Source organism: Pseudomonas putida, assembly GCF_028682395.1.
Classification (GTDB): Bacteria; Pseudomonadota; Gammaproteobacteria; order Pseudomonadales; family Pseudomonadaceae; genus Aquipseudomonas; species Aquipseudomonas putida_AB.
This window is the reverse complement of record NZ_JANHLC010000007.1, coordinates 115,344-300,652: the sequence shown is the minus strand read 5'-3', so window position 1 is coordinate 300,652 and position 185,309 is coordinate 115,344. Positions and strand designations below refer to the sequence as shown.

The 185,309-nt window shown below is 62.2% G+C and carries 165 protein-coding genes, 5 pseudogenes and 1 riboswitch; of the genes and pseudogenes, 79 read left to right on the top strand and 91 right to left on the bottom strand.

Annotation, left to right across the window (positions count from 1 at the left end):
* Positions 1-101: 101 nt before the first annotated feature.
* Both NPS46_RS18225 and NPS46_RS18220 read right to left on the bottom strand, forming a co-directional pair.
* Positions 102-455, bottom strand: a complete 354-nt coding sequence (locus NPS46_RS18225; RefSeq protein WP_274109554.1) for a hypothetical protein — start codon at positions 453-455, stop codon at positions 102-104.
* A gap of 87 nt (positions 456-542) precedes the next feature.
* Positions 543-1,562 carry an Ldh family oxidoreductase gene (locus NPS46_RS18220; RefSeq protein ID WP_274109552.1) on the bottom strand — a complete coding sequence of 340 codons (1,020 nt, stop codon included), beginning with the start codon at positions 1,560-1,562 and terminating at the stop codon, positions 543-545.
* Positions 1,563-1,704: 142 nt separating this feature from the next.
* Here NPS46_RS18220 and NPS46_RS18215 point away from each other — a divergent pair, with 142 nt between their 5' ends.
* The 7 genes from NPS46_RS18215 (at position 1,705) to NPS46_RS18185 (ending at position 7,519) form a co-directional block, all read left to right on the top strand.
* Positions 1,705-2,580: a MurR/RpiR family transcriptional regulator gene (locus tag NPS46_RS18215; protein WP_274109550.1), complete on the top strand. Its 876-nt coding sequence runs from the start codon at positions 1,705-1,707 to the stop codon at positions 2,578-2,580.
* A gap of 13 nt (positions 2,581-2,593) precedes the next feature.
* Positions 2,594-3,349 (top strand): transporter substrate-binding domain-containing protein, encoded by a 756-nt coding sequence (locus NPS46_RS18210; protein ID WP_274109548.1) that lies wholly within the window; start codon positions 2,594-2,596, stop codon positions 3,347-3,349.
* 111 nt (positions 3,350-3,460) lie between these two features.
* The gene (locus NPS46_RS18205; protein ID WP_274109547.1) at positions 3,461-4,180 is read left to right on the top strand and encodes an ABC transporter permease; all 720 of its coding nucleotides are present in this window, start codon (positions 3,461-3,463) and stop codon (positions 4,178-4,180) included.
* Positions 4,177-4,887: an ABC transporter permease gene (locus tag NPS46_RS18200; protein ID WP_274109546.1), complete on the top strand. Its 711-nt coding sequence runs from the start codon at positions 4,177-4,179 to the stop codon at positions 4,885-4,887. The genes NPS46_RS18205 and NPS46_RS18200 overlap by 4 nt, the downstream gene beginning before the upstream one ends.
* 52 nt (positions 4,888-4,939) lie before the next feature.
* Positions 4,940-6,181 carry an NAD(P)/FAD-dependent oxidoreductase gene (locus NPS46_RS18195; protein WP_274109544.1) on the top strand — a complete coding sequence of 414 codons (1,242 nt, stop codon included), beginning with the start codon at positions 4,940-4,942 and terminating at the stop codon, positions 6,179-6,181.
* A gap of 16 nt (positions 6,182-6,197) precedes the next feature.
* On the top strand, positions 6,198-6,986 hold the full coding sequence (locus tag NPS46_RS18190; protein WP_274109542.1) for an amino acid ABC transporter ATP-binding protein: 789 nt from the start codon (positions 6,198-6,200) through the stop codon (positions 6,984-6,986).
* Between the two features lie 125 nt (positions 6,987-7,111).
* Positions 7,112-7,519 carry an LIC_13387 family protein gene (locus NPS46_RS18185; RefSeq protein WP_274109540.1) on the top strand — a complete coding sequence of 136 codons (408 nt, stop codon included), beginning with the start codon at positions 7,112-7,114 and terminating at the stop codon, positions 7,517-7,519.
* Between the two features lie 48 nt (positions 7,520-7,567).
* On the opposite strand, the gene NPS46_RS18180 is transcribed toward NPS46_RS18185, so the two are convergent.
* The 13 genes from NPS46_RS18180 to NPS46_RS18120 all read right to left on the bottom strand — a co-directional run bounded on the left by NPS46_RS18180 (position 7,568) and on the right by NPS46_RS18120 (position 20,821).
* A complete protein-coding gene (locus NPS46_RS18180) occupies positions 7,568-8,242 on the bottom strand; it encodes a hypothetical protein (RefSeq protein WP_274109538.1) in 675 nt (224 codons plus the stop codon).
* 32 nt (positions 8,243-8,274) lie between these two features.
* Complete coding sequence (locus NPS46_RS18175) at positions 8,275-8,910, bottom strand: peptidoglycan-binding domain-containing protein (RefSeq protein WP_274109536.1); 636 nt, start codon at positions 8,908-8,910, stop codon at positions 8,275-8,277.
* A gap of 10 nt (positions 8,911-8,920) precedes the next feature.
* A complete protein-coding gene (locus NPS46_RS18170) occupies positions 8,921-10,762 on the bottom strand; it encodes a hypothetical protein (RefSeq protein ID WP_274109534.1) in 1,842 nt (613 codons plus the stop codon).
* A gap of 101 nt (positions 10,763-10,863) precedes the next feature.
* The gene (locus NPS46_RS18165; RefSeq protein WP_274109532.1) at positions 10,864-11,178 is read right to left on the bottom strand and encodes an AzlD domain-containing protein; all 315 of its coding nucleotides are present in this window, start codon (positions 11,176-11,178) and stop codon (positions 10,864-10,866) included.
* Complete coding sequence (locus tag NPS46_RS18160; RefSeq protein WP_274109531.1) at positions 11,175-11,873, bottom strand: AzlC family ABC transporter permease; 699 nt, start codon at positions 11,871-11,873, stop codon at positions 11,175-11,177. Before NPS46_RS18160 ends, NPS46_RS18165 begins: the two co-directional genes overlap by 4 nt.
* A gap of 85 nt (positions 11,874-11,958) precedes the next feature.
* A complete protein-coding gene (gene ilvA, locus NPS46_RS18155) occupies positions 11,959-13,509 on the bottom strand; it encodes a threonine ammonia-lyase, biosynthetic (RefSeq protein ID WP_274109530.1) in 1,551 nt (516 codons plus the stop codon).
* Positions 13,510-13,752: 243 nt separating this feature from the next.
* A complete protein-coding gene (locus NPS46_RS18150) occupies positions 13,753-14,286 on the bottom strand; it encodes a DUF3087 domain-containing protein (protein WP_274109529.1) in 534 nt (177 codons plus the stop codon).
* Between the two features lie 226 nt (positions 14,287-14,512).
* Positions 14,513-15,622 (bottom strand): hypothetical protein, encoded by a 1,110-nt coding sequence (locus tag NPS46_RS18145; RefSeq protein WP_274109528.1) that lies wholly within the window; start codon positions 15,620-15,622, stop codon positions 14,513-14,515.
* Positions 15,623-15,632: 10 nt separating this feature from the next.
* Positions 15,633-16,784 (bottom strand): M24 family metallopeptidase, encoded by a 1,152-nt coding sequence (locus tag NPS46_RS18140; RefSeq protein WP_274109527.1) that lies wholly within the window; start codon positions 16,782-16,784, stop codon positions 15,633-15,635.
* 66 nt (positions 16,785-16,850) lie between these two features.
* On the bottom strand, positions 16,851-17,708 hold the full coding sequence (locus NPS46_RS18135) for an ABC transporter permease (RefSeq protein ID WP_274109526.1): 858 nt from the start codon (positions 17,706-17,708) through the stop codon (positions 16,851-16,853).
* Positions 17,705-18,553 carry an ABC transporter permease gene (locus NPS46_RS18130; RefSeq protein ID WP_274109525.1) on the bottom strand — a complete coding sequence of 283 codons (849 nt, stop codon included), beginning with the start codon at positions 18,551-18,553 and terminating at the stop codon, positions 17,705-17,707. The genes NPS46_RS18135 and NPS46_RS18130 overlap by 4 nt, the downstream gene beginning before the upstream one ends.
* A 1-nt stretch (position 18,554) precedes the next feature.
* Entirely contained in the window at positions 18,555-19,670 is a 1,116-nt protein-coding gene (locus tag NPS46_RS18125; protein ID WP_274109523.1) for an ABC transporter substrate-binding protein, read from the bottom strand.
* A gap of 50 nt (positions 19,671-19,720) precedes the next feature.
* A complete protein-coding gene (locus tag NPS46_RS18120) occupies positions 19,721-20,821 on the bottom strand; it encodes an ABC transporter ATP-binding protein (protein ID WP_274109521.1) in 1,101 nt (366 codons plus the stop codon).
* A gap of 131 nt (positions 20,822-20,952) precedes the next feature.
* Here NPS46_RS18120 and NPS46_RS18115 point away from each other — a divergent pair, with 131 nt between their 5' ends.
* Positions 20,953-21,846, top strand: a complete 894-nt coding sequence (locus tag NPS46_RS18115; RefSeq protein ID WP_274109519.1) for a LysR substrate-binding domain-containing protein — start codon at positions 20,953-20,955, stop codon at positions 21,844-21,846.
* Here NPS46_RS18115 and NPS46_RS18110 read toward each other — a convergent pair.
* Both NPS46_RS18110 and NPS46_RS18105 read right to left on the bottom strand, forming a co-directional pair.
* Complete coding sequence (locus tag NPS46_RS18110; protein WP_274109517.1) at positions 21,839-22,216, bottom strand: cupin domain-containing protein; 378 nt, start codon at positions 22,214-22,216, stop codon at positions 21,839-21,841. The genes NPS46_RS18115 and NPS46_RS18110 overlap by 8 nt on opposite strands.
* A 14-nt stretch (positions 22,217-22,230) precedes the next feature.
* Positions 22,231-23,628: an NAD(P)/FAD-dependent oxidoreductase gene (locus NPS46_RS18105; protein ID WP_274109515.1), complete on the bottom strand. Its 1,398-nt coding sequence runs from the start codon at positions 23,626-23,628 to the stop codon at positions 22,231-22,233.
* Between the two features lie 166 nt (positions 23,629-23,794).
* On the opposite strand from NPS46_RS18105, the gene NPS46_RS18100 reads away from it, so the two are divergent.
* Complete coding sequence (locus NPS46_RS18100; protein ID WP_274109513.1) at positions 23,795-24,637, top strand: helix-turn-helix domain-containing protein; 843 nt, start codon at positions 23,795-23,797, stop codon at positions 24,635-24,637.
* Positions 24,638-24,731: 94 nt separating this feature from the next.
* Positions 24,732-26,207: an aldehyde dehydrogenase family protein gene (locus NPS46_RS18095; RefSeq protein ID WP_274109511.1), complete on the top strand. Its 1,476-nt coding sequence runs from the start codon at positions 24,732-24,734 to the stop codon at positions 26,205-26,207.
* A 43-nt stretch (positions 26,208-26,250) separates the two neighbouring features.
* Here NPS46_RS18095 and NPS46_RS18090 read toward each other — a convergent pair whose 3' ends face one another.
* A complete protein-coding gene (locus NPS46_RS18090) occupies positions 26,251-27,036 on the bottom strand; it encodes a sulfite exporter TauE/SafE family protein (RefSeq protein ID WP_274109509.1) in 786 nt (261 codons plus the stop codon).
* A 255-nt stretch (positions 27,037-27,291) separates the two neighbouring features.
* Positions 27,292-27,493: riboswitch (cobalamin riboswitch) on the top strand.
* 146 nt (positions 27,494-27,639) lie between these two features.
* Here NPS46_RS18090 and NPS46_RS18085 point away from each other — a divergent pair.
* The 5 genes from NPS46_RS18085 to NPS46_RS18065 are packed head-to-tail and all read left to right on the top strand — an operon-like array spanning position 27,640 to position 32,296.
* Positions 27,640-28,656 carry an ABC transporter substrate-binding protein gene (locus tag NPS46_RS18085; protein ID WP_274109507.1) on the top strand — a complete coding sequence of 339 codons (1,017 nt, stop codon included), beginning with the start codon at positions 27,640-27,642 and terminating at the stop codon, positions 28,654-28,656.
* Positions 28,657-28,667: 11 nt separating this feature from the next.
* Positions 28,668-29,666, top strand: coding sequence for a FecCD family ABC transporter permease (locus NPS46_RS18080; RefSeq protein ID WP_274109505.1), 999 nt, complete (start codon positions 28,668-28,670; stop codon positions 29,664-29,666).
* Positions 29,663-30,451, top strand: a complete 789-nt coding sequence (locus tag NPS46_RS18075) for an ABC transporter ATP-binding protein (protein ID WP_274109503.1) — start codon at positions 29,663-29,665, stop codon at positions 30,449-30,451. The genes NPS46_RS18080 and NPS46_RS18075 overlap by 4 nt, the downstream gene beginning before the upstream one ends.
* Positions 30,452-30,467: 16 nt before the next feature.
* Positions 30,468-30,911, top strand: a complete 444-nt coding sequence (locus NPS46_RS18070; RefSeq protein WP_425312760.1) for a pseudoazurin — start codon at positions 30,468-30,470, stop codon at positions 30,909-30,911.
* Positions 30,912-30,952: 41 nt separating this feature from the next.
* Entirely contained in the window at positions 30,953-32,296 is a 1,344-nt protein-coding gene (locus NPS46_RS18065; RefSeq protein WP_337994239.1) for an OprD family porin, read from the top strand.
* A 9-nt stretch (positions 32,297-32,305) separates the two neighbouring features.
* Here the strand turns inward: NPS46_RS18065 and NPS46_RS18060 are convergent, their stop codons facing one another.
* The 18 genes from NPS46_RS18060 to NPS46_RS17975 all read right to left on the bottom strand — a co-directional run bounded on the left by NPS46_RS18060 (position 32,306) and on the right by NPS46_RS17975 (position 51,076).
* Positions 32,306-32,821 (bottom strand): GNAT family N-acetyltransferase, encoded by a 516-nt coding sequence (locus tag NPS46_RS18060; protein WP_274109497.1) that lies wholly within the window; start codon positions 32,819-32,821, stop codon positions 32,306-32,308.
* 1 nt (position 32,822) lies between these two features.
* The gene (locus tag NPS46_RS18055; protein ID WP_274109495.1) at positions 32,823-34,046 is read right to left on the bottom strand and encodes a sugar transporter; all 1,224 of its coding nucleotides are present in this window, start codon (positions 34,044-34,046) and stop codon (positions 32,823-32,825) included.
* A 318-nt stretch (positions 34,047-34,364) separates the two neighbouring features.
* A complete protein-coding gene (locus NPS46_RS18050) occupies positions 34,365-34,655 on the bottom strand; it encodes a hypothetical protein (protein ID WP_274109493.1) in 291 nt (96 codons plus the stop codon).
* A 123-nt stretch (positions 34,656-34,778) separates the two neighbouring features.
* Positions 34,779-35,303 (bottom strand): DUF4174 domain-containing protein, encoded by a 525-nt coding sequence (locus tag NPS46_RS18045; RefSeq protein ID WP_274109491.1) that lies wholly within the window; start codon positions 35,301-35,303, stop codon positions 34,779-34,781.
* Between the two features lie 180 nt (positions 35,304-35,483).
* On the bottom strand, positions 35,484-36,269 hold the full coding sequence (locus NPS46_RS18040; protein ID WP_274109489.1) for a cyclase family protein: 786 nt from the start codon (positions 36,267-36,269) through the stop codon (positions 35,484-35,486).
* Complete coding sequence (locus NPS46_RS18035) at positions 36,266-37,267, bottom strand: NAD-dependent epimerase/dehydratase family protein (RefSeq protein WP_274109487.1); 1,002 nt, start codon at positions 37,265-37,267, stop codon at positions 36,266-36,268. The genes NPS46_RS18040 and NPS46_RS18035 overlap by 4 nt, the downstream gene beginning before the upstream one ends.
* A complete protein-coding gene (locus NPS46_RS18030) occupies positions 37,258-38,262 on the bottom strand; it encodes a fumarylacetoacetate hydrolase family protein (protein WP_274109485.1) in 1,005 nt (334 codons plus the stop codon). The genes NPS46_RS18035 and NPS46_RS18030 overlap by 10 nt, the downstream gene beginning before the upstream one ends.
* A complete protein-coding gene (locus NPS46_RS18025; protein ID WP_274109483.1) occupies positions 38,259-38,831 on the bottom strand; it encodes a cupin domain-containing protein in 573 nt (190 codons plus the stop codon). The genes NPS46_RS18030 and NPS46_RS18025 overlap by 4 nt, the downstream gene beginning before the upstream one ends.
* A gap of 14 nt (positions 38,832-38,845) precedes the next feature.
* On the bottom strand, positions 38,846-39,646 hold the full coding sequence (locus tag NPS46_RS18020) for an SDR family NAD(P)-dependent oxidoreductase (RefSeq protein ID WP_274109481.1): 801 nt from the start codon (positions 39,644-39,646) through the stop codon (positions 38,846-38,848).
* Between the two features lie 15 nt (positions 39,647-39,661).
* Positions 39,662-40,252 carry a malonic semialdehyde reductase gene (locus NPS46_RS18015; protein WP_274109479.1) on the bottom strand — a complete coding sequence of 197 codons (591 nt, stop codon included), beginning with the start codon at positions 40,250-40,252 and terminating at the stop codon, positions 39,662-39,664.
* Between the two features lie 204 nt (positions 40,253-40,456).
* Positions 40,457-41,641, bottom strand: a complete 1,185-nt coding sequence (locus tag NPS46_RS18010; protein ID WP_274109477.1) for an MFS transporter — start codon at positions 41,639-41,641, stop codon at positions 40,457-40,459.
* Positions 41,631-44,123 (bottom strand): efflux RND transporter permease subunit, encoded by a 2,493-nt coding sequence (locus NPS46_RS18005; RefSeq protein ID WP_274109475.1) that lies wholly within the window; start codon positions 44,121-44,123, stop codon positions 41,631-41,633. The genes NPS46_RS18010 and NPS46_RS18005 overlap by 11 nt, the downstream gene beginning before the upstream one ends.
* A gap of 4 nt (positions 44,124-44,127) precedes the next feature.
* The gene (locus NPS46_RS18000; RefSeq protein ID WP_274109473.1) at positions 44,128-45,249 is read right to left on the bottom strand and encodes a WD40/YVTN/BNR-like repeat-containing protein; all 1,122 of its coding nucleotides are present in this window, start codon (positions 45,247-45,249) and stop codon (positions 44,128-44,130) included.
* Positions 45,250-45,305: 56 nt separating this feature from the next.
* Positions 45,306-46,667 (bottom strand): DUF1329 domain-containing protein, encoded by a 1,362-nt coding sequence (locus NPS46_RS17995; RefSeq protein WP_425312759.1) that lies wholly within the window; start codon positions 46,665-46,667, stop codon positions 45,306-45,308.
* A gap of 22 nt (positions 46,668-46,689) precedes the next feature.
* On the bottom strand, positions 46,690-48,306 hold the full coding sequence (locus tag NPS46_RS17990; protein ID WP_274109569.1) for a DUF1302 domain-containing protein: 1,617 nt from the start codon (positions 48,304-48,306) through the stop codon (positions 46,690-46,692).
* A 192-nt stretch (positions 48,307-48,498) separates the two neighbouring features.
* Positions 48,499-49,623, bottom strand: coding sequence for an FAD-dependent oxidoreductase (locus tag NPS46_RS17985; protein WP_274109469.1), 1,125 nt, complete (start codon positions 49,621-49,623; stop codon positions 48,499-48,501).
* Between the two features lie 142 nt (positions 49,624-49,765).
* Positions 49,766-50,122, bottom strand: coding sequence for a Rieske (2Fe-2S) protein (locus NPS46_RS17980; protein WP_274109467.1), 357 nt, complete (start codon positions 50,120-50,122; stop codon positions 49,766-49,768).
* A 12-nt stretch (positions 50,123-50,134) separates the two neighbouring features.
* Positions 50,135-51,076, bottom strand: coding sequence for a VOC family protein (locus NPS46_RS17975; protein ID WP_274109465.1), 942 nt, complete (start codon positions 51,074-51,076; stop codon positions 50,135-50,137).
* Positions 51,077-51,376: 300 nt separating this feature from the next.
* Here NPS46_RS17975 and NPS46_RS17970 point away from each other — a divergent pair, with 300 nt between their 5' ends.
* Positions 51,377-52,297, top strand: a complete 921-nt coding sequence (locus tag NPS46_RS17970) for a LysR family transcriptional regulator (protein ID WP_274109463.1) — start codon at positions 51,377-51,379, stop codon at positions 52,295-52,297.
* 20 nt (positions 52,298-52,317) lie between these two features.
* Here the strand turns inward: NPS46_RS17970 and NPS46_RS17965 are convergent, their stop codons facing one another.
* Positions 52,318-52,704, bottom strand: a complete 387-nt coding sequence (locus NPS46_RS17965; RefSeq protein ID WP_274109461.1) for a nuclear transport factor 2 family protein — start codon at positions 52,702-52,704, stop codon at positions 52,318-52,320.
* Between the two features lie 273 nt (positions 52,705-52,977).
* Between NPS46_RS17965 and NPS46_RS17960 the strand changes: the two genes are divergently transcribed.
* Together NPS46_RS17960 and NPS46_RS17955 are read left to right on the top strand one after the other, a co-directional pair.
* The gene (locus NPS46_RS17960; protein WP_274109460.1) at positions 52,978-54,327 is read left to right on the top strand and encodes a metal-dependent hydrolase family protein; all 1,350 of its coding nucleotides are present in this window, start codon (positions 52,978-52,980) and stop codon (positions 54,325-54,327) included.
* Between the two features lie 2 nt (positions 54,328-54,329).
* Entirely contained in the window at positions 54,330-54,785 is a 456-nt protein-coding gene (locus NPS46_RS17955; RefSeq protein ID WP_425312754.1) for a GlcG/HbpS family heme-binding protein, read from the top strand.
* On the opposite strand, the gene NPS46_RS17950 is transcribed toward NPS46_RS17955, so the two are convergent.
* The 3 genes and pseudogenes from NPS46_RS17950 to NPS46_RS25430 form a co-directional block, all read right to left on the bottom strand.
* Positions 54,770-55,705, bottom strand: a complete 936-nt coding sequence (locus tag NPS46_RS17950) for a LysR family transcriptional regulator (protein WP_274109457.1) — start codon at positions 55,703-55,705, stop codon at positions 54,770-54,772. The two genes, NPS46_RS17955 and NPS46_RS17950, sit on opposite strands and share 16 nt — an antisense overlap.
* Before the next feature lie 15 nt (positions 55,706-55,720).
* Positions 55,721-56,584 (bottom strand): methyl-accepting chemotaxis protein, encoded by an 864-nt coding sequence (locus NPS46_RS25435; protein ID WP_425312758.1) that lies wholly within the window; start codon positions 56,582-56,584, stop codon positions 55,721-55,723.
* Positions 56,579-56,809 (bottom strand): annotated as a pseudogene (locus NPS46_RS25430) (HAMP domain-containing protein); the annotation flags it as partial. The gene NPS46_RS25435 and the pseudogene NPS46_RS25430, both read right to left, overlap by 6 nt.
* Before the next feature lie 1,082 nt (positions 56,810-57,891).
* Between NPS46_RS25430 and NPS46_RS17940 the strand changes: the two are divergent.
* Positions 57,892-59,049 (top strand): alpha/beta hydrolase family protein, encoded by a 1,158-nt coding sequence (locus NPS46_RS17940; RefSeq protein WP_274109453.1) that lies wholly within the window; start codon positions 57,892-57,894, stop codon positions 59,047-59,049.
* A gap of 129 nt (positions 59,050-59,178) precedes the next feature.
* Here the strand turns inward: NPS46_RS17940 and NPS46_RS17935 are convergent, their stop codons facing one another.
* Entirely contained in the window at positions 59,179-60,060 is an 882-nt protein-coding gene (locus NPS46_RS17935; RefSeq protein WP_274109451.1) for a DMT family transporter, read from the bottom strand.
* A 160-nt stretch (positions 60,061-60,220) separates the two neighbouring features.
* On the opposite strand from NPS46_RS17935, the gene NPS46_RS17930 reads away from it, so the two are divergent.
* The gene (locus tag NPS46_RS17930; RefSeq protein WP_274109449.1) at positions 60,221-60,808 is read left to right on the top strand and encodes a TetR/AcrR family transcriptional regulator; all 588 of its coding nucleotides are present in this window, start codon (positions 60,221-60,223) and stop codon (positions 60,806-60,808) included.
* 54 nt (positions 60,809-60,862) lie between these two features.
* Here the strand turns inward: NPS46_RS17930 and NPS46_RS17925 are convergent, their stop codons facing one another.
* Together NPS46_RS17925 and NPS46_RS17920 are read right to left on the bottom strand one after the other, a co-directional pair.
* The gene (locus NPS46_RS17925; RefSeq protein ID WP_274109447.1) at positions 60,863-61,741 is read right to left on the bottom strand and encodes a hypothetical protein; all 879 of its coding nucleotides are present in this window, start codon (positions 61,739-61,741) and stop codon (positions 60,863-60,865) included.
* An 81-nt stretch (positions 61,742-61,822) separates the two neighbouring features.
* Complete coding sequence (locus NPS46_RS17920; RefSeq protein WP_274109445.1) at positions 61,823-62,494, bottom strand: ArsR/SmtB family transcription factor; 672 nt, start codon at positions 62,492-62,494, stop codon at positions 61,823-61,825.
* Between the two features lie 100 nt (positions 62,495-62,594).
* Here NPS46_RS17920 and NPS46_RS17915 point away from each other — a divergent pair, with 100 nt between their 5' ends.
* Together NPS46_RS17915 and NPS46_RS17910 are read left to right on the top strand one after the other, a co-directional pair.
* Positions 62,595-63,092 carry a DUF2938 domain-containing protein gene (locus tag NPS46_RS17915; protein WP_274109443.1) on the top strand — a complete coding sequence of 166 codons (498 nt, stop codon included), beginning with the start codon at positions 62,595-62,597 and terminating at the stop codon, positions 63,090-63,092.
* A 124-nt stretch (positions 63,093-63,216) separates the two neighbouring features.
* Positions 63,217-63,657 (top strand): CBS domain-containing protein, encoded by a 441-nt coding sequence (locus tag NPS46_RS17910; protein WP_274109441.1) that lies wholly within the window; start codon positions 63,217-63,219, stop codon positions 63,655-63,657.
* A 9-nt stretch (positions 63,658-63,666) separates the two neighbouring features.
* On the opposite strand, the gene NPS46_RS17905 is transcribed toward NPS46_RS17910, so the two are convergent.
* Together NPS46_RS17905 and NPS46_RS17900 are read right to left on the bottom strand one after the other, a co-directional pair.
* Positions 63,667-66,030, bottom strand: a complete 2,364-nt coding sequence (locus NPS46_RS17905; RefSeq protein WP_274109439.1) for a DNA polymerase II — start codon at positions 66,028-66,030, stop codon at positions 63,667-63,669.
* A 74-nt stretch (positions 66,031-66,104) separates the two neighbouring features.
* Entirely contained in the window at positions 66,105-66,854 is a 750-nt protein-coding gene (locus NPS46_RS17900; RefSeq protein WP_274109437.1) for a hypothetical protein, read from the bottom strand.
* 204 nt (positions 66,855-67,058) lie between these two features.
* Between NPS46_RS17900 and NPS46_RS17895 the strand changes: the two genes are divergently transcribed.
* Entirely contained in the window at positions 67,059-67,448 is a 390-nt protein-coding gene (locus tag NPS46_RS17895; RefSeq protein WP_274109436.1) for a VOC family protein, read from the top strand.
* A 31-nt stretch (positions 67,449-67,479) separates the two neighbouring features.
* Here the strand turns inward: NPS46_RS17895 and NPS46_RS17890 are convergent, their stop codons facing one another.
* Positions 67,480-67,686, bottom strand: a complete 207-nt coding sequence (locus NPS46_RS17890; protein WP_274109435.1) for a hypothetical protein — start codon at positions 67,684-67,686, stop codon at positions 67,480-67,482.
* A complete protein-coding gene (locus tag NPS46_RS17885) occupies positions 67,683-68,150 on the bottom strand; it encodes a hypothetical protein (protein ID WP_274109433.1) in 468 nt (155 codons plus the stop codon). Before NPS46_RS17885 ends, NPS46_RS17890 begins: the two co-directional genes overlap by 4 nt.
* A 576-nt stretch (positions 68,151-68,726) precedes the next feature.
* Between NPS46_RS17885 and NPS46_RS17880 the strand changes: the two genes are divergently transcribed.
* Positions 68,727-68,957 carry a hypothetical protein gene (locus NPS46_RS17880; RefSeq protein WP_274109431.1) on the top strand — a complete coding sequence of 77 codons (231 nt, stop codon included), beginning with the start codon at positions 68,727-68,729 and terminating at the stop codon, positions 68,955-68,957.
* 150 nt (positions 68,958-69,107) lie between these two features.
* Here the strand turns inward: NPS46_RS17880 and NPS46_RS17875 are convergent, their stop codons facing one another.
* From NPS46_RS17875 to NPS46_RS17865, 3 genes are all read right to left on the bottom strand, one after another.
* Entirely contained in the window at positions 69,108-70,346 is a 1,239-nt protein-coding gene (locus NPS46_RS17875) for a methyl-accepting chemotaxis protein (RefSeq protein WP_425312757.1), read from the bottom strand.
* A 625-nt stretch (positions 70,347-70,971) separates the two neighbouring features.
* Positions 70,972-71,946 carry a porphobilinogen synthase gene (gene hemB, locus NPS46_RS17870; protein WP_274109427.1) on the bottom strand — a complete coding sequence of 325 codons (975 nt, stop codon included), beginning with the start codon at positions 71,944-71,946 and terminating at the stop codon, positions 70,972-70,974.
* A 353-nt stretch (positions 71,947-72,299) separates the two neighbouring features.
* Positions 72,300-73,193, bottom strand: a complete 894-nt coding sequence (locus NPS46_RS17865; protein WP_274109426.1) for a DMT family transporter — start codon at positions 73,191-73,193, stop codon at positions 72,300-72,302.
* A gap of 132 nt (positions 73,194-73,325) precedes the next feature.
* Here NPS46_RS17865 and NPS46_RS17860 point away from each other — a divergent pair, with 132 nt between their 5' ends.
* Positions 73,326-73,763 carry an Lrp/AsnC family transcriptional regulator gene (locus NPS46_RS17860; RefSeq protein WP_274109424.1) on the top strand — a complete coding sequence of 146 codons (438 nt, stop codon included), beginning with the start codon at positions 73,326-73,328 and terminating at the stop codon, positions 73,761-73,763.
* A gap of 18 nt (positions 73,764-73,781) precedes the next feature.
* Here the strand turns inward: NPS46_RS17860 and NPS46_RS17855 are convergent, their stop codons facing one another.
* A complete protein-coding gene (locus NPS46_RS17855; protein ID WP_274109422.1) occupies positions 73,782-74,276 on the bottom strand; it encodes a DUF1543 domain-containing protein in 495 nt (164 codons plus the stop codon).
* Between the two features lie 133 nt (positions 74,277-74,409).
* On the opposite strand from NPS46_RS17855, the gene NPS46_RS17850 reads away from it, so the two are divergent.
* A complete protein-coding gene (locus NPS46_RS17850) occupies positions 74,410-75,021 on the top strand; it encodes a glutathione S-transferase (protein ID WP_274109420.1) in 612 nt (203 codons plus the stop codon).
* Between the two features lie 69 nt (positions 75,022-75,090).
* On the opposite strand, the gene NPS46_RS17845 is transcribed toward NPS46_RS17850, so the two are convergent.
* From NPS46_RS17845 to ercA, 3 genes are all read right to left on the bottom strand, one after another.
* A complete protein-coding gene (locus tag NPS46_RS17845; protein WP_274109418.1) occupies positions 75,091-75,495 on the bottom strand; it encodes a TraR/DksA family transcriptional regulator in 405 nt (134 codons plus the stop codon).
* 264 nt (positions 75,496-75,759) lie between these two features.
* The gene (locus tag NPS46_RS17840; RefSeq protein WP_274109416.1) at positions 75,760-77,442 is read right to left on the bottom strand and encodes an ATP-binding response regulator; all 1,683 of its coding nucleotides are present in this window, start codon (positions 77,440-77,442) and stop codon (positions 75,760-75,762) included.
* Entirely contained in the window at positions 77,426-78,589 is a 1,164-nt protein-coding gene (ercA, locus tag NPS46_RS17835) for an alcohol dehydrogenase-like regulatory protein ErcA (protein ID WP_274109414.1), read from the bottom strand. Before ercA ends, NPS46_RS17840 begins: the two co-directional genes overlap by 17 nt.
* 269 nt (positions 78,590-78,858) lie before the next feature.
* On the opposite strand from ercA, the gene NPS46_RS17830 reads away from it, so the two are divergent.
* The gene (locus NPS46_RS17830) at positions 78,859-79,926 is read left to right on the top strand and encodes a phosphotransferase family protein (protein ID WP_274109412.1); all 1,068 of its coding nucleotides are present in this window, start codon (positions 78,859-78,861) and stop codon (positions 79,924-79,926) included.
* 37 nt (positions 79,927-79,963) lie between these two features.
* The gene (locus tag NPS46_RS17825; protein WP_274109411.1) at positions 79,964-80,731 is read left to right on the top strand and encodes an SDR family oxidoreductase; all 768 of its coding nucleotides are present in this window, start codon (positions 79,964-79,966) and stop codon (positions 80,729-80,731) included.
* Between the two features lie 42 nt (positions 80,732-80,773).
* Here the strand turns inward: NPS46_RS17825 and NPS46_RS17820 are convergent, their stop codons facing one another.
* Positions 80,774-81,646, bottom strand: coding sequence for a LysR family transcriptional regulator (locus NPS46_RS17820; RefSeq protein ID WP_274109410.1), 873 nt, complete (start codon positions 81,644-81,646; stop codon positions 80,774-80,776).
* 199 nt (positions 81,647-81,845) lie between these two features.
* Between NPS46_RS17820 and NPS46_RS17815 the strand changes: the two genes are divergently transcribed.
* The 6 genes from NPS46_RS17815 to NPS46_RS17790 all read left to right on the top strand — a co-directional run bounded on the left by NPS46_RS17815 (position 81,846) and on the right by NPS46_RS17790 (position 90,263).
* The gene (locus tag NPS46_RS17815; protein ID WP_425312756.1) at positions 81,846-83,372 is read left to right on the top strand and encodes an MFS transporter; all 1,527 of its coding nucleotides are present in this window, start codon (positions 81,846-81,848) and stop codon (positions 83,370-83,372) included.
* Positions 83,373-83,458: 86 nt separating this feature from the next.
* Complete coding sequence (locus tag NPS46_RS17810; RefSeq protein ID WP_274109408.1) at positions 83,459-84,874, top strand: sigma-54 interaction domain-containing protein; 1,416 nt, start codon at positions 83,459-83,461, stop codon at positions 84,872-84,874.
* Positions 84,875-85,111: 237 nt separating this feature from the next.
* Complete coding sequence (locus NPS46_RS17805; protein ID WP_274109406.1) at positions 85,112-86,503, top strand: GntP family permease; 1,392 nt, start codon at positions 85,112-85,114, stop codon at positions 86,501-86,503.
* A gap of 10 nt (positions 86,504-86,513) precedes the next feature.
* Positions 86,514-87,296: a 3-hydroxybutyrate dehydrogenase gene (locus NPS46_RS17800; protein WP_274109404.1), complete on the top strand. Its 783-nt coding sequence runs from the start codon at positions 86,514-86,516 to the stop codon at positions 87,294-87,296.
* A gap of 83 nt (positions 87,297-87,379) precedes the next feature.
* On the top strand, positions 87,380-89,338 hold the full coding sequence (locus tag NPS46_RS17795) for an acetoacetate--CoA ligase (protein WP_274109402.1): 1,959 nt from the start codon (positions 87,380-87,382) through the stop codon (positions 89,336-89,338).
* Between the two features lie 205 nt (positions 89,339-89,543).
* Positions 89,544-90,263 carry an HPP family protein gene (locus tag NPS46_RS17790; protein ID WP_274109400.1) on the top strand — a complete coding sequence of 240 codons (720 nt, stop codon included), beginning with the start codon at positions 89,544-89,546 and terminating at the stop codon, positions 90,261-90,263.
* Between the two features lie 12 nt (positions 90,264-90,275).
* Here the strand turns inward: NPS46_RS17790 and NPS46_RS17785 are convergent, their stop codons facing one another.
* The 5 genes from NPS46_RS17785 to NPS46_RS17765 all read right to left on the bottom strand — a co-directional run bounded on the left by NPS46_RS17785 (position 90,276) and on the right by NPS46_RS17765 (position 94,259).
* Complete coding sequence (locus NPS46_RS17785; RefSeq protein WP_274109398.1) at positions 90,276-90,680, bottom strand: VOC family protein; 405 nt, start codon at positions 90,678-90,680, stop codon at positions 90,276-90,278.
* A 22-nt stretch (positions 90,681-90,702) separates the two neighbouring features.
* The gene (locus tag NPS46_RS17780; protein WP_274109396.1) at positions 90,703-91,128 is read right to left on the bottom strand and encodes a YciI family protein; all 426 of its coding nucleotides are present in this window, start codon (positions 91,126-91,128) and stop codon (positions 90,703-90,705) included.
* Positions 91,129-91,238: 110 nt separating this feature from the next.
* Complete coding sequence (locus NPS46_RS17775; protein ID WP_274109395.1) at positions 91,239-92,198, bottom strand: quinone oxidoreductase family protein; 960 nt, start codon at positions 92,196-92,198, stop codon at positions 91,239-91,241.
* 83 nt (positions 92,199-92,281) lie between these two features.
* The gene (locus NPS46_RS17770) at positions 92,282-93,076 is read right to left on the bottom strand and encodes an AraC family transcriptional regulator (protein WP_274109394.1); all 795 of its coding nucleotides are present in this window, start codon (positions 93,074-93,076) and stop codon (positions 92,282-92,284) included.
* A gap of 16 nt (positions 93,077-93,092) precedes the next feature.
* A complete protein-coding gene (locus tag NPS46_RS17765; RefSeq protein ID WP_274109393.1) occupies positions 93,093-94,259 on the bottom strand; it encodes a PilT/PilU family type 4a pilus ATPase in 1,167 nt (388 codons plus the stop codon).
* Between the two features lie 126 nt (positions 94,260-94,385).
* Between NPS46_RS17765 and NPS46_RS17760 the strand changes: the two genes are divergently transcribed.
* Together NPS46_RS17760 and NPS46_RS17755 are read left to right on the top strand one after the other, a co-directional pair.
* The gene (locus NPS46_RS17760; protein ID WP_274109392.1) at positions 94,386-96,923 is read left to right on the top strand and encodes a PAS domain-containing hybrid sensor histidine kinase/response regulator; all 2,538 of its coding nucleotides are present in this window, start codon (positions 94,386-94,388) and stop codon (positions 96,921-96,923) included.
* Positions 96,924-96,981: 58 nt separating this feature from the next.
* Positions 96,982-97,257, top strand: a complete 276-nt coding sequence (locus NPS46_RS17755) for a peptidylprolyl isomerase (protein WP_007932676.1) — start codon at positions 96,982-96,984, stop codon at positions 97,255-97,257.
* A 3-nt stretch (positions 97,258-97,260) separates the two neighbouring features.
* Here NPS46_RS17755 and NPS46_RS17750 read toward each other — a convergent pair whose 3' ends face one another.
* The 5 genes from NPS46_RS17750 to NPS46_RS17730 all read right to left on the bottom strand — a co-directional run bounded on the left by NPS46_RS17750 (position 97,261) and on the right by NPS46_RS17730 (position 105,744).
* On the bottom strand, positions 97,261-99,513 hold the full coding sequence (locus NPS46_RS17750; protein WP_274109565.1) for an ATP-dependent DNA helicase: 2,253 nt from the start codon (positions 99,511-99,513) through the stop codon (positions 97,261-97,263).
* On the bottom strand, positions 99,510-101,198 hold the full coding sequence (locus tag NPS46_RS17745) for a VRR-NUC domain-containing protein (RefSeq protein WP_274109374.1): 1,689 nt from the start codon (positions 101,196-101,198) through the stop codon (positions 99,510-99,512). Before NPS46_RS17745 ends, NPS46_RS17750 begins: the two co-directional genes overlap by 4 nt.
* A 56-nt stretch (positions 101,199-101,254) precedes the next feature.
* Complete coding sequence (locus NPS46_RS17740) at positions 101,255-102,664, bottom strand: PLP-dependent aminotransferase family protein (protein ID WP_274109372.1); 1,410 nt, start codon at positions 102,662-102,664, stop codon at positions 101,255-101,257.
* Between the two features lie 2 nt (positions 102,665-102,666).
* A complete protein-coding gene (locus NPS46_RS17735) occupies positions 102,667-104,151 on the bottom strand; it encodes a hypothetical protein (protein ID WP_274109370.1) in 1,485 nt (494 codons plus the stop codon).
* A gap of 567 nt (positions 104,152-104,718) precedes the next feature.
* A complete protein-coding gene (locus NPS46_RS17730) occupies positions 104,719-105,744 on the bottom strand; it encodes a zinc-dependent alcohol dehydrogenase family protein (protein ID WP_274109368.1) in 1,026 nt (341 codons plus the stop codon).
* Positions 105,745-105,972: 228 nt separating this feature from the next.
* Between NPS46_RS17730 and NPS46_RS17725 the strand changes: the two genes are divergently transcribed.
* The 10 genes from NPS46_RS17725 to NPS46_RS17680 all read left to right on the top strand — a co-directional run bounded on the left by NPS46_RS17725 (position 105,973) and on the right by NPS46_RS17680 (position 113,343).
* On the top strand, positions 105,973-106,887 hold the full coding sequence (locus tag NPS46_RS17725; RefSeq protein ID WP_274109366.1) for a LysR family transcriptional regulator: 915 nt from the start codon (positions 105,973-105,975) through the stop codon (positions 106,885-106,887).
* Between the two features lie 346 nt (positions 106,888-107,233).
* A complete protein-coding gene (hxsD, locus tag NPS46_RS17720) occupies positions 107,234-107,533 on the top strand; it encodes a His-Xaa-Ser system protein HxsD (protein WP_122436946.1) in 300 nt (99 codons plus the stop codon).
* The gene (gene hxsB, locus NPS46_RS17715) at positions 107,530-109,017 is read left to right on the top strand and encodes a His-Xaa-Ser system radical SAM maturase HxsB (RefSeq protein WP_274109363.1); all 1,488 of its coding nucleotides are present in this window, start codon (positions 107,530-107,532) and stop codon (positions 109,015-109,017) included. The genes hxsD (NPS46_RS17720) and hxsB overlap by 4 nt, the downstream gene beginning before the upstream one ends.
* Complete coding sequence (gene hxsC / locus NPS46_RS17710) at positions 109,017-110,252, top strand: His-Xaa-Ser system radical SAM maturase HxsC (protein ID WP_274109361.1); 1,236 nt, start codon at positions 109,017-109,019, stop codon at positions 110,250-110,252. The genes hxsB and hxsC overlap by 1 nt, the downstream gene beginning before the upstream one ends.
* Entirely contained in the window at positions 110,249-110,857 is a 609-nt protein-coding gene (hxsA, locus tag NPS46_RS17705) for a His-Xaa-Ser repeat protein HxsA (protein ID WP_274109359.1), read from the top strand. Before hxsC ends, hxsA (NPS46_RS17705) begins: the two co-directional genes overlap by 4 nt.
* Positions 110,858-110,908: 51 nt before the next feature.
* On the top strand, positions 110,909-111,037 hold the full coding sequence (locus NPS46_RS17700) for a hypothetical protein (RefSeq protein ID WP_274109357.1): 129 nt from the start codon (positions 110,909-110,911) through the stop codon (positions 111,035-111,037).
* The gene (locus NPS46_RS17695) at positions 111,034-111,321 is read left to right on the top strand and encodes a hypothetical protein (protein ID WP_274109355.1); all 288 of its coding nucleotides are present in this window, start codon (positions 111,034-111,036) and stop codon (positions 111,319-111,321) included. Before NPS46_RS17700 ends, NPS46_RS17695 begins: the two co-directional genes overlap by 4 nt.
* Positions 111,322-111,353: 32 nt before the next feature.
* Complete coding sequence (locus tag NPS46_RS17690) at positions 111,354-111,659, top strand: hypothetical protein (RefSeq protein WP_003256906.1); 306 nt, start codon at positions 111,354-111,356, stop codon at positions 111,657-111,659.
* Between the two features lie 140 nt (positions 111,660-111,799).
* Complete coding sequence (locus tag NPS46_RS17685; RefSeq protein WP_274109353.1) at positions 111,800-112,744, top strand: hypothetical protein; 945 nt, start codon at positions 111,800-111,802, stop codon at positions 112,742-112,744.
* 128 nt (positions 112,745-112,872) lie between these two features.
* Positions 112,873-113,343, top strand: coding sequence for a hypothetical protein (locus tag NPS46_RS17680; RefSeq protein WP_274109351.1), 471 nt, complete (start codon positions 112,873-112,875; stop codon positions 113,341-113,343).
* A 1,619-nt stretch (positions 113,344-114,962) separates the two neighbouring features.
* On the opposite strand, the gene NPS46_RS17675 is transcribed toward NPS46_RS17680, so the two are convergent.
* Positions 114,963-116,246 carry a hypothetical protein gene (locus NPS46_RS17675; protein ID WP_274109350.1) on the bottom strand — a complete coding sequence of 428 codons (1,284 nt, stop codon included), beginning with the start codon at positions 116,244-116,246 and terminating at the stop codon, positions 114,963-114,965.
* A 69-nt stretch (positions 116,247-116,315) separates the two neighbouring features.
* Positions 116,316-119,255 carry a DEAD/DEAH box helicase gene (locus NPS46_RS17670; protein WP_122436955.1) on the bottom strand — a complete coding sequence of 980 codons (2,940 nt, stop codon included), beginning with the start codon at positions 119,253-119,255 and terminating at the stop codon, positions 116,316-116,318.
* A gap of 673 nt (positions 119,256-119,928) precedes the next feature.
* Between NPS46_RS17670 and hxsD (NPS46_RS17665) the strand changes: the two genes are divergently transcribed.
* From hxsD (NPS46_RS17665) to NPS46_RS17610, 14 genes and pseudogenes are all read left to right on the top strand, one after another.
* Positions 119,929-120,231 carry a His-Xaa-Ser system protein HxsD gene (gene hxsD / locus NPS46_RS17665; protein ID WP_274109348.1) on the top strand — a complete coding sequence of 101 codons (303 nt, stop codon included), beginning with the start codon at positions 119,929-119,931 and terminating at the stop codon, positions 120,229-120,231.
* A pseudogene (locus tag NPS46_RS25195) lies at positions 120,210-120,485 on the top strand (His-Xaa-Ser system radical SAM maturase HxsB); the annotation flags it as partial. The gene hxsD (NPS46_RS17665) and the pseudogene NPS46_RS25195, both read left to right, overlap by 22 nt.
* A pseudogene (gene hxsA, locus NPS46_RS17660) lies at positions 120,467-120,850 on the top strand (His-Xaa-Ser repeat protein HxsA); the annotation flags it as partial. The pseudogenes NPS46_RS25195 and hxsA (NPS46_RS17660), both read left to right, overlap by 19 nt.
* Before the next feature lie 249 nt (positions 120,851-121,099).
* Positions 121,100-121,417: a type II toxin-antitoxin system PrlF family antitoxin gene (locus tag NPS46_RS17655; protein ID WP_274109346.1), complete on the top strand. Its 318-nt coding sequence runs from the start codon at positions 121,100-121,102 to the stop codon at positions 121,415-121,417.
* A complete protein-coding gene (locus NPS46_RS17650; protein WP_253096175.1) occupies positions 121,417-121,878 on the top strand; it encodes a type II toxin-antitoxin system YhaV family toxin in 462 nt (153 codons plus the stop codon). The genes NPS46_RS17655 and NPS46_RS17650 overlap by 1 nt, the downstream gene beginning before the upstream one ends.
* Positions 121,879-122,406: 528 nt before the next feature.
* On the top strand, positions 122,407-122,697 hold the full coding sequence (locus NPS46_RS17645; RefSeq protein WP_274109343.1) for a type II toxin-antitoxin system ParD family antitoxin: 291 nt from the start codon (positions 122,407-122,409) through the stop codon (positions 122,695-122,697).
* 17 nt (positions 122,698-122,714) lie between these two features.
* Positions 122,715-123,043, top strand: a pseudogene (locus tag NPS46_RS25190) (type II toxin-antitoxin system RelE/ParE family toxin).
* 238 nt (positions 123,044-123,281) lie between these two features.
* Positions 123,282-124,820 (top strand): cryptochrome/photolyase family protein, encoded by a 1,539-nt coding sequence (locus tag NPS46_RS17640; protein ID WP_274109341.1) that lies wholly within the window; start codon positions 123,282-123,284, stop codon positions 124,818-124,820.
* Positions 124,821-125,081: 261 nt separating this feature from the next.
* Positions 125,082-126,335 (top strand): multidrug efflux RND transporter periplasmic adaptor subunit MexE, encoded by a 1,254-nt coding sequence (gene mexE, locus NPS46_RS17635; RefSeq protein ID WP_274109339.1) that lies wholly within the window; start codon positions 125,082-125,084, stop codon positions 126,333-126,335.
* Positions 126,336-126,347: 12 nt separating this feature from the next.
* Positions 126,348-129,527 carry an efflux RND transporter permease subunit gene (locus tag NPS46_RS17630; RefSeq protein WP_274109337.1) on the top strand — a complete coding sequence of 1,060 codons (3,180 nt, stop codon included), beginning with the start codon at positions 126,348-126,350 and terminating at the stop codon, positions 129,525-129,527.
* Positions 129,524-130,948 (top strand): efflux transporter outer membrane subunit, encoded by a 1,425-nt coding sequence (locus NPS46_RS17625; protein WP_274109335.1) that lies wholly within the window; start codon positions 129,524-129,526, stop codon positions 130,946-130,948. The genes NPS46_RS17630 and NPS46_RS17625 overlap by 4 nt, the downstream gene beginning before the upstream one ends.
* Before the next feature lie 184 nt (positions 130,949-131,132).
* Entirely contained in the window at positions 131,133-133,217 is a 2,085-nt protein-coding gene (locus tag NPS46_RS17620) for an EAL domain-containing protein (RefSeq protein WP_274109333.1), read from the top strand.
* A gap of 100 nt (positions 133,218-133,317) precedes the next feature.
* Positions 133,318-134,217 carry a bestrophin family protein gene (locus NPS46_RS17615; RefSeq protein WP_274109331.1) on the top strand — a complete coding sequence of 300 codons (900 nt, stop codon included), beginning with the start codon at positions 133,318-133,320 and terminating at the stop codon, positions 134,215-134,217.
* A 74-nt stretch (positions 134,218-134,291) separates the two neighbouring features.
* On the top strand, positions 134,292-135,347 hold the full coding sequence (locus tag NPS46_RS17610; protein ID WP_274109329.1) for a tetratricopeptide repeat protein: 1,056 nt from the start codon (positions 134,292-134,294) through the stop codon (positions 135,345-135,347).
* Between the two features lie 4 nt (positions 135,348-135,351).
* Here the strand turns inward: NPS46_RS17610 and nahK are convergent, their stop codons facing one another.
* Both nahK and nosP read right to left on the bottom strand, forming a co-directional pair.
* Positions 135,352-137,979 carry a hybrid sensor histidine kinase/response regulator NahK/ErcS' gene (gene nahK, locus NPS46_RS17605; protein ID WP_274109327.1) on the bottom strand — a complete coding sequence of 876 codons (2,628 nt, stop codon included), beginning with the start codon at positions 137,977-137,979 and terminating at the stop codon, positions 135,352-135,354.
* Positions 137,909-139,072, bottom strand: a complete 1,164-nt coding sequence (gene nosP, locus NPS46_RS17600; protein WP_274109325.1) for a nitric oxide-sensing protein NosP — start codon at positions 139,070-139,072, stop codon at positions 137,909-137,911. The genes nahK and nosP overlap by 71 nt, the downstream gene beginning before the upstream one ends.
* 220 nt (positions 139,073-139,292) lie before the next feature.
* On the opposite strand from nosP, the gene NPS46_RS17595 reads away from it, so the two are divergent.
* Both NPS46_RS17595 and NPS46_RS17590 read left to right on the top strand, forming a co-directional pair.
* On the top strand, positions 139,293-140,768 hold the full coding sequence (locus NPS46_RS17595; protein WP_274109323.1) for a hypothetical protein: 1,476 nt from the start codon (positions 139,293-139,295) through the stop codon (positions 140,766-140,768).
* Between the two features lie 178 nt (positions 140,769-140,946).
* Positions 140,947-141,831, top strand: a complete 885-nt coding sequence (locus NPS46_RS17590) for a hypothetical protein (RefSeq protein WP_274109321.1) — start codon at positions 140,947-140,949, stop codon at positions 141,829-141,831.
* 67 nt (positions 141,832-141,898) lie between these two features.
* Here NPS46_RS17590 and NPS46_RS17585 read toward each other — a convergent pair whose 3' ends face one another.
* Positions 141,899-143,083: a porin gene (locus tag NPS46_RS17585; protein WP_274109319.1), complete on the bottom strand. Its 1,185-nt coding sequence runs from the start codon at positions 143,081-143,083 to the stop codon at positions 141,899-141,901.
* A gap of 334 nt (positions 143,084-143,417) precedes the next feature.
* Here NPS46_RS17585 and NPS46_RS17580 point away from each other — a divergent pair, with 334 nt between their 5' ends.
* A complete protein-coding gene (locus NPS46_RS17580) occupies positions 143,418-144,524 on the top strand; it encodes an enoyl-CoA hydratase/isomerase family protein (protein WP_274109317.1) in 1,107 nt (368 codons plus the stop codon).
* A 3-nt stretch (positions 144,525-144,527) separates the two neighbouring features.
* The gene (locus tag NPS46_RS17575; RefSeq protein ID WP_274109315.1) at positions 144,528-145,679 is read left to right on the top strand and encodes an acyl-CoA dehydrogenase family protein; all 1,152 of its coding nucleotides are present in this window, start codon (positions 144,528-144,530) and stop codon (positions 145,677-145,679) included.
* Positions 145,680-145,805: 126 nt separating this feature from the next.
* Here NPS46_RS17575 and NPS46_RS17570 read toward each other — a convergent pair whose 3' ends face one another.
* From NPS46_RS17570 to metE, 6 genes are all read right to left on the bottom strand, one after another.
* Positions 145,806-146,579 (bottom strand): enoyl-CoA hydratase, encoded by a 774-nt coding sequence (locus tag NPS46_RS17570; RefSeq protein ID WP_274109313.1) that lies wholly within the window; start codon positions 146,577-146,579, stop codon positions 145,806-145,808.
* Between the two features lie 14 nt (positions 146,580-146,593).
* Positions 146,594-147,721 (bottom strand): acyl-CoA dehydrogenase, encoded by a 1,128-nt coding sequence (locus NPS46_RS17565; protein ID WP_274109311.1) that lies wholly within the window; start codon positions 147,719-147,721, stop codon positions 146,594-146,596.
* A 9-nt stretch (positions 147,722-147,730) separates the two neighbouring features.
* Positions 147,731-148,924: an acetyl-CoA C-acyltransferase gene (locus NPS46_RS17560; RefSeq protein ID WP_274109309.1), complete on the bottom strand. Its 1,194-nt coding sequence runs from the start codon at positions 148,922-148,924 to the stop codon at positions 147,731-147,733.
* A 12-nt stretch (positions 148,925-148,936) separates the two neighbouring features.
* Positions 148,937-149,704: an SDR family NAD(P)-dependent oxidoreductase gene (locus tag NPS46_RS17555; protein WP_274109307.1), complete on the bottom strand. Its 768-nt coding sequence runs from the start codon at positions 149,702-149,704 to the stop codon at positions 148,937-148,939.
* 27 nt (positions 149,705-149,731) lie between these two features.
* Positions 149,732-151,390: an AMP-binding protein gene (locus NPS46_RS17550; protein ID WP_274109305.1), complete on the bottom strand. Its 1,659-nt coding sequence runs from the start codon at positions 151,388-151,390 to the stop codon at positions 149,732-149,734.
* Between the two features lie 255 nt (positions 151,391-151,645).
* Positions 151,646-153,934 (bottom strand): 5-methyltetrahydropteroyltriglutamate--homocysteine S-methyltransferase, encoded by a 2,289-nt coding sequence (gene metE, locus NPS46_RS17545; protein ID WP_274109303.1) that lies wholly within the window; start codon positions 153,932-153,934, stop codon positions 151,646-151,648.
* A gap of 104 nt (positions 153,935-154,038) precedes the next feature.
* Here metE and NPS46_RS17540 point away from each other — a divergent pair, with 104 nt between their 5' ends.
* Positions 154,039-154,959 carry a LysR family transcriptional regulator gene (locus NPS46_RS17540; protein ID WP_274109301.1) on the top strand — a complete coding sequence of 307 codons (921 nt, stop codon included), beginning with the start codon at positions 154,039-154,041 and terminating at the stop codon, positions 154,957-154,959.
* 72 nt (positions 154,960-155,031) lie between these two features.
* On the opposite strand, the gene dmeF is transcribed toward NPS46_RS17540, so the two are convergent.
* From dmeF to NPS46_RS17525, 3 genes are all read right to left on the bottom strand, one after another.
* Positions 155,032-155,973 carry a CDF family Co(II)/Ni(II) efflux transporter DmeF gene (gene dmeF / locus NPS46_RS17535; protein WP_274109299.1) on the bottom strand — a complete coding sequence of 314 codons (942 nt, stop codon included), beginning with the start codon at positions 155,971-155,973 and terminating at the stop codon, positions 155,032-155,034.
* Between the two features lie 13 nt (positions 155,974-155,986).
* Positions 155,987-156,262, bottom strand: a complete 276-nt coding sequence (locus tag NPS46_RS17530) for a metal/formaldehyde-sensitive transcriptional repressor (protein WP_274109297.1) — start codon at positions 156,260-156,262, stop codon at positions 155,987-155,989.
* A gap of 108 nt (positions 156,263-156,370) precedes the next feature.
* On the bottom strand, positions 156,371-157,240 hold the full coding sequence (locus NPS46_RS17525) for a LysR family transcriptional regulator (protein ID WP_274109295.1): 870 nt from the start codon (positions 157,238-157,240) through the stop codon (positions 156,371-156,373).
* Between the two features lie 121 nt (positions 157,241-157,361).
* On the opposite strand from NPS46_RS17525, the gene NPS46_RS17520 reads away from it, so the two are divergent.
* Positions 157,362-157,967 (top strand): LysE family translocator, encoded by a 606-nt coding sequence (locus tag NPS46_RS17520; protein WP_274109293.1) that lies wholly within the window; start codon positions 157,362-157,364, stop codon positions 157,965-157,967.
* Positions 157,968-158,102: 135 nt separating this feature from the next.
* Here NPS46_RS17520 and NPS46_RS17515 read toward each other — a convergent pair whose 3' ends face one another.
* Complete coding sequence (locus tag NPS46_RS17515; RefSeq protein ID WP_274109291.1) at positions 158,103-158,690, bottom strand: glutathione S-transferase family protein; 588 nt, start codon at positions 158,688-158,690, stop codon at positions 158,103-158,105.
* The gene (locus NPS46_RS17510; RefSeq protein WP_274109289.1) at positions 158,687-159,115 is read right to left on the bottom strand and encodes a VOC family protein; all 429 of its coding nucleotides are present in this window, start codon (positions 159,113-159,115) and stop codon (positions 158,687-158,689) included. Before NPS46_RS17510 ends, NPS46_RS17515 begins: the two co-directional genes overlap by 4 nt.
* A 114-nt stretch (positions 159,116-159,229) precedes the next feature.
* Between NPS46_RS17510 and NPS46_RS17505 the strand changes: the two genes are divergently transcribed.
* Both NPS46_RS17505 and NPS46_RS17500 read left to right on the top strand, forming a co-directional pair.
* Positions 159,230-160,138: a LysR family transcriptional regulator gene (locus NPS46_RS17505; protein WP_274109287.1), complete on the top strand. Its 909-nt coding sequence runs from the start codon at positions 159,230-159,232 to the stop codon at positions 160,136-160,138.
* Between the two features lie 49 nt (positions 160,139-160,187).
* Positions 160,188-160,688: a GNAT family N-acetyltransferase gene (locus NPS46_RS17500; protein ID WP_274109285.1), complete on the top strand. Its 501-nt coding sequence runs from the start codon at positions 160,188-160,190 to the stop codon at positions 160,686-160,688.
* Here the strand turns inward: NPS46_RS17500 and NPS46_RS17495 are convergent.
* Positions 160,685-162,889: an OsmC domain/YcaO domain-containing protein gene (locus NPS46_RS17495; RefSeq protein ID WP_274109283.1), complete on the bottom strand. Its 2,205-nt coding sequence runs from the start codon at positions 162,887-162,889 to the stop codon at positions 160,685-160,687. The genes NPS46_RS17500 and NPS46_RS17495 overlap by 4 nt on opposite strands.
* Before the next feature lie 423 nt (positions 162,890-163,312).
* Between NPS46_RS17495 and NPS46_RS17490 the strand changes: the two genes are divergently transcribed.
* The 5 genes and pseudogenes from NPS46_RS17490 (at position 163,313) to NPS46_RS17470 (ending at position 170,102) form a co-directional block, all read left to right on the top strand.
* Complete coding sequence (locus NPS46_RS17490) at positions 163,313-163,549, top strand: hypothetical protein (RefSeq protein ID WP_274109281.1); 237 nt, start codon at positions 163,313-163,315, stop codon at positions 163,547-163,549.
* 92 nt (positions 163,550-163,641) lie between these two features.
* The gene (locus NPS46_RS17485; RefSeq protein WP_274109279.1) at positions 163,642-165,735 is read left to right on the top strand and encodes a tetratricopeptide repeat-containing sulfotransferase family protein; all 2,094 of its coding nucleotides are present in this window, start codon (positions 163,642-163,644) and stop codon (positions 165,733-165,735) included.
* The gene (locus NPS46_RS17480) at positions 165,732-166,898 is read left to right on the top strand and encodes a hypothetical protein (RefSeq protein ID WP_274109277.1); all 1,167 of its coding nucleotides are present in this window, start codon (positions 165,732-165,734) and stop codon (positions 166,896-166,898) included. The genes NPS46_RS17485 and NPS46_RS17480 overlap by 4 nt, the downstream gene beginning before the upstream one ends.
* 11 nt (positions 166,899-166,909) lie before the next feature.
* Positions 166,910-167,059 (top strand): annotated as a pseudogene (locus tag NPS46_RS17475) (integrase core domain-containing protein); the annotation flags it as partial.
* Between the two features lie 313 nt (positions 167,060-167,372).
* Positions 167,373-170,102 carry an autotransporter outer membrane beta-barrel domain-containing protein gene (locus NPS46_RS17470; RefSeq protein WP_274109275.1) on the top strand — a complete coding sequence of 910 codons (2,730 nt, stop codon included), beginning with the start codon at positions 167,373-167,375 and terminating at the stop codon, positions 170,100-170,102.
* A gap of 75 nt (positions 170,103-170,177) precedes the next feature.
* Here the strand turns inward: NPS46_RS17470 and NPS46_RS17465 are convergent, their stop codons facing one another.
* The 4 genes from NPS46_RS17465 to NPS46_RS17450 all read right to left on the bottom strand — a co-directional run bounded on the left by NPS46_RS17465 (position 170,178) and on the right by NPS46_RS17450 (position 174,224).
* Positions 170,178-170,405 (bottom strand): hypothetical protein, encoded by a 228-nt coding sequence (locus tag NPS46_RS17465; RefSeq protein WP_274109273.1) that lies wholly within the window; start codon positions 170,403-170,405, stop codon positions 170,178-170,180.
* An 84-nt stretch (positions 170,406-170,489) separates the two neighbouring features.
* Positions 170,490-171,590, bottom strand: coding sequence for an MFS transporter (locus NPS46_RS17460; protein ID WP_274109271.1), 1,101 nt, complete (start codon positions 171,588-171,590; stop codon positions 170,490-170,492).
* 443 nt (positions 171,591-172,033) lie between these two features.
* Complete coding sequence (locus tag NPS46_RS17455) at positions 172,034-172,846, bottom strand: hypothetical protein (protein WP_274109269.1); 813 nt, start codon at positions 172,844-172,846, stop codon at positions 172,034-172,036.
* Between the two features lie 253 nt (positions 172,847-173,099).
* The gene (locus tag NPS46_RS17450; RefSeq protein WP_274109267.1) at positions 173,100-174,224 is read right to left on the bottom strand and encodes an agmatine deiminase family protein; all 1,125 of its coding nucleotides are present in this window, start codon (positions 174,222-174,224) and stop codon (positions 173,100-173,102) included.
* Positions 174,225-174,452: 228 nt separating this feature from the next.
* On the opposite strand from NPS46_RS17450, the gene NPS46_RS17445 reads away from it, so the two are divergent.
* Positions 174,453-175,358, top strand: coding sequence for a LysR family transcriptional regulator (locus tag NPS46_RS17445; RefSeq protein WP_274109265.1), 906 nt, complete (start codon positions 174,453-174,455; stop codon positions 175,356-175,358).
* Here the strand turns inward: NPS46_RS17445 and NPS46_RS17440 are convergent.
* Positions 175,345-175,653: an AzlD family protein gene (locus NPS46_RS17440; RefSeq protein ID WP_274109262.1), complete on the bottom strand. Its 309-nt coding sequence runs from the start codon at positions 175,651-175,653 to the stop codon at positions 175,345-175,347. The two genes, NPS46_RS17445 and NPS46_RS17440, sit on opposite strands and share 14 nt — an antisense overlap.
* Positions 175,643-176,359, bottom strand: a complete 717-nt coding sequence (locus NPS46_RS17435) for an AzlC family ABC transporter permease (RefSeq protein ID WP_274109260.1) — start codon at positions 176,357-176,359, stop codon at positions 175,643-175,645. Before NPS46_RS17435 ends, NPS46_RS17440 begins: the two co-directional genes overlap by 11 nt.
* 446 nt (positions 176,360-176,805) lie before the next feature.
* Between NPS46_RS17435 and NPS46_RS17430 the strand changes: the two genes are divergently transcribed.
* Positions 176,806-177,351 carry a winged helix-turn-helix transcriptional regulator gene (locus NPS46_RS17430; protein WP_274109258.1) on the top strand — a complete coding sequence of 182 codons (546 nt, stop codon included), beginning with the start codon at positions 176,806-176,808 and terminating at the stop codon, positions 177,349-177,351.
* A 395-nt stretch (positions 177,352-177,746) separates the two neighbouring features.
* A complete protein-coding gene (locus NPS46_RS17425; RefSeq protein ID WP_274109256.1) occupies positions 177,747-178,847 on the top strand; it encodes an NmrA family NAD(P)-binding protein in 1,101 nt (366 codons plus the stop codon).
* Between the two features lie 70 nt (positions 178,848-178,917).
* Here NPS46_RS17425 and NPS46_RS17420 read toward each other — a convergent pair whose 3' ends face one another.
* Complete coding sequence (locus NPS46_RS17420) at positions 178,918-179,352, bottom strand: GFA family protein (RefSeq protein WP_274109254.1); 435 nt, start codon at positions 179,350-179,352, stop codon at positions 178,918-178,920.
* A 235-nt stretch (positions 179,353-179,587) separates the two neighbouring features.
* On the opposite strand from NPS46_RS17420, the gene NPS46_RS17415 reads away from it, so the two are divergent.
* Positions 179,588-180,034: a GNAT family N-acetyltransferase gene (locus NPS46_RS17415; RefSeq protein WP_274109252.1), complete on the top strand. Its 447-nt coding sequence runs from the start codon at positions 179,588-179,590 to the stop codon at positions 180,032-180,034.
* 239 nt (positions 180,035-180,273) lie between these two features.
* On the opposite strand, the gene NPS46_RS17410 is transcribed toward NPS46_RS17415, so the two are convergent.
* Positions 180,274-181,263, bottom strand: a complete 990-nt coding sequence (locus tag NPS46_RS17410) for an Lrp/AsnC family transcriptional regulator (RefSeq protein ID WP_274109250.1) — start codon at positions 181,261-181,263, stop codon at positions 180,274-180,276.
* 97 nt (positions 181,264-181,360) lie between these two features.
* Here NPS46_RS17410 and NPS46_RS17405 point away from each other — a divergent pair, with 97 nt between their 5' ends.
* Together NPS46_RS17405 and NPS46_RS17400 are read left to right on the top strand one after the other, a co-directional pair.
* Positions 181,361-182,653, top strand: coding sequence for an MFS transporter (locus NPS46_RS17405; RefSeq protein ID WP_274109248.1), 1,293 nt, complete (start codon positions 181,361-181,363; stop codon positions 182,651-182,653).
* Between the two features lie 87 nt (positions 182,654-182,740).
* Complete coding sequence (locus tag NPS46_RS17400) at positions 182,741-184,153, top strand: amidase (protein WP_274109246.1); 1,413 nt, start codon at positions 182,741-182,743, stop codon at positions 184,151-184,153.
* Positions 184,154-184,260: 107 nt separating this feature from the next.
* Here NPS46_RS17400 and NPS46_RS17395 read toward each other — a convergent pair whose 3' ends face one another.
* Positions 184,261-185,295 (bottom strand): zinc-dependent alcohol dehydrogenase family protein, encoded by a 1,035-nt coding sequence (locus NPS46_RS17395; protein ID WP_274109244.1) that lies wholly within the window; start codon positions 185,293-185,295, stop codon positions 184,261-184,263.
* Positions 185,296-185,309: the final 14 nt, after the last annotated feature.

The following is a 185,309-nucleotide window of genomic DNA, read 5'->3' as shown; positions in this document are numbered from 1 at the left end:
GACGGAGCAAACACCGTAGCCGCTGCGGCAAGCAACGCGCCGCAGCCGGCCACAGGTAGAACGCGCCCCCACCATGGCGATAGGGGCTGTTCTGTTGGCACCTACAGGCAGGTCGCTACCGCCGCCAGGCGCCGGGGCGCGGTCTTGTCGCTCTTGGCCACGTAGTAGCTGACCGCCGTCGCCCCGCCTTCGCTGCGGATATCGACGAAGTAATCCGCGCCACGGGTCAACACCGTGGTGCCCTTTATTGCGCTTGAGGACTCCAGGTAGGCCGCGGCATCGACATCGAACACGGCCTCATCCTGCCAGGAAAACTGGATGCACTGCGCAACCACCTGCTCGGCCTTGGCCGAGACAAAGGTCTTGGTCGGCCCCACGGCGCGCGCCTGATTCAACGCCTGCCCGGCACAACCCGCCAGGGCAACCAGTGCTACTACTGCAACGACTCCACGCATGCCCTTCGATTCCCTGCAAAAAAGAGCCGACTTTAGCACCGGCTCCAGGCAATACGAATAGGCAATACCCGCGATCAGCCCGGGCGCTTAACCCGCCAACTCGCGCAACCGCTCCACTTCGCTCGCGGCCAGGGGAATACCGGTGCTGTGGGAGGCTTCACGGGTGCGGTAACGGCGGTCGCCGGGCAGACGCTCCAGCCCGACATCGTGCATCTGGCGCACCAGCTCTTCACTGCGACGCGCAAAATCATTGCCGGCCGACTTGGCCGGATCAATCACGATCAACAACTGCCCGGTCCAGGGGGTCTGCGCGCCGGGGTGTTGCGACCAGTCGAAACCAAAGGAGAAGTTACCGCCCGTCAGGCCCGCCGCCAGCAGCTCGACCATCATCGACAGCGCCGAGCCCTTGTGCCCGCCAAACGGCAGCAAGGCGCCGCCATCGAGAATCGCCTTGGGGTCGGTGGTCGGCTGGCCGGCGCGATCCACGCCCATGCCCGCCGGCAACGACTCGCCCTTGCGCGCGGCAATCTGCACGTCGCCATGGGCAATAGCGCTGGTGGCCAGGTCAAAGACAATGGGCTCGCCCCCGGCACGCGGTGCGGCAAAGGCAATCGGGTTGGTGCCGAACAACGGGCGCTGGGCGCCATGGGGCACCACGCAGGTCATGCTGTTGACCACGCTCAGGGCGATCAGACCTTCATTGGCAAAAGGCTCGACATCCGGCCACAACGCCGCGAAGTGATGGGAATTGCGGATCGCCAGCACCGCGATACCGGCGCTGCGGGCCTTTTCCAGCAACAAGGGCCGGGCGGCAGCCAGGGCCGGCTGGGCAAACCCGCCCGCGGCATCGACCCGGACAAAGCCCGACGCCACATCCTCGACCACCGGGACTGCCTGGCCATCGACCCAGCCACTGGCCAGGGATGACAGGTAGCCGGCGATGCGAAACACGCCGTGGCTGTGGGAACCGTCGCGTTCGGCCCTGGCGCAGTTGTCGGCCAGTACCCGGGCGACCGTTTCGCTGGTGCCGTGACGCTGGAAGATCTGTTGCAACAGCTGGCTCAGCTCGGCCAGGGTCAGGTATTGGGTCGGCGTGCTCGCGGGCATTCTGGGGCTCCGTGGAATTGTTATTAGTGAAAAGCGACAGATTCGACTATCCCGCCATGCAAGTTATCTGTCAAATATTGACTTGATGACAGAAAACATTCACCTTCTCGCCAAGCGCTGAATAACAACAGGAACAACAGCCTTGAGCCAGCCGATCAAACAACGCCTTGAAAGCAGTCTGTCGACCGCCTCCGCCTCGGGCCGGACGATCGCCCAGTACATGCTGGCCAATCTCTATGAATTGCCATTCCAGACCGCCGCCGATATCGCCGGCAAACTGGGGGTCAGCGAGTCCACCGTCGGGCGCTTCTGCCGCTCCATCGGCTACAGCCACTTCAAGGACCTGAAGAACGACCTCAAGGTCGATCTCGGTGATGGTCCGTGGCTGGTTGGCGACCGCCTGCAAGAGTTCCGCCAACAGGCCAGTCACGCCCCCCAAGGATTGCCGCGCAGCTTCGAGCTGGAGGTCGGTGCCCTGGTCAAAGTCTACGAATACAGCCTGACCCCAGCCTGGCAAGTGGTCAGCCAGCGCCTGGCAACGCGCCCCAGAGTGTTTATCGCCGGCTTCCAGACCGAGCGCGGCATCGCCGCCTCCATGGCCCATCTGCTGCAATACCTGCGCGATGGCGTGCAATGGGTCGATGGCGCCGCCGGGCACTATGCCGATGTCCTGCTGGCGGTGCCCGCCGACTGCGCCCTGGTGGTCTTCGAAGCACGCCGCTATTCGCGCCATGCCCTGCTGCTATGCCGCAAGGCACGCGAAGCCGGTATCCCGGTGACCCTGGTCACCGACGTGTTCAACGACTGGGCCGAACAGAACGCCGACGAAGTGTTCCGCGTGCCCACCGAGTTCAATCTGTTCTGGGAATCCACAGCGGCCATGCTGTCGCTGGTGCACCTGCTGGTCAATGAGGTGTGTAAACAACTGGGTCCCGATGTCGAAAAACGTCTTGAAGCAACTGCCGCGCTACACAACGAGTTCGTTGGCTACACATCCTCACCCGCTCCCAAACAATAATTCGAGGTGCTGAATGAAAAACGTCGTTCGCTTTGCAAGTGCATGTGCAATGGTTCTCGCCGGGGCCAGCGCAGCCCAGGCCGAAGTCCTGAAAATCGCCACCGAGGGCGCTTACCCTCCCTTCAACTATGTTGATTCGGACAACAAGCTCCACGGCTTCGATATCGATATCGCCAATGCCCTGTGCGTGCAGATGAAGGTCGAATGCCAGATCGTCGCCCAGGACTGGGAAGGCATTATTCCCGCACTGATGGCGAAGAAATTCGACGCCGTGGTCGCGTCGATGATCGCCACCGACGAACGCAAGAAAAAGATCGCCTTCACCAACCACTACTACCGCACGCCGCTGTCGGTTGCCGTGGCCAAGGACTCGCCGATCACCGATGCCCAGAGCAAGTTCAAGGGCCTGACCGTCGGCGCCCAGGCCTCTTCGACCCAGGCCATCTATGCCGAAGACCACTACGCGCCGGCCGGTGCCGACGTGAAGTTCTACCCAACGCTGGATGAAGCCAACGGTGACCTCGCCGCCGGTCGCGTCGATGTGGTGGTGGCCGACAAGTTCCCGCTGCTGGGTTGGCTGGACACCGCCGGCAAGGACTGCTGCAAGATACTCGGCGATATCGACGGCACCACCGCCGATGCCTCGATTGCCGTGCGCAAGGAAGACAACGCCCTGCGTGAGCGCCTGAACCAGGCCCTGGATGCCATCGTCGCCGACGGCACTTACCAGAAGATCTCCCGCCGTTACTTCGCCTTCGATATTTATTGATCCCCCCGGTCCCCGGCTAGCGCCGGGGGCTCTCCCAGCAGACACGCCACGCCACGCTCTCCGGGAGCGTGACGGCGACGTGCGGGCTTTATTTCACCAAAGGGTTCGGTCATGTTCGATCATCTCTCCCTGTTATCTTTCGCCAGCGGCGGCTGGGGCTCGGCACTGCTCGCCGGCGCGCTGGTCACCATTGCCCTGGCCCTGAGCTGCCTGCCGATCGGCCTGCCCCTGGGCCTGGCCGTCGCGCTGGCCTCACGGTCCAAGAAGCGCTGGCTGCGGGCCTTGGCCACGGTGTTTTCCACGGTATTTCGTGGCCTGCCCGAGCTGCTGACCCTGCTGATCATTTACTACGGCTGCCAGATCGCCGCGCAGAAAATTCTTGCGGCCCTCGGCTACCAGGGCGAAGTGGCGATCAATACCTTTGTCGCCGCCATGGCCGCGTTCAGCCTGGTCTTTGCCGCCTTCTCCAGCCAGATCTGGCTGGCGGCATTCAAGACCCTGCCCAAGGGCCAGTACGAAGCGGCCTCGGCGCTGAGCCTGTCCAAACCCACCGCTTTTCGCAAAGTGGTGTTCCCCCAGTTGCTGCGTATCGCCTTGCCAGGCCTGTCGAACAACTGGCTGTCGCTGCTCAAGGACACCTCGCTGGTCTCGACCATCTCCCTGGTCGACCTGATGCGCCAGACCAACCTGGCGGTGAGCGTGACCAAGGAACCGATGCTGTTCTATAGCGTGGCGTGCTTCGGCTACTTGTTCTTTTCGGCCATCTCGGGGCGCCTGTTCCACTACCTCGAACAGTACTTCAGCCGCCATCAACGGAGCGTGCGCCCATGAGCCTGGCCGAATTGCAGGAACTGTTCCTCAGCCCCGAGTTGCTGGAGCGCTATGGCCCGCGTTTTATCGACGGGTTGCTGGTCACCGGCAAATTGGTGGCAATTTCCTTCACCCTCGGGGCCGTGCTCGGCATGTTGCTGGCCCTGGCGCGCCTGTCCAACAGCCGCGTGCTGCGGCATTTCAGCGGCGCCTACGTGTACTTCTTCCGGGGCTCGCCGCTGCTGGCCCAGCTGTTCATGCTCTATTACGGGCTGGGCTCGTTCAAAAGCTTCTGGCAGGACGTCGGCCTCTGGTGGTTCTTTCGCGATGCGTGGTTCTGCACGTTGCTGGCCTTCACCCTCAATACCGCCGCGTACCAGGCCGAGATTTTCCGCAGCAGCCTGCTGGCCATCGCCCAGGGCCAGCGTGAAGCCTCGAGCGCCCTGAGCCTGTCGCGCTGGACCACCTTTCGCAAGGTCATCCTGCCGCAGTCGCTGCTGGTAGCGGTCGGGCCGCTGGGCAATGAGCTGATACTGATGATCAAGGCCAGCGCCATCGCCTCCCTGGTGACCATCTACGACTTGATGGGCGTGACCAAGCTGGCCTTCTCGCGCAGCTTCGATTTCCAGATCTACCTGTGGGCCGCCGTGCTGTACCTGCTGATCGTCGAAGTGGTGCGCCGCAGCCTGAAACTGATCGAGGGCCGCCTCGGCCGTCACCTGAACTGAACCGTTTGCCCCGGCACGCCCCCAGGTGTGCCGCGCTACCCTAGGATCCGCCATGCAATTGGATACCATCGTTCTCGGCGCCGGGATTGTCGGCGTCAGCACCGCCCTGCATTTGCAGGCACGCGGGCGCAAGGTCGTGCTACTGGACCGCCAACCACCGGGTAATGGCACCAGCCACGGCAATGCCGGCCTGATCGAACGCGCCAGCGTTATTCCCTACTCCTTTCCCCGGCAGTTGAGTAGCCTGCTGCGCTACGGCCTCAACCAGCAGTCCGATGTGCGCTACAGCCTCAGCCATCTGCCCAAGGCCGGCCCGTGGCTGCTGCAATACTGGCGTCACTCCAGCCCCAAGGGCCTGGCGGCGGCAACCCGGGCCATGCTGCCCCTGGTCGAACGTTGCGTCAGCGAACATGACCTGTTGGCCGAACCGGCCGGCATGACCGGGCTGATCCAGGGTGACGGCTGGGTCGAGGCGTTTCGCGACCCCGAGGCCTTTGCCAAGGCCCAGCAGGACGCCCTCGGCCTGGCCCAGTACCAGCTCAACTACCGGGTGCTCGACCGCGACCAGATCCACGCCCTCGAACCCGGCCTGCACGCCGATGTGGTCGGCGGCCTGCATTGGCTCGACCCCAAGACCGTCAGCGACCCGGGCGGACTGACCCGTGGCTATGCCGAATTGTTCAAGCAGCGCGGCGGCACCTTTGTGCTCGGCGACGCCCTGAGCCTGCGCCAGCATGCCGACGGTTGGCAGGTCGACAGCGAACAGGGGCCGCTGATTGCCCGTGAAGCGGTGGTGGCCCTCGGCCCGCAGGCGCGCGGCGTTTTCGAACCGCTGGGCTATCGCATTCCCCTGGCACTCAAGCGTGGCTATCACATGCACTTTGCCGCACCGACCGGCACGCCGATGCACCATCCGATCCTCGATCCGATTGGCGGCTATGTCCTGGCGCCGATGGTCGGGGGGATTCGTCTGACCACCGGAATCGAGTTCGCCGACAGCGACGACCCGATCAATGAAATTCAGCTGCGCCGCTGCGAAGAACTGGCCCGCCACTTCTATCCGCTGGGCAAGCGCCTGGACGCCGAGCCCTGGCTGGGTCGCCGACCGTGCCTACCGGACATGTGCCCGGTGATCGGCCCGGCGCCGCGTCACCCCGGCCTGTGGTTCAACTTCGGCCATGCCCACCACGGCCTGACCCTGGGCCCAGTGTGCGGGCGCCTGCTGGCGGAAATGCTCACCGGCGCCACCCCCTTTACCGATCCAGCGCCTTATAGCGCCGACCGTTTCAACTGATCGCGGAGACTGATCCATGCAAACCCCAGCATCCCTGCGCGACACTTCGCCGCTGACCCAGCCCGACACCCGCAAGGTGGTGGTCGATATCGCCGGCCTGAACAAGTTCTATGCCGCTTTCCATGTCCTGCACGACATCGACCTGCAAGTACGCGAGGGCCAGCGCATTGTCCTGTGCGGGCCTTCGGGCTCGGGCAAGTCGACACTGATCCGCTGCATCAATCGCCTGGAAATCGCCCAACAGGGCAGCATCCTGGTCGACGGCACCGACCTGTCGCAAAACACCCGCGAAGCGGCCAAAGTGCGCAGTGAAGTCGGCATGGTGTTCCAGCACTTCAACCTGTTTCCCCATATGAGCGTGCTCGACAACTGCACCCTGGCACCTATGTCGGTGCGCGGTCTGAGCCGCAAGAAGGCCGAAGACCTGGCGCGCTATTTCCTCAACAAGGTCGGCATTGAAAGCCAGTCGGGCAAGTACCCCAGCCAGCTTTCCGGCGGCCAGCAACAGCGGGTGGCGATTGCCCGCGCGCTGTGCATGGAACCGAAGATCATGCTGTTCGACGAACCGACTTCGGCGCTCGACCCGGAAATGGTCAGCGAAGTGCTGGACGTGATGGTCAACCTGGCCGGCAGCGGCATGACCATGCTCTGTGTGACCCATGAAATGGGCTTTGCCCGCCAGGTCGCCGAGCGCGTGCTGTTTCTCGATGGCGGCCGGATTGTCGAGGATGCGCCGCCTGAAGAGTTTTTCGGGGCACCGAAAAGCCCGCGGGCCAAGTCTTTCCTGGCCCAGATCGTACACTGAGTCAGCCCTGTGCCCGGCCGCGTGGGCTCTCCCCTGCGCGGTCGAACAAAGCTGAGGGTGACGCAGGGTAAAAGCGCTAGACTACCGCCGGCGCCCCCGCCTCCCGACCTGTGAAAGGAACGCCCGTGTCAGCCCAGATTCTGCTTTGCGCCAGTGCCGCGATCGTTTTCCTGCTCGGCACCCTGCACCTTGTCTACACCTTTGCCACCCATAAATTCCTGCCCCGTGATGCCGCGCTGGCGCAACGCATGCGCGAGGTCGCTCCAGTGATCAGCGGGCAGACCAGCATGTGGCGCGCCTGGGTTGGCTTCAATGCCAGCCATAGCCTGGGCGCCATGCTGTTCGGCCTGGTCTACGGCTACCTCGCCATCGCCCATGCCGCACTGCTGCTCAGCGACCCCTATCTCCTGAGCCTGGGCGGGCTGTTCCTTGCCAGCTTGCTGATCCTGGCTCGGCGCTACTGGTTCCGTATTCCCTTTATCGGCATCGCCCTGGCCCTGGCGCTGTACCTGGCTGGCGCCCTGCCGGTTTAACCCGCTGCAGCTGTCACACGCCCGGGGCGCTTGGCGTACGCAAAATGCTCATGCCGGCCCTGGCTGCGACTGCACAAACTCCCACGCGGCACCATCCAGTGCTGGAAACGAAACCTGGCAGTCACCCGCCGCCGTTAACGTCTCAACCCTTGCCCGGCCAGACGTGTCGAGCTGCCCTTGGATCAGTTCGCCGTCCATCGTCTTCAGCGTGTAAGCCTCACCGGCAATCGGTTTGCCATCCTCACCGACCAGCTCTATCTCGATCCAGTACCGAGCCTCAACTGGACTCACCGGGCTCACCGGGCTCACCGGGCGATTTTGCACCCGGGGCGCACCTATGGCAGTGGGCAATGGCAACGGAACAGCCTCAACCGGACACAGAGGAATGGGTCCTGGAGGAGGTCTAGACACAAACGCATAGAGCTCCGCGCGCTGAAAGCGCTTGGCCAGGAGCCGCAGCATTGCCTCCTCGTCCAGCCGATGCACAAGCGGCCAGTGGGCGCTTATTAGCCCGCGAACGCGGTGCAGGTTGCCTGCGTCACGAAAGTGCCGACGAACAAACCGCTGGGCTTGCCATGCCTCATGCAACTCGACTCTTTCGGCCGGCGGGTCGGCTGGCGACTGACAATCGAGCGAGGGGCTGTCACAAATCTCAATACGATCCTGCCCGTCAAAAAAACACCAGCGCATCGGTTTATGCCCCCCAACCCACAGACGGATCAATACGTGATCGGTGTTGCGCCTGGCGTTGCACGCTATCCACCATGGGCGTTGAGGAGCGCGTCACGCAAGGCATCGTCCAGCGCCCCCGAAGGTGCCAGGCCCAGGCTCTGCTGGAAACGCTGGATGCTGAAGGCCAGCGCTTGGGTGTATAGGCCGTCTTGCGGCCCCGTGTAGAAGCCCAGGTTCTGTAAACGCCCCTGGATACCCGACGTCTCGCTGATCGGGTCCAACTGACGCATGCCCAGTGCAAACCGCAGGTTCCGGCCTTCAGGATCGACGAGCAGTTCGCCGCCCGGCACATCGGGCATCACCGGCACGCTCAATGTGCCGTCTGCGTCGACTATCCCTTTGATCGTGGCCGTACCCAGACGCAACTCAAATGGCAGATTTGCCAGCTCTCGGGCATTCGCCAGAACAATGACTACACGTGCCGGCACTTCCTTGCGCCGAAAACGGTGCACGTTGTCGGTGGCGCACGCCTGGGTTTTTGGTCGAATTGCCGGTACGAACAGCGTGTCGCCTGGCAGCAGCGTATGAGGATTCTTGCGTAACGTTTTCAACGCCGCGTTCTGCGGATGGTCCCAGACCGTGCCCAGTACATGCCCGGCCTGATAGGCCAGGCTTTCAACACACTCGCCCTGTTTGACGGTAATCCACTGGTCATCCATGAGCGCGGCCTTAGAGGGAGATTTTCGCAGGCCATTTCTGGCCGTTGAAATGATCGTCAATGGTGAAGGGCTTTACACCTGGAACAGAAACAGGATCCAAGCCGGTATGGACATCCTCCAGCCAAGACCTGAACTGGTTCATCGCCCTCTCCAGCGCATGACTACGCGCCTGACGCTGACTCGCACTGGCGCCCACCCGCTGGTAGGAACCCAGCACTGCGCCAAGGTCCCAAAGCAGGCCTGCCAGGTCGTCGTCATGCGCATCAATAAGCTCGCCCGCAGCCTCCCTTGCCGAGAGTTTTGCACTGAACTGCTGATTGATCGGTGAAATTCGCTCTTCCAGGCCTTTGAGTGTTACATCGTCCTGCGCCTTCGCGCCTGCACTCCACTGGCGTGCTTTAGCAATCAGCGGCGCACGGTCAGCAGGGGGCATCTCGTGAATTCGCCTAAGTGTCCCGGCTTGGATGACTGTGTAGCCTTGCCATAAGTCATTCGAGAAACCGGACTGCGAATAACGGTGGTAGTCCAAGTACGCATTATGTTGCTCTGCGCTTAAAAGCAGGTCGTCACGTTGCGCTTCCAGTGGCGCCAACGATTGCCTCAAGGGCTCAAGTTCGTTGTTGATCTGGGCCATAGCCTGCTGAGCGGCCGCTATGTTCGTCCGATCCGCGTACATCAAACCGACCCTGAGTTTGTACTGCTGCAAGATCGTGTTGTAGCGCTCGTCGAGTGCGCGCGTATCGGGCGAGGCCTCAATCTCAGAAGCGACCGCATGGGCGCTGAGCAACGAGGCGTGTAGCTCATTCTGAATATTCAGGCGCAAGAGCACCGTGTTCATTCTTACGGTATTGGTCTCGTGCAGCGATACCTGCACCGCTCGCGACTCCAACTTCAACTCCCGGTTCCATTGCGTGATGGCATCCCTGGCCAACCCCGAGAACTCGGCGGACGCCTCAATGGCCTGCCGCAACGCCAGCACGGCATCCGCTCCAGCGCCCTCGGCCGGCGTGTATTCAAAGGCGAGGATATCCGGCTCGCCATCGTCCACTCCCGCGTTGTCCTCATCCATCCGCGCGTCATCACGCTTCTGTGCGCCGCCCGAGTTGGCAGCAAGCACAAACAGGCTGCGCAACTTCACCAAGTGTGCAGCACGCGCTTGCAGCAAGCGGGGTCGGTTCAGCCCCGCCACCTTGATCGTATAGTGGGCACGAGCCTTATTGGTCTGCGCATTGCCGGCGCCGCCTTCGATGGCATACGCCCGGGCGGTCGCGGGGTCGAAACGCAGTACCTCCCGAGGGTCCAGATCCGCATCGCACGGATACAGCAACCCCGGCTGCTCAGTGGCGGCACCGCCCGGCTGGTCGCGGACACCCGGGGGCAGCACCTCGAACAGGGTGCCCTTGTAGGCACCGTTGCATTGTCGGCAGGACAGAAACAGGTTTCCCCAGGTCTGCGAGCACCAGAAGTATCCGGGGTGATCATCGACTGTCGTGCGTTCACTCGGCACGTCGTAGTCGTGAATGGAAACCTGTGACTTGGGTTTGAAATGTTCTACGTCTCCGGCATCGCCGTGCATGATGAACATCTCGCAGAACACGCACTTGCCAAACTGTTCGGTAATCAGTTGTTGCTTGACCGTGACGTGCTTGTAAAAGTCGTACTCCGAGAACAACGCGCTGCTAAAACCCTGGAAATGAAGGCCCGTGCTGTCGAACTTGCCAAACTTCTCAAAGTTCGCCTGGTAAGCCGCGTCATACAACGCACCGTTGGCGTACAGCACCGCATTGTCCTGGAACGCAGCCCCTTGTGTGGCCAGGATCGCGGGCGTCGCACCTTTGTTCACCTTGATCATTGATTCAGCCCGTCCTTGCCGTTTCCTGCGTCCATGTCGAGCGCCATTACAGCTTGTACTGCCGTCCTCCCGCAACCGGTTTACCGCGACTTACAGGCTGGCTACAACCACCAGCGCAACAGGTAGAAGACCACCATGCTCAACAGCATGCTGAGCAAGGTGTTGCGGGTGGAGAGCACCAGGCCGATGGCGACCAGGGAGCTGAGCAGGTAAGGGTTGGCGTAGTCCAGGTTCAACTGCTGCTCGGGAAAGAAAATGATCGGGCCGCAAATCGCCGTCAACATACCGGGCACGGCAAAACCGAGAAATTGCCGGGCGTTGCTGCTCAAGCGCACGGGCAAACGGGGTTCGAGAAACACATAGCGATTAAGGAAAATCAGCAGGCCCATCCCGAAAATCACTGCCCAGACCATCATGCCCGCTCCCCCGTGAACTTATTGCAGATAAAGCCCGCGGCCATCCCGGTCAGCCCCGCCAGCACCAATGCCGAGCCCCAGTGCCAATAGCTGAACAGCACCGAGCAAAACAGCGAGACCGCGACGCAGACCACCGTCGGCACATTGCGCACCAGGGGGGTGATCAGCGCGATAAAGGTCGCGGCGATGGAGAAATCCAGGCCCATATGTTCAAGCCCGGGGATGCTGCGCCCCAGCACAATGCCGGCCAGGGTGAACAGGTTCCAGGCCAGGTAGAACGTCAGCCCAACGCCGAGGGCATACCAGCGATTGAACTGCTGGCGGTCATGCTGGCTGACCAGGGCGAACAGTTCATCGGTCAGCAAGAACCCCAGGCCTGCACGCCAACGCCCCGGTAACGGCGAAATCACCGAGCGCAGGCTCATGCCGTACAGCAGATGCTGGGAAGTCAGCAGCAAGGTGGTCAGCAGGATCGAGAAGATCCCCGCCCCGCCCTTGAGCATGCCAATGGCGACTAACTGCGCGGCGCCGGCAAAGGCAATGCCCGACAGCCCCTGGCCCTGCAAAGGCGTCAGCCCAGCTTCGATGGCCATGGACCCGGCCAACAGGCCCCAGGGCGCGGTAGCCAGCGACAGCGGGATAATGGCGATGGCGCCGCGCAAAAAGGCGCGGCGCGGCAGGTCATGGTTTTCCATACGCTCGACAACAAACAGAAGAAAGGTTGCTGACTGTGCCAGCCAGCCGCTCACCTGTCTTGAATGATCTTGCGCAGGGCAGCACTCAACCGAGAAACAGCTGGTAGGCCGGGTTATCGCTTTCGTCCGAATAGGCAAAGCCCAAAGCATCCAAAGCCGGCAACACCAGGGCCCGTTCGTCGTCCGGCACCTGCAACGCCGCCAGGACCCGGCCATGGGCTGCACCATGGTTGCGGTAGTGAAACAGGCTGATATTCCAGCGGCTGCCCAGGCGCTGCAAAAACTGCAGCAAGGCCCCTGGACGCTCCGGAAACTCGAAGCGAAACACCAGTTCATTGCCCCGTTCCAGCGCCAGGCCGCCCACGGTATGCCGCACATGCAGCTTGGCCAGCTCGTTGTCACTCAAGTCCAGCACTTCGTAACCCTGGCCACGCAGGTCGCTGAGCACGCGGGCCGCCGGATCATTCTGCGGATGGGTCTGGACCCCGACAAACACCCGCGCCGGGCCGTGGCTCTGGCGGTAATTGAATTCACTGATCGGGCGTTTGCCCAGGGCCAGGCAGAAGGCGCGCAAGGCTCCCGGCTGCTCGTCCAGGGTCACCGCCAGCAACGCCTCGCGGCCACTGCCCAGGTCGGCCCGTTCGGCCACATGGCGCAGGCGATCAAAGTTGATATTGGCCCCGGAGTCGATCGCCACCAGGGTTTTACCCTGCCATTGGTGCTGGGCGACATACCGCTTGATCCCGGCCACGGCCAGGGCCCCGGCTGGCTCGGTGATGGAGCGGGTGTCGTCGTAGATGTCCTTGATCGCATCGCAGATTTCGTCGGTGCTGACCGTGATGACTTCGTCCACATAATGGCGACAGATTTCGAAATTGTGCGCGCCAATCTGGGCGACCGCGACGCCATCGGCAAACAAGCCGACCTGGGGCAACACCACGCGCTCGCCAGCGGCCAGGGCGGCCTGCAGGCAATTGGAGTCGGCCGGCTCGACGCCGATGACCTTGATTTCCGGACGCAGGTATTTGACATAGGCCGCCACGCCGGCGATCAGGCTGCCACCGCCCACGGGCACGAAGATCGCGTCCAGCGGCCCGCTCTGCTGGTTGAGGATTTCCACGGCAACCGTGGCCTGGCCGGCGATGACATCGGGGTCGTCATAAGGCGCGATAAAAGCCAGTTGCTGCTCCCGAGCCAGTTCCAGGGCATAGGCCAAGGCTTCGGGAAAGCTGTCGCCATGCAGCAACACCGTGCCGCCGTAGGCTTGGACGCCGAGGATCTTCAGTTCCGGTGCCGTGCGGGGCATCACGATGGTTGCGGCGACGCCCAGGTACTGCGCGGCCAGGGCCAGGCCCTGGGCATGGTTGCCGGCCGAGGCGGAGATCACGCCCCGGGCCTTCTGTTCGGCGCTGATCTGGGAAACCTTGTTGTAGGCGCCGCGGATCTTGAAAGAATGCACCGGCTGCAGGTCTTCACGCTTGAGCAGGACCTGATTGCCCAGGCGTGCAGACAAGGCGCGGGCGGGCTGCAAGGGGGTCTGGATGGCCACGGCATAGACCGAGCTACGCAGAATGCGCCGCGCGTAGTCCTGCAACAGGTCAGGGCAAGGGCCGGTGGCGGGAGACGGTGTGGACATGAAAACTCCTGGTCTTGATCGAGGCCCAGGAGACAGAAAGTAAAAACCCGCCTCTAGGGCGGGTTTGGGGTTAAGCCATGAGCTAGCCCGCCATTGCCGGAATGACGGTAATAATAATGCTTGGCAGTGACAGGTAGGCTGGGCTCATGGGCATAGAAACTACCGGCTCGGCCCCTGGGCTGTCAACGGACAAATCGCTGGCGCCTTAGCGCAAAAATATTGCGGCCTGGCGCGTTGTCGGGGTCAGCGGGTTTTCGCCGCCTCCTTAACCGAAACCAGCCAGGCTGGATCAAGGCGCTTTTGATCGGTATCCAGGCCCAGGCTTTCCATGCGCTCGCGGTGTTCGTCGATCTCGCGAACCATTTGGCTCAGCGCACTGGAATTGGCGTCCAGCTGGTGCATCTGGGTCAGGCCCAGGTGGTAGAAGCGCAACAGCTTCATAGCCGTTGGATCCCCCGCCTGCACCCCGGCGGTGACGTGTTGCATGATATTGGTGATGCGCATCAGGTTGCGCTTGAGCTGCCAGCCATAGGCCGAAGCAGCCATCCACGGCTGCGACCAGAACCGCAGGCGCACCAGCGCGGCCATCACCAGCACGGCCGCGATGACGCCACCCAGGTTAAAACGGAAATTATCGCCGCCGGGCTCACCGAACAGCATTACCGCCAGGCCCGACAGCAACATGGCCAAGGCGATAAAGATCACCGTGACGATCAACGTGCTGCGGCGTGTTTCGCTGCGATAGACCAGTGGGTCCATCGGTTTGATTTCAAACATCGTTCACCCGGCCTTTTAACAAAATTGGCCGGCATTATCCCCGAGCGGGATGCCGCTGGCGATGTCTCGATGATGGGCGCCTGCCAAGCCCAGTGCCAAGCAGACGCGCACGGCAAGAACCTCCTCCGGTGATAAATGACTTTTTGTCGGCTCCGCCCTCAGACGGTGCCGACAAAAAGCCCCAGGGCTCAGCCTTTCTACACAGCGTGAGCTGACGGTTGGCGGCTTACGCCGAAAAGTGCCAACCGACCTGCGCCAGCGCAGCCGCCAAGGCGGCGATATCGGCCTGGCTGCGCGCTTCGCACGCCGGCATGTAGGCCAGCGGATCAGCCAGACTCGATGGCCGCCCTATAAACCCCTCGGTTGCAGCATGCAGGCAATACGCGCTGTAGGCCGGGTTGTAGCCACCTTCCTGGACCACCAGCAAACGCCCTGCGCAGAGCTCGTCGGCCAGACGCCGAGCCTGGCGGGCCAGGTGATTGAAGCCGGCCATGGTCAGCAACTGCCGGCCATTGGGGTCGAACTGCGAGGCGTCCAGGCCATTGGCGATAATCAGCAGTTGCGGCTGGAAAGCGCGCAAAGCCGGCTCGACAAACCGTTCGAACGCCAGGGCATAGGTGCGGTCATCCGAGCCCATGGGCAGCGGCAGATTGAGGTTGCTGCCCTCACCCGCCGCCACGCCACGCTCATCGACTCCCCCGGTCTGCGGATGGCTGGGCCCCCAGGCGCCGTGATCCATGTGCAGCGATACGGTCAGCACGCTCGGATCACCATAGAAACCCTCCTGCGTGCCATTGCCGTGATGCACATCCCAGTCGATGATCGCCACTCGCTCAAGCCCGGCCGCCCGCGCGGCTTGCGCCGCCAGCGCGACGTTGTTGAAAAAGCAGTAACCGTCGGCCATCGCGGGCGCGGCATGGTGCCCGGGCGGGCGCACCAGGGCCATGGCCGGGCGCTGGCTGGCCAGCGTGCTGTCGAGGGCCGCAATGCTGGTCCCCGCCGCTGCCAGCAAGCCGGCCAGGCTGCCGGGTTGCATCAACGTGGTGCTGCTGAACCGCCGACCTTCACGCTCTGCCGCTTCCAGGGACTGCAGGTAGTCCTGGGTATGAAAACGCAGCAACTCGCCGCGATTGGCATGGCGCCCGGCATGCCAGGCCAGCGCCCCGGCCACCGGGCCGTTGTGCAGGATCGCGCGCATATTGACCAAACGCGGGCTGCTTTCCGGGTGCTGCGTCTGCTGCTCCAGCAAGGTGTCGGGCGGTGCCTCGAACACCCCATAGCCGGTGTCGTGGCGCAACACGTCGTCGTGCCAGAACACATCCATGGATGGATTCATAACCCGCTCCTCAATCAATCACCACCAGCTCGGGCGGCAGTTCGGACAGACTGCGCGAGCCATCCTTGTCGCACAGGACGGTGTCGCCCAGCTTGATCCCGAAACCCTCGGAGTACAGCGACAGGTTCGGTTCGATGGAGAACGACATATTCGGCTGGAACACATGGTCATCAGCCTCGTCGACCATCATCGCTTCCAGCCAGGTCGGCGGGTACGCCAGGCCCAGGCTGTAGCCGATGCGGTGCACGCGGGTACGCGACAGGTCGATACGGTCCAGGATCTGGTTACACACGCGGTTGGCCTCGCCCACCGGCGTACCCGGCTTGGCGATATCGACGGCGGCATTGAAGGCTTCGGTCAGCAAGGTCGAGACTTCGCGGACCCGTGCGGTCGGTTTGCCGATCACCGCCGTACGCATCAGGATCGCGTGATAGCGGTTGCAGACGCCGGCATGCTCGAGGATCACCACATCGCCGGGGCTGATCGTCAGGCGATGGGGCATGGCGTGGGTCATGGTGCTGCGCCGGCCGGTCGCGCACATCGGGCTGATCGCCGAGTACTCACTGCCCGCCTCGCCCAAGGCATTGGCGACGATCCCGGCGATCTGCACTTCGGACATCCCCGGACGCAATGCCTCGAATGCCGCCCGCATGCCGTGGTCGGCCATGCGCGCTGCACTGCGCTGGTACTCGATTTCCTCGGCCGTCTTGATCAGGCGCTCTTCGGCTACGACCACCGAAGCATCCTCGAAGTGTGCGCGCGGCATGTGTTCCAGCAAACGGGTGTATTGCAGCGGGCTGAAGGTCGAGGCCTGCATTTCCAGGCCGATACGGCCCTGGCCCAACCCCAGGCCTTCCAGGGTGTCGGCGACAATGCGCAGGGGGTCCTGCTTGGCAATGTCGTAGAAAATCCCCTCTTCCATGCACGACAGTTCGTAGGTGCACGGTTCTTCGCTGGTGCGGGTCAGGAACACCGGATCCTTCAGTTTCGGCGAGATGATCAGCGCCTGGTACCAGAGGAAACCCAGGCTGTCGAAGCCGGTCAGGTAGTTGATGTTGTCCGGGTAGTTGACGACCAGGGCATCGAGGCCACGCTCGCTCATGCGGCGTTTGACCGCCTCGATGCGTTGACGATAGGTGCGCAGTGGGAAAGCAGTCATCATGGGGTGTCCCTCCTTAGGGAAAAGGTGCACAGGTTCAGCGCAGGAAAAGGTTGTCGGGTGGGTCGGCTAGCGACCCGGTGGGGCGGCGTTTCGGTGATGCCAATACATCCGGCCGAGCAGGACGATCAGCGTGATCAGGACCATCAGGGTGGACACGGCGGCAATCGCCGGGTCGAGGTTGTAGCGCAGGCCGTCCCAGATCCGCTTGGGCAAGGTGATCACGTGGAGCCCACTGGTAAACAGGGTCACCACCACCTCCTCCCACGACATGATGAAGGCCATGAAAAAGCTCCCCGCCAGGCCGCCACGCACATTGGGCATCAGCACCAGGACCAGGCTGCTGCCCAGGCCCGCCCCCAGGGAACGCGAGGCCTTGTACAGGTTGGTGTCTAACCGGCTGTAGGCCACCAGCATGGCGATCAGCGAGTACGGCAAGGCCATCATCAGGTGGCCGAAGCCAACCCCGATCAGGCTATCGAGCATCTGCACCCGGGCGCCCAGGTAGTAGATCGACATGGCCGAGACCACCTGCGGCACGATCATCGGCAACAGCACAATCGAGGTCAGCAGCACGCGGTGACGCGGCTCCAGCCAGATACCGGTGGCGAACAGGAACGCCAGCACCGTGCTGAGCGCCCCGACCACGACCGCCAGGCCCAGGCTTTGCAGGATCGAACTCAGCCAGGCGGTGTCGAGCAGCGCCGCGTAATGCCGCAGCGACCAGGCACCGTCAGGAAAGGCCAGGTAGCGCTGGTCGCCAAACGACAGCGGCACGATGACCAGCACCGGCAGCAGCAGGAACACTGCCGCCAAGAGCAGGCCAAGCATCGATAGCAGCCGTGGCGCATTGAAGCGCGGCTGACCGCCAACCCGCAGGGGCGCCGCCAGTGCGGCGCGGCTCGAGACGCTAGATTGCAGGCTCATGCGGTTCTCCCGGTAAAACGTCCAAACCCGACCAGCTTGCCAAAAACCACCGCGCAAACCGCCACCATCAACATCAGCACAATGCTCAGTGCCGCCCCCAGGCCCCAGTTGGAGAGCTGGAACATCTGGATATAGATGCTTTCGGCCAACATCGCCGCCTTGCCGCCCCCCAGCAGCGCCGGGGTCACGAAGCAGCCGAGGCTGAACACGAACACCGTGGCCGCCGAAGCCGCCACCCCGGGCATCGTCAACGGCAGGAACACATTGCGCAGGGTCAACCAGCGCCCGGCACCCAGGCTGCTGGAGGCCTTGAGCAGGCTGTCATCGACCTGGCGCATGGACGACAGCAGCGGCAGCACCGCATACGGCACCATGAAATGCACCATGCCGATCAGCGCGCCGATCTCGTTGCGCACCAGTGCCAGAGGCTCGTCGACGATGCCGATGGCCAGCAGGCTCTGGTTGACCAGGCCGTCGTTGCGCAGCAGCACCAGCCAGGCAAAGGCGCGGATCAGCATCGACAGCCAGAACGGCAGCAGCACGAACAACTCGATCAGCAACCGTCCGCGCGCCGTGGCGAAGCGCCAGCGGAACGCGATCAGGTAGGCCAGGGCCACGCTGATCAGCGTGGTCAGCAGGCAGATCCGCAGGGTCCGCCAGATAATCGCCTGCAGGTTGCTGCTGTCGACGATGCTCGCGTAGTTCTGCAACCCCGGTTCCGGCAGGCTGAGGCTCCAGCCCAGGACCCCGAGCGTGGGCAACAGGTAGCCCACCAGGATCAACACCGGCAGCGGCAGAATCAGCAGCGCATAAATGCGCAGCGTGCCTTGAGAACTGCTTCGCATATCAGCCACCGATCAGCGCCAGGTAACGGTCGAGGGTTTCGCCGTAATGGTCGGCGTACCAGCGATTGTTCATCGAGACCTGGCGCGACAGGTTGTCCGGCGCGGTCGGGTTGATCCGCTGCAGCTCGGGCGACAGCAGGCTGTTCACCTTGGAATCGACCGGGCCCATGTTGTAGACCTCCATCAGCCGCGCCTGGACTTCGGGACGCAGGGCGTAGGCAATGAACTGCATGGCATTGGCCGCGCCGGCCGGGTTGTTCTTGGGCACGATCCACACCGAAGGGGCGACAATCGCGTTGTCGAAGGTCCAGTCCACCGCGCCGCCGGTATCGTGCTTGATCAGCTCGGCCCGGGTATGCCAGACCTGGCCCATGGTCACTTCGCCATCGCGCAGCAACTGCTGGGACTCGGCACCGGTGGACCAGTGCGTGAGGATATGGGGCATCAACTCTTCGATCTTGCGCAGCGCCCGGTCCACGTCCAGCGGGTAGAGCTGGTCGGCCGGCACGCCATCGGCAAGCAAGGCGCATTCGAGGTTGGCGCTCATCCATTTGTAGAGCGTGCGCTTGCCCGGGTACTTCTTCACATCCCAGAAGTCCGCCCAGCTCTTGGGTGGGTTCTTGCCAAAGCGCTTGGCGTCGTAGCCGATCACGTAGCTGTAGGTGTAGTTGGCCAGGCCGAATTCGTGCACATCGCCATAGCCGATCAGCGACTTGTCGACGATTGTGTAATCGATGGGCGCCAACACCCCTTCCTTGCCCAGGCGATAGGAGGAATACATCTCGCCGTCGCAGACGTCCCAGCGCACCGCACCGCTGTTGACCTGGGTCTTGATCGCGCCCTCGGTGGGCCCGCTGCCATCGACCATCAGCTTCAGGCCGCTGGCGGCATTGAAGCCCTGGTAGCTTTTTTCGAACGCCGGCACCGCATCGCCGCCCCAGTTCGACACGACCAGCGAACCGCTGGCGGCAAGCGCACTGCGCATCGGTCCCATGCCCACCGCGGCGGCCATCACCAGCAAGGCCTGGTTGAAGCTGCGGCGGCTGATCTGGCCAGCTTCAAGCCGCTCGCGGGCAATGTCCACGGCATCATCGATAAAGCGCTGTTGGTCTTTCATCTCGCTGTTCCCTCTGAAGGTTGGGCAGGCTAGTGATCGAAATATTGTTATTAGTTGGAAATCAGATGACCGTGCTGCCGGGACCAGGTGCACCAGTAGGGCTGGCCGCGCTCCAGGCTGCTCAACAGGGGGTGACTGACCGGAATGCGCAACGCCAGGCTTTGCGCGTCGGCCAGACGCATATCGAGGCTGACGTGGGTCCCCAGATACGTCAGGTTTTCCATGCGGGCGACCACACCATTGCCGCTGCCGGCGCTGGCCAGGGGCTGGAGGTCGACATGTTCGGGGCGGATCGCCAGCCAGTTGTCGCGGTCCTGGGCCCGCGAGACCGCCGTCGCCCCCACGGTGACCGCCAGTGACTGACCCTGGTAGTCGCAGAACAGATCATCGCCCTGGCGGGTGATGCCCTTGATCGCCAGTAGATTGGTATCGCCGAGGAAGTTCGCGACAAAGCGGCTGGCCGGCCGCTCGTAGACCTCCTGGGGCGTGCCCAGTTGCTCCAGGCGGCCATGGTTGAACACCGCCACCCGGTCGGACAGCGCCAGGGCTTCCTCCTGGTCGTGGGTGACAAAGACGAAGGTAGTACCGAATTCTTTGTGCATGCGCGCCAGCTCGACCTGCATCTCCTGGCGCAAACGCCGGTCGAGGGCCGAGAGCGGCTCGTCGAGCAGCAACAGCGGCGGTTCGAACACCAGCGCCCGGGCCAGGGCCACACGCTGTTGCTGCCCCCCGGAAAGCTGGCTGATGCCACGCTTGCCCTTGCCTTCAAGGCCGACCCGTTCGAGCATCTGCCCGACCCGCGTGGCGATCTCGGCGGGTGGCACCTTGCGGATCTTCAAGGGGTAGGCAATGTTCTGTTCCACGCTCATATGGGGGAACAGCGCATAGCCCTGGAAGACCACGCCAAAGTCGCGCTGGTCGGCGGGCAACGCCGTGATGTCAAGGCCCTCGCGCTCGATCCGGCCCTCCGAGGGCTGCTCGAAACCGGCCAGCATCATCAGCGTGGTGCTCTTGCCGGAGCCCGACGGCCCCAACAGGGTCAGAAATTCACCGCGCTTGATATGCAGCGTCAGATCGCTCAGCGCACGGGTTTCACCGTAGCGCTTGCCCAAGCGCAGCAGGTCGACGAAATGCTCTGGCGTGTCTGACATCGGATCTTCCTCGTGCGGTATTGGATTAATTGTCACGGGTTGGGCCCTATCTTTAGTTCAAACCAAATTGACATCAACTGATTTGTTTTCTAGCTTTCATGTGAATTCAACTAACATCAGAGCCTTCTAAAATGGCCCTCAAAGCGACCCGCCGCTTGCCCTCCCTGATCGCCCTGCGCGCTTTCGAAGCCCTGGTCAGGCAAGGCAGTACCGGCGCCGCGGCGCTGGAACTGCATGTCACCCACAGCGCCGTCAGCCATCAGATCAAGAAACTCGAGGAAGAACTCGAGGTTGCCTTGATCGACCGCCAGGGCAAGGGCCTGCATCTGACCTCCGCCGGCCGCAAGCTTAGTCAGTTGGTCAGCGGTGCGTTCGAACAACTGCGCGATATCCAGGGCGTCCTGCCCCTTGCCACCCCCTCGGGGGACCTGCGCGTGGCGTGTGCGCCGGCACTCTTGGCGCGAATCTCGACCCTCCTCGGGCGCTTCCTGGAAAATTATCCGGATGTTTCCCTGCATCTTTTATCCATCGACCAGGCCCATCAGGGCGTGGATATGGTCATCTCCTTCGGCGACAGCGAAATCGAAGGCCAGCGCATCGCGGCGCTGGGGAACCTCACCTACTTCCCGGTCTGCAGCCCGCGCCTGCTCAATGCTGGCGAACCCCTGCGCAAGCCTCGCGACTTGACCCGCCAGGTCCTGCTGCACGAAGACAACGGCCATGACTGGAGCCGCTACTTCCTCGCCGCCGGCATCCCCAGCCTGCAGGGCCGACAGAATATTTTCCTGCCCGACGCCGCGTTGACCATCGGCGTCGCCATTGCCGGTGGCGGCGTGGCCATCAGCGACCTGATCCTGGCCGGCGAACAACTGGCCCAGGGCACCCTGATCCGTCTGTTCGATGTCGAGTTCCCCGCGCCCTGCCCCTACGTCCTGATCCTCCCGCCGCGCGGCGCTCAGGAGTTGGCGAAGGCCTTCTCCGACTGGCTGGTCGGCGAACTGGAGTCGATTGCCAGCCTCAGTTGACCGGCTCGCCACGCAGGATCATGAAGACCTTGCGTACCGGCGTCAGGTTTTCCCAGGTGCCCTTGAACCCCGCCGCCACGACAAAAGTGTCGCCGGGACCAAATTCACGGCCCTGGCCCTGGCTGTCGGTCAGGCGCACCCGACCTTCAAGCAGGTGGCACAGTTCGTCGTAGTCACAGTCGCAGCGCTCCAGATGCTCGGGCGCCTCCCAGATACCGGCCGTGGCGCGTTTGTTCGGCGCCACGAAATGGCGAAAACTGCGGCTCTGGTATGGCTGGTCGACCAGCGCCGGATCGCGGGTCTCGAACGTCAGGGCAAGGACCTCGGGATTGGCAAAGTCGATCACGTGGTCAGGCAAGGCGCGCAGCATGAAGTTACTCCCGTTCAAGAATCAAAGCCGATGCCCAGGGCGTCGAAGCCCTTGAGCAGCCAGTTACGCCGTCCGTTCAGATCCTCACGGGCCAAGGCCCGCTGGGCCATGGCCACGCCGATATAGCGCAAGGGCTCGGGGGGAAAGGCAAAGGGTTTGGTCGCCGTCATGGCCAGGCGAGTCCGTTCGGTATCCTCGCAGTCAAGCAGATCGAGCAGGGTCAGGGCGGCGAAACGGCTGGCCGAGACGCCCTGGCCGGTAAAGCCCTGGGCATAGGCGACGCGCCCGCCGGCCGAAACGCCGCAGAACATGGTGGTGCGCGCCGAGGTGTCGATGATCCCGCCCCAGGCATGGCTGAACGAAAGCCCGGCCAGGCTGGGAAACACCGCCTGGAACTGTTCGGCCAGGCGTACAAAACTTTCCGGGCGCTGGGTCAGGGCTTCGTCACGGCGACTGCCATAGTGGTAGATCGCATCGTAGCCGCCCCAGAGCATGCGGTTGTCGGCGGTCTTGCGCACGTAATGGAACTGGTTGCCGCTGTCGGCGATGCCATAGCGTTCGGTCCAGCCAATGCTTTGCCACTGCGCCTCGCTGATGGGCGCGCTGACCAGGGCATAGTCGTAGATCGGGATGACCGCCGACTTCAATTCACTCAGCAACGGCGGTGCGATATTGGTCGCCAGGACCGCTTTGCCCGCCTTGACCTCGCCCAGCCCGGTGTCCAGCCAGACACCCGTGGCCTCAGGCCGCAGGCCCCGCACCGGCGAATGCTCGAACACCTCCACCTGCTGCTCCAGGCAAACCCGCCGCAGCTCGGCGATCATCAAGGCCGGGTTGAGCAGCGCATAGTTGGGCTCGAACAGGCCGGCAACATAACCCGGTGAATCCAGGCGCTTCGCCAGGGCCGGGCCTTCGAGCAGCTCGCAGGCAATGCCGAAGCGCTGGTAATTGGCCTGCATCGAACGCAGCCCCGCTACCTGCCACGGCATGGCGGCGACATTGAGTTTGCCCGAGCGCTCGAACTCGACCTGCATGCCGTAGTGCAGCACATCCTGTTCGAACTCATCCAGGTTGGCCCGGCCCAGGCGTACCAACTGCTCGGCCTCCTGGGGCCAGCGCTTGAGCGCATTGGAAACACCGTGGGAAATGCTCGGGGCGCAGAAGCCGCCATTGCGGCCACTGGCCTGATCGCCGCACTGCCCGGCCTCCAACACCACGATACGGGCCTGGGGCCAGCGCCGCCGGGCCAGCAAGGCGGTCCAGAGACCGACAAAGCCGCCGCCGATCACCGCCAGGTCACAGGCCAGCTCGCCGGTCTGGCGCGGCGCCGGGGCCACGTTCGGGCGACTGTGCTGCCAGAACGGATACGGCAGGGCCGAGGCCAGGGCCTGGTGGGCGGTGTGAAGCGTCATGGGTGCAAGCTCCGTCGCGAATTCATGGAATGACGTTCTAAAGGATTCGCTGCGCCATTGACAGGCGCCGGCCTCGCAGCGGGCACGGGCGGAAAATTCGCGGTTCTGGAATACTCGTCACTGGGCGACCCTCTGGCGCCTGCTTTTTTTGACCTTGGAGAGCGTCGTGAACACCGTTGACCTGCCCACCACCGCGCACTATCAGAGCGACCCGGCGAGCGCGGCCACCCACGCGGTGATCCTGCGTTACCACCAGGCCTGGAAAAGCCGCGACCTCGACGCCGTGCTGGCGCTCTATCACCCGGACCTGGTGTACCGCGACTTTCTGCAGAACCGCCGGATCGAGCGCACGCAACTGCGCGCCTACCTGGCCAGTAGCCTGCCGGTGGGCGCCGAGGAGTTGCAGGAATACACCGACCGCCTGCGCATCGATGGCGACACCGCCATCCTGCAGTACCGCGTCACGCTCAAGGGCAGCGATGGCCTGGTCTCATTCAGCGCCATCGAGGCGTTGACCGTGCGCGATGGCCTGATCGCCCAGGTCAATGAATACGCGGTGCTGGTCAACAGCGCGCCGACACCGCCCCAGGACCGACCGGGCGCCGCGACCATCAGCCGCCTGGGCCTCTCGGCCCGTCAACTGGGCACCCTGGCCAATGACCTGCAGCACTACTTCGACAGCCGCCAGGCCTACCTCGACCCGGCACTGGACCTGGCCCAGGTCGCGGCTTCGACGGGCTACACGCGCAATCAGATTTCGTTTTTCCTCAATCAGGTCCGTGGGCAGACGTTCTACGCCTTTCTCAATCAACTGCGCCTGGGCGAAGTGCTGACCCGCCTGCATGGCGAAACCAATGCCACGCGCATCGACGAGATCGCCCGCGCCGCCGGGTTCAACTCCCTGTCGACCTTCTACCGCTGCTTCAAGCAGCACACCGGTCATTCGCCCAGGACCTACCTGCTGCAACGCCAGGCGCAGGACGCACCTGACTCCCAGCGGACCCGCTGAGAAACCGCACCCTTTCCCGCCCCGGGCGCCATCGCTAGGCTGGCGCCAGGTCGCGTGCCGGGCGCACGGGGCAGTCTTTTTTCGGAGAAACAGCATGCGCGAGCAGCTCTACATCGATGGTCAATGGCTCGACGCCGACAGTGGCGAGCGTTTTGCGGTACACAACCCGGCCACGGGCGAGGTGATCCACCAGGTTGCTGCCGGCGCCGCGAGCGATATCGACAAGGCCGTCGCGGCCGCGCGGCACGCCTTCGACCAGGGCCCCTGGCCAACCCTCAGTGGCGCCCAACGCGCCGGTTATCTGCGGGCCATCGCCGCCGAACTGGCATCGCGCAAGGACGCGCTGGCCGCACTGGAAGTGCTCGACAACGGCAAGCCACTGGCCGAAGCGCAATGGGATGTGCTCGATGCCATTGGCTGCTTCGAGTTCTATGCCGGTCTGGCTGAACAACTGGAACCCGACTGCACCCCCTTGGCCCTGCCGGACGAGCGTTTCAGTTGCTACACCCGCCGCGAGCCGGTGGGCGTGGCCGGGCTGGTGACCCCCTGGAACTACCCGCTGCTGATGGCTGCCTGGAAAGTCGCTCCGGCCCTCGCCGCCGGCTGCACCGCCGTGCTCAAACCTTCGGAAATCACCCCGCTGAGCGCCCTGGAACTGGCCGCCGCCGCTCATGCCGCAGGCTTGCCGAACGGCGTGTTAAACGTGGTGACTGGATTGGGCGTGGCCTGTGGCGCACCGCTCAGCGAACACCCCGGCGTCGACAAGCTGGCCTTTACCGGCAGTGTGCCAACGGGTCGCAGGATCATGCAGGCCGCGGCCCAGGACCTGAAAAACCTCAGCCTGGAACTGGGCGGCAAATCGGCGATTATCGTCTTCGATGACAGCGACCTGGACGCCGCCGTGGAATGGGTGCTGATGGGGATCTTCTTCAATCAGGGCCAAGTCTGCTCCGCCACCTCGCGCCTGCTGGTACAGGAAAGCCTGTATCCGCGCCTGATCGAGCGCCTGGTCGCCCAGGCCGCGCAGATTCGCGTCGGCGCCGGCCACCTCCCCGACACCCAGCTCGGCCCGTTGGTCAGCGAAGGCCAGTACCACAAGGTCCTCGATGCCATCGCCCGCGCGGAGCGCGAAGGCGCACGCCTGCGTAGCGGCGGCAAGCGCCCGGCGCATCTGGCCCAGGGCTGGTTTGTCGAACCGACGATCTTCGATCAGGTGCCCGAGGACAGCGCCCTGTGGTGCGAGGAAATCTTTGGCCCGGTGCTGGCGGTGCGTACCTTCAGCGACGAGGCCGATGCCATCGCCCAGGCCAATCGCAGTGTGTTTGGCCTGGCGGCGGCAGTGATGTCCCGCGACAGCGAACGCTGCCAGCGCGTGGCGCGGGCCTTGCGGGTTGGGATCGTGTGGATCAACTGCTCCCAGCCGACCTTTGTCCAGGCGCCCTGGGGCGGCTACAAACACAGTGGGATCGGCCGCGAACTGGGCGTCTGGGGCTTGAGCAATTACCTGGAAACCAAACAGATCACCGAGTACACCAGCGATGAGCCGTGGGGCTGGTACCTGCGCGATTGAGTGCGGCAACGCTGGCCGGGCCCGCAGGGCCCGGACCGGTGGCTTAGAACGCCAGCTTGTAGCCGATCAGTAACAGCATCGTGGCCAGGCACGGCCGCAGGATTTCATCGGAAACGCGACCGGCCAGGTGACTGCCGACGTAGATCCCCGGCAGCGACCCCATCAGCAGGAAGCCAAGCAGTTCCCAATCCATATTACCCATGCTCGCATGACCCAGGCCGGCGACCAGGGTCAGCGGCACGGCGTGGGCAATCTCGGTGCCCACCAGGCGTCGGGTCGGCAGAAAGGGATAGAGGATAAACAGCGCCACGGTGCCCAGGGCGCCAGCGCCAATGGATGTCAGCGCGACCATGGTGCCGAGGATCAGCCCGGTGATAACGGTCAGCGTGTTCAGGCTCGAACCGCTGAAAACCGAACTGTGCTCGCCCCGGCGATGGGCGAAGGCCAGCAGGCGTTTCTTGAACAATACCGCCAGGGCCGTCAGCACCAGCACAAAGCCCAGGGCCTGCTTGATAATCGCGTTCAGCGCATCGGGGGCCGAATCCAGGCTGCCGAGAAACCACAGGGTCAGCAACACCGCCGGGACGCTGCCCAGGGTCAGCCAGCCGGTGATCTTCCAGTCGATATTGTTGTTCTTGCGATGGACCAGCACGCCGCCGGACTTGGTGATGGCCGCGTAGAGCAGATCAGTGCCCACGGCCGTGGCCGGATTGATGCCGAACCACAAGAGAATCGGGGTCATCAGCGACCCGCCGCCGATGCCGGTCATGCCGACGATAAAACCGACCAACAAGCCCGCTACAACAAAACCAAAATTGCCTACATCCATCGCAACATCCTGTGAATCAGCGCGGCCCGGTCGTTAGCGACCCGGTTGGAACCTGGCGCGCAGCATAGCGACAAACGTTATGAGCGTTTAGAAAAATATAATCTAAGGTTATAACCGGTTAGGCAGCAGCCAGCGCCAGCCCAGTCGCTGCGGGTACGGCTGGCGTAGCTCATTGCTTGAGGCCTGGCCAGATCAGAGCATTCTGATTCAGCGTCTAGCCGTTGGCCACGACGGTCGCCACGGGCACGCGATTCCTTTACCATGCCGCCCGCCGGTTTCCGAGAGGAACTAACAGGGAATCCGAAAACCTCGCCTCGAGTGTTTAAACGGAACTGCCCCCGCAACTGTAGGCGCCGAGTCCGCTCCATTAGCCAAGGCCACTGGGTTAACCCCCGGGAAGGCCGGAGCCGGGCCATGACGCGCCAGTCAGGAGACCTGCCGGCCCATGCAATTCAACTGACCGGCGGGGTGTCCGGGAGGGACATCCGCGTGCCGTTTTAGCGGCGCGCCGCGCTCTGCCCGCCTCCCATGGCGGCGTTCCAGGATGTGCTTTCCATTTCAGCGGCCCTGCCCCTGCACCTGCTCGAATGGAGATCGTCTTTGATGTCACTGCCCCGCCTTGTCGCACTGGCCGCCAGCCTCGGATTCAGCGCCCTGACGCTCGCCTCCAGCCACTATCCGCTGACCGTGGAAAACTGCGGCACTGCGCTGACCTTCGCCAAGGCTCCGGTCAGTACCGTCAGCATCGGCCAGGCCAGCACCGAGTTGCTCTACAGCCTGGGCCTGGGTGACAAACTGGTCGGGACTTCCCTGTGGTTCAACGAGGTCCTCCCCGAGTTCAAGGCACAGAACGCCAAGGTCGAGCGCCTAGCCGACAACGACCCCAGTTTCGAGGCCGTACTCGGCAAACGCCCGGACCTGGTGGCGGTCGACCTGGAATGGATGGTCGGCCCCCAGGGTGTGGTCGCTACCCGCGAGCAGTTCCATGAACTGCACATCCCCACCTACCTGCTGCCCTCCGACTGCGAAGGCAAGGACAACCTGGTCGGTGCCGACGGCACGCGCCTGGAGCCCTTTCGCATTGACAGCATCTACAAGAGCATCGAACAGCTCGCGGCGATCTTCGATGTCCAGGCCCGTGGCGAGGCCCTGATCGCACAGTCCAAGGCACGCCTGGCGGCAGCTGTCGCCAAGACCAAGACTGGTACTACGCCGGGCAAGGCGATTTCCGCGGCAGTCTGGTTCTCCAGCGCCGACCTGGATATCGACCCTTACATGGCCGGGCGTAAAGGCATTCCCGATTTCATGCTGAGCACCCTGGGTTTGCGCAATGTGATCGAGTCCGATGAAGAGTGGCCCACCGTCGGTTGGGAAACCATCGCCAAGGCCAACCCGACCGTCCTGGTGATCGCGCGCATGGACCGCCGCCGCTTCCCCGCCGACGATTACCGGAAAAAACTGGCGTTCCTCAAGTCCGATCCGGTCACACGCAATATGGACGCGGTCAAGCATGACCGCATCATCATCCTCGACGCCCACGCCATGCACGCCAGCACCCGCCTGTTCAGCGGCATCGAGGAACTGGCCAGTGCCGTCGAGCGCTTCAACCTCACGCCATGAATGCGCTGCGCATGCTTGCCAATGCTGTGTGGGTCAGCCTGATCCTGCTCGCGGCCATCACCGCCGGCGTGGCCATCGGCGAAACCTCGATCAGCCTGCCCGTGGTGTTCCAGGTGCTGGCGAACAAGCTCTGGGCCGCCGGCTATGTGCTCGATCCCATCGATGAAGGCATTGTCTGGAACTACCGCCTGACCCGCGCCATCGTCGCCGCAGCCTGTGGTGCCGGGCTGGCGATGGCCGGGGTGATTCTGCAGGCGTTGCTGCGCAATCCCCTGGCCGACCCCTATCTGCTGGGCATCTCGGCCGGGGCTTCGACCGGGGCCGTGCTGGTGGCGATTATCGGTGTGGGTGCCGGGGCGATCTCCCTGTCGGCCGGGGCGTTTATGGGCGCCATCAGCGCCTTTACCCTGGTCGCCCTGCTGGCCCGCAGTTCGAGCAATGCCGGGCAGATCATCCTCGCCGGGATCGCCGGCTCGCAGCTGTTCAACGCGCTCTCGGCCTTTCTGATTACCCAGTCGGCCAGCGCTGAACAGGCACGCGGCATCATGTTCTGGCTGCTCGGCAACTTGAGTGGCGTGCGCTGGCCGGCGGTCGCCCTGAGCGTGCCGGTGGTCCTGGCGGGCCTGGCCGTCTGCCTGTGGCATCGGCGGGCGCTGGATGCCTTTACCTTTGGCAGCCAGAGCGCCGCCGCCTCGGGTATCCCGGTACGGCGCGTGCAGATGGTGCTGATTGCCAGTGCCGCGCTGATGACCGCCGTACTGGTGTCGATCGTCGGCTCAATCGGTTTTGTCGGGCTGGTGATTCCCCATGCCGTACGCCTGCTGAGCGGGGTACGCCATGCCCGTTTGGTGCCCATCAGCGCCCTGAGCGGCGCGCTGTTTCTGATCGGAGCCGATGTCTTGTCGCGCACGCTGATCAAGGGCCAGGTACTGCCCATTGGGGTGATCACGGCCTTGGTCGGCGCGCCGGTGTTTGCGCTGATTCTGCTACGGGGGAAAAGGTCGCGATGAATAGCGCGTTAACGGTCGGCACGCCAGTGCTCAGCTGTCACGACCTGGGTTACCGGATACGCGGCACCTCCCTGCTGAGCGCGGTCGAATTGAGCGTCGAAGCCGGGGAAACCCTGGGCATTGTCGGCCCGAACGGTTCAGGCAAATCGACCCTGCTGCAACTGCTGGCCGGGATCAAGCCACCCTCCAGCGGTGAAGTCTGGCTCAAGGGCCAGGCCCTGGCCCGCCTGCCGCGGCGCGAGATCGCCCGCCAACTGGCGGTGGTCGAGCAGCACGCCGATACCGACGATGCCCTCTGCGTGCTCGACGCTGTGGAACTGGGCCGCACGCCCTGGCTCTCGGTCCTGCAGCCCTGGAGCGCCGAAGACGACAGGATTGTCGGCGAGGCCTTGGCTGCGGTGGATATGGCCCACAGGGCCGCCCGCACCTGGCACAGCCTGTCGGGCGGTGAGCGCCAGCGCGTGCATATTGCCCGCGCCCTGGCCCAGCGGCCGCAGATTCTGCTGCTGGACGAACCGACCAACCACCTCGATATTCATCACCAACTCAGCATCCTGAAGCTGATACGTACCCTACCGGTGACCACGGTGATCGCCCTGCATGACCTCAATCAGGCGCTCGCGTGTGATCGCCTGGCGGTGATGGAGCAGGGTCGGCTGGTGGCGCTTGGTCGCCCCGAAGCGGTACTGACCACGCAACGTCTGCTGGACACCTTCGGGGTCCACGGGCACTACCTGACCGACCCCGCCGATGGCGCGCGGGTCCTGCGCTTTCGCGCCCATTGATCAACCGTCTGGAGAAATCCCCGTGCGCTATTTCCCCCGCGCAGCCCTGATTGCGCTGCTGCTCTGCCCCCTGGCGCAGGCCGAAGTCCACGAGATAAAGATGCTCAATCGCGGCACTCAAGGAAGCATGGTCTACGAGCCGGATTTCCTGCGTATCGCCCCCGGCGATACGGTGCGTTTTGTGCCCACCCAGAGCGGCCACAACGCCGCCTCGATCCCCGGCCTGCTGCCCGCAGGCGTCGAGCCCTTCAAGAGTAAGATCAACCAGCCGCTGGAACTGACCCTCGAGCGGCCCGGACTCTATGGCATCCAGTGCAGTCCTCATGTGGCCATGGGCATGGTGATGCTGATCCAGGTCGGCGAGCCCATAGAGAAGACGCCCGCCCTCCCCGCCGAACTGGCCAAGCGGGCTGGCGAGCGCTTCAACACCATCGTCCAGCGCGAGCTATCAGCCCGCTGAGGGACGCTGCACGTCAATGCTTTGCAAGGAGCTTCACTGTGATCAGCCTCACTCGCCTGGCCCTGCCCCTGGCGCTATTGGCACCGGCGACCGCCGCCGTGGCGCAATCGGCCCAGGAACAAAGCCAGGGTTTTATCGAAGACAGCACCTGGAACCTGCTCAACCGCAGCGTCTATGACCAGCGCGACTATCGCCACGGGGCCCGCAACAGTGGCGCCCGCAATACCTACAAACCCCGCGCCGAGCGCAATGGCTACGCCGAAGAATGGGCCTACGGCCTGATGGGCACCTTCCAATCCGGCTTTACCCAGGGCCTGATCGGCGTGGGCCTCGACGCCCACACCTACTACGCCCGGCAACTCGACAGTGGTGGCGGCCGGGCCGGCAAGGCGCGCTTGCTCGGGCTCGACAACAGCGGCCACCCCAAGGATGAATTCGCCCGGGGCGGCGCTGCCATCAAGCTGCGACTGTCCTCGACCACGCTGACCTATGGCGAGCAACGGGTAAAAACCCCGGTGTTCAGTTCATCCGATAGCCGCCTGCTGCCGGAAACCGCCACCGGGCTGTTTCTCACCAGCCAGCAATGGTCCGGCGTGAAGCTCGTCGGCGGGCATTTTACCGAAAGCACCGACCGCAACGCCTCCAGCCATGACCAGGGGTTCGTGGTGAACTACTCCAACAGCCGCAAGGGCAATGCCTTCGACCTGGCCGGCGTGGTCTTCGACGGCATCCCCGGGCTGTCCACCAGCCTCTACACCTCGCGCTACGAAGACACCTGGAGCCAGCATTATCTGGGCAGCACCTGGCGCCATGAATTCAGCGGCACCCAGGCGCTGTCCCTCAACCTCAACCTGTACCGCACCACCGACTATGGCCAGGCATTGTCCGGGCAGATCGACAACACCACCTGGAGCCTGATGCCCACCTACACCCAGGGTGCCCATAGCTTCAGCCTGGGTTATCAAAAAGTGCATGGCAACACGCCGTTTGACTACGTGACACGGGGCGCGATCTTTATTACCAACGCCGTGCAGCTTTCAGACTTCAACGCCCCCAACGAACACTCCTGGCAAGCTCGCTACGACCTGGCCATGCAGAGCTTCGGAATGCCGGGACTGGTGCTGAGCGCCGCCTATGTGCGCGGTGCGGGGATCGACGGTAGCCATGTCGACCCGCGCGGTGGCTATGCCGACCTGGGTTACGGTAAAGGTGGCAAACATTGGGAGCGCGACCTGGAAGCCCGCTATGTGCTGCAGAGTGGTCCGGCCCGGGGCCTGGCGCTGTCGCTGCGGCACAACGTACACCGGGGCAATGCCGCCCAGGCCGAACTGGACACCGACCAGCTCCGCCTGGCCGTCGAATACCCATTGAGCGGGCGCTTCTAGCCGCCTGGCCTAGGCCTCGGCAACGCCCAGGGCGCGCTCCATATGGGTGGTTCGCCACACCGGATCATCTTCCACATCGACAATGGCAAAGCCCTGGCGGCGCCAGAATTCGATGGCGCCGGGCAGAAACGGATGGGTGTGCAGATACAACACCTGCACACCGGCACATTGCGCCTGTGCGGCCAGGGCCCGATACAACGCACGGGCCAGACCGATACCACGGCACCGGGGCAGGACAAACAGCCGAATGATTTCCACCACGTTGCGCCCGTCGTAGTCCAACTGGGCAAAGCGTTGGTCATAAGGCAGATAAGCAATGCTGGCGACTACTTCTCCCGCCTGGCGCGCCACCAGAAACCGCCCACCACCGTCTTGCAGGTACACCGCCGAAAACGCGGCCAGGTCAGGTGGCAATACCGATGCATCGAGCATCGGGAAAATCTGCGCGCGGCTGCGCATCACAAAGTCGACGGCGGCGCCGACTTCGGCGTGCCGAACCTCGCCGATCTCGATGCCCGCGAGCATCCTAGTGCCCGCCACCGGCTGGCGCTCCGACCACTGGCGCGGGTACGCCATAACGATAGGTGGTCAGCGCACACAGCAGCAACCCGGCCAGCGCCAACCCGCCACCCACATAGCCGATCTGGCCCAGGCCCATGCCCACCGTGACCACGCTGCCCAGCAAGGCGCCGCCACCGATGCCGATGTTGTAGATCGCCGAGAAGAGCGACATCGCCACGTCCGTGGCATCCGGCGCCAATGCCAGCACCCGGGACTGCAACACCAGACCAAAGCACATGATCGCCATGCCCCAGAACACGCTGATCACACCCAGGTAGCCAAACTGCCGGGCAAACGGCGCCAGCAGCAACAGGCACAGCGCCAGGACACTAATGGCGACCAGCAATAGCGCCCGGGGAAAGCGGTTGTTGAACAGGCTGAAGACAATCGACCCAAAGATCCCGGCACCACCGAACAGCAACAGCAGGATGGTCGTGGTCTCGCCGCTCAGCTCACCGATCACCTGGGTAAAGGGTTCGATATAGCTGTAGGCGGTGAACTGGGCCGTGATCACCAGCGCCGTCAGGCAATAGCACGCCACCAGTGCCGGACGTTTGAACAGCACCGGCAGGCTGCGCAGGGAACCGGAGTTCTGGCTCGGCAGCAGCGGCAGAGTGCGATAGAGGCACAGCAGCGTCGCCATGGCGGTCAGGCCGATGGCCAGGAAGGTGGTACGCCAGCCCAGCGCCTCGCCCAGCACCCGGCCCAGGGGAATCCCCAGCACCATCGCCAGCGATGTACCGGTGGCCAACAGGCCGAGGGCCTGGACTTGCTTGCCCGGCGGCGCGACCCGCACCGCCAGGGACGCCGTGATCGACCAGAACACCGCATGGGCCAGGGCAATGCCCACGCGGCTCGCCAGCAACATGCCGAAGCTGCTGGCCACGGATGAAACCAGATGGCTGACGACAAACAGCCCGAAGACAAAGATCAGCAATTTGCGCCGCTCGATATTGCGCGTCAGCAGCATCATCGGCAGTGACGTCAGCGAGACGATCCAGGCGTAGATCGTCAGCATCAGGCCGACCTGGGCCGTCGACAGCTCAAAGCTGTGGCCAATCGAACTGAGCAGGCCCACCGGTACAAACTCGGTGGTATTGAAGATAAAGGCGCCCAGCGCCAGGGCAATCACGCTGAGCCAACTGCCAGTGCCAGCATTGGGGTGGGGCATATTCGGGGCACTATTCATTCGACGGCAACGACACTCGAGGAGCCTGGCGGACACGGCGCAGACCAGCCAATACAAACAAAGGCCTGGCACCGGCACACAGGGCTCGGGATTGGGGCCCAGACACAAATAACCGCCGCACACTCACCCAGCGCTCGATGCTGCACCGGGCGCCGTGGACGTACGTCGATTATTGTGAGTATGGGGGACGACCAGCTGGGCCGGATTCTACGTGGCACCGGGCAGCGCCACAACCAAGCCGAGACTGCGCGTGTACCGGCTCAGGTAACGGCAAGGCTCACTCCGCGCGCCATTAGAACCTCGCGGGCAATGGCCTGATCAATCCTTGGCAGGCACTGCAGGGACCGACTTGACCGAGTTTTCACACTGTCTGGGCACACCCTTTGCCAATGCGGGGGTAATACCCGTCGCATATTTATTATTGTGAGTCACCAGATATAGCTGCCCATCGATACAGACCTTATCGATATCGAGTCTTGGAAAATACCCGGTTTTTATCGTCCCCCAGTTGTTGACCTCCTCTCTCTCCACGACCTTATCTGTCTCCACAACCTGCGCGGCCTGCACCTGAACCACCACCAGCAACAAACCCGCAAATAGCGCCTTCATCCATTGACTCCACGGCCTGAAATAATTGAGGGCACGTTCTATCGGCTTCCCCATTGGTTGTCCAGCGCCTGGGGAACTGGCAGAGGCCACACCGGCAGCCAGGGCCGCCGGGATCAGAGGGTTTCAGTCATCCAGTTGTTGCGGCTGCTTGCCCGGCTTGGCGGGTTTCTTGCCCGGTGCAACCGGGCTCGCCGGCTCGGTAGCCACCGGCGCTGCGGCGGCTTTTTCGCTGTCGGGGAACTGGTCGATGGCGCTGAACAGATCCTTCGGATCGATCGGCCCGGAATGTTCGAGGCGCTTCTCGCCGTCCTTGCCCACCACAATCACCTTGGTGTCAGCGCTGGCCCCCAGCTTGAGCTGGCGAATCAGTGCCATGGTGGTTTGCGGCTCCAGGTATTTGCCATCGCGCTGGCCAATGGTGTTGACCACGGTGTAGAGCACCATGTTGCGCTCATCGAAAGCCTGGCGATTGGCGGGCTCTTCCAGGGCTTTCTGCAACTTCACCAGGGTCGGGTCCAGGGTGCTGGGGGCTATCACGATCACCGGGCGATGCTGCCCCAGTTCCTTGGCCAGTGGGGCATCACTGTCGGCGGCCTGCAACGGGCCGGCAACCAAGAGCATGCCGAGGATCAGCGAGCGAATCTGCATGGGCGCCTCCTAGGGGCTGGTTCACAACGTCGAAATCAGTATAGGCAGCATCGAACCGGCCATCTGCCAGGCACGACCCTAACGTGGCAGATTGCCCGCTGAAACCTACGAATTTTCAACTAAATATGTCAGAACCCTTCGTACCCTCGATCCCTCGCAAGTTCCCGACAGCCCCGCCGTTCACTCCTCGAAGATCGCCACCGCACGGATAAAGCCGGCCGAAGCATGGCGGATCTTGTAGGGGAAACAGGAAACCAGAAAGCCATTGGCCGGCAGGCTCTCCAGATTCGCGAGCTTCTCCATCTGGCCATAGCCGATGTCGCGCCCGGCCTTGTGCCCTTCCCAGATAATTGAGGCATCGCCAGTGGCGGCAAAACGCTCACGGGTGTACTTGAACGGAGCATCCCAGCTCCAGGCATCGGTACCCACCACACGCACGCCGCGCTCCAGCAGGTACAGCGTCGCCTCCCGACCCATGCCCACCCCAGCCTCCAGATAACCCGGCTGGCCAAACAGGGCACCGGCACGGGTGTTGACCAGCACGATATCCAGCGGCTGCAACGTGTGGCCGATGCGCGCCAACTCAGCCTCGACCTGCGCCGCACTGACTACATCGCCATCGGGCAGGTGCCGAAAGTCCAGCTTCACCCCCGGTTGCAGGCACCACTCCAGCGGCAACTCGTCGATCCCGAAGGCTGGCTTGCCGCCATCGGTGGTCGAAGCGTAATGCCAGGGTGCATCCATATGGGTGCCGCTATGGGTGGTGATAAACAGCCGCTCGGCCGCCCACGATTCATCACCCGGCAACTGGGACTTCTCCAGGCCCGGGAACATCGCCTGCATCTCCGGCCAGCCTTGCTGGTGGTCGGTGTATTCGATGCGCGGCAACAAGGGTGGCGGGTCGCTGTAGGGGTTGTTTTCCAGGGTCACGGACAGATCTACCAGGCGGCGTCGGGTCAGGCTCATGGGGTGGTTACTCCAGCAGATTGATTGCGCACGCGAGCACTGCGCGCGGTGGGCGAAGGGCCGAGGGCATTGCGGATCAGCGCGGCGGCGGAGCCGTCATGGCGAAATCCCAGCGCCCGGGACTGGGGCGTGCTCATGGGCGGGTAGCGCCCGAACAACGCTTCCAGGGCCGGCTCCGGGGCAAACTCGATCAAGGCGCGCCGTTCCTGCCCGTAGGCCGTCGCCAGGGCGTCGATCACTTGCGCAATGGACAAGCGCAGCAACGGCAATTGCCAGATCCGTGGCGCCCCCGGTGCGACGCTGTCGAGTTCAGCGGCGTGCAGCAGGTTGTCGACGCAACAAGCCAGCGACATCCACCAGGCCTGGGCCTGGGCCGAGACCGGGCAGCTGTAGGCCTGGCCGGCGGCAAAGGCCTGCATCAAGTCGCTCATAAAGGCCGAGCGCAGGCCATTGGGCTCGCGTGGCCGCGCGACGATGCCAGGCAAGCGCACGGCGCGGCCATCGATCTCGCCGCGCCGTGTCAGGTCCACCAGCGCCAACTCGACCATGCGTTTATGCGCCGCATAGGACAAGACCGGGCTGGGCACCGCGCTTTCGCTCATGCGCGCCGGCAGCTCGCTGCCGTAGACCGCCACGCTGCTGGCGTACACCAGCAGCGGCCGGCGCGCCAGGCCGCGCAGTTGGTCGAGCAACTCCAGGCTGGCCTGTAGATTGACCTGATACCCCAGCGTGTAGCGCTCTTCGGCGGCGCCGCCAGGAATACTGACCAGGTGGAACACCACGTCGACCCCATCGGCCAAGGCCCGACGCAGTGCGGCAGCATCGGTGACACTGGCACGGTGCCGGCGCAAGCGCGGGTCCTCGGGCAGGCCCTGCAATTCCATATCCAGCGCCAGTACCGCGCTGATGGTCTGCCCACGCAACTGCCCAGTCTCCAGCAGGCGCCGGACCAGGGCCCGCCCGACAAAGCCATTGGCTCCCGTCACCATCACACGCATGGCGCGACTCCCTGTGGAGTGGCCGGGACCACACGCTGGTCGATAGCCCCGAAAATCGCCTGGCCGCCAGCGTCCAGCACTTGCATGCGCACCCGGTCGCCAAACTGCATAAAGCGGCTGCGCGGCGCACCGTGCTCGATCATCTCGATGGCGCGGCGCTCGGAAATACACGCCGAGCCCACGCTGCGATCACGGTTGGACACGGTGCCGGAGCCGATCAAGGTGCCGGCGCCCAAGCGCCGCGTCAGCGCGGCATGGGCGACCAACTGGTGAAAACCGAAATGCATGGCCGAGCCATGGGGGTGGCCAAACCACTGGCCATTCCACTCGACCTTGAGCGGCAAGTGCACCCGGCCGTCGCGCCAGGCGTCGCCCAGTTCATCCGGGGTCACTGCCACGGCGGCAAAGCTGGTGGACGGCTTGGCCTGGATAAAACCGAAGCCGCTGCGCATCTCCCTCGGCCCCAGGGCCCGCAGGCTGACATCGTTGACCTGCAACACCAGCTTGATATGCCCCAACGCGTCCTCGGCCGTGCAGCCCATCGGCACGCCATCGAGCAGCACCGCGAACTCGCCTTCGAAGTCGATGCCATACTGCTCGCCCGGCAGGGGAATGTCCTCGCGCCCGCCGAGAAAATCATCGCCGGCGCCCTGGTACATCAACGGGATCTGTTCGACATCGTCTATCGGGTCGAGCCCAAAGGCCTTCTGCATCAACTCGCCATGGCTCAGATACGCCGAGCCGTCGAGCCATTGATAGGCACGGGGCAAGGGCGCCATCGCCATGATCGGGTCAAAGGCAAAGGCATCAGCCGCCTCACCCCGCTCCAGAGCATCGGCCAGGTGTTGCAACAACGGCTCGACCCGGGCCCAGTCTTCGATGGCCTGTTGCAGGGTCGCGGCGATGGCTGCCGCCGACACGGCCCGTTGCAGGTCACGGGACACCAACAGCAGGCGCCCGTCGCGGCTGCCATCTCGATACGTAGCGAGCTTCATGGTTCGATCCCCTGCAACTCGGCGGAAAAGCGCCCGTCGAGCAGGATAAAGACCATGCGCGCCATCGCTTCGGTGCGGTTGCTCCAGGCATGGTTGGTGCCGCGCTGCACCACGATATCGCCGCGCTTGAGGTGCACTTCGTCTTCGTCCAGCACCAGCCAGACCTCGCCCTCGGTGACAATGCCGTAGTCCAGGGTCTCGGTGCGGTGCATCAGTTTGTGCCGTGAGTCGGCGTGGCCGGTGCCGGCATGGGCCTGGCCGATTTCGGCAAAGGTCGCCGCCGCCTGCGCGTCACTGACCTGGTTCTGCACGCTGTCAGGCGGGATATCCACCACCCGAATCAGACTGCCCAGGGGCTCCGGGCTCAGTTGCAGGGGTTTGTCGGTCGGGTCGGCGGCGTTATCCAACAATGCCGGGCTGGCACCACTGTTCCAGATTTCATGGAACACGGTGCCGGGCACTGCCTTGAGCGGGAAGCTGTTGGGGGTTGTGCCACTGGACGCGACCCAGGCCTGGCCCTGACGGTTGTGGCCGGTGACCACGCGCTTGAATTCGGGGAGTAGTTGCATCGTTTGTTCCTCGCTTAATTGCCGTCGCCGATGGTCGTGCCACCGTCGACGATAAGATTCTGTCCGCTGATAAACGCCCCGCCCGGAGCCGCCAGCAGCAACGCCAGGGCCGCCACTTCGGCAGGCTGGCCAACCCGGCGCAAGGGCGTCAGGGCCAGTCGGCGTTGCAACACCTCGGGCGCATCGGTGAGCGGACGGGCGAATTCGGTCTGGATCACGCCGGGGCTGATGGCATTGACGCGGATGTTCGCCGGCCCCCACTCCACCGCCAGGTTGCGTGCCAGCTGGGCCAAGGCCGCCTTGGATAAGCCGTACAGGCCCAGGCCGCGATTGCCGCGCACCCCGGCGATGCTTGCCATCAGCACCACGCTACCTCCGCCGTGCGCGGCCATGCCCGGTAGCAGGGCATTGGTCAGCCAGACCGCGCTGCGCAAATTGACCGTCATGGTCAGGTCCCACTGCGCCGCGCTGGCACTGGCCAGTGGGCCCATATGGGGGGCCACGCCGGCATTGCAGACCAGCACATCGAGGCGGCCAAATCGCGCGAGCACGGCGGCGGCCAGCGTCTCGACGGCCTCGGGATCACTCAGGTCGGCGGGCAAGGCACTGGCGAGCAGCCCGGCATCGGCCAGCTCGGTGACGACGCGCTGGCAATCCATGGCGCTCTCGCTGCTGATCAGCAGATGCGCCCCGGCGCGGGCATATTCGCGGGCAATGGCCAGGCCAATGCCACGGGTCGCGCCGGTCACCAGCGCGACCTTGCCGGCCAGGGAAAACAGCGGATTCAAGCCTGAATCGGCCGGTGAATGGATCATGGCTGCCCTCCCGCCTCAGAGCACGTGACAAGCAGTGGCGAAATCCAGACGCGGGCCCGCAGGGCGCAACCGACTGACATCGCCATAGCCCAGGCTGCAGAGAAAGTTGCTCTGCCAGCGGCCATCCGCAAAGAACTCGCGGTCGACCTGGGCCGGATCAAAGCCCGACATCGGTCCGCAATCGAGCCCCAGCGCCCGCGCGGCCAGCATCAGATAGGCGCCTTGCAGGCTGCCATTGCGCAAGGCCGCCACCCGTGCCGCCTGAGGGTTGTCGCGATACGGTGCGCCGGCGTCATAGATCGGGAACAGCTCGGGCAAGTGTTCGTAGAAGCGGCTGTCGTAAGCGACGATCACCGTGACTGGGGCCTGGAGCATTTTTTCGCCGTTATGGCCCTTGAGCGCCGGCAATAGGCGCTGCTTGGCGGCGGCGCTGCGCACAAACACAAAACGCGCCGGGCAGCAGTTGTTGCTGGTGGGCCCGTGTTTAAGCAGGTCGTAGAGTTGTTCCAGTTGCTCGACGCTGATATCGCGGTCAAGCCAGCCATTGTGCGAGCGCGCGGTGCGAAACAGTTGGTCGAGCACTTGTGTGGAGAGTTCGGTGTTCATGATGGTTCTCTTGAAGGTCCAGGCTCGTCAGCGATTTTCGGGAAGACCAACGCCTGGACATAAATAAGCTGGCGCACCCGTTCACCAGTGCTAAACAAACCGTGTGCGAATGCCCTACCCCTTCACGGCATGTTCCAGCGATCAGCCGCTCGGCGACGCGATGGGCGCGATGGAACATCTGTGCCGGCAGGGCAACCTCCACGGTTATTCGTTGGCCACAGCCAGGCGCGGCGTGGCCGGCACCGCCAGGCAGGCGAACGCCACCAGCAGTTGCAGACCGCCCAGCACCGTCAGCGCCAGAGGCAAGGCGGCACTGGCGCCACCGGTCATGGCGAGCACCACCAGCGGGCTGGCGAACTCGCCAGCGAAGATCGCCGCAGTAAATCCTCCCGCCGCCCGGCCCCGTTGGTTGAAGTCGACCTGGGCCATGATCGAGGTGATCAGGGTCGGCAACATCAGCCCGATGCCCAGGCCATTGACGGTGACCGCGACCACCACTGCGCCATGGCTTTGGGCCGAAGCCATCAACAAGCCACCGCCGCCGGCCAGGACAAAGGCCAGCCACAGCAACCGCGCGGTCCGCCACCTTGCCAGCAGGCGAAACCCCAGGGCGCCGGCCAGGACGCCGAGCTGGTTGGCGCCCATGGTCATGCCGATCTGCTGCGGTGCATCGATCTGCAGCAGGTTCAACAGATAACCGGCCTGCACTGGCACCACGAACAGACTGAGGCCGGCCAGCACCGCCAGGCCGTAGAGCGGGGCCAGGCCGCGCCAGGGAAAAGCCCGCGCCGCCGTGGCCTGTACCGCGGTGGTTGCAGCCACGGGTTCCCAGAGCCAGCGGGCCATCAGCGGCAAAAACAGCAGCCCCACCGCGTACAACGCAAACGGCGTGCGCCAGCCGTGTTCGCCCAGTGCCCCACCCACGGCCATGAAAATCGCCGCCGACAACGACGTCGCCACCATTTGCAAGGCAAACAGCCGCTCCCGGCGCGCCCCCTGGTAGTAGTCGCCCATCAGGGTGGTGCAACAGGTCATGATCGCCGCCTCCGCCAAACCGATACCGGCACGGCTGAGGACAATCGCCGGCAGCGACTCCAGCCACAGCGGTAACAGCCCGCACAGGCTGTAGAGCAGCATGGCGCCCAGCAGCAGCGGCTTGCGCCCGAGGCGGTCGGCAATCACCCCGGCAAACGGGGCCAGCAATGCAATCACCAAGGCTGGCAACGTCAGCGCAATGGGCACCAGCACCGTGGCACCGGGGGTCTCGATAAAGTGCGCCTGCATGCGTGGCAACACCGGCGCCAGCAACACGGCCCCGAGTACCGGCAGACAACTGCCGAACAGCAGCAACAACGATTGCGGCAGGCCCGCCTGGCGATTAGCGTCCATTGAGCATCTCCAGGGTCAGGTTGTGCGCCTCGCGACGCGTCGGGACAGGCGGCGGTGTGGCACGTGCCCCGCTCGCCTCATCGGCCGGGACTTCGGCGGTTTCGCGCGGGCGGCTCGGCAACAGGAAGTACGCCAGCGCCGGCAGCAGGATCAGCGCACCGACCATGTTCCAGACGAACATAAAGGCCAGCAGAATGCCCATATCGGCCTGGAACTTGATGGGCGATAGCACCCAGGTGCCGACGCCGATGGCCAGGGTCACGCCGGTCAGCATCACCACTTTCCCGGTGAACAGCAGCGCGTGGTAATAGGCCTCAGACAGGCTTTCGCCCTGGCGCAGGCGCGCCAGCACAATGCTCATCACATACAGCGCGTAGTCGACGCCGATGCCCACGCCCAGGGCGATCACTGGCAGGGTGGCGACCTTGACGCCAATGCCCAGGGCCACCATCAATGCTTCGCAGAGGATCGAGGTCAGGATCAGCGGTAACACCGCGCAGAGCACCGCGCGCCACGAATGGAACGTCACCAGGCACAGCAGGATCACCGCGCCATAGACCCACCAGAGCATCTCGTGGCTGGCCTGCTTGACCACGATGTTGGTGGCCGCCTCGATCCCGGCATTGCCGGCGGCCAGCAGGAACTGCGCCTTGTCGCTGTCGTTCTCGGCGGCAAAGGCCTGCACCGTATCGACCACCCGCGTCAGGGTGTCGGCCTTGTGGTCGGCCAGGTAGGTGTAGAGCGTGAGCAGGCTGCAATCCTCGTTGTAGAGCCCACGCGGCGCACCGGCGGTGATCATGTTCAGGGTCGCCTGGTTATTGAGTAGCTCGTACCACTTGGGGTTGCCTTCGCTCAGGCCGACCAGCACCCGGCGATTGAGCAATGCCAGGGAGTTGGTCGAGTCGACGCCCTCCAGGGCGCGCAGTTGCCAGTCCAGGCGGTCGACCCGGCGCAAGGTGTCGTAGTCCGAGCAGGCGCCGACCGGGGTCTTGACCATCACCGCGAAGACATCGCTGCTGGCGCCGTAGTGCCCGGTCATAAAGGCGTTGTCGAGGTTGTAGCGCGAATCGGCGCGCAGCTCCGGGGCCCCGGGATCAAGGTCGCCGACCTTCAATTGCAGGCTGACCAGGTAGCCGCCCACCGCCAGCACAGCGGCCACGGCCACGCTCAGGGTTGCCCACTTGCGCTGGGTGAACAGGTCGAGAAAACGCCACATCGGGTGCTTGGCCCCACCCGCCTCATCGCGTTGTTCGCTCTTGAGGCTGCGCAGGGCCGCACGCGGGCTGACGCCCAGATAGGACAGCAGGATCGGCAGCAGGATCAGGTTGGTGAAGATCAGCACGGCCACCCCGATGCTGGCGATGATCGCCAGGTCCTGGATCACCTGGATATTGATGATCATCAGCACCGCAAACCCCACCGCATCGCAGAGCAGCGCCGTGAGGCCGGCGAGAAACAGCCGGCGGAAGGTGTAGCGGGCCGCAACCTGCTTGTGCACGCCGCGACCGATGTCCTGCATGATGCCGTTCATCTTCTGCGCGCCATGGCTCATGCCGATGGCGAACACCAGGAACGGCACCAACACCGAGTACGGGTCCAGTTCATAGCCGAGCATGGGCAACAGGCCCAGTTGCCAGATCACCGCCACCATGGAGCAACTGACCACCAGCAAGGTGCTGCGCACGCAGCGGGTGTACCAGAACAGCACGACGGTGGTGATCAATAGTGCGGCGGCGAAGAACAGCAAGATCTGCTCCAGCCCCTCGATCAGGTCGCCGACCACCTTGGCGAACCCGGTGATGTGGATCCCCAGGCTATCGCTCTGGTATTGCTGGCGCAGGTCTTCCAGTTGCCGGGACAGGCGCGTGTAATCCAGCGGCGTGCCGTCGGGCGCGGTGGCCAGCAACGGTACATAGATCATGCTGGACTGCTGGTCGAAGGCCACCAGTTGGCCGATCTCGTTGGACCGCTCGACGTTGCGCTGCAACGCCGCCAGGCTCGCGGCATCGCCGTTGTAGCCATCGGGAATTACCGGGCCGCCTTCGAGCCCTTCCTCCGTGACGCCGACCCAGCGGGTCGCGGGCGTCCAGAGTGACTTCATAAAGGCCCGGTCGACACCCGGCAGCAGGTAAACCTGGTCGTTGAGCTTTTGCAGTTGCGCCAGGTACTGCGCGTCGTAGATCGAGCCCGTCTTGTTCTCCACGGCAATGCGCACCGCATTGCCCAGGCCGGCCAACTGCTGGCGGTGTTCCTGGTAGTTGAGGATGTAGGGATGATCGCCGGGGATCATTTTTTCGAAGCTGGCATTGAGCTGCAGCCGGGTCGCTTGCCACCCCAGCAACAGGGTCACCGCCAGGCAGATCAACAGGACCAGGCCACGATGGTTGAACAGGGCCCGTTCAAGCAGCGAACCTGATCGAGGGTCGAAGTCGCTCAACCGGCTGAGCACCGGCTGGGGCTGGGTAGGGTTCGGGGCTTTCATGGTCTTACTCCACTGCAACGTGCGCAGGACTGCGGGATAAAGCGTTGGCCACCGGCATGGACAAGCGCGCGGTACCAGCGAAGCCGACGCCAACCAGGGCGCCGTCCGCGGCGGGCGCCACGGCAATTAATGGAGGGCCGGGCGGGCTCGGCAACGGCTGCAGCCGGGCACTGCCCTCCTCACTGCGCAGCAGGCCGCCCGCCTGGTTGAGCCAGTACACCTGCGAGCCGACACGGGCGGCGGCCCCCAGGGAAACCGGCACCGGATTGTCCAGCGCCTCGAAGTGCTCGCCCTGGTCGCGCGAACGAAACAGCTTGCCGCGCAACCCACCCACCAACAGCGCACCGTCGGCCTCGAGTGCGAGACTGAAGTAGCTGCCTTCATAGGGGCTCGCCAAGGTCTCGAACGACTCGCCGCCATCGCGCGAACGCAGCAGCAGGCCCTGCTCACCCGCCAGGTAGAACGTCGCGCCAGCCTGGCCCACGGCATACAGGTGCAGACCCTGGGCATTGGGAATGCGGCCCATCCAGGACTGCCACGTCTGCCCGCCATCGCGGGTCGCCAGTGCCAGGCCATAGGCACCGACCACCAGGCCGTGGCGTGCATCGCTGAACTGCAAGGCCAGCCAGGGTTTGTCCGGGCCATCGGCGACCAGGCGCTCGGCACTGGCCAGGCGCCGCTGCGCACCCTCGGTGGAAGCCGCGAGAGCCGCCTGGGCGGCCGCCAACTCCAGGGCGGCGGCCTGGCGGCCATCGAGTTGCAGCGTCCAGCTTTCACCGCCATCGGTGGAGTGCAGGACCACCCCGGAGTGGCCGATAGCCCAGCCTTGACGCGCATCGACAAACTGCACGGCGGTCAGGGTCACGCTGACCGGCACCTGGACCTGGCGCCACTGGCCTCCGTTGTCATCGGACAGCAGCAACACGCCCCGCTCGCCCACCGCCACCAGCCGGTCGCCGGCACGGGTCACGGCCAGCAACACCGCGTGACTGGCCTGGCGGGTCATGGCGCTCGGTTGCGCCAGTACATCGGTCGCCGACGTCGCGTCGGCGGTAAAAACAGGCAACAGCAAGGTAAACAACAGCCCGCTTGCAAATCGGGTCTTGGGGTTGAAACGACGGGCCATCACGCCTCTCCTCGATTGGAAGCGCCCGTACCCACGGGCGCAGTTGGCGGTGGGCTCTAGCGCACGCCCTCGGCCGCCATGGCGTCACCGGTGAAGACCGAGTCCTTGTAGGCCGGCATCACGCGGTACTGGTCGTTTTTGCCGGCGAAGATATCGCCGGTAAACCAGGAACCGGAGATCAGGTCGTAGAAGCCGTTGGTCACGGTCACCACACCCGGCAGGTCGGGCAGCACCACGGGCGTGGTCCAGAGCACCTTGGCCAGTTGGCCCTGGGCGTCATAGCGTTCGCCAAGTACCGCGGCCCAGGTGTCCTCGTCCAGGTAGTAGGTGCTTTTTGGCAGCACATGGCGCTTGCCGGCGGTCAGGTTCGCCTCGACCACCCAGACCCGGTGCAACTCCCAGCGGATCGACTCGGGATTGAGGTGGTGCTTGCCGAGCAGATCGGTGGCCGATGCGGCGGTAAAGACCTTGTTGGAGTTGTAGGGGATGTACAGCTCCTTCTTGCCCACCAGCTTCCAGTCGAAACGGTCGATGCGACCGTTGAACACATAGAGTTCGTCAAAGCTCATCACCCCGGCCGTGGCCGGTGTCGGGGTGTCGCAGCAGCCATTGGGCAGACGCCGGACCCGCCGCTGTCCCGGCAGGTAGGTCCAGACCGCGGCCTTGTCGGCATCGATGTTTTCCCGCCCGGTAATGGCCTCGCCGGCGCGCAGCGGGGGGCCGTCGTTGACCATGCGGATCATCCAGAACACCCCGTCCTTGCTGGTGCCACCCGGTAGGTACCAGGGCATCTGGTAATCGGCGCGGGAGTCGTTGGTCAGCACCGGCTTGCCGTCGGCGGTGACCAGGTACTGGCTGAAATTGGCCTGCCAGGATGCTGCGCGCCAGCGGGTCAGGTGGTTCCAGATGGCCTCGGCGCCGCTCTGGGGAATCGGGAAGGGAATCCCCCCGGCCGCGTTCTGCGGTTGCGGGCCGCTGGCGCTGTCGACCAGCTTGCCCTCGGTGGCGTTTTTCAGGGTGCTGTCGTACACCGCTTGCGGCGCGGCAGCGGTGCGGTGGGTCGGGTAGACGTCCAGGCGGTAAGTGTCCGGGTACTTCTTGAGCATCGCCTTGACGCCCTCGGACAGCTGGTCGGCGTACTGCGCCATGTTCTGCGCGGTGATGGTGTAGAGCGGCTTTTCACTGGCGAACGGATCGCCGCGCTTGCCGCCCGGGGTGTAGCCCGGGTCGACCCGGGTGTAGCCGCCATCCCAGGCCGGGATGGTGCCGGCGCTGTTACCGGCACGCTCGGCGCCCAGGGGCGTGAGGGTGGTCTTGAGCTTGGCGGCCTCGTCGGCCGACACGGCAGCCCAGGCACCCTGGGCGATCAACAGCGAAGCGGCCAGCGCGGTCAGCATGGCGGCCATGGGTGTACGCATAGACATAGTGTGATCCTCTGGCTCAGAAAGTTCGGCTGACGGAGAACGCGACGAAATCCCGGTCTTTAAGCGCCTGTTCGAAGGTGTAGTTGTTGTTTTGATCGAGGAAGGTATTGGTCGGGCCGTAGTAGTGGGTGTACGTCAGGCCCAGGTTCCAGGCATTGAGGTAGTTGCCCTTGATGCCGATGTTCAGATCACCGCCACGATTGGCGCCAAAACCGGTGCCCAGTGCCGAAGAGGCCCCGTGGGTGTAGCTCGCGCCCATGGGAATGCTCAGGTCGAGGCCGGAGAACGCCTGGCGGTACATCGGTTCGTAGACCATCCGCAGGCTCCAGGCATCGCGGTCGGCATTGGGGTCGACGGCGTCCGGGTTGCGGGTCACGCTGAGCGTACGGTTCCAGGCAATCTCGCCAAGGAAGCTGGCTTCCTGGGCGACCACCGAGGGCTCGAGGCTGGCCAGCCACGAGAAGTTGGCGTGCAGAGTGTGGCCGGTGGCGTAGAGCGGGTCATCGGCGTTGTTTAGCGCCTCGCCGACCGCCAACGCATGCTGGCTGGTGGAAGCCAGTGGCTGATGCCAGCGGGTCGACACTTCACCGGCCAGGTTGTAGTTGCCCACGGTGGTGGAGAAGCTACCACCCACCGCTTCGATGCCTTCGGGATACAGCCAGTAGTACTCGCCGGCCTTGCCCGAGAGCGGGTCCAGATGGGCAAAGTCAGGGCGCACATTGAGCTGCGGCGACTTGTCGTGGAAGCGGATCGCATACAGGCCCCAGTCCACGGTATTGCCACGGATGCGCAGTTGCACACCGCCCTGCCCCGAGTCTTTCGCGTCCTTGTCCTTGCCGTGGTAGAACGCCAGCGGCTGCGCACCCGGGAACAGCGGCGCACCGATAAACATCCGCTCGTTGCCATCGCCAAACGTGTCGGAGCTGGAGAAGTAGCTGCCGGCCGCCGGCAGGCGGTTGGCTTCCCACTCGAACTGGTAGTAGGCACCGAACGAAATATCGTCGGTCAGTTGCACCTGCCCGGAAATTTGCTGGACCGGACGAATCAGCTCCTTGAACTGGGTATTGGGCACGGAGAGCCCCTTGACCACATCAATCGGGGCCATCCCGCCGGCGATGCCGTTCATCCCGTAAAACAGGCTTTCGCCCCACTGCATGGCATAGCGGCCCACGCGCCCGGAAATGGCGTGGTCGCCAATTTCGCCACGGCCGTAGACAAAGGCATCCATCAGCTCGCCCTTGCGCCCGTGCAGTGTGCGGGTGTCGTCGGTGAAGTGGTCGGCGTCGACCGAGTAGCTGTTGACCCGCCCCGCCGAGTCATTGTCATTGCGTTTGTTGTAGACATCGTCGTACCAGGCGGCACCACTGATGCGGGCGCCGACGTTCTGATAGCTCAGGTCGAACTCCGAGAACAGATCGAGGCGATTGGAAATCAGCCCCTTGTCGAAATTGCGGTCACCATCGTCCTGGTTCAGCGCGGTCTGGCCTTCGGTCAGCTTGTCGTCCTGGCCGTGGACACGCCAGCCGGCGCTGTATTTGAGGGTGTTGTCCCAACGCAGGCGCAGGTCAGGGTTGCCGGAGTCGAACTCGAACGCCTGGGCTGTGGAGCCCAGCATGCCGAGCATCGCGGCCATTAAACCGAGGGCAAAGGGAGGGCGTCCGCCGCGCAAGGCGGCAGAGTCGATACGTGCCATGGAGAAACCTCTCTGTTGTTCTTGTTGTCAGTTTCGTTACGCCGTCCCCAAGGCACTCGGGGCGGCGCAAGCGTGTCGCACAGCGCGCAAAGCGCTGCTATCGAACCGTGCTCGCAAGGAACAGCGCAGGGTTCAGATCGGCTCGGCGGTGACGGCGAGCATCTTGCGCACGAGGGCGATTCGGTCAAAATCGTGGTCCTTGGCAATCTCCCGATCACCGGCCAGCACTGAACTCTCGCTAATGAATTTGCAGCGCTCGTAGCGACGCGCCATAAAGCGCTGCAACTGTTGCTCCAGGCTCACGCCCGAGGTCAGCTCTTCGCCCAGCACCACGGCATCCTCGATGGCCATGCCGGCGCCCTGGCCCAGGTGCGGGGTGGTGGCATGGGCCGCGTCCCCGATCAGCAGGACACGACCGCAGTACCAGGGCTCGTCGACAAACAGCACTTCCATCGGCTTGTAGACCACCTGGGCGCTGTCCTGGATCTGCTCGCGCAGCTCGCCGATCAGCCCGCCGAAACCGGCCAGGCGTGCACGCATCTGCTCGGCCAGGGTGTTGGCGTCCATCCACGGATTGCCTGGCTCGTAGGAGGTGAGGAACATGTACATCAGGTCATCGGCCAACGGGCACAGGCCGGCATTGCCGTCGGCGCCCTGGAAGCTAGCCAGGTGGTCGATCTGCGGGGCGCGGGCAAAGTTGTAGCGCCACACCGCCTGGCCGGTGAAGCGCGGCTGGTAACGGTCGCCAAACAACAGGCCACGGACCTTGGAGTACAAGCCATCGGCACCGACCACCAGGTCATAGCGCTCGCGGCGGCCATCGGTAAACACCACGTCGACGCCATCGGCGTCCTGGTCCAATTGCTCCACCGACAGGCCCAGGCGCACCACCGAGCCCAGGGCGATGGCCGATTCACTGAGGACCTTGTGCAGCGCCAGGCGCGAGATACCGACATTGGCCGGGTACTCGGGGCCGGCCAGACGTTGGCCGGGAATCCGGGCCAGGGGGTTGCCGTTGCGGTCGTAGATACCGACGTCCTCGAAGGCATAGGCCGCCTCCAGGTAGTCGTCCAGCAGGCCGAGGCGGGCCATTTCACGCACCACGTTGCTCTGCTGGATGATGCCGACGCCGTAGACCGTCCACTCGGACTTGAGCTCGACCAGGTCGACCTCCAGGCCCTTGCGACGCAGGGCAATCGCGGCGCACAGCCCGCCGATGCCACCGCCGACGATCAATACCTTGCTGACTGAATTCATGTCCTTCCTCACTTGTTGTTGTTATGTGCGAGAGGCGTTCGCAAGCTTGCAGGCTTAGCGCTTGCCAACAGCTTCCCGACAAATGATGGATTTGACTAATCGCATGACCGGATGCGACCTATCGCCAAACGCAATACCTCGTTCACGCTTGCCACAGCGCCAATTGCGCCTTGGGCAACAGCAGCCAACCGTCCTCTTCCACCCAGGCCAGTGCCGTCAGCGACTGCCCCCGGCACGGGCCGTGGACGCACTCGCCGGAGTCCGGCAGGAACTGCGCGCCATGGGCATAGCAGATGATTCGCTGGCCATCGGCGCTCAGAAAACGGTCCTTGCGATACTCCAGCGGCACGGCCAGATGGGGGCAGCTGTTGCGGTACACCCGCACCGTTTGCCGATGGCGCAGGGCAAAGACGCTGTCACGGCCCTCGTGCAGCGGATCGAACCCCAGGGCCCGCCCCTCCAGCAGCGCATCGAGTCGACACAGCCTGAGCGCGACCACCGCGAGCGCCCCTCAACCCTGCTTGGGCGGCGGGCCACCGGGGGCCCACTTGTCCCGCGAAGTGAACAGGAACAGCTGCGAGTTATCGGCTGACATCGGCGCCTCGCGGGCCGCCCAGTGGTCATCGTTCTTGTCCATATCGGCGTCGTATTCGATATGGCAGCCCAGCGGGCTGTTGAAGTACCAGAACCAGTTGGAACCGAACAGATGACGACCCGGGCCCCAGAAGCTGGTCCAGCCGCCCTGCTCGAAGCGCCGGCCGGCCAGCAGCACTTCGGTGCCGCTGCCCATATGGAAGGTGAAGTGTTCGCAGCCCTGCATATGGGGCGGGGTCTGGATCATGAAAAGGCTGTGGTGGTCGTCCATCCCGGCGGGGCGCATAAAGGGCCCGACACCGACAAAACGGTCAGTGGTACGAAAGCCCAGGCGCTGGGCATAGAACGCTTCGGCCTTGGCCGCATCGGGCACGAAGTACACCACATGGGACAGCGTGCGCGGCACCGCCGGCATATCCAGGCTGATGCCCGGCTGGTTGAGCGGGCGCTGCGGCTCGCTGCCGGGAGCGTTGGTCAGGTCGGCCGGAGCGTTGAAGGCACGGCGCACAGTGAGCTGGAAGGCAATGGCAAAGCCACTGTCATCGACGCTGTGCAGAACGCCGGCCGCGTCGACCCGCACGTCGCGATCACGGGACAGTTCCCGGCCGATGGCGTCGAGGTCGGCGGCACTGGCCACCCCGTACACGGTTTCGCGCAACGACGGCGTCGGGCCGATGGCTGGCGGCAGGCTCGGGTCATTACCGTCGCGAATCACGATGGCCGTGCCGTCGAGGGCCTCAAAGCGCCCTCCCTGGGCATCCACGCCGACCGGGGTCAGGCCGTAGTCGCGCAGGCAGTCGCTGCAGGCCTGGATGTCATCGACGCCAAATACCAGGGCGTCAAGGCCAATGATGTTCATGGCATACCACTCCATTGAAATTATGATACGGATCGCGCGGCGCAGGGCCCGGCGAGCCGGTGGTGGTGCCGGTGGTCGTTGACCGGCCCCGGCTGGCTGCAGAGATTGCCCAGACCGGTCCAGGCTGACCAATCGCATGTAGGGATGCGACGTATCGGCAAACGCGATACCCATGCGGAGTGGCCGGGTTGTACGGCGATGGCTGGCCCGGGGCGGGTCGTGATGGCCGATGGGCTTGACGGAATGATGGCTAGGCCGGATGGTATCGATACAAAAAATACAACAGCCGATGACACTGCCATGCGTTTCAACCATCTCGACCTGAACCTATTGGTCGCGCTCGATGTGCTGCTCGAAGAACAGAACATCACCCGCACCGCCGAACGCCTGCACATGACCCAGTCCGCCACCAGCGGCGTGCTGGGGCGCCTGCGCACCTATTTCGAAGACGAACTGCTGGTGCAGGTCGGGCGCAAGATGCAGCCCACGCCCTATGCCCTGGAACTCGCCGGACCGGTGCGCGAAGTGCTGCTGACCATCCAGTCCTCGATCACCGCCAAGCCGGTGTTCGACCCGGCCACCAGCAAGCGGCATTTCCGCCTGATCACCTCCGACTACCTGATCAGCGTGCTGTTTGCCCGGGTGATCCAACAGATCCACGAGCACGCGCCGTTCATTACGTTCGAGATGCTCGGCCCGGGGGACAATGCCAGTGAGTTGCTGGTGCGCGGCGAGGTCGACCTGATGATCGTGCCCGAGCGCTACATCATCGACGGACACCCGGCGCAGTTGCTGTTCGAGGAAGAACATGTCTGCGTGGTCTGGAAGGACAACCCCCTGGTCGGCAACAGCCTGACCCTGGAGCAGTACATGGAAATGGGCCATATCTCGGTGGGCTTCGGGCGCAACCGGCACCTGAGCATCGAGGACTGGTTCATGAACCAGTACGGCTTCAACCGTCGCCTGGAAGTCATCACCAATGACTTCAACACCCTGCCCCAATTGATCGTCGGCACCCGCCGCGTCGCCACCATGCACCGGCGCCTGGCCGAGCTGTATGCCGAGCACCTGCCCCTGCGGCTGCTAGCGCCGCCGGTGCAGATTCCGGTGATGCGCGAACATATGCTCTGGCACCGCAGCATGGATGGCGACCCGATGCATGGCTGGCTGCGCGAGCGCATCAGCGAATTTACCCGCGGCCTGGATCGCCAGGCCGCCTAAGCGGTGCCTGGCGCTCGTCCCTAGGCGACGCTACGGGTGCCGTGGAACGAGACGATCTGCCAGCCCTGCGCGCCACGCACCCAGACCTGGGTGGCAAAGCCTTCGGCGCGCACGGCCTGCTCGCCGTCACGCTTGCGCAGGGTGTTGCACTGCGGGCCGGTCATCAGTGCCAGGTCGTTGCCATACAGGCGCACCTGCAACTCGCCCCGTTCGATGGCCAGGTAACGCACCGCCTCGCGGGCGTACTCCAGGTACGCCGCCTTGTCCTGTACCAGGCCGGTGGTGTGGACATAGACCAGGTCATCGGCAAACAACTGCGCGACCCGCCCGTGGTCCTCCTCGACCAGGGCGCGCACGCGCTCCTGCTCCAGGCCCAGCAACTGTGCTTCGATGGATAGGGGGTTCATGGCTCGCTCCTGTTCAGTAGGCCGCCAGACTGGCGGCCAGGCACCCTAGGCAAATCCACCGGTTGGCAAAAATCGTCTCTGGCGATACCTCGCATCGCCCATCGCGATGCCTGCCGGGCCACACCGCGCGCACCCGCCGAGCCCACCAGGACGGGCGCCGAACCAAGTATCGAAGGCATCGATACCTGGCCATCGACGCAATCTGTTGGTCCGCGCCATCGCCTGCCCCCTAGCCTCCCGGGAACGTTTTTTTACCCAGGAGAACCTACGCCCATGCAAACCCTGCACCTGCACTGCCAGACCCTGTTCGACGGCACTGGCCTCGACACCCGCCAGCAGCAGACCCTGGTGATCGACGACGGCGTGTTGCGCTATGTCGGTCCCCGGGCCCAGGCGCCCGCCCCGCAGCCCGGCGAGCGAGTCCTGGACAGCGGCGACGCGTTCGTCATGCCTGGCCTGGTGGATGTGCATACCCATCTGGCCTTCGGCAACGCCCAGAGCGAAGAGGACATCGACCTGTGGACCAGCGATGAATTTCGCGCCCTGCGCGGCATGTTCTTCGCCCGCCATGTACTGGCCGCCGGCGTGACCAGCATGGTCTGCCCCGGCGACAGCGGCCAGCTCAGCATTTCGGTGCGCAACGCCATTGCCGCCGGCATGTTCGACGGCCCGCGCGTGGCCGCCAGCAGTCGAGTGATCACCAATCGCCAGAGCCTCAACGACTGGTTTCCGAGCCGGGTCGGCACCCCGGAGTATTTCACTGCACGCCTGGTCACCAGCCGCAGCGAAGCCCTGGCGGAAATCCGCACCCAGGCCAAGGACGGCGTCGACCTGATCAAGATCGCCATGGACGGCACCCATCGCCGGCCCAATGGCGAAATCATCGCCGCCTTCACCGCCGATGAAACCCGCGAGATGGTCGAGGAAGCCCACCGCCTGGGCTGCAAGGTCGCGACCCACGCCTACGGCCGCGAAGCCGTGATGTATGCGGCACGGGCCGGTGTCGACCTGGTGTTCCATGCCTTCTACATGGACGACGACTGCATCGAGGCGCTGCTGGAGGCCGGCAGTATCCTGGCGCCGACCATGACGTTCCCGCAGAACACGGTGGACTTCTGCCAGCCCCACGACCCGGCCATCGCCACCGGCTATGCCGGCTATTGCGCCAGGACCCTGGAACTGGGCACGCCGGTGCTCAAGCGCGCCAAGGCCGCCGGGATTCCGTTTGCCTGCGGCAGCGACAGCGGCTTTGCCGTGACCCCCTATGGCGAATGGCATGCCCGCGAGCCCGAACTGTTGGTCAAGCACCTCGGCTTTACCCCCGCCGAAGCCCTGCTTGCCGCCACGGCCGTCGGGGCGCGCTGTATGCCGCGGGGCGAAACCCTAGGCACCTTGGAGGCTGGCAAACAGGCCGACTTCCTGGTGCTCGATGGCTCACCGCTGGACGACATCCGCCTGCTCCAGGACCGCAGCAAATTCATGGCGGTGTACAAGGGCGGGCAACCCGTTGACCTTACACGCAGCCGCTACAACCCCAAGCAGGTTTCGGACTTCAACAGCCTGAAATGGACCGATCTCTATACCCGCGACCGCGTCGCCGAACTTGGCAAATGGAGCCTGTGACCATGACTCTGCACACCCTTGAATTGGACCTGGCGTGCCGCCTCGCACGCGGCGCCATCGACCACGCACGCCAACTGGGCATGCGCCCGTTGGCCGCTGCCGTACTCGATACCGCCGGCCACCCGTTGGCGGTCCTGCGCGATCCCCAGGCCAGCTTCCTGCGTCCGCAGATCGCCACCGGCAAGGCCCGTGGCTGCCTGGGCATGGGCCTGGGCGGCCGCGAACTGGCCCGCCGCAGCCAGGCGATGCCGGGCTTTTTTGCGGCCATCAACAGCCTGACCGCCGGCGAAGTGATCCCGGTGGCCGGTGGCGTGCTGCTGCGCAATGAGCTGGGCGTACTGCTGGGGGCCATCGGCATCAGTGGCGACACCTCGGATAACGACGAACGCTGCGCCCTGCTGGCCATCGCCGACTGCGGCCTGCTCGCCGATACCGGCGACCCTCAGCCGTCGCTCTGACCCAGCGCTGCCGCCTGCTCCTGCAACAGCGCGCGAAACCAGACCAGGGCCGGATCAAGGTCCTGGTACGGGTGCCATTGCAGGACCTGGGGCGCCAGCGGAAACGCCAGCGGCGCCGGCAGGATGCGCAGCCGATAGGCACAGGCGAACTGCTCGGCCTGGCGGCGAAACACCGTGGCGATCCGTGCGGTACCGACAATGAATGACGGGATCAGCGCAAAGCTCTCCAGGCTAACCCCAACCCGCCGCTCGATGCCCAGTTCGTGCAGGTGCGCGGCATCCATCGCCAAGTTGCGGCCATCACTGAATTCGCGCACCACATGCTCGCCCTGGCAGTAGTCAGCCAGGCTCAGGCCCTGGGCATAGCGTGGCTGATCGAGGCAGACGATGCAGCTCAGTTCGTCGCTCAGCAGCGGCACTTGGGGATACACCGGGTTGAGCCGACGCTGGGGCACAATCACGCAATCGCTGCGCCGGTATTCCAGCGCTTCGCTGACCACATCCGCATCGCGCGGCAACGGTAGGTCGCGCAGGCTCAGGCTGACGCCGGGGGCCTGGCTTGCCAACGCACGGCTGAGCGCCGGCATCAGCACCGCCGCAATGTAATCCGAGGCCACCAAGGTGAAACGCCGCTGGCACGACGCAGGGTCGAAACGCACCGGGGCGTCGACAATCTCGCGAGTCAGGGCCAGCGCAGCGCGCACCTTGGGCAGTAGCGCCTGGCCGAGGGCCGTGGGCTGGAACTGGCGGCCGACCGCGACCAGCAGTGGATCGTCGAAATGTTCGCGCAAGCGCCCCAATGCCGCACTGGTGGCCGACTGGCCAAGGTGCAGGCGCTCGGCCGCACGGCTGACGTTGCAGTCGCTCAGCAGCGCTTCGAGGGCGACCAGCAGGTTCAGATCAAGACGGCGATAACGCATAGCCTGGCCTCCGCTTCAGGTCCGAAAATGCCCGACGGCAGCACTGAGCTCCTCGCCCACGCCTTGCAGGGTCTGCGTCGAGGCTCGCAGGCGCCGACTCTCCAGGGAACCGTCGGCAGCGATTTCACGGACCCGGCGCATGTTCTGGCTGACCTCGCCGGCCACCGCACTCTGCTGCTGGGCGGCGCTGGCCATCTGCTGATTCATCTGCTCCAGGCTCGACACCGCCGCCGTGATCTGGCCCAGGGCCGCCGAGGCCCGGGTGGCCAGCACCACGCTTTCTTCGGTCAAGACCTGGCTGCCCTGCAAGCGCGCACTGGCGGTCTGCACGACCTGGCGCAGGCGCTCGATCAGGCCTTCGATTTCGGCCGTCGAGCGCTGGGTACGGCGCGCCAGCCCGCGGACTTCATCGGCCACCACGGCAAAGCCGCGGCCCTGCTCGCCAGCCCGCGCCGCCTCGATGGCCGCATTCAAGGCCAGCAGGTTGGTTTGCTCGGCCACAGCCTTGATCACATCGAGCACACCGCCAATCGCCGCGCTTTCGCTGAGCATGGCCTGCATGGCATCGGTGCAACCGGCCATTTCCCGCGCCAGGCGGTCGATCCGGCCACCGGCCTGGCGCACCAACGCGTCGCCTTCGCGGGCCTGGCTATCGGCCTCGATCACAGCCTGGCTGGCAGCGTGGGCGTTGCGCGCCACCTCATCGGCACTCGCGCTCATCTGTTCCATGGCCGTGGCCGCCTGCTCGGTCTGCTCGCGCTGGCTCTCCACGCCCAGGCTATTGCGACGAATGCTCTCGGCCAGGCTGCCGGCGCTCTCGTTCAGCCGTCCAACACCGTGGCCAATCCCGCCCACCAGGCCACGCAGGCCGACCAACATGCCTTCGACCGTGTCCAGTAGCTGGCCGAGTTCATCACGCCGGGCCGGGAATCGGGCGCCATCGCTTAAATCTCCGGCCGCCACCCGCTGCACCCGCCGCACCACCTCGCGCAGGGGCGGCACGATGGAGTGGCGGATCAGCAGGCTCGCCGACAGTCCCAGGCCCAGTGCGAGCAAGGTGATCAAGCCCAGTTGTCGGTAGGCGTGACGCCCGTCCGCGCGCATCGCTTCGGTCTGTTCACGATGGGTCTCGGCCAGTCGCTGGCTGATGGCTTCGCTTTGCTGGGTCATGGCAATACTGGCCAGGCTGGCGCGCTGGTGACCGGCGACAAAGCCCTCAAAGGCCTTGCGGTAATCGGCCAGCGCCGCCTGCGCGGCGCCGATAGCCGTACGCCCCGGCTCGCCCAGGTTCTGCGCCAGGGTCTGCATGGCCGAGTGCAGGTCGCTGCTGCGCATCTCCCAGTCATTGCGTGCGCGCTCTGCGCCGTCCAGGGCATAGGCCTGTTCGCTGTCGCGCAAGCGCGCCAGTTTATCGCTGAGCGCGGCGGCCTGTTCGAGCAGCACCAGGTCGTCGGCACTGGGCGCGCGGACCTGTTCCAGCTGCCCATTGAGCCCATCGAGCTGGTCGAGAAACAGCAGGTTGAAACGCTCGCCGGCGGTACTGGCCAGCGTCTGCATATACACCCGTGCGCTACGCACCTCCTGCAGCGCCTGGGCATAGCGCTCGAACTGCTGCAGATAGGCGTTGGCCGCACTGCGTGTAGCGACCGCGCCGGAGCGCAACAACTGCGCTTCGAGCTGGCCAATGGCGGCGCGCACCTGCTCGGCCTGTTCAGGGGCAAAGCTCTGGGCAAAGGCTTTTTCGGCCATGCGTGCCTGAAGCACCAGCGCCTGGCTGGCGGCTTCGTCACGCAGGCGCTCGCTGCGTTGTTGCAACACGCCCAGCGCATAGAAAGCCGTAATGGCCACGCCCAGGGTGAACACCAACACCAGCCCAAAGCCCAGGGACAACTTGCTCCCCACCGACCGATTGCCCAGCACCCGCGCCAGCCATCCCATCCTTTCGCTCCTTATCCCGTCGCTGTGGCCGCACTTTACGGGCGCGCGAAAGCGCCTGACCAATCGTCCCTGGCACTGGCAGGTATCGCGCCGGGCCATGACTGGGCGCGGCCATCGTGTTTGGCGATACCTGGCATCCCCAGTTGCGATTGGCGAACCGCCGACGCCCTCGCCTACTGTGCCCCCAGCCTGTCCAGGGCATGCCCGGGACACTGACCTTCTGCACCCGAACAAGGATAAGAACCACTATGTTCCGCTACTTCCCCACTAACTATGTCTGGAACCTGTCCGTGGATCTCGCGATCGAGATGGGCGCCAAGATGGGCGAGATCGAAGAGATGTGCGCCCCGTTGCAGGAAGCCGCCAAGCAACCCGACGCAGCGGGCAGCCTGGCTTTTCGCGAAACCTGGGCAAACATGGCCGACAAGCTCTGCGGCCTGGCCGAAGAAGACGAGGCCCATGGGCGACTGCTCTCGGCCGGGGAAAAATACAACCGTGCCGCCACCTATTACCTGACCTGCGAGCGTCTGCAGGCCCACGGCGCGCCGGGGCGCCAAGCGCTCTACCAGCGTTTTCTCGAGGTGTTCGCCCGGGGCATCGCGCTATCCGGGGAAAATTGCGAACGGGTGGAAATTCCTTATGAGGGCAAGGTGCTCGCCGGGCTTTATATCCGTGCCGAAGGGGTCGATGGCCCGGCGCCGATCCTGGTCCAGGTCAATGGCCTGGATTCGACCAAGGAAATGAAATACCGCGTCGGCCTGCCGATGTGGCTGGCCAAGCGCGGTGTGTCATCGCTGGTCATCGATCAACCGGGCACCGGCGAAGCGTTGCGCCTGCACGACCTGATCGCCCGCTACGACAGCGAGCACTGGGCAAGCCGCGTGGTCGACTGGCTGCAGGACCGCGCCGAGATCGATGCACAGCGCATCGGCTTGGAAGGCGTGTCCCTGGGTGGCTACTACTGCCCGCGAGCGGTGGCATTCGAGCCGCGCTTTGCCTGCGGCGTGGTCTGGGGCGCCAACCATGACTGGCGCGATGTACAAAAGCGCCGCCTGGAAAAGGAAGGCAGCTTCCCGGTACCGCACTACTGGTCCCACGTCAGTTGGGTATGGGGCGCGAAGGACATCGATGACTTTATGCGCATCGCCGAGAACGTCCACCTGGACGGCGTGCTGGACCGGATCAAGGTGCCGTTCCTGGTGACCCATGGCGAAAAAGACTCACAGATCCCGTTGAAATGGGCGCACCGCACCTATGAGCAGCTGGTCAATAGCCCCCGGCGCGAATTGAAAATCTTCACCGAGCGTGAGGGTGGCGTGCAGCATTCGAGCTTCGACAACAGCATCAACGCCGGGCATTACATCGCCGATTGGGTAGCGTCGGTGCTGGGCGGGCGGATTGCCTGACGCGCTGTAGTCGTTGAAGCCCAAGGCCTGCTCGTAGCCGCTGCCACCTGGCGGCAATCGAGCAGGCCGGGGCGCTGAACGACCGAGAGCCTGCAGCGCTATCGCAACCAATCGGCAGCGGCTGCGGGCCTATTGCCGGGCGACGCGCTGCTTGCTTGCCAGCACCAGGCCCACGCCTCCCAACACCGCCACCGAACACAGCGCCAGGCGCCAGGTCAGCGGTTCATCGAGGAGCACGATGCCCGCCAGGGTCGCCAGAATCGGCACGCTGAGCTGCACCGTCGCCGCCTTGAGCGCCGGCAATTGGCGCACCGCGCTGTACCAGATCGCGTACCCCACGCCCGAGGCCAGCGCCCCGGACACCAGCGCATACCCCGCCCCTCGTCCATCCCAGTGCAGGCTTGGCGCATACGGCAGACACGCCAGGATCACCAGGGGGATGGCCCGCATGAAATTCCCCGCCGTCGCCGCCAGCGGATCGGCCCCACCACGCCCCAGCAGGCTGTAAACACCCCAGGCCACACCTGACGCCAACATCAAGCTCGCGGGCATCCAGGCCGGCGCTGTGGCACCCGGCAACAGCATCGCCAGCAATCCGGCCAACGCCACGGCCAGCCCGGCCCCGGCAACCAGGCCCAGGCGCTCCGCACGCAAAAAACCATACAACAGCATGCTGACTTGCACCGCGCCAAACAGCAGCAGCGCGCCGGTCCCGGCATCGATAGCCCGGTACGCCAGGGAGAACGCGAAGGCATAGACAAACAGCGCCGCCGCCCCCCGCCAGCTGCCGCCCATCCGGCGGCGCGGGTGCCGTAACACCACCAGCAGCCACAACATCAAGGCGCCGCTGATCAGGCGCAGCGCGGTGAAACTGGCGGCATCCAGGCTGGTGGTCTTGAGCGCCAGTCGGCAGAGAATGGAGTTACCGGCAAAGGCCAACATGGCCAGGGCAGTCAACATCAACACCCGAGGTGCGACGCCCGGGCTTGCAGCGGTGGTATCCAATGCCATGGCGAGGCTCTCAGAAAGCTGCCCGGGTACACGGGCAGTGGCGACGATCAGCACGTTATAAAAATTATGTACCGATCGGTCAATACTACTTTCAACCCCCGACCATGGCCGCCAGCCCGGCCAGCCGTTAAGCTCTGGCGCAGACCCACAGGAGCGCAGCATGGGACGTAAAGCCGGGCAAGGCGAAGGGGCTGCCACCAGGGAAAGAATCTTGCGGGTCGCCGCCCAGTTGTTCGCCACGCAAGGCTTCCATGCCACCGGCCTCGCCGATTTGGAAAAAGCCACCGGCCTGGGCCGTGGGGCCTTGTACTACCACATCATCAGCAAGGAAGAATTGCTCTTCGAGATCACCAGCCGCTATCTGCGCATCCTGATCGCCGAAGGCACGCCGCTGCTCGAACAGCCACTGGAGCCCGAAGCCAGGCTACGGGCGTTTTCCCGACGGGTGATGCGCACCCTGGTCGAGCATCTGGCAGAGATGACCGTGTGTTTTCGCGAGGTGCATGCGGTAGTCGGCGAGCGCAAGGCCGAACTGCAGGCGCTACATCGTGAGTATGAAAGGATCTGGGCGCGGATACTCGAACAGGGCGTCGAGCAAGGGGTTTTCAGCGATGCCGGATTCCTGGCGGTGAAAAGCCTCCTGGCCCTGCACCACTACAGCTACCTGTGGATCCGACCGGACAAAGGCCTGACGGCCGAAGAAACGGCCGACTACTTCTGCAACCTGTATGTGAAAAAGCCGCTTTAAACAGTTAGCGACAAGCGTAAAACCTTTAGCTTGTCACTAACCGCTTGCCGCGGTTTAGCCCTTGATGTCCGCCGGGAAAAACTGCGGCAATACGCAGCCGGTTTCTCCGGCGATGCACAGCGGGCTGTCGGGGTCCATGTAGTCCTTGTGCGTCCCCATGCCGATAAAGACGCTGGCGTCGCCCCGGCAGTTGGCGCCATCTTCACCTTCATCCGCGCAATAGGCCGGCTTGCCATCGAACTGGAAGATCACGATCTGGCTGGGCGACGGATTGCCCGCCACGGTCACGCTGTCGATTTCCCGGGGTTCGCTGGGCGCGGCCTGGACCGGCGCCGCAGTGGGTTCAGGCTGGGCCTTGAGCTCGCGCTCACGCAGCGCGGTAAAGCGCTGCTCCAACGGCACCAGCGATAGTCCGGCCTGTTTTTCATCCTTGAGGAACAAACCGTAGAGGTGGTTTTGCAGATCGTTCTGCGCTTCGATGGCCAGGGTCTTCTGGCCATCGGTTACCCGCAGTTGATACAGGCCCTCGACCTGGGTGGTATTGCGCAGGAAATGCTTGTTCAACACCCCGAAGACTACCTCCACCGCCAGGTCGTTTTCCAACTCGGCGCGGGCCACCACAAAACTCAGGCCGGTAGACAGGCTGAGCTGCTTGAATTCGTTGCCTTCGGCATAACCGATGCTGTAGTCGAGCACCCTGGGATTGGCGTCCAGCGCATCGTCCAGGGACAGATCGGTGTCGACCCCCATGCCACGCAGGTTGTTTTCCATCCGTTCAACATCGACCCCGCGAATGGAAATATAGGGGATCAACTCGGCGGCGGTGAGGTCTTCGATGGCATCGACGGCATTATCGGAAAAGAAATAGATGGGCGTGTAGAAGGTCAGCGAAACAACCGTCGCCACCAGCCAGATTTTGAAGAGAGTACGCATGATCATCCTTGAGTGGAGGGTGAGCCGCGAGGATACACAAACGTAGTGGCCTTTAGACATACCCGTAGCGAACAAAACCGTTCAACGCGACGCCCGGCCCTCGATATCCAGGCCAGCCGCCTGCCACTCCTCGAATCCGCTGACCAGCCTGCGCACCTTGAAGCCATGGCCCTGTAGGGCGGTGGCGGCCTCGTGGGACAGCACGCAGTAAGCGCCCCGGCAATAGGCAACGATCTCCTGCTCGACCGGCAACTCGCCCAGCCGGCGCTCCAGTTCGGCTAGCGGGATATTGATCGCCCCCGGTAAATGCCCCTGGGCGAACTCCGCCGGCGAGCGCACATCGAGCAAGGTCACGGCGTCATCGTGCAGACGTTCGAGCAAGGCGGCCCGGGTGATGGCTTCCAGGTCCGCTGGCGGCACCCGGCTGTCCTCGATCAAGGTGTACATGGCGTGGCGATTGAACAACGCATAGTCGCGCAGCGCCCCCAACACGCCGAGCACGGGCCCGGCGCCCAGCCGGTAGAGCACACGTTTGCCATCACGGCGGGTCTGGACAAATCCGGCCCGACGCAGATGCTGCAGATGTTGCGAGGCGTTGGCCACCGACAACCCGGCCCGTTCGGCCAACTGCTCTACCGAGGTTTCAGCCCGGGCAATATGTTCCAGCAGGTGCAGGCGATGGGCATGGCCCAGGGTACGGGCCAGATCGGCGAGTTCGTCATAAGGCGGGTGTGCAGGCGTGATATCGGTCATGCCAGGCAAGCTAACACCGATCTATCATTCAATCAATCTATTGAATGTTGTTAAAATAGCCACTATGGTTTGCCTATCTCATCGAACCGGAATCCCGCCCATGACCGCCCTCTTTCAACTCACGCTGTACGGCATCCTGCTGGGATTTGGCGCCACGGCCCTGAGCGACCTCTGGGCGCTATTCCAGCAACGGGTGCTGGGCATGCAGGTGCCCAACTGGGCCTTGGTGGGCCGCTGGTTCGCCTACCTGCCTCGCGGGCAATGGCTCCACCCGAGCATCGCGAAGACGCCGCCGGTGCCGGGCGAAGGGCTGATCGGCTGGACTGCCCATTATCTGATCGGCATGGGCTACGGTGTACTGCTGCTGGCCTTCACCGGCCTTGCCTGGCTCGACCAGCCAACGCTGCTGCCGGCGCTGGCGGTGGGCATCGCCACCTTGCTGGCGCCGTTCCTGATCCTGCAACCCGGCATGGGCGCCGGCCTGGCGGCCCGCAAGACACCGAGCCCGACCAAGGCCCGCTTGCGCAGCCTGCTCAATCACTGCGTCTTCGGTCTCTGCCTGTATCTGGCGGCACGGGTCTGGCACTTGCTGGGCTGATTGAAGTCAGCACCCTGACGTTTTTCCAGTGGTGCAGTGGCGCTTTCGGCATGTTCCCCACAGACTCTGGCTATGATGCTGTAACCGGCCGCACACGGCCCCACGACCCGCACTGGAGAGACTTATGAAAACCGTCGCGCAGTTGCTCAAGCTCAAGGCTCAGCAACACCAGCAAGTCCATACCATTTCGCCCGACAGCATGGTGCTCGATGCCCTGCGCCTGATGGCCGAGAAAAATATCGGCGCCCTGCCGGTGGTCGAGAACGGTCGGGTGGTCGGCGTCGTCAGTGAACGCGACTACGCGCGCAAGATGGTGCTCAAGGGCCGCTCTTCGGTGGGCACGCCGGTCAGCGCGATCATGAGCGCGCCGGTGATCACGGTGAGCTCCCAGCAAAGCGTCGAGGCCTGCATGGGCATCATGACCGACAGCCACCTGCGCCACCTGCCCGTGGTCGAGGACGGCCAGTTACTGGGCCTGCTGTCGATTGGTGACCTGGTCAAGGAAGCCATTGCCGAGCAGGCCGACCTGATCCGCCAGTTGGAGCAGTACATTCGCGGCGAGTAACGTGCCGGCTCAGAACAACCCGAGCTGACCGCCGACCAGGGTGGCGAAGTCATCCTGCACAAACGGCAGAATTGCGTCGGCCACCGGTTGCAGCTGGCGGCTCAGGTAATGCTCGTAGTCGATGGGTGCCGTGCGCACCTCCAGCGGTTCGGGGCCGGCCAGGGTGATCACGTAGCTGATCCAGCCACCATTGTGATACTGGCGCGGGCGCCCCTGGCGGTCGTTGTACTCATCGGCCAGGCGGGCCGCACGCACATGGGGCGGGACATTGCGTTCATAGTCGCCCAACTGGCGGCGCAGGCGCTTGCGGTACACTAGACGCTCGTCGAACTCGCCCGCTAGGGTCCGTTGCACATAATCACGTACATAGTCTTGATACGGCTGGCGCTGGAAGATCCGCTCATAGAGCTCCTGCTGGAACTGGCGGGCCAGTGGCGACCAGTCGGTACGCACCGTCTCCAGGCCCTTGTAGACCATTTCCTCGCGGCCATCGGAGTGCACGACCAGGCCGGCATAACGCTTCTTGCTGCCCTCCTCCGCACCACGAATGGTCGGCATCAGAAAACGCCGAAAATGCGTCTCGAACTGCAGCTCCAGCGCACTCTCCAGCCCGTACTCATCGCGCAGATGGGCCTGCCACCACTGATTGACCTGCATCACCAGCGCCTGACCGATAAGCGCCGCCTCCTCCTGGCCATGGGGCCGTCCCAGCCAGACGAAGGTCGAATCGGTATCGCCGTAGATCACCTTATAGCCCGCCGCCTCGATCAACTCGCGCGTACGGCGCATGATCTCGTGCCCGCGCAGGGTGATGGACGAGGCCAGGCGCGTATCGAAAAACCGGCAGCCACTGGAACCGAGCACGCCATAGAAGGCATTCATGATGATTTTCAGTGCCTGGGACAACGGCGCGTTGTGTTCGCGCTTGGCCGTCTCACGCCCTTGCCAGACACTCTCGACAATGGCTGGCAGGCAATGGCGTGTACGCGAAAAGCGCGCACCGCGAAACCCCGGCACCGACAACGCGTCGCTAGGCTGGGACAACCCTTCCACCAACCCCACCGGGTCAATCAGAAAGCTGCGGATAATCGAGGGGTAGAGACTCTTGTAGTCCAGCACCAGGACTGACTCGTACAGCCCCGGCCGCGATTCCATGACAAAACCGCCTGGGCTGGCCTGGGGTGCCAGCTCGCCGAGGTTGGGCGCGACAAAGCCCTGGCGATGCATCAGCGGCATATACAAATGGGTGAAGGCCGCCACCGAGCCCCCACTCCGATCGGCCGGCAGGCCGGTAACCGTCGCGCGCTCCAGCAGAAAGGTCAGCAAATCGGTCTTGGCGAAAATCCGCGTCACCAGTTCGCAATCCCTGAGGTTGTAGGTGGCCAGCGCCGGTTTGTCCTGCGCGAACATCCGGTCGATAGCATCCATGCGGTCGTAGGGATTGTCGATGGCCTTGCCTTCGCCCAGCAGACTTTGCGCCACCGACTCGAGACTGAACGAGGGGAAACTCCAGGTCGCCGAACGCAGCGCCTCGATCCCGTCGATCAACAGGCGCCCGGCGGCACTGGCGAAATAATGCTGCTTGCGTGCGCCATGCTCGCGCCATTCCATCTCGGCGCCGCCACGTCCCAGGCGCAGGGGAATCCCCAGGCGGCGCGCGTGTTCATGCAGGACACGCAAGTCAAACTGCACCAGGTTCCAGCCAATGATCGCATCGGGATCATGGCAGGCCAGCCATTGGTTCAGCCGCTCCAGCAATTGCCCCCGGCTCTCGCAGTATTCCAGCTGGAAATCCAGCGTCGGAGCAGTGCCGGGCGCACGCCCGAGCATATACACCTGGCGTTCGCCGCAGCCTTGCAGGGCAATCGAATACAACTCGCCCTGGGCATTGGTTTCGATGTCCAGCGAGGCCAGGCGTAGTGTCGGGCGATAAGCAGGGGCCGGTTTCATCTGCGCGTCAAGCAGCAGGCCCGAGGCATCGGCGGTGCCGGTGAAGCTCACGGGCGCGGTGATAAAGCGCTCCATCATAAAGCGCTCGGGGGGGCGGATATCGGCTTCATAGACATCGACCCCGGCCCGGCGCAAGGTCTTGTCGAGGTGGATCAGTTGCTGGTGTTGGGGGCAATACAGGCCCACGACCGGGCGCTGGTGGAAGTCACGCAGTGCCAGCGGCCGCCACTCGACCCCAGGCTCGCCGTGCAGCAGCGCCTGGGCGCGCTCGCGCTGCTCGGCCGGCACAAACGCCACCGAGCTCTGGTAAGGCAAGCGCAGGTGCCGCGGGCCCTGGTCAGTGGCCAGCCAGAATTCGACCTGGGTGCCGGCCGGGGTGTCGCGCCAATGCCGGGTCAGGACAAAACCCTGCTGTAAATCCACCACTGCGACCTCAAGAACCTGTTCGGGTGGCGATTCTACCCCTCAGCCGTCTTCAATGCTGGCCTTTAGCCGGATCATTGCACCGGCAGGAAATTCATCAACAACAGGCTCTGGGCGTAATTGAGCCCGACACGTCGGTAGCGTTCATCGAGCATCTGGGTGAGCAGGTCCAGGCGCGCGACGATCTTGCCGAACTCCACGGCGAAGCTCAGGTTGCTGCCGGCCTCGGAGATTTCATTGGAAAACAGCAACAGCACGCCATTGGCATCCTGGCGCTGGCTGAGCATCCAGGTGGCCTTTTCGATATTACGCGCGGCGTTGCTGACAAATCGCGGGTCGATAGTGTCGGTCATGTAAAACGCCTGCCGTCCGCCATGGGCGGTAATCAGCATGCTGCCAATCGCGTAGATAAACGCCCCGACCCGGTCGCCCTGGAATTGCGGGCTCAGGGCGTAACTCAACGCCTCCAGGTCACGGCGCTCACCCAGGGCCGGCAGCGCACGGCGCTGCTCGATGGCATTGCGCACTTCCCGAGCGGCCGTGGTCGCGTCCGGGTAGCCGGATTGGCGCCACTGCGCGGGGTTGCGCAGATAGAGCTTGTTCATCAACAGGTAGAGGCCCTGGAGGTTGTCCTTCATGGCCAAGGTGGCCATGCGGTCCACGCTGGTCTGGAAAAACTCGTCAGGCTTGCCCTGGCTGAACTGGGCCGCGATATCACGCCCCTGCTGCTGGCTGCAACCAGTGGCACAGAGCAGGGCCAGGCATCCTGGGAGCAGCTTTTTTCGAAAGGAATGCGCAAACGCTAAGGGTAAAGCCTGATCCATTGGCGACCGCCTTCAACACAACGGGCCCGCGGAGTGTCGTGGAACCCTGGCCATGCATAGAGCGGCAAAGCGCAAAAAAGTGCCCGGCACAGGCACGATCAAGCCACGGCGAGACGCATCGGCAAACGCTGTGGCTGGTCTTGACGCAGTGAATCGGCGAGGATAACGCCGTTATTTCTCCCCCACCTGCCAAGGATTGCTTGCATGAAATTCGGCTACACCATCGTCTACGTACCCGATGTAGCGTCGTCACTGGACTTTTTTGAACAGGCCTTCGGCTTCGCCCGACGCTTCCTGCATGAGTCCGGCACGTATGGCGAACTGCAAAGTGGTGAAACCACGCTGTCCTTTGCGGCCCACGAGTTGGGTGAGATGAATTTCAGCGGCGGCCATATCGCCGCGCATACGTCGCCGCGTCCATTGGGGATGGAGATCGGCCTGGTCACCGACGACGTCATCGCAGCCCATGCCCGCGCCCTGGCCGCCGGGGCACTGGAGCTGACAGCACCGACCACCAAGCCTTGGGGCCAGACGGTCTCCTATGTGCGCAGCCCGGACGGCACGCTGATCGAGTTGTGCACGCCGATGGGCTGATGGCAGGGCCAAAGGCTTTGCCGGCAAGACGCTAGAGCGGCGCATGGTCCTGCAATTGCGCCAGCTCGCGCCTGACCATGGCGGCGTACTCGGCCGGGCGCAGGCTATAGAGCTCCCCAGCGACCCAGTTCAGCCAGGCTCCCTGGCGCTCGGTCCGGGCGGCGAACAGGCGCGCGGCCTCGGCCTGCGCCTGCTCTCGATGCTCGGCGTGAAAGGCCTGACGGGTAACCCCCGTCACTCACTGGCCTTGAAGGTCAGCTCGCCCTTGCGCCACTTCGCCGCCTTCTTGCTGACGTCCTTCAGGGTCTTGCTCAGCGCGCCTTGCAATTGCTCATGGGCGGCGAAGACCATGACCACCGTCTGGCCTTCCTTGAGCAAGATGCCACTGCCTTCGGCCGACTCGACAAAGGCATAGTCGCCCAGGCCATAAACGGTCAGCTTGATTTCGCGAAACTTCAATTCCAGCTTGCCGCCTTCACGGCTGGGCAGGACCGCGGCGCGGAAATGATCGCCGACCTTGAGCTCCAGGCGCTGCTTGTCATCGACCACCAGGGCTTCCTGGGTATCTATTTCGGCAATGTAGATGCCTTCGGCCGTTTGCTCGGTGATATAGACGAAACGCCCTTGAAACTGCTTGACCAACTTGGCGCGTAAATCGCCAAGTACGAACAGTGCATGCATATCCAGATTACTGACTGCCAACGAAAAACCCTCGAATTACACTACTGACTCCACGCGAGCACACCCGCCTGCAGAAAACACCCACGGATTTACCGCCATGCAACCGGCCGAACGCATCGCGTTCGCGGTTGGCGGAGGATCACGCCACAAATAGTAGAAGAGAACGAACGTGCAACCGCTTCATCAATGCCTAGAAAGCTGAGAGAAACGGCAACAATCACGACCCCGCGCCATTTGCCAGGCAACAGCTGGGGTCTGTAAAAAAAACCTAACGACACGGTCACGTGAATAAATCCCGGCCTGCTGGAGAGCCGTCGACCCGGTCAGGGGAGATTCTAGAGCAGTCATCGCCTCTGGAGCTATTCAAATGAAGGGGGAAAACCCTTAAAAAATCAACAAAACCTCGGATTGACCGGGCTTTTCAGCAAAAAAACCGGTTCTGCACGGCCTACCGAGCATAATGCGTGGTCAATCCATCGACCTGACACCATTTGACTAGCTCGGCAGTTGCCAACTACTGCCATACTGGCGCCACAACAGGGAGGCCGCCCAAGGGCAAGGCCTCCAGCCCAGCCTTACCTTCAGGGAATGCAAGACGTGACGGAATTTGATATCGGCGAATTTTTCATCCACGGAGAAGCCAGGGAGATCGATGGCGAATTCCAGGCGGTGATTGTGATGCGCAGTAAAACGGCCAGAAACGCCATTACCTATCACCAGGTCGAAAAGGACCGCTGGTTCAAGACCTCCGACACCGCGGCTCGCGCCGCCCGGGACGCTGCACTGGCCCTGAAGGCCGCCGTCGATGGCGGCGCGCTGAACGCCTAAAGCACTCACCCCGGCTGATCGGGCCGCAATAGCCCAAGCGACAACGCGTGATGTAACAGGATAGAACGCCATGAAGCGGGGAAACACCCCGCTTGCCAAGGCGCTGTCTTACACCTGCTGCAACAATCGGCGCGAACCGATCGCCCAATGCTAGCGCCGCGACCCCTTCGGCGCCTCTTCGGGTCTATAACCCAGGCGCAAGCCACCCCAATGCCGCCCCTGCACCATGATCGGTACGGACAGGTCGTGCATCAACTCCCCGGTATCACGGGTGTAGGTCTGCAGCAGCACTGCCTGTTCGTGACTGCCGCAACGAATGCCGGTGCGGTCATCGAACTTGCGCTTGGTGCGGTTGTTCACGGTATCGACCTGGGCATCGCCAGTCAGCGGTTGGGAAAACACTTTGTTGTGCGTCGGTACATAGCCTTGCGGGGTGCAGGCAATGGCAAAGACCAGGCCTTCATGGCGGCTGAGCAAAGGTTCCTGGATCGCCGGCAGCACCTGGTCGGTGTAACGGTCAAAACGGGTCTGAAACTTGGCCGGCGAGGTATTGGGGATCGCCTGGTAATGCCGGTCGAACAAGTCATCGAGGCCGATACGGCTTTGTTCGATATCACGCTCGAACTGCGCGGCGATCTGGCTCGCCCCTTCACGGGCCAGGTCATAGACACGCTGGTGATAGTCGTCCAGACCCACTTCGGCCAAGCGTTCGCTGATGGTTTCGGCCTGCCCCTCCATCTGCACGGCCGCCTCGGCCAGACGCCGGGTCTGCTGGTCACTGACCGCCAGATCGCTGCGCATCTGCTCCACCGCCCCGAACAGGCTGCCCAATTGCACGCGGTTGGTCTCCGCGCCCTGGGCGATTTCACTGACCTGCTGCTCGACGCCCGCAGCCAGGCGCGCGATATTTTCCAGGTGCTGGCCTGTGTGCTCGACCTGCTGCACGCCGATCCCCAGATCGCTCGACAACTGGCGGATCTGCTCCACCACCTGAGCCGTGCGCTGCTGGATATCGGCAACCATGACCCCCACCTCATCAGTCGCCTGGGCCGTCCGCCCGGCTAGCCCACGAACCTCGTCGGCCACCACGGCAAAACCGCGGCCGTGCTCGCCGGCGCGAGCCGCTTCAATGGCCGCATTCAGGGCCAGCAGGTTGGTCTGGCTGGCAATCGACTGGATCACCAGGGTCACACGCTGGATTTCCTCGCTGCGCTGGCTGAGGGCCTCGATCAGCTCCCGGCTGTCGTTGGCCCGCTGGCTGAGCTGGTGCATGCGGTTGATCGACTCGGCGAGCACCGTGCGGCCTTCGGCACTGCTGCGATGGGCTTCGCTGGCGGCACCCAGGGCCTGGCGGCTGAGTTGGGAGGTGGCTTGCTCGGTCTCGATCATCACCTCGGCGCTGCTGACAATCTGCGCGGCGGCATCGAGTTGCGATTGCAACTTGCCGGCCAACTGCTTGACGGAAAACGCCACACCAGCGGCCGACAAGGCGTTATGGCTGGTGGTATAGGAAAGATCACGCGTCAGATCGCCCATGGCGATCGCTGCTGGCGCCTGGGTCGGCTCAACCTTGGGGCGACGACGCAGCCTCGGCAGCCAGACCAGCAGCAACGCCAGCACCAGGCCCACGGTCAGGGGCACAACTTCCTGGGCCATCCCCCAGAACAGCGTCAACAAGGCAGCACTCTGCAACAGGGGCGTCAACCAGTGCGACAGCGCGCGAGGCGGCGGGACGATCAGGGTAGATGGCGGCATAGCGCCGTAAATAGATCCGTCTCTCGCCATGTTGGTCACCCTCTGCGGCTTATCATTATTTGGTTCACATTAAACGCCACTACTGGGCCATTCACTATGGTCCCTTAGTTGTAGTGGTCGACAGTGTCCATGAAATAAGCAGGGGTATTCTTGTCGTCGATCAGCTCTGCAGGCATGGCAGGGCTCTGGAGGTGTGCAGGGAGCGGGTCGCAGCGAAAAGATCGCAAACCGACTCGCTCCGGCAGGAGCGAGCGCCGGCTTAGATGCCGTCGCGGGCCAGGTCCATGGCGAAGTAGCTGAAGATCAGGTCCGCGCCGGCGCGCTTGATCGAACCCAGGCTCTCACGCACCACCCGTGCCTCATCAATGGCGCCGGCCTGGGCGGCGAACTTGATCATCGCGTATTCGCCACTGACCTGGTACGCCGCCAGCGGCAGGCGCGAGGCTTCGCGGATATCACGAATGATGTCCAGATAGGCGCCGGCCGGCTTGACCATCAGCACATCAGCGCCTTCGGCGGCGTCGAGCAGGGACTCGCGCACCGCTTCGCGGCGATTCATCGGGTTCATCTGGTAGCTCTTGCGGTCGCCCTTGAGGGCACTGCCGCCAGCTTCGCGAAACGGCCCGTAGAGCGCCGAGGCAAACTTGGTCGAATAGGCCATGATCGAGGTGTCGGCAAAACCGGCTTCGTCCAACGCCCGGCGAATCGCCTGGACCTGCCCATCCATGGCCGCCGACGGCGAGATAAAATCGGCACCGGCACGCGCGGCCACCACCGCCTGGCGCCCCAGGTTGGCCAGGGTCGCATCATTGTCGACCGCGTCGCCGTGCATCACGCCGCAATGGCCGTGGGCGGTGTACTCGCAGAAACAGGTATCGGACATCACCACCATTTCCGGCACCGCGTCCTTGCAGATCCGTGCCATGCGCGCCACCAGGCCCTGGTCGTTCCAGGTGTCGCTGCCGGTGTCATCCAGATGGTGGGAAACGCCGAACGTCATCACCGCCTTGATGCCCGCCCGGGCATAACGTTCGATCTCGCCGGCCAGCTTCGACTCGGGAATACGCATCACGCCGGGCATGCTGGTGATCGGCACAAAATCGCTGATCTCTTCCTCGACAAAGATTGGCAGCACCAGGTCATTGAGGCTGAACTCGGTTTCCTGGAACAGGCTGCGAAGCGTGTCATTGCGCCGCTGACGGCGCAGACGCGTGATCGGGAAGTGCTCGGACATGATTTTTCCTACAGGGGCAGCATCAGAGGCTGCCGAGCTTAGGGCACGCTCTGGAGCCCGGACAATTCCAGATTCGCAAAAGGTCTTTTACCGATCAGGTAACAATCACCGTCCGGGGCGTACTGAAAAGCAAAGCGCAGACGGCAAAAAACCCGCCTAAGCGGGTTTTTTTCAGACCATTTCAACATCCTGTCGATAGCCATCCTGGCAATGGTCGATCGTCCCTGATCCTCAAGGCATCCTGCGCTTGAGTGATGGGTTTAGATTACGAGCCTGTATCAAAATGAAACAGAGGTGTTCGCCGGCAGACGCTGTAAGCATTTCGCCATTACTGCGGAGCGCCCCTTGCCACGCTAACGGGGTGCCAGGCGGCGTAACCCCAAGTTCCAACCCTGCTGCATGCCCGCGGCAGCCAGCAATATGGCGAGCACGCCCAGCCACTGGGCCAGCCCGAGGCGATGGCCAAAGGCCAGCCAATCGACGAAGATCGCCGCAATAGGATAGATAAAGGACAAGGCGCCTGTCAGGGCACTCGGCAATTTCTGGATGGCGCCATAGAGCAGCACATACATGACCCCGGTGTGCACCACCCCCAGCGTCAGCAGGCTGGACCAGGCGGACGCCTGATCGGGCAGTGCCGTGAAACTCACCCAGGGCGCCAGCAACAAGGCCCCCGTCGTGACCTGGATCAGCGCAATCAGGTGCGGCGGCGTCCCGGCCAGGCCTTTGATAATCAGCGCGGCGATGGCATAGAGCAAGGCCGCCCCCAGTGCCAGGCCGATACCCAGTAGGTAGTCGCTGCCCGCCCCGCCTTCCCCGCCATGGGCGCTGACAATCGCCAGCATGCCGAGAAACGATAAGCCCAACCAACCGAGCTTCTGGGCGGTGAGCTTTTCTCCGAGCAACAAGGCCGCCAGAAAGACCAGCATAAACGGCTGGACGTTATAGACCGCCGTGGCGATGGCAATCGAGGCTTTCGAATAGGAGGCGAACAGCAACAGCCAGTTGCCGACAATCGCCAGCCCGCTGAGCACCGCCAGGGCAAAGCGCCGCAGGGTCAGGCTGCCGCGCCGCAGGAAACCCAGGGCCGCGCAGATCGCCAGCAACGTCAGCGCGCCGAACGCACAGCGCCAGAACACCACTTCCAGCACCGCTTGCCCGGACACCAGTACAAACCAGCCAATGGTCCCGGAAATCAGCATGGCGGCGATCATTTCCAGGGAACCACGGCGCAGTGAATCGTTCATCTTCCAGCCCTCCTCAAGCGAGGCTAGAGTATGCCGAACCGCAACCCCGGCTCTCCAGTCGATAGCCAAGGCAAAAAACCATCCTGGCCTTTTTTATCAAGGCTAATCGTCAAATACACTTAAGAGACCAGCATGACCGACGACATTGACCGCGTACTGATCGGCGCCCTGATGCAGGACTCCCGCCGCTCGCTCAAGGCCCTGGCCCAGTTGAGCGGCCTGTCCTCGCCCAGCGTTGCCGAGCGCCTGCGCCGCCTGGAAGAACGCGGCGTGCTCAAGGGCTATACGGTGGAGGTCGATCCCAAGGCGTTTGGCTATCAACTGCAGGCGATTGTCCGGGTGCGTCCGCTGCCGGGACGCTTGCAGGAGGTGGAGCGCGAGATCCAGACCATTCCCGAATTCACCGAGTGCGACAAGGTCACCGGGGAAGACTGTTTTATCGCGCGCCTGCATGTGCGCTCGATGGAGCAACTGGACAGCCTGCTCGACCGCCTCAACCTCTATGCCGAGACCAATACCGCCATCGTCAAGAAAACCCCGGTAAAACGCCGGCTCCCGCCCATGGCCTAGGCCCCGCCACCTCCCGGATCAAGACAGCACTCGATAATCGCTGCCCAGAACGATCCCGTCATGGGGCCCTTCCACCAGGTGGATGTAACGCCCATCGACCCGATCGATCGGCAGGCAGTCGTCGACATCCACTACCCCGTCGGTGTGGGCCTGGGTCCAGGCCCGGGGCAGCCGCGCCTTGCCTTTGGCCTTCGCCTCACGCTTGTCCCGGGCAACCACCAGGCAATAGTGATGAGCTTCGCCAAAGGCGCTCGCCTCATACCCGCCCAGATTGATGAAATACAGTCGCGGCGCACCCGCTGCCGGCGCCAGGGCGCTCAACTCGACCTTCCAGCCGTCGACGCCGTCGACCGCCATCCACGAGTCGACATGTACGCCCTGCGGGCTGCCGAACCAGCCTTCGCGCAATTGGCCATAGGTGTCGGCCAGGGTCTCGCCGACGACGAACAGCACATCATGCACTTCAATTTTTGCCCGGGGATGCTTTCCCCCCAGCATGACCACAAACAACATAGGCACTCCTTGAAAGAAAACCGCCCAGGCCTGCGACCCACTTGCAAGGCATCATCGGTACGGGTAAAGCTGAGACACGTTACCGCGACACCCCGCCCACCTGCGAGCCCACTCGCCTTGAAGGAACCGCGCCATGCAACTGATCGGAATGCTCGACTCGCCCTACGTTCGCCGCGTCGCCATCAGCCTCAAATGTCTGGATATTCCCTTTGAACACCAGGCCATTTCGGTCTTTGGCGGCTTCGAGCGCTTCCAGGCGATCAACCCGGTGGTCAAGGCCCCGACCCTGGTCTGCGACAACGGCGAGGTGCTGATGGATTCCGGCCTGATCCTCGAATACCTCGCGGCCCTGGCCGGCCCCAAGCGTTCGCTGATGCCCGCGAGCCTGGCCGATAAAGTGCAGGCACTCAAGCTGATCGGCCTCGCCCTCGCCGCCAGCGAAAAATCCGTACAGATCGTTTACGAGCAAAAACTACGTCCCGCCGATAAACAGCACGGCCCATGGCTGGAGCGCGTCAGGGGACAATTGGAAGCGGCCTACGGTGCACTGGAACAGGAACTGGCCCGCCGCCCGCTGGCCACCGACGGCACGCTCGACCAGGCAGGCATCACCGTTGCGGTGGCCTGGGACTTCAGCAAACTGGTATTGGGGGAGCAACTGGCAGTTTCCCGCTATCCGCAGCTTGAAACCTACAGCCGCTACGCCGAAAGCCTGCCGGTGTTTATCGACACGCCCACGAACTGAGGAGAACGCCTGCCCCTGACGGGCAGGCTGGCCATAGGTTCATCGGCGCCCGACAAACCTAGGTATCGATCAAGCCTGACGCTGGTGCTTGTCGATCTGCTCGTGGCGCTCTTGGGCCTCGATGCAGTATTTGGTGGTCGGGCTGATCAGCAGGCGCTTGAGGCCGATGGCCTCGCCGCTGTCATCGCACCAACCGAAGGAGTCGTCGCCAATACGGCCCAGGGCCTGCTCCAGTTGCGGCAGCATGCGCTGGTCGCGATCGATGGCATTGACCAGCCAGGTCCGCTCTTCTTCCACGGAAGCGGCGTCGGCCGGGTCGGCCGGCGTGTCCAGGCTCTCGATGGCGATGCGATTCTGCTCGATCCGCTCATGAGTCTGGACTTTCATGGACTGCAACAGCTCGGTAAAAAAAGCCAGTTGCTCGGCGTTCATGTAATCGTCCGCCGGCATGGCCAGCAACTTTTCCTTGGTCATTAATTTCTCTATAAAAAATACGTGCATTAAGGCGAATCAGAGAGCTTCATGATCAACCGCTCGGGTCATCAAAAAGGCGCCGTTCATTCCAAGCGCCACCCGGCACTCAATTTACGAGGGGCGGCAGTCTACGGCCGAGTTATCGAGTCAGCAACTGAAATGACGTTGAATATGTCGGACAACATTCACAAAACATGAAGGCCGCGGCGTATCTCGCCTCGATTCGCGCGCCGATTGCGCATAAAACCCTTGGTCCAGAGCGCTTCAGCCTACGGGCTCCTGAGCAAACAACTGGCTCAATACCGCACGCAGCTTGCCAGGCTTCACCGGTTTGTTCAGCAGCGGCGCACCGAGTGCCTGCAATTGCCTGCGACACTGGTCGCTGCGATCAGCGGTAATCATCACCGCCGGGATGGCCAGGGCGAAATGCTCGCGCAATGAGCGCACCACCTCACAACCGGTCACGCCATGGTCCAGGTGGAAGTCCGCCAGAATCAGCTCCGGCGCCACGCCGTCAAGCACCTTCAATGCCGCGCTCTCGTCGGTGGCCGTCAACACCAGGCAACCCCACTGCCCCAACAACGCCGCCATGCTCTGCAAAATGCTCAATTCATTGTCGATCACCAGCAGGCGCCGTCCCGGCAATGGATTACCGGTGCCCGGCTGCTGTTGCAGGACCAGGGCGACCGGCTCGGGCATGTTGCGCGACAACGGCACGTCAATACTGAACACCGAGCCGCGTCCCGGCCGCGAGCGGACCAGCACCCGGTAGCCGAGGATCTTGGCGATCCGCTCGACAATCGCCAGCCCCAGGCCCACGCCCTTGCGGTCCGCCGCCCGCCCGACATCCAGCTGATTGAACTCGAGGAAAATCGAGTCCATGCGCTCGGCAGCGATCCCGCGTCCGGTGTCCCAGACCTCCAGGCGCAACATCGAGCCGCGTCGCCGTGCCCCCAGCAGGATGTTGCCCTGCTCGGTGTAACGGCAGGCATTGCTCAGGAAGTTGCGCAGGATGCGCGTCAGTAAACGCAAATCCGTGCTGATCGCCCAGGGACCAATTCGCGTGCGCAGATTGAGCCCCGCCGCGCTGGCCACCGACTGGAACTCGGAAGCCAGCGGCGCCAGCAACTCCTCCAGGCGATAGACCTCGATGTCGGGCTTGATCGCCACCTGGTCGAGGCGCGAGATATCCAGCAGATCGGTCAGCAGATCCTCGGCCCCTTCCAGCGCCTGGTGCGTGCGTTCCACCAGCAGTTTTTCCGCCGGCGGCAGCACCCGTTCGCGCAAGGTCGAAATCAGCAGGCGTGCGGCATTGAGCGGCTGCAGCAAATCGTGACTCGCCGCCGCCAGGTATTTGTCCTTGCTACGGTTGGCAGCCTCGGCGGCATCGCGCGCCTCAAGCAATTCGTCGGTGCGCGCCGCGACACGCAGCTCAAGCTGCTCATTCATCTGCTGCAAATGGGCCTGAGCCTGCTTGCGCTCGGTGATGTCAGCGACAAAACCTTCGACCAGGCGCTCCTCGTCCGGCTTGAGCAACAGATTGACCAGCACATGGATACTGCTGCCATCCTTGCGGCGCAACTGCGTTTCGTAGCCGTGCAACGCGCCGTCACGCTCCAGCGCCTCACGGATATGCAACAGCTCCGCCGCCCCGCCGACAAACAGGTTCTGGGCCAGATCATTGTTGGAAAACAGCACATCTTCCGGATCGCTGTAGCCGAGCATCCGCGCCAGCGCGGGGTTGGCGGCACGCAGGCCGTCGTAGAGGCCGCCCTGGAAAATCCCGTAGACGGCGTGCTCGAACAGCCATTTATAGCGGTTGCGTTCCGCTTCCAGCTCTTCCAGGCGCGCGGCCAGTTCCGGGTAATGGCTTTTGCGCGCCGACTGGCTGCCTAGCCCCAGCAGGCCGGCCAGGGCCTGCTGTTGCTCGTCAGAGGGCCTCGCCATAAACGACCTCGACATCCCGCTGGCTCGACGCCCGCGGGTTGGTCAGGATGCACGGATCGTCCATCGCATGCTGCGACAGGAACGGAATATCCGACAGCCCGACCCCATGCAGGCCGAGGGTTTCATGGAAGCCGACACTGTGCTTGAGGGCAATCAGGTGCTCGACCAGGCGCTTGCACACCTGTTTATGGGTCAGCCCGCGACAGTCGATGCCAAAGGTCTCGGCAATCACCTTGAAGCGCTCCGGCGCCGAGTTGTAGTTGAACGCCACGACGTGTTCGACCAGGACCGCATTGCACAACCCGTGGGGCAGGTCGAGAAAGCCGCCCAGGCTGTGGGACATGGCATGCACGGCCCCCAGGATCGCGTTGGAGAAGGCCAGGCCGGCCTGCATGCTGCCCAGCATGATTTTTTCGCGCAGGGCGATATCGCCGGGCGAGGCAATCATCTGCACCAGATTGCCATTGATCAGGCGCATGGCTTCCAGCGCATGGGGATCGGTCAACGGGCCATGGCCGGTGGACACAAATGCCTCGATGGCATGGACCAGCGCATCGATGCCGGTACAAGCCGAGAGAAACGGGTCCATGCTCAGGGTGGTTTGCGGGTCGATCAGCGACACATCCGGCACCACCGCCTTGCTGACGATGGAGAACTTCATGCGTTCCTGCTGGTTGGAGATGATCACGAACTGCGAGACATCCGCCGAGGTACCGGCCGTGGTCGGAATCAGGATCAGCGGCGGGCTGGGCACGCGAATGGTGTCCACGCCTTCGAATTCGAGGATATTGCGCCCGTGGGCGACCGCGATGCCGATCCCCTTGGCGCAATCCATCGGGCTGCCGCCGCCCACGGCGACGATCACATCGCAATGCTGTTCGCGGTAGAGGTCGGCGCCCAGCATGACCTCTTCGACGCGCGGATTGGGCGATACCGCGCTATACAGGCAGTAGTCGATGTCCAGCGCCTGCAGGCTGGCCTCGATATCGGCGGCCCAGCCGGCGGCGATCACACCGGGGTCAGTGACCACCAGGACCTTGCGCGCGCCGAAGGTTTTCGCGTAGTTACCGACATTGTGCCGGCAGCCGGCGCCGAAGATGATTTCCGGTGAAACGAATTTGCGCAGTTGGCTGAGACTCTGGCTCATGGGAAGCCCGTTTCTTATTATTCTGGAAGGTCGCGCCAGCCTAAAGCATCTTGTTACGAATGCAATAAGACCAAATGGCAGAAACATCGCAATCGCCCCCACCCAGAGCAGCGGTGCGAGCTGTTCGCTGAACGGCGAGGCGCGATCAGGTGCGCTGATCAGGCGCCAACACCCTCGCCTATAACAGTTTCAAACGCTTGTTTGCCACTCACCCCGGGATTAGATTAGCCATTGATCTACGGCCCTCAAAATAGGCAGAAGGGATACGCATGACGCTGACTGACCAATCCACCCGCATCCGCGCTGGCGAGGAACTGGACGCCAACCTGATCGACCCCTACCTCAAGGCACAGATCCCCGGCCTGAGCGGGCAGCCGACCATCAGCCAGTTCCCCGGGGGCGCCTCGAACCTGACCTACCTGATCCAGTACCCCGAACAGGAATTTGTCCTGCGCCGGCCGCCCTTTGGCCACAAGGCCAAATCCGCCCACGACATGGGCCGCGAGTACCGCATCCTCAACCAGCTCAAGGATGCCTTCCCTTACTGCCCCAAGGCCTATGTGCACTGCACTGACGAGTCCGTGATCGGCGCCGAGTTCTATGTCATGGAGCGGGTCAAGGGCATTATCCTGCGCTCCAAGCTGCCGCCGGAGCTGGGCCTGGATGCCGCCAGCACCGAAGCCCTGTGCAAGAGCTTTATCGACCGCCTGGTCGAGCTGCACCGCGTTGACTACAACGCCTGCGGCCTGGCCGACCTGGGCAAGCCCCAGGGCTATGTACAGCGCCAGATCAGCGGCTGGAGCGACCGCTACACCAAGGCCCTGACGCCCGACGCCCCCAGCTGGGAAGCGGTCCAGGCCTGGCTCGTCGACAAGATGCCGGCCGATCATCCGACCTCCAGCATCGTGCACAACGACTATCGCTTCGACAATGTGATCCTCGACCCGCAGAACCCGATGCAGATCATCGGCGTGCTCGACTGGGAACTGACCACCCTGGGCGATCCATTGATGGACCTGGGCAACACCCTTGCCTACTGGATCGAAGCGAGCGACCCCGAGCCGGTCCAGCGCATGCGCCGCCAGCCCAGCCATGCGCCCGGCATGCTGACGCGCCGCGCGTTTGTCGACTACTACGCCGAGCGCTCGGGCATTCCCATCGCCAACTTCGACTTCTACTACACCTACGGCCTGTTCCGCCTGGCCGGCATCGTGCAGCAGATCTACTACCGCTATTACCACGGCCAGACCCAGGACCCGCGCTTCGCGCCCTTTATCGAGATGAACAAGCAGCTGGAACAGATGAGCCTGCAGGTCATCGCCCGCTCCAGCCTCTGATCGCGCCCCGGCGCCTTGAAAACAACAAGGAAACTCCATGTCCAAGACCCAGTTGTTCGACCTCGACGGCAAGATTGCATTCGTCTCCGGCGCCAGCCGGGGCATCGGTGAAGCCATTGCCAAACTGCTCGCCCAGCAAGGTGCCCATGTCATCGTCTCGAGCCGCAAGCTCGAGGGCTGCCAACATGTGGCCGACGCGATCATCGCCGAAGGCGGCAAGGCCACCGCCGTGGCCTGCCATATCGGTGAAATGGAGCAGATCAGCCAGGTATTCGCCGGGATTCGCGAACAGTTCGGGCGCCTGGATATCCTGGTCAATAACGCCGCCACCAACCCGCAATTCTGCAATGTGCTGGACACCGACCTGGGGGCCTTCCAGAAAACCGTCGATGTGAACATCCGCGGCTACTTCTTCATGTCGGTGGAAGCCGGCCGCTTGATGCGCGAAAACGGCGGCGGCAGCATCATCAACGTCGCGTCGATCAACGGAGTTTCGCCAGGACTGTTCCAGGGCATCTATTCGGTGACCAAGGCCGCCGTGATCAATATGACCAAGGTCTTCGCCAAGGAATGCGCCCAGTTCGGCATCCGTTGCAACGCGTTGCTGCCGGGCCTGACCGACACCAAGTTCGCCTCGGCGCTGGTCAAGAACGACGCGATCCTCAATGCCGCCCTGCAGCAGATCCCGCTCAAGCGCGTGGCCGCGCCCAGTGAAATGGCCGGCGCCGTGCTGTACCTGGCCAGTGACGCCTCCAGCTACACCACCGGCGTCTCGTTGAATGTGGACGGTGGCTTCCTGTCCTGAGCCCGGCAGTTGCCTTGAATGCAGGAGCGAGCCGGCTCGCGCCTACAGGGACGCCGCGCGGGCCCGCTCGATGTAGTGGGCCACCGCCGGCGACTTTTCGAAACGCCGATGAATCAACGACAACCACGACGCAGCGTCGAAACCACTGATCTGCCGGTACAGGACATTGGGCATCCGGATGTTGCCCACCACTGACTCCGGCACCACCGCCACACCCTGCCCCAGGGACACCAGCGCCACCACCGCCACCAGCCCGCCGGGTTGCGGCCCCAGCCGGGGGGAGAAACCACCCTGGGCGGCGACCTGCAGGGTGCCGTTGATCTGTTCGGGCAGGATAAACGTCTCGTTCTGCAAATGTTCGGGGGTGATCCGTCTCAACTCGTCCAGCCGCGAATCGCCGCTCAGGGCCAGGACATAGCCCTCTTCTTTCAGGGCTATGGCACTCAGGCCCGGCGGCAGCGCCATGGGCGAGCGCACGTAGCCAATATCGAAATCGCCATCGACCACCAACCCGGGCAGTGCATCCATGGCACTTTCGCGCACGCTGAGCTGGATATCGCCGAACGCCTGGCTGAACGCGCGCACCTGGCCCTGCAATACCCCCGAGTAAACGGCCGAAGCCACATAGCCCAAGGCGATCTGCCCGACTTCCCCACGCCCGGCACGCTGGGCATTGCGCTGGGCCACTTCGAACTGGCGGACCGTCGCTTCCGCCTCGGGAAACAGTGCCGCCCCAGCCTCGGTCAGTTGCACATCGCGTTGCAGACGTAAAAACAACGGAGTGCCCAGTTCGCTTTCCAGGTCCTGGATTTGCCGGCTCAGGGTCGGCGGCGCGATCCCCAATTGCTCAGCCGCGCGGGTGAAATTGCGTTGGCGTGCCACCGCCAGGAAGTAACGAAAATGCCTGAGTTCCATAACGTGATGAGCTCAAAGGTAATTAAAATGCACTCCCTCGCTAATAAGACCAGCGTTCGACCGGGATAAGCTACCGGCGAACACATTAGAGAGCCCGAATCATGGCCGTCAATCCCCGTAATGCCTTAGCGAACCATTGCCCCTGCTTTTTTACCTTTAAAGCAATGAAGGTGGCCTCGTGAGCCGCGTCAATCCGCATATGGCCCTGCTCAGTGCCTGCGGCGTGTGCTCGTTGATCGTACTCGACACCAATATCGTGGCCGTCACCCTACCGACCATTGCCCGGGACCTGGGGGCCAACTTCGCCGATATCGAGTGGGTCGTCAGTGCCTATATGCTGGCGTTTGCCGCCCTGTTGCTACCCGCCGGCAACCTGGCCGACCGGTTTGGCCGCAAGAAAGTCATGCTCTGGGGCCTGACGCTGTTCATTGCCGCCTCCATCGGCTGCGGGGCAGCGCCTACCGCGCTGTTTCTCGATATCGCCCGCGCCATCAAGGGCGTCGGGGCCGCCTTGCTGCTGACCTCGGCCCTGGCAACCATCGGCCATACCTTCCACGACGATGCCGAGCGCGCCAAAGCCTGGGCGTTCTGGGGCATGTGCATGGGCGTGGCCATGACCGCCGCCCCGACCCTCGGCGGGCTGGTGACCGAATACATCGGCTGGCGCTGGATCTTCTACCTCAACCTGCCCGTGGGCCTGGCGCTGATGGCCATGGTCTGGCGCCATGTCGAGGAGTCGCGCGACACCCAGGCCGCACGCCTGGACCCCTGGGGCAGCCTGGCCTTCAGCGCCAGCCTGACGTGCCTGATGTGGGGCCTGATCGAAGCCAACCGCATCGGCTGGGATCATCCACTCACCGATATCCGCTTGCTGGCCGGCGTGATGCTGCTCGGGGTGTTTGTCCTGGTCGAGGCGGTGCAGAAGCGCCCGATGATCGATCTGCAACTGTTCCGCCATCCGCGCTTTATCGGCGCGCTGCTGGGGATGTTCGCCTATGCCGGCTGCGCCCAGGTGATGATGACGCTGCTGCCCTTCTACCTGCAGAACGGCCTGGGCTTCAGCGCCATTGTCTCGGGCCTGGGCATGCTGCCGTTTGCCCTGACCATGGTGATCTGCCCACGGGTCGGCGCGCGCCTGGCCGCCCGCCTGGCCCCGGCGACGCTGATGGGCCTTGGGTTGTTGCTGGTCGGCAGCGGCAACCTGCTCAGTGCCTGGGCGGTCGACACCGGCGGCTACCTGCCCTTTGCCCTCGCCATCGCGGTGACCGGCGCCGGCGCGGGCCTGCTCAACGGCGACACGCAGAAAAACATCATGGCCTGCGTGCCGCGCGAGCGCACCGGCATGGCCTCGGGCATGAGCACCACCATGCGTTTCAGCGCAATCACCCTGGCTATCGGCGTCTATGGCGCCCTGCTCGCCAGCCAGACCCAGCAACTGCTGCAAACCGACCTGGGCCCGGCCTGGAGCGAGCAGGTGCCGGCGATTGCCTCGAAAGTGGTCGCGGGGGATATGCCAGCAGCCCTCGCCGGCCTGCCAACGGCGACACGCCAACTGATCCAGCCCATGGCCCGGGAGGCCTTTGTCGGCGGGTTCAGCCGCGTGCTGTGGGTCGCCGGCTGGCTGGCGCTGCTCGCCGCCCTGGTGGTCGGCACCCTGATGCGCAAACCGATCCCGGGAACCCGACCCGCCGTGGCGCCGCTCCCGCCCGTGACGGATGCCACCTGAGCGATTGCGCCGGGAAATCGCCAGCAGGTGAGTAACAACGTGTTTCGGCAGGCATAATCCTTGGTTTACACCGCCACGGATCGCCCATGAACGACACCGACCACCTCAAGGACTACCAGCGAGTCCGCCTTCTGGCGATCCGTTCGCTGTTCGAGATTATCGAGCAGTCCAGTGAAGGCACGGTCATCGTCGACCGTGACGGACGGATTGTCTGGATGAACGAGCGCTATGCCCGGCGCTTTGGCTTGGCCAGCGCTGCCGAGGCCATCGGCCAACCCTGCGAAAGCGTGATTCCGGGCAGCCTGCTGCGCGATGTGCTGGGCAACGGCCGGCCGATCCTGCTGGATATGCTCGATACCCCGAAAGAACCGTTGGTGGTCATGCGCCTGCCCATCCATGACGCCGCCGGCACGGTGATCGGCGCCATCGGCTTTGCCCTGTTCGACGAATTGCGCAGCCTGTCGCCGCTGCTGATGCGCTACCAGAGCATGCAGGCCGAATTGGCCACGACCCGCTCGTTGCTGCGCGCCCGCCAGAGCAAGTACACCTTTGCCCATTTTATCGGCACCAGTGCCGCCAGCCTGGAGGTCAAGCGCCGTGCCCGACGCAGTGCCAGCACCGACTCGCCGGTGTTGCTGCTGGGGGAAACCGGCACGGGCAAAGAACTGCTGGCCCAAGCCATTCATGGCGCGTCGCCGCGGGCCCACAAGGCCTTTGTCAGTATCAACAGCGCGGCGATTCCCGAAGCGCTGCTCGAAGCCGAATTCTTTGGCACCGCCCCGGGGGCCTTTACCGGGGCCGATCGCAAGGGCCGCCCGGGCAAGCTGCAGATCGCCCAGGGCGGCACACTGTTTCTCGACGAGATCGGCGATATGCCGCTGGCCCTGCAAAGCAAGCTCCTGCGGGTCCTGCAGGAGAAAGAGTTCGAGCCAGTGGGCTCCAATGAAATGCTGCGCAGCGATGTGCGGGTGATTGCCGCGACGTCCATCGACCTGGAAGCGGCGATCGCCCGGGGCGAGTTTCGCGCCGACCTCTATTACCGCCTCAATGTCCTGCCGCTGCAGGTGCCGCCGCTGCGCGAGCGTCTCGATGACCTGCCGGCGCTGAGCGAAGGCATTCTGGAAGAACTGCGTAGCCAGCACGAGCTGGATAGCCCGGCCATGGACCTGCTGGGCCAGCACGCCTGGCCCGGCAATATCCGCGAGCTGCGCAATGTGCTGGAGCGCGCCGCATTGCTCAGTGATGCGCGAGTGCTCGGGGCCGCGGATATTCGCACGGCCATCGGCACACTGCTGCCATTGCCCCGCGCCCAGGCACAAAGCATCGCACCCGCGAGCCAGGAAACCTTTAGCGCCGCACGCGAGCGCTTCGATCGCGACTTGATCCGCACGACCCTGGCCCAATGCGCCGGTAGCGTGCCCCAGGCCGCCGAACGGCTGGGGCTGGGCCGTTCGACGCTGTACAAGAAGATGGTGGCACTGGGGATTGGCGAGTCTCCATAAAGAGATAACTGTCTCTTCTTTTAGAAACCCGCGAATAAGCCAGCCTCTACAGGGGTTATGCCGCCTGAGGGGACACGATCCGGCTTGCGAGACGTCTCCTCATAGAGAAACTTTCATTCATTTGCGCCAAGCAGAGACAATAAACCCTTTAAAATCAACACCTTAAACTTTGGCATGAAACTCGCTTAGTGCTCCAGAGATCCATCCCCTACAAAAACAACAACCGGAGACACTCAGATGAGCGTGCTTATTGCCCTCGCGGCCCTCGCGCTACTGATGCTGGCCGCCTACCGCGGCTACAGCGTTATCCTCTTTGCCCCGATCGCCGCCCTGGGCGCGGTCCTGCTGACCGATCCGGCCGCCGTGGCACCCGCCTTTACCGGGGTGTTCATGGAGAAAATGGTCGGTTTCATCAAACTCTACTTCCCGGTTTTCCTGCTGGGTGCGGTATTTGGCAAGCTGATCGAACTGTCCGGCTTCTCGCGCTCCATCGTTGCCGCCGCGATCCGCCTGCTCGGTACGCGCCAGGCCATGCTGGTAATCGTGCTGGTCTGCGCACTGCTGACCTATGGCGGCGTATCGCTGTTCGTGGTGGTCTTCGCGGTCTATCCCTTTGCCGCCGAGATGTTTCGCCAGAGCAATATTCCCAAGCGCCTGATCCCGGCCACCATCGCCCTGGGCGCGTTTTCCTTCACCATGGACGCCCTGCCCGGCACTCCGCAGATCCAGAACATCATTCCCAGCACCTTCTTCAACACCACCGCATGGGCCGCGCCCTGGCTGGGGCTGATCGGTACTGTGTTCGTGTTCTGTGCCGGCATGCTGTTTCTCCAGCGCCAACGCAACAAGGCCCAACGCGCCGGCGAAGGCTACGGCAGCAACCTGCGTAACGAACCGGACACCCCGGACGACCTGCCCCTGCCCAACCCGTGGATCGCCCTGTCGCCCCTGGTGCTGGTGGGGCTGATGAACCTGCTCTTCACCCACTGGATTCCCCTGTGGTACGGCAAGACCCATACCCTGAGCCTGCCCGGCATGAGCGCGCCGGTACAGACCGAAATCGCCAAGCTCACCGCCATCTGGGCCGTCCAGGCTGCGCTGCTGGTCGGCATCCTGATGGTGCTGGTCTTCGGCTTCAAGGCGATCCGCAAGCACCTGGCCGAAGGTAGCAAGAGCGCGGTCAGTGGCGCCTTGCTGGCGGCCATGAACACCGCTTCGGAATATGGCTTCGGCGCCGTGATCGCGTCGCTGCCAGGCTTTCTGGTGCTGGCCGACTGGCTCAAGGGCATTCCCAACCCGCTGGTCAATGAAGCGGTGACCGTTACCCTGCTCGCGGGCATTACCGGCTCGGCGTCGGGGGGCATGAGCATCGCCCTCGCGGCGATGTCGGACACCTTTATCAGTGCCGCCAACGCGGCGAATATTCCCATGGATGTTCTGCATCGGGTCGCGGCCATGGCCAGCGGCGGCATGGACACCCTGCCGCACAACGGCGCGGTCATCACGCTGCTGGCCGTTACCGGCCTGACCCACCGCGAAGCCTACAAGGACATTTTCGGCATCACGCTCATCAAGACCCTGGCGGTCTTCGTCGTGATCGCTACCTTCTATGCCACCGGCATCGTTTAAGGAGTCGCCCATGAATCTGCACGGTAAAACCGCCCTGGTCACCGGATCCACCAGCGGTATTGGCCTGGGGATCGCCCTGGGCCTGGCCCGGGCCGGCGCACAGTTGATCCTCAACGGCTTTGGCGATGCCCAGGCGGCGATCGCCGAAGTCGAAGCGGCCCGCACCGACACCACGGCCAGAGTCGGTTATCACCCGGCCGACCTGAGTGACCCGACGCACATCGCTGACTTGTTCGACTATGCGGCCCGCGAGTTCGGCGGCGTCGATATCCTGGTCAACAACGCCGGCATCCAGCATGTCGCCCCCGTGGAGGCGTTCCCGGTGGAGCGCTGGGACGCGATCATGGCGCTCAACCTGTCGTCGGTGTTCCATACCAGCCGCCTGGCCCTGCCGGCCATGCGCGAACGCAACTGGGGGCGAATCGTCAATATCGCTTCGGTCCACGGCCAGGTCGGCTCAGTAGGCAAGGCCGCCTATGTCGCGGCCAAGCATGGGGTGATTGGCCTGACCAAGGTGATCGGCCTGGAAACCGCCACCAGCAACGTGACCTGCAATGCCATCTGCCCGGGCTGGGTGCTGACGCCCCTGGTGCAGAAGCAGATCGACGAACGCATCGCCAATGGCGTGGACCCGCAACAGGCGCAACACGACCTGCTTGCGGAAAAACAGCCCTCGCTGGCATTTGTCACGCCCGAGCAGCTCGGCGAACTGGTACTGTTTCTGTGCAGCGAAGGTGCGAGCCAGGTGCGCGGCGCCGCCTGGAATATCGACGGGGGCTGGCTGGCCCAGTAACCGGACACACCGGCTTCCTGCCAGCCTTCGAGCGCAGGAAGCACCGCTGGCGCGAACAGTAATAATCAAGGGAGGCCAACCCTATGTCAGACATCCTCTGGCGCCCGAGTGCCGAGCGCATTGCCAGGACCCGCTTGCAAGCCTTCCAGCGCTTTGTCGAATACCGCCACGGACTATCGTTCGCCGACTACCCGAGCCTGCACGCCTGGAGCATCGAGCAGCGCGAAGCCTTTTGGCAGGCCATTGCCGACTTTTTCGATCTCCAGTGGCACACCCCGCCCAGCAGCGTATTACGCGAAGGGCCGACGATGCCCGACGCCGACTGGTTTCCCGGCGCTCGCCTGAACTTTGCCGAACACCTGCTGCGCCGCCGCGACCAGGCCTGCGCGGTGGTTGCCATACGCGAAGACGGCCAGCGTGAGACCCTGAGCTACGCCGAACTGGCCGCCCATGTCGCCGGCTTGCAGCGCAGCCTGCGTGCGGCCGGCGTCGGCCTTGGCGACCGGGTGGCCGCCTGCCTGCCCAACACCTGGCAGACCCTGGTCGCGATGCTGGCCACGACCAGCCTGGGCGCCATCTGGTCCAGCTCTTCACCGGACTTCGGCACCCAGGGCGTGATCGACCGTTTCGGCCAGATCGAACCCAAGGTCCTGATCACCTGCGCCGGCTATCACTACGCCGGCAAGGCCATCGACCAGGGCGCCAAGCTCAATGAAATACTGCCCGGCCTACCGTCGCTCGAATTGTTGCTGATCGTGCCATTTACCGGCCCTGCGGCCCGCGCCGAAGACATGCGGACCGCCGCCCGGGTCGTGCTCTGGGACGATTTCTACCAGCCCGGCGGTGAACCGGAGTTTGTCCCGGTTCCGTTCGCCCACCCGCTGTATATCCTCTATTCGAGCGGCACCACCGGGGTGCCCAAGTGCATCGTCCATGGCACCGGCGGCGTGCTGTTGCAGCATCTGAAGGAACATGGCCTGCACACCGACCTGGGGCGTGACGACTGCCTGTTCTACTACACCACCTGCGGCTGGATGATGTGGAACTGGCTGGTCTCGGCCCTGGCGGTCGGCAGCCGGATCGTGCTGTACGACGGCTCGCCCCTGCACCCTCAGCCCACCCGTCTGCTCGACCTGATCGATCAGGAGCGCATCAGCGTCTTTGGCACCAGCCCCAAATACCTGGCCGCCCTGGAAAGCGCCGGCGCGCAGCCCCGCCTGAGCCATTCGCTGGCCAGCCTCAAGGGGCTGCTGTCCACCGGCTCGCCGCTGTCGCCTCACAGCTACGACTACGTCTATCGGGAGATCAAGGCCGACCTGCATCTGGGCTCGATGTCCGGCGGCACCGATATTGTTTCCTGCTTCGCCATCGGCAATCCGACACTGGCCGTGCGCCGCGGCGAAATGCAGGGCAAGGCCCTGGGCATGGCGGTTGAAGTCTGGGATGACGCGGGGCGGCGCCTGATCGAGGCCAAGGGGGAACTGGTCTGCACCCGGCATTTTCCGAGCATACCGGTCGGTTTCTGGCACGACCCCCATCGGGAAAAACTGCGGGCCGCCTACTTCAGCCAGTATCCCGGGGTCTGGGCCCAGGGCGACTACGCCGAGGAAACGGCCAGCGGCGGGCTGCTGATTCATGGCCGTTCGGATGCCGTGCTCAACCCCGGCGGCGTGCGAATCGGCACGGCGGAGATCTATCGCCAGGTGGAAAAGGTCGAGCAGGTGCTGGAAAGCATCGCCATTGGCCAGGCCTGGAACGCCGATGTGCGGGTCGTGCTATTTGTTCGCCTGCGCGAAGGTTGCGTGCTCGATGCCGCGCTGGAGCAGCAGATCCGCCAGGTGATTCGCGCCAACACCACGCCGCGCCACGTCCCGGCCAAGATTCTCGCGGTCACGGATATCCCACGCACCATCAGCGGCAAAATCGTCGAATTGGCCGTGCGCAATGTGGTCCACGGGCAAGCGGTGAAGAATACCGATGCCCTGGCCAACCCCGAAGCGCTGGAACTCTTCAGAAAACGCCCCGAGCTGCAGCAGGACTGATCCGCAACCACCGACACTCCCAGGAAATGCGCTTTAACATCAAAATAAATGCATCAAAGCAGCATTATTATTAATTTGTCAGGGCCTTGAGGGCTCGGCACACTGTGTCGGTTCCTCCCCCAAATGTAGGAACCTTCAAGGGCTTGCTGGTCTACCAGCCGAGCCCTTTTTTTTACCGTCAAATAGCTCTGGATCGCCTTTGCCCATGCCTGCTCGCTGGCTCACCCGCCTTACGCCCACCCCCACTAACACCCGTCCCGCCGAATGGGCCCGCGCCGCCATCGGTGGTGCCCTGGCAACATTCCTGAGTGTCTGGCTCTGCGCACAAGTCTTTGATATGCCCCTGGCCCTGCACCTGGTCGGGCCGCTGGGCGCTTCGGCGGTACTGCTGTTCGCGGTGTCATCGGGCAATCTGGCGCAACCCTGGTCGATCCTTGGCAGCTACCTGTGTGCGACGCTGGTCTCGCTGCTGCTGGTCAGCCTGCTCGGTCATTCCCTGGCCACGGCGTGCCTGGCCATTGCCATTGCCCTGCCACTGATGTGCCTGCTGCGCTGCCTGCATCCACCCGCCGCCGCGCTAACCCTGATCCTGGTGATGGGCGAACCCTCGCTACTCGGCATGGGTTGGCTGGCCGTGGCGCCGGTGATGCTCGCGGCGCTGATCATGCTGCTCTGTGCGCTGGCCTACAACAACCTGACACGCGTGCCCTACCCCAAGGTCCACCTCGAACCGGCCGCGACCTTTATCAGCGACCCAGCACCTGGCGATCCCGCTGGCATCACCGCCCAGGACCTGGAAAAGGCCCTGGCGCAGATGCCCGAGTTCATCGATATCACCCAGGAAAACCTGGAGCAGTTGATCCGCGCCAGTGAACTGCATGCGCGGCGGCGTAGCATCGGCGACGTGTTGTCGCGCCAGCCTTGAGCGCGCCGGGCCTTACTCGCAGTTGACCATCCACGAAACGCCGAAACGATCGACACACATGCCAAAACGCTGGGCCCAAAAGGTCTTGTCCAGCGGCATGCGCACTTCGCCACCTTCGGACAGCGCGGCAAACACCCGGTCGGCCTCGGCCACGCTGGCAACATTGACCGAAATCGAGCAGCCCTGCATCGGGCCGGTAGGCACCCCCGGCGGGCAGTCCGAGCCCATCAGCGCCTGGTCGCCCAGGCTCAGGTGTACGTGCATGATCTTGTCGCGATAGTGCGCAGGGATATCGGCGCAGGCCGGGCTTTCGCCAAAGGTCTTCAGCAGATCGAGCTTGCCACCCAGGGCCTCGGCATAAAGACGAAAAGCGGCTTCACAGTCGCCGCTGAAGACCAAGTAGGGGTTGATTTTCATGGCATGACTCCTCGGCAGGCGGTCAGGGTTTTGCGGCCAGGCCGGCACGCAGGCGGGCTTCCTGTTCACGCAGTTCAGGGGTCAGGTGCTCGCCGAAATCCTCGGCTTCGAATAGCGGCCGAATCTCGATTTCGGCATCGCCGACCATCGGATTCGGGCAGCGCAGCACCCAGTCGATGGCTTCCTGCAACGAAGCCACGTTAAAGATCCAGAACCCCGCGACCAAGGTGCCGGCATTGCTGAAGGGGCCGTGAGTGACATGGCGTCGACTCCCGGAAAAATGCACTCGCGCGCCCCGCGAGCTGGGCTGCAAGCCTTCGCCTGCCAGGATCACTCCCGCCTTGGCGAGTTCCTCGTTATAGGCCCCCATGGCGCTCAGCAACGCCTGGCTGGGTAATTGCCCGGCCTCGGACTCCGGGCTGGCCTTGATGATGATCATGAAGCGCACGGTGTTGTCTCCTGGCGGCCAGTGAATAACCAGGCCGTGCGAGATCGCGCACGGCCGGTGTATTCAAAGGTTTAGCCCAGGGCCGGCGGTCGCGCCTGCACCGCCCGTCATCACGGCACCAGGATGACCTTGGCGCTGGCACCGCGGTCGACTTCGGCATAACGCGCTGGACCGTCGGCCAGAGGCGACTCCACCAGGCCGTTCGGCAGCGGCAGCAGGCCACGGTCAAAATAGCCGCCGAACTGCTCCAACATCCGCGCACACGCGGCGCAGTTGTACAGCAGCGTATTGGTGCCGATCAACGCGCCGCCCTTACGGTAGAGACCCAGGGCCGGCAACTGCACATGACCGTCCAGGGGCGCTGCAATGATCGCGATCCGCCCAAACACCGCCAGGGCCGAGACCGCTGCCGGCAGCCAGTGCCCCGTGGTATCGAACACCACCTGCGCCCCACCGGGGAACACGCTCGACACCTGCTCGCCCAGCGCCTCGGGGGCCTGCAACTCGATCACCGAGTACCCGCAGGCTTGCAAGGCCTGCGCCTGTTCAGGGCGACGCACCGCCGCCAGTACCCGCGCCCCGCGGATCTGCGCCAGGGCCAGGGCCGCCCGGCCCACCGCGCCATTGGCGCCAATCACCAGCAAGGTGGTGCCGGGACCAACCTGGCTACGCTCCAGCGCATCCCAGGCGGTGGTATAGGGCACCCCCAGGCTCGCGGCCTGGGCAAAGCTCAGCGACGCCGGCTTGAGCGCGACGCCGTCGGCCGGCAACGTCAGGTAGGCCGCATGGGAGCCGTCACCGGTAAAACCCAGGTCGCTGCCGGTGCCCCAAACCGCCTGGCCCAGCAGATGCTCGGGGCCCTGGACGACGACTCCGGCAAAATCCCGACCAGGAATACGCGGCAGCGTGGTGTAGGGAAAACGCCCGAGCACATTCTTGACATCGCTGGGGTTGAGGCCGGCGGCCTTGACGGCCACCAGCACCTGGCCGGCAGCCGCCTCCGGCTGGGGCACTTCAACATAGTTCAAGGCCGCCAGGTCGCCGGTCCGGGAGAATTGCAGGGCTTTCATCAACAGGGCACTCCATCGAAGGTTTCAGCAGAGAGCGCCAGTCTATGGCCGAGCATCCAGGGGCATCGGCCAAAGACTTCAGCCTATCGGCCAACCCTGTGCGCTGCGCCCGGATACTCCAGGTAGTACGAGGGCGAATGGCCCAGTTCACGGCGGAACATGTCGCTGAAACTGCTTGGCGAGTAGCCCAGGTCGTGGGCGATAGCACTGACGGCCCGCCCCTCGATCAACCCGCCCAGGGCCATGGCCAGTTGCACCTGCCGACTCCACTGGGCGAAGCCCATCCCCAATTGGCTCTGGAACAGCCGCGTCAGGGTCCGCACGCTGGCCCCGGCATCGAGCGCGTGCTGCTCGAAGGCGATCGCCAGCGAGGGCTGGGCCATCACCGCACGGCACAGGCTGAGTAGCCGCCGGTCCGAGCCATCGGGCAACGGCACCCGCAGTTGGCTGCGGGGCGCGCGACGCAGTTGCAGCACGGTCAATTCGGCCAGGGCCTGGTAATACGCGGGATCGGCGTCCTGCTCTTGCGCCACCAGGGCCACAATCAGTTCGCGCAACAGGCCATCGACCTCGATCACCTGGACCTGCGATTGCAGAGTCGCTGCCAGCGCCGGGCGCAGGTAGATATTGCGCATCTGCAATTCGGCAATCACCCGGATGCCATGCTCGACCCCCGGCGGCAGCCAGACCGCCCGCTGCGGCGGCACCACCCAGGCTTGCTGCGGCGTCTCGACCCACATCACCCCGCTGATGCCGTAGAGCAACTGCCCCCAGTCATGCTGATGGGGTTCGATCAGCCAGCCGCGCGGGTAAGTCCGCGCCAGTGGCTGCACAGGCACGACAAGCGCGGCAAAGTCGGGCGGAGCGGCGTGAGCCATGGCAGCGGGTTATTCCTTAAGTCGGGCTGTCGCCATCGTCAACCAGCCCCCAGTCCTTCATATCGACTTCACTGGCCGCCACCGGTGCGGCAGGTGCAACCGTTGGCTGGGCGGTGATGGCGCCGTCATGGTGCAGCTTGAGGCGCAAGCGCAGGTTGTTGACCGAATCGGCGTTCTTCAGGGCTTCCTCTTCGTCGATCGCGCCCTCGACCACCAGGTCGTACAGGGCGCTGTCGAAGGTCTGCATGCCCTGGCTGACGGATTTCTCCATGATGCCCTTGAGCTCGTCGAACTCGTTGCGCTTGATGAAGTCACGAATGGTCGGCGTGCCCATCATCACTTCCACGGCGGCCCGGCGCTTGCCGTCCAGGCTCTTGACCAGCCGCTGGGAGACAAAGGCCTGGAGGTTGTTACCCAGGTCATTGAGCAACTGCGCACGCCGCTCCTCCGGGAAAAAGTTGATGATCCGGTCCAGCGCCTGGTTCGCGTTGTTCGCGTGCAGGGTCGAAATGGCCAGGTGCCCGGTGTCGGCAAAGGCCAGGGCATGCTCCATGGTCTCGCGGTCGCGGATCTCGCCGATCAGGATCACGTCCGGGGCCTGGCGCAGCGTGTTTTTCAGCGCGGCGTGGAAGCTACGGGTGTCGACCCCCACTTCTCGCTGGTTGATGATCGATTTCTTGTGCCGGTGAATGTACTCAACCGGGTCCTCGATGGTGATGATATGCCCGCTGCTGTGGCGGTTGCGGTAGTCGATCAGCGCCGCCAGGGAGGTCGACTTGCCCGAGGCGGTGGCGCCGATAAAGAGGATCAGGCCGCGCTTTTCCATCACCACGTCGAGCAGGACCGGCGGCAGCTTGAGGTCCTCGAAACGGGGAATTTCCAGCTTGATATTGCGCGCGACGATGGACACTTCATTGCGCTGTTTGAAGATATTGATCCGGAACCGCCCGACCCCGGACAAGGAAATCGCCAGGTTCATTTCCAGGTCACGTTCGAACTGCAGACGCTGTTCGTTGTCCATGATGCCCTCGGCAATGGCCGCTACCTCGCCGATCTTCAGGGCTTCGCTGCCCAGGGGCTTGAGCACGCCATTGAACTTGGCACAGGGCGGCGCGCCGGTCGACAGGTACAGATCCGAACCGTCCTGGCTGGCCAGGATCCTCAATAGCGCATGAATTTCCATAGAAAAAAACGTCCGTAAAACAGTCGAATGGGATAACCGGGCATGGCTACGGCTGTGCTGGGTCCCGCAAGCCTCTATGATATTGAACCCAGGCGCAATTCAAAGCTTCACGCTCAGGACCGCTAGATGACTCTACCTCCCGCCGGCGACAGCACCGCCAGCCTGCTTGCCCGCCGAGCCTGGGCCAATGGCCCCCTGGGCGCTGCCACCCAATGGCCGCAAAGCCTGCGCACGGCGGTGGACATCGTGATCCACTCGCCCATGCCGATGCTCCTGCTCTGGGGCCCGCAGCTGACCCAACTCTATAACGACGGCTTTGCCCGCCTGATCGGCGACAAGCATCCCCACGCCTTTGGCCAGGACGCGGACCTGAGCTGGCCGGAACTCAAGGCCTTCACCGACCCGATCTACCAGGCGGTGTTCCAGGGCCAGGTGCGCAGCTACAGCGAACAGCGCTTTATCCTGCAACGCGACGGGCAAACCTACGAGCTGTTCCTGGACCTGACCTACAGCCCGGTCCGCGACGAAAGCGCGCAGGTGGCCGGCGTGCTGGTCACCGCCATCGAAACCAACGAACGCCGGCGCATCACCTCGGAACTGCAACAGCGCTCCGACGCCAGCGCCAAGGCCCGACACGCCATCGAGGAACGCCTGCAACTAGCGGTCGCAGCCACCGGTTCCATGGGCACCTGGGACTGGGACATTATCGAAGACCGCTTTATCGCCGATGCCAGCTTTGCCCAGATGCACGGGATCGACCCGCTGCAGGCCGAGGCCCTGCCCATCAGCGACTACTTGCTGGGGATCCACCCGGATGATCGCGGCATGGTCGCGCGCAGCATCAGAGATTGCATCACCCACGGCCGCGAATACGCCGAGGAATATCGTCTGCAGCGCCCCGACGGCCAGGTGCGCTGGATGTTCGCGCGCGGTCGCTGCTACAAGAACGCCCACGGCAAACCCTCGCGCTTCCTCGGCGCGGCGCTGGATATCAGCGAGCGCAAAACCACCGAGCAGGCCCTGCGCCAGAGCCAGACCGAGCTGCAACTGATCATCAACGCCATGCCGGTGCTGATCGGCTATGTCGATCACGAGGAGCGGTTTCGCCTGAACAACAGCGCCTATCTCGACTGGTACGGCAAGACGCCCCAGGAGCTGTACGGCAAAAGCATTCGCGAAGTCCTCGGCGATGCGGCCTACGCCACCCGGGCCGACTACATCGCCGCCGCCCTGGCCGGCAAGCCCTGCACCTTTGCACTGGACTCGGCCCATCGCGACGGCCGTACCCGCCACGCGCTGATGAAATACCTGCCGCGCTACGGCCCGGATGGCTCGGCCAATGGTTTCTATATCTTCGTCAACGATGAAACCGAGCGCCGCCAGACCGAGCAGGCCCTGCTCAATCTCAATGAGACCCTGGAGGAACGGGTCGGCGAACGGACCCATGCCCTGGCCGAAGCCAACCTGCGCCTGCAAAGCGAAATGCAGGAACGCGCGCGCGCCGAAGACGCCCTGCGCCATGCCCAGAAGATGGAGGCGGTCGGCCAGCTCACCGGCGGCATCGCCCACGACTTCAACAACATGCTCACCGGCATCATCGGCAGCCTGGACCTGATGCAGCGCTATATCGCCGCCGGGCGCAGCGCCGAGATCGGCCGTTTCACCGATGCGGCCGTGGCCTCCGCCCAACGTGCCGCCGCCCTGACCCACCGCCTGCTGGCCTTTTCCCGCCGCCAATCGCTGGACCGCAAGCGCCTGGAGCCCAATCAGCTGGTGCAGTCGCTCGAAGAACTGTTCAGCCGCACCAAGGGCGAACATATCGAGCTCAAGGTCTGCCTGGGCAAGGACGTCTGGCCGGTCAACAGCGATGCCAGCCAACTGGAGAACGCCCTGCTCAACCTGGTCATCAATGCCCGCGATGCCATGCCCCATGGCGGCGTGCTGCGGGTGGAAACGGCCAACAGCTACCTCAACGGCAGTGATATCAATACCCTGGAGCCGGTCAAGGCCGGCGACTACGTGATGCTGTCGGTCAGCGACAACGGCACCGGCATGAGCCCCCTGATCCTGGCCAAGGCCTTCGACCCGTTTTTCACCACCAAGCCCATCGGCCAGGGCACCGGCCTGGGGCTGTCGATGATCTACGGCTTTGCCCAGCAGTCCGGCGGCCATGTGACCATCGAGAGCCAGCCGGGCCAGGGCACCCGGGTGTGCCTGTACCTGCCACGCCATCACGCGGCAGACCCGCACAGAACGCCCCTGCCCAGCGACGTCGAGGCGCCCTATGCCCAGGCCGGCGAGAGCGTTTTGCTGGTGGAGGATGATCCGGCCGTGCGCATGCTGGTCCTCGATGTGCTCGAGGAACTGGGCTATCACGCCCATCAGGCCGGCGATGCAAAAAGCGCCCTGGCCCTGCTTGAATCCGAGCGACGCATCGACCTGCTGGTGACCGATGTCGGATTGCCGGGCATGAATGGCCGGCAACTGGCGGAAATCGCCCGCGAACAGCGGCCCGGGCTCAAGGTGCTGTTTATGACGGGCTACGCGCAGATGGCGGCTGAGCGCCAGGGGTTTCTCGACACCGGCATGGACATGATCGCCAAGCCGTTTTCCATCGATCTCCTGGCCAACAAGATTCGGCAGATGATCGGCCAACCGCGCTGATCTTCAGGCATAATCGCGCGCCCCGCCGCCTGCAGCAACGTCTCAAGGTACCGTGTCAATGAAAGCTCAAGCCCGTCATATCCTGGTGAAAACCGCCGAAGAAGCCGAGCAACTCAAGCAACGCATCGCCAAGGGCGAGGCCTTCGATGTACTGGCTAAGAAATATTCCACCTGCCCGTCCGGCAAGCGCGGCGGCGACTTGGGCGAGGTGCGCCCGGGGCAGATGGTCGGGGCCATCGACCAGGTGATCTTCAAAAAACCGCTGCGCACCGTACACGGCCCGATCAAGAGCAAGTTCGGCTATCACCTGGTCCAGGTGTTCTACCGCGACTAGGCCTTAAACGCCCCACCAGGCCGGCAGCAAGCGCCGCACCCGGGCCTCGGTGAAACGGTCGTCGATCAGCACCACCACGCCGCGATCCTCGGGCCCACGAATCACCCGCCCGGCGGCCTGCACGACTTTCTGCAAGCCCGGATACAGGTAGGTGTAATCGTAGCCCGCGCCGAAAATCGCGCCCATGCGCACCTTCAACTGCTCATTGACCGGGTTCAGCTGTGCCAGCCCCAGGGTCGCGATAAAGGCCCCAATCAGGCGCTCTCCCGGCAAGTCGATCCCTTCGCCAAAGGCCCCGCCCAGTACCGCGAAGCCAATCCCGCAGCCGCCCACCTGGAAACGCTCGAGAAAGGCCTGGCGCTCGCCTTCGTCCATCCCCCGCGATTGCTGCCAAATCGGCACCTGAGGATGCCGCTCCGCCAGCAACGCAGCCACCTGCTGCAGATAATCGAAGCTGCTGAAAAACGCCAGGTAGTTGCCGGCCTGTTGCGCGTATTGCTCGGCGAGCAGCTCGACAATGGGCTTCAGGGACGCCTGCCGATAGGCGTAACGCGTGGAAATATGACTGACGATCCGCAGGTCCAACTGCTCGCGCTGGAACGGCGACTCGATATCGACCCAGGCGGTATCGCCGGGCAGCCCCAGCAGATCGGCGTAGTAGTGCCGGGGGTTGAGCGTGGCCGAAAACAGCACGCAACTGCGCGCCGCGCTCAGGCGCGGGCGCAGAAAATCGGCCGGCACCACATTGCGCAGGCACAAGCGTGAACGACTGCGCCGCCCGCCCGCCTCGCGCTTGCTGATATCGAAGAGAAAATGCTCGTTGAACGCCTCGGCCACCCGGGAAAACTGCAAGGCTTCGAAATAGAAGCTCTGCAAATCGCCTTGCAATGCCTGGGGCTGTTCGTTGAGGTAGTCGCCAATCGCCGAGAGGCACTGGGTCAGGGCCAGCAACCACTTGCCCGGGGCTTCGGGATAGGCCTGATAGGCGCTGTCCTGCGCCTTGTGCAGGGCGTTCCATTCACGGTGCAGCCGCTGCAAGGCCTTGGCCAGCGGGGCGGGTGCGGCCTGGCGCACGGCGTCCAGGCGCTGCTGATCGAGACTGGCGCTGTACATCTGCCGGCCCCGCTCCACCAGGTTGTGCGCTTCATCCACCAGCACCGCGACCCGCCACTGGCTGGCCTGGGCCAGGCTGAACAGCAAGGCGCCAAAGTCGAAGTAATAGTTGTAGTCGGCAATCACCAGATCGCTCCAGCGTGCCATCTCCTGGCTCAGGTAATACGGGCACACCTGGTGGGCCAGGGCAATCTCGCGCAGGCCGGCCTGATCGAGCAGCGCTACCTGGCTGGCGGCCTGGCGCGCGGCCGGCAGGCGCGTGTAGAAACCCCGCGCCAGTGGGCAGGAGTCGCCATGGCAGGCCAGCTGCGGATGTTCACAGGCCTTGTCGCGGGCGACCATTTCCAGCACCCGCAGCGGCAATTGCGGATTTTGCCGAAACAGGACATGCGCCGCGTCCAGGGCCAACTGGCGACCAGGGGTCTTGGCCGTCAGGAAAAACAGCTTGTCCAGTTGCTGCGGCACCAGGGCCTTGAGTAGCGGAAACAGCGTGCCCAGGGTTTTGCCAATGCCGGTGGGCGCCTGAGCCAACAGGCAACGGCCGGTGCTGACCGCCTTGTACACCGACTCGGCCAGGGCCCGCTGGCCCGGGCGAAAATCGGCATGGGGGAACACCAGGGCCTGGGCCGCCCGGTCACGCGCCTCGCGATGGGCCAGCTCCTGCTGCGCCCAGGCGAGAAACGCCGTGCACTGGGCGACGAAAAAGGCCTCCAGTTCGACCGCGTGGCACTGCTCTTCGAGACGGGTCTCGCGCTCGCTGACAATATCGAAATACACCAGCGCCAGCCGCACTTCAGTGCACTGCAGCTCCCGACACAGCAGCGCGCCATAGACCCATAACTGCGCGCGATGCAGCTGCCGATGGTTGGCCGGCTGTTTCGCCAGGTCGCCCCGATGGGTCTTGATCTCTTCCAGGCAGTGACTCTGCGGGTCATAGCCATCCGCACGGCCACGGACCTGCAACTGCTCGAACACCCCCTCAAGCAACCGCTCGCTCTGGTAGTCGGCACTGCGCCGGGCCGCCACCGTGCGGTGCCCGCTAATGCCTTCCTGGGCCGTTGGGGCCGGCGTAAAGCGCAGGTCCAGGTCACCGGTCTTGGCGGTGAACTCGCACAACGCCCGTACAGCGATCTGATAACTCACGGACATGGCGGCGTCCAGCGCACATAGCAGACCGTGACCGGCATGCCGTGGGTGGCGCAGAACTCCAGCCAGCGCAGTTGATTGTCCTGCAGGCGATCGCCCGGGCCCTTTACCTCGATCATCCGGTAGCGATGCTGGCCGGGCCAGAACTGGATCAAGTCGGGCATACCCGCGCGATTGGCCTTGATATCTTCCAGCAGGCGCAGGAACCACAGCTGCAAGTGCGCCGCGGGCAGGCAATCGAGGGCCTGTTCCAGCAACTCGTCGCTCAGCAGGCGCCAGAACACAAAGGGCGATTGCAGCCCGTACTTGCTTTTGAAGCGCTCGCTGATGGTCTGCCGATAACGCCCGTCGGCCAGCTCAGCCAGGCAGTTGGCGAACAATTCGGCCCGTTGCGGGTAGAAATCATCGCTCAGCAAGTCCACCGGGGCGCTCTGGAACGGATGGAAAAAAGCCCCTGGCAAGGGTGCAAAGATCGCCGGCCAGCACAACAGGCCGAACAGCGAATTGATCAAGCCGTTCTCGACGTAATGCACCGGCCCGCACGCCTCGTCCAGATGCTGCTGCACCCGCTGCTCCACCGACAATGGCAACTCGCAGAGGACCAGCTCCAGATCGAGACGCTCGACCGGCCGGACCGCCGACCGGGCCCGTGGCATCTGGCCCAGCTTGCGTTGCAGACGCGGCAGTTGGCGCTGGACCTGCTGGTATTCAGCGGCATTATGCGGTGCCTGTTCTGCCTGCTCCGCCAGGGCCAATGCGGCGCCATACTCCCCTTCGCGCTCAAGCACCCGAATCAACCGCACCCGTGCTTCGCGGTACACACAGGCGCTATAGATCGCCCGCGCTGTCGGCCAGTCGGCCTGGCGCTCGCAGTGCTGGCCCAGCTGGAACAGCAGTTTGTCGCGCCGTCGCTCCAGCCAGGGGTTGTCGCTGCCAAACGACTCGATCAGGCGCAACACCTCAGCCACCGGCACAGCGCTTTCAAAGGCCTCGCGGCACGCCTGCAGGTAGAGATAAGCGTCGATATCGGCGCGACTGCGCAACCCACGGGACTGGGCCGAGAACTCGACTTTCTCATAGCTCAGCACGCCCAGATCGGCGAGTACGAACTCCGACCAGTCCTGGTACAGATTGCCGAAATACATCAGCCGCAGCCGATCGCACAACGGCCTGAGGGTCAGCGTCAATAGTTGCTCGACCAGAGCCGGGCACCACTGATCGAACCGCTGCGCCTGCGGGAACAGGGGCGCCAGCGCCTCGAACAAGGCGGTTTTCTTCAGCGTCGCGTGCGGGATCGAGGCCTTGAAGACCTGCACGATCTCGGCCTTTTGCAGCAGCGCAAACAGTGCATCCAGCGTCAGTGGCGCGTGGCAGTCAAGCCAACCCAGGTCTATCAGCGGGGCCGCGGCCTCGGCCACCTCGGGGATCTCCACGTAGCTCAACTTGCCCTGACGAAAGTGCACGCCCTTGCGCATGATCAATCGCACCAGCAAGGCCCGGGACGGCTTGGGCAACTGGCCAAAGGCGCAGATAAAGTCCAGCTCCTCGGCCACCAACAAATCGCCATAGCGCTCGGCCAGCCAGGCGAGCGCCTGCTCGAAATTAGTCAGGTAGTAGAAGGGATCATCGAAAGGATTGAGCGTCACGAGAGCAGCGGACCATGGCAAATTAATACTGTTCATGCGTACAGATATCAGTTCGCTTGCATCCCGGCAAACAGTATTGGATAGGCGGGCGCCTAGCCGTGCGTTTCGCTACGCACGGCATCGGCCAGCAGCTTGATTGCCCGCTCGAGGTTCTCGGGGCCATCCAGTGTGCCACTGAGGCGCACATACTGCCGATACCTGCCCTCCAGGCTAAACAATTCACCCGGTGCAATCACGATGCGCTGCCCCAGCAATCGCTCGAAGACCTGGCGTACATCCACCTGCTCGGCCAGGCGCAGCCAGATCGTCGCCCCGACCTGGCTGACATGGAGTTCGAGGCAAGCGTCCAGATGCACCTCCAACCATCGGGTCATGACGTTCATGCGCTCGCGTAACACCTGGCGCAATTGCGCCAAGTGCTGATCGACCTGTCCGCTGCGGTACAGACGCGCAATCGCTTTCTGACGGGTTGGCGAGAGGCGAAACGCGCGCAACAGAAAATGGCGCTGGAGCTCAGCGCGGAAATGGCGCGACAGCAGATATCCGAACGGCGCCTCCGAGCCCATGACCTTCTCCAGGCTGGAGAACACCAGCAATCGATCCGGATTGACCAGTTCACGCAGGCGAACCACTGGCTGCTGGTGACACAGACCGCCATGGCAGTCGTTTTCCAGAAGCCAGATCTCACGCTGATGCAGCAGCTCGGCCAGTTGGCAGCGTGCCTCCAGCGTCGGCATCACCCACTGAGCCATACCGGCGGTAGAAGACATCAGCAACAGGCGAACCGGCTCACGATCAAGAATCTGCTTCAGGACGCTCAGCTCGCGATGCCCATCTGCATTCAGCGGCCACTCGATCACTCTGACACCGCCGGCCTTCAGCAGACGTAGGAGCACCCAGTCGCAAGGCGACTCGACCACCACCGTACTGCCTTCCAGCGCCAGCGCGGCCACCAGGATTTCCAGCACGCTGCGCAGATCCGCGCCAATATAGACGTCCTCCGCATGCCAATAGCGCTGGGGCGAAGAGGTATAGCGTACAGCCAGCGCCGTGCGCAGTTCAGGTTCGCCAAATGGCTGAAAGTACGACAGCGAACGGCGCGGATACTGGCGCGCCAGTTCACGCTCCAACATCCGCAACGGGTCATCCAGGGGCAGCAGCGCGCCGGGTTCGTCGCAACAAAGCAGCACCATCCTGGGTCGTCGCGAATACACGTAGAGGCGCTCAAGCACATCCTGGACCCCGTTGCACAAGGGGCCACCATGCACTGGCAAGGCGTAGTAGCCGGACTTGGCCACTGAATAGATGCGCCCTTCCTTCTCCAGCAGCGAATAGGCGTACTGGATGGTCGAGATCGACACATTCAGCCGCTCGGCCAAACGGCGCAAGGACGGTAGCTTGACCCGGACATGGCTGTCCGTGGCATTGATCAGGCTGACCAGATAGCGGTAGACCGCCTGGTAAGCAAAGTCACTGCGTTTCTTGCCACTCGCTCGGGACACCCTCAACGCCCCGACAACAGAACTTTGGCCGAGTCGCCAGTGGCACAATCGATCACGGTGACACGGTGCTTGTCAGGGTCGCTACAGCGAATGCGCGCGATCAGGTTGTCAGGGTCATTGAAATTCACACGTTGCATGCGGTACAGGCTCTGCAGAGAGAGCAGGGACAGTCCACTGATCCGAGTCAGCCACCGTATCGCTTGCTCGGACGCCGATTGAGCCATCAGCGCCCGGTGCAGTTCGGCCAAGGCCACGAGCATGCCGGGATGCACCTGCCGCAGGTAGTTTTCCAGCCCTTTGCCGCGGTCGACAAAAGGGCTGAACAACAGGCACACCAAGCTATGCTCGTTAAGCCCGAAGGCATCCTGTGCGTAGGCAGCTGCCAGGCCACGGCGGGCTTTGATCTTCTGCGCCGAATCATAGGCACTCAGCGCCTGCTCGATCAGAAACGCTGGCATCCGTTTTTTCCGCATGAGTGCTTCGGCCAGTTGCAGGTACTCGCCGATGCCCACGGAGTAGCTCAGCCCCCTGACCTGCTCGGCCTGCAATCCGCGCAGATGGGCCATCAGCAGAGGGTTGGCGCAGTCGGATTCGCTGAAATGGAAGGACAGGTCATCGAAACGAAACCCGAGAAACTCCTGCAGCAACGACCAGCGTAACTCCAGCGGCGCGCCGATCAGGTCATGCAGGCCCATAAACAGTGTCGGCCGCACCGCCGCCGGCAGAGCAGCGACCGGAACGGCTTCGGGGTCGCCTAACTGCCGCTGATAGTCGTGGCGCAATTGGGCACAGGTCTGCCCGAATGAAGCCAGGTCCATGACCCTGGCCCGCCGTGGTTCGCCAGGTGTCCGCGCGACCCGCGAGAGCCAAGCCAGATAGCGCTTTTGCTCTCGCACTGAATCGCCACTGACCAACAAATCGACCCCGCCCTCCCACCGACTGGCGCGCAGGTACAGATCGCTCATTGTCAGGTAACAGTGATTGCAGAAGCTGGAACGACCGTCCCCCGCCGTCAGGTGGGCATTGATCAGCAGGGTGCTGCGATGCCGGTCCCGGCTGGCCACGTCGATTGCGCTCTGATGTGAAAAGGGCTGCACCTGATCGTGATCGATCATCAGCAACTCGACCCGCGGATCGTCGTGGAGAAACAGCGCGCTGTATCCGCGCTGGATATTGCTCATGACCACAGAGGTCACTCCCGGATGGCGCAACGTGGCGACGCGCAAAGCAAATGTCGCAGGCGAACGGGCAGCAATGCTCAATTGTGCCGCTCGCAACAGGGCCAGGGTATAGCTGCTGTCCTTGCCACCGCCGTGGGCCAGCAGAACCTTATAATCGGCTATACGGTCCAGCCCGCCTGCCGTAACAATCAAACGCTGGCACAAGAGTTGAAGTGCCGCCCGTTCAGAACGTCCGAGATAACTAAGCAAGCGCTGCAGTACTTGTTTATAAACATAGGTCATGGCTTGCTGATGAATGGAGTTCATAACATCCTTATCGATACTGAGCCTCCATGTAGCGTCATGAAGACTCGACACACCGGCCAACTCCCGACCCCTGCTAATTTCAAATGAGAAGATACCTTTGAAGACAGGGCCAGACGGTAAACACAATGTTGTGTAAAAGTGCGTAGCGGTGCACCATCTGCAACCCGCAGCCGCCTTTTCTGGTACCTTCAAGCGGGGCCAACAGCTTGACCAAGAATCAGAGAGCTCGAGCAAAAGATGGCGATTGCCCCAAGCACTCCGAACCGAACAACAACTAAGAATTTATACGTAGGCGTTTCGCCACAACTAAAAACTTACTAGCGATTATCGGCGCCAAATGCATAATTAAAAGATACAGATCTGCGGAATAAACCCACTCAGTTAAGCAAACCGAAGCCACTGTAAAGTTGACTAATCCAACAACAAGCCGCTATCAGACAGACTGAGTCGCGCCCATAAAAAAACACCTCGCCAGTACGGCAAGGTGTTCTCAGTTATCCAGCAGCGAACATTGACGAGGTCTAAAAGCGAAACCAAGAATCGACCTACAAAAACAAGCTAAAAGACCTACTCAACAGTTCCAACCGTGAGCACCGCCCTTTCGCGGCATGGGCAGCCATCCATGTAGCGGTGCGCTTCGACAAACTGCTCGAAGGCAAACACCTTGCTCGGCAGTGGCAGCAACACCCGGTCGGCGGTCAACTGGTTGATTTCACGCAGGGCCCGCTGGAGTGCCGCCTGATCCTGGGCAATGCCCAGTTCCGGCTTGCCGGTAAAATTGCCGATACAGTGCACAAAGAACTGGATGTTCTTCTGGAACGCTGCACAAGCCGGGAACGGGGTTTGATTACCACCCTGCAGGCCATACAACACCAGGCTGCCACGAGGAGCCAGCACATCACCGAGCAACGACATCTGCGGGCCGCCCAGGCCGTCGAATACGGCATCGACCCCGCGGCCGTCGGTGAACTTCTGGACCTGCATCAGCAGATCCTGCTCCTCGGTCACAATCACTTGGTCGGCGCCCAGCGCCAGCAGGCAATCACGCTCGCTGGCCAGCTTGGTCGCCGCCAACACCTTGAGCCCCAAGGCCCTGCCCAACTGCACAAAACAGGGACCGGCGCAGTGGCTCGCATCGGTGACCAAAACGCTTTGCCCCGGCTTGACCCGTGCCAGATCAACCAACGCGAAGTAGGCAATCAACAATGGCGTGTAGTGCACGGCGGCTTCCACCGGGCTCAACACATCCGGATAACGGGTCAACGCCGTACGCGGCAAGATCACCTGCTCGCCATAGACGGGGTAATCATTGGCGCTCTGCGCCGGGAAACTGGCGACCTTGTCGCCGATCTTCAAATCCTCGACACCGGCGCCCAGCGCCGTGACCACGCCGGCCATCTCATGGCCGATACCGGCAGGCAGGCGAACCTGGGACGAAGCCAGGTTTTGCCGCCAAAGCACGTCGTACCAGCTGATGCCGATGGCTTCGACGCCCACTTGCACTTCACCGGGCCCCGGCGCAACGACGCCGTGCTCTTCGCACTTGAGCACCTCGGCCGGACCAAACTTGTGAAAACGGATCATGCGGGACATCGCAAACCTCGTCAGAAAGAACCTCAATGCCCTGAACTCTATCCGGGCTTTGCAAGCAAAACTATCAGTGGCCGTTAATAGTCGACATGCCTGGCATTGATGCCGGGGCCACCGGTAAAAGTGAATTAGCCGGTGCAGAGTACCAGCCTTTGCCCGTAAGATTCACCCCGACCTTCCATTGCCCGGGGTCGCTCTCATCAAGTTTAAGTGACTCAGCCAGGACTCAAGATGAACCGGAACGACCTGCGTCGCGTCGACCTGAACCTGTTGATCGTATTCGAAACCCTGATGCATGAACGCAGCGTGACCCGTGCCGCCGAGAAGCTGTTCCTCGGCCAGCCGGCGATCAGCGCCGCGCTCTCGCGCTTGCGCGGACTGTTCGACGACCCACTGTTCGTGCGCACCGGACGCAGCATGGAACCCACTGCCCGGGCGGTGGAGATCTTCGAACTGCTGTCGCCGGCCCTGGACTCGATTTCCACCGCCGTCAGCCGCGCAGCCGACTTCGACCCGGCAACCAGTACCGCCGTTTTTCGCATCGGCCTGTCCGACGATGTCGAATTTGCCCTGCTGCCGATGCTGCTCAAGCGCCTGCGCGCCGAAGCCCCTGGCATCGTGCTGGTGGTGCGTCGCGTCAACTACATCCTGATGCCGGCGCTGCTCACTTCCGGGGAAATCTCCGTGGGCGTCAGCTACACCACCGACTTGCCGGCCAACGCCAAGCGCAAAGTCCTGCGCCGCAGCCAGCCCAAATTATTGCGGGCCGACAGCATGCCCGGCGCCCTGAGCCTGGACGACTTCTGCGCGCGCCCCCATGCACTGGTGTCGTTCGCCGGCGACTTGAGCGGCTTTATCGACGAAGAACTGGAAAAGCTCGGCCGCAAGCGCCATGTTGTGCTCGCCGTGCCCCAGTTCAATGGCCTGGGCACCTTGCTGGCGGGCACCGATATCCTGGCCACGGTACCCGACTACACCGCCGAGGCCCTGACCGCCGCCGGCGGCATCCGCGCCGAAGACCCACCCTTGCCGATGCGCACGTTCGAGCTGCATATGGCCTGGCGCGGCTCCCAGGACAATGACCCGAGCGAACGCTGGTTGCGGTCGCGGATTCAGATGTTCTTTGGGGATCCTGAGAGTCTTTAGGGGTCGTCTAACAGGCTGTTCAGCTGATCATTTTTGCCTTTCCACAAACCATGGAGCTCCATTCACTTCCAGTGGATTGCTACATTGGGGGCATATTTGAGGGCATGCTTTGGATGGTTTGAAAAGGATGCCCCCAGCCTGAGGCCAAGCAGGCTATTGATGAGGATGGGTGGACTGAGGGAGATATGAACCCTCGGCCCTACCCCGTATCAATGGCCGAGCCGTAGTGAGCGCACCACCCACCACGCTGGACAAATGCGTGCAAATGCAAAAAATTATGATGGCATAATGCCTAAGCAACCTGCAAAATCCACACGTTTCCAGCGGATTTGAAGGAGCGGTTCCGATGACATGGCCAGTCACGCTGAAACTCGACAGCGCAGCCTACCCGCTCAGCGTGGTGCAACGCGCCGCTTATTCCCTGGCCGACACTGTCGCGATCCAGGTCGGTATTGAAACCAATCAGATAAGCCTCACGGCCCACCCCGCTGAAGCAAGGCTAACGCTTTCCCCGGAGCAGGCTCACTCGCTGATCCTCCAGCATCTGAACGACTTCGCCCTACGCGACCACATCAACCGCGAAACAGCAGGGTTGCGCGAAGTCCTGGCCCGAGCCGCGCTCGCTGGATGTGGGGTTTCGCAGTGACACTGATTGCGACAGACGCCAAGCACTACCGCTTGCTGCCTTTTCGATTCATGCGCATGAACTCGGGAAATGACCGTGACATCCTGCTCACCTCCGATACCGGTGAGTACATGCACGTGAACGACGCGCAATTACGAGCCCTCAGTTACTTCGACGTTCAAGCAAGTACGCCTTTCTACAAGGACCTGCTGGCCCGCCACTTCATCTACGAACCAGGCCGCCACGACCCGTTTCCAGAAATGGCCGCGCAGTATCGCAGCCGCAAGGACTTCCTCTTCCATGGCCCTGCACTGCACTTGTTCGTGGTTACATTGCGCTGCAACCACACCTGCCAGTACTGCCAGGTGTCGCGGGCCCCTCTGGGAGGATCCGGCCACGACCTATCGGAAGCGGATGCGCAGGCGGCGGTCGATCGCCTGTTCGAATCGAACGCTCCCGCCTTGACTGTGGAGTTTCAGGGTGGCGAGCCGCTTCTGGCCTTCGAGCGCGTCCGCCAGATTGTCGAATGGGTCGTCGAGCGGAACGTGGTCGAACAACGGGATATCCAGTTCGTTATCACCACGACGCTGCACCACCTGACGGAGAAAATACTCGACTTCGCAGAACAAAATCGCATCCAGTTTTCGACCTCGCTCGATGGGCCGGCGCCCTTACACAATGCCAACCGCCCTACCCCGTCACGAGACTCCTACGAACGCACTGTAAAAGGCATCCAGTGGGTCCGTGAGCGCCTTGGCCATAATGCAGTTTCCGCGCTGACCACGCTGACTTCAAGAAGCCTCGAGCAGCCTGAAGCGATCATCGATGAGTATGTAAACCAGGGCTTCTCCAGCATCTCGCTTCGACCTCTGAGCCCTTATGGGTTTGCCACCAAGAGTGCCCATCGACTTGATTACCCTATTGAGCGATACCTGGCCTTCTACAAGAAGGCACTGGCCTATTTGCTGCATATCAACCAACAGGGCGTATACCTCTCAGAGAGTTATACGAGCCTGTTGCTGAAGAATATCCTGACACCCTTCTCCTCCGGATATGTAGACCTGCGCTCCCCTGCGGGCGCAGGCACTGCGGCGCTGGTTTACAACTATGACGGTTACGTCTATCCCTCGGACGAAGCCCGAATGTTACTGGAGATGGGTGAAGACGGCTTGAGGCTCGGCACAGTGCAGCAACCATTGCCTGAATTACTCGCATCGCCCGTTATGAATGCGTTGCTCGCCAGTGGCGTAGCAGAGGCGCTGCCGGGCTGCTCCGACTGCGCACTTGTTCCGTACTGTGGTGCTGACCCCGTCGAACACTATGCCCGCCAATCTGACCCGATCGGACACCGAGTGTTCAGCAGCTTCTGCAAGAAGAACATGGGGCTGCTGAAGCATCTTTTCGTCCTGCTTTGCGATGGCGACGACAACGTGCAAAGGGTGCTGCTGTCTTGGTTGAACAGGCGCTCTTACGACGATGTCCGGTTCCCGGGTTACAGGGGCTGATGGCGATGCTGCGCAAAGATACCCACTTCGAAATCCATCACCTGAATGAGCCGAAACTGCTCAAGGTCATCACTCTGGATGAGTTCATCGAACAAGGCCTGGCTGTTTGTGCCGGAAGCGCTGAGTTCGGTGACCTGCTGCTTTGGCTGCCAAACGAAGAACGGCTACGGAGCCCTCACCTGCTCTCTTTACCAGTGGGTGGATTCCTGATCCCGGAGCCATTGATCGGCGACTTCGACAGCGCGCGGCCACACCTGCACACCCCTAAAGATGCGGATGTCGTGCAGCCCGGCGATGTCATTGCCATCACACCAGGCAACGCGATGGTGCGAGTGCTCTATCGACGAGGCTCAGACAGCAACCTGCTGTTCATGACTGATCGTTGCAACAGCCTCTGTCTGATGTGCTCGCAGCCGCCCAAAGATATCGATGACCGTTGGCACATCGAGGAGAACCTACGGCTGATCGACCTGATGGACCCGGGCGAGGAAAATCTGGGAATCAGCGGCGGAGAACCAACGCTTTATCGCGACGGCCTGCTCGAAATCCTGGCCAAGTGCAAAGCCGTTTTGCCGCAGAAATCCATTCATGTGCTCAGCAACGGGCGTCTGTTCCAAGACCCTAGCTGGATCGCAGCGCTCTCTGCAATCGGCCACCCTCAGTTGAGCTGGGGCATCCCGATGTATGCCGACAATGCCGAAGACCATGACCATGTGGTGCAGGCTCCAGGCGCGTTCAGCGAAACCCTGCAAGGTCTTTACAACCTGGCGCGCGCCAACCAGATCATCGAGATACGCGTGGTGCTCAATCGCCTGACCACTCCACGCTTGCCCGAACTCACCCACTACGTGTTCAGGAACCTGCCCTTCGTGCGGCATGTTGCGCTGATGGGTATCGAAAGTACCGGCCTGGCCAGGAAGAACTACGAAGAACTGTGGGTTGACCCGCTGGACTATCAAGAGTCGTTGAGCCAGGCCGTTTATTTCCTGTTCAACCGCGGAGTGCCGGTTTCGATCTACAACTTGCCCCTGTGCCTGATCCCGGCCCACCTCTCGCGCTTCGCCCGCCAGAGCATCTCGGACTGGAAGAACCTGTTCATCGATACCTGCCAGCAATGCGCTGCCGTCAAACATTGCTCTGGCTTCTTCAGATCCCACACCGACCGCTGGCAGAGCCGCGGCGTACAACTACTATCGACCGAGGCCTTTAGCGCCTATGCAAGGAGTGCACAGTGAAATTGCTCGACCGCTGGAAAGTCCTGATCAGTGGGATCAGCTTGCTGCCAATGGCAGGTACCACCCTGGCACAGGCGGGCCATCTGTCGCTCGCCGATGCGAACTGGCAACCCAACGACAAGCTACAGCCCCCGGTATTTGCCGATACGCTCAATGCGTCAGACACCGTCAACATCTATGCGGCACATCGATCGCACAGTTCGCACCGATCCCACAGTTCGCACAGTTCTCACTACAGCGGCTCGGGTGGCTATAGCGCACCTCGCTACTACAGCCCACCCGCTACCAGTACCCGAAGCTACAGCGCGCCGAGTGCTTCGAGCAGTACGTCAAGCAGCAACAGCCTTTATCAGTCGTCTGGCACTACCAGCGGGACAAGTTCGAGCACTTCAAAGAGCCGCGCGACCAATGAGCAGAAAAGCAACCTGGTCACCCGTGTGCAGACCGCGCTGATGGTGCGCCAGTATTACCAAGGCACCATTGATGGGGTGATGGGCAAGGCGACACGAGGTGCGTTGATGGCCTTTCAGATGGACAGTGGGCTGACCGTGAATGGCCGGATGGATACGCCATCGCTGAATGCGTTGGGTATCAAGATTCCATAAATCGCTTCAGGTTAAAGCTAGCGTCCGTTCAGTAACGAAGGAAATTATCCCATGCAGCACATCATTCAAGTCGACAACACTCTCTGGGCATTGATCAGCCGCCTGCAAGGCAAGGAACTGCAAACACCGTCGCGTAGCGCCCGTTTCCGAATCACGACCGTGATGCAAATCGCGTTGTGATTGAGACCGGGTCGGAAGACTCGCAGTTGGCGCTGACTCGAGCAGCTTTCCAGCAAACGTTGGACTACCTCGCCGATAACAGTCATTTCGGCCAAGCACAAGCGGTGGAAATCAACTCCAACCATACGTACGAAAAAGCCGGCCCACTTTGCCAGGCGGCTCGTTACAGAGCAGAAGGCAAGCCGGGCCGCACCAATATCACTTACATTCTGCCGATTCTGGAGCAGTGCCAGGCAGTCGGCATCCGGTCCACCACCCCAAACAGCACTTGGCTGCTGCCCTGAACAGCTCCTGATATCTTTACAAGGACGCCAACATGTACGCCAAAATGGACACCTTCCGCCCCAGCAGTGCCGCGTCGTTTGATCAACCCTGCAAGGTTACGATCGACATCGAGTTTATCACCGTCTCCTATGACGACGCGGGGCAGACCTGGCAATACCGAGGCCAGGCAAAAGGCCTGGGGCATTACGAACTGCAAGCAGAAGGCTTCGACGGCAGAGCAACGCTGCACCGCTTCGAAGGCTCGAATGTGCTGGAAGGCACTTGGGTCGAAGACGGCGTACGCGGGATGTGGCGAATTGTCTGCCAGCCGATTGATTCGTCATTCGTGCCCACATAAATAAGCTGAACTCGTGTGGGTTTGATGGGCCGCCACGAGGTCATCCGCCTCAACTGGCAGAACAAGACGTACATCAAGGCGGCCAAGCATTGCTATCCGCATGGATTTAGAAGCACTGAAAAGAAGTTCAAGGATGAAAAATGATAGCTCTGAAAGCAAAACTGCTCGCCAAATTCCAGCAATATTCCGTATCCCAACGGTTCTATCTCGCCTCGGTAGTTACGTACCTCATCACGATTGCAGCTTCCCAATATACGGGCATATCCGCGCTAACCATCGGGACGACGGTCGCGGCTGCATTGATAATCTGCGGATTCATTGCCTGGTGCATCCCTTTCGCCCGCTGGCTCCATACAGCATGGGATAAGCCATTCGCCAAAACGCCCATCATCATTATGCATCTGCTTGCACTGCTGATATCCACAGCATGCGCGCGTTTCGCGGTTGCCGAGACGTTAGGGCTGCCCCCTCAAAGTTTTGATCTGACAGTCGGCTTTCTCGCGTTGCTGTTTTACATTCCATCGTGGCTGCTTGTGGTGGCAATACTCCTTGGTCTGACAGCAATGCTGATCATGGTCATCGCGATGATCAGCCTGCCATTCGAAGCAGCCTGGCAACATATGACCCGCTTGACCGCGCTCCTCGGCTTTCAGGCTAAATTCAAGCAATCTCGCAGTATGATCATGTTCCATGGTGCAGGGGCTCTTATCATTAGCGTGCTATTTGCCATGAGCTACGACTACCTTACCGACAACTTCAGCCCGGCCTTCAAGGCCGTGACCAAAGTCATTGCACTACGAAGTGATTTCCACAAGGCCCCAAACTATCCCGACGTGCGGACTGGAGAATATGTGCATCCGTTGGAGAATGGCTTTATTGCCTACGCCCGCGAACAAGAAGACAAAAGTGTCATCATTGGCGTTCGTTTACAGCCTGCCGAGAATTACGATGTCGTGGTGTCGACTATTCCGCCTCTCAAGGTTGCAATGACAACCATGGCAGAACACGTCAAGCAATCCCCTGCGCTGATTTGGCTGCTCAGCAGCGCTGCTTCAGAGACTAAGTCTGACTCGATACTGCGTTAAACCTGGTTGCCGAGCCAGCAGGACAGAAGTTTGAGACATCAGTGGATGAGTCAAGGTCGCACAATCGTCTCTGAAAAAATACGGCATAGCTGTCTGACCCACGACACTGAAACAATCATGGAGGAAACATGCAGATCACATTACGAGGTGAGGACGACCTGGAACAGGCACTTCGCGAGATACATCGACGAGCTTGCACGTATGAGGGACCATTGGTGCACCAGTTCATGGAGCTGGCGAAGCTCAGCGCGCCAGTCGAGCCTGATGAGCCCCTTGGAGAGGAGCCACAGCGTAATAGGTCAAGCAGCGGCTACGCGGAAGCCGCAAGGCGCAGCGAGACCAAAGAGCGATTTGAAGAGGCCCTGTCGTTACTGATGGTGCTGGCTTTTCCGGTGAACAGCGGAACCGAACAGGCAGTTCGCCGGGAACTCAACGAGTTGCTCGCACGCGACCAGCAGGTCGAGTCAATGCATATGCGCGTCGGCAACCGAAAAACCAACCTACGACATAACCTTGGACGGCGCCCGACGAAGCAGCAAATTGCGTTACGGGAAGCGTTGCTCAAATTTCTCCCACGAGAGACCAACGAGGATTTATGAGTACCACTCCATCACCCCTGGCGGCAAGCACCAAGAAAAATAAGAAGAACCAACCGGCAGCACCTGACTTGGTCAAAGCCGTGGGCGCGCTCTTCGATATTGCCGCGAAAGCGCCTCCCCCTCTGCAACTACAAGCGGTGACCCGCGATAAGCTGTACGAAATGCTGGTTCTAGCTCGCTTGCTGAGGGTATTTCGGCGTGCACACCCTAAAGGGTCAATCATTCATCGGCCACCTTCCAAAGGAGGTAAAGCGTCTGAGGTGATTGTGGCGAGTAAACCAGCTCTAGCTGATCGCCAGAGATTCTCACACTTTGATCTGCTCGATGCCGCTGGCCGACCAGTAGGGGAAGCTTGGACATCGGTCGAGTTTGAGTCGCTGAGCTGGGCGCATTACGGCGGATATCCGGGAAACGCCCCCCGCAAGGCCCGACACGAGCTTGACGTCTGTGTACTTGAACCTGGTGCGGGAGAGCGTCCGTCTCACTTGCAGGTCTTTGCGGGGATCAGTTGCAAAGACGTGCGCAGTTCCTCGAAGGAGAACGTACGTGAGGCACTGGGGCTACGGCGCGAAACAGCATTCCTACACCGGCCTGTGCAAAGCCTCGCCCCTTGGTTAGTCACTGAGGTCCCCGCGAAACCGAGTGCACCGATCCTTCTAATCAGCTCCGACGTCGGGGTAAGGAAATACTCATCACCAGTTGACGCCCTGGGGGTCTATGTCCGATTCGTGCGTCGCCCCTGGGAAGCAGAGGTTTAAGCCCTTATTGATCAAACAGCCAAGCCTGGAAATCTAAACGGCATGTTCCTACTTTCGCCGCCACTGACGTTTCGGTGGTGAGCAGCCAGCCTGTCTCTCCCCGTACCGGCATCGTTTGCCCAGGGCCAACATATACCCTGAACAGCTGCATTGGGCGATTGCTACGAGAGCGGATTAGCTTGTCCTTGATGAGCCCTGCACCCTACCTCCAGATCCAATGAGGGATTATACCGAAAGCCATCAACTGCCATACTGGAGTCCGTGAGAAGTCGCCGGTTGCGACGGCTCTCGTACCCCGTGTATCTGGGGGCAAAACTGAGGGCATTATCTGTTTTTATGGTCTTAAACCACCGTCCTAGAGCCATGTCAAAATGTTCTTCGGCGCCTCTGAGAGTCTTTGGGCGTCGTCGGGCAGGCTGTTCATCTGATTATTTCTGCCTTCTCATAGACCATGGAGATCCATTTAATTCCAGAGGATTGCACATTCGAGGTCATATCCAAGGGCATGTATTGGATGTTCTGAGAAAGATGCCCCCAGCCTAACGATCAACAATCTTATTTTTGAACAATCACTCGCTGCTCGCCGTCGAACGCTGTGCAATTGACCTAAGCTCTGTTAGAAAAGTTTTGTGGGAGCAGCTTGCCCCGCGATGGGGTGCGAAGCGCTCCTTTACCCGATATCAAACAGTGTCAAACATGCCGCAAATTCAGGCTTTGCTGCCGCGCTGCGGCAGATCGCGGGGCAAGCACGCCACCATAATTTTCGATGACCATACTTCTCGTACAAAACCTAGCACTACATCGCCAGCACGATAAATCGGGCTCAATGACTTATTGAATTTTCGTTAAAAACCAGAATAATCAACACGCAAGAGAGTACGGATCGCCATATTTTAAAGCAAACAAGCCATCCATACACTCAGTATAGATACTAAACTCCGCATTGCTATACTTCTCATAAAGATCCTGACCCTCGACATCAGAAAGACTGTATCGCCCCGCCACTATGTACATTTGCACACGACTGTCTGTTAATTTATCGATGCCAGAGTACCTATTCCCTGATATCGGCACATGTCCATATTTATTCAACTCAAAAGCAAGACCAAAATATTCACAAACGTCTTCCAATCTCACTTTGCACGAGTTGACCCCAAAGTTAACCAGCGAATATTTGATATCTATAACACAAACCACATTAGGCCCCAAAGGAATCTTCCCTTCAAGAAACTCAACAAATATCCTTTTCAGCCTTGCCCGAAATCCAACAAACGAGTCGAGCAGCCCATCACGGCGAAGTGCATCCACCATGACCCGATGAATTCTACACGCCTGAAAGAAATCATCCGAACACAAATCGTCCGGAAGTGGAATGGCCCAGCCTCGTCCATAGCCACCACACTCAAATTCTATGTCCCTAACAATCTTTTCAGCGATTAGAGGATCACCTTCGACCATAATTTGGACAAGCTTCCCATGCACTTCCTCGATAACATCCAGCGCAGAACAAGCCTTGCCTTTTAACTCTCTGAACCCTGAAGGTATATCACCCCACCAATTGTCAATTGGCTCTAAAAAAACAGGCACTATTGCATTTGAAACCTCAACAACTGGTGGGAGCGCCCAAGAAACAAATTGGCGATTCCTGTCAAAGTCGACTTGCTGCAAGATAGATTCCATTCGATTCAAAGCCAATCTTTTGTTAGCAACCAACAAGTCCTTTCTGGATTTTAGATACCTGTATGATACTCGATACTTAAGAGCACCATTGACATCTACCAAATCGAATGACTCAAAGATCTCCACCCCTGTCACAAGATGAACGGCCGGTGAATCTTCATCACCTGACATACAGAGGAGGAAAAATTCCAATCGCGGTTTATTATCCTCCCCTACCACGTAAGCCTGACTGACGTAATGGGTGGTACTGGAATGCGCAAAAAATTTAACTTGAACAACCCCAAGCGCCGGCGCCCTCCTGTCAAACAAACTTCGACCCATAAGACGGCGCTGGATTATTAGATCTGCCCCTTCAATATCGACGGACCGCTCAAGCACCCAAAAGCGATCTAGTAAAAACGCCCTCGCCCTAGCCTCGCCCAACTCGCCATTTTGCATTGCTTTCAACCATGGCTGGGATTCCATATTAATCTAAGCCCTTCCTTAATAAATATCCACCGCAAAAAAGACAGCGCACTAATTTAGCCAGTCAATTTAAGCACTCGTAATCACTTTCACATCCGAGCCAGATACACTTTTTATGTACGAGTAACTAGTACCGAGCACTGCAAGCTGATCAGACGATATTTTAGCTGCCGAAATGGCGGGTTGAACAATCACAAACCGGAACACCACCTCATGGTCATGGCACTTGTTGCGCAGTAGCTCCAGATCCATGGGTTCCCCCTTGAGGATCCTGTCGAAGCCTTTGGGCAACGATTGCTGGTAGCGGTGCAACAATCGATTGAAGAACTTTTCTTCCGTGTGCAACCACTTCACCGAGCGTGATGCCTGGCCGCAGACCTCGTAGACGTCGGAAACGCGCGCGCCCGGCCGCGCCTCGCCATCTTGCTGAGGGCAATACTTGCAGTGATACAGGTCGACAAAGATGGCGTCCTTGCTTTCCTTGATCGCCACCAGATCGGCGATCTCACCGGCGCCATCATCGTTGAAAATGAACGTGTAATCGTCCTCGATTCGGCTATAGGTGAATCCTTGAACGGTATCCGGGTTGCGGTCCGCCCGCATCGACTCGCTGTGGATCTGAGTCGTGCCCCAATCCCAGGCTTCAATCAGGGCGACCGGCAGCTTCAGGTCCAAACTGTTGGGGGAGAAGTAGCGATAATTACCTTCGACCATCGAACCGTCGACGGCCAGCAACACCAACGGGTTAGTATCCAGATACTGCTCGAACGAGCCCTCTTCAGCGAAGACGATCTTGACCCCCGGGCAGGAGAATTTGTAGCCGTCATCCAACAGCCGGATCGTGATATCAGGCAGTTGGCGCTCCGTGCCATCGACTGCCGTTGCGCTGATGGGCACCTCCAGCGTCAGTGCATCGATTCGCCGAGGCTTGCCCAGTTCGACATCCAGCAAGTTGAACACCTCCGCCAGGTACGCCAGCGAGATCTTCTGCTCATTTTCGATCAGGATCGACGCAGGCCAATCGGAATAGAACAGGCCCTCGGGCCACGCCCGCTCGATCTTTTCCGAGCGAATCACATCCTTTAAAACGTCAGAGGGGTTGATCGTCGCGTCGTTGAGCTTCTGCGAGGCACGCTTGCACCACTCGATCCAGTCGTTGATGCTTGACGCGTTCATCTCCCAGATCTTGCCCTTGTGCGAACAGCCAACGGTGGTGCGCTGGCCATCCTCGTAGCCGGTTGCGAAGATGTTGGACTTCCTCGCCGTGCCGTTCTCGATTTCACTGATGACGGTATTGATGTCGCGCCCGACATGCATGGTGAAGCGCAGATCCTTGCGCATGCGCGACAGGCCCACGTTCTGCAGCTTCATAAGTTTGATGCCGTGCAAGGTGCGGAAGGTCGGCTCGCCGCTGATGCGTCGGGCATCCTTGGCGATCAGGCTCAGGAACCGGTTGGTTTGCGATTCATCCCCGGAAGAGTGGACGAACAGCGTCTTGTCGGGCGCATGATAGTAGGCCAGGTAGAGGATCCAGTTGGTGTCCACAATTGTCGACGTTTGCGCCCAGCCGACAGGCGTTTCGCGCCGCGTTACCATGACGATGGTGTCGGCCTCGTCGTTGATGGACAGGAGCTGCAGCGGCTCTTTCTTTTGCGAGAAGTGCTTGGCCTTCTCGGGTCGCCAGTCGTCACGCTCCAAGTGGTAGGCGATCGCACTGATTTTGGGGTTAGGGTTCAAGCCGAAAATGTCCTCGGCATCGGCATCCTCAGGAAACTGTTCGGTGAACGTTTCTTTTTCGACCTCGCGAGCGATCTTGTCCTGGCTGACATCGCGGATCACCGCACTCCAGTCGGCACTTTCCTTGTACAGCACCGCCATCTGGTAGTCGACTTTCTGGTTGGCTATGTTCGAGACGAACTTGGCGTCACCGAGCGTATCATCGACTCGTGTCAGGCGACCGATAAACTGCAGGGTGACGGCGGGACTGCGGTGCTGGTCGTGGATAGCCGCAATCTTCAGCTCCGGCAAGTCGAAGCCTTCCCCCAGCATGTCCACACAGACAATGATCTTGTATTTCTTTTCGACGATTTCACCCAGTAGTTTGGCCCGATTCGGTACCTTGCTGTGGATGAGAATGGGCGAAAGATCCTCATGCTGTTTGTACAATTCAAACAGTGCGGCGGCACGTTTCTGTGACCGTGCACGCACCATCAGCAGGTGGTTGAACCCTTGCGCGCGGTCGTTTCGCAACAGCTCGACTGCCTTATCAGCCACCACCTGGTCAGCCAGTTCCAAGTTGTACTCGCGCACCGGATGGAACTCGATTGCCTTGAAGTAGCCATCGATCTGGGCATCCTTCAGCGGGTAGTTGTAGATGATCTTGCCATCCAGCGGCTGGTTGTCCTCACGGAACGGCGTGGCCGTGAACTGGAGACAGGGCTTATCCTTGAACGCGGTTTTCACCCGGTCCCAGGTCAGGGCGGCCACGTGGTGCGCCTCATCAATGATCAGGTGGCTGCACGACGCGGCCAAGGCCTCCAAGGCCGGCTGGTCGAAGCGTTGCAGCGCTTGCGGCGTGGCAACGATGACGTTGGCCTCGGCTAGCTGTTGGACCCCGTCAGCCGAAAGGCCTGAACCGATCGCCTGCACCACTGGGTTGAGTGCGGTGACCGAAACGGCACCAATCTCCCGTAGCTTCTTCAGCTCAAGGCATTTCTCAACCAGCTGCGAACGCAACGGGTCGGAAGGCACCAGAACCAGGGTCCTGGGCAACCGCCCGGCGACCAGCAGCCCGAGCATGGTGTCGGTTTTCCCGGTACCGGTCGGCATGACGATCGTGGCGGTCGTGGCGGGTGCCATCACCAGATGCCCCAGCGCGGCGTACAGCGCGGCCAGTTGCGGCTTGCGCAAACCCGGCGTCTGGGTATCCCGAACGGCTAGATTGAAATTGAACAGATGCTGCTGCCAACTGCGATAGACGTCTGCGTACTTCCCTGCTTCAACGGCCATTACGGATACCCGAGTGGTGGATGAGGATTAGCCTTGCCTAGCTACTGGCCACATGCTACCAGCGAAGCTCTGGCGCGGTGTAGCCCTGCCAGCCGCCATCCCCCGCCTTGAGTAACCAATCATCCAGCTCTCAGCCATACACGCCGAGACTGCCATACACTAAGAACCATCGACGACCACCCTGGTCCGTATCAAAAATCGCCAATCGCGATCGCTCCCACATCCGGTACAAATGGGGGCAAAACTGGGGGCACACTTCGATTTTTTCAGGCTGCAACTACCGCCCTAGAGCCTAGTCAAAATGTTTTTTGGCGACCCTGACAGTCTTTAGGCGTTGTCGGGCGGGCTGTTTAGCTGATCAATTCTCCCTTTTTTCCTAGCCTCGAAGAGCCATTTACTTCCAGCCAATGCCTACATTTTGAGCATATTTGAGGGCATGTTTTGAATGGTTTGAAAAGGATGCCCCCAGTCTGAGGCCAAGCAGGCTATTGATACGGATGAATGGACTGAGGGAGATACGAGCCCTACCCGGTATGAATGGCCGAGTCGTAGTGAGCGCGCCTCATACCACGCTGAACAAATGCGTGCAAATGTAAACAATCATGATGGCATAATGCCTCGTCAATCGGCAAAATCCACACACGCCCATAAAGGATTTTAAGGACCGGTTCCAATGACATGGCCAGTCACGCTGAAACTCGACAGCGCAGCCTACCCGCTCAACGTGGTGCAACGCACCGCTTATTCCCTTGCCGATACGTTCACGATCCAGGTCGGCATCGAAGCCAATCAGATAAGCCTCATGGTCCACCCCGCGCAAGCAAGGTTGATGCTTTCCCCGGAGCAGGCCCACTCGCAGATCCTTCAACATCTGAACGACTTCGCCCTACGGGACCATATCAACCGCGAAACAGCAGGGTTGCGCGAAGTCTTGGCTCGAGCCGCGCTCGCTGGATGTGGGATTTCCCAGCATTGATTGCGACAGACGCCAAACACTACTGCTTGCTGCCTTTTCGATTCATGCGCATGAACACGGGACATGACCGTGACATCCTGCTCACCTCAGATACCGGTGAGTACATGCACGTGAGTGACGCGCAATTACGAGCCCTGAGTTCCTTCGACCTTCCAGCCAGTACGCCTCTTTACAAGGACCTGCTGGCCCGCCACTTCATCTACGAACCAGGCCGCGACGATCCGCTCCCGGAAATCGCTCGCACAGTTCGCACAGTTCTCACTACAGCGGCTCGGGTGGCTATAGCGCGCCTCGCTACTACAGCCCACCCGCTGCCAGTACACGAAGCTACAGCGCGCCGACATCAAGCAGCAACAGCCTCTACCAGTCGTCTGGCACTACCAGCGGGACAAGTTCGAGCACTTCAAAGAGCCGCGCGACCAATGAACAGAAAAGCAACCTGGTCACCCGTGTGCAGACCGCGCTGATCATGCGCCAGTATTACCAAGGCACCATTGATGGGGTGATGGGCAAGGCGACACGGGGTGCGTTGATGGCCTTTCAGATGGACAGTGGGCTGACCGTGAATGGCCGGATGGATACGCCATCGCTGAATGCGTTGGGCATCAAGATTCCATAAATCGCTTCAGGTTAAAGCTAGCGTCCATTCAGCAACGAAGAAATTATCCCATGCAGCACATCATTCAAGTCGACCAAACTCTCTGGGCATAGATCAGCGACCTGCAAGATCGTGTCCCTGTAAGTGGTGTAACTCACCCTGCGGCGCTATTAAGCGTCCTCCCCGCCCATGCTTGATCAGCAGAAAACCAGGATTGACCACGTAAGGATTATTCCTTACCATCCCCTCAATAGATCCGGGAGAACGCTCATGCCTGCCATCCACGAAATCGCCACGTTGACCTCGAAGGGGCAGGTCACACTGCCCAAATCCGTTCGCCAGCTACTGGGCATTGACACAGGTGGCAAAATTGCATTCGACATACGCGGCGGAGAAATCGTGGTCAGCCGCGTAGAAACTACCCACGAAGACCCTGCCATCGGTGCGTTCCTGGGTTTGCTGGAGGCTGATATCCGAGGCGGCCGCAACCTCACCACTCTGCCGGAGGACTTGGCGCAAACCATGCTCGCCAACGCAAACCACTGCGTAAACCTGGACGAGGATATCGATGGCGAGGTCGCGATTTGATGCTGCGACATGGCTGGACACTGTTGTTCCATGAAGGTGTGATTTTACAGCTACGCAAATTGCAAGAAGCCGCCGCCCGGGCCGAGCAGAACGACCCGCAAGGTTTTGAAAGCAACGCTAACGTGAAGCTGTTTCGGGCATTGAGCCATCTGATCATGGAGGCTGTGCCTGCCGACCCAGGCCGTGATGAGTTCCGCCAAGGCAACACGCTGGGCACCGCCTACAGGCATTGGCGCCGCGCAAAAATCGGCAGGCGCTTTCGGCTGTTCTTTCGCTACGACTCAAGGTCGAAGGTCATCGTCTATGCATGGGTCAACGACGAAAACACCCTACGCTCCGCAGGTAGCAAATCCGATCCCTACGCGGTATTTGAGAAGATGCTGGGCCGCGGCAACCCTCCTGATGACTGGGATGCGCTGACTGCTGCGACGCGTAGCGACTGGGACGAGCCCAAAGCATAAATTGCGCGAGTGGGTGAGGAATTGCACGTTTGAAACCGATCCCTCCTCGTTGCGTCCACTGGAATCCACTCGTAGCTGCTGTTGAAAGGGGTACATCTGGGGGTACAAATCCAATTTCCCGTTCATAACCTTTTGATTTTTATGAATGCCAGAATGTTTTTTGGCGATCCTGAGAGTCTCTAGGCGTCGTCGGGCAGGCTGTTCACCTGATCATTTCTGCCCATTGACAGCCCCTAAAGATCCATCTCCCAAACCATGCGGAGTGGAGAAGTAAACCGCCCCAGGCTTCTTAGAGACTAAGCGACCACTTCTGGTCAATTGCTCTCACCCATTCCCAACCAGCTCGTGCACGTACACCGCGCCTGACTTTTGTACGCCAGCCCGGATTAGCAGTCGATTCGACGCAAAGAATAAGAGCTCGTACGCCACAGTTCGTCAGACTCATATCCCGAACCATGTGCTCGCAGACGCAATGGCATAATATGCCAATGGTCGAAAGAAACTGTTTGCCGAAGGCTAGAGCTCATTATGGCGACGCGAAACGTTGTGCTCACCCCTCACCAGGAACAGGTTATCCATGACTTGGTGCAGTCCGGCCGTTATCAGAATGCCAGCGAAGTGATGCGAGAAGGTTTACGTTTATTGGAGCGACGCGTCGCCGAAGACACCGCCAAAATTGAGGCCCTGCGTCAGGCGACCTCGATCGGCATCATGGATCTTGAGCACGGGCGCTTTACTCAGGTGAACGAAGGGGATCTGGAGCACTACCTCGAGGACTTGAGCCTGGAGGCAACCCTCCCCGCGAGAGAGAAAGACTGAGCAGGCCGTAGTATTGGATTTCCCACCCGGCGCGCGCCGACATTGTCGACATCCTTAGGCTCTCCCAGACGCAGTTCAGCGATCAAGCACGCCAGCGCTACCAGGCGCTGACCCTCGCGGCGTTGCAAGCGCTTGCCGACACGCCTTATCGCATCGCGATGAGCTTGCACCGGGCCTTCGCAGCTATCACCTCATCTATTCACGCCAGCAGGCCAAACAACCCCGTGGAACGGTCAAAAGCCCACGCCCTATCGTGTTCTATCGTGTGGCAAACGACGACGTGATCGAGGTCGTCAGACTCCTTCATGACGTCATGGAATTGCAGTTGCACTTGCCTAACGACTGATCCGCGACCAGCGGATGAACTTGGGTTTTGTCGAGCACACCAAGCCGCCCCGGGGCAAATCCAGCCGCCCATTCAGGCGCAAAATCGCCGATTTGTTACGCCATAGACGACAGGAATAACTTATACATATATTTTATACTGTATAAGTATTGGTGATTTACAACGTCCATTGACTACGCCCTGATTTGCGCTCAGGCGCTGCGCCCTGCTGCTCTTGCCCCCTCCGAGGATCTACTTGATGAGCACACATCACCGATTATGTCTCATCCTGGGTGATCAACTATCGTTCGACCTCGCATCCCTGCAGGCGCTCAATAAAGCGAGCGATACTGTGCTCCTCGTGGAAGTCATGGAAGAAGCCAGTCACGTGCCTCACCATCCGCAGAAGATCGCCCTGATTTTCAGTGCCATGCGCCATTTCGCCGAGGCTCTTCGACAGCGTGGGTTCAAAGTGCAATACGTGACGCTCGATGACCCGAAAAACAGCGGTTCGGTGCCGAGCGAACTACAGCGCTGGCACGGGTCGTTACAGCCTGATGAAATCCATCTTACGGAGTGCGGCGACTGGCGACTGGAGCGATCAATCAGGGACTGTGGCTTAGCGATACAGTGGCATTCCGACAGTCGTTTTTTGTGCACACGCGAAGCGTTTTGCGCTTGGGCGAACGGCAAAAAGCAGCTGCGTATGGAGTTCTTCTACCGCGAAATGCGGCGCAAGAGCAGACTGCTACTAAATGGCGACGGCAGCCCGTTCGGAGGCGCCTGGAACTTTGATGCAGAAAATCGCAAGGCGTTGCCCAAGGGCGTAAGACCTCCTTCACCGGCCAGGTTTGCTCCAGACGCGATCACCCAGGGCGTACTTGCGCTGGTGGCCAAACACTTCAGCAATCACTATGGCGCGCTCGACACGTTCGACTACCCCGTCACCCACGCCCAAGCTCAGGCGCTATGGGACTACTTCCTCGAATGGGGTCTAGCCGCCTTCGGGGACTATCAAGACGCCATGGCCAGCGACGAGCCATTTCTATTTCATGCGCGTATCAGTGCTGCGCTGAACATCGGACTGCTGGATCTTCGCCAGCTCTGCAGTGATGTGGAGTCTGCATACTTGTCGGGTTACGTTGCGCTCAATGCCGCCGAAGGCTTTATTCGTCAGTTGATCGGCTGGCGGGAATACGTGCGCGGCGTCTATTGGCTGAAGATGCCGGACTATGCCAAAGGTAATGTGTTCGGTAACACCCGGTCACTGCCAGAGTTCTACTGGACAGGCGATACGAAGATGAACTGCATGCGCCAAGCCATCAGCCAAAGCCTGGAGCACGCCTATGCGCACCACATTCAAAGGCTGATGGTGACCGGCAATTTCGCCCTCCTTGCGGGCATCGCCCCCAGTCAAATATGCGAGTGGTATCTGGCGATCTACATGGATGCTTTTGACTGGGTCGAGCTGCCGAACACATTGGGCATGGTCATGCATGCCGATGGCGGGTATCTCGGCTCGAAGCCTTACTGCGCCAGTGGCCAATACATAAAACGCATGTCTGACTATTGTCGTAACTGTGCCTACAAGGTGAGCGAAAGCACCACCGATGACGCCTGCCCTTTCAACTCGCTTTACTGGCACTTCCTGATGCGTCACGGCGATCTTCTGCGCGGCAACCAGCGTATGGGCATGATTTATAAAAACCTTGACCGTATGCCTGAGGCCAAACAGACGGCACTTTGGCAGCGTGGCCAGTTGTTGCTCGCCCGGCTGGATGATGGTGGGACATTTTGAAAAAGGCTGAGCTGCCCGTCAAAATCTGCGCGAACAGCAGGCTGCCGTAACCTCAATAACCTGTTCGACCAGCACGACTACTTGGACAACAGTGTCTGTCCATCAACGATATTGATAGCCCCCTAACGAAAGCCCCATGCTAGAGGGCTTACTGCACGCTCCCATCATTCCGAATGATAGTTACCTTCGCTTCGTTCGATTCGTGCCATCACCCTGCCCCGCCCCATCATCCGCCCAACTTCATACATTGGCGGACTCCCCATGGAACAGTCACTCAAACATTTGCGTTTCCCCCTGGCCGCCCTGGCGGTTCTGGTGATGAGCGCCTGCGGCAAGACGCCGGAAACCAGCGCGGCCATGCCCGCCGCCCAAGTCAGCGTGGCCAAGGTCCTGGAGCAACCCGTCAATGAATGGGATGAGTTCACCGGCCGCCTGGAAGCGCCGGAAACCGTGGAAGTGCGTCCGCGCGTGTCCGGGCAGATCGATCAGGTCGGCTTCACCGAGGGCGCCCTGGTCAAGAAGGGCGACCTGCTTTTTCAAATCGACCCACGGCCCTTCCAGGCTGAAGTCCGTCGCCTCGAAGCTCAACTGCAGCAAGCCCGCGCCAACGCGACCCGCAGCGGCAACGAAGCCGAACGGGGCCGCCGGCTGCTGACCAGCAACGCGATCTCCGCCGAACTCGCCGACTCGCGCACCAGCGCCGCCCTGGAAGCCCGGGCCGGGGTCGATGCAATCCAGGCCCAATTGGACCTGGCCAAGCTCAACCTCAGCTTTACCCGCGTCACGGCGCCGATCAGCGGCCGCGTCAGCCGCGCACTGATCACCGCCGGCAATATCGTCACCGCCGACGTCACGCCGCTGACCAGCCTGGTTTCCACCGACAAGGTCTACGCCTACTTCGACGCCGATGAGCGCGTGTTCCTCAAGTACAGCCAGCTGGCGCGCCAGGGCCAACGCGGCCAGACCACACCGGTATACCTGGGCCTGTCCAACGAAGACGGCAACCCGCACCTGGGCCAGATGAACTTCGTCGACAATCAGGTCAACCCCAAGACCGGCACCATCCGGGGCCGCGCCGTGTTCGACAACCGTGACGGCAGTTTCACCCCGGGGCTGTATGCGCGCCTGAAACTGGTCGGCAGCGGCACCTACTCGGCGGTCCTGATTACCGACGATGCGGTCGGCACCGACCTGGGCAAGAAGTTTGTCCTGGTGATGGACGCCAATAACACCTCGGCCTACCGCGCCGTGGAGTTGGGGCCGAAAATCGAAGGCCTGCGCATTGTGCGCAATGGCCTGAACAAGGACGACACCATTATCGTCAAGGGTCTGCAACGCGTGCGCCCCGGCGCGCCGGTTGCCCCGCAAACCGTGCCCATGGCCAGCCCGGCCACCCTCGCCGCCCTCGCTCAACAACGCCAAGCCCTGGAAGCCAGCAACCTGCCTCAAGTCGCCCCCGCGAAACCCGCGAACGGTACGACGGTGAAGCTGGCGGCTGCGACGCCACGCGGTTAAGGGATACAGACGATGAATTTTTCCCAGTTTTTTATCAAACGGCCGATCTTCGCCGCGGTACTGTCGCTGCTGATCCTGATCGCCGGCAGCATCGCGCTGTTCCAACTGCCTATCAGCGAATACCCGGAAGTCGTGCCGCCCACCGTGGTGGTCCGGGCCAACTTCCCCGGCGCCAACCCCAAGGTCATCGGCGAAACCGTCGCGGCCCCGCTGGAACAAGCCATTACCGGCGTAGAGAACATGCTCTACATGTCCTCGCAGTCGACGGCTGACGGCAAAATCACCCTGACCATCACCTTTGCCCTGGGCACCGACCTGGACAATGCCCAGGTCCAGGTGCAGAACCGCGTGACCCGCACCGAGCCGAAGTTGCCCGAAGAAGTCACCCGGATCGGCATCACCGTCGACAAGGCCTCGCCCGACCTGACAATGGTCGTGCACTTGACCTCGCCGGACCAGCGCTACGACATGCTCTACCTGTCCAACTACGCGCTGCTCAACATCAAGGATGAGCTGGCGCGCTTGGGCGGCGTCGGCGACGTGCAACTGTTCGGCATGGGCGACTACTCGCTGCGGGTCTGGCTCGATCCGAACAAAACCGCCTCGCGCAACCTGACCGCCACTGACGTGGTCAACGCCATTCGCGAGCAGAACCGCCAGGTCGCCGCCGGGGCCCTTGGCGCGCCGCCAGCACCGACAGCCACCAGCTTCCAGCTCTCGATCAACGCCCAGGGCCGCCTGGTGTCTGAGGAAGAGTTCGAGAACATCATTATTCGCGTCGGCGACGACGGCGAGATCACCCGCCTCAAGGACATCGCCCGGGTGGAGCTGGGCTCCAGCCAGTACGCCCTGCGCTCCCTGCTGAACAACCAGCCGGCGGTGGCGATTCCGATCTTCCAGCGCCCGGGCTCCAACGCCATCCAGATCTCCAATGAAGTGCGGGACAAAATGGCGGAGTTGAAGAAGAACTTCCCCGAAGGCATGGACTTCAGCATCGTCTACGACCCGACCATCTTCGTCCGCGGCTCCATCGAAGCGGTGGTGCACACCCTGTTCGAAGCACTGATCCTGGTCGTGCTGGTGGTGATCCTGTTCCTGCAGACCTGGCGCGCCTCGATCATTCCCCTGGCAGCCGTGCCGGTGTCGCTGATCGGCACCTTTGCCGTGATGCACATGTTCGGCTTCTCGCTCAACGCCCTGTCGCTGTTCGGCCTGGTCCTGGCCATCGGGATCGTGGTCGACGATGCGATCGTGGTGGTGGAAAACGTCGAGCGTAATATCGGCCTGGGCCTGGAACCGGTGGAAGCCACCCAGCGCGCCATGCGCGAAGTGACCGGCCCCATCGTCGCCACCGCCCTGGTGCTGTGCGCGGTGTTTATCCCGGCAGCGTTTATCTCCGGGCTGACAGGCCAGTTCTATAAGCAGTTCGCCCTGACCATTGCGATCTCCACGGTGATCTCGGCCTTTAACTCCCTGACCCTGTCGCCTGCGCTGGCGGCGGTCCTGCTCAAAAGCCATGACACGCCCAAGGACCGCTTCTCGAAGATCCTTGACCGGCTGCTGGGCGGCTGGCTGTTCCGTCCGTTCAACCGCTTTTTCGACCGGGCCAGCCATGGCTATGTCAGCACCGTGACCCGGGTCATCCGCAGCAGCGGGATTGCCCTGCTGCTCTACGCCGGCTTGATGGTCCTGACCTGGTTCGGTTTCTCCAGCACCCCGACCGGCTTCGTGCCTGCCCAGGACAAACAGTACCTGGTGGCCTTTGCCCAACTGCCGGATGCCGCGAGCCTGGACCGCACCGAAGACGTGATCAAGCGCATGTCCGACCTGGCCCTCAAGCAACCAGGCGTGGAAAGCGCGGTGGCCTTCCCCGGCCTGTCGATCAACGGCTTCACCAATAGCCCCAACAGCGGCATCGTGTTTGTCACGCTCAAGCCCTTCAACGAGCGCAAGGACCCGAGCCAGTCGGCCGGCGCCATTGCCGGTGCGTTGAACGGCCAGTACGCCGGGATCCAGGAAGCCTATATGGCGATCTTCCCGCCACCACCGGTCCAGGGCCTGGGCACCATCGGCGGTTTCCGCCTGCAGATCGAAGACCGGGGCAACCTGGGCTATGACGAGCTGTACAAGGAAACCATGAACATCATCAACAAGAGCCACAACGTGCCGGAGCTGGCCGGGCTGTTTACCAGCTACACGGTCAACGTGCCCCAGGTCGATGCCGCCATCGACCGGGAAAAAGCCAAGACCCACGGCGTGGCCGTCAGCGACATCTTCGACACCCTGCAGGTCTACCTGGGTTCACTGTATGCCAACGACTTCAACCGTTTCGGCCGTACCTACCAGGTCAATGTCCAGGCCGAGCAGCAGTTCCGCCTCGAGCCCGAGCAGATCGGCCAGCTCAAGGTGCGCAACGACAAGGGCGAGATGATCCCGCTGGCGACCTTTATCAAGGTCACCGACACCTCGGGGCCGGATCGGGTCATGCACTACAACGGCTTTATCACTGCGGAAATCAACGGCAACGCCGCACCGGGCTACAGCTCCGGCCAGGCCGAGCAGGCGATCGAGAGACTGCTCAAGGCCGAGCTGCCCAACGGCATGACCTACGAGTGGACCGACCTGACGTACCAGCAGATTCTCTCCGGCAACACCGCGCTGTTCGTCTTCCCGCTCTGCGTGCTGCTGGCGTTCCTGGTGCTCGCCGCGCAGTACGAAAGCTGGAGCCTGCCGCTGGCGGTGATCCTGATCGTACCGATGACCCTGCTCTCAGCCATCGTCGGGGTGATTGCCTCGGGCGGTGACAACAATATCTTCACCCAGATCGGGCTGATCGTATTGGTGGGCCTGGCGTGCAAGAACGCGATCCTGATCGTCGAGTTCGCCAAGGACAAACAGGAAGAAGGCCTCGACCCGCTCAGCGCGGTACTCGAAGCCTGCCGCCTGCGGCTGCGGCCGATCCTGATGACGTCCTTCGCGTTCATCATGGGGGTGGTCCCGCTGGTGTTCTCCAGTGGCGCCGGGGCCGAGATGCGCCATGCCATGGGTGTGGCGGTGTTCTCCGGGATGCTGGGCGTCACCTTCTTCGGCCTGCTGTTGACGCCGGTGTTCTATGTCCTGATCCGCCGGTTCGTCGAACGCGGTGAAGCACGCAAGGCGGCTCGGGCACTCTCTCTGGAGGCACGACCATGAGTATCAAGGCCTTTCTGCCGAGCCTGCTGGTCCTGGCCCTGAGCGCCTGCGCCGTGGGCCCGGACTACGCCACGGCACCGCTGGCACCGGCGCACGTCGACGCCTCGGGCAACGACGCCAGCAGCCAGAAAAACTTCGACCGGGCGCGCTTCGAGCGGATCTGGTGGCAGCAGTTCGACGACCCGACCCTCAACCAGTTGGTCAGCCAGTCGCTGCAGGGCAACCGTGAACTGCGCGTGGCCTTTGCCCGTTTGCGCGCAGCCCGGGCGATCCGCGACGACGCCAGCAACGACGCCATGCCGACCATCACCAGCCGCGTCAGCAGCGACCTGGGCAAAGGCCAGATTCCCGGCCAGACCGAAAAAAGGGTCAATAGCGAGCGCTATGACCTAGGCCTGGACATGGCCTGGGAGCTGGACCTGTTCGGCCGGATCCAGCGCACCCTGGAAGCCAGCGAGGCCGACCAGCAAGCCGCCGAAGCCGACCTGTACCAGCTGCAGGTCAGCCTGATCGCCGAACTGGTCGATGCCTACGGGCAACTGCGCGGTGCCCAGTTGCGGGAAAAGATCGCCCTGGCCAACCTGAAGAACCAGCAGGATTCGCGCACCATCACCGAAAGCCTGCGCGACGCCGGCGTCGGCGATCAGCTCGATGTGGTCCGCGCCGATGCACGCCTGGCCGCCGTCGAAGCCAGCGTGCCGCAATTGCAGGCCGAACAGGCCCGCCAGCGCAATCGCATCGCCACCTTGCTCGGTGAACGAGCGGACACGCTGAGCGTCAACCTCAGCCCGGCCGAACTGCCGGCCATTGCCAAGGCCCTGCCCATCGGCGATCCGGGGGAGCTGCTGCAACGCCGACCGGATATCCGCAGCGCCGAACGCAAGCTCGCCGCCGCCACCGCGCGCATCGGCGTGGCCAAGGCCGACCTGTTCCCGCGGGTCAGCCTCAGTGGCTTCCTCGGCTTTACCGCCGGACGCGGTTCGCAGATCGGCTCCTCGGCCGCCAATGCCTGGGCGCTGGGCCCAAGCATCACCTGGGCGGCCTTCGACCTGGGCAGTGTGCGGGCACGCCTGCGCGGGGCCGATGCCGAGGCCGATGGCGCCCTGGCCAGCTATGAACAGCAGGTGCTGCTAGCCCTGGAAGAGTCTGGAAATGCCTTTAGCGACTACGCCAAGCGCCAGCAACGCCTGGTTTCGCTGATCCGCCAGAGCGAATCGAGCCGCACCGCCGCCGACCTGGCGGCCATTCGGTATCGCGAAGGCACCGTGGACTTCCTGGTTCTGCTCGACGCCCAGCGCGAGCGCCTGGCCGCCGAAGACAGCCAGGCCCAGGCCGAGGTCGAGCTGTACCGCGGCATCGTCGCCATCTACAAGGCCCTGGGTGGCGGCTGGCAGCCGGAGCAGGTCGCCAGCATGCGCTGATTCACCGTCTCCTTTGGTTGGTCGCATCCAACCGTTTAGCCCCGCGTTCATTCGGTCGCGGGGCTTTTTTTTGCCCCGTATCAAACCGCCGTCCGCACTTTGTGTGACTATGGCCCGCTTCGTCGAAAGCCACGGTGGCCGACTATAGGCCTGACAGGCAGCCGGGCATGACAGGAGTCAACGGATGGCGCTCAAACTCTTCACCTTGTTCCCTGCCCATCGCCTGGCCGACCTGGCCAGCGCCGGGTCACTACGGGCCATGCGCGAGGGGCTGTTGTGGGTGTTGCCCTGTCTGCTGCTGGCCGCCGCCTTCCTGATCAGCGGCGAACTCGCCCGTGTCCTCGGCCTGCCCGAGCCACTGGTGGAATTACTCGTCAGCCTGTATCAGCACCTCAGTGCGACCATGCCACTGCTGATCGCGGCCTCCATCGGCTATATGCTCGCCATCCGCCATCGCCTGCCCCAGGTGCCGGTGGCGTTTCTGTGCCTGAGCCAGGTAGTGATCGCTGCTCATCTGCTTGCAGACTCGCCCCGGGCCGCCGCCACCCTGGTGCTGTTCATCGCCATTGTCCTGCCCCTGGTCAACGTACCGCTACTGGCCCACCTGCACCGCCAGCGCTGGACCTGGCTGGTACGCCATGACCTGGTGGGGTTCAACGTCAAGGACACCATCAATATGGTGATCCCCGGGCTGCTCAGCGCTGGCCTGCTGGTGGCACTGCTCTGGCTGATGCTGCAGCTGGGGGCCACCGCCGAGTTGCACGTCCCCTTCGACCTGCATTCGCTGGACAGCCCCTACCTGAGCGGCATGCTGGTCAGCGCCCTGAACTCGGTGCTGTGGTTTTTCGGTATCCACGGCTACCACGCCATGCAGCCCTTTTTCGCCGTGCTGGACCAGGCCGTGGTGGTCAACGCCGGGTTGCTGAGCCATGGCCAGCCTGCAGCCTATGCCCTCAACAGCGGCCTGCTCGGCTGCTTTGCCTTTATCGGCGGCTCCGGCGGCACACTGTCGCTGGTCCTGGCCATCCTGGTGTTTTCGCGCAGCCGTTCCCTGCGGCTGCTGGCCATCGCCGGGGCGCCCCTGGCACTGCTCAATGTCAACGAAGTGCTGCTGTTTGGCTTGCCGATCATCCTCAACCCGCGCCTGTGCGTGCCGTTTGTGCTGGTGCCGGTGCTCAATACCCTGCTGGCGGTCAGCGCGGTGCAACTGGGCTGGGTCGCACCCGCCGTCGCCAGCCTGCCCCTGACCTCGCCCATGCTGCTCAATGCCTACCTGAGCAGTGGCGGCGACTTCGCGGCCGTGGCCCTGCAACTGGGCCTGGCCGGCTTCGGCACCCTGGTCTACGCGCCCTTCGTCCTGGCCCTCCATCGGCGCAACCAGGGCAAACGGAGCGTCTACCTCAAGACCTTCGACGCGACCTTTCGCGGGCTCGAAGAAAAAGGCCGCTTCCATGAACAGGACCCGGTCACCCAGGCCTACACGCACGCGGCGGCTCAGGCGCTGCAACTGGAGCGAATCCGCCGGATCAGCCAGTACGACTTCCACCTGGAATACCAGCCGCAGTTCTCCCGGACCACCGGCCATTGCACCGGCTGCGAGGCGCTGATCCGCGCCCGCGATCACGATGGCAACGCCCACGAGCCCTGGGAGTTTCTCAAGTGGCTGGACGAGGCCGGGATGATGGCCGAGGTCGACCTGTGGGTCGCCAGGCAGGCGCTGGAGCAGCAGCACCGCTGGCAGCAGGTCGATTTCGCGCTGCCAATCACCATCAATGTCACCGCCGCGACGTTAAGCGATGAACAACACAGCGAGCGCCTGCTGGAGATCCTCGCCGAAGCCGGCGGCAATATTTCTCTGGAACTGACCGAGAGCGCGCTGGTGGGCGACGTCCCGGCAACCCACCGGCTGATCGAGCGCCTGCACCGCATTGGCGCCAAGCTGTCTATCGACGACTTCGGGACCGGCTACTCGGCGCTCAGTTACCTGCACCAGTTCAAGGTCGACGTGGTCAAGATCGACCGCAGCTTTGTCGTGGCCCAGCGCGACGCCCATGGCGAAAGGCTGCTCAATGGCCTGCTGCGCTTTTGCGAAGTGCTCGAACTGGGCATCGTGGTCGAAGGGGTGGAAACCCGCGAGCAACTCGACGCCCTGCAATCGTCCACCGAGCTGATTATCCAGGGCTGGTACTTCAGCCCGGCGCTGGAGGGCGAGCAATTGCCCGCGCGGGTTCGCGAGATCAACCAGCGCGGCCTCGCGTGGGCGCCATAGAGCGAGTCGATCAAGCGGTCAGTCGAGGTGATTGGACACGGCAGGGCACGGCTTCTAGTCTTTGTGCGCCGCGAAAGCCCCTGAAGAACGACTCCCGCCGATGATCGTGCGTCCCAAGCCCAACCTGTTTGCCATCCTGTTCTCCCTCAAGGGCTCGATCGCCCGGCGCATTGCCTGGCGCTGCCTGCTGGTGACCCTCCTGGCCGCGGCCATCGTGCTGGTGGAAACCTTGCACCCGGCCTACTTTTCCAAGGTCAATGCCACCCCATTCACCCTGCTCGGGCTGTCGCTGTCGATCTTCATGAGTTTTCGCAACAACGCTTGCTACGACCGCTGGTGGGAAGGTCGCAAGCAGCTGGGCCAATTGATCGTCGAAGTCCGCTCGCTGATTCGCGAGACCCAGGTGCTGCACGACAGCGCCGAGCGCCAGTTGCTGTTGCGCGAGTTGTGCGGTTACGCCCATGGCCTGATCGCCCGCCTGCGCGGCGAAAATGAAGTCAGCGCCAGTGCCGCCTGGCTCGACCGGCCGCTGGACATCCACCACCCCAACCCCACCGACAGCCTGCTCCAGCGCATTGGCGCGCGCTGTTCGACATTGACCGAAACCGGCTCGTTCAGCGAGTGGCGCTACACCGTCCTGGCCGCCCGGCTGGCCAGCCTGAGCCAGGTCCAGGCCGCCTGCGAGCGGATCAAGAGCACGCCGCTGCCCTTCCCCTATACCCTGCTGCTGCACCGGACCATCTACCTGTTCTGCCTGCTGCTGCCCTTTGCCATGGCCGAGCCGCTGGGCTGGATGACCCCGCTGTTCACCGCCATCGTCAGCTACACCTTCCTGGGCCTGGATGAGATCGGCAATGACCTGGAAGACCCGTTCGGCTTCGATGAAAACGACCTGCCCTGCAACGCCCTGGTCCGCACCATTGAACGGGAGATCCTCGCCGCACTGGGCGAGACCGCGCTACCCGAGCCCTTGCAGCCCGTCGAATACGTACTGGATTGAGCCCGGTTTGACTCCCGGGCCCCACTGACCGAAGCTGGCGACCTCGAAAAAGCTCGCCAGTTGCGGATTTGTCCATGCTTACGCCCCGCCGTTACCTGCTTTGTGGCTTCGCCCTGCTCCTGGCCATCGGCCTGGTCGGCCTATGGCTGCGCCCCCCTGCCAGCCCGACCGCACCGGCGCTGCAACACAGCTATGCCAAGGCCCTGGCCCAAGCCCACAACGGCCAGCCCGGCGCCGCGCGCGTGCTGTACCAGCAGTTGGCTCGCGAGGATTTGTCGGAGATCCGCCGTGCCAGCCTGTATGCCGAACTGCCCAACTACCCCAGCCCCCTGGCCCTGAAACTGGCGAGCCAAGACCTCAAGCACCCGGCACCGCTGGTCCGCCAGGCAGCCATCGCGGCCATCGTCGGCCTGGTGCCTGGCGGGCAGCGCAGCCTGCTGCTCGGGCCGCTGCTCGATGACAGCGAACAGAGCGTGCGCTTTGCCGCCGCCAACGCCTTGCTCGGCCTATCGCCGGATGAAATCGGCTTGTACTTCGGCCCGTTGCAGCAGGTGCTGGAGGAATACGAGCAGGCGCTCAAGCAGCAGCCGGACGATGCCCAGGCGCTATTCCAGCTGGCTCGCCTGTACCTGCACGAAGGCCAACTGCCCGCCGCCGAAGCCAGCCTGGAACAGGTCCTGAGCCTGGAGCCGCAGTACCTGCAGGCCGTGGTCGCCCAGGCCGAACTGCTGGAAAAACAGGGCCAGGACGCCCGCGCCAGGCAGCTGCTGGCCAGCCAGTTGCAGCGCCAGCCCGACTCGGCCTACCTGCAACATGCCCTGGGCCTCTGGCTGCTGCGCCATGACCAGGACGAATACGCCCTGCTGGCACTGGCCAAGGCGGTCGAACTGGAGCCGGACAACCCCGACTTTCGCTATGACCTGGCCATCGCCCTGCACGACCTGGATCAGTTGGAAGCCGCCCAGCGCCAGCTCGAAGAAATCCTCAAGCGCCAACCCGCCCAGCGCAAGGCGCGGATCTTGCTGATCGGCTACTGGAAGGAAAGCGGCCAACTGCAGAATGTCCAGGTGCTGTTGGCCCAACTGGAACAGCAGAACCCCGACGACCCAGCCCTGCAACAAGGGCTCTAGGCGCCTAGACGCGCCCGCCGAGCAAATGGCTCATGGCCATTTTCAGTTTCATCGGCCGCACCGGCTTGTGCATCAGGGTGTGGCCCAGCTCGCGCATCTGCAGCTTGAGTTCATTGCTGTAGTTGGCCGTGATCATCAGGGCCGGCAAGGGCGAGCTGCGCCGGGCATTGATCGCCGCCACCGCATCGACGCCGTTTTTGTCGTCGTCCAGATGGTAGTCGGCAATCAGCAGGTCGCCTTCGCCATGGAAGTTCTCCACCTGGCGCGCCAAGTCCTCCTCGGACAACGCCGTGACCACCTCGCAGCCCCAGCTTTCCAACAGCGTGCGCATGCCCGCGCAGATTGCGGCATCGTTATCCAGCACCCACACATTCGCACCTCGCAGGCGTTCGAGCAGCGGCTCGGCCATAGCCGGCTGGACCAGTGCCTTGGGCGCGCTCTGGGCCAAAGGCACCTCGATCGCAAACACCGAACCACGCCCGGGCCGGGAACGCACGCTGATGCGATGGCCGAGCATCCCGGCGATCTTGTCGACAATGGCCAGGCCCAGGCCCAGGCCACGGTCCTGGTTGGGCCGCTGGGTATCGCCGCGCTTGAACTCCTGGAAAATCTCCTCGAGCTTGTTTTCGGCAATGCCGATCCCGGTGTCCCAGACCTCGATGGACAGGCGCTGGCGCCGCCGCCGGCAGCCCAGCAGGATGCGCCCTTGGGGGGTATAGCGAATGGCATTGCTGAGCAGGTTGCGCAGGATGCGCGCCAGTAGCTGGATATCGCTGCGTACCAGCGCCGAACACGCGACAAAGTCCAGGGCCAGGCCTTCGCTGCCGGCGATCTGGCGGTATTCCACCGCGAGGTTTTCCAACAGCTCGCTCAGGGCAAACGGCGCGATATCGGGTTTGATCACCCCGGCATCAAGCTTGGAAATATCCACCAGGGTGCCCAGCAGGTTTTCCACGTCTTCCAGGGAGTTGCTGACGTTGCGCACCAATAGCGCATTGGCCACCGGCTCGCGACGTTCGAGCAGTGCGCTGGTAAACAGCCGGGCAGCGTTGAGCGGTTGCAGCAGGTCATGGCTGACCGCGGCGAGAAACTTGGTCTTCGACAGGTTGGCCTGCTCGGCTTCCAGCTTGGCCTCGCGCAGGCGCGATTCAACCCGGCTGCGCTCATCGATCTCGCGCAGCAACTGGCTGTTGAGGGTGGTCAGTTCGGCGGTGCGTTCGCGCACCCGCAACTCCAGGTTCTGGTAGGCCTGGTGCAGGGCTTCGGCGGTGCGCCGGCGCTCGGTGATATCGCGGATCAGCACGAAAATCCCCACCACCTCGCCATTGGCCAGGCGATTGGGTACATAGGAGCGCAACATATAGCGCTCCTGGCCGTTGATATTGGTTTCGGGGAATTCGAAGGTCACGCTTTCCCCCGACAACGCCCGCTCGACATAGGTTTCCAGGCGCCGGTAATGCTCCTCGCTGTGCACTTCGCGCAGGCTCTGGCCGAGCATCACGCCCCGTGGCCAGCAGTACCATTCCTCATAGACCTTGTTGGTGAATTCGTAGACCAGGTCGGCATTGAGGTAGGCGATCAGCGCCGGCACATGGTCGGTGATCAGGCGGATCCAGCGCTCGCTTTCGCTCAAGGCCTCGGCGTGCTGATAGCGCTCGGTGATGTCGGTGAAGGTATTGACGAAGCCGCCCATGGGCAGCGGGTGGGTGCGAATCTCCAGGACCCGGCCGTCATACAGGCGTTGTTCCAGCTCATGGATGATCCGCCCGTTGCGATCGCGAGTGCCCGGCGTCAGCAATTGCAGCTCGCTGTCACCGATCACTTCGGCAAAGGCCCGGTGCGCGGCAATCGGCGCCAGGCCGCTGAGTTCCAGGAAACGCCGGTTCCACAACTCCAGGGTGCCCTCGGCATTGACCATCGCCACGCCCTGGGACAGGTTGTCCACGGCCCGTTGCAGCAGGTGGGACTTCTGCGCCACCGCCTGTTCGCGACGCAGGGTTTCGCTGAGCTTGACCTCGGTCACATCGGTAAACAGGATCACCCGCCCGCCTTCACGGGTCGGCCGCTCGCTGACCTGGACCCAGCGGCCGTTCTGCAGGCGATAGAGCAAGTGTTCATCGGCCGGGTTGCGCGCTTCCTCGATAAACAGCCCGGTGCTGGCCATCAGGCGCTTGACCTCGGACAGGCGCATGCCGCCGATGATGCGGATCCGGCTATTGGCCCAGAAGGCCTTGAAGCGGCTGTTGAACAGCACGATGCGCTGGTCTTCGTCGAACAAGACAAAGGCATCGGAAATGCTCTCGATGGCGTCCACCAGATGCTGGTGCGCCGTCTCGGCGCGCAGGCGCGCATCGCTGAGCAGGTTGTTGCTGGCCTTGAGTTCGGCCATCGCCTGGTTCAGGGCATCGGTGCGTTCACGCACCTGCTCGGCCAGCACGACCGAATGCTGGAACGCGGCATAGGAGTCGTCACGCCGCGAGGCGCCGGACTCGACACGCTCGATCAGCGCGTCATTGATGCGCCGCAGCTTGTGGTTTTCCCGTTGCAGCCGGGCAACTTCCTCAGCGAGCGCCTGGCGTTCGAGGTCGTCCGATGGCAACGCCAGTGAAGGTCTGGTTGATATGCATGCCATTGAACTGTTCTCCGTAGGTGTTGAACCCAATCACCTGTTGTTCGCGCAGGTACGCACCTATCGGCTCGAGGCTGCCGTCAGCCTCCAGCTCCAAACGGCGCAAAAAGCAGTCGCAGCCGATGGTCAGCAGCGGCGCGCCGAGGCGCTCCTGCAAGCCGGTGAACAGGCTGTGCAGATTGGGCAGCAGTGGCCCGGGCTTCATCGCGGTCAGCACGATGCCGTTTTCCACCGCGCAGTAGAAACTCAGGCTCAGGTCATCGTGGACCTGCTGGATCGCCCGCACGTAGTACTGGCCGTTGATCCGGACCGCCAGCGGATGCGCGGCGAAAGTCTGGTGATCGAGTTCGGCCACCGGCACGCCGATAATCTGCGCGTACTCCTCGGCCGCCGGCTCGGCGTTGAGCTCGTAGACCCGGCGCAGCGTGCTGTCGGCCCGGGTGACCACCAGTTTTTCCTCACGCGGCTGGATGTGGTGGGTGGTAAACACCTCGAAATCCAGCCAGGTATTGACCAGCAGCACCACCGCCGCGCCGCTGTGGAAGGCGCCGCCGTAGTAGACGTGGGTGTGGGTCAGGTAGTTGTCATCGCCGGCCGAACCGCCGAAATGAGGGATATCGCCCAACGCGGCACTCAGGGCCGCCAGGACCATTTCCTCGCGGCTCGACAGGCCGTCGAGCAGGGTCAGCGCAAAGCTGTTGCCCTTGATCGGCGCCAGCGTATTGCTGCGGCAATCGCCAACCAGGCGCTCGACCATCTGCTGGGCGTCGATCAGGCTGAAGTGCTCCATCTCGTCGATCAACTCGGCCGCGATGGAGAAATGCCGATGATCGAAGCCCACCGCACTCACGCAACCGCGGCCATAGCCCAAGGGCGTGATTTCCCCGGCGCTGGTGCAGCCGACCAGGCGGATCCCGCCAAAGCTTTGCTGCAAGGCATCGCCCAGGGCGTGCAGATCGTATTCGGCGGAACAGAAAAACAGCACAAAGCCCAGGTGCGGATGCAGCAACTGTCGCGCCAGCTCCTGGGCCACGATCTGGGCGTCGGTGGCCTGCGACATCGCGGTCACCACCCCATCGGTCTGTGAGTGCTCCATGGCGCCTCCATGGGCGTACTGACTGAGGGTGAATTCTACGAACTGCCCGGCCCGGGCCGAATGCTACTTGCGGAGTAGGCCGTGGGGGTCCGACGGATGAGAGCCCTCCGGGTTTTCGGCGCTGACGATAAACTGAAACAGCCTCGGCCGATCCTGATAGATCGACTCCCGGCCCGTGCCTAGGCTGCCGGCTCGATTAACAGCCTGGCGAGACTTCATTATGAGCATGCCCATCCCCTGCTCCCAATTTACGGAGCACACTGTCGACCATAGCCTGGCGCCCCAAACCCTCCCCGCCCGTGCAATTTGCATAGAGAAGGATTTCGTCGACCACCAACTGGCCAAGCGTCGCGAACTCAGTCCGCCCTTGAATACTCCATGGGGGCCGCAACGCACGAGCGAGCAAAGTTTGATCTGTCCCGAGAGCCTGGCGCGCAATCTAGCAGAGCAATCTGGCGAACCGCACAAACGATGGAGCGAAATCCTGGCGGAGCAAATTAGCAGCCCGCCCTACACACAAGGCGAGAGCCAGGCAGAACAATCTAGCGAACCGCGCAAACGAGGGAGCGAAATCCTAGCGGAGCAAACTAGCAGCCCGCCCTACACACAAGGCGAGAGCCAGGCAGAGCAATCTAGCGAACCGCGCAAACGAGGGAGCGAAATCCTAGCGGAGCAAACTAGCAGCCCGTCCTACACACAAGGCGAGAGCCAGGCAGAGCAATCTAGCGAACCGCGCAAACGATGGAGCGAAATCCTGGCGGAGCAAATTAGCAGCCCGCCCTACACACAAGGCGAGAGCCAGGCAGAGCAATCTAGCGAACCGCGCAAACGAGGGAGCGAAATCCTAGCGGAGCAAACTAGCAGCCCGCCCTACACACAAGGCGAGAGCCAGGCAGAGCAATCTAGCGAACCGCGCAAACGTGGGAGCGAAATCCTAGCGGAGCAAACTAGCAGCCCGCCCTACACACAAGGCGAGAGCCAGGCAGAGCAAACTGGCGCGCGTAAACAACTACGCAGTAAAAAACTTCTAGTTAACGAGGGTCTGAAAGAAAAAATAAATCATTTTTGCCCCGACGATCATCTGCGCAAATCCTTATTCACACGTATCGACACGCTCAACAGAGACATCCTGAAAAATCACTCACAGCTCCAACAACAGGCCCAAAGCGAAGGCATCGAACTGGCGCCTCTGGACCGAACGCCAACGCTGGCCCAGGCCTTGGCCCGAATCCACCCCGTGCAGGGCCGCAAAGACCAGGCGCTCGATCGTTTTCTCGATGCCCTGCTGCGCATGACCAACGACATGCCCAGGCACTACGGTCCCGCCCGGCAAAATATGGCACTCCAGAGGCTGCTCAAAACCCAGGTCGAGGGCTTGAGCACCGTCCAGACGCAACGAGTGCTCAAGCATCTGCGCAACGGCCTCGCTGCCAGCGCTTCAGCCATCGCCGACGACGCCCGCCAGCGCCTGGCCCAAAGCAGCGGCACCGCACCCGAGCAACAACACCTGTCTGGCTTGGCACTGGCCGACCAGTTGGCGAACAGCTTGTTCAAGGCGCTGAACCACAAACTCAAGATCTCCATTACCGAGTCACGTCCCAGCAACACGCTGGCGAGCAAACCTTCGCGGCTCTCGGCCGAAGATAAGCAAGCCCTCGCACGCCTGGCAGCCGGACAGGCAGCACCCGCGGGCTAAAGCTGTCGATGGGAGCGGGCAGTCGCACGCCGGCTAAAACAGGCGCGGACTGCTCGCAACCATGACATCACGCCGCGCCCTCCAGGCAAAGAACCGGGAGCGCGCCCTGGCGAAAAACAGCGCAGTGTCGGCACCGAGTGCCGGCCTCGCCCCAACAACTCGATTGAAGGAACACCTGATGCGTATTACTGCTATGTCGACCAACGACATCTCCCCTGCTTTCACCCCGCCACACGTCCATCGCGGCACTCTGGGCGATTTGGCCGTGACCAAGGCCAAGACTTCAGACGACGTCAAGCATCTGGCGCACCGGCATGATGCGGCGCGTTCCTTCATGGGCAATAAATTCAATGAATGGGCCAGTCAACTGCCCGATGGCGCAGGAACATCGATAGAACTCTTGACCCGCTTCTTCGACACTGACTCCAACACCCGCAGTACCTCCACACAGGCCGCTGTTCCCCATCCATCCGCACGCCCGGTATCGATCCTGGCCCAGTCCGAGCTTTCTGCGGCCGGCCCGGCCCCCGGCAAGCGAACGGATATGAGCCTGCCTGAACTCCCGCGCCTTGGCGCGGGCAGCCCACTGCAGATCACCGACCTGCTGCTCGCCCTGTCATCCAAGAATGCCTCCATCGCCCAGTCCCTTCCGGCGTTGCTGTGCAGTTTGACCTGTTTTATCAAGGACACCGAGGAGCGCCTAGAAGAGTCCCAACGTCCGGGTGTTCACACCATGGCCAAGCAACTGGGCCTTTGCCTGGGCCATCTGGAGCAGGCGCAAGCCCGCAGTGTGCTGACGAAACTCGAAGGCGAGCTGGGGAGTAGCGCTCATTCGGTTATCCAGTTCGCCGGACACAGGGTCAGGTGCGAACGCAAATCGGCAACCCCGGCACTTGTACGCCTCAGCCAATGCGAATACCTGCTCAAAGGGCTAATGCAGGGCTTGCGTAACCATCTGCATGACGTCGGCGCGCGTACAAACCTGCAAACGCCCGTCGTGAAAGACTTTAACGAGCTCTCGCCCCTGGAGCGCACTGCGTACAGCGAGGCCCTGAGCGTTTAAGCAGTTCAAGACCACGCAAAAGGGGCAGTGCCGCTCCCACGGCACTGCCCCTCTGGGGTTCAACGCATTACCAGGTCAGTACGGCACCGACCGCAAAGGTCTTGGTGTCTTCGTTCTGGTCACTGGTGTCGTGGCCGTCGAGTTTGAAGATGTTGTACTCGGCCACCAGCTTGAGGTTGTCATTGATATCGTGGAACAGCGCAATGCCACGGGTGCTGTAGTCGGCACCGGTGCCGACCACGCCGTTGCCATCATCCTTGGTCTTGCCATAGGACAGCGCCAGACGGTTCTTGCCCAGTTTGTACGAGCCTTGCAACAGGTAGCCATCGCTGTCCACGTTGCGCAGCGAAGGTTCACCCGCGTTGTTGGTGTAGAACGGGTTGATACCCTTGGCCTGGAAGCCGGAGCCGGTCAGCGACAGGCCGCCCATCTTGGCTTGCACACCGTAGCCCAGGCCTTTGGAGGTCACGGTCTTGACGGTCGAATCGGTGTTTTCCGAAGTCTGGTAGCTGCCGTTCAGCCAGCTGTAGATCTTGGCGCCGCCCAGGTCGAACTGGTAGGTGACTTCACTCTCGGTCCGTGGGTTCTTCTGGTAGGCCTTGCCCAGCGCGCTGCTGTCATTGGTGTCGACGGGGTCCATGATGCCCACGGCGATCCGCAGGCCATCCATCACCGGCGTGCGGTAGGTGATCTGCGAGGTCGGGAACGGGTACGGGTAGCCGCTGCCGATGTTGCCGAACGATACGCCGCCACCATCCACCAGGCCCAGGGTGTCGCTGACCTGGCCATAGCCGGCGAGCAATTCGTCGAGCAGGATGTTGGAGCGGGCAAACAGACCGAAGTCCTTACCGATCAGCACTTCACCCCATTCCTTGTTGGCCACGGTGCCGTAGAACTGCCGCACGTCGATCGCGGTGTCAGTGCCGTTGGTTTCGCTGTCGTTGATGGTCACCCAGAACGAAGCGCGGCCGCCCAGTTTCAAGTCATCGACCTGCTTGGTCATGTTGAAACCCAGGTAGTTGGGCAGAAAGCCCATTTTTACCCGAGCCTGGCTGCGGTCAAACTGGTCGCCGGCACGGTCGACCTTGCTGTTGACGTAGAAGGCGTTGACGTAACCGTCGGTGGAGAACGTGGTGTCGTCCTTGTCATACAGCATGATCTCGGCCTGAGCCGTCGAACCCAGGCCAGCGACGGCCAGGCCCAGCAGCAGCGATGGCAGGAATCGGCTAGGGGCGTTGTTATTGTTGTGCATGGCGCTCTCCGCGGCAGAATGACGACTGATGCGCAGTCGTGGTGCCGTGAATTATCGAAAGCCCCGGGGCAGGACCCCATGCTGCATTGGCGGCAAAATGCCACTGCTTTGGCCCAGTCTTATCCACGCCGCAAATACGGCGTACGACCCCAAGCCCCACCGGACCACGCCCAAGGTCGTGGGACCGACCTCCTCCCAAGGTCCGGCTTGCCATGCATAAATGCACACTTGCCCTGCAGTTATTCGGGTTGCCAGGGGTAATTGTGCACACTAGGATCAACCCAGCCCTTTTCAAGAAAGCATCCATAAAGACAATAAAAGCAGGGAGTTACCGATGACCGCCGAGCGCTCACACGCCACCGCGCACGCTTACGAAGCCCCCCAAGACGACGTGTTGGTCGACGTTCGCAACCATATCGGCCACCTGACCCTCAACCGCCCTGCCGGCCTCAATGCCCTCAACCTGTCCATGGTGCGCCGCCTGCGCAGCCAACTCGATGCCTGGGCCGAAGACCCAGACATCCATGCCGTAGTCCTGCGCGGCGCTGGCGAGAAGGCCTTCTGCGCCGGCGGCGATATCCGCTCGCTGTACGACAGCTTCAAGACCGGTGGCAGCCTGCACCGCGACTTTTTTGTCGAGGAGTACGCCCTCGACCTGGTGCTCCATCACTACCGCAAGCCGGTCTTGGCGCTGATGGACGGTTTTGTCCTCGGCGGCGGCATGGGCCTGGTGCAGGGAGCCGACCTGCGCGTGGTCACCGAACGCAGCCGCCTGGCCATGCCGGAAACTGCCATCGGCTATTTCCCGGATGTAGGGGGCAGCTACTTCCTCTCGCGCGTACCCGGTGAGCTGGGCATCTACCTGGGCGTCAGCGGCGTGCAGATCGGCGCCGCCGACGCGCTTTACTGCGGGTTGGCTGACTGGTACCTGAGCAGTGACAAACTGACCCTGCTCGACCAGCGCCTCGATCAACTGAAATGGCAGGACACGGCGCTCAAGGACCTGCAGGGCCTGCTGGCCAGGCTCGCGGTGCAGACGCTGCCTGATCCGCCGCTCGATGCCCTGCGCCCGGCCATCGACCACTTCTTCGCCGCGGCCAACGTGCCGAGCATGGTCGAGCAACTGCGCCAGGTGACGGTCGCCGACAGTCACGAATGGGCGCTGCAAACCGCCGACCTGCTGGACAAGCGCTCGCCCCTGGGCATGGCCGTGACCCTGGAACTGCTGCGCCGTGGCCGTCACCTGAGCCTGGAACAGTGCTTTGCCCTGGAACTGCATCTGGATCGCCAGTGGTTCGAGCACGGCGACCTGATCGAGGGCGTGCGCGCCCTGCTGATCGACAAGGACAAGACCCCGCGCTGGAACCCAGCCACCTTGCAGGGCCTGGTGCCCGAGCAGGTCGAGCGTTTCTTCCGAGACTTTGACCCGAGCGGGAACTGAGCCATGCACGATATCGAGCTGAGCGAAGAGCAAGTGATGATCCGCGACATGGCCCGGGATTTTGCCCGCGGCGAAATCGCGCCCCATGCCCAAGCCTGGGAAAAGGCCGGCTGGATCGACGACGCCCTGGTGGCGAAGATGGGCGAGTTGGGCTTGCTGGGCATGGTGGTCCCCGAGGAATGGGGCGGCACCTATGTCGACTACGTGGCCTATGCCCTGGCCGTCGAAGAGATTTCCGCCGGCGATGGCGCCACCGGCGCGCTGATGAGCATCCACAATTCAGTGGGCTGCGGGCCGCTCCTCAAGTACGGCAGCCCCGAACAGCAGCAGACCTGGCTCGCCCGTCTGGCCAGCGGCCAGGCCATTGGCTGCTTTTGCCTGACCGAACCCCAGGCCGGTTCCGAGGCCCATAACCTGCGCACTCGCGCCGAGCTGCGCGACGGCCAGTGGGTCATCAACGGGGCCAAGCAGTTTGTCAGCAACGGCAAGCGCGCCAGCCTGGCGATTGTCTTTGCGGTCACCGACCCGGACCTGGGCAAAAAGGGGCTCTCGGCCTTTTTGGTGCCCACTGACACACCGGGTTTTACCGTCGACCGCATGGAGCACAAGATGGGCATCCGGGCCTCCGACACCTGTGCCGTCACGCTCAACCAGTGCACAGTGCCGGCCGAAAACCTGCTGGGTGAGCGTGGCAAAGGCCTGGCGATTGCCCTGTCTAATCTCGAGGGCGGACGCATCGGTATCGCCGCCCAGGCGCTGGGGATTGCCCGGGCCGCCTTTGACGCCGCCCTGGCCTACGCCCGCGAACGCGTGCAGTTCGACAAGCCGATTATCGAGCACCAGAGCATCGCCAATATGCTGGCCGATATGCACACCCGCATCAATGCGACGCGCTTGCTGATTCTGCATGCTGCGCGCCTGCGCAGCGCTGGGCAGCCGTGCTTGTCAGAAGCCTCCCAGGCCAAGCTGTTTGCTTCGGAGATGGCCGAGAAGGTCTGTTCCCAGGCGATGCAGATCCATGGCGGCTATGGCTACCTGGAGGACTACCCGGTGGAGCGCTATTACCGCGACGCGCGGATTACACAGATCTATGAGGGGTCAAGCGAGATTCAGCGGATGCTGATTGCCCGGGAGCTGAAGCATTACCTGATTTAAGCGCACCCGGCGGCTACCGATCCTGTAGCCGCTGCTGCCAGGCTGCGTAGCGTTCGTAAAATCCGGCTGCGCGCCACTGCGAGCGCTGCGCACTCGGGCGCAGCCTCGCGGCAGCCACAGCAGGTCTTAGCGGTGCTTGAACTGCGCCTCGCGCTTGCCGATAAACGCCGCCATCCCTTCTTTCTGATCCTGGGTGGCAAACGCGGCATGAAACACCCGGCGCTCGAAACGCACGCCTTCGTTCAGGTTCACTTCAAACGCGCGGTTCACGCTTTCCTTGACCATCATCACCATCGGCAGGGACTTGGCCGCGATCACCGCCGCGACTTTCAAGGCTTCTTCGAGTAGCTCATCGGCCGGCACGATACGCGCGACAATCCCCGAGCGCTCGGCTTCCACGGCATCGATCAGGCGCCCGCTCAGGCACATTTCCATGGCCTTGGCCTTGCCCACCGCGCGGGTCAGGCGCTGGGTGCCGCCCATGCCCGGCAAGACGCCGAGGTTGATTTCCGGCTGGCCAAACTTGGCGTTGTCGCCGGCCAGGATAAAGTCGCACATCAGCGCCAGCTCGCAACCGCCGCCCAGGGCAAAGCCGGACACCGCGGCAATGATCGGCTTGCGGCGATTGGCCACGCGATCGCTGTCGCTGAACAGGTCGTCGAGGTAGATCTGCGGGTAGGTCAGCTCAGCCATTTCCTTGATATCGGCGCCGGCGGCAAAGGCTTTCTTCGATCCTGTGAGGACGATGCACCCGATGGCACTGTCAGCTTCCAGCACATCCAGGGCCTGGTTCAATTCGCCGATCAACTGGGCATTGAGGGCGTTGAGCGCCTGGGGCCGGTTCAGGGTAATCAGCCCGACCCGGCCGTGGATTTCCAACAGAATCGTTTCATAACTCATCGCTAACTCCTCGATCAAAGATTGCGCGAAATAACCATGCGCTGAATATCGCTGGTGCCTTCATAGATCTGGCAGACCCGCACATCGCGGTAGATCCGCTCCAGCGGAAAGTCGCTCAAATAGCCATAGCCGCCCAGGGTTTGCAAGGCCGACGAACAGACTTTCTCGGCCATCTCCGAAGCAAACAGCTTGGCCATCGAGGCTTCCACCAGCGCCGGCTTGCCGCTGTCACGCAGCGCCGCAGCGTAGTGCACCATCTGCCGCGCCACGGCAATCTGCGTGGCCATATCCGCCAAGCGAAAGGCCACCGCCTGGTGCTCGATCAGTGCCTTGCCAAAGCTTTCACGCTCGCGGGCATAGTCGCGTGCCGCCTCGAAGGCCGCCCGGGCCATGCCCACCGACTGCGCGGCAATGCCGATGCGCCCGCCCTCCAGGTTGGCCAGGGCAATGCGATAGCCCTCACCCTCCTCGCCCAGTCGATTGGCCACCGGCACCCGCACGTCTTCGAACAGGATCTGGCAGGTATCGGAGGCATGCTGGCCGAGCTTGTCTTCGACCCGGGCGACCTGGTAGCCCGCCGAGTCGGTGGGCACGATAAAGGCGCTGATCCCGCGCTTGCCGGCCGCCGGATCGGTCACGGCAAACACAATCACCACCCCGGCGTTCTGCCCGGAGGTGATGAACTGCTTACAGCCGTTGAGCACATAATGCTCGCCATCCAGCCGGGCGCGGGTCTTCAGGCCGCTGGCATCGGAGCCGGCCTGGGGTTCGGTCAGGGCAAAGGCACCGAGCATTTCGCCGCTGGCCAGGGCAGGCAAAAAGCGCGCTTTCTGTTGGTCATTGCCGAACTTGAGGATCGGCACGCAGCCCACGGAGTTGTGCACGCTCATGATGGTCGAGCAGGCACCATCGCCGGCGGCGATTTCCTCCAGGGCCATGGCATACGCCAGGTAGCCGGTATCGCAACCGCCCCACTGCTCCGGCACCAGCATGCCGAAAAAGCCCAGCGCGGCCATTTCACCCAGGGCCTCGCGGGGAAAACGGTGCTCGCGGTCCCATTCGGCCGCGAACGGCTTGAGGCGTTCCTGGGCAAAGTCGCGGGCGGCCTGGCTGATCTGGTGTTGTTCATCTGTCGGGAGCATGACGATTCCTTAGTAAAGACATTCGACGGCCATGGCCGTGGCTTCGCCGCCGCCAATGCAAATGGCCGCAACCCCGCGCTTGAGACCCTGCTGGCGCAAGGCCGAGAGCAGGGTCACCAGGATCCGCGCACCGGAAGCACCGATGGGATGGCCCAGGGCGCAAGCGCCGCCATGGACGTTGACCTTGGCATGGGGAATATCCAGCTTGGCCATGGCGACCAGGCTGACCACGGCAAAGGCTTCGTTGATTTCGAACAAATCGACCTCGCCCAGTTGCCAGCCGGTCTTGGCCAGCAACCGCTGGATCGCCCCCACCGGCGCCACCGGGAACAACCCCGGCGTGTCGGCAAAGGCCGCGTGCCCATGGATCACCGCCAGCGGTGTGAGACCACGTTTCTCCGCCTGGGAGCGGCGCATCAGCACCAGCGCGGCAGCACCGTCGGAGATCGAACTGGCGTTGGCGGCCGTCACCGTGCCGCCTTCGCGGAACGCCGGCTTCAGGCTGGCGATCTTGTCCAGCCGGGCCTTGGGCGGCTGTTCGTCATCGAGGACCTGGCGTTGCTCCTTGCCCACGGTCACCGTGAGCGGGACGATCTCGGCGCGGAAACGCCCGTCGGCAATCGCCTGCTGGGCGCGCGTCAGCGAGGCCACGGCAAAGGCATCCTGGGCTTCACGGCTAAACCCATTGGCCTCGGCGCAGTCCTCGGCAAAGGTGCCCATCAGGCGGCCTTTGTCGTAGGCGTCTTCCAGGCCATCGAGAAACATATGGTCGAGCACCCGGCCATGGCCCATGCGGTAACCGCTGCGGGCACGGTCAAGCAGGTACGGGGCGTTGGACATGCTCTCCATGCCGCCAGCGACAATCACCTCGGCGCTGCCGGCCAGCAGACGGTCGTGGGCGATGATGGTGGCCTCCATACCCGAGCCGCACATCTTGTTCAACGTGGTGCAGCGGGTGCCCTTGTCCAGGCCGGCGCCCAGGGCCGCCTGCCGGGCCGGCGCCTGGCCGAGGCCGGCCGGCAGTACGCAACCGAACAGCACTTCTTCTACCGCATCGCTGGCCAACGCCGCGCGTTCGACCGCCGCGCGAATCGCCGCGGCGCCCAGCTGGGGCGCGGTGAGGCTGCGCAGGTCACCCTGAAAACCGCCCATGGGGGTGCGCACGGCACTGACAATAACGATGGGATCGTGGGCTAGGGTCATCTTCGGGTCCTCTTATTTGGCGGCCATGCGCAAGGCACCGTCGAGACGGATCACCTCGCCGTTGAGCATGCTGTTTTCAATGATATGCCGCACCAGCGCGGCGTATTCGGCGGGCTTGCCCAGGCGTGGCGGAAACGGCACACCGGCGGCCAGGGACGCGCGCACCTCGTCGCTCATCCCAGCCATCATCGGCGTTTCGAAAATCCCCGGGGCAATCGTCATCACGCGGATGCCAAAGCGCGCCAATTCGCGGGCGGCCGGCAGAGTCAGGCTGACAATCGCCCCCTTGGACGCCGCATAGGCGGCCTGGCCGATCTGGCCATCGAAGGCCGCCGCCGAGGCCGTGTTGATGATCACGCCGCGCTCGCCATCGGCATTGGGCGCCGTCTCGGCCATGGCGGCGGCCGCCAGACGCAGCAGGTTGAAACTGCCGAGCAGATTGACATTGATTACCTGGCTAAAGCTGTCCAGGCCATGGGGCCCTTGCTTGCCGAGGATCTTTTCCCCACGCACGACCCCGGCGCAGTTGACCAGCCCGTGCAGGCTCCCCCACGCCTTGACCGCCGCCTGGACCGCCGCCTCGGCGGCCTGTTCGTCGACAATATTGGCCACCACACTGCGCGCCTGTGGCCCCAGACGCTCGGCCTGGGCCGCCACGGCCTCGGCATTGAGGTCCACCAGCATCACTCGGGCACCGGCGGCCACCAGCATCTCGGCGGTCGCGGCGCCCAGCCCGGAGGCCGCGCCGCTGACCAGAAAAACCTTGTGTTCGATATTCATGGCACTGTTCCTGAAAGTATCCTGGCCTTAAGCCGTGGTCGCCTGTGCCGCCTGGGCCTTGGCAATTTCCTGGTTGCGCAGGATAAAGCGCTGCAATTTGCCGCTCGGGGTCTTGGGCAGCTCGCTGACAAATTCGATTTCGCGCGGATAGGCATGAGCCGCCAGGCGCTTGCGCACATGCTGGCGCAACTCCTCGGCCAGTTGCGGATCGGCGCGGTACTGCTCGTTGAGCACCACAAAGGCCTTCACCAGCTCGGTGCGCTCCGGGTCGGGCTTGCCGACCACCGCCGCCTCGACCACGGCCGGATGCTCGATCAACGCGCTCTCCACATCGAACGGCCCGACCCGATAGCCGGAGGTGGTAATCACATCGTCGCTGCGCCCGACAAAGCTGATGCTACCGTCCGGGTTCAGCTCCACGGTGTCACCGCTCAGGTAGTAGTCGCCGACAAAAGCCTTGGTGGCAAAGCCCTGGTAACCGGCAAACCAGCACATGGGCGACTGGGCCCGGTCCACCGCCAGGATGCCGGGCTGGCCGGCGGGGAGTTCCTGATGATGTTCATCCAGCACCACAATACGGTGACCCGGCGAGGCAAAGCCGGCCGCGCCCAAGTGGACCGGATGTGCCAGGCCATGGTGATTGCACAGCACCATGCCCAGTTCGGTCTGGCCGTAATGGTCGTGGATGGTCACATCCAGCTCTTCGGCGAACCAGCGGATCACCTCCGGGTTCAACGGCTCGCCCGCACTGCTGACCGCCCGCAGGCGGCCCTTGACCTTGCGCGAGAACGCCGCGCCGGCGGCGATCAACAGCCGGTAGGCGGTGGGCGAGCCGGTCAGGTTGGTAATCTGGTATTTCTCGATCACCCGGCAGGTGCTTTCCACGGTGAACGGACCGTCGTAGAAAGTGATCGGGTGGCCCAGGCCCAGCGGGCCGGTCACACCAAAGTAAATCCCGTAGGCCCAGCCCGGGTCGGCCAGGTTCCAGAACGCATCTTCGGGGCGCAGGTCCACCGCGTCTTCGGTATAGCGTTGAAAGGCGACCACGGCCTTGAGCGGCACTTGCAGGGGCTTGGCCGGGCCGGTGGTGCCGGAGGTGAACATCAGCAGGAACGGGTCTTCGCCGGTGAGCATCAGCGGCTCGCACACGGCGTCGTACTGCTCCAGTTCGGCCCAGAAGCTGAAGTCACCACGGACAATGCCCTGGCCCCTGGCGCCACCGACCGTGACGATGGTCGGGCAGTCGTTGACCTCGGCCAGCTTGGGCCGGTTGACCGCATCCGTGACCACTAGCTTGGCCCCGGAGCTGTTCACCCGATGCTCGATGGCCTTGGGGCCGAAGGCGGTAAACAGCGGTTGGTAGACAGCGCCGATCCGCCAGGTGGCCAGCACCGTGATCAGCAACTCGGCATTGCGCGGCAGCAGGCCAGCCACCCGATCGCCCCGGCCAATGCCCTGGGCCTGGAAAAAGTTGGCCAGGCGTGCGGCCTTGTCCTGCAGTTCGCTGAAGGTCCAGGTCGCGCTCGTGCCGTCGCGTCCCTCCCAAAACAGCGCGACGCGCCCGGGTAAGGCGTGGCGGTCACAGCATTCGACGCAGGCATTCATCGCCGCCAGGCTGCCGGCCAGGGCTGCCTCGACGGTGTGCTGATAATTGAAGTGAGCAGTGGCTGTCAGATAATCGCGCATCGACCTCATTCCTCGGTTCTTATTGTTGGAGGCACCGTAGAAAAATCAGTTCGATGGTCGCCGCGCGAGGGCTCTGGGGCAATGGTCAAAGCCCTCAATATGGCTGACTGTTTTGGCCAAGACTGGCCGCCAGGGCCGTACGCCCACGCGCCGCTGAACGGTTGCGCCGCCCCAAGGCGGTGGCGCTCAATAAAAAGCCAGCCGCCACCCTGAAAAGGGCCGCGGCTGGCGGTTCAGGCCAGTGGCCGCAAGGCGTTACGCTAACTCCTTGCGCAGCTGACGGGCCGCACTGACCATATGCACCAGCGCCGCTTCGGTTTCAGGCCAGCCGCGGGTTTTCAGGCCGCAGTCCGGGTTGACCCACAACCGCTCGGCCGGAATACGCTGGGCCGCCTTGCGCAGCAGGTTGGCCATCTCCGAGGCATCCGGGACGCGTGGCGAGTGGATATCGTAGACCCCCGGGCCGATCTCGTTCGGGTAGGCGAAGGCTTCGAACGCGTCCAGCAGCTCCATATCCGAACGCGATGTCTCGATGGTGATCACATCCGCATCCATCGCGGCGATGGACTCGATCACATCGTTGAATTCGCTGTAGCACATATGGGTGTGGATCTGGGTTTCATCGCGCACGCCCGAGGCGCACAGGCGGAACACTTCGGTCGCCCAGTCCAGGTAGTGCTGCCACTGCGCGCGGCGCAACGGCAGGCCCTCGCGAAATGCCGCTTCGTCGATCTGCACCACCTTGATACCGGCCGCTTCGAGGTCCAGCACTTCGTCGCGAATGGCCAGGGCCAATTGCCGGGCCTGCACTTCGCGGCTCACGTCTTCACGGGGGAAGGACCACATCAGCATGGTCACCGGGCCGGTCAGCATGCCCTTCATCACCTTGTCGGTCAGGCCTTGGGCGTAGCGGATCCACGCCACGGTCATGGCTTTCGGACGGCTCAGGTCACCAAAGATCACCGCCGGCTTCACGCACCGCGAACCGTAGCTCTGGACCCAGCCAAAACGGCTGAAGACATAGCCATCGAGCTGCTCAGCAAAGTACTCGACCATGTCATTGCGCTCGGCCTCGCCGTGCACCAGCACATCCAGGCCCAGGCGTTCCTGCACCTGCACCGCATGGCGGATTTCGCTGTGCATGGCTTCGGTGTATTCGGCTTCGCTCAACTTGCCCTGCTTGAACGACTGGCGCGCCAGGCGGATGGCCGCCGTCTGCGGGAACGAACCGATGGTGGTCGTTGGGAAAGCCGGTAATTGCAGGCGCGCCCGCTGGGCTTCGATGCGCTGGGCAAACGGTGCCTGGCGCTGGCTGTCGGCGGCGGTCACAGCGGCGACGCGGGCCTGCACGGCCGGCTTGTGAATCCGTGGCGAAGCCGCACGGCTGGCCTGTATGGCGCGGCTTTGCGCCAGGGCCTGGCGTAAGTCTGCCGCTTGCGGTTGGTTGACGGCCTTGGCCAGGATCGCCACTTCTTCGCACTTTTGCACGGCAAAAGCCAGCCAGCTTTTCAACTCGGCATCGAGCTGGTCTTCACGGCCCAGGTCCACCGGGCTGTGCAGCAGCGAGCAGGACGGCGCGACCCACAGCCGCTCGCCCAGGCGCTCGTTGGCATGTTGCAACGTCGCCAGGGCCTTCTCCAGGTCGCAGCGCCAGACATTACGGCCATTGACCACGCCCAGGGACAGCACTTTATACGCCGGCAGGCGGTCGAGAATGATCGGGTACTGCTCCGGCGCACGCACCAGGTCGATATGCAGGCCATCGACCGGCAGATTGGCGGCCAGGCCGAGGTTCTCTTCCAAACCGCCAAAGTAGGTGGCGACCAACTTTTTCAGCGGCTCGCGCTGGATATGGTTATAGGCGCGTTCAAACGCGGTCCGCCACTCCTGGGGCAGGTCGAGCACCAGGATCGGCTCGTCGATCTGCACCCACTCGACACCCTGGGCGGCCAGGCGCTGGAAGATCTGCCCATAGAGCGGCAGCAGGCGCTCCAGCAGGTCCAGTTTGTCGAACTCGCCGCCCTTGGCCTTGCCCAGCCACAGATAGGTCAGCGGCCCGATCACCACCGGCTTGACGTTATGCCCCAGGGCCTTGGCCTCGGCCACCTCTTCGAACAACTGCTCCCAGCCCAGCTGGAACTGTTGGTCGGCGCTGAATTCCGGGACCAGGTAGTGGTAGTTGGTGTCGAACCACTTGGTCATTTCCTGGGCGTGGGCCCCGCCGCAGCAACTGGCGCTGACGCCACGGGCCATGCCGAACAGGGTCTGCAGAGTGGCCTTGCCATCGTGCGGGCGGAAACGCTCGGGGATCACCCCGAACATCAGCGAGTGGGTCAGCACCTGGTCGTACCAGGCAAAGTCGCCGACCGGCAGCAGCTCGATCCCGGCGTTTTTCTGCAGCTCCCAGTGGGTCTTGCGCAGCTCGGCGCCGACGGCGCGCAGGCCGGCTTCATTCAGTTCGCCCTTCCAGAACGCTTCCTGGGCCTTCTTCAGTTCGCGGTCGCGACCAATGCGCGGAAATCCTAGGGAATGGGCCAAAGCCATGACAAATAACTCCAATGTGTTTGATGGCGGCCATTGTCGACATTTGCTCCATAGTGAGACAAACTCATTTTCCTCCTGATCAACACAAGTTTCTTTCATTAAACATGATCGATATTCGTCACCTCAAAACCGTGCAGGCCATGCGCGACACCAGCAGCCTGGTCGAGACCGCCGAACGTCTGCACCTGACCCAGTCGGCCATCTCCCACCAGCTCAAGGAGCTGGAAGAGCGCTTGGGCATGACCCTCTTCATGCGTAAATCCAAACCCATGCGCTTTACCAGCGCGGGCCTGCGCATGCTCAAGCTGGCGGATGACGTGCTGCCGCTGCTGCGTGAAGCCGAGCGCGATTTCGGCCGGCTGGCGGGCGGCACGGCGGGTCGCCTGCACATGGCCATTGAATGCCACAGCTGCTTTCAGTGGTTGATGCCGACCATCGACGAATTTCGCAGCGCCTGGCCGGAAGTGGAACTGGACCTGGCCTCGGGCTTCTCCTTCGACCCCCTGCCCGCCCTGGCGCGTGGCAGCCTGGACCTGGTGGTGAGCTCCGACCCGCTGCCCATCAGCGGCATCACCTATGTCCCGCTGTTCACCTATGAAGCCCTGCTGGCGATAGACAACCAGCATGCCCTGGCCGCCCAGAGCGTGATCAACCCCATCGACCTGCAGCCCCTGACACTGATCACCTACCCGGTAGAGCGCAATCGGCTGGATATCTTCAGCCGTTTTCTCGACCCGGCGGATATCGAACCGGCACAGATCCGCACCTCGGAACTGACCGTGATGATGATGCAATGGGTGGCCTCGGGCCGTGGGGTATGTTGCCTGCCCAACTGGGCGCTTCATGAATACAGCTCGCGCGGCTATGTCACCGCCCGCCGCCTGGGCGACAAAGGCCTGTTCGCGACCCTGTATGCAGCGGTGCGCAGCGATATGCTCGACACGCCCTACATGAAGGATTTTCTGCTGACGGCCAAGGACACCTCGTTTACCACGCTGGAAGGCGTCAGCAGCGCGCGCGACTAAGCCGCTGCGCACCGATGCTTTAGACCCAGCCCTATTGCAGCACTGGGCCGCTGCCGGGCCTCGCCAGATCAGCTACGTCGGGCGGAATTCGACCGTCAGATGGCTGATTTCATGAACCGGCTTAAGCCGCTCACGGATGCTCTCGGCGCTCGCCGAGGCGCTACCGATCACACTGACAATCGCCGCATGCGCCTGCGGACCGACCCGCCAGACATGCAAGTCGGTGATGGTCGCATCGCCTGGCGTCTCGACCAACTCGCGGATTTCCCCGGCAACGTGCTCATCCGTTTGATCCAGCAGCACCCCCGAGGTCACCCGCAGCAGGCTCCACGCCCAACGCGCAATGACCACGGCCCCGACAATCCCCATGACTGGGTCCAGCCAGACCCATCCCAGGTAACGGCCCGCCAGCAAAGCCACAATGGCCAGTACGGAGGTCAGCGCGTCTGCGATCACATGGACATAGGCCGACCTCAGGTTGTTATCGCTGCCATGCTGGGCATGGGCATGACTATGACCGTGTTGATCATGCTGATCAGCGTGGCGGTGACTGTGCCCATGGCCCAGCAGCACGGCGCTGATGATATTGACGAGCAAGCCGACCACGGCGATCAACGTGGCGGTGCCGAATTGCACTGCGCTCGGCTGCAGCAGGCGCATCACCGACTCGACGCCGATGGCCAGGGCCACCAGGCCCAGGATAAGCGCAGAGGCAAACCCGCCCAGGTCCCCTACCTTGCCGGTGCCGAAGCTGTAGCGCTGGCTGGTGGCATGGCGCCTGGCGTAGCCATAGGCCGCCGCCGCGATACCCAGGGCGCCGGCATGGGTCGCCATATGGAATCCATCGGCCAGTAGGGCCATCGAGCCGGTGATGTAGCCGGCGGCGATCTCGCCCACCATCATCACCACCGTGAGTGCCACGACCCACAGGGTGCGCCGGGCATTTTCCTCGTGCGCTGCGCCGAGAAAGACGTGGTCGTGTACGTGTGCATGGCTGATCGGGGCGTGATTCATGGCGGGGCACCTGTCACTTGGAATAACGGCGAATGGCTTCAAGCAGCTCTTCCACGCCCTTGTTACGCGCCTCTGCGCTGAGCGCCGGGTTCGCGACGTGTTCACGGGCATGCTCCTCGATGATTTCCTCCATCAGCCCATTGATGGCCCCGCGAGTGGCCGCCACCAGGTGCAGCGTCTTGGCGCAATCGCTATCGGACTCCAGGGCACGTTCAACGGCCTGGATCTGCCCGGCAATACGTTTGACCCGCTTGAGAAGATCATCTTTGTTGGCCGCAATATGGCTCATGGTATACCCCCCCCTATAGAGACGCCATGATAGGCATACCCCCTATACCTATACAAGCCGGGTGAGTGACCAATACGCTTGGCCTTGCGCGCGGAACAATCCGCTGACTCACGCCCCCGCCGACGAGGCCAGCGCGCGGATCAGGAAGTTTCTCAGGCTATCCACCGCCTTGGAGCCCTGCGACGCCTTGCTGCGATAGACCGCCACATCCATGGAGTCCAAGGGCCCCAGATCCTGTTCACGCCCCAGAATCTGCAAGTGAGGCGGCACGGTGCAACGGGTCAGCACGGCCACGGCGATGCCGCTCTCGACGGCGGCGATCTGCCCGGCCAGGCTCGAACTGTTGTACACCACCGTGTAGCGCCGCCCTTGCAGGGCCAGGCTGTTGACGGCGCAGCGCCGGGCCAGGCTGGCCGCCTCGTAGACGGCAATTGGCAAGGGGTCGCGCCGCCATAGATCGAACTGCGCAGACCCGACCCAGACCATGGGCTCCTGGAACAGAAAAGCGCCACGACGGGGGTTGTCCCGCGACACCAGCGCCAGGTCCAGGTCACCGCTGAGCACCCGTGGAATCAGTGTGGTGGACTGCTCGCAGGTCAGCTCGATTTCAACGCCGCCATGACGCGGGGCAAACCGCTTCAACACCGGGGTCAGATAGTGCGCCACATAGTCTTCCGCGACGCCCAGACGGATTCGCCCGGTCAACCCCTCCCCCCAAAACGCGGCCTGCGTTTCGGCATGCAACGCCAGCAGGCGCCGCGCATAGCCGAGCAGCGTTTGCCCCTCCTCGGTCAAGTGCAGGTGCCGTGGGCCGCGGCTCAGCACCTGCCGGCCGAGCGCCGCTTCGAGTTTCTTGAGCTGCATGCTGACCGCCGATTGCGACCGGTGCACCTCACTGGCGGCATTGGACAACGAGCCGGTATCAACCACGGCGACAAAGCACTTAAGCCAATCGATCTGTAAATCGCGAGGCGACATCGATGCCACTCCATTATTCGAAAAACAAATAGCTGATTGCCATAATCTGCGCTTTTCGTCCAGTCCCAGACTTTGCATGATCCATCGGCGCGCCACGGGCAGCGTTTATTCTGGAGACCCCATGCCATTCGAAATCTGGCTGCTGTATCTGCTGACCTGCTTTGGCATCGCTGTCGTGCCCGGCCCCAATGCGCTGCTCGTACTGACCCACGGTGCGTTGCATGGCAACCGCAAGACCCTGTTCACGATTAGCGGCGGCGTGCTGGGCTTTATCGCCATGATCGCGCTGTGCGTGCTCGGCCTGGGCGCTCTGCTGAAAACCTCGCTGGTCTGGCTGACGGCGCTGAAGATCGTCGGCGGGCTCTACCTGATCTGGCTCGGCATCAATCTGTGGCGAGCAGAACCGGTGACCCTGGCCCTGGGCGACCTTTCCAGCTCCAACGACTGGTCGCTGTTTCGCCAGGGCCTGCTGTCCGCCATTTCCAACCCCAAGGCGCTGCTGCTCTTCACCGCGTTCATCACACCCTTTATCGATCCGCACCAGAACCTGTGGCTCCAGACCCTGGTCATGACGCTGACCTATGCCGTGGTCGAGTTTGCGGTGGAGTTTGGGGTGGCCAGCGCCGCCAACCGCGTGCGCCCCTGGCTGGCGCGCACGGGCCGACGCTTCAATCGCGTCTGCGGCGGTTTTTTCGTCGCCTTTGGCGCGCTGCTGCCGATTCGCTAGTGATCGGGGCAGCGCCTCTGAGTGAGGGCCTGGCGGCACAAGACCCGCGAAAAAATCCTCCCTAGGCACTGCCGTAGGCGGCTACGCGCTTGAAACGTAGCCGCCAGGCGGCGACACGCCGGCGTTCACCCGCACTCAAGGCTTGGGCAGATACCCGGGCAACGCCTCGATCCGCTTCACCCAGCGTGCCACATGCGCATAGGGCGTCAGGTCCACACCGCCTTCCGGGGCGAGCACCACATAGGGGTAGACCGCGCAATCGGCGATGGTCGGGCGGCCGATCGCCAGCCAGTCGTGCTGGGCCAGATGCCGGTCCAGGATGCCCAGCACCCCGGGCGCCTTGGCCAGTGCCTCGGCCTGGTTCAGGGCATAACCGAACTTCTGCACCAGGCGCGCCGCACTCAGGCTGTGCTGGACTTCATTGGCGGCAAACGACAGCCACTGGACAATCTGCGCCTGGCCCAGGGCCTCGGCCGGCCACCACGCCAGGCCACCGTACTCACCGGCCAGGTACACCAGAATGGCCTGGGAGTCACGCAGCACCACCTGACCATCTTCCAGAATCGGTAACTGGCCCAGCGGGTTGAGCGTCAGCAGCGGTGGCTGCTTATGGGCACCGCCCAGAAAATCCACGGCCTCCACCTCCAGCTCGATATTGGCCAGCGCGGCAAACAGCCTTACCTTGTAGCAGTTGCCCGATGGCAGCAAATCGTACAGTTTCATCGCCCTTCTCCCTCGACCAGTTGATTGAATTCAAGAACATTGCCATCCGGATCGCGGATAAACAGCGCAATCCTGCGTGGGCCGATGGCATGGGGCCCTTCGGTAATCGCGATGCCCTGTGCGTCCAGCCAATGTGCGAAGGCCGGCAGATCATCGACAATAAACGCCGGGTGCGTCATCCCCGGCAGCTTGACCGGCGCATCGAGCAGCACATTGTGCGCGTGCGGCCGGCGGGCGCCATTGAAGATCAGGTTGATCCGTACGCCATCCGGGCTCAGCATCTCGTTGGCTTCATGGCGGGCAAAACGCGCACTCTCGCGAAAGCCCAGCGCCTGGTAGAACGCCAAGGCGCGAGCCTGGTCGCTGACCCGGATGCCGATATGGTCGTAGGCAAGAATCCGTGCAGGGTTAGGGAATAGGCTCATGGGGGATTGCTCCAAGTAACGGCAGTGGCCACAGTGTCCCTGAACCGTCGGCGTTGACCTATGGCGCAAACCTGACAAGACCTATGCAGCAATCGCACAAATCCCAGGGTGACAATGGACAGACTCAAGGCCATGGCCAACTTCGTTCGGATCGTCGACAGCGGTAGCCTCAGTGCCGCCGCCGAGAGCAGCGGGCAATCGGTGGCATCGCTGGTGCGCTCGCTGGCGGCCCTGGAACGCCATCTGGGCGTGCGACTGCTGAACCGCAGCACCCGGCGCATGGCCTTGACCGATGAGGGCAGCGAATACCTGGCCTGGTGCCGGCGCATGCTGGCCGATTTCGATGAGATGGAGCAGCGCCTGCAAGCCAGTGATGAGCAGATGCACGGCCTGCTACGCATCACCGCCCCGGTAGAGTTCGGGCAGCGCCATATGGCGCCCATCGTCAATGCCTTTCTCAAGGCCCATGGGCAAATGCGCGTCGAGTTGATCCTGCATGACCAGATCGTCCCCTTGCTCGATGAGCGCCTGGACCTGGCCCTGCGTATCGGCCACCTGCCCGACTCAAACCTGGTCGCGCGCCAGGTCGGCGTCACCCGCCTGGTCACCTGCGCCAGCCCCGAATATCTGCGCGACGCCCCGGCCATCGAGCAGCCGGGCGCGCTGCATGAGCACGGCTGCATCACGATCGCCTCCCTGGGGCGGCAGTGGTACTACCGCTACCCGGAAAAGGAACGGGCCGAGGAGATCAGCCCGCGACTGGTCTGTAACCAGGTGCGCAGCGCCAGCCTGGCGTGCGTCCAGGGCGTGGGCATTACCCGCCTGATGCATTACCAGGTGGCGGACGAACTGGCCGACGGGCGCTTGATCCGGCTACTGACGGACTACGAGCCCCTCGACCTGCCGGTCCAACTGGTCTCCCCCCATGCCCTGCACCTGTCACCCCGGGTGCGCGCCTTTGTCGAATGGGCCAGCCCCCTGCTGGAGCAACGTATTCCCAATCCCGCGACCCGCGAGCGCTAGGCGACCGCGCCGCCGAGACCGGGTCGGCACAGCACAAGGAACGCAACCAATGCCCTATCTGATTCGACCCGCCACCCCCGAGGATGCCGTGGCCATCAGCCGGGTGGTGATCAACGCCCTGCGCCAATCCAACGCCCAAGACTACTCGGCCGAGATCATCGCGCAAGTAGCGCGCAACTTCTCACCCGAGGCCATCCTGCAACGGCTGGCCCAGCGTCAGGTCTTCGTGGCGATAGGCGCAGGCCAGGTGCTGGCAACGGCCAGCCTGGACCAGGACGTGGTGCGCAGCGTGTTTGTCGAACCCAGCCAGCAAGGCCTGGGTATCGGCAAGCAACTGATGGCGCACCTCCAGCGCATCGCGCTCGACCAGGGCTGCGACCGCTTGCGCGTGCCGTCGTCGCTGACGGCCCAGGGGTTTTATGCCGCACTGGGCTACGACGTAGTTCGTGATGAGTTCCATGGCGCCGAACGCACGATCATCATGGAAAAGGTGTTGCTGCGTTATCCACCTGGCCCCCAGCACCCACGGTGCCAGGGGCCATCTGCCTAGCCCGGCAAACCCGCCACCTTGGCCCGTGCCGCGTGCAGTTTCTTGTAGCTGTCGATCAGGCGCAGATGCCGGTCAAGGCCTTCCAGTTGCAGGCTGGTCGGCGTCAAGCCATGGAAACGCACATCGCCGAGCACCGAGCCAATCGCCGCGTCCATTCGCTCATTGCCAAACATTCGGCGGAAGTTGGCCTCGTAGTCTTCCAACACCAGGTCCTCGTCCAACTGCATTTCCAGCACCACATTGACGGCCTGGTAGAACAGCCCGCGCTCGACCGTGTTGTCGTTGTACTGCAAGAACATCTCCACCGCCTCCTTGGCCTCCTCGAACTGACGCAGGACTAGGTAGATCAGCAACTTGAGTTCCAGAATCGTCAACTGGCCCCAGGCGGTGTTGTCGTCGAACTCAATGCCGATCAGCGTCTTGATATCGGTGTAATCATCCAGCTCGCTTTCTTCCAGGCGCTTGACCAGGGCCTTGAGGCCGGCCTTGTCCAGGCTGTGCAGATTGAGAATATCTTCACGGAAGAACAGGGCCTTGTTGGTGTTGTCCCAGATCAGGTCGTCCAGCGGGTAGATTTCCGAATAACCCGGCACCAGGATGCGGCAGGCCGGCGCGCCCAGATGCTCGTACACCGCCATATAGGCTTCTTTGCCCATGCCTTCGAGAATGCCGAACAGCGTCGCGGCCTCCTCGGCATTGGAGTCTTCGCCCTGGCCGGAGAAGTCCCACTCGACAAATTCATAGTCCGACTTGGCACAGAAAAAGCGCCACGAGACCACGCCACTCGAATCGATAAAGTGCTCGACAAAGTTATTCGGCTCGGTCACCGCATGGCCTTCGAAGGTCGGCTGCGGCAGGTCGTTCAGGCCCTCGAAACTGCGGCCCTGGAGCAACTCCGTCAGGCTGCGCTCCAGCGCCACTTCCAGGCTTGGGTGCGCGCCAAATGAGGCGAAGACCCCACCGGTACGCGGGTTCATCAGGGTCACGCACATCACCGGGAACTCACCGCCCAGGGATGCATCCTTGACCAGCACCGGGAAGCCCTGCTCTTCCAGCGCCTGGATACCGGCCAGGATCCCCGGGTACTTGGCCAGCACTGCTGCCGGCACATCCGGCAGGGCCATTTCGCCTTCGATAATCTCGCGCTTGACCGCCCGCTCGAAAATCTCCGACAGGCACTGCACCTGGGCTTCGGCCAGGGTATTGCCGGCGCTCATGCCATTGCTGAGGAACAGGTTCTCGACCAGGTTGGAGGGAAAATACACCACCTCGCCGTCGGACTGGCGCACATAAGGCAGCGAGCAGATACCGCGCTCGATATTGCCCGAGTTGGTGTCGTACAGATGGGAGCCGCGCAGCTCGCCGTCGCGGTTGTAGATCTTCAGGCAATAGGCATCGAGTATCTCGCCCGGCAACTCATCCTTGCGCCCCGGCTGGAACCAGCGCTCATTGGGGTAATGGACAAAGGCCGCGTTGGCGATCTCCTCGCCCCAGAACTGATCGTTGTAGAAGAAGTTGCAGTTGAGCCGCTCGATAAACTCGCCCAAGGCCGACGCCAGCGCGCCTTCCTTGGTCGCGCCCTTGCCATTGGTAAAGCACATGGGCGAATGGGCATCGCGGATATGAAGCGACCAGACATTGGGCACGATATTGCGCCACGAGGCGATCTCGATCTTCATCCCCAGCCCGGCCATGATCGCCGACATATTGGCGATGGTCTGCTCCAGCGGCAGGTCCTTGCCAGCGATAAAAGTGCCCGCCCCTGCCTCAGCATGGGGCATCAACAATGCCTGGGCATCGGCGTCGAGATTGTCGACTTCCTCGATGATGAACTCGGGCCCGGTCTGCACCACCTTCTTCACCGTGCAGCGATCAATGGAACGCAGAATGCCCTGGCGGTCCTTGGCGGAAATATCCGCCGGCAACTCGACCTGAATCTTGAAAATCTGGTTGTAGCGGTTTTCCGGGTCGACAATATTGTTCTGCGAAAGGCGAATATTCTCGGTGGGGATACTGCGGGTATCGCAGTACAGCTTCACAAAGTAGGCGGCACACAAGGCCGACGAAGCCAGAAAATAATCGAAAGGCCCCGGCGCCGAGCCATCGCCCTTGTAGCGGATCGGCTGATCAGCGATCACCGTGAAATCATCGAACTTGGCTTCAAGTCGAAGGTTATCGAGAAAATTGACCTTAATTTCCATGCGGAATTACCATAAATAACGAGCCATACGATTTGGCGGCCATTATCTGTTTTTTTCGACTGGGAAGTCTTGTGCTTATCGGCCCTCACCGCCGACCGGCCCGACAAAGGTCGGTATCCATGCGCCGAATAGCAGAAAAAAGGCGAAGCTGCGGGGCTTCGCCTGAGCCATTTCATAACACCGCCCGCCTGCGGCCTTGACCCTCAAGGCCGGGCATCGAGCAGCAACGCCCTATCGCCCTACCCCCGCAATATATCGAACAGCTCAATGGCCTCGTGGATATGGGTGATATCCCGAGGTTCCACCGCACAATCGAGGATTCCCACCAGATTGCGCGCCGCACCAGGTGCTGTTGGGTGCAGGTGTAGGGCGCAAGAAGCGATGCGTTGATCCAGATACAGCGCCGGTATGCGGAGGGCGTGCATGTCGAGCGGACGGATTTTGGGGTGCCGGGTTGAATACACCGACCAGCCCAAGCAAATCCGTCGCGAAAAACGAGAGATAATCTGGCAGCTCACCGAGCGACACAGCATTTATTGCGCACGAAGCAAATTCAGCCTGTCTATTAAGGCCAAGCGCAAAGTCGAGTACGGCAACGCGCAGGCGCAAGCCACGATTGAATCAATCATGGCGCTCGACCCAGTTCCTGCTCGCAGTTGAAGTGTGTAGTGTTGAGGCCTATCGCACCTCTTTAGGTGCAGGCAAAAAATTGAAGTCTGTGAGTAACTTGAATTTTATTTACGGGGCGCATCTTGAGCAATAACCACCAACTTTTTTCGCAACCACTGACGATTGCTCAAGCCTTAGAGCAGGCCAATGCTCATTGGCATGCTGGGCAAGCGCCCCAGGCAGAACAGCTCTGCTTACGAATACTGCAAGTGGCGCCCTTACAAGCGGATGCCCTGAACCTTTTAGGGATGATGATGCTTGCCTACGGCAAGCTGGATACAGCGCTCGACTATATACATAAAGCCAGCCAGTCACCTGATGCGCCGGCAGCCATTCATAGCAATTTGGCCGAGCTTTACCGGCAAAAAGGTTTGTTGATCAACGCCGAACAAGCCGCGCGACGAGCCATAGAGCAAGACCCAACATTTGTTGCAGCATGGACCAATCTAGGGATTATCTTGCAAGAGGCCGGAAAATTCGACGCCAGCCTAGAGTGCCTTAACTGCGTGACATCCTTGCAGCCGGACAATGCTGAGGCGCACAACAATCTGGCCAACACCTACAAGCTCTTGGGGGATCTGAGCAACGCTAAACATAGCTATCAACGCGCTTTAGAGTTGCGTCCAGACTACGCTGTGGTGCACAGCAATCTCGCGGTTCTGCTCAACGACTTGGGCCAAATTGATGAAGCGGTGGCTTCTGCCAAGCGAGCGATCGATCTCAACCCACAACTGGCAGATGCCTACTTGAACCTGGCTCAGATCGAGTTGTCACGCATGCGTTATGCCGATGCCCAGCACTGGGTCAATTCAATCTTGGGATTTTCGCCACAGCATGTCGGCGCGCTCACGGCACAAGCTCATCTAATGGTAGTCAGTCAGCGTTATCAGGAAGCCGTCACCTGTGCCCGCCAGGCCTTGGCCATTGCCCCAGACAGCGCCAATACACATAAGACGCTGGGCAGCGCATTGCATGCGTTAGGGCAGCATGCAGAGGCCGAGCAAGCGTACCTGCGAGCAGCCGAGTTACCCGGCACGGTCGCCGAGGAGGCCTTGGTTGCACGCGCCATTTTACTCTTGGAAATCGGTGATAAGGACGCCGCAACGGCTGCTTTTGAGCAAGCATTGGCGCGCTTTCCTGGCTCGCTTCGGGTGATTGCTTCCCGGGGCGACAGCAAATTCTATCAAGCAGCAGACCCCGATATTGCAATCATGGAAGCTGGGTTGGCGGGCGAACCTACACTACCGTCGGCTGAACAAATAATGCTGCACTTCTCGCTTGGCAAAGCGTATCTGGATAGTGGTGATTCGGATCGCGCTTTTGCCCATCTGAACCGTGGCAATGCGCTTAAGCGGGCTTCGCTCAGTTACGATGCAGCACAAACCAGTACATGGATGCGGGATATTGCCGCGACTTTCACCCCTGCCGTGATGGATCGGTTCAAGGGTGCGGGGGTGGCCTCTCAACGACCGATCTTCGTTATCGGCATGCCACGCTCTGGCACCACATTGATTGAACAGATTTTAGCCTCACATCCCGACGTTTATGGCGCCGGGGAGTTACAAGCACTTAACCAAGCAGTGACGCGTGCGGGCAGTTTCCCCTATGACCTCGCGAACTGGAGCAATAGCAACCTTGCGCAAGTCGCCAGTGATTACCTTGAGCGGATCAATCGTTTAGCACCGAATGCCTTGCGGGTCATTGACAAGCTACCGGGAAACTTCCTCTATGCCGGATTGATTCCCCTGTTGTTGCCCGGCGCACGCATAATCCACTGCCGCCGCGATCCGATTGATACGTGCTTGTCTTGCTACAGCAAGCATTTTGCCGGCGAACAGTTATTTGCTTATCAGCTGGATGAGCTGGTCCAGTTCTACCGTGACTATCAGATGCTGATGGCGCAGCTACGCCCAATACTGCCGCCGGATCAGTTTATCGAGGTTGACTATGAAACGGTGGTGGACGACCTTGAAGGCCAAGCACGGCGGCTGATCGACTTCATCGACTTGCCTTGGAACGACGCCTGCCTAGCCTTCCACGAAACCCGCCGCATGATACGCACAGCCAGCGTCGCTCAGGTGCGCCAGCCAATCTACACCTCATCTAAAGGCCGCTGGCACCAGCACGCAGCGCACCTCGCTCCCTTATTGATCGAACTGGGCATGGAGCAGGTATGAACCCAGCCACCCAAGATCTCGAAGCCATTCACCAGCAAGTTAACCTGCTCTTGCAAGCCGAACGCTGGCCCGAGGCCGAAGTAATGTTACGCCAGGCAATGGCCTTCGGCTCGGGGCCCATTCCGTTGTGGCGCCAGTTGTATGTTGCGTTCCGCCAGCAAGGAAAAATCCTTGAGGCGACGCAGGTGCTGGACATGATCGCTCAGGCCACGCCAGGCGACTTAGGCGCGCGCTTCGATCTCTCCGAGATGCTGTTGCTACAGGGAGAATTCACCCGGGGTTGGAGCGAATACCGCTTCCGCTACCGGCTTGAGCACACCCGCATGCTCGAACGCCATATCCAAAAGCCGCGCTGGGAAGGCCAGCAAATAGAAGGTAAGACCCTGCTGATACATAGCGAGCAAGGTTTTGGGGACACCTTTCAGTTCTTGCGGCTGGTAGAGCGCGCGCGCCAGCAAAGCGGCGCACAGATTATTCTGGAAGTGAATCCTGAGTGTTATCACCTAGCCCGCAGGCTTCTTGGCCATGATCATCTGCTGGAACAAGGCACACTCCTGCCGCCCTTCGACTTCCATTGCGCACTTATGAGCCTGCCGGCAGCACTCGGTTTGCAGCTGGAGCAACTGCCGGGAAAGATGCCCTACCTGTTTGCCGCTCCAGAGCGACTGGAAAAATGGCGGGCACGTTTGGCCGACCTACCGCGCCCATTGGTAGGTTTGGTCTGGGCTGGCAGACCTGAAAACGGCAACGACAAACGCCGCTCGATGACGCTTGCCGATCTTGCGCCGCTGGCGCAAGAGGGCATTACCTTCTTGGCATTGCAAAAGGGCCCCGCAGCAGAACAAGCTGCCACACCGCCACCGGGAATGTCGCTGCTGTCTCTGAGCGATGAAATCCAAGATTTTGATGACACCGCCGCCATTCTGAGCTTAATCGACACGCTCATTTCGGTGGATTCCTCGCCGGTCCATTTGGCCGGGGCGCTTGGCCGCCCAGCTTGGGTTTTACTGCCTTTCATGCCTTGCTGGCGCTGGCTACTACAGCGCGACGACTCGCCGTGGTATCCCAGCCTGCGCTTGTTCCGCCAACCTGCTTATGGGCAATGGCAAGCCGTCATACAAAATGTTGCCTTGGCATTGAAAGCGTTGAAGGACCAGGCTTGATGCGCCCACCGCACGCCCAGGTAGTGATTGAGTCCTGGCGACCGGAATACAACGAAGAGCGACCCAAGAAAAGGCTTGGTGGATTAACCCCATTCGCCAATGCCGAGCAACTGGCCTCGAAAGCCGTTACGTTGACCCAGGGCTCTAAACCCAGCTGCTAGTGAAGACGCGGAGACGTTGCTGGCTATGTGCCATTTTACATTTGTCTGTTACATAAATTTCCGGCAAGCTAGCACATACGCATGCTAGGCCTCAAAAAAGGCCAATCGCTAGTTGGTTTGATCGCGGTTATGCCAATGACTTGGCTAGCCACTTAAAAATTTAGATTACCGGCTTTCGGTGCATAGCGCAGAGAGTGTTTAAAGCGTAGCCCTGTGATTGAACATGCGGGTGAGTGTTTCGACTACAGGTGTTTTGTCTAGGCCAATAGCATATGCAGATGCGACGGGCTAAGTAAAAATATCAGAGGCCAGGATGTCAAAAAAAATAAAATCAACTGCACTTTCAGCAAATAAGCAGAACATTCTGGGCTTATCGGTAGGGGCGGCGATTTCGTTGCTAACCACTACGGATATCTACGCAGCTTGTATTCACCTTAGTACCAACTCAACCGTGACCGGGACGACAGATTGTGTAACTTGGACAGGCGGAGATCTGACTCTGACCAGTGCTGGAACACTCTCATCAACCGGTTCTGCGCCCGTAACGGCACTTAACTCTGCAGCTATCTTGACCAACAACGGCCTGCTTGAGGGCACAGACGCGCCAGCCTTGCTAAACAGTGCAAGCTCACTGGTGGTTGTGAATAACAATAGGATTATCAGTAACACAGAGGGAATCAGTAACAACGGCACTATCACATCACTGACCAATAATACCGCCGGAACTATTTCCGGAACAGTGGTGGGCATTCAGAACAATAACTTAATCACAGCGCTGACTAACAGCAATCTAATCTCTGGCGGAATCGGCATTAGCAATGCTGGCACTGTATCGACGCTGACCAACAGCAACACAGGCCGCATCACTGGCGCGCATATTGGCATCAAGAACACTGGCACTATTGCAAGCCTTACGAATAGCGGGGCTATTACCGGCACCAGTTATGGCGTTCAGTCCGATAACAACAGTAGCATCACAACATTTGAGAACACCCACACCGGCACCATTGCAGGTGGCACCGCCATCCTGCTTGGTAACCTGGCTCCCACTGGCACGGTGAGCGTTAACACCTTGACCAATGCTGGCAGCATCACAGGAACGACCAACGTCGGTGTCGGCACCAGTACTAATGGCACCATAGGCAGCCTGATCAATACCGGCCTCATCACTGGAGCTACAGGTGGTATCGGCAACGCCGGCACTATAAGTGCGGTGGATAACAGCGGGACCATATCCAGTAGCGGTTATGCGGTTTACAACGCGGCCAGTGGCACACTAGGCCCGATTGCCAACAGTGGCTTGATTGCTGGCACGATCTATAACGGCAGTAGCAGAGATTTAATCATCAATGGCGGCAGTGGCTCGACATTTGGTATTCTGACCAATGTTAGTGGCAATATTGACAGCGCCAGCGTCGGGAATATCTCCAGTAACAATGCCAGCGTGCACTTCAACTCCGGCAACCTGTTGCTCAATGACAACGTCAGCGTTGGTTCCAATACTGTCAGCAATGCCGGTGCGACGCTGCAAGTTAATAATCAGATTAATATCACTGGCAATTACGCTCAGGCGGCGCCGGCAACATTGTTGATCGGTGTTGGCGACTCGGCTGTGAGTAACGGGGCGACTTCAGATACCGGCTACGGCCGTCTGGTTGTGAGTGGTGCAGCAACTATTGCGAGTGGTTCGAGCGTCTCGCTCAAGGCGCTCAATAGCTACGGTTTTGCTGTCGGGCAGCGCTATGTGGTGGTGCAGGCCGCTACCAACGGTACAAACTACAATGCTTCCGATTTGCTCTATTCGGCTTTCGGCTATGGCGGCAGCGTCACAGGCAGCACGCTGATCGAGGGTAACACCAGCAATCTGTTGCTGACCCTTGGGTCAGGCGGTAGCACTTCACCAGCAATTCAGGCAACCACGCCGAACGCTATCTCGGCGATTTCCGGACTGTTTAACTACAACGGCACCGACGCTAGTCTGCTCAACGTTTTCAACGCGTCTGCTGCGCTCGGCTCGACTGCCGAAGCCAACCGCGCCGGTGCGCAGTTAAGCCCGGCCTGGGGCGCGATGGCGGCGAGCCAAGCGTCGACGGCCCCCACACAGATGGTGCTCAATGTGTCTAGCGCACGCCTGGATGGCATGCGAACTGCGCAGGCGCTAGGGGGTAGCGGTGTGGCTACTGGCGAAAGCGCCAGCGATACTGCGTTGTGGGGCCAGGCATTCGGGGGTAAAGCCACTCAGGATCAGCATGACGGCACCTCCGGCTATAGCGCCGACTACAACGGCATGCTGTTCGGCAGTGACCACCAGATCAATGATGCGTGGCGTATCGGTGGCCTGATCAGTTATGCCAATACGTCTGTCGACAGCAGGGATGACAATGCTGGCAGTTCGGTCAAAGTGAAGTCCTATGGTCTGATTCCTTATGCCAGCTACACGGCCGACGACTGGTATCTGAATCTATCGGGCGGTGTGGTACAGCACAAATACAACACCCGGCGCCTGATTAACTTCACCGGGGTCAATGGCGTCGCCAATGGCGATTTCAACGGCTTGCAATCGGTGTTAGCGACGCAGGTCGGTTATCCGATCCGACTGGATGAGCAAACCGTGCTGACGCCGATTGTCGGCCTCAATTACAGTAGGCTCAAGCAGGATGGCTACACCGAAAGCGGTGGCGCGGGTGCTGCGCTGTCAGTGAAATCAAGCAAGAGCTATTCATTGACCAGCGATCTAGGGGCTAAGTTGGAACGGTCGTTTGACACATCCTATGGCCGCATAGAACCGTCTGTACAACTGACTTGGCGTCATGAAAACAGGGATACGCGACTGCGTTCGGTTGCCAATTACGCAATCGACACCAGCGGCAGCACCAGCTTTACGACGCGCAGTTCAATCCCGAACAGCGATACGGGCATCATGGCACTGGCGGCAACCCTCACGAGCAAGGACAACCTTTCAGTTGCCGCGCGATACACCGTCGAGGCGGCTTCCGGTTATACGGCGCAGATGGCGGAATTACGTTTGCGTTATGAGTTTTAGATGCTCAGTCCCGGCGCTGGCTGGGGGCAATCGGAAATCCCATAGGCTTGGATACGATTGTTTGCAGATTGATGCTTAGGAGTTCAGGCCGTTAAGGGTGTTGAGCCTGCGGCCTAAGCTGTAAGCGTCGATGTAGGCACGGTGAACCTCGTCATAATTGAGGTGGACATGACTGACTTCGACCAGCGTGTAGCGCCACATCACGTGAGTGCCGTGAGCCGTGATCGCATCGATGTCATAGTGCTCGCCAGCGTCTTTGCCGTGCAGTGGACAACGGCGCGTAGCCAGTGACTGGGGTCGCACCTGGCCCCTTTCCTGTGCTTGCGCTACAGGCGTGGATACACGCCGGCGCTGAGGGCTGAGGGCTGAGGGCTGAGGGCTGAGCGTTTACAAGGCCCGCCCCAAGCGCCAATGCCCCAGCACCGCCATCCACAGCACCACCAGCGCCCCGGCCAAGGCCACGTTAAATCCGGCCGATGCGCCCCATTGGTCGACCACCTGGCCCGACACCAACGCGCCTAGCGCCACGCCGATATTCAAGCCGGCCAGCAGCCAGGTCATGCCTTCGGTCAATTGCCGCTCCGGCACGCGCTGCTCCACCAGGGACATGGCCACGATCATGGTCGGCGCAAAGAACAGCCCGGCCACAAACACCGCCGCCGCCAGTGCCGGAATGCTGCTGACCAGCACCAGCGGCACCGTGGTCGCCGCCGTGGCCAAGCCCCCCACCAGCAACAGCTGCGGCAACGGCGTCGCCAGCTTGAGCCCGCCAAACAGCAGGCCCGCCAGGCAGGAGCCGACGGCATAAGCCGATAGAATCAGACTGGCGCTGGCCGGGGTCCCGGCCTGGCCCGCGACGGCCACGCTGGCGATATCGACGCAACCGACAATTACGCCCATGGCAACCATCAACAGGGTCAGCAGGCGCACCTGGGCCAGCCGCAGCAGCGAGGGGCTGCGCGCTGCGCCGGGTTCGCGCGGCGCCAGCGGCGGCTCACTGCCGCGCTGGAGCCACAGCCCGAGCACGCCGACGCCAAGCAGGAACGCCGCCACGAGCAGGCCGGCCTGGGGAAACAGCAGCACACTCGCGCCCACCGACAGCGGTGGGCCGAGCACAAAGCTCAGTTCATCGAGCACGGTTTCCAAGGAGAAGGCCGTTTGCAGGCTCGGCTGGCCGCGATAGATCGCCGTCCAGCGCGCCCGCACCATCGCCGACACACTGGGCATGGCGCCCGCCAGCGCGGCGCCGATAAACAGCGTCCAGTCCGGCGCCTGCAGGCCACTGCCCAACAGCACGATCAGCAGGCCCGCCAGGCCAAGCAGCGTTGCCCCCGGCAGGATCCGCCGTTGCCCGTAGCGGTCGACCAGCCGCGAGATTTGCGGCGAGAGCAAGGCATAAGTCAGCACAAAGGTCGCGGCGACCGCACCGGCCAGGACAAAGCCCTTCGCCCCCGGGACAGTAAACAATGCTCGATAGGGATTTTGCATGGTTAGCCTCGACAGCCAGGGCGGGAAATCCCGTCATGATTATTTACATACGCAATGTATGAATAAAAGCATAAATTGATACGCTGCGTATGTAAATGACCATGGGCTCGCAATCTCAGCAGCACGACCCGCTTCGCCAGATACAGCTATTGCCAGTAGCTCTGCCTCGAAGCGGCGTGACGTTGCGCGCCCCCAGTGACGCGTCGCGCCAGACATTGCGAAAGTAAGGATGGCTATCGTGTGAGTTGCTGCGCCGGGTCTTTTCAATCACCGACCTGCAACTCGCCGTAGCAAGATCGCTGATGGACCGGTATCTGCCCCGGGTCTATACGGCTTGCCTAGTGGGCCAGCGACTTGAGAGCGCACCAACTGCACGGCGTCGGCGCCTTGGTGGAACGCCTGCAAGGCCCAATCAAGGCCCTGCGCGCGCCCTGAATGGTCCACTAGTCTTTGGATTTTTCTTCGTCGTCGGTTTCACCCGTTTGCCTTTTCAATCTATTGGTCTCGCTGGTCAGCGTCGTCAACAGCACCGTACTCGCGTCACCAAATGAGGGTGTAAAGGCAACTTTCATTTTTTTGGCCCGGTGCAAGTACTTCTCGTAACGCTCCACGGCATACTTTCGCCAAGCCTCCCCATTCGTTTCCCAAGGGGCAAAATCTTCTCTGAGCGACTTATAGAAAATCACTCTGTTGTGCAGGCGGTCCCAATTTCTGAACAGATAGCGCATTTCCGAAATCGTAATGGCGACACGGCCGTCAAATTTTTTCTTATTGATGACATCGCTGTCACTTGCCATTTGGTCCAGTACGAAATGAATCTTGGCATTTGTCTCCAGAATGGAAGCCACGTATTCCAATCCAAATTTGCAACTGCGGCGAATCATCTTGAAATTGTGCGAGTCACCATTTCGACCCAACTTGCGGGCATCCAATTGCTTTACTTGGGAGGGTGGATACTTCTTGTAAAGCTCCGTGACAAAGGGCGTTCCTTCCGCTGCTTTGCCGACCCTATCCAGATGCTCCGAAAGCGCTTGAATCTGCTTATCTTGAGCCGTGTCAGGGGTATTAGGAGTGTAATAGTCGGAAAAACTGAGGATTGAGTTGTTGTTGAAGCTGTTGGCCGTTACCCATCGCCCCTCCAGTACTGCAACCGCCAGGGTCGCCGAGTTTTTCAGGTAAAAATCACGCCCGGCCTCCATCCCGTATATAAGGTCGCCACGACCTGGTTTGAAATTCCTATCGATGTCGAATGGCATGCAAGGATCCCTCCTGATAAGCGAGCTTGAATACTAGCAGCGTATAAATTGTATGAGCGAAAGCCTTGCATGCGCCCCCCTTCGCGCCACTCAGGCGTGGATTCAAATATGGCTCAAGTTGCTCACTAAGCTCCTTGAAACCGAAGCCTGCCCGAACCGTCACTTAACGGGTAAGGCCTTACCTCACCTTGACTCACCGTTTTTGCGCAAAGGCTGGTTTTTCCACAACTAATCGCTGGAAAAACTGCACTTCTTACCCCCAAGGCTGGTGACTGGTCACGCAATGAATACCGCCGCCGCCCGCCGCAATCGCGTCGATATTGAGTTGCACCACCTCGCGGTCCGGATAGAGTGTGGACAGCAGCGCCAAGGCCCGGGCGTCGGCGCTTGGGTCACCGAATTCGGGAGCGATCACCGCGCCATTGATCACAAAATAATTGATATAGCCCGCGGCAAAATCCGGGTTGCCGCGATTGAATTTGCTTTTGCGCGGGTTGAGCGGTGGCGACAGGGTATGCACCTGCAATGCGCGGCCATCGGCGTCCGTGGCGTTTTGCAGGATTTCCAGGTGCCGGCGCGTGACCCTGGCATCGTAGGATTCGGGGTCAGTATCGAGGTTGGCAATCACCACCCCCGGCCGGACAAAGCGCGCGTAGAAATCCACATGGGCATCGGTGATGTCCCGGCCCTTGATCCCCGGCAGCCAGATGATTTTGCGCAGGCCCAGGCGTTCCTTGAGTTCCTCTTCGACCTCGGCCTTGCTCCAGTCGGGGTTGCGGTTGGCGTTGACCCAGCTGCTTTCAGTCATGATCCCGGTGCCATGGCCATCGACCTCGATGCCGCCGCCCTCGCCCAGCAGTTCGCTGCGGATGTGCCGGGCATTGGCGTCAGCGGCCACCCGGGCCGCGACCCGGGCATCGTGCTGATGCTGCTGTTTGTCGCCCCAGCCATTGAAGTTGAAATCCACGGCGCCCAGCGTGCCCTCCTCGTCAATCACAAAGTTGGCGCCGATATCGCGCATCCAGATATCGTCCAGCTCGGTATGGATAAAGCGGGTATTACGTGTCCCGCACAGTTGCTCGGCCAGTTGGCGCTCACGTTCGCGGCACAGCACCGTGACCGGCTCATACCGGGCGATGGTGCGGGCGATCAGGCCAATGGCCGCCTGCACATCGGCGGTGAAGTCCGCCCAGATCGCCGGCTGGGCACCAAAGGCCACAAAGGCCCGGCGATGGCGGTCGCCCTCATCCGGCATCCACCCAGCGCCACCACTGGCCGCTTGCACACGAGTAGGCGTCAGCCCCAGGCCAACGGACAGGGCTGCGCCCAGACCGGCAACGGCCGAGACCTGTTGGATAAATTGACGACGCGTCGACATGGGGAATTTCCTGAAAAGATGAGCGCAAGGATCGGGGCCCACCATGAGTCTAGGCTCCGCACAACGGCGCGGTGGCGGAGCTTGCTCCGCCCCATGACAATGCCTTCGAGTTAAGCCATTGTGTTCAGCAGAATCCGCCCTCACCGCGCCGACCTGCATGCTACGGCTAGGGTTGGCGGCGAACAAACGATGGATTTTGCCCAGAACTGATTAGAGGTGCTTATCGATATGCTCAAACACTGGCCACCGCTCAACACGTTGCGCGGCTTTGAAGCCGCGGCTCGCCTGGGCAGCTTTCACAAGGCCGCCGAAGAGCTGCACCTGACCCAGTCGGCCATCAGCCAGCAGATTCGCAGCCTGGAAGCCTACCTTGAACAGCCGCTGTTCTTTCGCAGCGGGCGCAGCGTCAGCCTGACCGATGCAGGGCACGACCTACTCAGCACCACCCAGGCCCTGCTCCAGCAACTGGCCGTGGGCATTCGTCGCCTGGGGCAATACCAGAAACCCAACCAACTGGTGCTCAACACGACGCCGGCCTTTGCCCGCCATTGGCTATTGCCACGTCTGGGGGATTTTCGCCAACGACATCCAGAGGTGGATCTATGGATCTACAGCACCGATGAAGTACCGGACATGACCACCCAGACCATCGATATCGCCCTGCGTGACGACATCAGCTCCCAGGCCGAGTGCAGCTTCAGGGTACTGCATGCCGACCGCCTCTACCCGGCATGCCACCCAAGCCTGCTGACCGTACCCGCGGCCCAGCGCGCCACCTTGCATGGCGAGCGGGAAATGGACTGGAATCATTGGGCGGTGCAAACCGGTATCGCGGTCGGCCAGCAGGCTCAGGGGCTGAACTTCTCCGACCCGGGCCTGCTGCTGGATGCCGCCTGCGCCGGGCTCGGCATCGCCCTGGTCAGCCAGTTGTTGAGCCAGCAGGCCCGCGCCAATGGGCTGCTGCAGCCGTTGGTGGAGCAGACCGTGCGCGGTCCGAACTGGGCCCTGTTGACCCACCGCGACAGCGAGGAGAGTGCCCGCAGTTTTTGCGCGTGGCTGCTTGAACACTTGCCGTCCAGCGGGGCGCCAGGCGAGTCCGTCGCCCGGCCCGGGGCGTCGCTCAGAACGCCCTGACCAGCGCCGCCGCGACAATACCGGCAGCAATCGCTGGCAACGGCTTTTTCACCAGCAACATCACCACTGCCGTACTGAGCAGGGCCAGGCGCGCGCCATTGTCGCCCGCCACAGCCAGGGGCGTGAGCAGCGCAACCAGCACCGAGCCGGACATCGCGCTGATAAACAACTGCACGCGATACCCGATGGGCACGAACGACATGATAAAGACGCCGCCCCAACGCGTGGCCAGGGTCACCAGGGCCATGACGGCAACAATGATCAGCGGGCCGTGCCCCGTGGTTTCAATGTTCAATTTTCTTCTCCACCCAGAACGCGCCCAGAATGCCGCCCGCCAATGCCCCGACCACCACATGGCTGTTCTCTGGCAAGTACCAGTAGGCCAGCAGGGACGAAGCGGCGGCCACGCACCAGATCACCAGAATGCGCAGATTCTTCTGCCCGCCAATCACCATGGCCAGCAGAAAACAGCCCATCACCATATCCAGCCCCAGGCTCACCGGGTCGCGGATGGCGCTGCCAAAGTACAGGCCCAGCCAGGTGCCCAGGATCCAGGTCGACCACAGCGCCAATCCGCCCCCCAGGACCAGTCCCAAGCCCGCCTCGCCACGGGCAAAGGCCTGCATGGCCATGGCCCAGTTGGCGTCGGACACCACCAGCATCACGCCATAGCGCTTGGCCCGGGGCAGCTCGCGCAACCAGGGATAGAGCGTCGCGCCCATCAGCAAATGGCGGGCATTGACCGCAAAGACCGTCACCATCAGCGGCACCAGGGGCACCTGCGTGCCCCACAGCTTGAGCACGGCAAACTGCGACGCACCGGCAAACACCAGGGTGCTCATGGACAGGATCGACACTTCGTCCAGGCCGGTCTGTACCGCCGCCAGGCCGAAGGCCACGCCAAAAATCACCACAAAAACAGAAATGGGCAGCAGCTTCTTGAAGCCCGCCAGCACATCATCGCGTTGCAGCCTGGCCGCACCCTTTTCAATCGATAACAAAACACAACCTCCGTCACAGGGTAGCTGTCGTCCCGGGGGTAAACCGAGTCCGAAATGCCAGATTGCCTACCGACACCGCCCCACTTGCGTGGATGCGGCGGGCCGATACTATCGCCCGGGCGCAAGCATCAGCAAAGCGCATTATTCGCGACATATAAATTCGCTAAGCGAATACATCCTCGACCAATAAAACGCAGCAGGGCCAGCGTGACGAGCTGGCTCGAGCAACCGCTGGTTCGGGGCGGTTCGCGGTTGTTCGTCATTGTGTGAAACCGTGGTTGCTCTAGCGCAAAACCGAAAAGGCTCGACAGCCTGTCGAGCCTTTTTATCAAGGCCAAAGAAGACGGTTTCTCCCCTCAGGCTCGCCATTTGCCTATTCACCGCGCGGCTTCCATACTGGCCCATTTATAGCTCTTATCATAAGAGCCTTGAAGGAGTACGCGGAGATGCGCTCAAAGGGTTTTGACGGGATGGTGTGCTCGATCGCCGGCGCGCTCGCGGCCATGGGCGATCGCTGGGGGCTGCTGATCCTGCGCGACCTCACCTTGGGCATCAGCCGCTACGAAGACTTCCGGCGCTCCACGGGCATCACCAATGCCACGCTGAGCGATCGGCTCAAGCACCTGGAAGCCAGCGGCCTGGTGACCCGGCGCCGCTACCAGGTCAAACCGGAGCGCTATGAATACCTGCTGACCGCCAAGGGTACTCAGGTCGCGGCGCTGATGCCGGTCCTTGCCCAGCTGGGCGACGCCCTCGGCGTCTGCGGCACAGCCCAGCCGCCGCTGGTGTTTGTCAACCGCAAGACCGGCGCGCCAGTGCGCAGCCGCTTTGTCGACCAGCACACCGGCGAACTGCTGTCGGCTGCCGATGTGGCGGTCACTGCCGGGCCGGGCGCTGACGATCTGGTGCGCTGGCGCCTGTCCCATCTTGAGCGCGCCCCTCTCGACACTGACGACGCAGCCCCTCCGCCCACGCTTGCGCCTGGCGAATAGCGCGCAACACGGCGCAGGTGCGCAAAGCACTTCTACGCCGCGCCCAAGTCGGTCTGCCCCGAGAAACCCGAATCAGCCACTCACGCGACTTCAGGCTTGCCCATGGGAACCCTATGTGCCGTGAACTCGAGCCTGGCCCACCCGACTTCGCTTGCCCTGCCCCCCTCCAGACCTATCAGCCGGCCCTTCGCCGTTCGCTGACGATCAAACCGCTGCAATCACTCCACGTCCCTCGGCCCCGTACGAGCCAACAGCTACGGCGTCCTTCGCGATCAAACGCTTGCCAGCCAATCACTACAATGATAAGAGTATGTTACTTCAGTAATTAGAGTTACTGATTTTACTGGCGTTAAACAGCGCTTTCGCCGATATCTCGTTGAGTAATGGAGTGAGTCATGTCGTTCAGCACCCGCAAAATTTTTGTGATCGGCGCCACCGGCGCCCAGGGAACCCCGGTTGTACGCGGCCTGGTCGCGGACGGGAAATACGAGGTGCTCGCCCTGAGCCGAGACGCCAGTTCCACGCGAGCACAGGCGTTGCTGGCGCTGGGGAATGTGGCGATTCTCGAAGGCACATTTGCCGATGAAGCCGTACTTCGCGAAGGCTTTCGTCAATGTGACGGCGCCTATATCAATATCGACGGGTTCAACACCGGGGAAAAAACCGAGATGTTCTGGGCGATCCGCGCCTATGAAATCGCCATTGAGGAAGGCATCAAATTCTTCGTCTACGGCAACCTCGACTACGTGCTGAAAAAGTCCGGCTACGATTCGAAATTTCGCACGGGTCATTACGACGGCAAGGGTCGGATCGGCGAATGGATCCTGGCGCAGAACCCGGCCAATGAGCGGGTGATGGGCGCGGCGGTCTTCACGACTGGGCCATATATGGAAATGGCGTTTTCCCCCATGACCCCAATGACACCCGCAATCGAAGACGGCGTACTGACCTGGCGAACGCCGCTTGGCGAAGGCGCGGTGGCGCATGTCGCGCTGGAGGATTGTGCTTATTACGTGCGCTGGCTGTTCGATAACCCCGAGCGGGCCAACGGGATGAATCTGGAAGTGGCCATCGAGCCGGTTCGCTATGCCGACCTGGCTGCGGCCTTTACCCAGGTCACCGGGCACCCTGCGCAATACATCGACACCGCCCTCGATCAGTATTTCGAAGGGCCGCTCAAGCCCATGGTGGACCGCCCTGCCGGTTACAACGCCGACCCGCAAGACAAGAGCACGATGAGCTTTCGCGACAACTTCACTGGCTTCTGGAACATGTGGAAATACGACATTATCCGCCGCGACTACGCCCTGCTGGACGAGATCCACCCCAACCGGATTAAGACCGTCGAGCAGTGGCTGATTCGCCAGGACGCGCTGGGTCGCGAACAGGGCATTGGCGGGCTGTGGGAACGCTTGCAACCGGCCAGTTTCTACCAGTCCAGCTCCGTCCTGAAAAACAGTGATGACATGCGTCGCGGTATACGCGGACGGCTGTAACACGTTTCAAGCCAGGTGCCTGCGTTATCACTGAGCGGCACGGGCCAGGCGCTGGCCCGTATCGCGAGACTCAATCAGCGTTGACCTGCAGCGCCTGCAACAAAAACTCCAGTGAATCCGGCGCGCCACCATAGCGCTTGTCCGTGTGCGGCTCATCCCAGGGCATGCAGTCATCCGTACAGAAGTCCCCGATGCACGCCATGCTCCGCTCACCTTCGAGCAGCCCAAGGGGAATCCAGAAATACGGCGACTCGCGCAGCACATTGGGCACGGTCGAGCCGCACTGCGAGCAGAAATCGTTCCGATAGCCACTGGGTTTGCGCCAACTGGTAATCGCCGCCTGCCCCGCCGTCCATTGAAAGTCGTGAGCCCTGACCAGCGTGGCGAGATTATGGCCAACCCCGGTTTGCAGGCGGCACAAGCTGCAATGGCAGCGATAGAAAAAGCGCGGTTCAACCGCAATGGAAAACTGAACCGCGCCGCACAGACAGTGCCCTGATGCCATGATGGCTCCTTGGAGGAAAAAATCGACTGTTTCGCGGGTGGGTGGCGCAAGGGAAGTGGCCGGCGCCATCATAATCGTCGCGCTCGCCTGGTGCGTCAACAATGCCCGCAGTCGCGACAGTTATCCCAAATACAGGCTGTGAGCCAGCTCTGCACCGCGATAAACGCCCAGGCACGACGACCTGACGGAACGGCGAAATAAACCTGACCCTTCATTCCAGACACGGACGATTGCCATGCAGATACGCACACTCACCCACGACGAATTACCCAGCGCTAGCGCCCTGTGCCTGAGCGCGTTCACCCAGGCCGTTGCGCCCTCGCTTTCCACGCAAGGGGTGGAAACCTTCGCCAAGGTAGCCACGGCGCAGGCGTTTGCCGAGCGCATGAAGGGCGACAATCTGATGCTGATCTGCGTCGCGGATGACGAGATAGTCGGGCTGATCGAGCTCAAGGAGGGGCGCCATGTGGCGATGCTCTTTGTCGCACCGGGCTGGCAGCGCAGAGGCATTGGCTTGCGCCTAATCAACGCGGCACTCGCCCAGGCGGCGAGTGAGGTGGTGACGGTACGGGCTTCGTTATCGTCGGTCGCGGCCTACCAACGCTACGGCTTCGTCATAAAAGGGGACGTGGGCGAGTACGCCGGGCTGGTCTATCAGCCCATGGAAAAGCAGCTCGATTGATTCGCAAACGTAAAAGGGGCCGATTTAGTCTACGTCCCCCTTTTTTCGTTGCGACGCTGCGCCTGTGACGCGCGTCGAAAACATCCGCGGTGAAGGGCTGTTTCAGGGCAAACACAGCCTCTCACCCAAGGCCACGACTGGCCCACAATGGACGCGCATCGGCGTCCTCGAGTCGTAGGGCGCCCCTCTTTCCCGCTGCTCCAGCCGTGTTCCCAGACAACTGAGGGGACGCCACCCCACTACTCAACCATCAGCCCGCGACGCACCCTGCCCGCTCTTTTGTAAGCTCTAACCACCGTGTTGGTCTCACAGGAAATAATCCCCTCCAGCGCCCCCATCCGCGCCGTCGAGACGCTCCACAGATCATGAATATCGCGACAGAGCACGTGCCAAAACAGCTGCGAACGTCCGCTGGTACCAAACAGGCAACGGGTGTGTTCATCCTTGGCCAGCTCCAGAGCAATGCTGTCCGCCGCACCCGGTCGCGTGTGCAGCGATAGAATCGCTTCGACCCCATAACCGACCAACTGGGGCTCGAGTTCCACACGAAAGGTCAGTGCATTACTGTCGACCAGCGCGCTGAGCATGCGCTGAACCTTCGGCTCGCTGACGCCACAGGTTTCAGCCAGCACACCGAGGCTCGCCCTGCCATCGAGCAGCAACGCCCCCAGTAGCCGCTGCTCATCAGCATTGAGGCTCATGGCCCCGGTAAGCACCGACTCAGGCTCAGTCGGCACCGAACCGTCAATGCGCCAGCGACTGGCGCGTCGGAACGACCTCAGTACCACCTGCGATTGAACCTGCTTTACCCCCGGCACCAGCGGCAACTCTCGCACCACCATGTCAGAAAGCGCTTCGACACTCTGCAGGTTGAGCTCGGTGAAGATGTCGAACTCACCCGTGGTCGCCATGACCACCCGCGCCTGTGCCAACTGCGCCAAGTGTTCCGCCACTTCCATCTGGCGCCCGTCAGCCACCCGAATCCACGCATGCAGCACCGGACCGCCACCGACGACAACCGGGTCAAGCTCTCCGATCACCCGGATATATCCGCTGTCCATCAACCGTTGAAGGCGACGCGAAAGGGTTCGCTCCGCCACATCGCAGCACGCACTCAGATCCCGCCAGGTGCCGCGAGGGTTGGCTTGCAGCGCTATCAGGCAGGCCAAATCCGTATCATCCAGCACGAAATGTCTTTTTTCATCAATATCATCGATTGACGAGACCATATTCTTACAATACCTTCCATTTGATGGCCAAAATACAACAAAACAAGGCTGCGCATGTCCAAATATAACTACAATTCAAAACCAAAGGCAGAAGCCAATGAATTATGCGACTCAAACTTCCCAGGCGGCAAAGCCGCAGGTCTCAATCGCGCGCAAAATTGCTGCAGGGAGCATTGGTAATGCCGTGGAGTGGTTCGATTGGACGATCTATGCGTCGTTCGCGATCTTCTTTTCAACGCAATTTTTTCCGAAAACTGACGAAACGGCATCATTGCTGGCGACTTTCGCTATTTTCGCCGTCGGCTTCTTCATGCGCCCCATCGGTGGCTGGGCGCTAGGGATCTACTCTGATCGCTATGGCCGCAAATCCGCGCTAGGGGTCACCATCCTGCTGATGGCCGGCGGGTCACTGATGATCGGCATTACCCCCACCTACGACCATATCGGTCTGCTAGCGCCGGTTTTGCTGGTGATCGCGCGACTGATGCAAGGCCTCTCGTTAGGCGGTGAATACGCGTCAGCCTCAACGTACCTGGCCGAACTGGCGCCAGACCATCGGCGCGGCTTCTTTTCGAGCTTTGTCTTCTTTAGCTCCGCCGCCGGCATTCTGACCGCATCGGCGATCGGCTGGTCACTGACCACGATCCTCACCGATGAGCAGATGCGCGAGTTCGGCTGGCGCATTCCGTTCCTGCTCGGCGCCTTGGGCGGTGTCGCAGGCATTTGGCTGCGTATGTCGGTACCTGAAACTGAAGCCTCCACGCCGCAACCTACCAAGAAAGTCGAGAAACAACCGCTGCGCACCCTGCTGCGCGATTATCCGCGCGAGACCCTGCGGATTGTCGGCTTTTCGATCCTCAGCACCTTTGCCTTTTACCTCTTCGTGATCTACATCCCAACCTATGCCATCCGTGCTCTGCACGTCGATTCCTCGACAGCGTTTGCCGCGAACACGGTGGCAATGGTCGTGTTCATGCTCGTACACCCACTCTTCGGCATGCTCTCTGACAAGTTCGGACGCAAGCCGCAGTTGATTGCTTTCGCCCTGGGCTACCTGCTGTTCTTCTACCCGATCATCACCCATATGCAGCCGACGTTTTCTTCGATCCTGCTGGTGGAGTTGTTCGGCCTGTTGCTCTATGCGCTGTATACCTCGATTGCCCCCGCAATCATGTCTGAGCAATTCCCGAGCAGCGTCCGCGCCGTCGGTATTGGTGCGCCCTACAATCTGATGGTGGCCCTGCTGGGCGGTACCACGCCCTACCTGCTGACCTGGTTGCAGAGCAACGGTCAGGAAAGCTGGTTCTTCTATTACGTGCTCGCCGGCGCCGCATTGACGCTCCTGACCTTTATCAAGATGCCAGAGACCGCCGGAAAGCCCCTGAAATAGTCACCCGCTTACACAACGCTATGTGATCCCCGTCAACGATCTTCGAGCACGGGGATACCGACTTACACATTTTAGAACCTAGAGATTATGCTCGAACGATCCGAAGCCCTTTGTTTCCAGACCGCCCTACAGATTGCCCATCTGATCGCGACCCGGCAGATCACTTCGCGCGCCGTCACGCAGTACTTTCTGGAGCGCATTGCGCGCAGCAGTGCGCTTAACGCCTTTACGCTGGTGTTCGCCGAGCAAGCCCTGGCGGCAGCCGATGCCGCCGATCAGGCGCTCGTGAGCGGTCAGCCCTTGAGTCCGTTGCATGGCGTGCCGGTGGCCATCAAGGACAGTATCGAAATGGCCAACACCGCCGCATCGGCAGGCTCGTTAAGCCGCCTGACGACTATCAGTTGCGTAACCGCCACCGTCGTCGAACGCTTGCAGGCGGCCGGCATGGTGATCCTGGGCAAGACCCAGATGACCGAATTCGCCTTCGGATTATCCGGACAGAACCCGACCCGGGGCACCCCCTGGAACCCCTGGGACGCCACGCTGCATCGCGCCCCGGGTGGCTCTTCTTCAGGCGCGGCGGTCGCCGTCGCGGCAGGGCTGGTCCCTATTGCAGTGGGTGGCGATACCGGCGGCTCGATACGGGCTCCCGCATCGCTCAATCATTTGGTCGGTTTCAAGCCGTCCAGCGGGCTCATTAGCGTGGACGGTGTGGTCCCACTCGCGCCGAGCCTGGATGTGCTGGGCCCCATCGCGCGCAACGTGTGCGACGCACAGGCGCTCACCGCAATCATGGCCAGCCCGTGTACCCACATTGGGTTGAACGTTCAGTCTGAACTGGACGATGAACAGGTGCTAGCCAAGCCAGGCAGCGTGTTCGTACTGGATCAGCGGGCGTTCCCCTGCGCACTGTCCAATGGCACCCGTCGCGTTTGGGAGCAGGTATTGACCAACCTGCACACGGCCGGTTGGACGCTCGAATACTGGGCCCCGGAGGATGAGCTATATATCGGTCGGTTGTCCGAGTACAACTCGTTGATCATTGCTTATGAGGGTTATCGCGAGTTTGGACATCTGGCACATGACCCTGCGCAGCCACTCTGGGAGGTCGTACGCAATCGAATCCTGGCGGGCGCGGATATCAGCCGAGACGCCTACGAAAAGGCCATCGCCCACCGTGCAAGCACAGCCGAGGCCTTCACACACGCGATCGGTTTATCCGGTGTGTTGATGATGCCTGTCAGCGGTCATGGTGCCCTGCCCCTTGATGACGCGGATACTCATCACGCCAGCATTGGCACCTTCAGCCGAGCCGGTAATTACCTCGGCACGCCCGCAATCGCCCTGCCCGCCGGCTTCGATGAAGCACAGATGCCGATAGGCGTGCAGCTTCTCTCCCCGGTCGGTACCGATAGGCACTTGCTGAACATGGCGAGCGCGCTGGCACCGTCACTGTTACTTGACCCGCGCACGCCTGCACTTGAGCGATGGGGGCTGTAATCCAGAGCTATAGCCGACCAGGACCTGGGCGATTGAATACGCGCCCAGGAACTATTCAGGCGCACCAACACCGGGTGCTGCAAGCTCTGCCGCAGCTGGGGTTTCTGCTAATCCCCGACCCTTATTACCAGCTTGCCAAATGACCCACGCTCCAGACGCTTGAATGCAGCCCGAGCCTGCTCGAACGAAAACACCTCGTCGATCACCGGCTTGATACGGTGTTGGTCGATAGCCCGGCTCATGTCTTCGAAGGCTCGCCGGTGCCCCACCGACACACCCCGCAATGTGGCGCGCCGCAGCATCAGGGCGAGGGCCGGCAGGCGAATGTCGGTGTCGTCCATAAAACCAATCTGCAAGATGTTCCCGGAGGCCGTCAGAGCATCCACGGACTGGCGCAGGTTATCCCCGCCCACCAACTCCAACACATGATCGACCCCTTCGTCTGCGGTCAACTCACGTACCACGGCTGCCCACGCCGGTGTGCGAGCGGTGTTGATGCCAGCCCAGGCCCCCAAGGCGCTTGCGCGCTCCAGCTTGTCGTCGTGCCGTGAGGTGACAATCACCCGCGCGCCCAGCGCCTGGGCGAACTGCAGGCCGAACAACGCTACCCCTCCCGTGCCCTGCACCAGCACCGTCTGGCCTGGGCGCAGTTGCCCGGCTTCGACCAGGGCAAACCAGGCCGTGAGGGCCGCCACCGGCAAGGTGCAGGCCTGTTCGTCTGATAGGGACACGGGCGACGCGACAGCCACTGACTCGTGAAGCACAACATACTCAGCCAACATCCCCGGGAGCGGACCGCCAAGCGACAGGCCGTGCTGGAGCATCTCCCGAGGCGGCTCGCCGTCCAGCCACTGGCTCCAGAAATGGCCCATCACGCGGTCCCCCACTTTCCAGCGAGTGACCTGCGGCCCCACGTCGACCACCTCCCCGGCCATGTCGGAAACCGGAACGAAAGGCATGGCAGGCGGGTCTTGCAGCAGCCCGCCGTTGATGACCAGCTTGTCCCGATAATTCAGCGATACCGCGGCGACTTTGATCAGCACTTCATTGGGGCCAACGCGTGGAAGAGGCCGCCGCACTTGTTCCAGGTTCGCCAGACCAAAAGTCGATAATTGCCAGCTGTTCATGAGTTCGCTCGCCATGTTTCAAAGCTCCT

Coding starts and splice junctions, on each gene's coding strand:
- NPS46_RS18225 (WP_274109554.1), bottom strand. CDS start 455: ATGCGTGGAGTCGTTGCAGTAGTAGCACTGGTTGCCCTGGCGGGTTGT.
- NPS46_RS18220 (WP_274109552.1), bottom strand. CDS start 1,562: ATGCCCGCGAGCACGCCGACCCAATACCTGACCCTGGCCGAGCTGAGC.
- NPS46_RS18210 (WP_274109548.1), top strand. CDS start 2,594: ATGAAAAACGTCGTTCGCTTTGCAAGTGCATGTGCAATGGTTCTCGCC.
- NPS46_RS18205 (WP_274109547.1), top strand. CDS start 3,461: ATGTTCGATCATCTCTCCCTGTTATCTTTCGCCAGCGGCGGCTGGGGC.
- NPS46_RS18200 (WP_274109546.1), top strand. CDS start 4,177: ATGAGCCTGGCCGAATTGCAGGAACTGTTCCTCAGCCCCGAGTTGCTG.
- NPS46_RS18195 (WP_274109544.1), top strand. CDS start 4,940: ATGCAATTGGATACCATCGTTCTCGGCGCCGGGATTGTCGGCGTCAGC.
- NPS46_RS18190 (WP_274109542.1), top strand. CDS start 6,198: ATGCAAACCCCAGCATCCCTGCGCGACACTTCGCCGCTGACCCAGCCC.
- NPS46_RS18175 (WP_274109536.1), bottom strand. CDS start 8,910: ATGGATGACCAGTGGATTACCGTCAAACAGGGCGAGTGTGTTGAAAGC.
- NPS46_RS18170 (WP_274109534.1), bottom strand. CDS start 10,762: ATGATCAAGGTGAACAAAGGTGCGACGCCCGCGATCCTGGCCACACAA.
- NPS46_RS18165 (WP_274109532.1), bottom strand. CDS start 11,178: ATGATGGTCTGGGCAGTGATTTTCGGGATGGGCCTGCTGATTTTCCTT.
- NPS46_RS18160 (WP_274109531.1), bottom strand. CDS start 11,873: ATGGAAAACCATGACCTGCCGCGCCGCGCCTTTTTGCGCGGCGCCATC.
- ilvA (WP_274109530.1), bottom strand. CDS start 13,509: ATGTCCACACCGTCTCCCGCCACCGGCCCTTGCCCTGACCTGTTGCAG.
- NPS46_RS18150 (WP_274109529.1), bottom strand. CDS start 14,286: ATGTTTGAAATCAAACCGATGGACCCACTGGTCTATCGCAGCGAAACA.
- NPS46_RS18145 (WP_274109528.1), bottom strand. CDS start 15,622: ATGAATCCATCCATGGATGTGTTCTGGCACGACGACGTGTTGCGCCAC.
- NPS46_RS18140 (WP_274109527.1), bottom strand. CDS start 16,784: ATGATGACTGCTTTCCCACTGCGCACCTATCGTCAACGCATCGAGGCG.
- NPS46_RS18135 (WP_274109526.1), bottom strand. CDS start 17,708: ATGAGCCTGCAATCTAGCGTCTCGAGCCGCGCCGCACTGGCGGCGCCC.
- NPS46_RS18130 (WP_274109525.1), bottom strand. CDS start 18,553: ATGCGAAGCAGTTCTCAAGGCACGCTGCGCATTTATGCGCTGCTGATT.
- NPS46_RS18125 (WP_274109523.1), bottom strand. CDS start 19,670: ATGAAAGACCAACAGCGCTTTATCGATGATGCCGTGGACATTGCCCGC.
- NPS46_RS18120 (WP_274109521.1), bottom strand. CDS start 20,821: ATGTCAGACACGCCAGAGCATTTCGTCGACCTGCTGCGCTTGGGCAAG.
- NPS46_RS18115 (WP_274109519.1), top strand. CDS start 20,953: ATGGCCCTCAAAGCGACCCGCCGCTTGCCCTCCCTGATCGCCCTGCGC.
- NPS46_RS18110 (WP_274109517.1), bottom strand. CDS start 22,216: ATGCTGCGCGCCTTGCCTGACCACGTGATCGACTTTGCCAATCCCGAG.
- NPS46_RS18105 (WP_274109515.1), bottom strand. CDS start 23,628: ATGACGCTTCACACCGCCCACCAGGCCCTGGCCTCGGCCCTGCCGTAT.
- NPS46_RS18095 (WP_274109511.1), top strand. CDS start 24,732: ATGCGCGAGCAGCTCTACATCGATGGTCAATGGCTCGACGCCGACAGT.
- NPS46_RS18090 (WP_274109509.1), bottom strand. CDS start 27,036: ATGGATGTAGGCAATTTTGGTTTTGTTGTAGCGGGCTTGTTGGTCGGT.
- NPS46_RS18085 (WP_274109507.1), top strand. CDS start 27,640: ATGTCACTGCCCCGCCTTGTCGCACTGGCCGCCAGCCTCGGATTCAGC.
- NPS46_RS18080 (WP_274109505.1), top strand. CDS start 28,668: ATGCTTGCCAATGCTGTGTGGGTCAGCCTGATCCTGCTCGCGGCCATC.
- NPS46_RS18075 (WP_274109503.1), top strand. CDS start 29,663: ATGAATAGCGCGTTAACGGTCGGCACGCCAGTGCTCAGCTGTCACGAC.
- NPS46_RS18060 (WP_274109497.1), bottom strand. CDS start 32,821: ATGCTCGCGGGCATCGAGATCGGCGAGGTTCGGCACGCCGAAGTCGGC.
- NPS46_RS18055 (WP_274109495.1), bottom strand. CDS start 34,046: ATGAATAGTGCCCCGAATATGCCCCACCCCAATGCTGGCACTGGCAGT.
- NPS46_RS18050 (WP_274109493.1), bottom strand. CDS start 34,655: ATGAAGGCGCTATTTGCGGGTTTGTTGCTGGTGGTGGTTCAGGTGCAG.
- NPS46_RS18045 (WP_274109491.1), bottom strand. CDS start 35,303: ATGCAGATTCGCTCGCTGATCCTCGGCATGCTCTTGGTTGCCGGCCCG.
- NPS46_RS18040 (WP_274109489.1), bottom strand. CDS start 36,269: ATGAGCCTGACCCGACGCCGCCTGGTAGATCTGTCCGTGACCCTGGAA.
- NPS46_RS18035 (WP_274109487.1), bottom strand. CDS start 37,267: ATGCGTGTGATGGTGACGGGAGCCAATGGCTTTGTCGGGCGGGCCCTG.
- NPS46_RS18030 (WP_274109485.1), bottom strand. CDS start 38,262: ATGAAGCTCGCTACGTATCGAGATGGCAGCCGCGACGGGCGCCTGCTG.
- NPS46_RS18025 (WP_274109483.1), bottom strand. CDS start 38,831: ATGCAACTACTCCCCGAATTCAAGCGCGTGGTCACCGGCCACAACCGT.
- NPS46_RS18020 (WP_274109481.1), bottom strand. CDS start 39,646: ATGATCCATTCACCGGCCGATTCAGGCTTGAATCCGCTGTTTTCCCTG.
- NPS46_RS18015 (WP_274109479.1), bottom strand. CDS start 40,252: ATGAACACCGAACTCTCCACACAAGTGCTCGACCAACTGTTTCGCACC.
- NPS46_RS18010 (WP_274109477.1), bottom strand. CDS start 41,641: ATGGACGCTAATCGCCAGGCGGGCCTGCCGCAATCGTTGTTGCTGCTG.
- NPS46_RS18005 (WP_274109475.1), bottom strand. CDS start 44,123: ATGAAAGCCCCGAACCCTACCCAGCCCCAGCCGGTGCTCAGCCGGTTG.
- NPS46_RS18000 (WP_274109473.1), bottom strand. CDS start 45,249: ATGGCCCGTCGTTTCAACCCCAAGACCCGATTTGCAAGCGGGCTGTTG.
- NPS46_RS17995 (WP_425312759.1), bottom strand. CDS start 46,667: ATGCGTACACCCATGGCCGCCATGCTGACCGCGCTGGCCGCTTCGCTG.
- NPS46_RS17990 (WP_274109569.1), bottom strand. CDS start 48,306: ATGGCCGCGATGCTCGGCATGCTGGGCTCCACAGCCCAGGCGTTCGAG.
- NPS46_RS17985 (WP_274109469.1), bottom strand. CDS start 49,623: ATGAATTCAGTCAGCAAGGTATTGATCGTCGGCGGTGGCATCGGCGGG.
- NPS46_RS17975 (WP_274109465.1), bottom strand. CDS start 51,076: ATGAACATCATTGGCCTTGACGCCCTGGTATTTGGCGTCGATGACATC.
- NPS46_RS17970 (WP_274109463.1), top strand. CDS start 51,377: ATGCGTTTCAACCATCTCGACCTGAACCTATTGGTCGCGCTCGATGTG.
- NPS46_RS17965 (WP_274109461.1), bottom strand. CDS start 52,704: ATGAACCCCCTATCCATCGAAGCACAGTTGCTGGGCCTGGAGCAGGAG.
- NPS46_RS17960 (WP_274109460.1), top strand. CDS start 52,978: ATGCAAACCCTGCACCTGCACTGCCAGACCCTGTTCGACGGCACTGGC.
- NPS46_RS17955 (WP_425312754.1), top strand. CDS start 54,330: ATGACTCTGCACACCCTTGAATTGGACCTGGCGTGCCGCCTCGCACGC.
- NPS46_RS17950 (WP_274109457.1), bottom strand. CDS start 55,705: ATGCGTTATCGCCGTCTTGATCTGAACCTGCTGGTCGCCCTCGAAGCG.
- NPS46_RS25435 (WP_425312758.1), bottom strand. CDS start 56,584: ATGTTGGTCGGCCTGCGTGGCCTGGTGGGCGGGATTGGCCACGGTGTT.
- NPS46_RS17940 (WP_274109453.1), top strand. CDS start 57,892: ATGTTCCGCTACTTCCCCACTAACTATGTCTGGAACCTGTCCGTGGAT.
- NPS46_RS17935 (WP_274109451.1), bottom strand. CDS start 60,060: ATGGCATTGGATACCACCGCTGCAAGCCCGGGCGTCGCACCTCGGGTG.
- NPS46_RS17930 (WP_274109449.1), top strand. CDS start 60,221: ATGGGACGTAAAGCCGGGCAAGGCGAAGGGGCTGCCACCAGGGAAAGA.
- NPS46_RS17925 (WP_274109447.1), bottom strand. CDS start 61,741: ATGCGTACTCTCTTCAAAATCTGGCTGGTGGCGACGGTTGTTTCGCTG.
- NPS46_RS17920 (WP_274109445.1), bottom strand. CDS start 62,494: ATGACCGATATCACGCCTGCACACCCGCCTTATGACGAACTCGCCGAT.
- NPS46_RS17915 (WP_274109443.1), top strand. CDS start 62,595: ATGACCGCCCTCTTTCAACTCACGCTGTACGGCATCCTGCTGGGATTT.
- NPS46_RS17910 (WP_274109441.1), top strand. CDS start 63,217: ATGAAAACCGTCGCGCAGTTGCTCAAGCTCAAGGCTCAGCAACACCAG.
- NPS46_RS17900 (WP_274109437.1), bottom strand. CDS start 66,854: ATGGATCAGGCTTTACCCTTAGCGTTTGCGCATTCCTTTCGAAAAAAG.
- NPS46_RS17895 (WP_274109436.1), top strand. CDS start 67,059: ATGAAATTCGGCTACACCATCGTCTACGTACCCGATGTAGCGTCGTCA.
- NPS46_RS17875 (WP_425312757.1), bottom strand. CDS start 70,346: ATGATCGAGACCGAGCAAGCCACCTCCCAACTCAGCCGCCAGGCCCTG.
- hemB (WP_274109427.1), bottom strand. CDS start 71,946: ATGTCCGAGCACTTCCCGATCACGCGTCTGCGCCGTCAGCGGCGCAAT.
- NPS46_RS17865 (WP_274109426.1), bottom strand. CDS start 73,193: ATGAACGATTCACTGCGCCGTGGTTCCCTGGAAATGATCGCCGCCATG.
- NPS46_RS17860 (WP_274109424.1), top strand. CDS start 73,326: ATGACCGACGACATTGACCGCGTACTGATCGGCGCCCTGATGCAGGAC.
- NPS46_RS17855 (WP_274109422.1), bottom strand. CDS start 74,276: ATGTTGTTTGTGGTCATGCTGGGGGGAAAGCATCCCCGGGCAAAAATT.
- NPS46_RS17850 (WP_274109420.1), top strand. CDS start 74,410: ATGCAACTGATCGGAATGCTCGACTCGCCCTACGTTCGCCGCGTCGCC.
- NPS46_RS17845 (WP_274109418.1), bottom strand. CDS start 75,495: ATGACCAAGGAAAAGTTGCTGGCCATGCCGGCGGACGATTACATGAAC.
- NPS46_RS17840 (WP_274109416.1), bottom strand. CDS start 77,442: ATGGCGAGGCCCTCTGACGAGCAACAGCAGGCCCTGGCCGGCCTGCTG.
- ercA (WP_274109414.1), bottom strand. CDS start 78,589: ATGAGCCAGAGTCTCAGCCAACTGCGCAAATTCGTTTCACCGGAAATC.
- NPS46_RS17830 (WP_274109412.1), top strand. CDS start 78,859: ATGACGCTGACTGACCAATCCACCCGCATCCGCGCTGGCGAGGAACTG.
- NPS46_RS17825 (WP_274109411.1), top strand. CDS start 79,964: ATGTCCAAGACCCAGTTGTTCGACCTCGACGGCAAGATTGCATTCGTC.
- NPS46_RS17820 (WP_274109410.1), bottom strand. CDS start 81,646: ATGGAACTCAGGCATTTTCGTTACTTCCTGGCGGTGGCACGCCAACGC.
- NPS46_RS17815 (WP_425312756.1), top strand. CDS start 81,846: ATGGCCCTGCTCAGTGCCTGCGGCGTGTGCTCGTTGATCGTACTCGAC.
- NPS46_RS17810 (WP_274109408.1), top strand. CDS start 83,459: ATGAACGACACCGACCACCTCAAGGACTACCAGCGAGTCCGCCTTCTG.
- NPS46_RS17805 (WP_274109406.1), top strand. CDS start 85,112: ATGAGCGTGCTTATTGCCCTCGCGGCCCTCGCGCTACTGATGCTGGCC.
- NPS46_RS17800 (WP_274109404.1), top strand. CDS start 86,514: ATGAATCTGCACGGTAAAACCGCCCTGGTCACCGGATCCACCAGCGGT.
- NPS46_RS17795 (WP_274109402.1), top strand. CDS start 87,380: ATGTCAGACATCCTCTGGCGCCCGAGTGCCGAGCGCATTGCCAGGACC.
- NPS46_RS17790 (WP_274109400.1), top strand. CDS start 89,544: ATGCCTGCTCGCTGGCTCACCCGCCTTACGCCCACCCCCACTAACACC.
- NPS46_RS17785 (WP_274109398.1), bottom strand. CDS start 90,680: ATGAAAATCAACCCCTACTTGGTCTTCAGCGGCGACTGTGAAGCCGCT.
- NPS46_RS17775 (WP_274109395.1), bottom strand. CDS start 92,198: ATGAAAGCCCTGCAATTCTCCCGGACCGGCGACCTGGCGGCCTTGAAC.
- NPS46_RS17770 (WP_274109394.1), bottom strand. CDS start 93,076: ATGGCTCACGCCGCTCCGCCCGACTTTGCCGCGCTTGTCGTGCCTGTG.
- NPS46_RS17765 (WP_274109393.1), bottom strand. CDS start 94,259: ATGGAAATTCATGCGCTATTGAGGATCCTGGCCAGCCAGGACGGTTCG.
- NPS46_RS17760 (WP_274109392.1), top strand. CDS start 94,386: ATGACTCTACCTCCCGCCGGCGACAGCACCGCCAGCCTGCTTGCCCGC.
- NPS46_RS17755 (WP_007932676.1), top strand. CDS start 96,982: ATGAAAGCTCAAGCCCGTCATATCCTGGTGAAAACCGCCGAAGAAGCC.
- NPS46_RS17745 (WP_274109374.1), bottom strand. CDS start 101,198: ATGAACAGTATTAATTTGCCATGGTCCGCTGCTCTCGTGACGCTCAAT.
- NPS46_RS17735 (WP_274109370.1), bottom strand. CDS start 104,151: ATGAACTCCATTCATCAGCAAGCCATGACCTATGTTTATAAACAAGTA.
- NPS46_RS17730 (WP_274109368.1), bottom strand. CDS start 105,744: ATGTCCCGCATGATCCGTTTTCACAAGTTTGGTCCGGCCGAGGTGCTC.
- NPS46_RS17725 (WP_274109366.1), top strand. CDS start 105,973: ATGAACCGGAACGACCTGCGTCGCGTCGACCTGAACCTGTTGATCGTA.
- hxsD (WP_122436946.1), top strand. CDS start 107,234: ATGACATGGCCAGTCACGCTGAAACTCGACAGCGCAGCCTACCCGCTC.
- hxsC (WP_274109361.1), top strand. CDS start 109,017: ATGGCGATGCTGCGCAAAGATACCCACTTCGAAATCCATCACCTGAAT.
- NPS46_RS17700 (WP_274109357.1), top strand. CDS start 110,909: ATGCAGCACATCATTCAAGTCGACAACACTCTCTGGGCATTGATCAGC.
- NPS46_RS17690 (WP_003256906.1), top strand. CDS start 111,354: ATGTACGCCAAAATGGACACCTTCCGCCCCAGCAGTGCCGCGTCGTTT.
- NPS46_RS17685 (WP_274109353.1), top strand. CDS start 111,800: ATGATAGCTCTGAAAGCAAAACTGCTCGCCAAATTCCAGCAATATTCC.
- NPS46_RS17680 (WP_274109351.1), top strand. CDS start 112,873: ATGCAGATCACATTACGAGGTGAGGACGACCTGGAACAGGCACTTCGC.
- NPS46_RS17675 (WP_274109350.1), bottom strand. CDS start 116,246: ATGGAATCCCAGCCATGGTTGAAAGCAATGCAAAATGGCGAGTTGGGC.
- NPS46_RS17670 (WP_122436955.1), bottom strand. CDS start 119,255: ATGGCCGTTGAAGCAGGGAAGTACGCAGACGTCTATCGCAGTTGGCAG.
- hxsD (WP_274109348.1), top strand. CDS start 119,929: ATGACATGGCCAGTCACGCTGAAACTCGACAGCGCAGCCTACCCGCTC.
- NPS46_RS17655 (WP_274109346.1), top strand. CDS start 121,100: ATGCCTGCCATCCACGAAATCGCCACGTTGACCTCGAAGGGGCAGGTC.
- NPS46_RS17650 (WP_253096175.1), top strand. CDS start 121,417: ATGCTGCGACATGGCTGGACACTGTTGTTCCATGAAGGTGTGATTTTA.
- NPS46_RS17645 (WP_274109343.1), top strand. CDS start 122,407: ATGGCGACGCGAAACGTTGTGCTCACCCCTCACCAGGAACAGGTTATC.
- NPS46_RS17640 (WP_274109341.1), top strand. CDS start 123,282: ATGAGCACACATCACCGATTATGTCTCATCCTGGGTGATCAACTATCG.
- mexE (WP_274109339.1), top strand. CDS start 125,082: ATGGAACAGTCACTCAAACATTTGCGTTTCCCCCTGGCCGCCCTGGCG.
- NPS46_RS17630 (WP_274109337.1), top strand. CDS start 126,348: ATGAATTTTTCCCAGTTTTTTATCAAACGGCCGATCTTCGCCGCGGTA.
- NPS46_RS17625 (WP_274109335.1), top strand. CDS start 129,524: ATGAGTATCAAGGCCTTTCTGCCGAGCCTGCTGGTCCTGGCCCTGAGC.
- NPS46_RS17620 (WP_274109333.1), top strand. CDS start 131,133: ATGGCGCTCAAACTCTTCACCTTGTTCCCTGCCCATCGCCTGGCCGAC.
- NPS46_RS17615 (WP_274109331.1), top strand. CDS start 133,318: ATGATCGTGCGTCCCAAGCCCAACCTGTTTGCCATCCTGTTCTCCCTC.
- NPS46_RS17610 (WP_274109329.1), top strand. CDS start 134,292: ATGCTTACGCCCCGCCGTTACCTGCTTTGTGGCTTCGCCCTGCTCCTG.
- nahK (WP_274109327.1), bottom strand. CDS start 137,979: ATGGCATGCATATCAACCAGACCTTCACTGGCGTTGCCATCGGACGAC.
- nosP (WP_274109325.1), bottom strand. CDS start 139,072: ATGGAGCACTCACAGACCGATGGGGTGGTGACCGCGATGTCGCAGGCC.
- NPS46_RS17595 (WP_274109323.1), top strand. CDS start 139,293: ATGAGCATGCCCATCCCCTGCTCCCAATTTACGGAGCACACTGTCGAC.
- NPS46_RS17590 (WP_274109321.1), top strand. CDS start 140,947: ATGCGTATTACTGCTATGTCGACCAACGACATCTCCCCTGCTTTCACC.
- NPS46_RS17585 (WP_274109319.1), bottom strand. CDS start 143,083: ATGCACAACAATAACAACGCCCCTAGCCGATTCCTGCCATCGCTGCTG.
- NPS46_RS17580 (WP_274109317.1), top strand. CDS start 143,418: ATGACCGCCGAGCGCTCACACGCCACCGCGCACGCTTACGAAGCCCCC.
- NPS46_RS17575 (WP_274109315.1), top strand. CDS start 144,528: ATGCACGATATCGAGCTGAGCGAAGAGCAAGTGATGATCCGCGACATG.
- NPS46_RS17570 (WP_274109313.1), bottom strand. CDS start 146,579: ATGAGTTATGAAACGATTCTGTTGGAAATCCACGGCCGGGTCGGGCTG.
- NPS46_RS17565 (WP_274109311.1), bottom strand. CDS start 147,721: ATGCTCCCGACAGATGAACAACACCAGATCAGCCAGGCCGCCCGCGAC.
- NPS46_RS17560 (WP_274109309.1), bottom strand. CDS start 148,924: ATGACCCTAGCCCACGATCCCATCGTTATTGTCAGTGCCGTGCGCACC.
- NPS46_RS17555 (WP_274109307.1), bottom strand. CDS start 149,704: ATGAATATCGAACACAAGGTTTTTCTGGTCAGCGGCGCGGCCTCCGGG.
- NPS46_RS17550 (WP_274109305.1), bottom strand. CDS start 151,390: ATGCGCGATTATCTGACAGCCACTGCTCACTTCAATTATCAGCACACC.
- metE (WP_274109303.1), bottom strand. CDS start 153,934: ATGGCTTTGGCCCATTCCCTAGGATTTCCGCGCATTGGTCGCGACCGC.
- NPS46_RS17540 (WP_274109301.1), top strand. CDS start 154,039: ATGATCGATATTCGTCACCTCAAAACCGTGCAGGCCATGCGCGACACC.
- dmeF (WP_274109299.1), bottom strand. CDS start 155,973: ATGAATCACGCCCCGATCAGCCATGCACACGTACACGACCACGTCTTT.
- NPS46_RS17530 (WP_274109297.1), bottom strand. CDS start 156,262: ATGAGCCATATTGCGGCCAACAAAGATGATCTTCTCAAGCGGGTCAAA.
- NPS46_RS17525 (WP_274109295.1), bottom strand. CDS start 157,240: ATGTCGCCTCGCGATTTACAGATCGATTGGCTTAAGTGCTTTGTCGCC.
- NPS46_RS17520 (WP_274109293.1), top strand. CDS start 157,362: ATGCCATTCGAAATCTGGCTGCTGTATCTGCTGACCTGCTTTGGCATC.
- NPS46_RS17515 (WP_274109291.1), bottom strand. CDS start 158,690: ATGAAACTGTACGATTTGCTGCCATCGGGCAACTGCTACAAGGTAAGG.
- NPS46_RS17510 (WP_274109289.1), bottom strand. CDS start 159,115: ATGAGCCTATTCCCTAACCCTGCACGGATTCTTGCCTACGACCATATC.
- NPS46_RS17505 (WP_274109287.1), top strand. CDS start 159,230: ATGGACAGACTCAAGGCCATGGCCAACTTCGTTCGGATCGTCGACAGC.
- NPS46_RS17500 (WP_274109285.1), top strand. CDS start 160,188: ATGCCCTATCTGATTCGACCCGCCACCCCCGAGGATGCCGTGGCCATC.
- NPS46_RS17495 (WP_274109283.1), bottom strand. CDS start 162,889: ATGGAAATTAAGGTCAATTTTCTCGATAACCTTCGACTTGAAGCCAAG.
- NPS46_RS17490 (WP_274109281.1), top strand. CDS start 163,313: ATGTCGAGCGGACGGATTTTGGGGTGCCGGGTTGAATACACCGACCAG.
- NPS46_RS17480 (WP_274109277.1), top strand. CDS start 165,732: ATGAACCCAGCCACCCAAGATCTCGAAGCCATTCACCAGCAAGTTAAC.
- NPS46_RS17470 (WP_274109275.1), top strand. CDS start 167,373: ATGTCAAAAAAAATAAAATCAACTGCACTTTCAGCAAATAAGCAGAAC.
- NPS46_RS17460 (WP_274109271.1), bottom strand. CDS start 171,590: ATGCAAAATCCCTATCGAGCATTGTTTACTGTCCCGGGGGCGAAGGGC.
- NPS46_RS17455 (WP_274109269.1), bottom strand. CDS start 172,846: ATGCCATTCGACATCGATAGGAATTTCAAACCAGGTCGTGGCGACCTT.
- NPS46_RS17450 (WP_274109267.1), bottom strand. CDS start 174,224: ATGTCGACGCGTCGTCAATTTATCCAACAGGTCTCGGCCGTTGCCGGT.
- NPS46_RS17445 (WP_274109265.1), top strand. CDS start 174,453: ATGCTCAAACACTGGCCACCGCTCAACACGTTGCGCGGCTTTGAAGCC.
- NPS46_RS17430 (WP_274109258.1), top strand. CDS start 176,806: ATGCGCTCAAAGGGTTTTGACGGGATGGTGTGCTCGATCGCCGGCGCG.
- NPS46_RS17425 (WP_274109256.1), top strand. CDS start 177,747: ATGTCGTTCAGCACCCGCAAAATTTTTGTGATCGGCGCCACCGGCGCC.
- NPS46_RS17420 (WP_274109254.1), bottom strand. CDS start 179,352: ATGGCATCAGGGCACTGTCTGTGCGGCGCGGTTCAGTTTTCCATTGCG.
- NPS46_RS17415 (WP_274109252.1), top strand. CDS start 179,588: ATGCAGATACGCACACTCACCCACGACGAATTACCCAGCGCTAGCGCC.
- NPS46_RS17410 (WP_274109250.1), bottom strand. CDS start 181,263: ATGGTCTCGTCAATCGATGATATTGATGAAAAAAGACATTTCGTGCTG.
- NPS46_RS17405 (WP_274109248.1), top strand. CDS start 181,361: ATGAATTATGCGACTCAAACTTCCCAGGCGGCAAAGCCGCAGGTCTCA.
- NPS46_RS17400 (WP_274109246.1), top strand. CDS start 182,741: ATGCTCGAACGATCCGAAGCCCTTTGTTTCCAGACCGCCCTACAGATT.
- NPS46_RS17395 (WP_274109244.1), bottom strand. CDS start 185,295: ATGGCGAGCGAACTCATGAACAGCTGGCAATTATCGACTTTTGGTCTG.